Source organism: Nonomuraea sp. NPDC050790, from assembly GCF_044456745.1.
Classification (GTDB): domain Bacteria; phylum Actinomycetota; class Actinomycetes; order Streptosporangiales; family Streptosporangiaceae; genus Nonomuraea.
Map to the genome: position 1 here is coordinate 55793 of NZ_JBITGF010000006.1, position 230686 is coordinate 286478.

Annotated in this window: 191 protein-coding genes, 2 tRNA genes, 3 pseudogenes and 1 riboswitch (2 of these 197 cut by a window edge); of the genes and pseudogenes, 103 read left to right on the top strand and 93 right to left on the bottom strand. The window is 69.6% G+C overall.

What is annotated here, in order from left to right; genetic code table 11:
- Positions 1 to 1406, top strand: partial view of a GTPase gene (locus ACIBEJ_RS29705; protein WP_397186155.1) — the 3' portion only. 211 nt of this gene lie to the left of the window's left edge; 1406 of the gene's 1617 nt are visible here — the last part of the coding sequence; its start codon lies off the left edge, out of view; its stop codon occupies positions 1404 to 1406.
- Positions 1407 to 1493: 87 nt separating this feature from the next.
- Here the strand turns inward: ACIBEJ_RS29705 and ACIBEJ_RS29710 are convergent, their stop codons facing one another.
- From ACIBEJ_RS29710 to tdh, 5 genes are all read right to left on the bottom strand, one after another.
- On the bottom strand, positions 1494 to 2702 hold the full coding sequence (locus tag ACIBEJ_RS29710; RefSeq protein WP_397186156.1) for a cytochrome P450: 1209 nt from the start codon (positions 2700 to 2702) through the stop codon (positions 1494 to 1496).
- 69 nt (positions 2703 to 2771) lie between these two features.
- A complete protein-coding gene (locus ACIBEJ_RS29715; RefSeq protein ID WP_397186157.1) occupies positions 2772 to 3362 on the bottom strand; it encodes a TetR/AcrR family transcriptional regulator in 591 nt (196 codons plus the stop codon).
- A gap of 60 nt (positions 3363 to 3422) precedes the next feature.
- Complete coding sequence (locus ACIBEJ_RS29720; RefSeq protein WP_397186158.1) at positions 3423 to 4328, bottom strand: LysR family transcriptional regulator; 906 nt, start codon at positions 4326 to 4328, stop codon at positions 3423 to 3425.
- Positions 4329 to 4345: 17 nt separating this feature from the next.
- On the bottom strand, positions 4346 to 5518 hold the full coding sequence (locus ACIBEJ_RS29725) for a glycine C-acetyltransferase (RefSeq protein WP_397186159.1): 1173 nt from the start codon (positions 5516 to 5518) through the stop codon (positions 4346 to 4348).
- A gap of 32 nt (positions 5519 to 5550) precedes the next feature.
- A complete protein-coding gene (gene tdh, locus ACIBEJ_RS29730) occupies positions 5551 to 6576 on the bottom strand; it encodes an L-threonine 3-dehydrogenase (RefSeq protein ID WP_397186160.1) in 1026 nt (341 codons plus the stop codon).
- Positions 6577 to 7075: 499 nt separating this feature from the next.
- Here tdh and ACIBEJ_RS29735 point away from each other — a divergent pair, with 499 nt between their 5' ends.
- The 7 genes from ACIBEJ_RS29735 (at position 7076) to ACIBEJ_RS29765 (ending at position 15273) form a co-directional block, all read left to right on the top strand.
- A complete protein-coding gene (locus ACIBEJ_RS29735) occupies positions 7076 to 8218 on the top strand; it encodes an ROK family transcriptional regulator (protein WP_397186161.1) in 1143 nt (380 codons plus the stop codon).
- Between the two features lie 140 nt (positions 8219 to 8358).
- Positions 8359 to 9522 carry a Gfo/Idh/MocA family protein gene (locus ACIBEJ_RS29740; RefSeq protein WP_397186162.1) on the top strand — a complete coding sequence of 388 codons (1164 nt, stop codon included), beginning with the start codon at positions 8359 to 8361 and terminating at the stop codon, positions 9520 to 9522.
- The gene (locus tag ACIBEJ_RS29745; RefSeq protein ID WP_397186163.1) at positions 9519 to 10733 is read left to right on the top strand and encodes a glycoside hydrolase family 20 protein; all 1215 of its coding nucleotides are present in this window, start codon (positions 9519 to 9521) and stop codon (positions 10731 to 10733) included. Before ACIBEJ_RS29740 ends, ACIBEJ_RS29745 begins: the two co-directional genes overlap by 4 nt.
- A complete protein-coding gene (locus ACIBEJ_RS29750; RefSeq protein WP_397186164.1) occupies positions 10734 to 11903 on the top strand; it encodes a Gfo/Idh/MocA family protein in 1170 nt (389 codons plus the stop codon).
- Positions 11900 to 13795 carry a hypothetical protein gene (locus ACIBEJ_RS29755; RefSeq protein WP_397186165.1) on the top strand — a complete coding sequence of 632 codons (1896 nt, stop codon included), beginning with the start codon at positions 11900 to 11902 and terminating at the stop codon, positions 13793 to 13795. The genes ACIBEJ_RS29750 and ACIBEJ_RS29755 overlap by 4 nt, the downstream gene beginning before the upstream one ends.
- Before the next feature lie 63 nt (positions 13796 to 13858).
- The gene (locus tag ACIBEJ_RS29760) at positions 13859 to 14470 is read left to right on the top strand and encodes a TetR/AcrR family transcriptional regulator C-terminal domain-containing protein (RefSeq protein WP_397186166.1); all 612 of its coding nucleotides are present in this window, start codon (positions 13859 to 13861) and stop codon (positions 14468 to 14470) included.
- Entirely contained in the window at positions 14467 to 15273 is an 807-nt protein-coding gene (locus tag ACIBEJ_RS29765; RefSeq protein WP_397186167.1) for a siderophore-interacting protein, read from the top strand. The genes ACIBEJ_RS29760 and ACIBEJ_RS29765 overlap by 4 nt, the downstream gene beginning before the upstream one ends.
- A gap of 6 nt (positions 15274 to 15279) precedes the next feature.
- On the opposite strand, the gene ACIBEJ_RS29770 is transcribed toward ACIBEJ_RS29765, so the two are convergent.
- Both ACIBEJ_RS29770 and ACIBEJ_RS29775 read right to left on the bottom strand, forming a co-directional pair.
- Entirely contained in the window at positions 15280 to 16440 is a 1161-nt protein-coding gene (locus ACIBEJ_RS29770; RefSeq protein ID WP_397186168.1) for a serine hydrolase domain-containing protein, read from the bottom strand.
- Positions 16437 to 18686, bottom strand: a complete 2250-nt coding sequence (locus ACIBEJ_RS29775) for an MMPL family transporter (protein ID WP_397186169.1) — start codon at positions 18684 to 18686, stop codon at positions 16437 to 16439. Before ACIBEJ_RS29775 ends, ACIBEJ_RS29770 begins: the two co-directional genes overlap by 4 nt.
- 213 nt (positions 18687 to 18899) lie before the next feature.
- Between ACIBEJ_RS29775 and ACIBEJ_RS29780 the strand changes: the two genes are divergently transcribed.
- Together ACIBEJ_RS29780 and ACIBEJ_RS29785 are read left to right on the top strand one after the other, a co-directional pair.
- Positions 18900 to 20057, top strand: a complete 1158-nt coding sequence (locus tag ACIBEJ_RS29780) for a sensor histidine kinase (RefSeq protein WP_397186170.1) — start codon at positions 18900 to 18902, stop codon at positions 20055 to 20057.
- A complete protein-coding gene (locus ACIBEJ_RS29785) occupies positions 20054 to 20740 on the top strand; it encodes a response regulator (RefSeq protein ID WP_397186171.1) in 687 nt (228 codons plus the stop codon). Before ACIBEJ_RS29780 ends, ACIBEJ_RS29785 begins: the two co-directional genes overlap by 4 nt.
- A gap of 18 nt (positions 20741 to 20758) precedes the next feature.
- Here the strand turns inward: ACIBEJ_RS29785 and ACIBEJ_RS29790 are convergent, their stop codons facing one another.
- The 8 genes from ACIBEJ_RS29790 to ACIBEJ_RS29825 form a co-directional block, all read right to left on the bottom strand.
- Positions 20759 to 20992: a hypothetical protein gene (locus tag ACIBEJ_RS29790; RefSeq protein ID WP_397186172.1), complete on the bottom strand. Its 234-nt coding sequence runs from the start codon at positions 20990 to 20992 to the stop codon at positions 20759 to 20761.
- Between the two features lie 125 nt (positions 20993 to 21117).
- Positions 21118 to 22191: an SPFH domain-containing protein gene (locus tag ACIBEJ_RS29795; RefSeq protein ID WP_397186173.1), complete on the bottom strand. Its 1074-nt coding sequence runs from the start codon at positions 22189 to 22191 to the stop codon at positions 21118 to 21120.
- A 4-nt stretch (positions 22192 to 22195) separates the two neighbouring features.
- Positions 22196 to 22627 (bottom strand): NfeD family protein, encoded by a 432-nt coding sequence (locus ACIBEJ_RS29800; RefSeq protein ID WP_397186174.1) that lies wholly within the window; start codon positions 22625 to 22627, stop codon positions 22196 to 22198.
- Positions 22628 to 22681: 54 nt separating this feature from the next.
- Positions 22682 to 23875, bottom strand: coding sequence for an Ig-like domain-containing protein (locus ACIBEJ_RS29805; protein WP_397186175.1), 1194 nt, complete (start codon positions 23873 to 23875; stop codon positions 22682 to 22684).
- 64 nt (positions 23876 to 23939) lie between these two features.
- Positions 23940 to 25061, bottom strand: coding sequence for a fumarylacetoacetase (gene fahA / locus ACIBEJ_RS29810; protein WP_397186176.1), 1122 nt, complete (start codon positions 25059 to 25061; stop codon positions 23940 to 23942).
- Positions 25048 to 25803: a hypothetical protein gene (locus ACIBEJ_RS29815; RefSeq protein WP_397186177.1), complete on the bottom strand. Its 756-nt coding sequence runs from the start codon at positions 25801 to 25803 to the stop codon at positions 25048 to 25050. Before ACIBEJ_RS29815 ends, fahA begins: the two co-directional genes overlap by 14 nt.
- A complete protein-coding gene (locus ACIBEJ_RS29820; RefSeq protein WP_397186178.1) occupies positions 25800 to 26960 on the bottom strand; it encodes a homogentisate 1,2-dioxygenase in 1161 nt (386 codons plus the stop codon). Before ACIBEJ_RS29820 ends, ACIBEJ_RS29815 begins: the two co-directional genes overlap by 4 nt.
- Before the next feature lie 76 nt (positions 26961 to 27036).
- Positions 27037 to 27666 (bottom strand): IclR family transcriptional regulator, encoded by a 630-nt coding sequence (locus tag ACIBEJ_RS29825; RefSeq protein ID WP_397186179.1) that lies wholly within the window; start codon positions 27664 to 27666, stop codon positions 27037 to 27039.
- 90 nt (positions 27667 to 27756) lie between these two features.
- On the opposite strand from ACIBEJ_RS29825, the gene ACIBEJ_RS29830 reads away from it, so the two are divergent.
- From ACIBEJ_RS29830 to ACIBEJ_RS29870, 9 genes are all read left to right on the top strand, one after another.
- Entirely contained in the window at positions 27757 to 28386 is a 630-nt protein-coding gene (locus ACIBEJ_RS29830; RefSeq protein ID WP_397186180.1) for a hypothetical protein, read from the top strand.
- A 42-nt stretch (positions 28387 to 28428) separates the two neighbouring features.
- Entirely contained in the window at positions 28429 to 29535 is a 1107-nt protein-coding gene (locus ACIBEJ_RS29835) for an NAD(P)/FAD-dependent oxidoreductase (protein ID WP_397186181.1), read from the top strand.
- Between the two features lie 93 nt (positions 29536 to 29628).
- Positions 29629 to 30216, top strand: a complete 588-nt coding sequence (locus ACIBEJ_RS29840) for a hypothetical protein (RefSeq protein WP_397186182.1) — start codon at positions 29629 to 29631, stop codon at positions 30214 to 30216.
- A 190-nt stretch (positions 30217 to 30406) separates the two neighbouring features.
- Positions 30407 to 32029: a fatty acyl-AMP ligase gene (locus tag ACIBEJ_RS29845; protein WP_397186183.1), complete on the top strand. Its 1623-nt coding sequence runs from the start codon at positions 30407 to 30409 to the stop codon at positions 32027 to 32029.
- Complete coding sequence (locus ACIBEJ_RS29850) at positions 32022 to 34805, top strand: MMPL family transporter (protein WP_397186184.1); 2784 nt, start codon at positions 32022 to 32024, stop codon at positions 34803 to 34805. Before ACIBEJ_RS29845 ends, ACIBEJ_RS29850 begins: the two co-directional genes overlap by 8 nt.
- Entirely contained in the window at positions 34802 to 36160 is a 1359-nt protein-coding gene (locus tag ACIBEJ_RS29855) for an MFS transporter (RefSeq protein WP_397186185.1), read from the top strand. The genes ACIBEJ_RS29850 and ACIBEJ_RS29855 overlap by 4 nt, the downstream gene beginning before the upstream one ends.
- Positions 36157 to 37440 (top strand): glycosyltransferase, encoded by a 1284-nt coding sequence (locus tag ACIBEJ_RS29860; protein WP_397186186.1) that lies wholly within the window; start codon positions 36157 to 36159, stop codon positions 37438 to 37440. Before ACIBEJ_RS29855 ends, ACIBEJ_RS29860 begins: the two co-directional genes overlap by 4 nt.
- 51 nt (positions 37441 to 37491) lie before the next feature.
- Positions 37492 to 38778, top strand: a complete 1287-nt coding sequence (locus ACIBEJ_RS29865; RefSeq protein WP_397186187.1) for a hypothetical protein — start codon at positions 37492 to 37494, stop codon at positions 38776 to 38778.
- 150 nt (positions 38779 to 38928) lie between these two features.
- Positions 38929 to 39783 carry a hypothetical protein gene (locus ACIBEJ_RS29870; RefSeq protein ID WP_397186188.1) on the top strand — a complete coding sequence of 285 codons (855 nt, stop codon included), beginning with the start codon at positions 38929 to 38931 and terminating at the stop codon, positions 39781 to 39783.
- Between the two features lie 58 nt (positions 39784 to 39841).
- Here the strand turns inward: ACIBEJ_RS29870 and ACIBEJ_RS29875 are convergent, their stop codons facing one another.
- Complete coding sequence (locus ACIBEJ_RS29875) at positions 39842 to 40957, bottom strand: alpha/beta hydrolase (RefSeq protein WP_397186189.1); 1116 nt, start codon at positions 40955 to 40957, stop codon at positions 39842 to 39844.
- A gap of 189 nt (positions 40958 to 41146) precedes the next feature.
- Between ACIBEJ_RS29875 and ACIBEJ_RS29880 the strand changes: the two genes are divergently transcribed.
- Positions 41147 to 47020: an SDR family NAD(P)-dependent oxidoreductase gene (locus ACIBEJ_RS29880; protein ID WP_397186190.1), complete on the top strand. Its 5874-nt coding sequence runs from the start codon at positions 41147 to 41149 to the stop codon at positions 47018 to 47020.
- Entirely contained in the window at positions 47017 to 48336 is a 1320-nt protein-coding gene (gene ccrA, locus ACIBEJ_RS29885; protein ID WP_397186191.1) for a crotonyl-CoA carboxylase/reductase, read from the top strand. The genes ACIBEJ_RS29880 and ccrA overlap by 4 nt, the downstream gene beginning before the upstream one ends.
- On the opposite strand, the gene ACIBEJ_RS29890 is transcribed toward ccrA, so the two are convergent.
- Together ACIBEJ_RS29890 and ACIBEJ_RS29895 are read right to left on the bottom strand one after the other, a co-directional pair.
- Positions 48302 to 49468 (bottom strand): helix-turn-helix domain-containing protein, encoded by a 1167-nt coding sequence (locus ACIBEJ_RS29890; RefSeq protein ID WP_397186192.1) that lies wholly within the window; start codon positions 49466 to 49468, stop codon positions 48302 to 48304. The genes ccrA and ACIBEJ_RS29890 overlap by 35 nt on opposite strands.
- A gap of 63 nt (positions 49469 to 49531) precedes the next feature.
- Positions 49532 to 49732: an EF-hand domain-containing protein gene (locus ACIBEJ_RS29895; RefSeq protein ID WP_397186193.1), complete on the bottom strand. Its 201-nt coding sequence runs from the start codon at positions 49730 to 49732 to the stop codon at positions 49532 to 49534.
- Between the two features lie 190 nt (positions 49733 to 49922).
- On the opposite strand from ACIBEJ_RS29895, the gene ACIBEJ_RS29900 reads away from it, so the two are divergent.
- Complete coding sequence (locus tag ACIBEJ_RS29900; RefSeq protein ID WP_397186194.1) at positions 49923 to 50693, top strand: tyrosine-protein phosphatase; 771 nt, start codon at positions 49923 to 49925, stop codon at positions 50691 to 50693.
- 129 nt (positions 50694 to 50822) lie between these two features.
- On the opposite strand, the gene ACIBEJ_RS29905 is transcribed toward ACIBEJ_RS29900, so the two are convergent.
- Positions 50823 to 51968, bottom strand: a complete 1146-nt coding sequence (locus ACIBEJ_RS29905; protein ID WP_397186195.1) for a PucR family transcriptional regulator — start codon at positions 51966 to 51968, stop codon at positions 50823 to 50825.
- 60 nt (positions 51969 to 52028) lie between these two features.
- On the opposite strand from ACIBEJ_RS29905, the gene ACIBEJ_RS29910 reads away from it, so the two are divergent.
- Both ACIBEJ_RS29910 and ACIBEJ_RS29915 read left to right on the top strand, forming a co-directional pair.
- On the top strand, positions 52029 to 53369 hold the full coding sequence (locus ACIBEJ_RS29910) for an MFS transporter (protein WP_397186196.1): 1341 nt from the start codon (positions 52029 to 52031) through the stop codon (positions 53367 to 53369).
- Positions 53350 to 55623, top strand: coding sequence for a family 78 glycoside hydrolase catalytic domain (locus ACIBEJ_RS29915; RefSeq protein WP_397186197.1), 2274 nt, complete (start codon positions 53350 to 53352; stop codon positions 55621 to 55623). The genes ACIBEJ_RS29910 and ACIBEJ_RS29915 overlap by 20 nt, the downstream gene beginning before the upstream one ends.
- Positions 55624 to 55627: 4 nt before the next feature.
- On the opposite strand, the gene secD is transcribed toward ACIBEJ_RS29915, so the two are convergent.
- Positions 55628 to 57877, bottom strand: coding sequence for a protein translocase subunit SecD (secD, locus tag ACIBEJ_RS29920; RefSeq protein WP_397186198.1), 2250 nt, complete (start codon positions 57875 to 57877; stop codon positions 55628 to 55630).
- A 63-nt stretch (positions 57878 to 57940) separates the two neighbouring features.
- Entirely contained in the window at positions 57941 to 58282 is a 342-nt protein-coding gene (locus ACIBEJ_RS29925; protein ID WP_397186199.1) for a hypothetical protein, read from the bottom strand.
- Between the two features lie 37 nt (positions 58283 to 58319).
- Here ACIBEJ_RS29925 and ACIBEJ_RS29930 point away from each other — a divergent pair, with 37 nt between their 5' ends.
- Entirely contained in the window at positions 58320 to 59981 is a 1662-nt protein-coding gene (locus tag ACIBEJ_RS29930; protein WP_397186200.1) for an alpha-amylase family protein, read from the top strand.
- 63 nt (positions 59982 to 60044) lie between these two features.
- Positions 60045 to 60539 carry a hypothetical protein gene (locus ACIBEJ_RS29935; RefSeq protein WP_397186201.1) on the top strand — a complete coding sequence of 165 codons (495 nt, stop codon included), beginning with the start codon at positions 60045 to 60047 and terminating at the stop codon, positions 60537 to 60539.
- A gap of 54 nt (positions 60540 to 60593) precedes the next feature.
- Here ACIBEJ_RS29935 and ACIBEJ_RS29940 read toward each other — a convergent pair whose 3' ends face one another.
- The 5 genes from ACIBEJ_RS29940 to ACIBEJ_RS29960 form a co-directional block, all read right to left on the bottom strand.
- Complete coding sequence (locus tag ACIBEJ_RS29940; RefSeq protein ID WP_397186202.1) at positions 60594 to 60983, bottom strand: VOC family protein; 390 nt, start codon at positions 60981 to 60983, stop codon at positions 60594 to 60596.
- 3 nt (positions 60984 to 60986) lie between these two features.
- Complete coding sequence (locus ACIBEJ_RS29945; RefSeq protein WP_397186203.1) at positions 60987 to 61724, bottom strand: cytochrome d ubiquinol oxidase subunit II; 738 nt, start codon at positions 61722 to 61724, stop codon at positions 60987 to 60989.
- Positions 61725 to 61736: 12 nt separating this feature from the next.
- Positions 61737 to 62990, bottom strand: coding sequence for a cytochrome ubiquinol oxidase subunit I (locus ACIBEJ_RS29950; protein ID WP_397186204.1), 1254 nt, complete (start codon positions 62988 to 62990; stop codon positions 61737 to 61739).
- Positions 62991 to 63087: 97 nt separating this feature from the next.
- A complete protein-coding gene (locus tag ACIBEJ_RS29955; protein WP_397186205.1) occupies positions 63088 to 63756 on the bottom strand; it encodes a response regulator in 669 nt (222 codons plus the stop codon).
- The gene (locus ACIBEJ_RS29960) at positions 63753 to 64961 is read right to left on the bottom strand and encodes a sensor histidine kinase (protein WP_397186206.1); all 1209 of its coding nucleotides are present in this window, start codon (positions 64959 to 64961) and stop codon (positions 63753 to 63755) included. The genes ACIBEJ_RS29955 and ACIBEJ_RS29960 overlap by 4 nt, the downstream gene beginning before the upstream one ends.
- A gap of 46 nt (positions 64962 to 65007) precedes the next feature.
- On the opposite strand from ACIBEJ_RS29960, the gene ACIBEJ_RS29965 reads away from it, so the two are divergent.
- Positions 65008 to 65226 (top strand): hypothetical protein, encoded by a 219-nt coding sequence (locus ACIBEJ_RS29965; RefSeq protein WP_397186207.1) that lies wholly within the window; start codon positions 65008 to 65010, stop codon positions 65224 to 65226.
- 311 nt (positions 65227 to 65537) lie between these two features.
- Here ACIBEJ_RS29965 and ACIBEJ_RS29970 read toward each other — a convergent pair whose 3' ends face one another.
- From ACIBEJ_RS29970 to ACIBEJ_RS29995, 6 genes are all read right to left on the bottom strand, one after another.
- On the bottom strand, positions 65538 to 66569 hold the full coding sequence (locus ACIBEJ_RS29970) for a fatty acid desaturase family protein (RefSeq protein ID WP_397186208.1): 1032 nt from the start codon (positions 66567 to 66569) through the stop codon (positions 65538 to 65540).
- A 100-nt stretch (positions 66570 to 66669) separates the two neighbouring features.
- Entirely contained in the window at positions 66670 to 67971 is a 1302-nt protein-coding gene (locus ACIBEJ_RS29975) for an RNA polymerase sigma factor (RefSeq protein ID WP_397186209.1), read from the bottom strand.
- Positions 67971 to 68300 (bottom strand): YciI family protein, encoded by a 330-nt coding sequence (locus tag ACIBEJ_RS29980; protein WP_397186210.1) that lies wholly within the window; start codon positions 68298 to 68300, stop codon positions 67971 to 67973. The genes ACIBEJ_RS29975 and ACIBEJ_RS29980 overlap by 1 nt, the downstream gene beginning before the upstream one ends.
- Positions 68301 to 68376: 76 nt before the next feature.
- Entirely contained in the window at positions 68377 to 69537 is a 1161-nt protein-coding gene (locus ACIBEJ_RS29985) for a low temperature requirement protein A (protein WP_397186211.1), read from the bottom strand.
- A gap of 72 nt (positions 69538 to 69609) precedes the next feature.
- Positions 69610 to 70740 (bottom strand): amidohydrolase family protein, encoded by a 1131-nt coding sequence (locus ACIBEJ_RS29990; RefSeq protein WP_397186212.1) that lies wholly within the window; start codon positions 70738 to 70740, stop codon positions 69610 to 69612.
- A 64-nt stretch (positions 70741 to 70804) separates the two neighbouring features.
- Positions 70805 to 72061, bottom strand: a complete 1257-nt coding sequence (locus tag ACIBEJ_RS29995; protein ID WP_397186213.1) for an FAD-dependent oxidoreductase — start codon at positions 72059 to 72061, stop codon at positions 70805 to 70807.
- Between the two features lie 65 nt (positions 72062 to 72126).
- Here ACIBEJ_RS29995 and ACIBEJ_RS30000 point away from each other — a divergent pair, with 65 nt between their 5' ends.
- Positions 72127 to 72717, top strand: coding sequence for a TetR/AcrR family transcriptional regulator (locus tag ACIBEJ_RS30000; protein WP_397186214.1), 591 nt, complete (start codon positions 72127 to 72129; stop codon positions 72715 to 72717).
- A gap of 45 nt (positions 72718 to 72762) precedes the next feature.
- On the opposite strand, the gene ACIBEJ_RS30005 is transcribed toward ACIBEJ_RS30000, so the two are convergent.
- Together ACIBEJ_RS30005 and ACIBEJ_RS30010 are read right to left on the bottom strand one after the other, a co-directional pair.
- Complete coding sequence (locus ACIBEJ_RS30005) at positions 72763 to 72975, bottom strand: hypothetical protein (protein WP_397186215.1); 213 nt, start codon at positions 72973 to 72975, stop codon at positions 72763 to 72765.
- 39 nt (positions 72976 to 73014) lie between these two features.
- Positions 73015 to 73362, bottom strand: coding sequence for a nuclear transport factor 2 family protein (locus ACIBEJ_RS30010; RefSeq protein WP_397186216.1), 348 nt, complete (start codon positions 73360 to 73362; stop codon positions 73015 to 73017).
- Between the two features lie 342 nt (positions 73363 to 73704).
- Between ACIBEJ_RS30010 and ACIBEJ_RS30015 the strand changes: the two genes are divergently transcribed.
- Positions 73705 to 75219, top strand: a complete 1515-nt coding sequence (locus ACIBEJ_RS30015) for a M28 family peptidase (RefSeq protein WP_397186217.1) — start codon at positions 73705 to 73707, stop codon at positions 75217 to 75219.
- 318 nt (positions 75220 to 75537) lie between these two features.
- On the opposite strand, the gene ACIBEJ_RS30020 is transcribed toward ACIBEJ_RS30015, so the two are convergent.
- Positions 75538 to 76140, bottom strand: a complete 603-nt coding sequence (locus tag ACIBEJ_RS30020; protein WP_397186218.1) for a bifunctional 4-hydroxy-2-oxoglutarate aldolase/2-dehydro-3-deoxy-phosphogluconate aldolase — start codon at positions 76138 to 76140, stop codon at positions 75538 to 75540.
- Between the two features lie 37 nt (positions 76141 to 76177).
- Entirely contained in the window at positions 76178 to 77455 is a 1278-nt protein-coding gene (locus tag ACIBEJ_RS30025) for a DUF4437 domain-containing protein (RefSeq protein ID WP_397186219.1), read from the bottom strand.
- A gap of 92 nt (positions 77456 to 77547) precedes the next feature.
- Between ACIBEJ_RS30025 and ACIBEJ_RS30030 the strand changes: the two genes are divergently transcribed.
- Positions 77548 to 78465, top strand: a complete 918-nt coding sequence (locus ACIBEJ_RS30030; protein ID WP_397186220.1) for a GNAT family N-acetyltransferase — start codon at positions 77548 to 77550, stop codon at positions 78463 to 78465.
- Here ACIBEJ_RS30030 and ACIBEJ_RS30035 read toward each other — a convergent pair.
- From ACIBEJ_RS30035 to ACIBEJ_RS30055, 5 genes are all read right to left on the bottom strand, one after another.
- Positions 78395 to 80098, bottom strand: a complete 1704-nt coding sequence (locus tag ACIBEJ_RS30035; RefSeq protein ID WP_397186221.1) for an Hsp70 family protein — start codon at positions 80096 to 80098, stop codon at positions 78395 to 78397. The two genes, ACIBEJ_RS30030 and ACIBEJ_RS30035, sit on opposite strands and share 71 nt — an antisense overlap.
- A gap of 16 nt (positions 80099 to 80114) precedes the next feature.
- Positions 80115 to 81953, bottom strand: coding sequence for a dynamin family protein (locus ACIBEJ_RS30040; RefSeq protein ID WP_397186222.1), 1839 nt, complete (start codon positions 81951 to 81953; stop codon positions 80115 to 80117).
- Positions 81950 to 82489, bottom strand: coding sequence for a nucleotide exchange factor GrpE (locus tag ACIBEJ_RS30045; RefSeq protein WP_397186724.1), 540 nt, complete (start codon positions 82487 to 82489; stop codon positions 81950 to 81952). The genes ACIBEJ_RS30040 and ACIBEJ_RS30045 overlap by 4 nt, the downstream gene beginning before the upstream one ends.
- Entirely contained in the window at positions 82483 to 84114 is a 1632-nt protein-coding gene (locus tag ACIBEJ_RS30050) for a dynamin family protein (RefSeq protein WP_397186223.1), read from the bottom strand. The genes ACIBEJ_RS30045 and ACIBEJ_RS30050 overlap by 7 nt, the downstream gene beginning before the upstream one ends.
- Positions 84115 to 84183: 69 nt before the next feature.
- Positions 84184 to 85110 (bottom strand): endonuclease/exonuclease/phosphatase family protein, encoded by a 927-nt coding sequence (locus ACIBEJ_RS30055; RefSeq protein ID WP_397186224.1) that lies wholly within the window; start codon positions 85108 to 85110, stop codon positions 84184 to 84186.
- A 158-nt stretch (positions 85111 to 85268) separates the two neighbouring features.
- Positions 85269 to 85416, top strand: a riboswitch (cyclic di-AMP (ydaO/yuaA leader).
- Positions 85417 to 85470: 54 nt separating this feature from the next.
- Here ACIBEJ_RS30055 and ACIBEJ_RS30060 point away from each other — a divergent pair.
- From ACIBEJ_RS30060 to ACIBEJ_RS30090, 7 genes are all read left to right on the top strand, one after another.
- Positions 85471 to 86202, top strand: coding sequence for a CHAP domain-containing protein (locus ACIBEJ_RS30060; protein ID WP_397186225.1), 732 nt, complete (start codon positions 85471 to 85473; stop codon positions 86200 to 86202).
- A 383-nt stretch (positions 86203 to 86585) separates the two neighbouring features.
- Positions 86586 to 86675 carry a K(+)-transporting ATPase subunit F gene (gene kdpF, locus ACIBEJ_RS30065; RefSeq protein ID WP_184972245.1) on the top strand — a complete coding sequence of 30 codons (90 nt, stop codon included), beginning with the start codon at positions 86586 to 86588 and terminating at the stop codon, positions 86673 to 86675.
- A complete protein-coding gene (kdpA, locus tag ACIBEJ_RS30070; protein ID WP_397186226.1) occupies positions 86675 to 88321 on the top strand; it encodes a potassium-transporting ATPase subunit KdpA in 1647 nt (548 codons plus the stop codon). The genes kdpF and kdpA overlap by 1 nt, the downstream gene beginning before the upstream one ends.
- The gene (kdpB, locus tag ACIBEJ_RS30075; protein WP_397186227.1) at positions 88318 to 90423 is read left to right on the top strand and encodes a potassium-transporting ATPase subunit KdpB; all 2106 of its coding nucleotides are present in this window, start codon (positions 88318 to 88320) and stop codon (positions 90421 to 90423) included. The genes kdpA and kdpB overlap by 4 nt, the downstream gene beginning before the upstream one ends.
- On the top strand, positions 90424 to 91278 hold the full coding sequence (locus ACIBEJ_RS30080; RefSeq protein ID WP_397186228.1) for a potassium-transporting ATPase subunit C: 855 nt from the start codon (positions 90424 to 90426) through the stop codon (positions 91276 to 91278). It begins immediately after the preceding gene.
- Between the two features lie 3 nt (positions 91279 to 91281).
- Positions 91282 to 93822, top strand: a complete 2541-nt coding sequence (locus tag ACIBEJ_RS30085) for a DUF4118 domain-containing protein (RefSeq protein ID WP_397186229.1) — start codon at positions 91282 to 91284, stop codon at positions 93820 to 93822.
- A complete protein-coding gene (locus tag ACIBEJ_RS30090; protein WP_397186230.1) occupies positions 93819 to 94487 on the top strand; it encodes a response regulator in 669 nt (222 codons plus the stop codon). Before ACIBEJ_RS30085 ends, ACIBEJ_RS30090 begins: the two co-directional genes overlap by 4 nt.
- A 269-nt stretch (positions 94488 to 94756) precedes the next feature.
- On the opposite strand, the gene ACIBEJ_RS30095 is transcribed toward ACIBEJ_RS30090, so the two are convergent.
- Positions 94757 to 95008: an SAV_915 family protein gene (locus ACIBEJ_RS30095; RefSeq protein WP_397186231.1), complete on the bottom strand. Its 252-nt coding sequence runs from the start codon at positions 95006 to 95008 to the stop codon at positions 94757 to 94759.
- A 212-nt stretch (positions 95009 to 95220) separates the two neighbouring features.
- Between ACIBEJ_RS30095 and ACIBEJ_RS30100 the strand changes: the two genes are divergently transcribed.
- Positions 95221 to 97026 (top strand): APC family permease, encoded by a 1806-nt coding sequence (locus ACIBEJ_RS30100; RefSeq protein WP_397186232.1) that lies wholly within the window; start codon positions 95221 to 95223, stop codon positions 97024 to 97026.
- Here the strand turns inward: ACIBEJ_RS30100 and ACIBEJ_RS30105 are convergent.
- On the bottom strand, positions 97023 to 98120 hold the full coding sequence (locus ACIBEJ_RS30105) for an epoxide hydrolase family protein (RefSeq protein ID WP_397186233.1): 1098 nt from the start codon (positions 98118 to 98120) through the stop codon (positions 97023 to 97025). The genes ACIBEJ_RS30100 and ACIBEJ_RS30105 overlap by 4 nt on opposite strands.
- A gap of 68 nt (positions 98121 to 98188) precedes the next feature.
- Here ACIBEJ_RS30105 and ACIBEJ_RS30110 point away from each other — a divergent pair, with 68 nt between their 5' ends.
- A complete protein-coding gene (locus ACIBEJ_RS30110; RefSeq protein WP_397186234.1) occupies positions 98189 to 100798 on the top strand; it encodes an AAA family ATPase in 2610 nt (869 codons plus the stop codon).
- A gap of 41 nt (positions 100799 to 100839) precedes the next feature.
- On the opposite strand, the gene ACIBEJ_RS30115 is transcribed toward ACIBEJ_RS30110, so the two are convergent.
- Positions 100840 to 102534: a hypothetical protein gene (locus ACIBEJ_RS30115; RefSeq protein WP_397186235.1), complete on the bottom strand. Its 1695-nt coding sequence runs from the start codon at positions 102532 to 102534 to the stop codon at positions 100840 to 100842.
- Between the two features lie 86 nt (positions 102535 to 102620).
- On the opposite strand from ACIBEJ_RS30115, the gene ACIBEJ_RS30120 reads away from it, so the two are divergent.
- Positions 102621 to 103148 carry a hypothetical protein gene (locus ACIBEJ_RS30120; RefSeq protein WP_397186236.1) on the top strand — a complete coding sequence of 176 codons (528 nt, stop codon included), beginning with the start codon at positions 102621 to 102623 and terminating at the stop codon, positions 103146 to 103148.
- A gap of 15 nt (positions 103149 to 103163) precedes the next feature.
- The gene (locus ACIBEJ_RS30125; protein WP_397186237.1) at positions 103164 to 105050 is read left to right on the top strand and encodes a hypothetical protein; all 1887 of its coding nucleotides are present in this window, start codon (positions 103164 to 103166) and stop codon (positions 105048 to 105050) included.
- 425 nt (positions 105051 to 105475) lie between these two features.
- Here the strand turns inward: ACIBEJ_RS30125 and ACIBEJ_RS30130 are convergent, their stop codons facing one another.
- Positions 105476 to 106177, bottom strand: coding sequence for an NUDIX hydrolase (locus ACIBEJ_RS30130; RefSeq protein ID WP_397186238.1), 702 nt, complete (start codon positions 106175 to 106177; stop codon positions 105476 to 105478).
- 83 nt (positions 106178 to 106260) lie between these two features.
- On the opposite strand from ACIBEJ_RS30130, the gene ACIBEJ_RS30135 reads away from it, so the two are divergent.
- Genes ACIBEJ_RS30135 through ACIBEJ_RS30150 form a run of 4 tightly spaced genes read left to right on the top strand, consistent with a single transcriptional unit; the run spans position 106261 to position 112020 of the window.
- Positions 106261 to 107010, top strand: a complete 750-nt coding sequence (locus ACIBEJ_RS30135) for a hypothetical protein (RefSeq protein WP_397186239.1) — start codon at positions 106261 to 106263, stop codon at positions 107008 to 107010.
- Positions 107007 to 108203, top strand: coding sequence for a hypothetical protein (locus ACIBEJ_RS30140; protein WP_397186240.1), 1197 nt, complete (start codon positions 107007 to 107009; stop codon positions 108201 to 108203). Before ACIBEJ_RS30135 ends, ACIBEJ_RS30140 begins: the two co-directional genes overlap by 4 nt.
- A complete protein-coding gene (locus ACIBEJ_RS30145) occupies positions 108200 to 109360 on the top strand; it encodes an OmpA family protein (RefSeq protein WP_397186241.1) in 1161 nt (386 codons plus the stop codon). Before ACIBEJ_RS30140 ends, ACIBEJ_RS30145 begins: the two co-directional genes overlap by 4 nt.
- Positions 109345 to 112020, top strand: coding sequence for an ATP-binding cassette domain-containing protein (locus tag ACIBEJ_RS30150; protein WP_397186242.1), 2676 nt, complete (start codon positions 109345 to 109347; stop codon positions 112018 to 112020). Before ACIBEJ_RS30145 ends, ACIBEJ_RS30150 begins: the two co-directional genes overlap by 16 nt.
- 11 nt (positions 112021 to 112031) lie before the next feature.
- On the opposite strand, the gene ACIBEJ_RS30155 is transcribed toward ACIBEJ_RS30150, so the two are convergent.
- Together ACIBEJ_RS30155 and ACIBEJ_RS30160 are read right to left on the bottom strand one after the other, a co-directional pair.
- Positions 112032 to 112805, bottom strand: coding sequence for an ABC transporter permease (locus tag ACIBEJ_RS30155; RefSeq protein ID WP_397186243.1), 774 nt, complete (start codon positions 112803 to 112805; stop codon positions 112032 to 112034).
- Positions 112802 to 113740, bottom strand: a complete 939-nt coding sequence (locus tag ACIBEJ_RS30160) for an ATP-binding cassette domain-containing protein (RefSeq protein WP_397186244.1) — start codon at positions 113738 to 113740, stop codon at positions 112802 to 112804. The genes ACIBEJ_RS30155 and ACIBEJ_RS30160 overlap by 4 nt, the downstream gene beginning before the upstream one ends.
- Positions 113741 to 113789: 49 nt before the next feature.
- Between ACIBEJ_RS30160 and ACIBEJ_RS30165 the strand changes: the two genes are divergently transcribed.
- The gene (locus ACIBEJ_RS30165) at positions 113790 to 114536 is read left to right on the top strand and encodes a TetR/AcrR family transcriptional regulator (RefSeq protein WP_397186245.1); all 747 of its coding nucleotides are present in this window, start codon (positions 113790 to 113792) and stop codon (positions 114534 to 114536) included.
- 16 nt (positions 114537 to 114552) lie between these two features.
- Here the strand turns inward: ACIBEJ_RS30165 and ACIBEJ_RS30170 are convergent, their stop codons facing one another.
- Genes ACIBEJ_RS30170 through ACIBEJ_RS30190 form a run of 5 tightly spaced genes read right to left on the bottom strand, consistent with a single transcriptional unit; the run spans position 114553 to position 119347 of the window.
- Positions 114553 to 115077, bottom strand: coding sequence for a DinB family protein (locus tag ACIBEJ_RS30170; protein WP_397186246.1), 525 nt, complete (start codon positions 115075 to 115077; stop codon positions 114553 to 114555).
- A gap of 51 nt (positions 115078 to 115128) precedes the next feature.
- Complete coding sequence (locus tag ACIBEJ_RS30175; RefSeq protein ID WP_397186247.1) at positions 115129 to 116304, bottom strand: ABC transporter permease; 1176 nt, start codon at positions 116302 to 116304, stop codon at positions 115129 to 115131.
- Positions 116291 to 116968 (bottom strand): ABC transporter ATP-binding protein, encoded by a 678-nt coding sequence (locus tag ACIBEJ_RS30180; protein ID WP_397186248.1) that lies wholly within the window; start codon positions 116966 to 116968, stop codon positions 116291 to 116293. Before ACIBEJ_RS30180 ends, ACIBEJ_RS30175 begins: the two co-directional genes overlap by 14 nt.
- The gene (locus ACIBEJ_RS30185) at positions 116961 to 118556 is read right to left on the bottom strand and encodes a peptidoglycan-binding protein (protein WP_397186249.1); all 1596 of its coding nucleotides are present in this window, start codon (positions 118554 to 118556) and stop codon (positions 116961 to 116963) included. Before ACIBEJ_RS30185 ends, ACIBEJ_RS30180 begins: the two co-directional genes overlap by 8 nt.
- The gene (locus tag ACIBEJ_RS30190; protein WP_397186250.1) at positions 118553 to 119347 is read right to left on the bottom strand and encodes a hypothetical protein; all 795 of its coding nucleotides are present in this window, start codon (positions 119345 to 119347) and stop codon (positions 118553 to 118555) included. The genes ACIBEJ_RS30185 and ACIBEJ_RS30190 overlap by 4 nt, the downstream gene beginning before the upstream one ends.
- A 131-nt stretch (positions 119348 to 119478) precedes the next feature.
- Between ACIBEJ_RS30190 and ACIBEJ_RS30195 the strand changes: the two genes are divergently transcribed.
- Positions 119479 to 121212 carry a hypothetical protein gene (locus ACIBEJ_RS30195; RefSeq protein WP_397186251.1) on the top strand — a complete coding sequence of 578 codons (1734 nt, stop codon included), beginning with the start codon at positions 119479 to 119481 and terminating at the stop codon, positions 121210 to 121212.
- A 2-nt stretch (positions 121213 to 121214) separates the two neighbouring features.
- The gene (locus ACIBEJ_RS30200) at positions 121215 to 121508 is read left to right on the top strand and encodes a WXG100 family type VII secretion target (protein ID WP_397186252.1); all 294 of its coding nucleotides are present in this window, start codon (positions 121215 to 121217) and stop codon (positions 121506 to 121508) included.
- An 8-nt stretch (positions 121509 to 121516) separates the two neighbouring features.
- On the opposite strand, the gene ACIBEJ_RS30205 is transcribed toward ACIBEJ_RS30200, so the two are convergent.
- Together ACIBEJ_RS30205 and ACIBEJ_RS30210 are read right to left on the bottom strand one after the other, a co-directional pair.
- Positions 121517 to 122014 carry a hypothetical protein gene (locus ACIBEJ_RS30205; RefSeq protein WP_397186253.1) on the bottom strand — a complete coding sequence of 166 codons (498 nt, stop codon included), beginning with the start codon at positions 122012 to 122014 and terminating at the stop codon, positions 121517 to 121519.
- Between the two features lie 45 nt (positions 122015 to 122059).
- Positions 122060 to 122359: a nucleoside triphosphate pyrophosphohydrolase gene (locus tag ACIBEJ_RS30210; RefSeq protein ID WP_397186254.1), complete on the bottom strand. Its 300-nt coding sequence runs from the start codon at positions 122357 to 122359 to the stop codon at positions 122060 to 122062.
- A gap of 93 nt (positions 122360 to 122452) precedes the next feature.
- Between ACIBEJ_RS30210 and ACIBEJ_RS30215 the strand changes: the two genes are divergently transcribed.
- Entirely contained in the window at positions 122453 to 123442 is a 990-nt protein-coding gene (locus tag ACIBEJ_RS30215) for an HNH endonuclease (RefSeq protein WP_397186255.1), read from the top strand.
- 15 nt (positions 123443 to 123457) lie between these two features.
- Here ACIBEJ_RS30215 and ACIBEJ_RS30220 read toward each other — a convergent pair whose 3' ends face one another.
- Positions 123458 to 123670 (bottom strand): hypothetical protein, encoded by a 213-nt coding sequence (locus ACIBEJ_RS30220; protein ID WP_397186256.1) that lies wholly within the window; start codon positions 123668 to 123670, stop codon positions 123458 to 123460.
- A 151-nt stretch (positions 123671 to 123821) separates the two neighbouring features.
- On the opposite strand from ACIBEJ_RS30220, the gene ACIBEJ_RS30225 reads away from it, so the two are divergent.
- The gene (locus ACIBEJ_RS30225) at positions 123822 to 124679 is read left to right on the top strand and encodes an endo alpha-1,4 polygalactosaminidase (RefSeq protein WP_397186257.1); all 858 of its coding nucleotides are present in this window, start codon (positions 123822 to 123824) and stop codon (positions 124677 to 124679) included.
- 9 nt (positions 124680 to 124688) lie between these two features.
- Here the strand turns inward: ACIBEJ_RS30225 and ACIBEJ_RS30230 are convergent, their stop codons facing one another.
- From ACIBEJ_RS30230 to ACIBEJ_RS30240, 3 genes are read right to left on the bottom strand one after another with little or no spacing between them, the layout of a single operon-like run.
- Complete coding sequence (locus ACIBEJ_RS30230; protein ID WP_397186258.1) at positions 124689 to 125024, bottom strand: hypothetical protein; 336 nt, start codon at positions 125022 to 125024, stop codon at positions 124689 to 124691.
- Positions 125017 to 126408 carry an ADP-ribosyltransferase gene (locus tag ACIBEJ_RS30235; protein WP_397186259.1) on the bottom strand — a complete coding sequence of 464 codons (1392 nt, stop codon included), beginning with the start codon at positions 126406 to 126408 and terminating at the stop codon, positions 125017 to 125019. Before ACIBEJ_RS30235 ends, ACIBEJ_RS30230 begins: the two co-directional genes overlap by 8 nt.
- Positions 126405 to 126629, bottom strand: coding sequence for a hypothetical protein (locus ACIBEJ_RS30240; protein ID WP_397186260.1), 225 nt, complete (start codon positions 126627 to 126629; stop codon positions 126405 to 126407). Before ACIBEJ_RS30240 ends, ACIBEJ_RS30235 begins: the two co-directional genes overlap by 4 nt.
- Positions 126630 to 126817: 188 nt before the next feature.
- On the opposite strand from ACIBEJ_RS30240, the gene ACIBEJ_RS30245 reads away from it, so the two are divergent.
- The 5 genes from ACIBEJ_RS30245 to ACIBEJ_RS30265 are packed head-to-tail and all read left to right on the top strand — an operon-like array spanning position 126818 to position 131428.
- On the top strand, positions 126818 to 127579 hold the full coding sequence (locus ACIBEJ_RS30245) for a S1C family serine protease (protein WP_397186261.1): 762 nt from the start codon (positions 126818 to 126820) through the stop codon (positions 127577 to 127579).
- 9 nt (positions 127580 to 127588) lie between these two features.
- Complete coding sequence (locus ACIBEJ_RS30250) at positions 127589 to 128554, top strand: AAA family ATPase (RefSeq protein ID WP_397186262.1); 966 nt, start codon at positions 127589 to 127591, stop codon at positions 128552 to 128554.
- 2 nt (positions 128555 to 128556) lie between these two features.
- The gene (locus tag ACIBEJ_RS30255; protein ID WP_397186263.1) at positions 128557 to 129441 is read left to right on the top strand and encodes a DUF58 domain-containing protein; all 885 of its coding nucleotides are present in this window, start codon (positions 128557 to 128559) and stop codon (positions 129439 to 129441) included.
- Positions 129438 to 130385: a VWA domain-containing protein gene (locus ACIBEJ_RS30260; RefSeq protein WP_397186264.1), complete on the top strand. Its 948-nt coding sequence runs from the start codon at positions 129438 to 129440 to the stop codon at positions 130383 to 130385. The genes ACIBEJ_RS30255 and ACIBEJ_RS30260 overlap by 4 nt, the downstream gene beginning before the upstream one ends.
- On the top strand, positions 130385 to 131428 hold the full coding sequence (locus tag ACIBEJ_RS30265; protein ID WP_397186265.1) for a VWA domain-containing protein: 1044 nt from the start codon (positions 130385 to 130387) through the stop codon (positions 131426 to 131428). Before ACIBEJ_RS30260 ends, ACIBEJ_RS30265 begins: the two co-directional genes overlap by 1 nt.
- Here ACIBEJ_RS30265 and ACIBEJ_RS30270 read toward each other — a convergent pair.
- Positions 131373 to 132377, bottom strand: coding sequence for an NAD(P)H-binding protein (locus ACIBEJ_RS30270; protein ID WP_397186266.1), 1005 nt, complete (start codon positions 132375 to 132377; stop codon positions 131373 to 131375). The two genes, ACIBEJ_RS30265 and ACIBEJ_RS30270, sit on opposite strands and share 56 nt — an antisense overlap.
- Positions 132378 to 132469: 92 nt before the next feature.
- On the opposite strand from ACIBEJ_RS30270, the gene ACIBEJ_RS30275 reads away from it, so the two are divergent.
- Positions 132470 to 133417: a helix-turn-helix domain-containing protein gene (locus ACIBEJ_RS30275; RefSeq protein WP_397186267.1), complete on the top strand. Its 948-nt coding sequence runs from the start codon at positions 132470 to 132472 to the stop codon at positions 133415 to 133417.
- A gap of 303 nt (positions 133418 to 133720) precedes the next feature.
- On the opposite strand, the gene ACIBEJ_RS30280 is transcribed toward ACIBEJ_RS30275, so the two are convergent.
- A complete protein-coding gene (locus tag ACIBEJ_RS30280) occupies positions 133721 to 133981 on the bottom strand; it encodes a hypothetical protein (RefSeq protein WP_397186268.1) in 261 nt (86 codons plus the stop codon).
- Entirely contained in the window at positions 133974 to 134690 is a 717-nt protein-coding gene (locus ACIBEJ_RS30285; RefSeq protein ID WP_397186269.1) for a hypothetical protein, read from the bottom strand. The genes ACIBEJ_RS30280 and ACIBEJ_RS30285 overlap by 8 nt, the downstream gene beginning before the upstream one ends.
- A 108-nt stretch (positions 134691 to 134798) precedes the next feature.
- On the opposite strand from ACIBEJ_RS30285, the gene ACIBEJ_RS30290 reads away from it, so the two are divergent.
- Positions 134799 to 135641, top strand: a complete 843-nt coding sequence (locus tag ACIBEJ_RS30290) for a nucleotidyltransferase domain-containing protein (RefSeq protein ID WP_397186270.1) — start codon at positions 134799 to 134801, stop codon at positions 135639 to 135641.
- A gap of 531 nt (positions 135642 to 136172) precedes the next feature.
- Here the strand turns inward: ACIBEJ_RS30290 and ACIBEJ_RS30295 are convergent.
- Positions 136173 to 136448, bottom strand: coding sequence for a hypothetical protein (locus tag ACIBEJ_RS30295; protein WP_397186271.1), 276 nt, complete (start codon positions 136446 to 136448; stop codon positions 136173 to 136175).
- A gap of 1811 nt (positions 136449 to 138259) precedes the next feature.
- Between ACIBEJ_RS30295 and ACIBEJ_RS30300 the strand changes: the two genes are divergently transcribed.
- From ACIBEJ_RS30300 to ACIBEJ_RS30310, 3 genes are all read left to right on the top strand, one after another.
- A complete protein-coding gene (locus tag ACIBEJ_RS30300; RefSeq protein WP_397186272.1) occupies positions 138260 to 138601 on the top strand; it encodes a hypothetical protein in 342 nt (113 codons plus the stop codon).
- A 956-nt stretch (positions 138602 to 139557) separates the two neighbouring features.
- A complete protein-coding gene (locus ACIBEJ_RS30305; protein WP_397186273.1) occupies positions 139558 to 141321 on the top strand; it encodes a hypothetical protein in 1764 nt (587 codons plus the stop codon).
- Positions 141322 to 141323: 2 nt separating this feature from the next.
- Entirely contained in the window at positions 141324 to 141617 is a 294-nt protein-coding gene (locus tag ACIBEJ_RS30310; RefSeq protein WP_397186274.1) for a hypothetical protein, read from the top strand.
- Positions 141618 to 141622: 5 nt separating this feature from the next.
- Here the strand turns inward: ACIBEJ_RS30310 and ACIBEJ_RS30315 are convergent, their stop codons facing one another.
- Positions 141623 to 142111: a hypothetical protein gene (locus tag ACIBEJ_RS30315; protein ID WP_397186275.1), complete on the bottom strand. Its 489-nt coding sequence runs from the start codon at positions 142109 to 142111 to the stop codon at positions 141623 to 141625.
- A gap of 173 nt (positions 142112 to 142284) precedes the next feature.
- Positions 142285 to 144591 (bottom strand): hypothetical protein, encoded by a 2307-nt coding sequence (locus ACIBEJ_RS30320; protein WP_397186276.1) that lies wholly within the window; start codon positions 144589 to 144591, stop codon positions 142285 to 142287.
- 802 nt (positions 144592 to 145393) lie between these two features.
- Here ACIBEJ_RS30320 and ACIBEJ_RS30325 point away from each other — a divergent pair.
- The 8 genes and pseudogenes from ACIBEJ_RS30325 to ACIBEJ_RS30360 all read left to right on the top strand — a co-directional run bounded on the left by ACIBEJ_RS30325 (position 145394) and on the right by ACIBEJ_RS30360 (position 153943).
- Positions 145394 to 145546 carry a helix-turn-helix domain-containing protein gene (locus ACIBEJ_RS30325; RefSeq protein ID WP_397186725.1) on the top strand — a complete coding sequence of 51 codons (153 nt, stop codon included), beginning with the start codon at positions 145394 to 145396 and terminating at the stop codon, positions 145544 to 145546.
- 123 nt (positions 145547 to 145669) lie between these two features.
- Complete coding sequence (locus tag ACIBEJ_RS30330) at positions 145670 to 145939, top strand: winged helix-turn-helix domain-containing protein (RefSeq protein ID WP_397186726.1); 270 nt, start codon at positions 145670 to 145672, stop codon at positions 145937 to 145939.
- A complete protein-coding gene (locus tag ACIBEJ_RS30335) occupies positions 145906 to 146469 on the top strand; it encodes a transposase (RefSeq protein ID WP_397186727.1) in 564 nt (187 codons plus the stop codon). The genes ACIBEJ_RS30330 and ACIBEJ_RS30335 overlap by 34 nt, the downstream gene beginning before the upstream one ends.
- Before the next feature lie 200 nt (positions 146470 to 146669).
- Positions 146670 to 147826, top strand: a pseudogene (locus ACIBEJ_RS30340) (IS3 family transposase).
- Between the two features lie 213 nt (positions 147827 to 148039).
- Positions 148040 to 148960: a hypothetical protein gene (locus ACIBEJ_RS30345; RefSeq protein ID WP_397186277.1), complete on the top strand. Its 921-nt coding sequence runs from the start codon at positions 148040 to 148042 to the stop codon at positions 148958 to 148960.
- A gap of 370 nt (positions 148961 to 149330) precedes the next feature.
- Positions 149331 to 150461 carry a DNA methyltransferase gene (locus ACIBEJ_RS30350; protein WP_397186278.1) on the top strand — a complete coding sequence of 377 codons (1131 nt, stop codon included), beginning with the start codon at positions 149331 to 149333 and terminating at the stop codon, positions 150459 to 150461.
- A 120-nt stretch (positions 150462 to 150581) separates the two neighbouring features.
- Complete coding sequence (locus ACIBEJ_RS30355; RefSeq protein WP_397186279.1) at positions 150582 to 151706, top strand: hypothetical protein; 1125 nt, start codon at positions 150582 to 150584, stop codon at positions 151704 to 151706.
- Between the two features lie 41 nt (positions 151707 to 151747).
- Complete coding sequence (locus ACIBEJ_RS30360) at positions 151748 to 153943, top strand: ATP-binding protein (RefSeq protein ID WP_397186280.1); 2196 nt, start codon at positions 151748 to 151750, stop codon at positions 153941 to 153943.
- A 181-nt stretch (positions 153944 to 154124) separates the two neighbouring features.
- Here the strand turns inward: ACIBEJ_RS30360 and ACIBEJ_RS30365 are convergent, their stop codons facing one another.
- The 9 genes and pseudogenes from ACIBEJ_RS30365 to ACIBEJ_RS30405 all read right to left on the bottom strand — a co-directional run bounded on the left by ACIBEJ_RS30365 (position 154125) and on the right by ACIBEJ_RS30405 (position 176499).
- The gene (locus ACIBEJ_RS30365; protein ID WP_397186281.1) at positions 154125 to 155291 is read right to left on the bottom strand and encodes an McrC family protein; all 1167 of its coding nucleotides are present in this window, start codon (positions 155289 to 155291) and stop codon (positions 154125 to 154127) included.
- Positions 155288 to 157375, bottom strand: coding sequence for an AAA family ATPase (locus ACIBEJ_RS30370; RefSeq protein WP_397186282.1), 2088 nt, complete (start codon positions 157373 to 157375; stop codon positions 155288 to 155290). The genes ACIBEJ_RS30365 and ACIBEJ_RS30370 overlap by 4 nt, the downstream gene beginning before the upstream one ends.
- A gap of 9 nt (positions 157376 to 157384) precedes the next feature.
- Positions 157385 to 161542 (bottom strand): Eco57I restriction-modification methylase domain-containing protein, encoded by a 4158-nt coding sequence (locus ACIBEJ_RS30375; RefSeq protein ID WP_397186283.1) that lies wholly within the window; start codon positions 161540 to 161542, stop codon positions 157385 to 157387.
- Entirely contained in the window at positions 161539 to 164313 is a 2775-nt protein-coding gene (locus ACIBEJ_RS30380; protein ID WP_397186284.1) for a helicase-related protein, read from the bottom strand. Before ACIBEJ_RS30380 ends, ACIBEJ_RS30375 begins: the two co-directional genes overlap by 4 nt.
- Positions 164314 to 164360: 47 nt before the next feature.
- A complete protein-coding gene (locus tag ACIBEJ_RS30385) occupies positions 164361 to 169457 on the bottom strand; it encodes a DEAD/DEAH box helicase (protein ID WP_397186285.1) in 5097 nt (1698 codons plus the stop codon).
- 229 nt (positions 169458 to 169686) lie between these two features.
- Positions 169687 to 171555, bottom strand: coding sequence for a hypothetical protein (locus ACIBEJ_RS30390; RefSeq protein ID WP_397186286.1), 1869 nt, complete (start codon positions 171553 to 171555; stop codon positions 169687 to 169689).
- Positions 171556 to 172148: 593 nt separating this feature from the next.
- Positions 172149 to 173967, bottom strand: a pseudogene (locus ACIBEJ_RS30395) (IS481 family transposase).
- Between the two features lie 670 nt (positions 173968 to 174637).
- Positions 174638 to 175240, bottom strand: coding sequence for a YdcF family protein (locus tag ACIBEJ_RS30400; RefSeq protein ID WP_397186287.1), 603 nt, complete (start codon positions 175238 to 175240; stop codon positions 174638 to 174640).
- Positions 175237 to 176499, bottom strand: coding sequence for a tetratricopeptide repeat protein (locus ACIBEJ_RS30405; RefSeq protein ID WP_397186288.1), 1263 nt, complete (start codon positions 176497 to 176499; stop codon positions 175237 to 175239). Before ACIBEJ_RS30405 ends, ACIBEJ_RS30400 begins: the two co-directional genes overlap by 4 nt.
- 272 nt (positions 176500 to 176771) lie before the next feature.
- On the opposite strand from ACIBEJ_RS30405, the gene ACIBEJ_RS30410 reads away from it, so the two are divergent.
- Entirely contained in the window at positions 176772 to 177836 is a 1065-nt protein-coding gene (locus ACIBEJ_RS30410) for an SAM-dependent methyltransferase (RefSeq protein ID WP_397186289.1), read from the top strand.
- A gap of 254 nt (positions 177837 to 178090) precedes the next feature.
- Here ACIBEJ_RS30410 and ACIBEJ_RS30415 read toward each other — a convergent pair whose 3' ends face one another.
- Entirely contained in the window at positions 178091 to 178222 is a 132-nt protein-coding gene (locus ACIBEJ_RS30415) for a hypothetical protein (protein WP_397186290.1), read from the bottom strand.
- Positions 178223 to 178266: 44 nt separating this feature from the next.
- On the opposite strand from ACIBEJ_RS30415, the gene ACIBEJ_RS30420 reads away from it, so the two are divergent.
- On the top strand, positions 178267 to 178671 hold the full coding sequence (locus ACIBEJ_RS30420) for a hypothetical protein (protein WP_397186291.1): 405 nt from the start codon (positions 178267 to 178269) through the stop codon (positions 178669 to 178671).
- Between the two features lie 5 nt (positions 178672 to 178676).
- On the top strand, positions 178677 to 179081 hold the full coding sequence (locus ACIBEJ_RS30425; RefSeq protein WP_397186292.1) for a hypothetical protein: 405 nt from the start codon (positions 178677 to 178679) through the stop codon (positions 179079 to 179081).
- 65 nt (positions 179082 to 179146) lie between these two features.
- Here the strand turns inward: ACIBEJ_RS30425 and ACIBEJ_RS30430 are convergent, their stop codons facing one another.
- Positions 179147 to 179911 (bottom strand): GntR family transcriptional regulator, encoded by a 765-nt coding sequence (locus ACIBEJ_RS30430; RefSeq protein WP_397186293.1) that lies wholly within the window; start codon positions 179909 to 179911, stop codon positions 179147 to 179149.
- Between the two features lie 261 nt (positions 179912 to 180172).
- Here ACIBEJ_RS30430 and fxlM point away from each other — a divergent pair, with 261 nt between their 5' ends.
- The 7 genes from fxlM (at position 180173) to ACIBEJ_RS30465 (ending at position 189130) form a co-directional block, all read left to right on the top strand.
- Complete coding sequence (gene fxlM / locus ACIBEJ_RS30435) at positions 180173 to 181405, top strand: methyltransferase, FxLD system (protein ID WP_397186294.1); 1233 nt, start codon at positions 180173 to 180175, stop codon at positions 181403 to 181405.
- Positions 181406 to 181468: 63 nt separating this feature from the next.
- Positions 181469 to 181666 (top strand): FxLD family lanthipeptide, encoded by a 198-nt coding sequence (locus ACIBEJ_RS30440; protein WP_397186295.1) that lies wholly within the window; start codon positions 181469 to 181471, stop codon positions 181664 to 181666.
- A gap of 83 nt (positions 181667 to 181749) precedes the next feature.
- Positions 181750 to 184830 (top strand): lantibiotic dehydratase, encoded by a 3081-nt coding sequence (locus ACIBEJ_RS30445; protein WP_397186296.1) that lies wholly within the window; start codon positions 181750 to 181752, stop codon positions 184828 to 184830.
- Complete coding sequence (locus ACIBEJ_RS30450) at positions 184827 to 186002, top strand: lanthionine synthetase C family protein (protein ID WP_397186297.1); 1176 nt, start codon at positions 184827 to 184829, stop codon at positions 186000 to 186002. Before ACIBEJ_RS30445 ends, ACIBEJ_RS30450 begins: the two co-directional genes overlap by 4 nt.
- Complete coding sequence (locus ACIBEJ_RS30455; RefSeq protein WP_397186298.1) at positions 185984 to 186952, top strand: thiopeptide-type bacteriocin biosynthesis protein; 969 nt, start codon at positions 185984 to 185986, stop codon at positions 186950 to 186952. The genes ACIBEJ_RS30450 and ACIBEJ_RS30455 overlap by 19 nt, the downstream gene beginning before the upstream one ends.
- Before the next feature lie 2 nt (positions 186953 to 186954).
- Positions 186955 to 188106 carry a hypothetical protein gene (locus tag ACIBEJ_RS30460; RefSeq protein ID WP_397186299.1) on the top strand — a complete coding sequence of 384 codons (1152 nt, stop codon included), beginning with the start codon at positions 186955 to 186957 and terminating at the stop codon, positions 188104 to 188106.
- 475 nt (positions 188107 to 188581) lie between these two features.
- Positions 188582 to 189130, top strand: coding sequence for an AAA family ATPase (locus ACIBEJ_RS30465; protein WP_397186300.1), 549 nt, complete (start codon positions 188582 to 188584; stop codon positions 189128 to 189130).
- A gap of 285 nt (positions 189131 to 189415) precedes the next feature.
- On the opposite strand, the gene ACIBEJ_RS30470 is transcribed toward ACIBEJ_RS30465, so the two are convergent.
- The gene (locus ACIBEJ_RS30470; protein WP_397186301.1) at positions 189416 to 189805 is read right to left on the bottom strand and encodes a hypothetical protein; all 390 of its coding nucleotides are present in this window, start codon (positions 189803 to 189805) and stop codon (positions 189416 to 189418) included.
- Between the two features lie 283 nt (positions 189806 to 190088).
- Between ACIBEJ_RS30470 and ACIBEJ_RS30475 the strand changes: the two genes are divergently transcribed.
- On the top strand, positions 190089 to 190811 hold the full coding sequence (locus ACIBEJ_RS30475) for an ATP-binding protein (RefSeq protein WP_397186302.1): 723 nt from the start codon (positions 190089 to 190091) through the stop codon (positions 190809 to 190811).
- Between the two features lie 1790 nt (positions 190812 to 192601).
- Here the strand turns inward: ACIBEJ_RS30475 and ACIBEJ_RS30480 are convergent.
- Positions 192602 to 194047, bottom strand: a complete 1446-nt coding sequence (locus ACIBEJ_RS30480) for a hypothetical protein (RefSeq protein WP_397186303.1) — start codon at positions 194045 to 194047, stop codon at positions 192602 to 192604.
- Between the two features lie 452 nt (positions 194048 to 194499).
- Between ACIBEJ_RS30480 and ACIBEJ_RS30485 the strand changes: the two genes are divergently transcribed.
- The 6 genes from ACIBEJ_RS30485 (at position 194500) to ACIBEJ_RS30510 (ending at position 199780) form a co-directional block, all read left to right on the top strand.
- Positions 194500 to 195768 (top strand): MarR family transcriptional regulator, encoded by a 1269-nt coding sequence (locus tag ACIBEJ_RS30485; RefSeq protein WP_397186304.1) that lies wholly within the window; start codon positions 194500 to 194502, stop codon positions 195766 to 195768.
- Between the two features lie 345 nt (positions 195769 to 196113).
- Complete coding sequence (locus ACIBEJ_RS30490) at positions 196114 to 197118, top strand: DUF932 domain-containing protein (RefSeq protein ID WP_397186305.1); 1005 nt, start codon at positions 196114 to 196116, stop codon at positions 197116 to 197118.
- A gap of 245 nt (positions 197119 to 197363) precedes the next feature.
- On the top strand, positions 197364 to 197852 hold the full coding sequence (locus tag ACIBEJ_RS30495; protein ID WP_397186306.1) for a hypothetical protein: 489 nt from the start codon (positions 197364 to 197366) through the stop codon (positions 197850 to 197852).
- A gap of 145 nt (positions 197853 to 197997) precedes the next feature.
- Complete coding sequence (locus tag ACIBEJ_RS30500; protein WP_397186307.1) at positions 197998 to 198627, top strand: hypothetical protein; 630 nt, start codon at positions 197998 to 198000, stop codon at positions 198625 to 198627.
- Between the two features lie 65 nt (positions 198628 to 198692).
- On the top strand, positions 198693 to 199274 hold the full coding sequence (locus ACIBEJ_RS30505) for a hypothetical protein (RefSeq protein ID WP_397186308.1): 582 nt from the start codon (positions 198693 to 198695) through the stop codon (positions 199272 to 199274).
- Positions 199271 to 199780 (top strand): ParB N-terminal domain-containing protein, encoded by a 510-nt coding sequence (locus tag ACIBEJ_RS30510; RefSeq protein ID WP_397186309.1) that lies wholly within the window; start codon positions 199271 to 199273, stop codon positions 199778 to 199780. Before ACIBEJ_RS30505 ends, ACIBEJ_RS30510 begins: the two co-directional genes overlap by 4 nt.
- Before the next feature lie 195 nt (positions 199781 to 199975).
- Here the strand turns inward: ACIBEJ_RS30510 and ACIBEJ_RS30515 are convergent, their stop codons facing one another.
- The 3 genes from ACIBEJ_RS30515 to ACIBEJ_RS30525 form a co-directional block, all read right to left on the bottom strand.
- On the bottom strand, positions 199976 to 200560 hold the full coding sequence (locus ACIBEJ_RS30515; protein ID WP_397186310.1) for a hypothetical protein: 585 nt from the start codon (positions 200558 to 200560) through the stop codon (positions 199976 to 199978).
- Positions 200557 to 200889, bottom strand: coding sequence for a hypothetical protein (locus ACIBEJ_RS30520; RefSeq protein WP_397186311.1), 333 nt, complete (start codon positions 200887 to 200889; stop codon positions 200557 to 200559). The genes ACIBEJ_RS30515 and ACIBEJ_RS30520 overlap by 4 nt, the downstream gene beginning before the upstream one ends.
- A gap of 1938 nt (positions 200890 to 202827) precedes the next feature.
- The gene (locus ACIBEJ_RS30525) at positions 202828 to 203040 is read right to left on the bottom strand and encodes a hypothetical protein (protein WP_397186312.1); all 213 of its coding nucleotides are present in this window, start codon (positions 203038 to 203040) and stop codon (positions 202828 to 202830) included.
- 870 nt (positions 203041 to 203910) lie between these two features.
- On the opposite strand from ACIBEJ_RS30525, the gene ACIBEJ_RS30530 reads away from it, so the two are divergent.
- Both ACIBEJ_RS30530 and ACIBEJ_RS30535 read left to right on the top strand, forming a co-directional pair.
- On the top strand, positions 203911 to 205353 hold the full coding sequence (locus ACIBEJ_RS30530) for a helix-turn-helix domain-containing protein (protein WP_397186313.1): 1443 nt from the start codon (positions 203911 to 203913) through the stop codon (positions 205351 to 205353).
- A 13-nt stretch (positions 205354 to 205366) separates the two neighbouring features.
- Entirely contained in the window at positions 205367 to 206260 is an 894-nt protein-coding gene (locus ACIBEJ_RS30535; protein WP_397186314.1) for a phosphotransferase, read from the top strand.
- A 693-nt stretch (positions 206261 to 206953) separates the two neighbouring features.
- Here the strand turns inward: ACIBEJ_RS30535 and ACIBEJ_RS30540 are convergent.
- Positions 206954 to 207685, bottom strand: coding sequence for a hypothetical protein (locus tag ACIBEJ_RS30540; protein WP_397186315.1), 732 nt, complete (start codon positions 207683 to 207685; stop codon positions 206954 to 206956).
- Between the two features lie 30 nt (positions 207686 to 207715).
- Here ACIBEJ_RS30540 and ACIBEJ_RS30545 point away from each other — a divergent pair.
- A pseudogene (locus tag ACIBEJ_RS30545) lies at positions 207716 to 208021 on the top strand (recombinase family protein); the annotation flags it as partial.
- Positions 208022 to 208814: 793 nt separating this feature from the next.
- On the opposite strand, the gene ACIBEJ_RS30550 reads toward ACIBEJ_RS30545, so the two are convergent.
- Positions 208815 to 208887: transfer RNA gene (locus tag ACIBEJ_RS30550), tRNA-Arg, on the bottom strand.
- A 155-nt stretch (positions 208888 to 209042) separates the two neighbouring features.
- Here ACIBEJ_RS30550 and ACIBEJ_RS30555 point away from each other — a divergent pair.
- A complete protein-coding gene (locus ACIBEJ_RS30555) occupies positions 209043 to 209459 on the top strand; it encodes a hypothetical protein (protein WP_397186316.1) in 417 nt (138 codons plus the stop codon).
- Between the two features lie 380 nt (positions 209460 to 209839).
- Positions 209840 to 210784, top strand: a complete 945-nt coding sequence (locus tag ACIBEJ_RS30560) for a D-alanyl-D-alanine carboxypeptidase family protein (protein WP_397186317.1) — start codon at positions 209840 to 209842, stop codon at positions 210782 to 210784.
- Here ACIBEJ_RS30560 and mscL read toward each other — a convergent pair.
- Genes mscL through ACIBEJ_RS30575 form a run of 3 tightly spaced genes read right to left on the bottom strand, consistent with a single transcriptional unit; the run spans position 210781 to position 212542 of the window.
- Positions 210781 to 211179 carry a large conductance mechanosensitive channel protein MscL gene (gene mscL, locus ACIBEJ_RS30565; protein WP_397186318.1) on the bottom strand — a complete coding sequence of 133 codons (399 nt, stop codon included), beginning with the start codon at positions 211177 to 211179 and terminating at the stop codon, positions 210781 to 210783. The genes ACIBEJ_RS30560 and mscL overlap by 4 nt on opposite strands.
- A 23-nt stretch (positions 211180 to 211202) precedes the next feature.
- Entirely contained in the window at positions 211203 to 211745 is a 543-nt protein-coding gene (locus tag ACIBEJ_RS30570) for an SAF domain-containing protein (RefSeq protein ID WP_397186319.1), read from the bottom strand.
- Positions 211742 to 212542 (bottom strand): S-methyl-5'-thioadenosine phosphorylase, encoded by an 801-nt coding sequence (locus ACIBEJ_RS30575; protein ID WP_397186320.1) that lies wholly within the window; start codon positions 212540 to 212542, stop codon positions 211742 to 211744. The genes ACIBEJ_RS30570 and ACIBEJ_RS30575 overlap by 4 nt, the downstream gene beginning before the upstream one ends.
- 128 nt (positions 212543 to 212670) lie before the next feature.
- Here ACIBEJ_RS30575 and ACIBEJ_RS30580 point away from each other — a divergent pair, with 128 nt between their 5' ends.
- On the top strand, positions 212671 to 214638 hold the full coding sequence (locus tag ACIBEJ_RS30580) for an MFS transporter (protein ID WP_397186321.1): 1968 nt from the start codon (positions 212671 to 212673) through the stop codon (positions 214636 to 214638).
- Here the strand turns inward: ACIBEJ_RS30580 and ACIBEJ_RS30585 are convergent, their stop codons facing one another.
- The 3 genes from ACIBEJ_RS30585 to ACIBEJ_RS30595 form a co-directional block, all read right to left on the bottom strand.
- Positions 214639 to 214938: an FmdB family zinc ribbon protein gene (locus ACIBEJ_RS30585; protein ID WP_397186322.1), complete on the bottom strand. Its 300-nt coding sequence runs from the start codon at positions 214936 to 214938 to the stop codon at positions 214639 to 214641.
- Between the two features lie 66 nt (positions 214939 to 215004).
- Positions 215005 to 216510, bottom strand: coding sequence for a potassium/proton antiporter (locus tag ACIBEJ_RS30590; protein WP_397186323.1), 1506 nt, complete (start codon positions 216508 to 216510; stop codon positions 215005 to 215007).
- Positions 216511 to 216532: 22 nt separating this feature from the next.
- On the bottom strand, positions 216533 to 217102 hold the full coding sequence (locus tag ACIBEJ_RS30595) for a 5-formyltetrahydrofolate cyclo-ligase (protein ID WP_397186324.1): 570 nt from the start codon (positions 217100 to 217102) through the stop codon (positions 216533 to 216535).
- 24 nt (positions 217103 to 217126) lie between these two features.
- Here ACIBEJ_RS30595 and galU point away from each other — a divergent pair, with 24 nt between their 5' ends.
- The 7 genes from galU (at position 217127) to ACIBEJ_RS30630 (ending at position 221690) form a co-directional block, all read left to right on the top strand.
- Complete coding sequence (galU, locus tag ACIBEJ_RS30600) at positions 217127 to 218029, top strand: UTP--glucose-1-phosphate uridylyltransferase GalU (protein ID WP_397186325.1); 903 nt, start codon at positions 217127 to 217129, stop codon at positions 218027 to 218029.
- Positions 218016 to 219203 (top strand): gephyrin-like molybdotransferase Glp, encoded by a 1188-nt coding sequence (gene glp, locus ACIBEJ_RS30605; protein WP_397186326.1) that lies wholly within the window; start codon positions 218016 to 218018, stop codon positions 219201 to 219203. The genes galU and glp overlap by 14 nt, the downstream gene beginning before the upstream one ends.
- Complete coding sequence (gene moaC, locus ACIBEJ_RS30610) at positions 219200 to 219667, top strand: cyclic pyranopterin monophosphate synthase MoaC (protein ID WP_397186327.1); 468 nt, start codon at positions 219200 to 219202, stop codon at positions 219665 to 219667. The genes glp and moaC overlap by 4 nt, the downstream gene beginning before the upstream one ends.
- Complete coding sequence (locus ACIBEJ_RS30615; protein WP_397186328.1) at positions 219664 to 220140, top strand: molybdenum cofactor biosynthesis protein B; 477 nt, start codon at positions 219664 to 219666, stop codon at positions 220138 to 220140. Before moaC ends, ACIBEJ_RS30615 begins: the two co-directional genes overlap by 4 nt.
- Before the next feature lie 40 nt (positions 220141 to 220180).
- Entirely contained in the window at positions 220181 to 220825 is a 645-nt protein-coding gene (locus ACIBEJ_RS30620; protein ID WP_397186329.1) for a GNAT family N-acetyltransferase, read from the top strand.
- 136 nt (positions 220826 to 220961) lie between these two features.
- Complete coding sequence (locus tag ACIBEJ_RS30625; RefSeq protein WP_397186330.1) at positions 220962 to 221567, top strand: hypothetical protein; 606 nt, start codon at positions 220962 to 220964, stop codon at positions 221565 to 221567.
- A 49-nt stretch (positions 221568 to 221616) separates the two neighbouring features.
- Positions 221617 to 221690 (top strand) — tRNA-Ala (locus ACIBEJ_RS30630).
- A 69-nt stretch (positions 221691 to 221759) separates the two neighbouring features.
- Here the strand turns inward: ACIBEJ_RS30630 and xerC are convergent.
- From xerC to ACIBEJ_RS30645, 3 genes are read right to left on the bottom strand one after another with little or no spacing between them, the layout of a single operon-like run.
- Positions 221760 to 222905, bottom strand: coding sequence for a tyrosine recombinase XerC (xerC, locus tag ACIBEJ_RS30635; protein WP_397186331.1), 1146 nt, complete (start codon positions 222903 to 222905; stop codon positions 221760 to 221762).
- Complete coding sequence (locus ACIBEJ_RS30640) at positions 222902 to 223102, bottom strand: helix-turn-helix domain-containing protein (RefSeq protein WP_397186332.1); 201 nt, start codon at positions 223100 to 223102, stop codon at positions 222902 to 222904. Before ACIBEJ_RS30640 ends, xerC begins: the two co-directional genes overlap by 4 nt.
- The gene (locus ACIBEJ_RS30645) at positions 223099 to 224562 is read right to left on the bottom strand and encodes a replication initiator (RefSeq protein WP_397186333.1); all 1464 of its coding nucleotides are present in this window, start codon (positions 224560 to 224562) and stop codon (positions 223099 to 223101) included. The genes ACIBEJ_RS30640 and ACIBEJ_RS30645 overlap by 4 nt, the downstream gene beginning before the upstream one ends.
- A 108-nt stretch (positions 224563 to 224670) precedes the next feature.
- Between ACIBEJ_RS30645 and ACIBEJ_RS30650 the strand changes: the two genes are divergently transcribed.
- Positions 224671 to 225534: a GntR family transcriptional regulator gene (locus ACIBEJ_RS30650; RefSeq protein ID WP_397186335.1), complete on the top strand. Its 864-nt coding sequence runs from the start codon at positions 224671 to 224673 to the stop codon at positions 225532 to 225534.
- Positions 225535 to 226032: 498 nt separating this feature from the next.
- Here ACIBEJ_RS30650 and ACIBEJ_RS30655 read toward each other — a convergent pair whose 3' ends face one another.
- Positions 226033 to 226332 carry a hypothetical protein gene (locus tag ACIBEJ_RS30655; protein ID WP_397186336.1) on the bottom strand — a complete coding sequence of 100 codons (300 nt, stop codon included), beginning with the start codon at positions 226330 to 226332 and terminating at the stop codon, positions 226033 to 226035.
- Positions 226329 to 226613 (bottom strand): hypothetical protein, encoded by a 285-nt coding sequence (locus tag ACIBEJ_RS30660; protein ID WP_397186337.1) that lies wholly within the window; start codon positions 226611 to 226613, stop codon positions 226329 to 226331. The genes ACIBEJ_RS30655 and ACIBEJ_RS30660 overlap by 4 nt, the downstream gene beginning before the upstream one ends.
- Before the next feature lie 146 nt (positions 226614 to 226759).
- On the opposite strand from ACIBEJ_RS30660, the gene ACIBEJ_RS30665 reads away from it, so the two are divergent.
- From ACIBEJ_RS30665 to ACIBEJ_RS30680, 4 genes are all read left to right on the top strand, one after another.
- Complete coding sequence (locus tag ACIBEJ_RS30665) at positions 226760 to 228001, top strand: XRE family transcriptional regulator (RefSeq protein ID WP_397186338.1); 1242 nt, start codon at positions 226760 to 226762, stop codon at positions 227999 to 228001.
- Between the two features lie 404 nt (positions 228002 to 228405).
- Positions 228406 to 228843, top strand: coding sequence for a hypothetical protein (locus ACIBEJ_RS30670; protein ID WP_397186339.1), 438 nt, complete (start codon positions 228406 to 228408; stop codon positions 228841 to 228843).
- A gap of 438 nt (positions 228844 to 229281) precedes the next feature.
- The gene (locus tag ACIBEJ_RS30675; protein WP_397186340.1) at positions 229282 to 230088 is read left to right on the top strand and encodes a MerR family transcriptional regulator; all 807 of its coding nucleotides are present in this window, start codon (positions 229282 to 229284) and stop codon (positions 230086 to 230088) included.
- A 595-nt stretch (positions 230089 to 230683) separates the two neighbouring features.
- Positions 230684 to 230686 carry the start of a hypothetical protein gene (locus ACIBEJ_RS30680; RefSeq protein ID WP_397186341.1) on the top strand. Its footprint extends 1278 nt past the window's final position, so 3 of the gene's 1281 nt are visible here — the first part of the coding sequence; it begins with the start codon at positions 230684 to 230686; its stop codon lies beyond the right edge, outside the window.

Sequence of the window (230686 nt, forward strand, 5' to 3'; positions counted from 1 at the left end):
TGTTCAACGAGCTGACCGGCGCCGAACTCGCCACCGTCGGCGTCACCCGCCCCACCACCTCCACCGCCCAGGCCGCGCTGTGGGAGGGCGACGGGGCGGGACCGCTGCTCGACTGGCTGGAGATCCCGCGCCGCCACGCGGTCGCCGCTGAGACGTTGTCCGGGCTCGTGCTGCTCGACCTGCCCGACCACGACTCCATCGAGCTGGGGCATCGGCTTGAGGTGGATCGGCTGGTCGAGGTGGTCGATCTGCTGGTCTGGGTGCTGGATCCGCAGAAGTACGCGGATGCGGCGGTGCATGAGCGCTACCTCAGGCCGTTGGCCAGGCACCGGGAGGTGATGGTCGTGGTGCTGAACCAGATCGACCGGTTGCCGCCTGCGGCCGTCGCGCGGTGCCTGGACGATCTGCGGCGGCTGCTTTCCGGTGACGGGCTGGACGGGGTGCCCGTGCTGGGGGTGTCGGCTCGTACTGGGGACGGGGTGCCTGAGCTGCGGGCGTTGCTGGGGGAGAAGGTGGCGGACCGGCAGGCTTGGGCGGGCCGGCTGTCGGCCGACGTCGCCACCGCCGCCGACGCCCTGGCCACCTCGGCTGGGGGCGCCGGCTCTGATGCTGCTTCTGAAAAGGGGCGGCTGGCCGGCGGGGTGGAGAAGGCGCTCATCGGGGCGTTGAGTTCGGCGGCCGGGGTGCCGTTGGTGGTCGAGGCCGTGGGGAAGGCGCATCGGCACCGGGCCGTGGTGGCCACCGGGTGGCCGGTGACGCGGTGGGTACGGCGGTTCCGGCCTGACCCGTTGCGGCGGTTGCGCATCGGGTCCCCGACTCGGGGGGAGATCGTGGGGAAGACCTCGCTGCCGGAGGCTTCGGCCGTACAGAAGGCGCAGGTGGAGACCGCGATCAGGGACGTCGGCGAGGCGGCGGCCGAGGGGCTGCCCGGGGCCTGGGCGGCGGCGGTGCGGCGGGCGGCGCGCTCGCGGGCGGGCGAGCTGGCCGACGCGCTGGACAAGGCGGTGTCCACCACGTCGCTGAGCGCGGCCCGGCGGCCTCGGTGGTGGCGGGTCGTGGGGGTGGTGCAGTGGGCGGTGTTCGCGGCCATGGCGGCGGGGGCGCTGTGGCTGGGCGTGCTGTTCGGCCTGGACTACCTGCGGCTGCCCGAGCTGCCCACGCCCACGGTGCTGGAGGTGCCGTGGCCGACGGTGCTGCTGGTGGGGGGAGCGCTGACCGGAGTACTGGTGGCCCTGCTGTCCCGGCTGGCCGCCTGGATCGGCGGACGGCGGCGAGCCCGCAAAACCGCCCGAGCCCTCCGAACCGCCGTGGCCGAGGTGGCCAGAGCCGACGTCCTGGACCCGGTAACCACCGAACTCGACCGCCACACCGCCTTCACCACCGCCCTGACCCAAGCCCGCGCCTGACCCACCCCCACTGTTGCCCGGCGCCCCGGCCCAGCCGCCCGAGCGTGGCGCGGGTGTGTCCGGGGTTCGGGGCAGAGGGGGACGGGGTTAGGGGAGGGTGAAGGCGAGGGGCATGTGCTTGATGCCGTTGATGAAGTCCGAGCGCATCCGCCGTACCGGTCCCGTGTGGGTGGCGGCGGGGAAGCGGCGGACGAGTTCGCGGATCATGCACATGATCTGCAGCCTGGCCAGGTTGGCGCCGAGGCAGAAGTGGGGGCCGCCGCCGCCGAACGTCACGTGGTCGTTCGGGGTGCGCCGCAGGTCGAGGCGGTCGGCGTCGGGGAAGACGGTCTCGTCGCGGTTGGCCGAGGCGTAGAAGGTGACGACCTTGTCGCCCGCGCGGATCGGCTGGCCGGAGATCGAGGTGTCGGCCGTGGCGGTGCGGCGGAAGTTGTGGATGGACGAGCCCCACCGCAGGAACTCCTCGGTCGCGCTGCGCCACAACGCCTCGTCGCCCAGGTTGCCGGCGAGTTCGCGGTAGGCGGCGGGATGGTCGATGAGGGCGTTCATGGAGTGGGCGATGAGGTTGCGGGTGGTCTCGTTCCCGGCGACGCAGAGGATGACGAAGAAGGAGTCGATCTCCTCCCTGGTCAGCCGGTCGCCGTCCACCTCGGCCTGGACCAGCGCGGTCAGGATGTCGTCGCGGGGCCGCGTGCGGCGTTCGTCCACGAGGGCGTCGCAGTAGGCGAAGATCTCGGCCGCCGCGATCTCGCCGTCCTCGGGGGTGGTGCGGAAGTCGGGGTCCTGGAAGCCGACCATGCGGTTGGACCAGTCGAAGATCAGGTGGTGGTCGCTCTCGGGGACGCCGATGAGGTCGCAGATCATCTGCAGCGGCAGGTACTCGGCGACGTCGGTGACGAACTCGACCTCGCCGCCGCGTTCCAGTACGCCGTCGGCGATCCGCTCGGCCCGCGCCTGTACGGTCCCGGCCAGCTTGGCGATCATCTTGGGCGTGAACCCGGCGCTGACCAGCCGCCGGTAGCGGGTCTGCTTGGGTGGGTCCATGTTGAGCAGGGTCAGCTTGGCGATCTCGATGAACTCGGGCGTCTGCGTCCTGATGAACGTGGTGCCCAGTTCGGTGGACCACGTCTTGGCGTCGCGGCTGACGGCCTTCACGTCGTGGTAGCGGGTGAGCGCCCAGAAGCCGGTGTCGTCGGGGACGTCGTGCCAGTAGACGGGCGCGTTGCGGCGCAGGTAGGCGAACTGGTCGTGGGGTACGTGGCGTTCCCAGGTGTTCTCGAGCAGGTCGATGCGCATCGGGCTCCCTTTGGCGCGGGGGTTCGGGGCCTGGTCTCGGGTACGGCGGCGCCGTACCGGATGTGGGGGTCAGAAGCCGAGCAGGTCGCGCAGGGCGAGCACCACGGCCGCCCGCTCGACGGCGGGTGGGTCGAGGCGGTGCTGCACCGCGCAGCCGATGAGCAACCCGAGCACGGCCACGGCGGTCTGCTCAGGCGAGCGCCTGAGCGGTACGCCCGCGGCCGCCGCCCAGTCGGACAGCCCCTCGGCGAGTCGGGTGCGGATGTCGGCGTAGCGCCTGGCCAGCGGTTCGCCGATGTGGGGATCGCGCGCGCCGTGCAGCCAGAGCTCCAGTTCGAGGAGGAGCCAGGCCGCACCGCGATCTGGTTCGTCACGGGTGAGCACGTCGAAGAGGGCGGCCAGCCGGTCGTCGAGTTCGGTGATCTCCTCGAATCCGGCGAGCAGGTCGGCCGCGGTCTGGTTCTTCCACACCTCCAGGAGGGCCAGCAGCAGACCTTCCTTGCCGCCGAAGTGGTTGTAGAGGGCGCCGGTGGTCCGGTCGGCGGCTTCGGCGACCGCTTCGGCGGAGACGGCGTGGAACCCCTTTCTGGCGAAGAGGTCGGCGGCGGCGTCGATCAGCCGGGTGCGGGTCTCGGCCCGCCGCTGATCCTGCGTCGCCACGGCGACACCTCCGTTATATCGGGGTTCCTATATATATCCTCTGCCCGATATTTCATGTGGTCAAGGGGTGGGGAAGAGATCGGTGGCGGTCGCGTCCAGGGTGATCAGGAGGGGACGCAGCAGCGGATGGTGCTCGGCGCCCCTGCGCACCGCGGCGAACACGCGGCGCTCCGGCCCCGGCGCCTCCCGGACCACGACGCCGGTGAGATCCAGGTCGCGCAGCGCGAGACGGGGCACCAGCGCCACCCCCGAACCCGCGCCCACCAGCGCCACGACCGCGCGGAAGTCGTCGGAGGAGTGGGCGAAGTCCGGGGTGAACCCGGCCTGCTCGCAGGCCACGGCGATGACGTCGTGCACCGGGTTGCCCGGGTAAGGGCCGATCCAGCTCTCGGTCGCCAGCTCGGCCAGCACGACGCCGCCGGTGCCCGCCAGGGGGTGGCGCGTGGGTAGGACCAGGTCGAACGGCTCGGCGTACAGGGGGACGCGGGTCAGGCGCTGGTCGGCCGGTGCGCCTCGGTACTCGACGGCGATGGCCAGGTCGGCTTCGCCGTCCAGGAGCATGGTGAGGCTGTGGTCGCCCTCGGCGTCGCGGACGCGCACGTCCAGGCCGGGCGCGCGCTCGCGCAGCGTGCGTACGGCGGGCGCCACGAGCGCCGCGATGGCGGTGGCGAACGAGGCCACGCTGACCTCGCCGGCCGCGCCCGTGGTGTAGGCGGCGACCTCGGCCTCGGCGCGTTCGAGCTGGGCGAGGACCTCGTTGGCGTGGGCCAGCATGATGCGGCCGACGGCGGTGAGCCGCACGCCGCGGCCGTCGCGGATGAACAGCCGGTGCCCGACCTCGTGCTCCAGCGCGCCGAGCTGCTGGGACACCGCCGACGGCGTGAGGTGAAGGGCCGCCGCCGCGGCGGTGACCGTACCGTGGTCGGCCACCGCGCGCAGCGTGCGCAGGCGCCGCGTCTCTATCACGCGGCCGAGCATAGGGTCTATCCGTTGCGTGCCGTGATGAACGCGTCCACGGCGCGGTCCACGTCCTCGGTGGAGTGGGCGGCCGAGAGCTGCACGCGGATGCGCGCCTGCCCGTGCGGCACGACGGGGTAGGAGAAGCCGATCACGTAGATGCCGAGCCCGAGCAGCCGCTCCGCCATGGCGCCCGCCTCGGCCGCGTCGCCGATCATGACCGGCACGATCGGGTGCTCACCGGGCAGGATGTCGAACCCGGCCTCGGTCATCCGGCCGCGGAAGCGCTCGGTGTTGGCGCGCAACCGCTCGCGGGCCTCGCTGGAGGTCTCCAGCAGGTCGAGGATGCGCAGGGACGCGGCGGCGATGACGGGCGCGAGCGAGTTGGAGAACAGGTAGGGCCGCGACCGCTGCCGCAGCAGCTCGCAGATCTCCTTGCGGGCCGCGACGTAGCCGCCGCTGGCGCCGCCGAGCGCCTTGCCGAGCGTGCCGGTGATGATGTCGATCCGGTCGGTGACGCCGTGGAGCTCCGGCGTGCCGCGGCCGGTGGGGCCGACGAAGCCGACCGCGTGGGAGTCGTCGACCATGACCATCGCGTCGTACCGATCGGCCAGATCGCAGATCTCCCGCAACGGGGCGAGATATCCGTCCATGGAGAACACGCCGTCGGTGACGATCAGCCGCCGCCGCGCGTCGGACGCCTCCTTGAGCCGCGCCTCCAACTCGGCCATGTCCCGGTTGGCGTAGCGCAGGCGGCGGGCCTTCGACAGCCGGATGCCGTCGATGATGCTCGCGTGGTTCAGCGCGTCGGAGATCACCGCGTCCTGCGCGTCGAGCAGCGTCTCGAACACGCCGCCGTTGGCGTCGAAACACGAGCTGTAGAGAACGGTGTCCTCCATGCCCAGGAAGTCCGACAGGCGGGTTTCCAGCTCCTTGTGCACCTCCTGCGTGCCGCAGATGAAGCGCACCGACGCCATCCCGAACCCCCACCGCTCCAGCGCCTGCTGCGCCGCCGCGACGACCTCGGGGTTGTCGGCCAGGCCGAGGTAGTTGTTGGCGCAGAAGTTCAGGACCTCGGCCTCGCCCACGCGTACGTGGGAGTTCTGCGGGGTGCTGATGACCCGCTCGGGCTTGTGCAGCCCGGCCTCGGTGATCTCGTCGAGGGTCACGCGCAACTGCTCGCGGACGGTGGAAAACATCAAACCTCCATGATCAGGGTACGGCGGGGCGTTCACTCCCAGTCGAGGATGACCTTGCCGGTACGGCCGCTGGCCGCGGTGTCGAAGGCGGCGTCGAAGTCGCGGTAGCCGTAGCGGTCGGTGATCACGGGGGAGAGGTCGAGGCCCTTCTCCAGCAACACCGACATGTTGTACCAGGTCTCGAACATCTCCCGGCCGTAGATGCCCTTGATGGTGATCATCGACGTCACCACCGTGGACCAGTCGATCGCGAACTCCTCCGACGGCAGCCCCAGCATCGCGATCTTCCCGCCGTGGGTCATCGTGGCGATCATGTCGCGCATGGCGCGAGGGTTGCCGGACATCTCCAGCCCGACGTCGAACCCCTCGCGCATGCCGAGGTCCTTCATCCCGTCGGCGATGGGCGTCTGGGCGACGTTGAGCGCGAGGGTGACGCCGAGCTTGCCCGCCAGGTCCAGCCGTTCCGGGCTGACGTCCGTGATCACGACGTTGCGCGCGCCGACGTGCGTGGCGACCGCGGCGGCCATGAGCCCGATGGGCCCGGCGCCGGTGATCAGCACGTCCTCGCCGACCAGCGGAAACGACAGAGCCGTGTGTACGGCGTTGCCGAACGGATCGAAGATGGCCGCGATGTCGGGGTCGACCGGCACCCGGTGCACCCAGACGTTGGTGGCCGGGATCGACACGTACTCGGCGAAGGCGCCGTCGCGGTTGACCCCCAGGCCGATCGTGTTGCGGCACAGGTGGCGGCGACCGGCCATGCAGTTGCGGCACTTGCCGCAGACGATGTGCCCCTCGCCGCTGACCAGGTCGCCGACCTTGATGTCCTCGACCCCCGGCGCGACCTCGACCACGGTCCCGCTGAACTCGTGCCCGACGATGAGTGGGAGGTCGAGGGTGTGCCGCGCCCAGTCATCATATTTCCGGATATGCAGGTCGGTGCCGCAGATGCCGGTACGCAGCACCTTGATCAGCACCTCACCCGGCCCCACCGTCGGCTCCGGCACGTCCCTCAGCCACAGCCCCGCTTCGGGCCGCTCCTTGACCAGCGCCTTCATGGCAACCAACCCCCTCGTCTGAACCTTACGCACTGTGCCCGGCGGGCTTCGCGCGTGTCCATCGAGGTTTCCTTAACTCCCCCCACAGAGAACCTTCACGCCCCTGGCAGCCCGCCAAATCCCCCAGCCGCCCAGGGGTTGCCCCGCGTTCCCCGGGCGTGTCACCCCACACCGTCACCGCGTGCCGCCCTCCGGGCCCAAACCCGTCCTGTCGAGGGCACACCGGTCGCGGCCATGCCGGTGGCAGACGGTCTTCGGGCACCCAAACCCGGCCGGGGTGTCTCGGCGCGCCGCTCGGCGGGGTCGGGTGTGGGTGGCAGAGTGCGCCGCGCGGGGTTGTGGGGCGGGCCGCGAGTGTTCTGGCGGGTGTCTTGCCGGGTTGGGACCAGGGTGGCGTTTCGCAGGAGGTCGTGGCGTGGGGCGGGGTGGTTGGTGGTTGTGATTACGTAACAAGGTTGGCTAAGTAGACTGTCCGTTCAACCAGAAGGGTGGAGGTCCGGTGGTACAGCAGAGCGGCGACGCCTCCCTTCTGCGCAGGCTGAACTCGGCGGCGATCCTGCGGATCCTGCGTGCCGGAGACGACGTCACGCTCACCGAGCTGGCCAGGGCGGCCAAGGTGTCCAGGCCCACGGCCGAGGCGATCGTGGAGGAACTCCTGGCCGAAGGCTGGGCCGAGGAGTGCGAGGAAGAACTGGGCGACCGGCAGCGTGGTCGTCCGGCCCGGCGCTACCGGTTCCGCGCGGCGGCCAAGCACGTGGTCGGGATCGGCATAGGCGGCTCCACGATCCGGGCGATGACCTCGGACCTCAAGGGGAACGTGGTCGGCTCGCGCTCGGTCGGCGTGCCGCGCGAGGTGGACGCGGGCGAGCGCATGGCGGCCGTCGTCAAGCTCGTGGAGGAGAGCGCGGGCGAGCTGGGGCTGAGGGCGAGGGATCTGGCGGCGGTCGGGGTCGGCACCACGGGCGTGGTGGACGGCGAGGGCCGCGTGGTCAAGAGCGTACGGCTGCGCGACTGGACGGGCCTGGAGCTGCAGGCCGAGCTGCGCAAGGCGATCTCCGCGCCGCTGCTGGTGGAGAACGACATGCGGCTGGCCGTCCTGGCCGAGCACTGGCGTGGCGTGGCGCAGGAGTGCCGCGACGTGGTCTACCTGTTCACCGGCAACCGGCTGGCGCTGGGCCTGCTCATCGACGGCGTGCCGTACCGGGGAGCCCACGCGGCCTCGGGTGAGCTGGGCGAGCAGCCCAACGGCAACTGGTCGGCGTTCGGGAGCGTGATCTCCTACGCGATGGCCGCCGAGCCGGGCGAGCTGAGGGCGCCGAGCGACATGGCGGAGTTCGCGTTCGAGCGGGCCAGGTCGGGGGAGCGCGCGGCGGTGGAGGCGGTGGAGCAGTTCGCGCTGAAGCTGGGCGAGGGACTGGTCACGATCGTCAACCCGCTCGACCCCGAGATGGTGGTGATCGGCGGCGCGCTCGCGCGGGGCCGCGAGCTGCTGGTCGACCCGATCCAGGCGTATCTCGACCAGGTCTGCCTCTACCCGCCCAAGGTGGTCGCCTCGGAGCTGGGCCGCGAGTCGATCGTGGTCGGCGCGGTACGGCTGGCGCTCAACCACGCCGACAGAACCCTCTTCTCCGTCGGGCTTTAACGCTACCGAGTTGCTTATCTCCAGGGTCGTTCACGGCCCTGGTGTCGCTTACGCCGGAATTTCTGCCTGATTTTCTATAGATTCTTTCATAAATCACCGCTACCCTTCAGGACTGGTCAAGGAGCCTGAAGGGACGGCACGTGGAAGATCTACGCATCGGGGTCATCGGCCTCGGGCTGCGGCTCAGCCTCGCGCTGGCCGCCCATCGGCCGGGCGAGGGGTCGGTGGTCACCGCGCTCTGCGACTCCGACCCCGCCGCGCTGAAGAAGGCCGGGGAGCGGTTCGGCACGCCGTACCTGACCGAGGATCATCGCGACCTGCTGGACCGGAAGGACCTCGACGCCGTCCTCGTCGTGACCCCGGACGACACGCACGAGAAGCTGGCGGTGGACTGCCTGGAGGCGGGCAAGGCCGTCTACCTCGAGAAGCCGATGCACATCACGGTCGAGGGCTGCGACAACATCCTGGAGACCGCGCGCAGGACCGGTACGCGGCTCTACGTCGGCCACAACATGCGGCACATGGCCGTGGTCAGGCTGATGCGGGAGATCATCCAGCGTGGCGACATCGGCGCTCCCAAGACCGTCTGGGTGCGGCACTTCGTCTCCTACGGCGGTGACTACTACTTCAAGGACTGGCACGCCGAGCAGTCCAGGACGACCGGACTGCTGCTGCAGAAGGCCGCCCACGACCTCGACGTGATCCACTGGCTGGCCGGCGGCTACACCAGCCGGGTCAACGCCTTCGGCGACCTCATGGTCTACGGCGACCTGCCCCGCCGCGCCCTGGGGGCGGCCAAGCCCGAGGGGTGGCTGAAGGAGTTCGAGTGGCCGCCCACCGCGCGCAAGGACCTCAACCCGGTGGTGGACGTCGAGGACCTCTCGGTCATGAACATGCGCCTGGACAACGGCGTCATCGCCGCCTACCAGCAGTGCCACTTCACGCCCGACTACAACCGCAGCTACACGGTCATCGGCGACGCGGGCCGTCTGGAGAATGACGGTGGTCACATCAAGGTGTGGAACCACGGTCCGACCGGGTATCGCGCCGAAGGTGACGTCACCTACAAAGTGCCGGAAACCAAGGGCTCACACGGCGGTTCCGACGAGCGGATCATTACCGAGTTCACCGGGTTCGTGCGGGAGGGCGGGTTGACCGACACCTCGCCGGTGGCGGCGCGTATGAGCGTGGCCGCCGGTTACATGGCCACGATGTCGCTGCGCGACGGCGGCCGGCCGTACGACATTCCGGCGCTCGACCCCGGGCTCGTGGCCTACTTCGAGCGCGGCCAGGTGGAGCGGTGAGGAACGTCCGGCGCTGGCGGCCGGGCCAGGGGACCTGCCGTCCGGCGCGGATCCGCACCGAGCTCGTCCCCGGTCTGAGCGACGACGAGGGCGGCCCGCGCTTCGCCGAGGAGGGCTACCGCCTCACGATCACGCCTGACGCCGCCGTCGTCACCGCCCCCTCCGAGACCGGCCTCCTGTACGGCTCCCGCACCGTGCGACAGGCGCTGGCCAGGGACGGCGAACTGCCGGTCGGCGAGGCCGTGGACTGGCCCGACTACGAGGTACGCGGCTTCATGCTCGACGTCGGCCGCCGCTTCTTCACCCCCGGCTACATCCGCGACCTGATCGGGCACATGGGCGAGCTCAAGCTCAACGAGCTGCAGCTCCACCTCAACGACAACGGCTTCAAGAAGGACGACGGCGGCTGGGACGGCGTGCAGGCCGCCTTCCGGCTGGCCAGCGAGCGCTTCCCCGGCCTGTCGGCGACCGACGGCGTCTACACCCGCGCCGACTGGGACTCCTTCGAGGACGTGGCGGCGGCCAACGGCGTGCGGCTGATCCCCGAGATCGACGGCCCCGCGCACTCGCTGGCCTTCACCCGGTTCCGTCCTGACCTGGGCGAGGGCGACCACCTGGACCTGTCCAGGCCGGAGACGACCGCGTTCATGAAGGAACTGTTCGACGAGTTCATGCCGTGGTTCCGCGGCCCGGCGGTGCACTTCGGCGCCGACGAGTACTTCGCCGACCCGGGGCTGTTCCGCGACTACTTCAACGCCATGGCCGCACACGTCAGGGCGGCGGGCAAGCAGGCCCGCGCCTGGGGCAGCTTCACCAGGATGACCGGCGACGCCGAGGGCTACGACCGGGACGTGACGATCAACACCTGGGCCAACTCCTGGTACGACCCGGTCGAGGCGATCAGGGACGGCTACCCGTTCATCAACACCAACGACGAGACCCTCTACGTCGTCCCGAAGGCCGGCTACTACCACCCGGACGGGCTCGACGCCGAGTACCTGGCCCGCGAGTGGCAGCCGCACGTCTTCCCCGGCGGCAGGTCCGTCGAGCCCCGGCATCCGCTGCTGCGCGGCGCGATGTCGGCGGTGTGGAACGACATGACCGAACTCGACTACACCGAGCAGGACGTGGACCGGCTGATCCGGCCGACGTTCGCGATCCTCGCCAGCAAGATGTGGAACGGCTCGCCGTACCCGCGAGAAGGGATCTAAGTGGAAGATCTGCGCATCGGAGCCGTTGGTCTCGGTCTCCGGACGAGTCTGCACCTGGCCGCGCACCGGCCGGGCAAGGGGTCGGTGGTGAGCGCGCTGTGCGACATCGATCCGGCCGTCCTCAAGCGGCAGTCGAAGCGGTTCGAGGCCGACATCCTCACCGAGGACTACCGCGACCTGCTGGAACGCGACGACATCGACGCGATCATCCTGGCGACCCCGGACGACACGCACGAGAAGCTGGCGGTGGACTGCCTGGAGGCGGGCAAGGCCGTCTACCTCGAGAAGCCGATGCACATCACGGTCGAGGGCTGCGACAACATCCTGGAGACCGCGCGCAGGACCGGTACGCGGCTCTACGTCGGCCACAACATGCGGCACATGGGCGTCGTGCGGCTGATGCGGGAGATCATCCAGAAGGGGGTGATCGGCGAACCGAAGACCGTCTGGGTGCGGCACTTCGTCTCCTACGGCGGCGACTACTACTTCAAGGACTGGCACGCCGACCGCCGCAATACCACCGGCCTGCTGCTGCAGAAGGCCGCCCACGACCTCGACGTGATCCACTGGCTGGCCGGCGGCTACACCAGCCGGGTCAACGCCCTCGGCGACCTCATGGTCTACGGCGACCTGCCCCGCCGCGCCGCGGACACCCCCAGGCCGGAGGGGTGGCTGAAGGAGTTCGACTGGCCGCCCGCGAGCCGCCGCGACCTCAACCACGTCGTGGACGTGGAGGACGTGTCCGTCATGAACATGCGCCTGGACAACGGCGTCATCGCCGCCTACCAGCAGTGCCACTTCTCGCCCGACTACTTCCGCAACTACACCGTGATCGGCACCGAGGGCCGCCTGGAGAACTTCGGCGACGGCCCCGGCGACACGGTCAAGGTCTGGAACACCGGCCCCAGCGACCACCGCTCCGACGCCGACGTCGTCTACCGGGTGCCGGAGTCCAAGGGCACCCACGGCGGCGCCGACCCGGGCATCATCGTCGAGTTCACCAGGTTCGCCCGCGAGGGCGGCGTGACCGACACCTCGCCGGTGGCCGCCAGGATGAGCGTGGCCGCCGGTTACATGGCCACGATGTCGCTGCGCGACGGCGGCATGCCGTACGACGTGCCGCCGCTCGACCCCGAGCTCGTGGCCTACTTCGACCGCGGGCAGTCATGACCTACCACCTCCGCTACCAGGTGCTGCCCGGCCGGGATCCGGCCAGGCTGGCGGCGTACTGCGCCGGGCACGGGATCGAGGAGGTCGTGCTCATCTACGGTTCCGAGGAGCTGCACGCCGGCCACCCGGTCGGCGTCGGCGAGGACCTGTGGTTCGAGCACGTGGCCGAGGTGAAGCACGTGCTGGACGCGCACGGGATCGGCGCGAGCCTCAACCCGTGGGTGACCGTCGGCCACGCCGACCGCGGGCGCACCCAGGATCTCGGGTTCGCGCCCATGGTCTCGCCGCTGGGCGAGGCGGCGACGGCGACGGCCTCGTTCGCCTGTCCGGTCTGGCGAGACTGGCTGGCCGGGCACTACGGGCGTTTCTCCCAGCTCGGCTTCCGCGTCCTCTGGCTGGAGGACGACTTCCGCTTCCACAACCACGCCCCGCTGACCTGGGGCGGCGGGTTCGAGCCCGAGATGCTGGAGCGGTTCGCGCTGCTCTCGGGTGACAAACCGACCCGCGAGGAGCTGGTCGCCGCGATCACCGCCACCGGCCCGCCGCACCCCTGGCGGGCGCTGCTGCAGCGCACCTGGCGCGAGGCCCAGCTTGAGGTCCTCGATCTGGTACGGCAGGCCGTGGCCGGCCGGGCCAAGCTCGGCCTGATGAGCTCCGGGCTGGGCGTCGCCTCGGTCGAGGGCCGGGACTGGGCGGCGTTCTTCGACCGGGTGGAGGTGCACCGGCCGCACTTCGCACCCTACGGCGACGCGCCGGGGCGGCGGCTGTCGTACTCGATCGCCATGCTGGAGCTGCAGCGGGGGCTGCGGCCCGCCGGGGTGGAGGTGGCGCCGGAGATCGAGAACTGGCCGCACACCGAGTGGACCAAGTCCGACACCCAGACGTGGTCGGAGATGGTGACGGCCCGGCTGTCGGGGGCGGGCGGGCTGCTGCTGGACGTCCATCCGTTCGTGACCGGCGACCCGCAGCGCTATCCGCGCGTGGGCCGGATGTTGTCGCGGTCGCGGGCGGCGGTGGAGCGGGCGTACAGTCCGGATATTTCGGTGTATGGGGTTGGGGTGCCGTGGTGGCCGGACACCGCCGCCCACGTGTGGGGCGACGGCGGCCTCGACGGGCTGCAGGCCGATCCGCTGCGGGCCGCCGAATACCTGCTGCCCTACGGGGTGCCGATCCAGGCCGGGGCAGGCGCGGTCAACGCCGTGTTCGGCAAGGTCGCCTGGGGTGTGCCCGCGGACGAGGTGGAGCGGCTGCTGTCCGGCGGGCTCCTGCTCGACGGGCACGCGGCGCTCGTGCTGGCCGAGCGCGGGTTCGGGGAACTGCTCGGCGTGCGGGTGGAGGAGGTGGCCGAGCGGGGGGCGCCTTCGCGGCAGCCGTACAGCATGGAGCGGGTTCTGGACGGCGGGCAGTTGCTCAGCGTGAACGTGCAGCCGGCGCTGGCCCGGCTCGCCGCGCTGCCCGGGGCCGAGACCTGGACCGAGATCCTCACCCCGCGCGGCGAGCACTGGGGCGACGGCCGGGTGGCCTTCACCAACCGGCTGGGCGGACGCGTCGTCACCCTGGCGGCCTGCACCCCCGAGGCGCTGGGCCGCTGCGACGACGGCCAGGCCCTCGCCCACCGCGCGCTCCGCTACCTGGGCGCGGACCTTCCCCTGGTCACCGGCGGCCCGCACCTGCTGCCCCACCTGGCCGGAACCGCGACAGGACGGCGGCTGGCGATCGCCAACGGCTCCGCCGACCCGGCCCGCCCCGTCGTCGACCTCGACCGGCCCGTCACCGCGACCCTGCTGGCGCCGCTCGCCGAGCCGGTCGAGGTGCCCGTCCGGCGCGAGGGTGGCCGGGTCCACGTGGAGGCCGACGTCCCGCACCGGGGGTACGTGCTCCTGGAATGGTGACTTCGCTCACTTGAACGCCGTTCAGGATTGAACGGTGTTCAGGTTCCGTGTGACACTGCCCGCATGCAACTGAAGCGTGCGGACGTCGTGACCGGGGCGCTGGCCCTGCTCGACACCGACGGCCTGGACGGCCTGACCATGCGCAAGCTCGGCGCGCGGCTCGGCGTCCAGGCCGGCGGCATCTACTGGCACTTCACCAGCAAAGAGGCGCTGCTCGGCGCCATGGCCGACCGGATCGTCGGCGAGGCCACGCGGACCCCGCTCACCCCCGCTCCCTGGGACGCCCAGCTCGCGGAGATCGCCCACCGCCTGCGCCGCGCCATGCTCGCCCACCGCGACGGCGCCCGCGTGGTGGCGGGCACCTACGTGACGGAACCGAACACGGTACGCGGCGGCGGCCAGGCCCTGCGCATCCTCACCGACGCGGGCTTCCCCGCCGACCGGGCCGCCTGGGTGATCTTCACCGCCATGTACTACGTGCTCGGCCACACCATCGAGGAACAGGCCCAGCGCGAGGCCGGCGACTGGGAGCAACGCGGCAGCGAACTGGCCGGCACCGACCTGCACCAGGCCGTCACCGCCCTGGTCACCGCCGACCCCGGGGAACGCTTCGCCTACGGCCTGGAGCTGTTCCTCGACGGCGTACGCCTGCGGCTGGCCGAGGCGCTGCGATGATCCCGAAGATCAAGCGGGCCAAGGGCCGCCGCCCCATGCCCCTGGAGGTCCGCGCCAACGTCCGGCTGAGCCCGTCGTTCACCCGCCTGACCCTGGGCGGCCCGGCCCTGGCCGGCTTCGCCACCCCCGGCCTCGACCACGCCGTGCGCCTGTTCTTCCCGCGCGCGGGACAGCCGGGCCTGTGGCTGCCCAGCCTCCGCAACGACGCCTGGCTGCCCGAGACGCTGCTGCAACCCACCTCCCGCCGCCCGTGGGTGCGCACCTTCACCATCCGCGACCACCGGCCGGACCTGCAGGAACTGGACATGGAGTTCGCCCTGCACGGCGACGAGGGCCCTGCCTCGGCCTGGGCCGCCCGCGCCCGTCCCGGCGACCCGGCCGGCCTCATGGACGAGGGCTACACCTACCTGCCGCCCGCCGCCGCCGACCGCCAGTTGCTGGTGGGCGACGAGAGCGCGCTGCCCGCCGTCCTGTCCATCCTGAGTACGGCTCCCGCCGGCCTGACCGGGCAGGTGTTCCTGGAGGTTCCGGAGGCCGGCGACATCCGTTCCGGCATCTCGTGCCCGGCGGGCGTACAGGTGACCTGGCTCTCCCGCGACGGCGCTCCCTCGATCCCCGGGACCCTGGCCCTGGAGGCCGTCAAAGCCGCCCCCGACCTCGGCAAGCCCTCCTACGCCTGGGTCGCGGGCGAGTCGAGGCTGGCCACCGGCGTACGCCGCCACCTGGTCGGGGAGCGGCAGATGGAGAAGCGTGACATCGCCTTCATCGGCTACTGGCGGCACGGGCGCTCCAGCCCCGGCTGACGCCGCTCAGGTGTTGGCGCAGAGCGCGTTGTCGATCAGGCGGGCCGTGGCCTGGCCTTGGGCCGGGGTGCCGGGGTAGGTGGTGCGGGAGACGATCACGCTGGTGCGGCCATCGGCGGTGACGGCGTTGTCGGTGATGAACCCGGGCGTGCCACCGGGATGCGACCATGCCGTGATCCCGCAGCTCAGCCGCTGCTTCGCCAGGCCCAGGCCGAACTCCCTGCCGGGCGCGCCGACGGGGACCGTGGTGGTCATCTTCTTGAGCTGACGTGGCGTCAGGAGCCGGCCGCCCAGCAACGCTCGCCAGAACCTGCCCAGGTCGCCGGTGGTGGTGACGGCCTCGCCCGCCGGGCCGGCCCAGCCGAGGCTGAGCACCGTGGCGCGGAACGGCCGGCCGGTCCTGGCGTCCTCGGTGTAGCTCTGCGGGTGCGGCTTGGGCAGCCGCGCGGCGTCGCCGGGCAGCGTCGTCTCGCGCAGCCGCAGCGGCGTGATGATCCGGCGGGTCACCTCGTCGCGCCAGCCGTTGCCGGTGGCCTTCTCGACGATCATCCCGGCCAGGAGATAGTTGATGTTGGAGTAGCTCCAGCGGGCGCCGGGGGAGAAGAGCGGGCGCCGGTCCACGCTGAGCGCGACCAGCTCGCGCGGGGACATGCGGAGGAACCGGTAGGCGCGGTAGCCCTGCTCGGTGCGCATCTTCATCTCGATGTCGCCCACGGAGTCGTGCAGGCCGCTGGTGTGCTGGAGCAGGTGCCTGACGGTGATCGCGCGCCCGTCGTTGCCGTTGCCGCGCACCAGTCCGGGCAGCCATCGTTCGACGCTGTCGCCGAGGGACAGACGGCCCTCCGCCTCCAGTTGAAGGATCACGGTGGCCACGAACGTCTTCGTGTTGCTGCCCATCCGGAAGTGCCCGTCGAGCGGGATCGGCACGGTACGGCCGCGCACCGCCGTACCGGCTGCCGCCGCCAGGTCACCGGCGGGGGAGACCACCCGTGCCTGCACCCCCAGCGTGCCGGCGTCGCGGATCGCGGCCAGGTCCCGCCGCAGGGCCGTCCGGTCGTAGCCGGACGTGGCGTGGGCCGGGCCCGCCGCGAGTGTGGCGACCGTCGCGGCCGTGATCGCCGACGCCACGATCGCGTGGATGCGGTGGTTGATCGGATTCCTCTTCATCGTTCTTGCCTCCCGGCAGATGTGACCGCCGTAGCGGTCGGGTGGGACTCGAAAGCAGGTGGGTGGGGCTCGAAGGGGCCGGTGCGATGGCCGGCCGCGGCGGGTCGTGGGCGCAACGGCCACCAGATGGCCCGGCCGAGCAGCGCGGCCAAAGCGGGGACCAGGACCAGCGACACGACGAGCGCGGAGAGCAGGATGCCGAGCGTCATCGCGAAGGCGATCTGCTCGTTGCCCGGGGACGTGACGAGGCCGGCGAAGGAGGCGGCCAGCACCAGGCCGGCCGTGGCGATGGCCGGCGCGGTGTGCCGTACGGCGCGGGCCACGGCGGCGCGAGCCGTACCCGATCGCCGCATCTCCTCCCGGACGCGGTCGGCGATCAGGATGTTGTAGTCGGTCCCCAGCGCCACGACGAACAGGAACAGCACGAGCGGAAGCGTGAAGCCGACGCCAGGCTCGCCGATGACGTGCTGGAACAGCAGCGCGGCCGCGCCGAGGGTCGCGGCGAAGCCGAGCCCGACCGAGAGCAGCAGGATCACCGGAGCGAGCAGGCTGCGCAGGAGCAGCAGGAGGATCAGCGCGATCAGCGCCGCCGCGACCGGGAACACGATCGTGAGGTCGTGGTCAACGGCGGTCGAGATGTCGGCCACGATGGCCGGCGTCCCGCCCACGTGAGCTGTCATCCCGGCGGGCGTGTGCTGGGCGACCGTGGCCCGGATCGGTCCGACGGCCAGGTCGCGGGCCTGCCGGCTCCGCGGGTCCGCGGTCGGGTAGAGGTCGATGCGGGCGGCGCGGCGGTCCCCGCTCAGGACGGTCGGCGCGATCTGGCCCACGCCCTTGACCTGGGTGAGCGCCCGGGAGAGACCGTCGAGCCGCTCGGCGGTGAGGGCACTGCCGTCTTCGGCGGCGATGAAGACGCTCGTCGGGTCGGACACGCCGGCCGGCAGCGTACGGGAGATCTCGGCCGCGGTGGCAGCGGCGGGGGTCTGGGCGCCGGAGCCGGCCTGGCCGTAGTCCATGCGGATGCCGATCAGCCCGGCGGCCAGCGCGGCGAGCAGGGCGACGGAGGCGGTCAGCATCATCAGCGGCTTGCGCGTGACCAGCGCGCCCAGGCGGGCGGCCCAGCTCTCCCCGGTTTCGGGGCGCAGAGCCGTACGGGAGGGCCAGAACATCTTGCGCCCGGCGGCGGCGAGCAAGGCCGGCAGGAGAGTGAGGCTGCCCACCATCATCACCACGACCGCGACGGCGATCGCGGGGCCCATCGAGCGGAACTGCCCGAAGGTCGCCAGACCGAGGGTGGCGAAGGCGGCCACGATGGTCAGCGCCGCCGAGGTGATCGCGGTGCCGACCCGGCCGGAGACCTGCGCGGCCGCCTCGCGGGCGGACTGCCCGGGCCGGGTACGCAACTGCTCGCGGTAGCGGAACAGCAGGAACAACAGGTAGTCGATGCCGATGCCGAGCAGGACCACGTTGATGAGGCCCGGGGTGCCCGCGTCGAGCTTGAGCCCGGTGAGCATCGCGGCGCCCGCGACGGCCCCCGCCGCCACGAAGCCGATCATGGCGACCGCGAGCAGCGGCAGCAGGGCCGCCAGCACGCTGCGGAACACCAGCACGTTGAGCAGGACGATGAGGCCCACGATGAGCCCGCTCCCGACCGTCGTGACGATCTTGCGGGAGTCGACGGTGTCGACGGTCTCGGCGAGCGCTCCGGTGAAGCCGGTACGCATCCCCGCCTCGGAGAACTGGATCCTGGCCGAGTCCCGGAAGGTCCGGTAGACGTCCTGGAGGCCCTTGTCCCCGCGGTTGCCGATCAGCTCGACGGAGAGCAGTTGGAAGCTCCGGTCGGGCGCCGTCATCGCCGGGGCGATCCGGGGCGTCTGGGAACGGTCCGGGATGAGGAACCGCTGGGGCCCGTCGTCCTCCCTGGGCATGATCACCCGGCGCTTGGCCAGCTTCGCCGCCTCGGCCTCGACGCGCTGCCGGTCGGCGGCGGTCATGGCCTTGCCGTCGGACCGCGCGACCAGCACGGTCACCGTGGTGGCGTCGGGGTTCACCCCGAACCGTTCCTTGGCGATGCGCAGCGCGGCGGCCGAGTCGTAACTCCGGGGCAGGAAGTCGCCGGCCTGGTTCTGGGTGACGCGGTCGAACAGCATCGGGGTCAAGGCGCTCAGGACGACGCCCAGCACCGCCCAGAGGGCGATGACCTTCCATGGGTGTCTGGTGGAGTACCCGGTCAGGGCACGGATCACGATCTCCTCCGGCGGACGGTGGCTGCCGGGGGCTCCCGGCCGACCTCTAGACCATCAGTCGCAGAAGCGGCAAACCTCCTGGTAGCGGATGATTCGCACCGGGGCCCTGGGTCCTTCCGTCTCCCGGGGACCAGGACCGTGGTCCTGGTCCCGGCCTGGCTGTGTAACCCTGTTTCGGGGGGCCGTAAGGCCGGATATGGGGGGACACCATTGTTGAGCAACGCCCGGGAGCTGCCGTGGGCCCGTAGCGACGCGCTCGTCGCCGGTGGGGCCTGCGTGATGAACCTGCTCAGCTACGTGTTCTTCAACTCCCCCGACGGCCGGCACGCCGTGAGCGTGGCGGGGTTCCTCTTCGTCGCCGTGGCGGCCCTGCCGCTGCTCGCCCGGCGCCGCCATCCGGTGGCGGCGCTCGCCGCCATCCTGGCCCTCGACACCGCGGCCACCCTGATCGTGCCCTTGCCCCGGCATTTCGGCGCCGTCCTGGTGGTCGCCCTGTACGCGGTCGCCAGGGCCCGCCCCGGCCGGATCACGGCGCTCGCGGCCGTTGCGACGGTGATGCTGACGCTGCTGAGCCAGAATGTCGGCCATGTCCTGACCTGGCAGGACGCCGTCGTCCCGCCCCTCACCACCCTGATCGTCGTAGGCACCGCCATGGCGGTCAACCGCTGGCAGGCGGAGGTGGCGGCCAACCGCAGACTCCTCGCCGACCGCGCGGTGGCCGACGAGCGGCGCCGTATCGCACGGGAGTTGCACGACATCGTGGCCCACCACATCACCACCATGCAGCTGATGGCCGGCGGCGCCCGCGCCAACGCCGAGAAACCGGAGGTGGTCAGGGAGGCCCTGGTCACCCTGGAGTCCTCCGGGCGGCTCGCGCTGCGCGAGATGCGCCAGCTCCTCGACGTCCTGCGGGACGGCGACGAGCCGGAGACCACACCCGCCCAGCCCCAGCCCGGCGCCGACGACCTCGGCCGCCTGGTCGAGGAGTCCCGCCTGGCCGGACTGCCGACGGACCTCGGCGTCCACGGGCAGCCGCGGTCCTTGCCGCCGACCGTCGGCCTCACGGTGTTCAGGATCGCCCAGGAGGCCCTCACCAACGCCCGCAAGCACGCGGGGCCGGCGCGCGCGTCCGTGTCGCTGACGTACGGCCGGGACCGGGTCACCATCGAGGTGCGAGACGACGGCGGCGGCCCACCGCCACGGGAGGACGCGGCGGCGGGATACGGCCTGATCGGCATGCGCGAACGCGTCGCCCTGCACGGTGGCACACTCACCGCGGGCCCGCGCCAGGACGGCGGGTTCACCGTCCTGGCCGAGCTGCCGCTGACCACGGACGAGACGGCCGTCCAGCACGAAAAGGCGCACCGATGATCAGGGTCCTGATCGTCGACGATCAGTTGCTGGTACGGCGCGGCCTGTCGCTGATCCTTTCCCCCGATCCGTCCTTCGAGGTCGTTGGAGAGGCCGAGGACGGTGCCCAGGCCGTCACCCTCGCCCACGAACTGCGCCCCGACGTCGTGGTGATGGACATCCGGATGCCCGTCCTCGACGGCGTCGCCGCGACCAGGGAACTCGCCGCGACGCTGCCCGGCAGCCGGGTCCTGGCGCTCAGCACCTTCGACATGGACGAGTACCTCGTGGGCGCGCTGCGAGCCGGAGCCTACGGGTTCCTGCCCAAGGACAGCTCCCCGGAGGACCTGAGCGCGGCGATCCGCACCGTCCACGCCGGTGACGCCGCCGTCGCGCCGCGCCTGCTCACCCGGCTGATCTCCACCTACGTACGGGCGCCCCACGGCACCCGGCCGAACCCCACGGGCCTGGGCGAACTCACGCCCCGCGAGGTCGAGGTATGGCGGCTGATGGCGACCGGCCTGGACAACACCGAGATCGCCCGCGTCCTCGACCTCAGCCTGTCGACCGTCAAGAACTACATCACCAGCATCTTCGACAAGCTCTCCGTCCGCGACCGCGCCCAGGCGGTGATCGTGGCCTACGAGTCGGGTCTGGTCACGGCCCTGCACCGGCGCGGCCACGACGAACCGAACGCCGGATAGACACGGACGTCAGCGCCACTACTCCGACCCGGCTATGCCTGCCGACCGGGTGAAGGGCGAGATCAACCCGTCTACCAGGGGGCAGTCCCCACTCGTCCAGTTCCAGTGCCCAAGTGGCCAGGTCCTGTCCAGTTCGGCGGTGCTGTCGGAGCGGTAGAAGTGCTTGGGGTCGCCCAGCATCTTGCCGACCAGCGAGGCCACGGCGTCGGCCGACGTCGCCTTCCCGGTCGGTGTTGTCGACCATCCACCCATGGGTGCCGTGGTCCTGACTGGGCAGGGGGTGGGCCCCCAAGAAGGCAGCCCGAGCGGAGCGAGGTCCTTCAGGGGTCGAGCTTCAGCTCGACCGGAGACACGCGCGGAGCGTAGCGGAGCTCCTTTCAGGGGGTGTGGTGTTGGGGGTCCTTTTCCAGGTTGGGGAACGGGGAGGGTTCCGGTACGGCCGCGCCCAGCTGGCGAGGCAGACCCGGCTTCTCCGCCTCCTGCGCGTCGGCCACCGCCTCGGCTGCCGCCTCCGAGGCCTTGGCCACCTCCTCATCAGCCGCCGAAGCGTCGGTGATCTCCTCGCGGGTGGCGGCGGAGCGGGGGAGGGCTTCGGTGAAGGCCTTGGACACGCCCTGCAGGGCCGAGGTCACCTCGCTGGGGATGACCCAGAAGGTGTTGCCCTCGCCCTGGGCGAGCTGCGGCAGCACCTGGAGGTACTGGTAGGCGAGCAGCTTGGGGTCGGGGTCGTTGCGGTGGACGGCCTGGAAGACCTGGTCGATGGCGCGGGACTGGCCTTCGGCCTCAAGGATGGCGGCGGTGCGCTGGCCCTCGGCGCGCAGGATGCGGCCCTGCTTGTCGCCCTCGGCGGTGAGGATCTGGGACTGGCGCTGGCCTTCGGCGGTGAGGATGGCGGCCCGCTTGTCGCGCTCGGCCCGCATCTGCTTCTCCATCGCGTCCTTGATGGTCTTGGGCGGGTCGATCGCCTTGATCTCGACCCGGTTGACGCGCAGGCCCCACTTGCCGGTGGCCTCGTCGAGGACGCCGCGTAGCTGGCTGTTGATGGTGTCGCGGGAGGTGAGGGTCTTCTCCAGATCCATGGAGCCGACGACGTTGCGCAGGGTGGTGACGGTCAGTTGCTCGACGGCCTGGATGTAGTTGGCTATCTCGTAGGCGGCCGCGCGCGGGTCGGTGACCTGGAAGTAGAGGACGGTGTCGATCTCGACGACGAGGTTGTCCTCGGTGATGACCGGCTGGGGGCGGAAGGAGACGACCTGTTCGCGCAGGTCGATCATCGGATAGACGCGGTCGACGTAGGGGATGACGAAGTTGAGTCCGGGTTTGAGTGTGCGGTTGTATCGGCCGAGCCGCTCGACGTTGCGGGCCCTCGCCTGCGGCACGATGCGGACTGCCTTGAGTACCGTGATCACCGCGAAGAGGGCGATGACCAAGCCGACGATCAGCAGCTCCATATGATCACTCCCGGGGATAGACGAGGGCTGTGGCGCCCTCGATCTCGATGACGTCCACGGTCGCTCCCGTGGGGATGACCAGCGTCTCGTCGTAGGCGCGTGCGGACCATTCCTCGCCCCCGATCCGCACTCTGCCGTCGCGTCCGGTGACCTCCGCGACCACGTACGCGGGCTTGCCGACCAGCGCCTCAACCCCGAAGCGCTGGAGCTGGGGCTGGTGGAGGTGCCGCATGGCGATGGGCCGGACCACGAAGAGCCCGGCCGCCGACGACAGGGTGAAGACGAGCAGTTGCAGCGGAATGGGCAGGCCGAGTGCCGCTGTGGCGGCCGTCAAGAGAGAAGCGACGCCGAGGATGCCCAGGGACGCGGTGAGGGTGAAGATCTCCGCCACACCGAGGACGACGGCGAGGATTATCCAGATGACCCAGTCTTCCATGCGTTGGCCCTCCTGACAGATGAACGGGCCTGGGACTGCAACATGTTCCCCTACCTACGGTAAACCTGGAGCGGGCGCTTGTTGCACCCATCCGCCATCGGTTGCCGGATCGTGAAGTGCGCTGCCCAGTCGCCATTTCTCCCAGGACAGCTGCCAGAAGCCCCAGCCGTTGTTCCATTCGAGGGGACGGTCGGTGCCGGTGATGCTGACGGGGTCGCCGCGCAGGGAGTTTTCGTAGAACCAGGCCGCCTGGTCGGGGCGGGAGTTGATGCAGCCGTGGCTGACATTGGCCCGGCCCTGGGCCCACACGTTGTTCTTGGCGTGGACGTATTCGCCGGAATTGGAGATGCGCACGGCGTGGTCGATCATCAGGTCGTAGAAACCGGGGTCGCCTTTCTTGCGGCCCGGCGACACCATGCGCACCGGGTTTCCCTTTTCCATCGTGAGATGGATGCCGCTGGTGGTGGTGTATTCGCGGGTGGTGGCCATTCCCGCGCTGATGGCCATGTTCTGGACGACCTTGCCGTCGCGTCTGACGACCATGCGGTGGGTGCGGGTGTCGACGGTGCTGGTCTGCCTGCGGCCGACGGTGAAGGTGAGCGTGTGGTCGGCGGTGCCGTAGACGCCGGGGGAGGGGCGTACGCCGGTCAGGTGGGCGGTGAAGGCGACGTTCTGCCTGGCCGGCCAGAACTGGCTGGTGCGGTAGACGGCCTGGGTGTCGCCGATCCAGCGCCAGGCGCCTTCGACGGGCTGGTCGGAGGTGACCTCCAGCGCGCGCTCCACGGCGGCCTTGTCGCGGACCGGGCCGTCGAAGGTGACGATGATCGGCATGCCGACGCCGACCTCCTCGCCGGGCAGCGGTGAGACCGAGGCGATGCCGAAGGGACGGCCGGCGGCGCGGGTGCGGAAGCGACCCATGGCGACGGTCGAGGGGCCGGCGGCCGTGGCGGCGGTCGCGGTCACCATGTATTCGGTGTCGGGTTTCAGCGGCCGGCTCGAACGCCAGGTGGTGCCTGCGGAGTCGAGCTCGCCGGGCACCGGGCGGCCCGCGGCGTACGCGAGGACCTGGCGCAGTGTGCCGCCGCCGGCCTTGACCACGAGGCCGCGGTCCGGCCGGGCGCGGGCGGAGTCGAAGGCCGGGAAGGTGGTGATGACCGGGGGCGCGGCCGCGGGGCCTTCGGCCGTGACCGAGGAGCACCCCGCGACCGTGAGCAGGACGACGAGACAGAACGCCGCGGCACGCCGCATCTCACTCCTGGGTTCCTGGGGGCGGGGAGCTCCAAGAGTAGCGGTGAGTCACGGCTTGAGCACGTCAAGTCACCTGTCGGATGGTTCCGGAAACCTCCCCCAGCCCGAGCCCGCCGGCCGTGGCCGTGATCGTCACCGTGTCGCCGTCCTCCAGGAACGTGCGGACCGAACCGTCGGGCAGCTTGATCGGCTCGGCGCCGTTCCAGCTCAGCTCCATGAACGAGCCGCGCTGGCCGGGCTCGGGCCCGGAGATCGTCCCGCTGCCGTAGAGGTCGCCGGTACGCAGCGACGCGCCGTTCACGGTCAGGTGGGCGAGCATCTGGTCCGGCGTCCAGTACATGCTCCGGTACGGCGGCCGCGACACCACAGCCCCGTTGAGCAGGACCTCCAGCTCGATGTCCAGCCCCCAGTCGCCCTGCCTGCGCAGGTAGTCCAGCGGTGCCGGGTCCTGCTCGCGCCCCGGCACCCGCGGCAGCGCCTCCAGCGGCGTCACCCACGGCGAGATGGAGGTCGCGAACGACTTGCCCAGGAACGGCCCGAGCGGCTGCGCCTCCCAGCCCTGGATGTCGCGCGCGCTCCAGTCGTTGAGCAGCGTCACCCCGAACACGTGCTCCTCGAACGCCCCGGCAGGGGCTCCGAGCGCGGACGGCACGCCGACGACGAAGCCCAGTTCGGCCTCGATGTCGAGCTTGGCGGACGGCCCGAACTCCCCGGCCCGCAACTGCCCGCTCGGCCGGGTGACCGGCGTGCCGGAGACGACCACGGTCCCCGAGCGCCCGTGGTAGCCGACGGGCAGGTGGCGCCAGTTGGGCAGCAGCGCCTCGGCGTTCGGCCGGAACATCCTGCCCATGTTGGTGGCGTGGTCGACGGAGGCGTAGAAGTCGACGTAGTCGGCGACCTCGACGGGCAGGTGGAGCGTGACCTGGTCGAGCGGGATCAGGTGCGGCTCGGCCAGGGAGAGGTCGTCGGTCAGCTTGGTCTGGATGAGCGCGCGGGTGTCGTGCCAGGCGTGCCGCCCGCGGGCCATGAAGGCGTTGAGGCTGCCGGTGGCGAACACCTCGTCGTGCAGGAAAGCGGCCAGGTCAAGGACGCTGTCCTCGTAACGCACGCCCACCCGCGGGGCCTCGCCCTGGCGGGAGAAGACCCCGTAGGGCAGGTTCTCCACGCCCCATCTACGCTCCGTCACTGATCACTCCTAGCGTCCTGAGATCGTCGGTGGGCGTGCTCGTGCTGCACGATCCGTAGCTGACCAGCAGGGCTCGGGCGCGCTTCGCGGTCTCCTCGGGTACGGCCAGCGCCAGCCGTACGAGCTGACCGACGTCCGTCGTGCGCAGGACGGGCACCGGATCGCGGTGCTCCACGGCCTCGCAGACGGCGAGCACGAGGTTGAGGAAGCCGTGCCGGTCGACGCCGAGCGCGGGGTCGAAGTGGCGCACGGCGTGGTGCAGCCCGGCCGTGGCCTTGAACGGGATGTCGTGGCTCACGCAGTGGCGGATGAAGGCGCCCAGGTGCTCGGCGGGCGGGAAGGCGTCGGCGCTCAGCCCGCCGCAGCGCACCTTGAGCCCGGCGCCTTCGGGCAGGCCGGTGACCTGGGATCGGGCCGGGACCTCGATGAACAGGCGGACGCCCGGCGGCAGGTCCAGGCGGCCGGCCTCCTCGGGCGGCAGCCGTACCTCCAGGAAGTCGACGGGGAGGTCGTCGAAGGCGGGCAGGTCGTCGGTGTCGAGGATCAGGCCCATGCGGGCGGGCCTGGACTCGGCGCGGCGCAGGCTGTCGAGGCGGGAGGCCGGGCACAGGAAGCGGTGGGTGAGCAGGAGGCCGGCCGCTTCGGCGTCGCGCCGGTGCCTGGCGAGGGCCTCGTCCATGGGCAGCGAGGTCGGCGGGAACAGGCCGGCGTCGTCGACGAGGGCCGTGAACAGGGGGTTCATCGGGCCCAGGTCCAGGCGTAGCCGGGATCCTCGCACGACAGGGCGCCCTGGCCGAGGTCGAGCGGGCGGAAGGTGTCGACCATGACCGCCATCTCGCTGGTGTGGGTGGCGCCCGCCTCGATCACCGCCTCGACGGCGCCGGGCTGCGGGCCGTGCGTGAAGCCGGCCGGGTGCAGCGAGATCGAGCCGACGTCGATGCCGGATCCGGCCCGCGCGGAGTAGTCGCCGCCCACGTAGAACATGAACTCGTCGGAGTCCACGTTGTGGTGGTTGTAGGGGATCGGCACGGCCTCGGGGTGGAAGTCCAGCGGCCTCGGCATGAACGAGCAGACGACGAAGCCGGGCCCCTCGAAGGTTTGGTGGACGGGCGGCGGCGCGTGCGTCTTCTTCACGACCGGCTCGAAGTCGTCGATGTTGAACGCGTAGGGGTAGAGGTAGCCGTCCCAGCCGACCACGTCGAAGGGGTGGTTGCGGTAGACGAGCCTGGTCAGGCCGCCGCGGGTGCGGACGAGGACCGGGACCTCCTCGCCCTCGGCGGTGAAGGGCTCCTGCGGGGTGCGCAGGTCGCGCTCGCAGTAGGGGGCGTGCTCCAGGAACTGGCCGTACTGGGAGAGGTAGCGCTTGGGCGGCCTGACGTGCCCGGCGGCCTCGATGGCCAGCACGTTCACGGTGCCCGAGGGCACCCAGCGGTGGATGGTGCCGGTCGGGATGACGACGTAGTCGCCCTCTCCCGCCTCGATGACGCCGTAGGTGGACTCGAAGCGGACGCTGCCGCGCTGGATGTAGACGCACTCGTCGCCCATGGAGTTGCGGTACAGCTCGCTGGGGCGGTCGCTGGTGGCGTACGACAATCGGACGTCGCCGTTGGCGGCCAGCAGCATCCGGCCGGTCACCAGGTCGCCGGCGGAGGCGAGGTCCTGGGTGCGGAAGTGGCGGGGCGACAGCGGCAGGTTGGGGCTGGCCGAGGTGGGCAGGAGCGGTTCGACGGCCTCGGCCTTGACGATCGCGGTGGGCAGATAGCGGTGGTAGAGCAGGGAGGAGTCGGATGAGAAGCCCTCTTCGCCCATCAGCTCCTCCGCGTACAGGCCGCCGTCCGGGCGCCGGAACTGCACGTGGCGCTTCCTGGGTACCTCGCCTACGAGCCGGTAGTACGGCATCTCTCTCACTCCGTCCGGTTATCGGACACTTATGTCCTCTATGTGTAACTACCGTCCTTCATGGCGGGCCGTACTGTCAACCAAGGGCGGCGGCGAGTTCCCCGGCCGCCACCACGACGCGCGGTCCCGTGCCCTCGGCGAGTCCGCCGAAGCTCACCACCCCCACGGACGCCTCCAGCCACGGCAGCCCCGTCACGGGCGCGGCGATGCCACGGGCGCCCTCCTGGAGTTGGCCCTCCGTGACCTGGTACCCGGTGTTGCCGTCGCGCATGGCGAGGATGGCCTGTCCGGCCGCGCCCTTTGCCAGGGGATGCCGCGAGCCCTCGCGGTAGGCCACGTGCAGGTCGGTCCAGGACGGCTCGACGACCGCGACCGCCAGCCCGTCGTCGCCCTCCGCGACGGTCAGGTGCGCGGTGGCGCCCACCTCCTCGGCCAGCCGCCGCAGCGTCGGCAGCGCCGCCGCACGAAGAAGCGGCTGTACGGCCTGCGCCAGCACCAGCACCCCGAACCCGAGATGCACCCGCCCCTCGGCGTCCCGGCGCGCGAAGCCCTCGTTCATCAGCGTCGTCACCAGCCGGTACACCACCGGCCTGCTCAGCTCCAAGGAGGCGGCCAACTCGGTCGGCGTACGGCCCCCGTGCCCGTCGGCGAGCAGCCTGAGCAGGCGGAGCCCGCGCTCCAGGGTCTGGGCGGATTCAGCGGCCATGCAGTTGATTATGCGTGGTGCTGGTGTGACGCTCCGCACCGAAGCGGGTAAGTACCCGGTTAGTCGGACCGGGGGGTAAATATGCGGCAAATGTGGCTTGTCCTGATCGGCGGACTGGCTATCTGCGCGGTGATCCCCGCTCTGCCTTCGGTCGGGGAGCGCGCCTCCTCCCTGATCCGCGGCGAAGGAAGCACCCCGCCCAGGACCTCCGAACCCGGCCTGCTGGTCGAGAGCACCTTCTACGCGACCCAGGGCATCGAGGTCGGTGAGCGCATCCTGCCCTTCGACGAGGACGCCCAGATCCGCCCGAAGGAGGTGGCGCCGGGCGTCAGGGTCGACGAGGGCGGCAACCTCCAGGGCAAACCGCTGAGACCCGGCACCTTCTCCTCGCCGGTCGAGCTCTGCCGCGGGCGTACCTGCGAGGAGGACACGATCACGCTGATCGTCTATCGGAACGTTCCATGGGCGCCCGGCAACCTCACCTTCCCCGGCAGGGTCGGCCAGCCGATGAACAGCGAGATCTCGATCAGCGGCGGCCCGACCGGCGTCCTGCCCACCTTCACCGTCACCGACTACGACAAGCTGCCGGAGGGCGTGAGCATCGGCCCCGACGGCCACGTCGGCGGCGTGCCCACCGTGAGCGGGCACTACGAGGTGCCCGTGCGCATCTGCGTGGCCGGCAACTGCGCGGGCGTCGTGGTGAAGATGATCGTGGTCTGAGGGGTCTTGCGGCGGGCGGCGCGGAGCGGCCACGGTGGTGGCATGAAATCGGTCATCGTGGTCGGAGCGGGTATTTGGGGCGCGTCGCTGGCTTTGCGGCTGGCCGAAACCGACTGGCGGGTGACGCTGGTCGAACAGCACAAACCCGGGCACGTACGGCAGGCCAGCGCCGGCGAGACCCGGCTGCTGCGCGCCGCGCACGGGGAGGACGAGTGGTACGCGCGGTTCTTCTGGCAGGCGCTCGACGGATGGCGCCGCCTGGAGGAGCGGGCGGGCGAGCAGCTCTACCACGAGGCCGGGATGATGTGGCTGGCCCAGGACCCCGACGGATGGGAGCAGGCCAGCGCACGGGTGCTGAAGGACCTGGACATCCCCTGCGAGGTGCTGGAACCGGCCGACGGCGGCAGGTTCTTCCCCGAGTTCCGGCCCGGCGGGCTCAGCTTCCTGCTCTGGGAGCCGAAGGCCGGGGTGGTCAGGGCGCGGCGGGCCACGCAGGTGACGGCGGCGCTGGCCGTACGGGCGGGGGCGGAGCTCGTCAGGGCGCGGGCGCGGCCCGCGGACGGCGGGGTCGTGATCGACGGGCGGACGGTGACCGCGGACCGGGTGGTCTGGGCGACGGGGGCGTGGATGCCGGAGCTGTTCGAGGCGCCGCTGACCGTCACCAAGCAGGACACGCTGCACTTCGCGGTGCCGGCCGAGTGGAGCGTGCCCGGCATGCCGGCCTTCGTGGACTACAGCGCCTCGTTCTACGGGCACGGCGACGTGGACGGGGTGGGGATGAAGGCCACCTCCGACGTGGAGGGCGGGCCGTACGAGCCGGAGAACGGGCCGCGGACCGTGGACGCCGCGGGCGTGGAGCGGGCCAGGACCTATCTCGCGCGCCGGTTCCCCTCGCTGGCCGCCGCGCCGGTGCTGTTCAGCCAGGTCTGCCAGTACGCGCTCACGCCCGACGCCGAGTGGATCATCGCCGAGACCGCGCCGGGCGTGTGGCTGCTGGGCGGGGACTCGGGGCACGGGTTCAAGCACGCGCCGGCGCTGGCCGCGTACGTGGCGGGGGTGCTGGACGGCGAGCACGAGCCCGACGCGCGCTTCCGGCTCGGCGTGCGGGCGCCGAGCAGGGGCCTGCGGACGAGCGGAGAGGCCAGGTAAGGCCAGCCCTACTTGCGGTTCGGGGGAGTGCGGGGCAGCTCAGGACGGTGATCGCGGCGCAGACTGCGGGCAGGAACTCGGAAAGGAACCAAGATGTCTGCTCCGCACTCCGTCCGCACCGCCGCGGGACTGTGGCTCACCGCGGTCGCGCTCGGCGCCGCCGAGACGGCGATCGCCGTCAGCGGCCTGCTCATCAGCGGCGAGGCGAGCGCGGGAGATCTCGCCGGGAGCGTCGGCGTCCGGATGGCGATCTTCGCCGCCGCCGTCTACCTGGCCCTCGCCCTGCGCAGGGGCAAGAACTGGGCCAGGCTCACGCTGACCGCGACCCTGGGCGTGTTCGGCACGATCTCGCTGGTCATCGGGCCCGTCCAGTACTTCCTGGCGGGCGGCACGCTGTCGGCGGCCCTTTCTTCGGCTGGAGCGGCCGATCTCGCGATGGGTGCGAGCCGGGTGCTCCACCTCGCCGCCGTGCTGGGCGCGGTGACGCTGATGTTCCAGCGCAGCGCCAACGACTACTTCGCGGGGAACTCGGGCGACGGCAGGTCGCGTACGCCGGGCGAGAGCAGGGCGGCCGCCGACACCACGCCCGCGCAGGCCGTCATCGCCGGCCTCGCTTCGACGAGTACGGCCAGGCGCCCCGCCGGCAGCGGCCCGAACAGCAGCGACCCGAGCGCGTCGTAGGCGCTCACCCGCGACAGCGCCTCGGGCGCGGGTTGGTCCCGGAGCAACCCGAGGTCCTGGCGGAAGCTGGGCACTCGCTCCCTTGTTCCGGGCGTCGGCGACATTTCTGTCAGCGGGTAACAAGACCGGCTTGGGAATGTGCAGGCGATTGGCAAGAAACGCGGTGGCGTCTGCCGTAACTTGCTGGATCGTGAGCGTGCTGATACAGCGAGTCGCCCGGTGGGCCAGGGAGATTCCCGACGCGCCCGCCTACACCTTCGTCGACCATTCGGGCGGCGGCGGACGGCACACGCTCACCTGGCGGCAGGTCGACCGCAGGGCGCGCGCGCTGGCCGTGCGGGTGCGGGAGCTGACCGCGCCGGGCGACCGGGTGGCCGTCCTCGCGCCCCAGGGCCTCGACTACGTCGCCGCCATGATCGGCACGTTCTACTCCGGGACCGTCGCGGTGCCGCTGTTCGCGCCCGGCCTGCCCGGCCACGCCGACCGGCTGGCCCGCGCCTACTCCGACGCCGAGCCCGCCCTCGTGCTCACGACCACGTCCGCGCTGCCCGAGGTGCGCGCCTTCGCGGACGGCGCCGCCGTACTCGCCGTCGACACCGTCTCCGACCTGCTCGCCGACGAGTGGGAGGAGGTGGCGCTCGGGCCGGACGACCTCGCCTACCTGCAGTACACCTCCGGCTCCACGCGGCGGCCCACCGGCGTGGAGATCACCCACGGCAACGTCGAGGCCAACGCCCTGCAGCTCTGGGAGGCGTTCGACGCCAAGCCGCGCACCTCCGTCGCCGCGCTCTGGCTGCCGCTCTTCCACGACATGGGGCTGATCGCCACCATCGCGCTGCCCATCGTCGGCGGCAACCAGGTGGCGTTCATGGACCCGGTCGCCTTCGTCATGAACCCCGTGCGCTGGCTGCGGCTGCTCAGCGAGTTCGACGACGTCTACACCGGCGGGCCCAACTTCGCCTACGAGTACACGGCCGCCCGGGTCAGCGAGGCCGACAAGGACGGGCTCGACCTGTCCGGCGTGCGGGTCATGCTCAACGGCGCGGAACCGGTCAGGCCGGGCACCGGCGCCGCCTTCCACGCCGCCTTCGCGCGCTGCGGGCTGCGGCCGCAGGCCCACACTCCCGCGTACGGCCTGGCCGAGGCGACCGTGTTCGTCTCCGCCGCCGGGTGTGACGAGATGACCAAGGTGACCGAGTTCGACCGGGACGCGCTCGGGGAGGGGCGGGCGGTGCCGTACACGTCGGGGGCCAGGAGCACGCTCGTCTCCTGCGGGCGGCCGACCGGGCAGCGGGTGCGCGTCGACGCGCCGGAGGGTCACGTCGGGGAGATCCTCGTCCAGGGGCCGAACGTCGCCCGCGCCTACTGGCGCGATCCAGAGCGCAGCGCGGAGGTGTTCGGATCCGGCTGGCTGCGCACCGGGGACCTCGGGGTCTTCCACGAGGGCGAGCTCTACGTGACCGGGCGGATCAAGGACCTGATCATCGTGGACGGGCGCAACCACTACCCGCAGGACATCGAGGCGACCGTCCAGGAGGCGTGCGCGGCGGTGCGGCGCGACCACGTGGCCGCCTTCTCGGTGCCGGGCGCGGACGGGGAGCGGCTGGTCGTCGTGGCCGAGCGCTCGCGGCGCGGGCTGGGGGCGGACCGGGCCGAGGTGGCCAGGCTGGTGCGGGCCGCAGTGGCCAGGAAGCACGACCTTGCCGTGCACGACGTGGTGCTGGCGGCGGCGGGAGCCGTACCGAGGACGTCCAGCGGGAAGATCGCGCGGCGGGCCTGCCTGCGGGCCTACCTGGAGGACGCCTTTGTTTGAGTCGGCCGGGCGGATCGTCTATCGCGGCAGGTGGACCCTGCTGGTGCTGAGCCTCGCCCTGGCGGTGCTGGCCGCGCCGTTCGGCATGGAGTTGTTCGGGCGGATGACGGACGGCGGGTTCGAGGACCCCAAGGCCGACTCGACCACGGCCGCGCGCTGGGACGACGCCTGGTACGGCGGCGACGCGCCCGACGTGGTCGTCCTCTACCGGCATCCGCGGGTCAAGGTCGCCGACCCCAGGTTCAAGAAGGCGGTGCACGACTCGCTGCGGCGGCTGCCCGCGGCCCACGTGCGCAAGCTCGCCACCTACTGGACCACCGCCGCGCCCCGGATGGTCTCGAAGGACGAGCACTCCACCTACGCGCTGATCACCCTGCGCGGCGGCCCGCAGACCAAGCAGCGCGCCTACGCCGAAATCAAGGACCGGCTCGCCGTCGAGAACCTCCAGGTCAAGGTGGGCGGCTCGGTTCCGCTGGTGAAGGAGCTCAACGACCAGACCGCCCGCGACCTGGCCAGGGCCGAGGCCATCTCGATGCCGGTGCTGCTCGTGCTGCTGGTGATCGTCTTCGGCAGCCTGGTCGCCGCGGGGCTGCCGCTGCTGGTCGGGCTGCTGGCCGTGATCGGCGCGCTGGCCCTGCTGCGGCTGCTGACCGAGGTGACCGAGGTCTCCGTCTTCTCGCTCAACGTCGTCACCATGCTCGGGCTGGGGCTGGCGATCGACTACTCGCTGTTCGTCCTCAGCGCCTTCAGGGAGGAGGTACGGCGGGGCGCCACCAACGAGCAGGCCGTCGTCCGCACGATGGCCACGGCCGGGCGGACCGTGGCGTTCTCCGGGCTCACCGTGGCGACGGCGTTGCTGGGGCTGCTGCTGTTCCCGCAGATGTTCCTGCGCTCGATCGGGCTCGGGGCGGCGGCGGTGGTGCTCGTGGCCATGCTGGCCGCGCTCGTCGTGCTGCCCGCGGTGCTGGGTGTGCTGGGGCGGCGGGTGGACGCGGTGCGGGTGGTCCCGGTCTTCACGGGAAACGGCATCTTCTGGCGCCGCATAGCCACCAGTGTCATGAAAAAGCCGGTTTTATACCTCGTTGGGGTGATGGTGGTGCTGGTGGCGCTGGCGCTGCCGTTCGCGCACGTGAAGTTCGGCAACGTCGACCACCGCGTCCTGCCCGCCACCGCCGAGTCCCGGCAGGTCGCCGAGGCCGTCGACCGCGACTTCGCGCGCAACTCCATGGCCGCCGTAGACGTGCACGTCCTCGTCGAACGCCACTTCTCCGGCCGTCCCGCCACCCCGGGACCCGTGGGCCAGGGCTACACGCCCGTCTCCGCCGTCACCCCGGTCAGCCCGCTCGACGCGAAACCCTTCGCCGACCGCATCGACGCGCTCGACGGCGTCACCGGGGTCGACCTGGCCGGAGTCTCCCAGGCCAACGGCGCCGTCCGGCTGTCGGTCCGCTACGACTCCGACCCCATGTCCGAGCGGGCCCAGCGGATCGTCACCCTCATCAGGTCCATGACGCCCGAGCCCAACCTGCGGGCGGTCGTGGTCGGCGGATCGACGGCGGCGCAGATGGACCTGATGGCCAGCCTGGCCGCCGTGCTGCCGTGGATGGCGCTGGTGGTGTGCGGGGCGACGTTCGTGCTGCTGTTCCTGGCGTTCGGCTCGGTGGTGCTGCCGGTCAAGGCGCTGCTCGTGAACGTGCTGTCCATCGGCGCCTCCTTCGGCGTCATCGTCTGGGCCTTCCAGGACGGGCACCTGGCCTCGGTGCTCGGGTTCACGCCGACCGGGACCGTCGAGGCGACCGTGACGGTGCTGATCCTGGCGGTGGTGTTCGGGCTGTCGATGGACTACGAGGTGTTCCTGCTGTCTCGGGTGCGGGCGGAGTGGCTGCGGACGCGGGACAACGCCGCGGCGGTGGCGCTCGGGCTGGAGCGGACCGGCGGGGTCATCACCAGTGCGGCGTTGTTGCTGCTCGTGGTGATCGGGGCGTTCTCCACTGCTGGGATCACGATCGTGAAGCTGCTGGGGGTGGGGATGTTCGTGGCGATCGTGGTGGACGCGACGTTGGTGCGGGCGTTGCTGGTGCCTGCGGCGATGCGCCTCATGGGCGGGGCCAACTGGTGGTCGCCGCGCTGGCTCCAAGCCCTCCACACCCGCCTCCCCGACCCCCACGCCCCCCGCCCCCACGCCCCCAACCTCCCCCACGCCCCCAACCTCCCCCACGCCCCCCGCCTCCCCCACGCCCCCGGTCTTCCCCACGCCCGCGCCCCTCGCGTTCCCGACTCCCAAGCCGCCCGCCTTCCACAACCCCACGCCGTTGGCCCTCCGGACCCTCGCGCTCCGGTGCACGCGCTGGGGTCCGAGGGGGTGCGGCCGCGTGCCCTGGGCGGGGCGGCTCCGGCTCGGGTCATCAGGCCCAACCCCGACGGGCCCGGGTGGTACTGGGAGGGCACGGACGGGGCTCCGGTGGGCGGGGTTGGCGGGCGGGTGGTGTTCGGGGCCGACACCGACCCCGAGCCCGTGGCGGCCGAACACGAGCCGCCGGCCGTGGAGCGCCCGCGTGCGGCGCCGGCTCACGGGCCTGTGGTTGCCGAGCGCGGGCTTGCGGGGGGTGGGCGCGGGCCGGAGGCGGGTGGGCCGTTGCGGAAGTTGCCCTACTCGCGGCGGGAGGAGCCGGTCAAGGCGGTGGAGGGTGGTGGGTGGGTCAAGGTTACGGCGGGCCGTACCAGGGTGGTGAAGGCCGTGCCGGGCGGGTGGGTTTGGGCGGAGGTGGACCCGTGACCGTGGCCGCCGTCCGGGTGAGCAGGGCTCGGGGCGGGCTGTTCTGGGTGGTGGGGCTGGCGGGGTTCGTGACGACGCTGGACAACACGGTCGTGACGGTGGCCGTGCCCACGATGCGGCGGGAGCTGGGGGTACGGCTGGCGGCCATGGAATGGGTCGCCACCGGGTATGTGATCACGTTCGCCGGACTGATGCTCGCGGGCGGGCGGCTGGCCGATCTGTGGGGAAGGCGGCGGGCACTCGTGGCGGGAATGGCGGTGTTCAGCGGGGCGTCGCTGGTCGCAGGGCTGGCGGGGACCGTTCAGGTGCTGGTGGCGGCGCGGGTGGTGCAGGGGGCAGGGGCGGCGCTGGTGCTTCCTGCCACGCTGGCCGTGCTGGCGGGCGTGGGGGAACGGCGGCGGTCGGCGGGCATCGCGGTGTGGATGGCAGCCGGGGCGGCGGCGCTGGCGCTCGGGCCGGTGGTCGGCGGGTACCTAAGCGAGCACCTGCACTGGGGATGGGTGTTCCTGATCAACGTGCCGCTGGGGGCGGTGGTGATCGGGCTGGCGTTCGTGGCGGTGCCCGGTGCGGCGCGGGCGCGGGGGCGGTGGTGGGCGGGGCTGGATCTGCCGGGGCTGGCGTGTTCCGGGGTGTTTCTGGCGGCGGGGACGTTCGTGCTGATCCACGGGGTCGAGTACGGCTGGGCCCGTCCGGCCGTCGTCGCGTGCGCGGTGGTGAGCCTGGCGGCGGGGGTGGCGTTCGTGGTGGTGGAGCGGCGGGCGGCGCGGCCGATGGTGGACCTGGCGCTGTTCCGTGCCCGGAGCTTCAGCGGCGGGGTCGTGGCGCAGGTGCTGTGGGGGCTCGGGGTGAACGGCGTGTTCTTCTACACCGCGATCTTCCTCCAGGACGTGCTGGGGTTCTCGCCGTCGGCCTCCGGGGTGGCGTTCGTGCCGCTGGCGTTGCTGGTGGTGGCGTGCGCGCCCGTGGTGCCGTGGGTGGAGCGGTGGGCGGGAGCGGGGCGTACCGTGGCGGCGGGTCTCGTGCTGGTGGCCGCGGGGATGGTCGTGGCGGCCTTCCTGCGGCCGGGGGACGGCTGGGCCGAACTGCTGCCCGCGGTCTGCGCGATCGGGGTGGGGTCGGCGCTGACGATGCCGCTGGGGTCGGCGGTGCTCGGCGCGGTGCCCGAGGAGCGGGCCGGGGTGGCGGGCGGGGTGTTCAGCGTGAGCCGGGAGGTGTCCGGGCTGTTCGGGATCGCGGGGGTGGGCGGGGTGGTGCACGCCTCGGGGACGTTCGCCGCCGGTTACCCGGCCGGGCTGCTCGCCGCCGCCGTGCTGGTCCTGGGCGGGGCGCTGGTCAGCGTGGTGAGCCTGCCGTGAGGGTGGCGGTGCTGGCGCTGGGGTCGCGGGGTGACACGCAGCCGTGCGTGGCACTGGCCCACGGCCTGGCCGCACGCGGGCACGACGTGGTGCTCGTGGCAGCGCGGCGGTACGGCCCGTTGACCGGAACCGGGGTCGCAACCGGAACCGGGACCGGGGCCGGGGCCGGGACCGGCAGCGAGAGAGGGGACGGGGTCGGAACCCAGGGTGGGGTTCGGTTCTCCGGGTTGAGCGTGGATCCGGTGGCGGTGGCGGAGAGTCCAGAGGGGCGGGCTTGGCTGGAGAGTGGGCCGCTGGGGTTCGTGCGCGGGTTCAGGACCGTCGTGGAGCCGCTGGCCGAGACGCTGGTGTCCGAGGTGGACGCGGCCTGCCGGAAGGCGGATCTGGTCCTGGCCCCGGCGCTCGGCGCGTTCGGGCGGCACCTGCACGACCGGTACGGCCTGCCGTACCGCATCCTGCACTTCCAGCCCGGCCACCCCACGACCGCCTTCCCCAACCCGCTGATCCCCGCGCGGTCCTTGGGCAGGCTCGGCAACCGGGCCAGCTACGCCGTGGTCGAGCGGCTCGGCTGGCTGGTGCTGGCCCGGATGGTGAACCGGCTGCGGGCGCGGACGCTCGGGCTGGGCCGGCTGCGGGGGAGCCCGTTCGCCGCCGACCGGAGAGAGGGGGTGCCGGTGTTGTGCGGGTTCAGCGAGCACGTGGTGCCGCGTCCGGCGGACTGGCCCGCCCACGTGCGGCAGACCGGGTACTGGACCTCGCCGGGAGGGAAGCTGGCGGACGAGGTGGCGGAGTTCGTCGAGGCGGGGCCGCGGCCGGTTTACGTGGGGTTCGGGAGCATGGTGCCGGGCGATCCGGCGGCGACGGCCGAGCGGGTGCTGGTGGCGCTGCGGCTGGCGGGGGTGCGGGCCGTGGTGCAGGGGCTGCCGGTGGAGCGGTCGGCGGCGGTGCTGCCGGTGGGGGAGGTGGCGCACGAGGCGTTGTTCGCCCGGGTGCGGGCGGTCGTGCACCACGGCGGGGCCGGGACCACGGGGGCGGCGCTGCGGGCGGGGGTGCCGAGCGTGGTGTGCCCGTTCTTCTCCGACCAGCCGTTCTGGGGACTGCGGGTGGCGGCGCTGGGGGCGGGGCCGCCGCCGTTGCCGATCTCGCGGTTGGTGGCGGGGGAACTGGCCGCGCGGCTGCGGGCCGTACCGCTATATGAGGAAAAATCGCAGCGCATCGGGCGGTTACTGCGCGCTGAAGACGGAGTGAAGAACGCTGTCGATCTCATTGAAGAGAGCTGATCGTCCCAGTAGTGTGCTTCATGCCCCCTTGATCCTCCCAGAGTAGGTGCCATGCGACTTCGTCCGCTCATCGTCACCGGACTCGCACTGTCGATGCTGGGCATCGGGATTCCCGCCTGGTCGGCGGACGACCCCCGTAGCTGCAACGACCTCATGTCGAGCGACACGCCCGCCTACGTCATGTGCACGTGGCTGGCCACGCCCGAGGAGGCCGCCGACATCGCGAAGTTCTGGCTCGACAACGACGGCGAGAACATGAAGAACGCCGGGCCCAACAGCGAGGTCGGCGTCGACTGCAGCGAGGCCGAGAACGCCTGCGACCCCAACCTTGAGGGCGACGGCGAGATGCACGACGTCGGCTCGCCCGACGTCGAGGGGTCCGAGGACGGCGGCACGCCCGACGCCTGCCCCGACGGCGGCAAGTGCCACATCGACCCCGACGAGGTCTCCGCGACCGAGGCCGCCGCCGCCGAGAAGACCGCGGCGGGACAGAGCGCCAAGACCGCGCGCACCGACGGCATGCGGGTGTGGATCGACGCCGAGCTGGCCGACGACTGGAAGGCCGGCACGCTGGCCGAGGCCGCCAAGAAGGTCGCCGCCCTGGCCGCCCAGCCGGGCGTGGTGGGTGTGCGGTTCAGCTCGCAGCTCGGCTACAACAAGACGCTGCAGACCGCGGAGGAGCTGGACAAGTTCGTCGCGGAGGCCGCCCACGCGCTGCGCCAGGCGGTGCCGGGCAAGAAGCTGGCCGTGCACACCGTCGTACCGGCTCTGGGCTGTGGCGCGAACGAGGCGTGCAAGACGGAGATCGCGAAGAAGTACCCGCTGCTCGACCCCGAGAAGGTCGGCGCCTGGCTGAAGGCGGGCCTGGTCGACCAGCTCGCCCTGGACAGCGGCCACCTGTCCACCGAGTACGCCACCTGGCGGATCGACGCCGCCGAGGCCCAGCGCAACCAGTGGATCCAGGTCAGGGCCCGCGCCTGGGACTCCTGGGCGCACATCGCCGCCGAGGACGCCGTCTTCACCGGCCCCGGCGCCTCCCAGCTCACCGCCGAGCAGGCCACGCAGACCATCACCGACCGCGTCGCCACCCCGCTGCAGGCCGACGCCGCCGAGACCGTCATCCTCTGGACCCGCTGGCAGGACGCCAAGGGCTCGGTCAACCGGGTCCTGGGCGACAAGCTCGCCGACAACGCCACGTGGGAGCAGCTCAAGAAGCTCGACGCGGTCAAGGCCAGGCTGGCCACGATCTACGACCCGGCGACGCCGGAGGTCGACCAGGCCACCGACCTGAAGAAGCTGTCCGAGGTCTTCTCCACGGTGTACGTGCGCGCTTCCTGAACCTCGCGAAAAAAAGCCCGTGCCGTCCGGCGCGGGCTTTTTTCTTTTCCTTTTCGGTGGCAAAGAGCGGACACCGGCCTTGCCCTCATCGATTTCCTGACAGAAAGTCAAGGCGTCATAGGCACGGCCCGCGACCGAGGAGGTACCCCCATGGTCAGACGCTGGTTATCCATCGCCTTCGCGATCTGCGCGACGGCGATTCTCGTGGTGCCGCCCGCCGCGGCGCTGGTGCTGCCCACGCCGCGGGCCTTCGTCTCGAACCTGGACCTGGACTGTTTCAAGACAAACCCTTATCAGCCGCCCACGACCACCCTTACGCTCAGGCACCTCAATCCGCAACTGGGTGACCTGCCCATTCAGCAGGTCACGCTCGGCGCCCGCGAACAATTATGTGTTCCGGTCGCCAAAAACAATGTCATTCCGCCGCCCGGCGTCCTCGACTTCGTCAGGTTCGTCGACCTGTCGTGCTACCGGGTCACCGGTCCCTCGGTGAACAGGACCCTCGTCCTCCACCACCTCAACCCGGTCCTGCAGAACCAGCCGCGCAAGCAGGTCGTGCTGAACCAGCCGCAGCAGCTCTGCGTGCCGGTGGTCAAGAACGGCGTGGTCCCGTCCGCCGAGGTCCTCTCCGTGATCCGCCACATCGACCTCGAGTGCTACGGCTTCACCCCCAACCCGCTCATGAACCAGGTGCTGAACCTCAGGCAGCTCAACCCGGTGCTGGCCAACGTCCCGCCGGCGAACGTGCAGGTCCTGGCCGCCCGCCAGCTCTGCGTGCCCGTGCAGAAGCGCGGTGACGAGATCCCCGCCGCGACGCTGAACATCGTGCGCTGGCTCGACCTGGAGAAGTACGACGTCGGCGCCGCCGCCACCGCGCCGATCACGCTGAACCTGCGTCACCTCAACCCCGTCCTCGGGCACCTGCCCGGCGAGACGGCGACGCTCACCGGCCGCAACCAGCTCGCCGTGCCGGTGGCCAAGAACGGGATGATCCCGCCCGGCTGATCGGTAGAGGGGGATGACGCCGTACGGCACCGGCCCGGGCCGCCCGGCGTCGGCGGGGTCAACGACCGCTGGACAACCGCCAGCCGTCCTTGGCCCCGCCCTTCAGCCCGAGCGCGGAAAGGATCATCGGGAAGGACGCCTTGAACTCCCGCGTCCAGTACGGCCAGGTGTGCGTGCCGTTGGAGTACAGATTGAGCGTGTGCCGGATGCCGAGCCCGTTCAGCCGCCGCGACAGCGCCTTCGCCGTGTACGCCGAGATCGGTTCGCCGAGGTGCGCCGGATGCCAGGGGGAGCCGGGCGGGTCCAGCGGGCCGAGGAAGCTCGTGGTGCCGCTGGAGATGTACAGGCTGGTGCCCTTCAGGCCCGGCGCGAGCGCCATCGGGTCGTTCATCGCCCAGACCTTCGCGTCCTTGACCGGGTCGCCCCAGAGGGCCTTCGGGTTCTGCTTCTCGCTGGCCTGCGCGTTCATGATGATCTCGGGGACGCCCGGGAGCCGGGTGGCCAGGATGCCGCTGTAGGAGCCGGCGAAGCGGAACATTCCGGGGTATCGGGCGGCGTACTTCATCGCTCCGTAGGCGCCCATGGACAGGCCCGCCACGGCGCGCCGCGTGCCGCCTCGATAGCCGATCTCCACCAGGCGGCGCACCTCGTAGGTGTGGAAGGTGGCCCATTTCGGGGCGCCGCCGCGGCCGGCGTTGTGCCAGTCGGAGTAGTTGCCCGCCCGGCCCGCCTCCGGCATGACGACGATCGCGTCCACGTTCTCGGTGAACGCCGCGACGTCGGTCATCCGGGTCCACGAGGTGTAGTCGTCGGCGCCGCCGTGCAGCAGGTACAGCACCGGCCAGGTCCGGCGGGCCGACTTCGACCAGCCTTTGGGCAGCAGCAGGCGTACCGGCATCATCCGCCCGATCGACGGCGAGGAGATGAGGATGTCCAGCGTGCGCGGCCCGAGCCGGCGCTCGCGCACCACACGGGCGCTGCCGGGCAGCGCCTTCTGCCAGGGCACGTAGCCGCTCCCGGCCGTGGGCCGCTCCTGCTGGGGGTTCGCCGGTACGGCCGGCGCCTTCGTCGGCCCGCCCTCCGGCACGATCGCCCAGTCGGGATCGGCCACCGCGGGCGTTGCGGCGGCGAGGGTGAGCACGACGGCCAGGGCCGGCAGGACACGCGATCGCATGGTGGGTTCCTCCGCCGGTGAGGCTAGGGCCCCGCCCGCCCGACCGGCTATGAACCCCGGGCAACGAATCGGCGCTCCAGTTGTCACCCGCGTGATAAATCGCCCCGGAGGAATGTTCGGCACGGGCCTGCCGTCGCCCCCGGCCTCCTGGGTAGGTTGGCCGATCACCCCGGCAGCATGGGAGCGCACGTGGACGTCCGTGGCTTTCTCCTTGAACGGCTCGCGGCCCGGCTGGGCGGCGAGGAGGTCGATCCGGACCGGCCGCTGGAGGAGTACGGGCTGTCGTCCAGGGACGCCGTGGCCATCGCCGGCGAGCTGTCCGAGCTGCTCGGCCGGGACCTGAGCCCGACGCTCGTCTGGGCGAACCCGACCGTGAACCACCTGGTCCGCGCGCTGTCCGAGCCTCCGGCGGCGGCCCGCGAGCACCGTGCCCGCGTCGGCGACGAGCCGGTCGCGGTGGTCGGAGTGGGGTGCCGGGTGCCGGGGGCGCATGGGCCGGAGGAGTTCTGGCGGCTGCTCATGGACGGGCGGGACGCGGTCGGGACCGTGCCCGGTGACCGGTGGGCGGCCTTCGACGACGGCTCGGACCGGACGGCGGCGGCGCTGGCCAGGACGACCAGGCACGGCGGGTTCCTGGATGACGTGGCCGGGTTCGACGCCGCGTTCTTCGGCATCGCGCCTGGTGAGGCGGCTGTCATGGATCCGCAGCACCGGTTGTTGCTGGAGACCGCCTGGGAGGCGCTGGAGCATGCGGGGATCGCGCCTCGGGGGTTGCGCGGGAGCCGTACCGGGACATTTGTTGGTATTTCCGGGAATGAGTATGCCTACCTGACCACCGCCGACCCGGCCCGGGTGGATGCCTGGACGGCGACCGGGGCGGCGCTGAGCATCGCGGCCAACCGGCTGGCGTACCTGCTCGACCTGCGCGGGCCCTCCCTGGCCGTGGACACCGCCTGCTCGTCCTCGCTCGTGGCGACGCACCTCGCGGTCCGCAGCCTGCGCGAGGGGGAGAGCGACCTGGCCGTGGCGGCGGGCGTCAACCTGCTGCTGTCGCCGATCGTCACGATGGCCTTCGACCAGGGCGGCGGCACCTCGCCCACCGGCCGTTGCCGGGCCTTCGACGCGGCGGCCGACGGGATGGTGCGCGCCGAGGGCTGCGGCGTGGTGGTGCTGAAACGGCTGGCCGACGCGCTGCGCGACGGCGACCGCGTGCTAGCCGTGATCACCGCCACCGGCGTCAACCAGGACGGCCGCTCCAACGGCCTGGTCGCCCCGAACCCGGAGGCGCAGGAGACGCTGCTCAGGCAGGTGCACGCCGGGTTGCCCGACCCCGCCTACATCGAGGCGCACGGCACCGGGACCTACCTGGGCGATCCGATCGAGGCCGGCGCCGTGGCCGCCGCCTTCCCCGGCGCGGCCGTACTGCTGGGCTCGGCCAAGTCGAACCTCGGCCACCTGGAGGCGGCGGCGGGCGTGACCGGCCTGATCAAGACGGTCCTGGCGCTGCACCACGGCGTCATCCCGCCCAGCATCCACGTCACCAACCCCAACCCGCACATCCCCTGGGACCGCCTGTCCGTCGTCACCGAGCCCACCTCCTGGCCGCACCCCCGGGCCGGGGTGTCCTCCTTCGGCTTCGGCGGCACCAACGCCCACGTCGCCCTGACCGCCGCCCCTCCCGCCGTCGCGACCGCGCCCGCGACGGCCAAGCACGTGTTCGTGCTCGGCGACGTCACGGCGGACCGGGTGAAGGCCCACGCCGAACTGCTCGCCGAGCGGGCGACGGCGACAGCGACGACAGCGACAGCGACGCCGACGCCGACGCCGACGACGGCGGCAGGGACGACGGCGGCAGGGACGACCTCGCCGGCGTGGTCCCTCGCCGATGTGGCGCACACGCTGGCCAGGCGCGCGGGACGCGGGCCGGTCGCCACCGCCGTCGTCGCCGCCACCGCCGAAGAGCTCGCCGCGAACCTGCGCGCCGCCCGCCCCCTCCCGCTCCCCGCCGTCCGCACCGGTCCCGTGTGGGTCTTCAGCGGGTACGGCGGGCAGTGGCGCGACATGGGCCGCCACCTCTACGAGACCGAACCCGCCTACCGCGCGACCCTGGACGAGCTGGCCCCGCTGCTCAGGGCGGAAGCCGAGCTCGACCTCTGGGCCGGCCCCGAGGGCGTCGCCCAGGCCCAGCCCCTGATCTTCGCCTGCCAGCTCGCCCTGGCCAGGCTCTGGCAGGCGTACGGCCTTCGTCCCGCCGCCGTGATCGGCCACTCGATGGGCGAGGTGGCCGCCGCCGTCGTGTCCGGAGGGCTCGGGACGCGCGACGCGGTCCGGGTGATCTGCCGCCGTGCCCGGCTGCTGGGCACGCTCGGCGGCGGCGGCGCGATGGCGATCGTCGAGGCGGCGGCCGACGAGGTCCCCGCGACGCTGCACGTGGCCGTCCACACCTCGCCCCGGCAGACCGTCGTCACCGGCGAACCCGGCCGGGTGGCCGCCTTCGCCGAGCGGATCGCCGCCTCCGGGCGGTCGGCCAGGATGCTCACCGCCGAGGGGGCGGGGCATTCGCCGCAGGTCACGCCGTTGCTGCCGCTGATCAGGGAGGAGCTTGCCGGGATCGATCCAGGTAAGCCGATGCTGCCCTACTATTCGACGGTTCTGGATGATCCGCGGGAGGTGCCGGTCTTCGAGGCCGCGTACTGGGCGGCGGGGGCGCGTCGTCCCGTCCGGCTGGCGCAGGCGGTGCGCGCCGCCGCCGAGGACGGCTACACGGTCTTCACCGAGATCGGCCCGCATCCGCTGCTGTCCTCCGCCCTGCGCGACACGCTGACCAGGGGCGCGCTGGTGACCCACTCGCTCCGGCGTGGGGCCGACGCGGAGTTCTACGCGCAGGTGGCCGGCGTGGCCGCCGCCGTACCGCCGCGGACGGCCGGGCGGATCGTGGACGTCCCGCCCCCGCCCTGGCGACACGAGCGCCACTGGACCACACCACCGCCCCGCCCCGCCGACGGCGCACACCGTCTGCTGGGCGCACACCGCCTGCTGGGCGAGCACGGTCTGTCAGGCGGGCACGGTTTGTCAGGCGGGCACGGTTTGTCAGGCGGGCACGGTCTGTTGGGCGAGCACGTGGAGACCCCGGACGGCCACGCGTGGAGCACCCTCCTGGACGACCTGACCGAGGCCCCCTGGCGTCTGGAATCCGCCCGCTGGCACCGGCACGGCCGTCCGGTGCTGCCGCTCGCGGTGGTCGCCCGGCTCGCCCACGCCGCCGTGCGCGAGGTCTGCGGCGAGGACACCGCGCTGGACGGGGTCGCGCTGCACGCGCTGCTGCCGCTGCCCGCGCGGGTCACTGTGACGCTGTCTCGCGGGGTGGTCAGGGTCAGCGCCAAGTCCGCCGCCGGGGTCTGGAGGGTGTACGGCACCGCCGGGCTTCCGCCGGATGGAGAGCCTTTCGAGAAGGCCGCGAGGATGGCGGCGGACGGGACGCTGGAGGGTCTGGAGATCCGGGAGACCGGGGCGCACGAGGTGCCGGCCCGGCTAAAGGACAAGCTGGTCGAGCGGGTCTGGGTCGAGGCACCTTCCGAGAAGCCCACCACGGGACCGGGGCCAGGCACGGGGTCGGGGCATAGGGCGGGGTCGGGGTCCGAGGCGGGGTTGGGGTCTGGGTCGGGGTCGGGTGCGGGGTCGGGGTCTGGGGCGGGGTTGGGTGCGGGGTCGGGGTCCGGGGCGGGGTTGGGTGCGGGGTTGGGGTCTGGGGCGGTGGTCGTGGTGCCGCGTGGGCTGTCGCCCTTGGAGACCCAGGAGCTGATCCTGCGGCTGGCCCGTCAGGCGTCCACCTGCGGACGGCTGACGATCGTGACCCAGCGGGCCCAGGCCGTCCTCGACGGGGAGAGGCCCGATCCGGGGGCCGCGTCGCTGCGGGGGCTGGTCCGGGTGCTCGCCCTGGAACGGCCCGAGCTGCGGGCGACGCTGGTGGACGTGGACGACCTCTCCGTCCTTGACCAGGAAACGGGTCCTGACGATGAGGTGGCGTGGCGGGGTGGGGTGCGTTATGTCGCCAGGCTCAGGCGGGTGGAGTGGGCGCCTGCTCCCGTTCGGGAGGTGGTGGGGGCGGGGGCGTATGTGGTGACGGGTGGGTTCGGGCGGCTCGGGATGGAGGTCGCGCGGTGGCTGGCCGCCCGTGGCGCCACGCGCATCGTGCTGAACGGCCGTTCGGCGCCCCCGGCCGAACTCCCGCCCGGGGCAGTGGCGGTCGTCGGGGATCTGGCCGCCGACGGCACGGCCGAGCGGCTGGTCGAGGCGGCCACCGAGGGCGGGCTCCGGCTGCGCGGAGTGGTACACACGGCCGGCGTGCTCGACGACCGGCTGTTCGCCGACCTCGACGCCGCCGCCCTCCACAGGGTGTGGGCGGGAAAGGTGACCGGCGGGCTCAAGCTGCACGAGGCCACCCGGGCGGCGGACTGGTGGGTGGCGTTCTCGTCGGCCGCGCCCCTGCTGGGCTCACCCGGCCAGGCCGCCTACGCCACCGCCAACGCCTGGCTCGACGCCCTCTGCCAGGTACGCCGGTCGGAGGGCTCGCCCGCCATCACCGTCAACTGGGGCCCCTGGTCCGGCGCCACAGGCGCGCTGCCCGGGGTCGAGGTGCTCACCCCTGAGGAGGGGGTCGAGGCGTTGGCGGCGCTGCTGGGGCGGGGGTGGTCTGCCGGGGTGGTCAAGCTGGATCCCGTCGCGGCCCTGGCCGCCTTTCCCGAGGCCGGGCGGTTGCCGTACTTCTCGGAGGTGGTGGAAGGGGAGGCTGCGCGGGCGGGTGGGGACGTGGCCGCGCGGGTGCGTGAGCGGGTGGCGGCGGTGCTCGGCCTCGACCCGGTGTGGCTGGACGACGCCAGCGTGCTCACCGAGCTGGGGCTGGACTCGCTGGCGGCCACCCGGCTGCGCGGGCTGATCGAGTACGACTTCGGGGTGGTGGTGCCGGTGGCGCCGCTGCTCAACGGGGGGACGCTCGGGGAGCTGGTCGCGGCGGTGGGTCCGGCCCGGCCGATCGGGCCTAGGGACGCGGCCGAGCGGCAGGTGGTGCGGGTGCTGACCGGGTTGATGGGGTACGCGCCCTCGGTCACCGACACCGTGCCGCCCGAGGTGGTGCCGGTGGCGCTGGACGTGCTGGGCCGCGAGGTCGGCAGCCGGGTCGTCACCGTCGGAACCCCGGAGGCGCGCATCTGCGACCTGGCCGACGCCATCAGGGCCGTCGACGAGGTGGAGGGCGAACGCGGGCTCCTCCGCCCGCTCAACCCCCGCGCCAGACGGACGCAGGAGCGAAAGGCATTGTTCCTGGGTCATCCGGCCGGCGGGACCACCGGCGTCTACACGTTGCTGGCCTCCCGGCTGAGCGTTCCGGTGGTGGGCCTGGAGCGGATCGACGATCCGGCGCTGGGCGTGCCCGAGCGCGCCGCCCGGTACGCGGAGCGGATCCGGCGCAGTGGGCCGGGGCCGTACCGGGTGGGCGGGTGGTCGTTCGGCGGCATCCTGGCCTTCGAGACGGGCCGGTTGCTGGGCGACGACTGCGAGCTGGTGGCGATGATCGACTCCGGGCTGCCCGACGCGGTGCCGGAGGAGGACCGGCGGCTACTCCATGCCCGCAGATACGCGGATTTCGCGGGATATCTCGGGACCACGTACGGCGTGCGGGTCCGGCTGGAGGCGGACGAGCTGGCGGCGCTCGGCGAGCAGGCCCAGCTCGACCTGGCCGAGGCCCGCATCGCCGAGTCGGGCGTGCTGGCCATGCTGAGCCCCGCCATCCTCCGCCACCAGATCACCTCCCACGAGGACACCCGCGCCATCGAGCGCTACCGGCCTGAAGTCCACACCGGCCGAGTGATCCTCTACCGCAGCACCGAGCCCACCCCCTGGGCCGTCGAGGACCCGCGCTACCTGCACCACGACGACCCGGCCAGAGGCTTCGCGCCCTACAGCCCCGGCCTGGAGATCGTCGAGGTGCCCGGCTCGCACCACCTCAACCTGCTCGACCCGCCCCACGTCGAGTTCGTCGCCGCCCACCTGGAGGACCTGCTATGAACCTGGCACAGGCCGTCGTCGCCGGCGCGCCGCCCGAGGAACTGGCCCGCCTCGACGTGCCGCCCACCTACCGCGCCGCCTACATCCACCGCGACGAGGTCGGCATGTTCAAGGCCGCCGCCCACAGGGAGGGCGACAAGGACGTACGGCTGTCGCTGCACGTCGGCCAGGTCCCGATGCCGGAGCTGGCCCCCGACGAGGTGCTGGTCGCGGTCATGGCGAGCGCGATCAACTACAACACGGTGTGGTCGGCGATGTTCGAGCCGGTCCCGACCTTCGCCTTCCTCGAACGGCTGGGCCGTACCGACCCCAGGCACGACCTGTCCACACACGTGCTGGGCTCGGACGCCGCGGGGGTGGTCGTGCGCACGGGCGCGGCCGTACGCAGGTGGAAGGTCGGCGACCGGGTGGTGGCCGGACCCGCCTACGTCGACGGCGAGGACCCGATCGCCCAGCACGACGGAATGCTGACCGCGGACCTGCGGGCGTGGGGGTTCGAGACGAACTTCGGCGGGCTGGCCGACTTCGCGGTGGTCAAGGCGACCCAGTTGCTGCCCAAGCCGCGGCATCTGAGCTGGGAGGAGGCGGCCTGCAACCTGCTGTGCGCCGCGACCGCGTACCGGATGCTGGTGGGGGAGCGCGGCGCGCGGATGCGGCAGGGCGACGTCGTGCTGCTGTGGGGGGCGACGGGCGGCCTCGGCGGGTACGGCGTGCAGTTGGTCGGGAACGGCGGCGGCATCCCGGTCGGCGTGGTCAGTTCGCCGGAGAAGGGCGAGCTGCTGCGCGCGATGGGGTGCGAGCACGTGATCGACCGGTCCGGGTTCGAGGACCTGGGCGACGAGAAGGGCTGGCGGCGGCTGGGCGCGGAGGTGCGGCGGCTGGTGGGGGAGGATCCGGGGATCGTGTTCGAGCACACGGGCCGCGAGACGTTCGGGGCCTCGGTCTACGTGGCCAGGCGCGGCGGCGCCGTGGTGACGTGCGGGTCGTCCAGCGGGTACGAGCACGCCTACGACAACCGGCACCTGTGGATGAAGCTCAAGCGGATCATCGGCTCCCACGGGGCCAACCAGCAGGAGTGCCACGAGGTCAACCGGCTGATCTCGCTGGGCATGGTGCATCCGACGCTGTCGCGGGTCTACCCGCTGGAGCGCACGGGGGAGGCGGCGCGGGCCGTACAGACGAACGCGCACGTCGGGAAGGTCGGCGTGCTCGCGCTCGCGCCCGGGGAGGATCTCGGCGTCGAGGACCACGCGCTGCGCGAGCGGATCGGCGAGGAACGGCTCAGGCTGTTCCGCCGAGCGCCTGCCGGGCCCTGAGCACGATCTCCAGCTCGAAGCGGATGTCGGGGTCGGCGAGCTGGTCGCCGTAGAGCTCCTCCAACTGCCGCAGCCGGTAGCGGACGGTCTGCGGGTGCACGTGCAGCCGCGCGGCCACCTCGCCCGCCCCCCTGCCGTGGCGCAGCCAGGCCAGCAGCGTCTCGGCGAGCCGGTCCTGCTGGGTGGGCCGCAGATGCGCCAGCGGCGCCAGCCGCGTCTCGGCCAGCGCGCCGACCAGCTCCTCGTCCTTGAACACCACCAATGTCGCCATGTGGTCGGCGCACCGCAGCAGCCCGCGCGGCAGCACGCCGCGCGCGGACAGCTCCAGCGCCTCGGTGGCCCACCGCAGCGACGTCGTCGCCGAGGCAAGGGGTACGGCGGGCCCGATCGCGGCCTTCAACCCCCGGAGCGCGACGTCCAGCGCCTGGCCGTGTCCGCGCGGATCGGGCACGAGCAGGCACGGATGGGCGCGCTCCAGGCCGGTGAGCACGTCGGGCGGCAGCGCGGGCCGGCGGTAGGCGCCGTGCTGGTCGTCCAGCGCGACGCAGGCAACGGTCTTGGGCAGCCGCCACCCGGCCGCCTTGGCCAGGTCGGCGATGGCCTCCTGGCCGGCGGGCGGCTGGGTGAGCAGCAGGTCGAGCAGGCGGTTGCGGCGGCGTTCCATCTCGCCCGCGGCGTGCGCCCGCGCCTCGTCGAAGCCCTCGGCCGCGGCGTCGGCGAGCTGGTCGAGGTAGACGAAGATGGCCTCGCCCAGGTCGTAGAGCGACTGCGGGGACAGGCCGAGCGGCTCGGCGATCTCGGTGAGCCGCCGCCAGCCCACCCGGGCGCCGAGGCGCAGCGCGGTCTGCAGGGGTTCGAGGTTGCGGCCCTCGGCGGCCTCGCCCCGGCCGATCATGCGGAACGGCTCGGGGTCCCAGGCGGCGTCAGGGTTCTCGATGCGGTCGAGGAAACCGTAGATGGCCTGCTCCACGGCCATCCGGATGACCTTGATGTACACCTCGTCCGAGGGGCGGGCGTACTCGGGGATGCGGGTCTGGATCTCCTCGATCACCTCGGTGGAGACCCGGCCGATCCCCTCCCGGAGTGTCGTCAGGACGTCCGCGGGCGTCCGGGTGTCGCTCCTGATGGCCATGGTCCCTCCCGACGCCATTGTGACTGATGCGCCGAAAGAGTGGGTAGCAAGTGCTTGTTTTTGTCACCTTCCGAGGAAGTTGCCGAGCTCCTGCATGTTGATCAGGCCGTCGCCGTCGAGGTCGAGCTGCTTGACGGCCTCCTCCGCGCGCTCGATCGTGACCGGCTGGCCGAGGATGTCCATGAGCCGCACGAACTCCTCGGGGGAGATGAGACCGTCGTCGTCGGCGTCGATGAGCTTGAAGGTCGTCTCGTAGTCGTTCATTGATGTTCCTCCTGTGTCGGGTCAGACCTTAGTGGCGAACGGCTGGGGTGAGTTGAGAAATGGGATGACTTGCGGGGGCTTGTCGCAGCGGTGGGCTTTTGACACGAGGACCACGTCTACCCCGCCGATCACGCCTTTGAACGCCACCTCCGCCGCGCAGGCCGGATATATCTGGATATGGTCTGATCTCATGGGGGAGAATCTCGTCATCCACTCCGCGCCCAACCTGCGTGACGTCGGCGGCCAGGCCACCAAGGACGGCAGGAAGGTCCGCACCGGCCTGGCCTTCCGCGCGGGCGCGCTCGACCGCCTCGACGGGCGGGAGCAGCGCCGCCTGCACGACGTGGGCGTGCGGCTGGTGTGCGACCTGCGCACCTCCACGGAACGCTCCGAGCAGCCGGACCGCCTCGCGGACGGCATCGCCTACCTCGTGCTGGACGTGCAGCGCGGCGGCGGACACGGGGCCGACATCGCCGCCCTGTTCACCTCCCCCGACAAGGCGGAGGCGCTGCGCTCACCGGAGACCGCGCAGAACTTCCTCATCGAGGTCTACCGCTCCTTCATCACCAGCCCGGACGCCCACGAGGCGTACGCCGAGCTCCTGCGCGCCCTGGCCAGGCCGGGCACGCTCTTCCACTGCACCGCGGGCAAGGACCGCACCGGCTGGGGCGCCGCCCTGCTGCTCACCCTGCTGGGGGTGGAGCGCGAGACCGTCATGGCCGACTACCTGGCCAGCAACGGCCACCTTGAGGCGATGGCCGTGAGCGTCTACGACCTGGTGGCCCAGCACGGCATCGACCGTGAGCTGGTCCGCCCGCTGCTGGAGGTCCGCGAGGTCTACCTCAACGCGGCTTTCGACCAGGTCGCAGCCACCTACGGCGATATTTCGGGCTATGTACGGCAAGCCCTCGGCCTCACCGACACCGACCTCCAAGCCCTCCACGACCTCTACCTCCACTGACGACCCCCGCCGCCACCTCCACCTCGCCCCAGCCTTTGCCACCGCCACCTCGTCCCCAGCCACCTTGTCTCCAGCCACCTTGTCCCCAGCCACCTTGTCTTCAGCCACCGCCACCCGCGGCTGGCGGCGCTAGCGGCTCATCCTGGCCGCCAGGGCCGCTCCCACCCGCTGCACGTGCGCGTCGCCCGACGGGTCCAGCCCGGTCAGCGCCGCCACCCTGCGCAGCCGGTAGTCCACGGTGTTGGGATGCAGGTGCAGCGCCTCGGCCGTCGCCCGCCGGGACCGCCCGTGGCGCAGATGCACCTCCAGCGTGCGCAGCAACTCGGGATGCGCGTCCAGCGGGTCGAGCAGCGCCGCCAGCGCCCGCGAGGCCGCCGTGGGCCGGGTGAGCTGGTACTCCAGCAGCACGTCCGACAGCCGGTAGAGACCGGGACCGCGGCCGAACCAGCCGACCACGTCCAGCACCTCCCTGGTCAGCCGCATCTGGTCGGGCACCTCGGCCGGGGCGGCATGGGCAGCCGCCGCGGTCACCGGGCCGCGTCCGGCCTCCGCCAGCCGTACCACCAGAAGTTCGAGTCGCTCCCACGGCCCCGACCAGGGCAGCAACGCGGTCCCCGCGGGCCGGTCGAAGAGCGTGCCGGGCGCGAACGCCTCCAGCTCACGCTCGATCCTGTGCAGCTTGCGCCGCGTGGCGAGCGTGCCGCCCTCGCCCGCCGACAGCGACAGGACGGTGTAGGCCGGGGCCAGGCCGTCCACGTGCTCGCCGCCGAGCAGGGCCGACAGCAGGCGGTGCCGTTCGTCGCGCTCCTCGGCCGACAGCCGGCTGCGTTCGTCGAAGTAGGCGGAGGTGACCACCTCGGTGACCCGCCGCGTGTAGTCGAGGATCAGCTCGGTGCAGGCGAGCACGTCGGCCAGGTCGTCCGGCCCGGCCCGCTCGGTCAGCGCCCGCCAGGTCCCGGCGAAGGCCAGGTGGTAGGCCTCGACGAGGGCGCCGGGCGGCATGCCCTGCTCGGCGCCCCTGATCGCGGTCTCGGCGACCCGGCCGCCCGGCTCGGCGGGGACCGCGCGCTCGCGCAGCGCCTCCGACAGCGCGAGGAGGTTCTCCTCGACGAGCGCGACGATGTCGTGGGCCACTTCCCCGGCGGGCAGGTCGCGGTACTGCTCGACGTCGGCCAGCACCCGCGCCACGAGCACCCGGGCCAGCCGGGCCCGCTCGCGCGCCAGCCGGCGGTGCACGCTGACGCCGCCGATCATCAACTCTTTGTCATCGGTCACAACGAACTCTGCGAATCGCTCCAATAGATTCCTCGGTCCGGCCATTCAACTATGTAACGCATGACAACGCCCAGGGTAGGCCTCGCGGAGAAGGCCGGCTTCTTCGCCGGCAACGTGGGCAACATCGTGTTCAGCACGACGATCAACTCGTTCCTGCTGATCTACCTCACCGACGAGATCGGGCTGGCCGCCGCCGCGGTGGGCACGCTGTTCCTCGTCGCGCGCATCGTCGACGGCGTCAGCGACCCGGTCATGGGCTACGTGGTCGACCACCTGCCGGTCACCCGCTGGGGCCGCTTCCGCACCTACCTGCTGGTCGGTGGGGCGGTGGCCGCCTTCAGCTTCGTCGCGCTGTTCCTGGCCCCCGCCTTGTCGCCGGCGCCGCTGGTGGCGGTCTGGGTGGCGTACCTGCTGTGGGGGTTCGCCTTCGACCTCATGGACATCCCGCTCAACTCGCTGATCCCGGCCATGGCCACGCATCCCGGCGACCGCCGCCAGCTTTCCGGCATCAAGGCGTTCTCCTACCTGTTCGGCGGCGCGGTGGTGACCGCGGTGGCGCTGCCGCTGGCCGACCGGGCCGGCTGGCCGGCGTTCGTGGTCGGGCTGGCGGTGGTCTCGCTCCTGCTCACCTCGCTCGCCGCGACCAGGGTGCGGGAGCGCGTCACCCCCGTCCGCCAGGAGAGGTACGGCTGGCGCGACCTGGCCACCATGCTGCTCGCCAACCGGGCCGTCGTCATCCTGCTCGGCACCGTCATCGCGCTGACCGCGGCGAGCGGGGCACGCAGCGCGGGCATGGCCTACTACTTCACCTACTTCGTCGGCGACCGCGGCCTGATCGCCGTCGCCGCGCTGGCCACGGTCGTGCCGACGGCGCTGGGCACGATCGTCTTCCCCTGGCTGGCCCGCTTCCACGGCTACAAGGCGACCTTCGTCGGCGCCCTGGTCCTGGAGGCGCTCGCGATCGGCGCCCTGCTGCTCGTGCCCGCCACGGCCTGGCCGCTGGCCCTGGTCGCGCTCGGCGTGACCGCGTTCGGCGGCGGCGGCGCGCTCACCATGATCTACGTGGTCGTCGCCGAGCTCGTGGACTACGTCGAATGGCGGCACGGCTACCGCGTCGAGGGCGCGATGGCCTCGCTCGGCTCGTTCGCGGCCAAGGCGGGCGGCGGCATCGGCGCGGCGCTGACCGGCTACACGCTCGCGATGACCGGCTACCTGGCCGGACAGCAGCAGACCGCCGAGGGACTGCGCGGCATCGTGCTGGCCCAGTCGCTGCTGCCCGGCGGCCTGGCCCTGCTGGCCGCCTTGGTGTTCGCCCTGTACCCCATCTCCCGGCAACTGGCCACGCGGGTGGCCGGTGACCTGGCCCAGCGAAGGGAGTCCGATGCCGTTTCTGCCCGGTAGGTGGCGTGGCCAGTGGATCTGGTCGCCTCGCCCCACGATCCGCCCGGCCGCCCGCGGCTCGCTGCTGCCGGAGGCGTACGACCGGCGGGTGTTGTTCCGGCGCGTGTTCACGCTGGACGAGGTCCCGGACAGCGCGCCCTTCCGGGTGACGGCCGACTCCCGGTACGTCCTCTACGTCAACGGGACCGAACTGGCCCGCGGACCGGTCCGGCACGGCCCGCGCGCGCTGCACTACGACACCGGCGACGCCGCGCCCGCCCTGCGCGTGGGCCGCAACGCCGTCGCCGTCCTGGCCCGCTTCTACGGCCACGCCACCCCGTGGTGGGAACCGTCACCCCCGACCTTCACACTCGGCGGCGGCTGCCTGGTCGCCGAACTGCGCCTGGGCGAGGGATGGCGGGGCGAGGTGCGGCGGGGCGAGAAGCGGCTGGGTGAGGAGTGGCTGGTCACCGACGAGACCTGGACCTGTCACGAGCCGACCGCCTGGACCCCGGCCGAACCCAAGCACCACCTCCTCTCCCAGCTCCCCGAGATCTTCGACGCCAGGAAGCTCGCCCCCGACTGGACACTCCCCGGCCACGACGACACCGCCTGGGTGCCCGCCCAGGTCATCGAGGCCCGCGCGGTGGTCGGCGGCAACCCCGACCCCCACCCGCCCTCCGACCCGTTCGGCGCACTCCGCCCCCGCCCGATCCCACCCCTCACCTCCTCGGTACGCCAAGCCAGCCTCAGCCCCGATCTGGTGGCTGACTTTGGGCAGGTGGTCAGTGGGACGTTGCGGCTGGCCGTGCGAGGACCGGCGGGGGCGGTGGTCACGGGGGCGGTGGCCGAGGTCGTGACCCCGGCCGGACTGGAGATCGCCAACCGCTTCGCCTACACCCTGCGCGGCCACGACGACGTCTTCGAGATGACCGACCCGGTAGGCGGCAGGTACGCGGTGCTGGAGGTCACCGGCGGCGCGGAGGTGGACACGGTGGAGGTGGTGGAGCGGCTGCGCCCACGCCCGCCGGGCCCGTACTTCACCTGCTCCGATCCCGAACTGGACGCCGTCTTCCAGGCGGCGCTGCGTACCGTGGACCTGACCGCGCACGACGTCTACATCGACTGTCCCACCCGCGAGCAGCGGGCCTGGACCGGCGACTCGGTCGTGCACCAGTCCGTGGACCTGGTCGCCAACCCCGACTGGAGCCTGGCCCGCCACCACCCCGTGCTGGCCGCGCAGCCCCGTCCCGACGGGATGCTGCCGATGGTGGTCGCCGGTGACTTCGCCGCCCAGGACCTGCCGACGATCCCCGACTGGTCGCTGCACTGGATCAGGTCCGTGCACAACCTCTACCGCTACACGGGCGACCGCTCGCTCGTCGCCGGGCTGCTGGCGACCGCGGAGGGCGTGCTCCGCTGGTTCCTGCCCTTCCGTGGCGACGACGGGCTGCTGCACGACGTCACCGGCTGGGTGCTGATCGACTGGTCGCCGGTGCAGGTGCGCGGGACGAGCGCCGCGCTCAACGCCCTGTGGGGCCGGGCGCTGGCCGACTTCGCGGAGATGGCCGAGTGGCTCGGCGATCTCGGCCGAGCGCTGTGGGCGCGCGACCTGCACGTCGCCCTGGCCCGCGGCTTCGAGCTCTTCTGGGATGTACGGCGCGGCGCCTACCGCGACCACCTGCTCACCGGATCGGTCAGCGAGCACACGGCCGCCGCGGCGGTCTGCGCGGGACTGGTGCCCGGCTCCCGGCGGCCCGCGGTGCGCGACCTGCTCCTGGACCGCCGGGCCATGTTCACCCGCAGCCCGATGGGGGCCAGGGGCGCCGACCGCGGCGGCCCGCTCGCCACCGACCCGGTCAGCCTGCGCGCCGCCCCCGACTGGGACGTGGACCGGCGGGTCGTGGGGGCGCAGCCGTTCTTCCGCTACGTCGTGCACGACGCGCTGGCCCTGCTGGGCGCGGCGGACCGGATCGCCGAGCTGTGCCGCGACTGGACCGCGCTCACGGAGGCCGGGACCTTCCGCGAGTGCTGGGACGGCGGCTCCTACTGCCACGGCTGGTCCGCCACGCCCGCACGCGACCTGCTCGTCCACACCCTGGGGATCACGCCGGCCGAGCCCGGCTACGCCAAGGTGCGGGTGGCGCCCCGGCTGGGCGGGCTGGCGTGGGCGCGCGGGGCCGTACCGTCGCCGCACGGTCTGATCGAGGTCGCGGTCCACGGCACGGAGGTCGAGGTGGACGCCCCCGTGCCGGTGGAGATCGTGCGTCCCTAGGAGGTCAGACCACCGCCCCCGACCCCTCGCGGGTACGGCGGTCGCGCGGCTTGGGCGGCGCGGGCGGCGGCTGCTTGCTGCGGCGCTCCAGCGCGATGGCCGTCGGCCCGGCCACGAACGACGACGACAACGTCCCCACCACGATGCCGATGAGCAGCGCGATCGCGAAGTCGCGCAGCGAGTCGCCGCCGAAGACCGCCAGGGCCGCGAGGATGAACAGGGCGCCGAGCCCGGTGTTCACCGTGCGCGGCACGGTCTGCAGGATCGCGCCGTTCACCACGTTCGGGAACGGCGCCTTCGGACTGGCCGTCCACATCTCCCTGACCCGGTCGAAGACCACCACCTTGTCGTTGACCGAGTAGCCGACGATCGTGAGCATCGCGGCCAGGAACACGCCGTCGATCGGCTTGCCCAGCCAGGCGAACGCGCCCAGCACCAGCAGGGCGTCCACGAACAGCGCGCCCACCGCCGCCGCCCCGAACGTCCAGCGGAAGCGCACCGCCAGGTAGACGAGCTGGGCGGCCAGCGCCACGCCGAGCGCGATGAGCGCGTTGCGCCGCAGCTCCTCGCCGAGCGAGGGCCCGATCAGCTCGTCGCGCAGCTTGGTGACCTGGCCGAGCGACTCCTGGATCTTGGCCGCCTCGTCGGCGGAGATCTGGCCGGTACGCACCGAGATGGCGTCGTTGGACGACTGCACGACCGCGTTCGGGAAGCCCGCGTCGGCGACCATCTGCCGCGCGGCGTCCGCGGCGACCGGCCTGCTCGTGGCGAACTCCATGATCCGCCCGCCGGTGAACTCCACGCCGAAGTTCAGCCCGCGTACGGCCAGCCCGGCGAACGCCAGCACCAGCAGCCCGCCGGCCACCGCCAGCCAGAGCTTGCGCCGGCCCATCAGGTCGGGGTTGCGCGCGGTCAGCCACAGCCGGATCCGGCCGACCGAGCCGAGCCCGGAGAGCTTGGGCGGCACCCTGTCGATGATCCATTGGGCGAGCACGCGGGTGATGAGCATGGCGGAGATCAGCGAGGCCAGCACGCCGATCGACAGCGTCACGCCGAAGCCCTTCACCGGGCCTGACGCCAGCCAGAACAGCAGGCCGGCGGCGAGCAGGGTGGTGACGTTGGAGTCGGCGATGGCGCTCCAGGCGTTCTTGAAGCCCCGGTTGAGCGCCTGGCCGAGGCCGCTGGCCCTGGGGCCCTTGGCGCGGGTCGCGCCGGCGGCGCCGTACTCCTCCCTGGCTCTTTCGAAGACCAGCACGTTGGCGTCGACGGCCATGCCGATCGCCAGCACGAACCCGGCGAGACCGGGCAGCGTGAGGGTGGCGCCGAGCGCGACGAGGGCCGCGTAGGAGATCAGCGCGTAGGTGGCCAGGGCGAGCGCCGCCAGCAGGCCCACCAGCCGGTAGATCACGATGATGAACAGCGCGGTCAGCGCCACGCCGACGACGGCGGCCTTGGCGCTGGCGGCGATGGCGTCGGCGCCCAGCGTGGGGCCGACGGTCCGCTGCTCGACGATCTCCAGCGGCACCGGGAGGGAACCGCCCTTGATCAGCACGGACAGGTCGGTGGCCTCCTGGGCGGTGAAGTTGCCGGTGATCGAGGTACGCCCGCCGGGCATGCCCGCCCGGCACGGCGTCTCCTGGACCACCTCGGGCGAAGAAATGATCTTGTTGTCCAGCACGATCGCGACCCGGCGCTTGGGGTCGCCCATGGGCTCGCAGGCGGCGGCCCCGGTCAACTGCTGCCAGGGTCCGGGCTCACGGAAGTCCACGGTCACGAACCAGCCGGGCCCCTGCTGCGGGTCGGTACGCGCGCCCGCGTCGGTCACCCCCTCGCCGGTGATGACCGCGGGCCCGAGCTTGAGCTTCTGGCCCGACTCGTCCGGCAGGCCCTTGCCGGAGTCGTCAATGCTCTCCACCGCGTGGAAGGAGAGCTGCGCGGTCCGCCCGATCACGTCGGCGGCCTTGCGCGGGTCGAGCACGCCGGGCAGCTCGACGATGATCCGCTTCTCGCCCGAGCGGACCAGCGTCGGATCGACCACGCCGAGCGCGTCGGCACGGCGCTGCAACACCTGCAGCGCCCGGTCGGTGGCGGCGGCGTCCGCCTTGACGGTCGGCGAGTCCCTCGCCTCGAACACGAGCTGCGTGCCGCCGCGCAGGTCCAGCCCGAGCCGCGGCGACATGGTGAACGCCAGGAACAAAGAGGTCGCGATGACGGCCAGCGCCGCCACCGCGCGCCACAAGGGCGCACGTGACATGGATGCCTCCACAGGCTTGACGCCGAGACGACCGCGCGGGCCCTCGGCAGGGAAAAAGGAAGATCAGGCGCTGTGGAGTGGCGGCGCGCGGGCGGGATGGGCGCGCGGACGCTCGGCCGCGGGCACGTCGTGGTCGCCGCCCGCGCGGGCGAGGCCGCGCGCCAGCCGTACGTCAAGAGCCCTGGGCGGAGGTACGGCCAGCCCGCCGAACCCATGATGCGAACCGGCGTCCGCGGCGGCCTTCGGCTTGCCCGGTTGCGGGGCCGCGTGCCGGTGGCCGCTCTGGTCCGGTGGGGCGGCGCTGACCTGGGCGGAGATCGCCAGCACGTGCTGTGCGGGCAGGCCGCCACCCAGGAAGATCGTGGACAGCACGAGGAGCACGGCGGCGGACAACCGGCTCCTCATGCGTTCACCGTACCCCGGACCGGGTAGCAGGGACCCCGTGAGGCTGACCTATACGAGCGACCTTTGGTGGAAGAACGCCGTCATCTACTGCCTGGACGTGGAGACGTTCAAGGACGGCAACGACGACGGCATCGGCGACTTCCGCGGGCTCACCCAGCAGATCGACTACCTGGCCGGGCTCGGCGTGACGTGCCTGTGGCTGATGCCGTTCTTCCCGACGCCGAACCGGGACGACGGCTACGACGTGACCGACTTCTACTCCGTCGACCCCAGGCTGGGGACGCTCGGCGACTTCGTGGAGTTCATGCGGACGGCCAAGGACCGCGGCCTGCGGGTCATCGCCGACCTCGTCATCAACCACACCTCGGACCGGCATCCGTGGTTCGTCGACTCTAGATCCGGCCGGGACGCGCGCCTGCGCGACTGGTACGTCTGGTCGGACGAGCCGGAGCCCGACGACCCGAAGCAGATCGTCTTCCCGGACAAGGAGGACAGCGTCTGGGAGTGGGACGAGGGTTCCGAGCAGTACTACCTGCACAGCTTCTACCGGCACCAGCCGGACCTGAACGTGGCCAACCCCGAGGTGCGCGACGAGCTCGTCCGGGTGCTCGGCTTCTGGATGGAGCTCGGGCTGTCGGGCTTCCGGGTGGACGCGGTGCCGTTCGTCATCGAGAACGTCTCGCCCAAGCTGGCCGACCCGCACGACTTCCTGGCCGACCTGCGGGCCTTCATGAGCCGCAGGGAGGGCAGCTCGATGCTGCTCGGCGAGGTCAACGTGGCCTATCCCGACCTTCTCCGCTACTTCGGCTCCGGCCTGGGCGACCAGCTCACGATGTGCTTCGACTTCATCGGCATGCAGCGGACCTGGCTGGCGCTGGCCAGGTCCGAGGCCGCGCCGATCGCCGAGGCGCTGCGTGAGCGTCCGAAGCCGCCCAAGGACTGCCAGTGGGCGGTGTTCCTGCGCAACCACGACGAGCTGACCCTCGACAAGCTGACCGATGACGAGCGGGAGGAGGTCTTCGCGGCGTTCGGTCCCGAGAAGGACATGCAGATCTTCGGCAGGGGTCTGCGGCGGCGGCTGCCGACGATGCTCGGCGGCGACCTGCGCCGGATGAAGATGGCTTACAGCCTGATGTTCTCGCTGCCCGGCACGCCGGTGCTCTTCTACGGCGAGGAGATCGGCATGGGCGAGGACCTCTCGGCCGAGGGCAGGATGGCGGTGCGCAGCCCGATGCAGTGGTCGGCGGAGGGCGGGTTCTCGCCGGCCGAGCCGGTGCGTGACCTGCCCGACGGCGCCTTCAGGCCGGAGCGCGTCAACGTGGCCGACCAGAAGCGCGACAACGACTCGCTGCTGCGCTGGATCCAGTTGCTCATCGAGCGCTACCGCGAGTGCCCGGAGCTGGCCTGGGGTGAGTGCACGGTGCTGGACTCGGGGCACCCGTCGGTGTTCGCGCACCGCTGCGACGCCGCCGGCGCCACGGTCGTGGTGGCGCACAACCTGTGCGACAGCGCCACCGACGTCAAGCTCCAGCTCGACGGGCTGGAGAACCACCTGCTCACCGACCTGCTGACGGACGGCACGCTGGAGGTCTCGGCGAAGGGGCTGGCGGAGGTTCCCATGGATCCGCACGGGTGCCGGTGGTTCCGTGCCTCGCCGGCGGAGGTCCCGCCCGAGGACGCCTCGGCCAAGGCGCGATGAGTAGGGGCTACTCATGCGGGGTTAGCGGTATGCGAGCAAGCTCCGGATATGGCAAAGATGTCTGTGAGCAAGGAATTCCTGCGCCTTCTGCGCCGCCGCGAGGAGTACACGCCGGCGGCCAAGATGTTCGCCGAGGTGTACGGCCCCGACCCGAGCCCCACGCTGGCGAAGATGGTCACCGAGGCCAACGCGGCCTACATCGTCAACCGGGTCCTGTCCGGCGAGGACCGCAAGGAGGCCGTCGCAGAGGTGTCCGCGTACGTGACGGAGATCATCGACGACTGGTGCGGCACGCCGCCGAAGATCAAGTTCCCGCCGATCCCGTGGCCGGTCGTCGGGCTGCCGGCGCGGTCCCGGTCCGCGCTGGTCGAGCTCGCCAAGATGCGCCTGGAGCCCGCCGACTACGTGGAGGCCGCCGTCGCCTACCAGGCGGTCAGCGACGACCTGGCCGCCGAGGAGCCTGAGCTGGCCGAGCGGGTGGCGAAGATGGCCCAGGAGATGGCCGCCTTCGGCACCGCGCACATCGACATCTGCGTGCACGTGGACGTGGTGGTCTGACCTGGCTCGCGGTACGTCCGGGCGGCGGAGGAGGGGGCCGCCCGGCCGTACCCGCTAGGCGAGTTCTTCGAAGAGGGTGAGCTGGAGTCCGGCGGGGCCTTCCAGGCGGGAGTTCAGGGAGTTCCACGGGGTCCTGGTCGGCTCGGCGACCAGGGTGGCGCCGGCGTCGGTCAGCTCGCGGGTGACGGCAGGGGAGTCGTCCACCTCGAAGGCGACCCTGATGTGCCCGGCCACCCGCCTGCCCACCTCGACCTCGTCGATGAAGTCCGCCTGGTTGGGGTCGGCGATCTCCAGGGTGGCCCGGCCGGCCTCCAGGATGGTCACGCGGCCGTCGGGGGAGGAGTAGGCGGCGCGCTCGGGCAGGCCGAGCGCGTCGCGGTAGAAACGCACCGCCTCTTCGTAGTCCTCGGCGGTCACGACAAGTCGCAATTCACGTACCTTCATGGGTCAAAGGTAAGACGGACCGGTCACGCGGTGACGGAAGGTCCACCACACCCACGCCTGCGCGGCGACCAGGAACGGGATCAGGACCAGGATCACCGGCGTCAGCCAGGCGTTGGCCGCCTGAAGGTGGAGTCCGGAACCGGCCAGCAGGCCGACCGCCGCCAGGGCGCCCCCGGTCAGCGCGTACGTGCGCAGCTCGCCGTCGGCAGGGGAGAGCACCCTGGCCCGCGCCCGCAGCGTCCCGGTCAGCCGGAGCGAGGCGAACGCCAGCCCGTGCGTGCCGAACAACGCCGCCACCGCCAGCGCCGGCACGACCGCGGCCGGCCAGGAGACGTCCAGCAGCAGCGCGCTCAGCAGCGTGCCCCACGCCAGCGCCAGCCCCCAGCTCCCCGCCACGACCGCGCCGTCCCAGAACGCCTGCCAGCGGGCCCCCGGCAAACGTCCGCGCAGCCAGAGGCCCATGTCGCGGACGATCCACGCGGTCAGCAGCCCGACGACCGCCAGGAAGTTCGGGCCGCCCATCAGCGCGCCGTCGGCGTGGGGGAACAGCCCCGCCAGCACGCCGGCGCTCGCCACCAGCCACACCTCGTTGCCGAGGAAGAAGGGCGCGATCGCGGCGATCACCTCGCGCCGCTCCCCGACGTCCCTTCCCAGGTACGGCAGCAGCATCCCGACCCCGATGTCGGCCCCGGCCAGGATCAGATATCCGATGGCGAAGAAGCCCAGAACGAAGATCTCCATGGTCGCGTCCTTTCAGAACGTCGGGGCGGGGTGGGCCGGGACGGGCAGTTCGGCGGCCCCGAGCGCGGCGGCGTCGGGACCCCGGCGGGCCTGCCGGGCCAGCAGCCAGTAGTTGAGGACGATCAGCGCGCCGAACAGGCTCGTGAACACGATCAGCGAGATCCGCATCTGCCCCGCGCTCACCGGCGAGACCGCCTCCGAGGTGGGCAGCAGCCCGTACACGGCCCACGGCTGGCGGCCCATCTCGCGGAAGATCCAACCGGCGATCATCGCCGCGAACGGCACCGGGATCATCAGCGTCAGCGTCCAATGCCACAGCCTGAACCCGCGCACCACCGGCCTGATCAGCATGAACAGGAAGCTCGCCGCCGAGAAGAACAGCATCACCGCGAACAGGATCATCATCGTCATGCCCGCCCCCTGCACCCACCCGATCGGCGGCAGGTAGTCGCCGGGCCCGAACCGCGCGACCATGTCGGCCTGCGCGCGGGCCATGTTCTCGGCCACGCCCGACCAGACGGCGATCTTCGCCGGCTGCAGCGTCTCGAAGCCCAGGCCGCCGAAGGTCGCGGTGACCAGCGTCGCGGGCAGCGCCACCGCGACGCCGATCCGCAGCGACTTGCGGAAGAAGTCCTGCTCGGTGGTACGCCGGCGCAGGTGGTAGGCGCTCACCCCGGCCATGAAGAACCCGCCCACGACCATGGCGCCGCCCAGCACGTGCCCGAAGGCGACCAGGGACGCCGGGTTGGCCACCAGGGCGCCGAAGTCGACCAGCTCCATCACGCCGCCGGTCATCCGGTAGCCGACCGGGTTCTGCAGGAAGCCGTTGGAGATCAGGATCCAGAACGCCGACGCGTACGCCGTCAGCGTCACCACCCAGATCAGCGACAGGTGCGCCCAGCGGTTCAGCCGGTTCCAGCCGAAGATCCACAACCCCAGGAACGTCGACTCGACGAAGAACGCCACCAGCGTCTCGATCGCCAGCGCGGCGCCGAACACGTTGCCCGCGAACTCCGTCAGCCCGCTCCACGACAGGCCGAACTGGAACTCCATCACGATGCCGGTGACGATGCCCATCGCGTAGTTGATGACGTAGAGCTGACCCCAGAACCGCGTCATCCGCAGGTGAACCGGGCTGCGGGTCAGCGTCGCCCGCGTCTGGATCACCGCCACCAGCGTGGCCAGGCCCAGCGTCAGGGCGACGAACAGGAAATGCGCCCCTGCCGTGAGGGCGAACTGCAGCCGGGCGAGCTCAACGGTGTCCATGCCGGAACCATCCCGGTACGGTCACCGCTCTCGCGTCATGCTCCGGCGGGCACCTGGCCCGCAACTTTCACGGTGTCGGTACGACCCGGCGTACCACTCAGGGAGTAAGCCAGCCCGGCGTGATCATGCCCGCCTCGTACGCCAGCACCACGAGCTGGGCGCGGTCGCGCAGGCGCAGCTTGGTCATGATGCGGCTGACGTGCGTCTTCGCGGTGGCCGGGCTCAGCACCAGCTTCCCGGCGATCTCGTCGTTGGACAGGCCCGCGGCGACCAGCACCATCACCTCGCGCTCCCGCTCGGTCAGGGCGTTCAGCTCGGGCCCCGGCTCCGGGCGCTTCACCCGGCCGGCGAACTCGGCGATCAGCCGTCGCGTGACCGACGGGGCGATGAGCGCGTCGCCCCTGGCCACGACCCTGACGGCGTGGATGAGCTCGGCTGGTTCTGTGTCCTTGACCAGGAAGCCGCTGGCGCCCGCCTTGAGCGCGCCGTAGACGTAGTCGTCCAGGTCGAACGTGGTCAGGATGATCACCTTCACGCCGTCCAGCCGGGGGTCGGAGACGATCTGGCCGGTGGCCTCCAGGCCGTCGAGCTCGGGCATGCGGATGTCCATGAGCACGACGTCCGGCCGCAGGTCCCGCGCCTTCTCGACCGCCTGGACGCCGTTCGCGGCCTCGCCGACCACCTCGATCTCGTCCTCGTCGGTCAGGATCGACCGGAACCCGGCCCTGACCAGGGTCTGGTCGTCGGCGAGCAGCGCGCGGATCATCGCTTTCCGTCCTGTGCTTGAGTGTCCTGTTGTCCGGTGGGGTTTTGGCGGGCGGTGCCGTTCCGCTGGGGTGGGGTGTCTGTGGGGAGGCCGGCGATGGGGAGGGTGGCGACCACCGCGAAGCCGGCGCCGGTGCGGGGTCCGGCCTCCAGGGTGCCGCCCAGTGCGGTGGCGCGTTCGCGCATGCCCTGCACGCCGAAGCCGCTGCCGTCGGTGTAGACCGCGCCCGGCCCATCATCCTCCACCCTGATCACGATATTTCGTGATGAGCGGTTGATGGTGAGGGTCGCGTGATCTGTGCCGGAATGGCGGGTGACGTTGGTCAGCGACTCCTGGATGATCCGGGCGGCGGCCAGATCGACCTGCGCGGGCAGCCCCTCCAGCCCGCCCGCGACCGTCACCGCCACCTCCAGCCCGGAACGTTTCACCAGTTCGTCCAGGCGCTCCAGGCTGTCGGCGGGGGCGGTGGGCGCTTGCTCGTCCACCTGGCGCAGCACCCCGAGCGTGGTCCTGAGCTGCCTAAGCGTCTCCTTGCTGGTGTCCTTGATCGTGCGCAGCGCGGTCTCGGCGTCCTCGGGACGCTTCTTCAGCCCGTGCAGCGCCGCCCCGGCCTGCACGTTGATCAGGGAGATGTTGTGTCCCAGGACGTCGTGGAGCTCGCGGGCGATGCGCAGGCGTTCCTCGGTCTCGCGGCGCCTGCCCTCCTCCTCCTTGGTGTGCTCGGCATCGAGGGCGCGTTGCTCGGCCTCGTGCTGGAAGGCCCGCCGGTTCCTGGTCACCCCGCCGAACGCGATGGCGGCCACCACCCAGCCGCCGATCATCACGAACTGCGAGTCGTCCACGTGCCGCGTCTCGCCCAGCTCGCCGATGCCCATCCCGAGCACGGAGGCGGCTCCCGTGGCGATCGCCGCGATCAGCCGTCCCTGGTCGGCCGCGTTGTACAGGGCCACTAGGAAGAGCAGGAGGAGCGGGCCGTCGAGGCGGGCGTACGGATAGTAGAGCGCCGTGCACACCGCCGTCGTCAGCAGCGCGGCCACCGGAAGGCGGCGCCGCAGCAGCAGCGCGGCGCTGGCGATCGCGGGCAGCACGAAGTCGAGGACGTTGGGCGGCACCTCGGGACGCATGCGCCAGGTGAGCGCGGTCCCCCCGATCAGGGCCGCGATCACGGCGATCGACGCCCACGTGCTCGGCTGCAGCCTGTGCATCTGCCCATTGTGTACGGCTTCGCCGCCTGGTGGGTAAGTGAGAGGAATGACCATAAAGGGGGAACTCCAGCAGGTGGACGAGGATCTGGCCAGGTTGCGCCAGACGGCGTTGGAGCTGCGGGAGCAGATCGGGGACATGGGGGCGACCGACCAGGTCGAGCGCTCCCAACTGCTGGAGATGGCCGACGGCCAGGACCGGCTGATCACAGAACTCGAGGGCCGACGCGAGGACCTCCTCCGCCGCCTCCAGCAGGAACCAGGCTGACCCCGCCCCTCCGCCTACCGCCTCCAGAACCGGGATCCGGACCAAGCCGGATCGGCCTCGGGCCGGCCCAGGTGACCCTGGGCTGCCGGGGAGTGGCCTGGGCCGACTCGGGACACGATCGGGCTTGGGCGAACGCTGGTCGCGGCGGCGCAGGATCGGGCCACGGGCGAGCCCGGGCCCGGCGCGGGGAGCGGGCGGCACGGACCGAGGAGACGGCGGAGCGGACCATGGGCAGAGGGCAGGCAGGGATGGGGGTGGTTAGGGCTGGGGTGGCGGCGGGGTGGGCCTGGCAAGAAGGTCTAAGGGGCTGGTCAGGGGAGGGCGGGGGCCTCGGCGTGGGGTTTGCGGAGTGGGGCGCCGACCTCGTGCAGGTGGCGGAGGGCCTGGCCGTAGGAGTCGAGCAGGCCGGTCGTCAGGTAGTCCACGCCGACCTCGGCACAGTAGCGCTCGACGATGGGCTGGGCGTGCCGCAGGTTGACCGCCGGCATGTTCGGGAAGAGGTGGTGCTCGATCTGGTAGTTGAGCTGGCCGGTCGCGATGTCGGTGAACCAGCCGCCGCGTACGTTGCGTGAGGTCAGGACCTGCTTGCGCAGGAAGTCGAGCTTGACGTCGCCGGTGAGGACGGGCATGCCCTTGTGGTTGGGGGCGAACGTGCATCCCAGGTAGATGCCGAAGACGCCCTGGTGGATCACGAGGAAGAGCAGGGCCTTGCCGAACGGGAGGATGGTGAAGACCAGGCCGAGGTACCAGGCGGCGTGGGCCACGAGCAGCGTCAGCTCCAGCGCCCGGTTGCGCATCGACGGCTTGGTCAGCGCCTTGAAGCTGGCTATGTGGAGGTGCCACGCCTCCAGGGTGAGGAGCGGGAAGAACCAGTAAGCCTGATATTTCGCGATAAATCGGGGCAGCCCGCGGCTCCGCTCCACCTGCTCCGTCGACCAGACGATCACCGCGGGTGAGACGTCGGGGTCGTGGTCCTCGTGGTTGGGGTTGGCGTGGTGCCGGTTGTGTTTGTCGGTCCACCACGCCCAGCCGAGGCCGATGCCGAGGTTGCCGACCAGCCGTCCGGAGATCTCGCTGGGCCGCCTGGTCCTGAACACCTGCCGGTGCCCGAGGTCGTGAGCCAGGAACCCGATCTGGGTGAAGACCAGCGCGAGCAGGACGGCGACGCCCATTTGCCACCATGAATCGCCGACCCACACGAACAGGGCCCAGCCGCCGAAGAAGGCGAGGCCCACCAGGCTGCCCCGTACGGCGTAGTACACGAGCCGCCGGTCAAGCAGACCGGCCTCCGTGATCCTCCGAGCCAAGCGCGCGAAGTCGCTTCCTCTGATCTCTGTAGTCACGCCCCAACAGTGTCCTATTCGCGGCACATAGGGAAGATCATCGCCGACCAGACCGTCTTTCCCCAGCTAGACCCCCACCCCGCCCGCGCGCGCCGTGCCGTCAGAGCTCGTCGGCTCTCGCGAGCAGGGCGTGGCGTTCCGCTTCGCTGTGAGTGCTCTCTGCGGCCTGCCGGAACAGTACGGCGGCGCGTTCCCGGTCACCGGCGCGGGCGGTCAGGTCGGCCTCGGCGGCCGGCAGCAGGGGGTGGTCGCCCAGGGCCCCGCTCGACCGCAGTCCGGCCAGAAGGGCCAGCCCCGCGGGCGGGCCGAAGGCATATCCGTGGGCCACCGCCCGGTTCAGCTCGATGACCGGGCTCGGCTGCAGGCGTACCAGATCGTCGTAGCATGCGGCGATCAGCGGCCAGTCGGTCTCCTCCAGGGAGGGGGCGGTGGCGTGGCAGGCGGCGATTCTGGCCTGCAGCGTGTAGGGGCCCGGGTCGGTCAGTCTGGACAGGATGTCGGTGGCCTCGTGGATGGCGAGGTGGTCCCAGCGGGTTCGGTCCTGGCGGTCGAGGGGGGTCAGGCGGCCCTCGGCGTCCCTGCGTACGGCGCGTCGTGAGTGCTGGAGCAGGAACAGGGCCAGCAGCGCGGCCGCCTCCTGCTGCTCCGGCATCAGCGCGGTCAGCAGCCTGGCCAGCCGGATCGCCTCCTCGGCGAAGGCGGGCTCGCCGTCGGCGTTGTAGCCCTGGGTGAAGAGCAGGTACAGGACCGCCAGCACCCCCGGCAGGCGTTCACCCAGCGCCGCCCCCGCGGGCACCCTGTAGGGGATGCCCGCGTCGGAGATCTTGGTCTTGGCCCTGGTCAGCCTCCTGGTCATGGTCGACTCACTGACCAGGAAGGCGCGCGCGATGTCGCCGGTGGGCACCGCGCAGATCGTGCGCAGGGTCAGCGCCACCCGCGCCTCCATCGCCAGCGCCGGATGGCAGCAGGTGAAGATCAACCGCAGCCGGTCGTCCACGACCTCCTCCTGAGGCACCTCCTCGGTGGCGGCGCTCAGCGCGAGCACCGCCAGCTCTCTCAGCTTGCGCCGCTCGACGGTGGCCCGCCGCAGCACGTCGAGCGCGCGGTTGCGGGCCACCCTCATGAGCCAGCCTCCGGGATTGTCCGGTACGCCCTCACCTGGCCAGCGATCCAACGCCACAGCCAGCGCCTCCTGCGCGCTGTCCTCGGCCAGCGTCCAGTCGCCGGTGATCCGGATCAGCGCCGCGACGATCCGAGGGTACGCCTCGACAGCAGCCTCAGAAGCGGCCTCAGAAGCGGCCTCGGAGGCGGCTTCGGAGGCCGCATCCGAAGCCGCCCCGGAGACTGCCTCGGATGCGGCCCCGGATTCTGCCTTGGAGGCGGGCCGGGTGGGATCGTTCATCACAGGTCGATCAGCGGGCGGATCTCCAGGCGGCCGTTGCGCGCCATCGGGTGCGCCCGTGCGACCTCGATCGCCTCGTCCAGGTCCGCGCACTCCAGCAGGTCGAACCCGACGATGACCTCCTTGGTCTCCGCGAACGGCCCGTCCGAGACCAGGAGCTCCCCGTTGCGCACCCGGACCGTGGTCGCGCTCGACGGCGGCGCGAACGCCGAGCCGTCCAGCCGCCGCCCCGCCCGGTCGTTCTCCGCCACCCACACCTCGATGTCGGGCTCGGGGGCGGTGTCGGTGTCGGGCTGGGTGTCGCTGCAGACGAACATCATGTACTTCATCGTTGTCCTCCTCGGTGTGACTTCACCATGGTGACGATCGGCGGCAGCCGTACCGGACAAGGGCGGGGAAGATTTTTCACGCCATCCGGAGCCGCCGGTAGTGGCGGGTGTCCCAGACGGCGACCATGATCAGGATGACCAGCGACCCGATGCTCAGGACCAGCGGCGGCACGACGGGCACCAGGATCACCGCCACGGCGAACACGCACAGCGCGGTGATCGCGGTCAGGCGGGGGACGGACAGGGTCCCGAAGACGATGTACTTGAACCAGGTGTGGCCGGCGAGGTAGAGCGCGGGCCCGCCGAGGGCCGTGAGCACGGTCGGCAGGTCGGCGTGGCCGCCGGGATGGGCGATGACCAGTTCGTCACCCACGGCCGAGACGATGATCCCGAGCACCATCGGGATGTGCGCGTAGGTGTACGCGGAACGGCCCAGCCTGCCCGGATCGTCGGAGGACTCGATGCGTTCGGCGGCCAGGTCGGCGGTGAGGTCGAAGTACACCCACCACATGGCGACGCTGCCCAGCAGGCAGATGGTGAACGCGGCGAACGTCGCGGGGTTCGGCGTGGATCCGGCCAGCGTGGCGCCGGTGACCAGGATCGACTCGCCGAGCGCGATGATGATGAACAACTGGCACCGCTCGGCCATGTGCGCGCCGTTGATCTGCCAGTCGTGGGTGGAGGTGCGGCCGATGACCGGGGTGGGGAAGCGGATCATCGGCGCGCCGTAGTCGAGCAGCAGCGCGATGATCCACAGCACCGCCTGGGCGGTCCCGCCCAGCAGCGCGCCGGTGATCCAGAACACCGCGGAGATCAGGAACCAGAAGCCCACCCCGATGAAGACCTTCTGCAGCCCGGTGCCGGCGGTGGCCCAGATGACCACGGCGGTCCTGCCGCACTGGATGGCCACGTAGGCCAGCGCGAACCACAGCGCCCGGTCCCCGAACGCCTGGGTCACCGAGGCCGCCATGATCAGGCTGCCCAGCATCAGTCCGCCGAGCATGATGCGGATGACCGGGTGGTTGGGGTCGCAGTAGTTGGTGGTCCAGGTCGTGTACATCCAGGCCCACCACACGGCCAGCGTCAGGAACAGCGCCTGCGCGCCGCCCAGGGCGGTCGGGTGGTCCAGCAGCAGGTGCGAGAGCTGGGTGACGGCGAAGACGAAGACGAGGTCGAAGAAGAGCTCGAAGGGGGCCACCCTCGGCCCCTCGGCGCCGTGGTTTCTGATGGCCCTCATCGCGGGCCTTCCACGGCGGTGAACAGCGGCAGCATGCGGGACACCCTAGTGACACAGGATGTACGGCACCGCCTAAGGCACCCTCTGCCCCATCCTGTAGACGGCCAGCGGGCGGCACAGCGTGGTGACGTCGGCCAGCGGATCGCCCGCCACGACCAGCAGGTCGGCGTCGTACCCCGGCGCCACGCGGCCCTTCCTGTCGCCGACCCGGCAGGCGCCGGCGGCCACCGAGGTGACGGCGCGCAGCACGTCCAGCGGCGCGTACCCGGAGTCGACCAGCATCTGCACGCCGTGCGGCAGCAGGCCGTGCGGCTTGATCGGGGCGATGCCCGCGTCGCTGCCGATCACGAACGTCACCCCGGCCGTGTACAGGGTTCTGAGCACCTCGATCATCTTGGGCCAGCGGGCCATGATCTCGGGCGGCGGCATCATGTCCGGCACCGGGACGATGCCCGCGGTCAGCGAGACCACGACGGGCGAGTCGGCGAGCGCGGCGATGATGCGCGGATCGGGTTCCACGCCGTCCTCGGTCCAGAAGCCGCAGTGCTCGATCGTGTCGAACCCGGCCCGCAGCGACTCGGTGATGCCCTCGGGGCTGTGGGCGTGGGCGGCGGCGGGCAGGCCGGCGGCGTGCGCCTCGTCCACGGCGGCTTTCAGTTCGGCGGGGCCGTACTGCATGAGGTGGGGTTGCGAGCCTTCCGTCATCTGGCCGCCGGTGACCATCACCTTGATCACATGGGCGCCGCGCGCGGCCCGCTCGCGTACGGCGGCGCGTACCGCTGCCTCGCCGTCGGCCTGCCCGCCGAGCCACCAGCAGTGGCCGCCCGAGGTGGTGATGGGCGGGCCCGAGGCCAGGATCTCCGGGCCCTCCGTGGCGGACAGGTCCAGACGGAGCGCCAGGTAGTCGCGGTCGCCGAGGTCGCGCACGGTCGTGACGCCGGCGGCCAGGTGCTGCAGGGCGGCCTGGCGCATACGGGTGGCCAGGTCGGGCCGGTCGAGGTGCGCGACGGGGTCCGCGCTGGCGTCGAAGGCCAGGTGGACGTGGCAGTCGATCAGTCCGGGCAGCAGCGTCGCCGTGCCGAGGTCGAGGTCGGCGGGTCCCGGGCCGGAGACCGCCTCGATCCGGCCGTCGCGGACGGTGATCACCCGGTCTTCGTAGAGGTCGTGACCGTCGAACAGGCGGCGTGCCCGCATGGTGAACATGGCTCTACCTTCGCACCGCGCGGGCGATCTGGCCTGAGTATCCCTTACTCAGGCGGCCTCGGGTTCAGGAGAAGACGCGTGACTTCAGCGAGGGGAAGCGCTGGACCGTGCGCAGGAAGGTCCTGAACCCGGTACGCGCCAACCGGCCGCCGCCGACGAACTGCTTGGCGGCCCGGAGCGAGTCGCGCACGGCGGCGAAGCCGTACTCGCGCATCCGCTCCTCGTAGGCGGCGATGGCGGTGACCTCGTCGCCGCCGCCGGTCAGCGCGCGGCAGAGCAGGCGGGCGTCGCGCAGGGCGGTGTTGGCGCCGATGCCGCGCATCGGGGTCATGCTGTGGATGGCGTCGCCGAGCAGGGTGACGGTGCTCGCGGGCCAGGGCTCGATCGGGATCGAGGTGCGGATGGGCAGCAGTGAGACCGTGCCGGGGTCGCAACGTTCGACCATGGCGCGCAGGTCGGGGTGCCAGCCGGAGATCATGGCGCTGACGGCGGACCTGAGCGCCGCGCCGTCCAGTTCGGCGACGTCGGCGGGGAAGTGGCCCTCAGCGGCGCCGACGGCCCACAGGATGTAGCTCGCGGCGTTGTCCATGAGCGCGCCGTCCTGCTCGGTGGCGCCGATGCCCGCGACGGGCGCGATGCCGTCGAGTTCGTGCGGGGCGCAGAACATGCCGACGCCGCGCGGCGCGATGACGTTGTTGGGTCCGTCGGTGAGGCGGCGGGCGAGCAGCCCGCGGGTCTCGCCGGTCAGCGGGAACTTCCCGGCCACGGTGGTGATGCCGGTGTCGACGCGCTCGGCGTGCGGGAGGTACTGCTTGCGCACCCGCGAGTTGCCCCCGTCGGCGGCGATCACGATGTCGGCCAGGGCGGTGCCGCCGCCGGCGAAGTGGAGGCGGATCCGGCCGTCCGGCAGGCGTTCGTAGCGCTCGTACGTCCTGCCGAAGCACACCACGTCCTCCAGCCCCGACAGCAGGACCTGCCGGAGCGTGATGCGGCTGACGGAGTGGTGGTCGTCGGCCGGATCGGCGGCCTTGGGCGTCTCGATCAGCGCCAGCAGGTCCAGCCGCTCGGTCAGGAAGCCGAAGTCCTGGCCGCTGGTGCCGGTGGTGTCGAGGAAGGCCCGCCACAGCTCCGGCGGCAGGCAGTCGCGCAGGGCGCGGGCGCCGTGCGGGTCGATGTGCACCCGGTAGCCCCGCAGGCGGTCGGCGGGGGTGCGGTCGCGTTCGTAGACGGTGACCTGGACTCCGGCCTTGCGCAGCCCCTGGGCCAGGCAGAGCCCGCCGATGCCGCCGCCGATGATCGCCACGTGCTTCTTCGTCGTCATGTTTCTCACTATCAACCGTATGGATGATTCTGTCAACCATCCGGATGGATGATAAGGTGGGGCGCATGAGACGTGCACCGGAGGAGAAGCAGCGCGACCCCGAGCGCACCAGGGCGCGCATCCTCGACGCGGCGGTGGCGGAGTTCGCCGCGAAGGGGTTCGCGGGGGCCAGGGTGAGCGAGATCGCCGCGCGTGCCGGGGTGAACAAGCAGCTCATCTCGTACTACTTCGGTGGGAAGGAAGGGCTCTACCGGGAGCTCACCGGGCGGTGGCAGAGCGAGGAGAGCGCGTTCGCCGACCGGGCGGCGTCACTGGGGGAGCTGGTCGGCGGCTACGTGCGGGCCAACTCGGCCCATCGCGACCTGGGCAAGGTCATGGTCTGGGAGGGGCTCACCGAGGGCGTGCCCGCCGATCCCGCGTACGTCGAGGACGTGCGGCGCAACGTGGCGGAGCTGGCGCGCAGGCGGGAGGAAGGGGAGTTTCCCGGCGAGGTGGATCCGGGGATGCTGCTCGTGGCCTGCTACGCGATGGCGGCGGCCGGGGTGTCGTTCCCCCAGCTCGTGCAGGCGGCCACCGGGCTCGACCCGGCCTCCGCGGAGTTCGGGGAGCGATACGCCGAGCAGGTCGCGCGCATCGTGGACCTGCTCCGCCGCTGACGTGTGGCCCCGGGAGCCCCCTGTTCCCGGGGTTCGCCGGGATGGCTACCTGGTGAGGAGGCGGTCGAAGATGTCGAGGGCGGCCTGCCGTACCTCTGCGGGGGCGAGGCCGTCGAGGGTGGTTCTGGCGTGGTTCGTGTCGCGGGTCGTGGCCAGCGTGATCGCCACGGACGAGGCCGCCGCGCGGCTCACCGAGCCGGCGGGCGCGTGGTCGGCGAGTTCCTGGGCACTGGCGGCGAGGTCGAGGTTGTCGGTCAACGGGGCTCCTCGGCATGGTGGCGGCAGAGGCTCATTGCATCATCTGGAGTGGTGTTCCATCCACCATTCGGTGAATTCCCGGCATCTGCCATCCTGCCCGAATCTGATCACCCAGAGATTGCTGTACGTACGGTCCGGATACACCGTGGTGCCCTGCACGATCGCCAGATCCCCGTCCACCGTGAGCGGCTGCCAGGTGAAGGACGTCTCGCCGGGTTGGTCGCGGTCGGCCAGCCAGCCGGTCACGATCGCGTCCCGGCCGGTGTGCGGCCGGGCGTAGGGCTCGGTGTAGTAGGACGCGTCCTCGGTGAAGAGCGCGGCTATGCCGTCCGGGTCGTTGGTGTTCCACGCCCGGACATAGTCGGCGATCCACTGTTCGAGGTTCATGTCCCTGTCCAGGGTAGACCCGCCCCTGGCGGCGGACCTGTGGCCCCCCTCCGACGGCGTGGCGTTTCTGACCGGAGGTTGACTCTCGTGAAAAGTGCCGGTTTTGGACAAACGGCGGGGGAGAAGATCTTCTGTGGCTACCTTCCGGCTGAGGTGGCCGCATCGTCCGAGTTCGTGGTGGAAGTCAGGGGAGTACGGCGTCTCGCCCGGCATCACACCGTGCCGCTTTACAACCCGCAAGGTGTAACAAACCACGCCTAGGCGGGCCGATCATCACCTGTTACGTTCCGAGGGCGAAGCGCACCATCGGGGAAATCTCAGCCAAAATCCTAGGAGTCCCGTATGCGTACCTCTCTGCGCAGGGGGATCACCGCACTCGTCGCGGTGATAGCCCTGCCGGTGGCCCTGGCGACCCCGGCACAAGCCGGCGGCGGACTGGACGACATCATCGCCAAAGTGATGGTGAAGAAGGTCAAGGGCACGAACGTCAAGAAGCACCTCGACGCACTCCAGGCCATCGCCACCGCCAACGGCGGCACCCGCGCCACCGGCACGCCCGGATACCCGGCGTCGCGTGACTACGTGGCCGACAAGCTGCGCAGGGCCGGCTACAAGGTCACGCTCCAGCCCACCGACTTCGTCGAAGGCTGGGTGGAGAACAACGCCCCCACCCTCAATCTGACCGCGCCCAACCAGAAGACCTACGTGCCCAACGAGGACTTCTTCACCTTCCAGCCGTCGCCGCCCGGCGACGTGACCGCGCAGGTCCAGGGCGTCGACCTCACGCTCCCGCCCACCCCTGCCCCCTCCTCCACCAGCGGTTGCGAGCCCGAGGACTTCAACGGGTTCGTCGCCGGCCGGATCGCCCTCATCCAGCGTGGCACCTGCGCCTTCGCCCAGAAGATCCGCAACGCCGGCCGGGCCGGGGCCTCCGGGATCATCGTGTTCAACGAGGGTCAGCCCGGGCGAACCGACGCCTTCCCCCTCGACATCGGCGAGTGGCGCGGCGGCGTTCCCATGGTCTTCGCCGACTTCGCCGTAGGCCAGGAGCTGGCCTCCACCGCGGGCGCCACCGTGCGCCTCAAGGTCGACGCCACGCTGACGCTCGGCAAGAGCGACAACGTCATCGCCGAGACCCGCAGCGGCGACCCGCGCAACGTCGTCATGGTCGGCGCGCACCTCGACAGCGTCGAGGCCGGCCCCGGCATCAACGACAACGGCTCCGGCAGCGCCGCCATCCTGGAGACCGCGCTCCAGCTCGCGCACATCCCGGTCAAGAACAAGGTCCGCTTCGCCTTCTGGACCAGCGAGGAGATCGGGCTGCTCGGCTCCGACCAGTACGTCGAGCGGCTGAGCGCGGCCGAGCGCAAGCGGATCAGGGTGTACCTGAACTTCGACATGGTGGCCTCGCCCAACTACGCCTTCAAGCTCTACGACGGCGACGACTCCGACGCCACCGGCTCGCCCGCCGGTCCTCCCGGAAGCGACCACATCGAGAAGCAGCTCAACTCGTTCTTCAAGTCCCGCAACCTCTCCACCGTCGGAACCGACTTCGACGGGCGCTCCGACTACGGGCCGTTCATCGCGGTCGGCATCCCCTCCGGCGGCATCTTCACCGGGGCCGAGGGCATCAAGACCCCGGCTGAGGCCGCGCTGTTCGGCGGGCAGGCGGGCGTCGCCTATGACGTCTGCTACCACCTGGCCTGCGACACCATCTCCAACATCAACATGACCGCGCTGGACGTGGACGCCGACGCCATCGCGGACTCCACGGCCCGGTACGCGTTCAACCTGCGCGGGATCCCGCAGCACAGCGTGGCGGCCAACGCGCCGGTGGCGGTCACCACCGCCGGCTAGTCCCGCACCCCGGATATCCCCGCACCCCGGAGGGCCCGCGCTCACCCGAGCCCGGGCCCTCCACCACGCCCGGCCCTGCGCCACGCCCCGGCCCCTCCACCACGCCTGGCCCCTGCGCCACGCCCCGGCCCCTCCACCACGCCTGGCCCCTGCGCCGCGCTCCGGCCCGTACGCGACGCCATGGCCCCGCGGCCGTGCCACGGCTCTTCCAGCCCCTTTCGACCTTCGGTGATCCCTGCTCCGCAGCCTCGCTCCGGGTCTGGGCCCATGGTCATGGGCATCGAGGGGTGGCGAGAGACCGAGGGGTGGGGAGGTGGGTCAGGGGTGGAGGGTGGATAGGAGGGTCTGGACGGTGGTGGTGTCGCCGGAGGTGATGGCGCTGCCTATGCCGCAGGCCACTGCTCCGGCCGCTATCCAGGCCGGGGCGTCGGCCACGGTGATGCCGCCTGTCGGGACCACCGGGGCCTGGGGGAGGGCCTGGAGGAGGTCGCGCAGGACGTCGGGGGAGGAGGCGCGGGCGGGGAAGAGCTTCACCGCGTCGGCGCCCGACTCCAGCGCGGTCACCATCTCGGTCGCCGTGGCCACGCCAGGAAGTACGGCCAGGCCGTACCGATGACCGGTGGACAGGACCTGCCGGTGCAAGGAGGGCGAGACCAGGAAACGGGCGCCGGCGAGGGCGGCGAGGCGGGCGGTCGGTTCGTCCAGGACGGTGCCGGCGCCGATCACCGCCTCCGGGCGGGAGCGGGCGATCTCGGCGAGGGCGTCCAGGGCGCCTGGGGTGGTCATGGAGACCTCGACGACGTCCAGACCGGCGTCCACGGTGGAGAGGGCCGCGCGCACCGCCGTCCCGGCGTCGGCGGTGCGGACGATGCCGACTATGCGGCGTTCGGCGATCCTGGTCATGATCTGCCAGCGGTACATGCTCTCCCCACCCTCACGCCGGAACGGATGGGCCAATCTACATGCCGTCCCCGTCCCAGCGGCCTCGGGAGCGGGAGCGGACGGGCAGGCTGGAGATGATCGGCGCCGGGATCGGATCGCCCGGCTTCCACGCCCGCCCGGTGCCCCGGTTGTGCGCGCCCGCGTCGGTCCGCTCATCCGGATGCTCCAGCGTGGCGGGGTCCGCGCCCCAGTCCACCGAATGCCGATGGTCCGCGCCCGAGCCCGCCGGGTGCCGATGGTCCGCGCCCGAGCCCGCCGGGTGGCCGTCCTCATGGTCCGCCGAGTGCGTGTGGCCGCCGTCAACGTCCTCCGGGTGGGTGTGGCCGCCCTGGAGGCGGGCGGTGTCGAGGGCCTTGGCCATGGCGAGCAGGCTGTGGTCGGCGCCCTGCCCGTGCGGGACGTAGTCGGCGTCGGTGGCGCCCGTCTGCCGCGAGTACGCGAGCGAGGCCCGCAACATCTCCAGCTCCTCCGGCGCCCGGTGCCCCACCCCCAGGTCATGGCTGGACTGCGACCAGCGCCCCTCCGGCCCGTAGTTCAGCGCCTCGCCGCCCCACCGGACCCACTCGTGCTGCGTGTACCAGTTGAACAGCTCCCCGTCCGACCGCAGCAACCACGTGGCCCCGCCCTCCATCGAGGTGAAGTGCCCGTGCTTCACGCGGGCGGGCCGGAAGAAGTACGTGCCGAGGTCGAGCGTGCCGAAGTTGTACTCCATGTGCCCCTGGACCGTGTACGCCTCCTCGTAGCAGGGATGGTGGGCCAGCCGGTGGTCGGCCCAGCCTTCCTGCGCGTGCACCAGCCGGGTATAGAAGCCCGTCAAAGGGTCCACATGGAGATATTTGATGAAAAGTCCGGGCATGGGCCCAGGGTTCGGCACCGCGTCCCACTCCATCGCCGCCGAGTCCAGCACGATCACCTCCTCCCGTGCCCCGGCCTGCCGCCCGGCGCCGGTGTCGAATCCGGCGTCGCCGTACTCGCGGTAGTGGAGGATCCTCGTCCCCTCCGCGAACGTGATCGCCTCGACCGGCACCCCCTTGGGCGCGTGTACGTAGCCGCCCTGGCCGAGGCGGCGCCCGCCGTACGTCATGGAGCCTTCGAGCACGTAGTACTCGGTGTCGGCGTGATGCGCGCCCGGCCCGCGCCCCCACCCGGTGTGGAAGTCGACGCGCAGCGACGACGACCCGTCCTCCTCGTCCACCGACAGGCGGCGCTCGCTCGCCCGCCCCTCGCCGCCGGGTAGTTCGGCCGCGTGCCAGATGTAGTCGCCTTCGTGGATCACCTCGACGTGGGGACGCATGCCACTCCTTCAGCAGCTAGAGCCGCTTGTTCCGCATAGTGAAACGCCTTTCCAATTCATAGCCCAGGGTGGCGGCACCGCACAATGGACAGATGCTGACCATGCGCCCGTACACGGACGCCGACCTGCCCTGGATCCAGGACACCGTCGCGGAGTGGATCGCCGACGCCGGCCGCTGCGCCTACGACCACATCGGTGAGCTGCCCCATCGCATCTACGAGAACATCAGGGGCCGCCGCCCGGTAGGCGAGGTCGTGCACGTCTGGGCGGACGGCGGCAGGCTGGCCGGTCTGGCGATCAACACCCGCTTCGAGAACGCCTTCGACGTCTTCACCGCCCCGGAACTGCGCGGCACCCAGGCGGAGGCCGACATGATCGAGGCCGCCTGCGTGACCACCGGACAGGGCGAGGACGAGGTGCTGACCGACGTGTTCGGCTGCGACACGGCCAGGATCGAGGTTCTGGAACGCCTCGGGTTCACCCGCTTCCGTACCTGGGACGACGTCAACGAGGCCCCGCTGGCCGACCTGCCCGCCCCGAGCCCGCCCGAGGGCTTCACGATCCGCGCCGCCACGCTCGCCGACGCCGGAGAGCTGGCCCGCGCCCGCAACAGCGCCTTCGGCTCGGACTGGACCGGCGACCAGTACCGCGACGAGGTCATGCTCAAGCCCGGCTACGACGTCGAACGCGAGATCGTCGCCGAGTCGCCGGACGGCAGCGGCAGGATCGCCTCCTTCCTCGTCTACTGGGTGGACCCGCGCAACGCCACCGGCCACTTCGAACCCGTCGGCACCCACACCGGCTTCCACCGCCTGGGCCTGGCCAGGGCGACCATGCTGCACGCCATGCACCGGATGCGCGACCTCGGCCTGACCGTGGTCACCGTCAACCACAACGCGGAGAACGTCCCCGCCAGAAGGCTCTACGCCGCCCTCGGCTTCAAGAAGACCGGCGAGACGTACGGCTATCGTCGAGCAACGCTCCGACCAGCAGCGCCAGCAGTCCCATGACCGAGCCGCCGATCACCGACCCCACCCCGGACGAGCCGACGTCCAGCCGGTAGCCCACCGCGCCCAAGGCCAGGAACGCGCCGCCGATGATCATGTAGACCCGGCGCTCGCCGTCCGCGACCACCGCGCCGCACCAGGCCGTCACCGCCGCCACGAACATGCCCCCGATCAGGACGGCGTCCGCCTCCGCGACGGGCCGGAGCTCCGCGACGACCGCGGCGGTGACGGGCACGATCACCGCGGCGCCCGCCATGCTCAGAACCGCCGCGGGATCCCTCCGGTCGAGCGCGTCCCCCAACAGCCCGAGCGCCGCCAGGAGCACCGGCAGGAACAGCAGGATCAGCAGGACGACCTGCCCCGCGCTGTCCAGGCGGGCGCCCGTCTGGTAGATGATCGCGCTGAACAGGCAGACGAAGCTCAGCACGGCCAGGTGCTCGGGGACGACCGCCCGCGTCCGCAGGGGTCGCGGAGGCGACGCAGGCGAAGGTGACGGCGACGGCTCGGGCGCCACCGCGACCGGCTCCTCCTCGACCTCCACCTGGGCGTCCCTGATCTCCATGGCCAGGTGTACGGCCCCGCGTACCACGGCCAGCTCCGGCTCCTCCACCTTCAGCACCGTCACCCCGGAGCGGCGCGAGATCTGCGCGTGCACCATCGGCAGCCGGCTGCTCCCGCCCACCGGGATCACCTTGGTCACGTCGCTCCAGGCCAGCTCCTGGTCGCCGAGCAGGCGTTCGCACTCGTCCACGGTCTCGGCCAGCGACTTGTCGAGCAGCGCGCCCAGTTCGTCGCGCGTCATCCTGAACAGCACCGGCGGGTCCAGCTCCGACAGCAGCGCCTCGTGCTCCTCCCGCTCCGACAGCGCGTGCTTGATCTTCTCGCAGGTGTCCCTGAGGCCGAGCCGCCTGCGCAGGACGGCCACGCCGGGTTCCGGGTCGGCGAACAGGCCGTCCACCTGCTCGGGGTGGCGTTGCCTGATCGCGGTGAGGATCTCCCTGTCGAAGTCGATCCCGCCGAGCGTGGAGATGCCGCCCGGCCGGCCCACGTCGCGGAAGCCCGCGTCCGTGGTTCCCCGGGTCAGGGCGCAGTCGAAGGTGCCGCCGCCGAGGTCGTAGAGCAGGATCGTCTGCTCGTCGAAGAAGCGCTGACCGGTGACCGCGCCGCGTACCCCGGCGACCGGCTCGGACACCAGCGTCACCGTCGCCGGATCGAACCCCGCCGACTCCGCCGCCTGCCGCATCAGGTCGTGGTTGCCCGCGTCCCAGCTCACCGGCACGGTGATGACCACGACGTCGGGCTCGCCCGCCGCCGCCCGCCGCGCCTGCTCGCGCAGGAAACGCAGGACCTCGGCGGCCAGCTCGTGCACGAGGTAGCGGCGGCCGTCGAGGTGGACGGGCGCGTCGTCGCCGAAGTCGCGCTTGAACTCGGTCCGATAGTCCTGGATGTAGGCGGGTCCCAGCCGTCTGGCCGCCGTGCCCACGTGCAGCTTCCCTCCGGCGGCCAGCACCGCCGTCGGGATCTCGGCCGCGCCCGGCGTCTCAGGATCGGGCACGACGACGATCCGCCCGTCCGCCAGCCCCACCATGATCGAGGAGTTGGACGTGCCGAAGTCGATGCCGTAAACCACTCCCACCTGCTGATTCCCTCCGTCAGTCGCCGAGCCGCCGCACGCGCTCGCGCATCGCGGACAGCTCCCCTCGCACCCGCTCGTACCGTCCCGCCGTGACCGTCAGCTCCGCCATCCGGCTCTTGCGGTCGCGCGCGCTCGCCTCCCGCAGTACGGCCAGCCGCGCGATCGACCGGTCGAGCGCGTCACGCGTCTGGCGCAGCACGTCGTCGAAGTGCGCCAGCATGAGCGTCTTGCAGTGCTCGACCGCCTCGGCGAGGCCCTTCTCGGCCCTGGCGACGTTCCGCTCGACCATGGGCAGCACGGCCTGGCTGAACTGCGCCGACCGCTCAAGTTTGACCTGTGTGAGCACGCGGTGCCGGTGTTCCTGCAATCCCGCCATGACGCCGAGCGCGCCGAGGGCGATCGCCGCGATGGCGCCGATCGCGACGCCGACGCCGGGCAGCAGGGCGCCGGCGCCGGTGAAGATCGCGGTGCCGACCGCCCCGGCCACGGTCACGCCGGAGTTGACCGACGACAGCCGTCCCTCGCGGGCGTGCTTGCGCAGCATGATGGCCGAGACGTCCAGCCGGGGCTGGAAGCCGGGGACCGCGGCGTCGATCACGCCGATCGGCAGCCGGGTGGCGGCGGCGGTCTCCTCGCCGGTGCGGTCGACGGCGGCCAGCAGTTCGGCGCGGGCGGTGTCCGCGGCGTCGGCGAGCGCCTGCGTGGTGGCGTTGATGAGGCCCTGGGCGTCGTGGACGACCGCGGGCGAGTGGATGTGGCCGACGAAGCGGTCGCAGATCTCCTGGTTGCGCGCGGCCAGCCGTTCGGCCACGGGTGCGGCGGCGGCGTCGAACGAGGCCGACAGCGCCTCGCGCCACGCGGCCCGGCCGGCCAGCAGCTCCTCCGCCCGCCTCCTGCTCTGCCGCAGCTCGGCGGCGATCCTCTCCAGGTCCTCGCCGGCCTCCAGCGCGGCCAGCTCGTTGGTGACCGGGGCCTCGGTCGCGGCCAGCACCTCGTCCAGCAGGTCGAGGGCGCTCTCCAGATACCGGGCGCCGCAGGTCGCGGCGAGCCGGTCGCGCAGCCGGCGCTCCAGCTCGGGCAGGCCGGACTCCCGGAGCAGCTCCTCGCTGCCCCGCCGCAGCGCCCGCAGCTTGCGGTGGGCGGAGACGGGCAGCACCACGAGGTCCTCCGGCGGCAGCCCGGTCGCCGCCGCGATCTTCCTGCGGGCCGCCGCGACCTCGCCGCCCGGGTCGAAGACCGTCTCCGCCTTCGTGACCGCGGTGACCACGACCGGGCAGGCGGCGAACGCCTTCTTCACGTGCGCCAGCTCGTTGGTGCTCAGCGTCTCCTCGGTGCTGGCGACGTAGAGGATCGCGTCCGCCTGCGACAGGGAGGCGTAGGTGGCGTCGGTGTGGGCGTTGTTGACGCCGCCGATGCCCGGGGTGTCGACCAGGACCAGCCCGTCGCGCAGCAGGTCCGCGGGCGCCTCGATGGTGATCATGTGCCCGACGTTCACCCGGTCGGCGATGTGCCGGTCGAGCTGGTCGAGCGGGATCTCGCGGGTCCTGCCCGAGGGCTCGTGGGCGAAGGCGGCCTCTCGCTCGCCCCAGCGCAGGACCGTCACGACGCAGGTGGTCACGGCGGAGTTCACCGGCAGCAGGCGCTCGCGGCCGAGCATGGCGTTGATCAGGCTGGACTTGCCCCGGCTGTACTCGCCCATCACGACGACCTGGTATGTCCCGGCCTCGGCCCGCTGGACGCTCTGGTCGAGCTTGGCGCGCAGCGCCTCGGTGAGCTCCAGCCCCGGGGCGGCGACCAGGCGCTCGTGCAGGGCGAGCACGTCGGCGCGGAGCCTGCCCAGCTCCTCGTGGCTCATCGCGCCCGCTCCTCGACGTAGGCCAGCACCTGCTGCGGGCGCAGGACCCGCCCGCGCCACTGGTATCCGGGGCGGACGGTCTCGGCGATCGTGCCCGGCAGGTCGGGCTCGTCCGTGGTGCGCACGCCCACGACCTGGTGCCGCTCCGGGTCCAGCTCGCCGCGGTCGTCCACCGGCTCCACCTCGCCCTCGCGCAGCATCAGCGTGAGCTGGTCCGCGACCCAGCCGACGAGCTTCGCGGGCGTCTCCGGGGCGGCGGCGAGGTCGCGCTCGCGCAGCTCGTCCAGGCGTTCGGCGAGGTCTACCAGGGCGCCGACCAGCTTCGGGTTCGGTTCGTGCGGGTCCTTCGCCTGGCGGTCCAGCTCGCGCTGCCGGTGTTCGAGGGTCTCGACCTCGGTCAGCGCGTGCTCCAGCAGGGCGGCGGTGCCGAGTCCCGCGGGATCCCGGCGGCGGCCGGTGAGGGCGGCCAGCCGTACCAGGAGGTGCTCGGCGAGCCGGCGCGGCCGGAACAGCGGCTCGAACAGCCTGCTCAGCAGGTCCCCGGGTCGAGCAGGCGCTGGGCGAGCTGGAGTCGGTCCATGATCCGCTCGTAGCTGCGCACCATCGTGTGGGCCGTCTGCCTGTCGACCCTGCCGGTGAGGGGGTCGTTCATCCGGGTGTTCCATTGGTGCGCTCGCTCCTTCGCTCGTCGCATCATCCGGCTGACCGGCTCGTCGTCCTCGAAGCCGAGCCGGGCCGCGCATGAGGTGCCCTTCTCGCCGGTGACCTGCAGGAGTTGCTCGGCCTCCGCCGGCCGCAGGCTGGTCGCGCCCTGGTAGTGGGCGGCGAGCGCGGTCAGCTCGGCGAAGCCGTGCTCGGAACGCCGGAAACGCTCCACCCGCCTGGCCACCTCGTCGGCGGCCGCCTTGGCGGCGCTGTCCGGAGGCAGGCCCTCGCGGCCGCTCGCCAGCGCCGCCCGCACCGAGATCATGGCCTGGTCCAGCTTGATCAGACCGGCCCGGTTGCCGAAGTGCCCGCTGATCAGCCGGCGCAGCCCGCCCACGCCGCTCTCCTCGACCAGGTGCTCGGCGAGCGCGCCGGGGTCGAGGCCGTCGCGCAGCGCCGCGCACGCCAGATGCACGCCCCACGCGCCGAGCAGCTCGACAAGCTCTCTCCGGTACGCCGGCCGTAGCGGACCGGCGGCGTCCTGGAACTCGCGCAGGTCGCTCAGCTCGTCGGCCAGCTCGGCGGGGGAGACCGAGGCCAGCTCGCGCAGCCAGGCCAGATGGCGTTCCTCCAGCGCCTGCGCCCCGGCGGCGACCTTGGCCGCGACCGGGACGACCAGGTAGAACAGGCGGCTCAGGTCGGTGGACCCCCGGTAGACGTCGATGACCTGCTCGGCGCCGTCACGCAGCGGATGGAAGGCCAGCGGGTCGCCGAACGCCGGCGGCCAGCTCTGGTCGCACCTGCTGAGCACGCCGAACGCCTTGAACGGCGTCAGCATGCCGGCTCGGTCGCCGAGGAAGGCGGAGACCGCGGCGACGTCGGGGCCGCTGACGTCCCGGCTGAACAGGTAGAGGACGGCGTCGGCCTGGTCGAGCTCGTCGATGCTCTCCTGGTGGAGCGTCTGGGGGTCGCGGCCCAGCAGCTCCAGCACGGCGGGGTCCTTGACGCCCATCGTGGCCAGGGTGTTGGCGGAGTCCTGGCCGTAGACGCTGCCCAGGCCGGGGGTGTCGACGAGGTGGAAGTCGCGCAGGAACGGGTTGGGCAGGCCGTACTCGACCTTGCGCACGCGCCCGAGGTCGGCGAGGTGGGCCTCGTCGCGGACGGTCCAGCGCGCGAACTGCGCCGGGGCGACCCGGCGCGCGGGGCCGTCGCGGAAGTGCACGGTCAGCGTCGGCCGGGCGGCGTGGACCAGCTCGTTCACGTTGAACGTCAGCTCCTCGCGGCCGGTCACCGCCACGTCCGCGCCGAGCAGCGCGTTGACCAGCGTGGACTTGCCACGCTTGATCTGGCCCGCCACGGCCAGCCGCATGGGCTCGGCGAGCCGGGCCGCGGCGGCGCGCAGGGCGCCGGCCAGCGGGGCGAGTTCGGGGGTCTCGTCGGCCTGGGCCGCGCACTCGCGCAGCATCGTGTCCGCTCGCGCGAGCGCGGGGACGAGCAGATGTTCGGGGGGCATCATCAGGCGCATGTTTAGCGACCGAGCGTGACTCCGTCCACCTCTTGTGTGAAAGGACACGCGAAACCCGCTTTACGGCTGTCCGATACTGAGGTCCGCGAAGACGGCCCGGTGGTCCGTCCCCGGCACGTCGGAGATCTCCACCCGCCGCACCCCGATGGAACGGTCGACGAGGATGTGGTCGATCGTGATGAGCGGCGGGATCGCGCGACCGTGCGGCCACGTCGGGACCAGTCCCTTGCCCACCTGCGCGGCGGCGTCCACGTAGCCGCGGCCGAGCAGGTCGCGGAAGGCGCGGTGGTCCAGGCTGGCGTTGAAGTCGCCGGCGAGGATCCGCCCCGGCGCGGCGGGCGGCAGCGCCGCCATTGCAACGTTCCACTCCGCGTAGAGACGGGGCAACGGCGGGTTCGGGTGCACCGCCACGACCTCCACCGGCCCGGACGGCAGCGCGAGCCTGGCCGCCGGCATGTTGTGCCCGACCGGGGTGAACAGCCCCTCGACCTTGGTCAGCGGGTGGCGCGCGTAGATGCCGCTGCCGGACGGCCCGTCCGCCTCCTCCAGCACGCTGTACGGCAGAAGCCGCCCCAGCCCAGCCGCCTCCAGCGCGGCCACCTGCCGGGGCCGGAGCTCCAGCGCGGTGAACACGTCCACGTCGAACCGCTTGACCAGGTCGATGACCGCCGTGACGTCGGCCCGCCCGAACAGGTTCACGGTCAGCACCCGCAGCGCGGTCCCACCGGCGGGAGCCGGATCGGGAACGACCCTGGGCACGATCACGGCGACCATCGCGGCGGCCGAGACCAGCGCCACCAGAGCGGCGGCACGGTTGCGGAAGAACAGGATCGCCGCGGCGAGCACCGCCAGCACCGCGCCGAGCGGCGTCAGCGTCAGCAACTGGGTGACCGGCCAGCCGATCTCCAGTCCGGTGACACGAGCCAGAGCCCAGGCCGCCAGGAGTACCGCCACCACCCACGACCCCAGGCGTCGCTTCGTCTTCACCAGCCCCGCCCGTCACAGCTTCGAGATTGCCTGAACTTTAAACCGTCCGGAGCCCGAAAGTGTAGTCCCTTGAAGCGTCCTTATCCGGACATTCTTTACCATTACACAATTGCGGTAAGGGGTTGACCGCAACTAGGGTCCTCCTTTATCGGTCGATGACCGACCGACCGCCGAGTCTCCTGGCCGTGCACGCCGGGGGAGCCGGGGACCCACTCGTGTTTCCCGGGGTGAATCCGCTGCTCGCAGCGGTAGGGCACTCCTTCGCCCGAACCCGTCAGCTAACCCGGTAGGCGGCAGAGGAGATCAAGGAGCACGCGTGCGAAACCGCGTTGTCGCCATGCCCGGAAACGGCCGGCGCCCATGAACGCCGACCTCGAGAACGGGATCCAGAAACTGATCGAGGTGCTCGACGCCGAGATCGGCTACACAGAGAAAGGCTCCGGATACACCAAGTTCGGAGAGTGGTACCAGAAGAACGTCGACGGCAGCTACGACTTCTCGAACGCGGCGTGGTGCGACATGTTCCTCGCCTGGGGCGCGGACAAGGCCGGCCTCACCGAGGTGTACGGGCAGTTCGCCTACACCCCCGACCACGCCGCCTGGTTCCGCGACCAGGGGGCGTGGGGGACCAGGCCGGAACCCGGCGCGCTGGTCTTCTACGACTGGTCGGGCGGGAAGAGCCTCGACGGCATCGACCACATCGGCATCGTCACGAAGGTGGACGGCGCCCGCATCACCACCATCGAGGGCAACGTCGACGCCCGCTTCGCCAAGCGGAAGGAGCGCGACCAGAGCAAGGTCGTCGGCTACGGCTACCCCGCCAAGACCGAGGCCGCCGCCGCGTCACGCCAAAACCCCGACACCCCCAACCCGGACACAACCCCTCAATCCCCCGGCCCAGAACAGCCGTCCGACCAGGCTCCTGGGCACCTGGGGCCGAACCTCGCGGCGTCGTCGTCCTCGGCCAAGTTCCTCGCCGCCCCGGCCGCCGAACCGGGCGCGGAGGCGGCGATGGCCGCTCCGCTCCTGCTCGCGGCCCTGGCCATAGCCCTGGTCGCCGGTATGAAGCGGCGCACCCGGCCCGCGTCCTGAGCCGGCGCGCGCCCCTGATCGAGGGACGGGGGCGCGCGCCCGGGGCCGTGGGAAGCGGCCAGCGGGCGTCGTGGCGGCGAGCACCACGTCCGGCGTGAGGAGCGCCGGACGATCGGGCGGTGCTGGGGGCGGCGGGGGGTGGGGGCGGTGGCCTGCCGTAACGGATGGTCTCGGGCGCGCCGCGTCGGGAGGGCGTCAAAAGGTGATGGGCGCGCGTATGGAAGCCGTCAAGAACGGCAAAAGCCCCCAAATCACCCGCTTTGCTTACGGAAGCAAGCAACTTTCCGGAGCTGAGGAGTGGGGATGGCCGACGTCATCTTCGTCGTCCTGACGATCGCGTTGTTCGTGATCCTCGGGCTAGTGGTGAAGGCGGTGGAGCGCCTGTGAGCGCGATCAATGCCACCGGCCTGGTCGTGGCCGTCGGTCTGGTGATCTTCATGGTCGCGGCCCTGCTTTTCCCGGAGCGGTTCTAGTGGGCTGGATCTTCATCGCCTCCCTCGTCCTCGCGCTCGTCCTCACGCACAAGCCGCTGGGCGACTACATGCACCGCGTGTACACGAGCGCCAGGCACAACGTCGTGGAGCGCCTCATCTACCGCCTGCTCGGCGTCCAGGCCGACGCCGAGCAGCGCTGGGCCGTCTACGCGCGCGGCGTCCTGGCCTTCTCGGTCGTCTCCCTCCTCTTCCTGTACGGCCTGCAGCGCCTCCAGGACAAGCTCTTCCTGAGCCTGGGCTTCGCCCCCGTCCCCGACCACGTCGCCTGGAACACCGCCGTCAGCTTCGTCACCAACACGAACTGGCAGGCGTACTCCGGCGAGTCGACGATGGGCCACCTGGTCCAGATGTCCGGCCTGGCCGTGCAGAACTTCGTCTCGGCCGCGGTCGGCATGGCCGTCGCGATCACGCTGGTACGCGGCTTCGCCCGCAGGGGCACCGACACCCTCGGCAACTTCTGGGTGGACCTGGTGCGCGGCACCGTCCGCATCCTGCTGCCGATCGCCTTCGTCGGCGCGCTGATCCTGGTGGCGGGCGGCCTGGTGCAGAACTTCGCCGGACCGCACGAGATCGCCGGCCTGACCGGCCCCACGAACATGACCGGCGGCCCCGTGGCCAGCCAGGAGGTCATCAAGGAGCTCGGCACCAACGGCGGCGGGTTCTACAACACCAACTCGGCGCACCCGTTCGAGAACGCCACCTCCTGGACCAACTGGTTCGAGATCTTCCTCATCCTGCTGATTCCGTTCGCGCTCCCGCGCACCTTCGGCAAGATGGTCGGCCAGGTCCGCCAGGGCTACGCGATCGTCGCCGTCATGGGCGTCATCGCGCTGGTCAGCATCACGCTGACCAACGTCTTCGAACTGGCCGGCAACGCCACCGTCCCCCAGGCGATCGGCGCGGCGCTGGAGGGCAAGGACGTCAGGTTCGGCGTGGCCAACTCCGCCACGTTCGGCGCGGCCACCACGCTGACCAGCACCGGCGCCGTGAACTCCTTCCACGACTCCTACACGCCGTTCGGCGGCATGATGCTGCTGTTCAACATGATGCTCGGCGAGGTCGCCCCCGGCGGCGTCGGCGCCGGCCTCTACGGCATGCTCATCCTCGCCGTGATCACCGTCTTCGTGGCGGGCCTCATGGTGGGCCGCACGCCCGAGTACCTCGGCAAGAAGATCGGCGCCCGCGAGATGAAGCTGGCCTCGATGTACTTCCTGGTCACCCCGATTTTGGTCCTGACCGGCACCGCGCTGGCCATGGGCAACGAGGCGGGCCTGGCGGCGATGCTGAACGGCGGGCCGCACGGCTTCTCCGAGATCCTCTACGCCTTCACCAGCGCCTCGAACAACAACGGCTCGGCCTTCGGCGGCGTCACCGTCAACACCCCGTGGTACGACGTGGCGCTCGGCCTGTGCATGCTGCTGGGCCGCTTCCTGCCGATCATCTTCGTGCTCGCCCTGGCCGGTTCGCTGGCCCGGCAGACCCCGGTCCCGGACACCGCGGGCACGTTGCCGACGCACCGCCCGCAGTTCGTCGGCATGGTCGTCGGCGTGACGATCATCCTCGTCGCCCTGACCTTCCTCCCGGCGCTCGCGCTGGGGCCGCTCGCAGAAGGACTCCTGTCATGACGACCCAGACGGTCGAGACCCCCAAGAGCACCGGCCGGGTCGGTGGCGGCCTGCTCGATCCCCGGCAGATGGTGCGGTCGCTGCCGGACGCGGTCAGAAAGCTGAACCCGGCCACGCTGTGGCGCAACCCGGTGATGCTGATCGTGGAGATCGGCGCGGTGTTCACCACGGTCCTGGCGGTCGTGCGGCCCTCGTTCTTCGCCTGGGCGACCGTGGTGTGGCTCTGGCTGACGGTGCTGTTCGCCAACCTGGCCGAGGCGGTCGCGGAGGGCCGCGGCAAGGCCCAGGCGGCCACGCTGCGCAAGGCCAAGACCGACACGGTGGCGCGCAGGCAGTCCGGCGAGACGGTTCCCGCCACGCAGCTCCAGCAGGGCGACGTCGTGGTCGTCGAGGCCGGGGAGATCATCCCGGGCGACGGCGACGTCATCGAGGGCATCGCCTCGGTGGACGAGTCGGCCATCACCGGCGAGTCCGCCCCGGTCATCCGCGAGTCGGGCGGCGACCGCTCGGCGGTCACCGGCGGCACCAAGGTGCTGTCCGACCGAATCGTCGTCCGGATCACCCAGAAGCCGGGCGAGAGCTTCATCGACCGGATGATCGCCCTGGTCGAGGGCGCCAACCGGCAGAAGACGCCCAACGAGATCGCGCTGAACATCCTGCTGGCCGCGCTCACGGTCATCTTCCTGGTCGCCACCGTCACCATGCAGCCGATGGCGATCTGGGCCAAGGGCCAGAACCCCGGCATCCCGGACTCCCTGGCCCTCACCGCCGACGGCGTCAGCGGGATCGTCCTGGTCTCACTGCTGGTCTGCCTCATCCCGACCACGATCGGCGCGCTGCTGTCGGCGATCGGCATCGCCGGCATGGACCGCCTGGTCCAGCGCAACGTGCTGGCCATGTCCGGCCGCGCCGTCGAGGCCGCCGGCGACGTGTCCACGCTGCTGCTGGACAAGACCGGCACGATCACGCTGGGCAACCGCCAGGCGTCGGAGTTCGTCCCGGTCGCCGGCGTCACCGAGCAGGAGCTCGCCGAGGCGGCCCAGCTCTCCAGCCTCGCCGACGAGACGCCCGAGGGCCGCTCCGTCGTGGTCTTCGCCAAGGAGAGGTACGGCCTGCGCGAACGCGACGTGCACAACGCCTCCTGGGTGCCCTTCACCGCCCAGACCCGCATGTCCGGCGTCGATCTGGCACCGGATCCGGGTGCGCCCGACTCTGAGCGCAGGGAGATCCGCAAGGGCGCGGCCACCGCGGTCATGAAGTGGGTACGCGACGGCGGCGGCCACCCGACCGACGAGGTCGGCCACATCGTGGACGGCATCTCGGCCAGCGGCGGCACCCCGCTCGTCGTGGCCGAGAAGGGCCGTGTGCTGGGCGTCATCCACCTCAAGGACGTCGTCAAGGCGGGCATGCGCGAGCGCTTCGACGAGATGCGCCGCATGGGCATCCGCACCGTCATGATCACCGGCGACAACCCGCTGACCGCCAAGGCGATCGCGGACGAGGCCGGCGTGGACGACTTCCTGGCCGAGGCGACGCCCGAGGACAAGCTGGCGCTGATCAAGCAGGAGCAGGCGGGCGGCCGGCTGGTCGCGATGACCGGCGACGGCACCAACGACGCCCCCGCGCTCGCCCAGTCGGACGTCGGCGTGGCCATGAACACCGGCACCAGCGCCGCCAAAGAAGCCGGCAACATGGTCGACCTCGACTCCAACCCGACCAAGCTCATCGAGATCGTCGAGATCGGCAAGCAGCTGCTCATCACCCGAGGGGCGCTGACCACGTTCTCGATCGCCAACGACATCGCCAAGTACTTCGCGATCATCCCGGCGATGTTCGCGGCGGTCTACCCGGGCCTGGACACGCTGAACATCATGCGGCTGGCCAGCCCGCAGTCGGCGATCCTGTCCGCGGTCATCTTCAACGCGATCATCATCGTCGCGCTGATCCCGCTGGCCCTGCGCGGCGTCCGCTACCGGCCCTCCAGCGCCTCGAAGCTGCTCAGCCGCAACCTCTACGTCTACGGCCTGGGCGGCATCGTCGCCCCGTTCATCGGGATCAAGATCATTGATCTCCTCATCCAGTTCCTTCCGGGGATGTCTTAAATGGAACGTCTGCCTAGCTGGATCCGCCAGCACCTCGCGGCTGTCCGCGCGCTGCTCGTGCTGACCCTGGTCACCGGGGCGATCTACCCGCTCCTGGTGACCGGGGCGGCGCAGGCCGTGTTCAACCACCAGGCCAACGGCTCGATGACCGGGAAGGGCAGCGAGCTGATCGGCCAGAAGTTCACCGACCAGGACGGCAACCCGGTCAGGAAGTACTTCCAGAGCCGCCCGTCGGCGGCCGGTGACGGCTACGACATGCTGTCCACCGCCGCCAGCAACCTCGGCCCCGAGGACGTCCTGGACGTCCTGCCCGACCCGAACGGCGCCGACGACGCCGCCAAGGAGGGCCAGCAGTCGCTGCTCACCCAGGTCTGCGCCCGCTCCAAGGCGGCCGGCGAGCTGGAGGGCGTCAGTGGCGCCCGGCCGTTCTGCACGCCGGACGGCGTGGGCGCCGTGCTGAAGGTCTTCCCGGCCATCGGCACGCCCGCCCGGGCGGTCAGCGTCAACCAGGCGTGCCCGGCCCAGCCCTTCGTCGCCGCCTACCAGGGCGTCAAGGTCGAGTGCGGCCGGCCTGGCGAGGACTACGCGGCCGGCCGTACCGTGCCGGTGCGGGGGAGCGTCACCGACGTGAAGGTCCCCGCGGACGCGGTCACCGCCAGCGGGTCCGGACTGGACCCGCACATCTCGGTGGCCTACGCCGAGCTGCAGGCGCCCCGCGTGGCCAAGGAGCGCGGCAGGCCCGTCGAGGCGGTCAGGAAGCTGATCGCCGACAACACCACCGGCCGCGCGCTCGGCTTCATGGGCGAGCCCGCGGTCAACGTGCTCATGCTCAACCTGGCACTCGACAAGGAGTAGCGGATGCCGCGCGGCAAGCTGAGGGTCTACCTGGGCGCCGCACCAGGGGTGGGGAAGACCTTCGCGATGCTGGGTGAGGGCCGGCGGGCGCTGGAGCGGGGCAGGGACGTGGTCGTGGGCCTGGTCGAGACCCACGGCCGCCCCAACACCGAGGAGCTCCTGGACGGGATGGAGGTGATCTCCCGCAGGACGATGGTCCATCGGGGGGCCACCTTCACCGAACTCGACGTGGACGCCGTCCTGGCACGGGCGCCGAAGATCGCCCTCATCGACGAGCTGGCGCACACCAACGTCCCGGGTTCCAGGAACGCCAAGCGCTGGCAGGACATCGAGGAGATCCTCGACGCCGGCATCAGCGTCGTCTCCACCGTGAACGTGCAGCACCTGGAGTCGCTCAACGACGTCGTCCAGCAGATCACCGGCATCCCGCAGCGGGAGACCGTGCCCGACGAGGTGGTCCGCCGTGCCACCCAGATCGAGCTGGTCGACATGTCACCGGAGGCCCTGCGCCGCCGGATGGCCCACGGCAACATCTATGCCCCGGAGAAGGTCGATGCCGCCTTGTCCAACTACTTCAGGATCGGCAACCTCACCGCCCTGCGCGAGCTGGCCCTGCTGTGGGTCGCGGGCAAGGTCGACGAGCAGCTCGACCGCTACCGCAGCGACCACGGCATCAAGGGCACTTGGGAGGCGCGCGAGCGCGTCGTCGTCTGCCTGACCGGCGGCCCGGAGGGCGACACCCTGGTACGGCGGGCCGCCCGCATCGCCGCCCGCACCAAGGGCGCCGACCTGCTGGCCGTCCACGTGACCAGGGCGGACGGCCTGACCAGCGGCGACCCGGCCAGCCTGGCCAGGCAGCGCTCCCTGGTCGAGAGCATGGGCGGCACCTACCACCAGGTGGTCGGCGACGACGTCCCGCGCGCGCTGCTCGACTTCGCCCGCGGCGTCAACGCCACCCAGCTCGTCCTCGGCGCCTCCCGGCGCGGCAGGTTCGCGCAGATCTTCTCGCGCGGCGTCGGCGTGGACACCACGGCGCTGTCCGGCTCGATCGACGTGCACATGATCACGCACGAGGAGGCGAAGAAGGGCCGCCGCCGCCCCGCACGCACCAGGGCGGCGCTCACCCGGACCCGGCGGCTGGCCGGGTGGGTGGCGGCGGTGCTGGGCATGCCGCTGCTGACGGCGGGGCTCGTCCCGTTCCGGGAGGATCTGTCGCTGCCCAGCGAGATACTGTTCTTCCTGCTCATGACCGTCGGGGTGGCGCTGATCGGCGGCATGTGGCCGGCGATCACGGCGGCGGTGGGCGGGTCGCTGCTGCTCAACTACTTCTTCACGCCGCCGGTCAACGAGTTCACGATCAGCGATCCGGAGAACCTCTTCGCGCTCATCGTGTTCGTGGTGGTGGCCGCGGCCGTGTCCACGATCGTGGATCTGGCGGCCCGCCGTACCCGGGAGGCGGCGCGCGCGAGCGCGGACGCGGAGGTGCTCTCGACGCTGGCCGGGCACGTGCTGCGCGGGGAGTCGGCGGTCTCCGAGCTGCTCGTGCGGGTGCGTGAGACGTTCGGGCTGTCCTCGGTCACGCTGCTGGAACGCCTGCCGGACACCGGCAGGGCGCCCGACGACCACACCGACCCGGCGGCCTGGCGCATCGTCGCCACGACCGGCGGCACGCCGTGCACGACGCCGTCCGGCGGCGACACCGACGTGGTGATCGAGGAGGACCTCGTGCTCGCCGCCCGCGGCGGGCTGCTGGACGCCGCCGACCGGCGGGTGCTGGAGTCGTTCGCCGCGGAGATCGCGGTGGCGCTGCGCCAGCAGCGGCTGAAGGAGGAGGCGGAGCAGGCCAGGCCGCTGGCCGAGGCGGACAGGATGCGCACCGCGCTGCTGGCCGCCGTGAGCCACGACCTGCGCACGCCGCTGGCCTCGGCGAAGGCCGCGGTGGAGAGCCTGCGCAGCGACGAGATCGACTGGAGCCCCGAGGACCGCCGCGAGCTGCTGGCCACGGCCGACGAGTCGCTGGTGCGCCTCGACCGCCTGGTGGCGAACCTGCTCGACATGAGCCGGCTGCAGGCCGGCGTGCTGGGGGTGGGGCTGGAGGCGGTGGCGCTCGAAGAGGTGGTGCCCAGGGCCGTGGACGACCTCGGGCCGCTGCGCGACCGGGTCGAGGGCGACGTCTCCGTCGAACTGCCCGAGATCGTCGCCGACCCCGCGCTGCTCGAACGCGTACTGGTCAACCTGATGTCCAACGCCGTCCGCTACAGCCCGCCCGAGCAGAAGGTGGTCATCACGGCGAGCTGGCACGGCCGGCACGTCGAGATCCGGGTGATCGACCGCGGCCCCGGCATCCCGCAGGACGCCCACGACCGTGTCTTCCTGCCCTTCCAGCGCCTGGGTGACCGCGACAACCACACCGGCGTCGGCCTGGGCCTGGCCCTCTCCCGGGGCCTGGCCGAGGCGATGGGCGGCACGCTGGTCCCCGACGAGACACCGGGGGGCGGTCTCACCATGATCCTCACGATGCCCATCAAGGAGCGGCCCGCATGACCAGAATCCTCGTCGTCGACGACGAGCCGCAGATCCTGCGGGCGCTGCGCATCAACCTGGTCGCCCGCCACTACGAGGTGGCGGTGGCCCACGACGGCGGCGCGGCCCTGCGGGAGGCCGCGGACTGGCATCCGGACCTGGTCATCCTCGACCTCGGGCTGCCCGACCTCGACGGCGTGGACGTCATCCACGGCCTGCGCGGCTGGACCACCGTCCCGATCATCGTCCTGTCCGGCCGGGCCGGGAACCAGGACAAGGTGGACGCCCTGGACGCCGGGGCCGACGACTACGTCACCAAGCCCTTCGGCATCGACGAGCTCCTGGCCCGCGTCAGGGCCGTCACCCGCCGCACCACGCTGCACGAGTCGGAGCTGGCGCGGGTCAAGGTGGGCGAGCACCTGGTCGACCTCACCAGCAAGACCGTCTCGGGCGAGGTACGGCTGACGCCCACCGAATGGCACATCCTCGAACTCCTGCTGCGCAACCCCGGCAAGCTGGTCAGCCAGCGGCAGATCCTCACCGAGGTCTGGGGGGTGAAGTACGTCAAGGAGACCCACTACCTGCGCCAGTACATGGCCCAGCTCCGCCGCAAACTGGAGCCCGACGCCGCCCACCCCGCGCACCTGATCACCGAACCCGGCATGGGCTACCGCTTCCAGCCTTGACCCCCGGACACGCGGAAGCCGCGCTCGTGCTCTGCGAACGCGGCTTTCCGCACGGCCGCCGGCCTCTGCCGGCTTCGGGGAGAGGCTAGGCGAGGACCTCCACGAGGAGGGTGATGGCCGCGGCGATGGCGATCAGCGCGAGGAGCCCGAGCGCCTCGGGACGCGGCTTCTGGGGGCGCATCAATGCTCCTTCCAACACGGATGGGTAGAACCACTCCTATGCCCAAAAGGCCGCATTTCACGCAGGAATCGGTCGCAGATCACACGCATCAGGCCGCTCCCGCGCCGCTACGGGCCATGACGCCGGCCGGATCGACGACGACGCCGATGACGTCGAGGTCGCGGAGCATGCCGCGCAGGGCCGGTTCGCTGAGCCGTACCCAGGGCTGGGCGGTGCCGAGCACCGCGGCCAGGCGGAGCGGCGAGCTGAAGGCCACCGCCGTCGGCTTCCCCGAGGCGGTGCGGAACAGGCGGAGCGAGGCGCTGAACCGGCCCTGATGGACCGGGACGAAGAGTGACATTTCATCTCCAGGGATGCGTCGTGGCAGTAGGTGACGCTAGGTCCGGGAGTGGGGGTGGTGGGGTGTTCGCCATGCGATCCCTACGCGGGAAGCCGCAACATTGACGCCGTGCCGATATCGCGTCAACAAGGCGCAGAAATTGCGATATATGCCGTTGTGAACGCATAAATGGTGGTTGTGCGATATGTCGGGAAAAGGCTCCTATGGGAGTCGTGAGTCTTGAAGCACAACCTCCCGGTGACCGGCATCGGCTGAGCGTCGTCGGCGGGCTGGCCGCGCTCTCGCTGGACGCGATGGCCTCGGTCGCCTACGGACCCGAGGCCATCGTCCTGGTCCTGGCCCTGGCCGGCGGCGCCGGTCTCGGGTTCACCATCCCGGTCACGCTGACCATCGCGGCGCTGCTGGCCGTGCTGACGTTCTCCTACCGGCAGGTCATCGCCGCCTTCCCCCAGGGCGGCGGCGCGTACGGCGTGGCCAAGGCCCACCTCGGCCGCAAGGCCGGACTGGTGGCCGGCGCCTCGCTCATCATCGACTACGTGCTCAACGTGGCCGTCTCCGTGGCGGCCGGCGTCGCCGCGCTCACCTCGGCGGTGCCCGCGCTGCTGCCGTACACGGTGTGGCTGTGCCTGGGCGTGCTCGCGCTCATCACCGCGATCAACCTCAGGGGCATCGCCCACAGCGCCCGCGCGTTCGTGGTGCCCACGCTCGTCTACGTCGGCGCGATCATGCTGGTGATCGTGGCCGGGCTGGTGCGCGGCGAGGCCGCCGTCGACCCCGGCCACACCGCCACGAGCCTGCAGACGGTGGGCGTGCTCCTGCTGCTGAAGGCGTTCGCGAACGGCTGCGCCTCGCTGACCGGCGTGGAGGCCATCGCCAACGCCGTGCCCTCGTTCAGGCAGCCGAGGGTCAGGCGGGCCCAGAACGCCGAGGTCGCGCTCGGCGCGCTGCTGGCCGTCATGCTGATCGGCATCGCGGCCCTGATCGAGAAGTTCTCGATCGCCCCGGTCGAGGGGATGACCGTGCTCGCCCAGGTCACGCGGGCCGCGCTGGGCGACGGGTGGTTGTTCTACCTGGTGCAGTTCGCCACCGTCGTGCTGCTCGCGCTGGCCGCCAACACCTCTTTCGGCGGCCTGCCCGTGCTGGCCCGGCTGCTGGCCGCCGACAACAACCTGCCGCACCTGTTCGCGCTGCGCGCCGAGCGCCAGGTCCACCGGTACGGCATCGCCTTCCTCACCGTCACCAGCGCCGTCCTGCTGGTCGCAGCCCAGGGCGACATGAACCTGCTGGTCCCCCTGTTCGCCATCGGCGTCTTCGTCGGCTTCACGCTCTCCCAGACCGGCATGGTCCGCCACTGGCTGGCCGCGCGCCCGGCGGGCTGGCGCTGGAAGGTGGCACTCAACGGCTTCGGCGCCCTGCTGACCGGGGTGGCCGCGGTCGTGGTGACCGTCTCGAAGTTCGCGGAGGGCGGGTGGCTCGTCGCCGTCGCCCTGCCGCTGATGGTGGCGGCGATGACGTGGGTCAACCGGTCGTACACGCGCATCGGCGACCGGCTCGAACTCGGCCGCACGCCCGCCCCGCCGCGCCCGCGGCGCTCGCTGGTCGTGGTGCCGGTCCACGCGGTCAACCGGCTCAGCCGCGACGCGCTGGCCGCCGCCCTCTCGCTCGGCGACCGCGTGGTGGCCGTCAACATCGTTCACCCGGAGGACGAGGGGGAAGCCCGCCGCTTCGTCGAGGACTGGGAGCGCTGGCACCCCGAGGTCGAGCTGGTCCAGCTCTTCGACGCCCGGGGCCGCCTCGACGACCCGCTGGTCACCTATCTGCGCCAGGCGCCCGAGACCCACGTGTTCGTGCTGATCGCCGAGGTCGAGCCCGAACACGCGTGGCAGCGCCTGCTGCAGAACCAGCGCGGCGCCGTGCTGGCCAGGGCGCTGCGCAGGCGTACCGACGCGGTGGTGTGCAGGATGCGCTTCCGGCTGCGCGAGCGGGTCCCGGTCCAGCCGTGCCGGAAAGCCGTCTAGCTCTCTCCGAAGAAGGCTCGCAGGTCGGCGACGAGCAGGTCAGGCTGCTCCAGCCCCAGGTACGCCCCGCCGCGGTCGAACTCGGTCCACCTGGCGACGTTCGTCTCCTGCTCGGCCAGGGCGCGCACGGTCACGTCGCCGGCCGCCACCGCGAACGCGGTCGGCACCGTGACCGGCGCCTTCGGGCCCCAGGCGTTCGGGTCCTCGGAGACGTCGCGGTAGCTCTGCGCGATCGAGCCCTGCGTGCCGGTGAACCACTGGGTGCTGACCTCGGTGAGGATGCGGTCGCGGGAGAAGGCGTCCTCGGGCAGCTCGGCGCTGTCGTCGGTCCACTCCTTGAACTTCTCCACGATCCACGCGGCCTGGCCGACGGGCGAGTCGTGCAGCCCGTGCGCGATCGTCTGCGGACGCGTGGTCATGATGATGTTGAAGCCCATCCCGTCCTGCATGAACCGCTGGATGAGGCCCAGCCGCCGCTGCTCGTCCTCGTTCAGCTCGGGCAGGTCCCCGGCCGGGATCGTGACGTAGGCGTTGACGTGGATCCCGGCCAGCCGCTCCGGCACCTGGCGGCCCAGCTCCATCGACAGGTTGGCGCCGCCGCCTCCGCCGTGGGCGCCGTAGCGCTCGTAGCCGAGGCTCGCCATCAGCTCCGCGAACACCCCCGCGGTACGCGGCACCGTCCATCCCGTGCTGGCCACCGGCGTGGAGAAGCCGAAGCCCGGCGCGGTCGGCGCGACGACGTGGAAGTCGCGCGAGAGCGGCGTCAGCACGTCCAGCAGGCCGATGATGCCGCCGGGGTTGTCGTGCATGAGCAGCAGCGGCAGCGCGTCCTCCCGCTCGGCGCGCAGGTGCCGGAAGTGCACCGTCTGCCCGCCGATCTCGGTCCGGTACTGCGGCCACTGGTTCAGCTCCGCCTCGGCCTTGCGCCAGTCGAAGTCGTTGGCCCAGTAGTCGGCCAGGCCCTTCAGGTAGTCGACGGGTACGCCGCGGGCCCAGCCGGCGCCGGGCAACTCGGGCGACCAGCGCGTACGGCGGAGCCGTTCACGCAGGTCATCAAGGTCTTCTTGGGGGATCTCGATCTGGAAGGGCGTCATGGCCGCGACATTAGCCCGTGGGTGAAACCGGGTGAATGAGTCATCTCATAGGTAATAGGCTGCGACACGTGCTGTGGGGGCGCGACGGCGAGCAGGCCGCGCTGAACCAGTTGCTGGCAGAGGCCCGGGAGGGCGTCGGCGGCGCGCTGGTGGTGCGCGGTGATCCGGGCATCGGCAAGACCTCTCTACTCGACCATGCCGCCTCGGCGGCGGGACCGACCCGGGTGCTGCGCGGCGCCGGTGTCGAGTCCGAGGCCGAACTGCCCTACGCGGGGCTGCACCTGCTGCTGCAGCCGGTGCTGGGGCACCTGCCGTACCTGCCGCCGCTGCAGGCCGACGCGCTGCGCGGCGCCTTCGGCCTCGGCCCCGCCGCCCCCGACCGCTTCCTCGTCGGGCTCGGCGTGCTGTCCCTGCTGTCGGAACTGGCCACGCCGGACGGCCTGCTCTGCCTGGTCGACGACGCCCACTGGCTCGACCACGCCTCCGCCGACGCGCTGCTCGTCGCCGCCCGGCGCCTGGACGCCGACGGCGTGCTCCTCCTGTTCGCCGCCCGCGAGCCGGGCTTCCCCGCGCCCGGCCTGCCCGAGGTGCGGCTCGGCGCGCTGCGGCCCGCCGACGCCGCCGCCCTGCTCGACGCCACCGCCGGCGACCTGCCCGCCGAGCTGCGCCACCGCGTGCTCGCCGAGGCGGGCGGCAACCCGCTGGCGCTCGTCGAGCTGCCCAAGTCGCTCGGCCTGCACCCGCTGACCGGGCGGCTGCGGGAGGCGTTCCAGCACCGCGCGGGCGCGCTGCCCGCCTCCGCCAGAACGCTGCTGACCGTCGCCGCCCTCGACGGCACCGGCCACCTCGACGTCGTGCTGGCCGCCGGGCGCGCGCTGGGCGGCACCGCCGCCGACCTGGCGGAGATCCGGCAGAGCGGGCTGGTCACGATCGAGGGGCGCCGCCTGGGGTTCCGTCATCCGCTCGTGCGGGCCGCCGTCCAGGGCGCCGCCGGTGAGGAGGTACGGCTGGCCGTACACGCCGCCTTGGCCGCGGCGCTGGACGACCCGCGCGACGCCGACCGGCGGGCCTGGCACCAGGCGGCCGCCGCGACCGCGCCCGACGACCGGCTCGCCGACGAACTGGAGGGCACCGCCAAGCGCGCGGCCGAGCGCGGCGGCGGCGCGGCGGCCTCCGCCGCCTACCAGCGGGCCGCCGAGCTCAGCGCGGACCCGCACGACCGCGCCAGGCGGCTCACGCTGGCCGCCGAGGCCGCCGAGCACGGCGGCCGCTTCGACCACGCCCGCGCCATCGCCGAGCACGCCGGCCGCGTCCACGACGACCCCGAGCTGACCTCCCGCCTGCTGCGGGTGCGGGCCTGCGCCGACTACGGGATGGGGCTACTGCCGAGCGCCCACGCGCAGTTGTCGATCGGGATCGACCACCTCGCCGCCGACGACCCGCGCGCCGCCGCCTGGCTGCTGCTCGACGCCTCCTCGCTCATCTGGCTGGACGGCGACCGCGACATGGCGATCAGGACCGACCGGCAGCTCGCCGACCTGCGGCTGCCGGAAAGCGACCCGGTGACGCCGGTGTACCTGCTGTGCCGGTGGTTCGCCGCGCTCGCCCTGCGCAGGCCCGCCGAGGGGCTGCCGCCGCTGCCCGAGGTGGTGGCCGCCGCCCGCGAGCTGGCCGAACTCGACCGCCGCGGCCTGCTCCTGGTCGGCGCGCTCGGCCTGGCCCAGCCCGACCGGCACACCCACGACCTGGCGACCAGGGTCACCGCCCAGGCCAGGGAGGAGAGCCGGGTCGGCCTGCTGCCGCAGGCGCTGACGTACCTCGCGAGCACGCAGCTCGCGCTCGGCTGGCACGCCGACGCCCGCGCCCACGCCGGCGAGGCGGTCAGGATCGCCCGCGACACCGCCCAGCCGCAGTGGGCGACCCAGGCCGGCGCGCTGCTGGCCCACCTGGGCGCGATCGAGGGCGACGAGGGCGCGTGCGAGGGCTTCCCCGAGGCGCGGGCGCTGCTCGACCTCGGGCTCGGCCGCGCCGAGCCGGCCCTGCTCGCCCTTGAGGACCTCCTGTACGGCAGGGCCCGCAACCAGATCGCCGCCATGCGCGTCGTCCCCGACCTGGTGGAGGCGGCGGTGCGGTGCGGCCGGCCGACCAGGGCCGCCAAGCCGCTGGCCAGGTTCGCCGAGTGGACCGCCATCCTCGACCAGCCGTGGGCGCACGCGCTGGCCCACCGCTGCCACGCCCTGGTCGAGCCGGAGGAGGAGCACTTCACCGCCGCGCTCGCACTGCACCCGCGCCCGTTCGAGCGGGCCCGCACCCAGTTGCTCTACGGCGAGTGGCTGCGGCGGGCCAGGCGGCGCGTGGACGCCCGCCCGCCGCTGACCTCGGCGCTCCAGACCTTCGACCGGCTCGGCGCCCATCCGTGGTCGGCGCGGGCCAGGGCCGAGCTCGACGCGGCGGGCTGGGCCACCTCGCGCTCGGGCGCCCGCGACCCGCTGGCCGCGCTCACCCCGCAGGAACGCCAGATCGTGCAGCTCGCCGCGCAGGGGCTGGCCAACAGGGAGATCGCCGCCCGGCTGTTCCTCAGCCCGCGCACCGTCGGCCAGCACCTCTACAAGGCCTTCCCCAAGCTGGGCGTCAGCTCGCGCACCGAGCTGGCCGCCCTGTCGCGGGCCGCGGACTGAGCTTCAGTCCTCGGCCACTGCCGCACCCTGAGGGCGGAAGCTCAGTCCTCCCAGTGCCGCACCCGCACCCAGCCTGAGGCGTCGCCGGTGGCCAGCAGGCCGTCCGGGCTCATGGCCAGGCGCCGGTAGCCGCCGTCGCCGGGCAGGAAGGGCGCGTCGTCGCGGCTGTTGACGTCGAGCTGGAGCACCCGGCCCTTGCTCATGTGCAGCAGCCGCCCGCGCGGGGTGCAGACCAGGCTCATCGCCTCGGGCAGGAACTGGGCCAGCAGGTCCCCGCCGCCCGACCTCGGCATGATCGGCACGCCGCGCTCGACGTCGAAGACGCCGGCCCAGCGGGCGGTCATGCCGCCGAGCATGCTGCCGTCGGCCGACAGCGCGATCTGCAGGGCCATGCCGGCCGCCTGGTGCAGCTCGATGGGCGGGCCGGTGGGCACCGGGCTCTCGCCGGGCCGCAGGCGGTAGACCTGGACGTGCCGGCCGCCGCTGATCAGGCCCTTCGCCACGGCCAGCGTGCTCTCGTCGGCCGAGATCGAGACGGCCACCGCGGTGAAGGACAGCAGGTCGGCGCCGGTCGCGGTCGAGCGCAGGCGGAAGTACGTGGCCCAGGACAGCAGGGCGTAGGAGGCGGTGCTGGCGAAGTAGAGCTCGCCGGGATAGGTGACGCCGCCCAGGGAGACGGGCGGGCGGTCCGGCTCGTCCGGGTGCAGGGCGCGCAGCTCGTAGCCGTCGCGCACCAGGATCGGGCCGCGGCCGGGGGAGGCGGCCACGCGTACGCCGTAGCGGGGCGGCATCCAGGTGGCGGCGTGGATCGGGGGCAGTTCCCGGCCGTCGTCCAGCCGCCAGCGGCGGATCGGGCCGCCCAGGGCGGCGGCCAGCAGTGTACGGCCGGGGCCGAAGCACAGGCTGTTGACCGCGCCGCCGAGCCTGGCGGTCAGGATCTCCCCGCCTGGCCTGCCGGGCACGGGCTTGGCCGTACCGCGCCTCCTGAGCGTGGCGGCGTACGCGGCGATGAGGGCGACGGCGAAGGCGGCGGCGTTGGCGGCGGCCCGCTCCTGGGAGCCGCCCGCGTCCGCCGCCTGCTTCCGCTCGTCGGCGCGGTCGCTGATGCCGCGGATGGCCAGCGCGTTGGTCTCGCTCAGATGCGCCCCTACGGCCACGCCCGCGCCCTCCATCTCGATGGCCACCGCGTCCTCGAACCGCTCGTCCAGCATGGCCGCGAGCGGGCCGCCGCGACCGGCCAGCAGGGTGTCGCCCGAGGCGATCGGCTTGTGGTGCACCCGCGGCGGCTCGGCGGGCCAGTCGACGTCGAGGTCGTAGGTGAGCATGAGGAGGCGGTGCGCCGCGTCCCAGGTGCGCGGGCGCGACTTGAACGTCCCCGCCGTCTCCTTGCCGCCCGAGTAGCAGTGCACGCGCTTGGCCACGACGACGTCACCGAGCCCGACGCTGTCCTTGAGCGCCCCCGCCACGCCCACGAGCAGCACGGCGGCGGGCCGGAACATCTCGATCGCCCGCTCGGTGATGACCGCGGCCTCCTTGGTGCCCTCTCCGGTGATCCCGAGCACCACCTTGGTCCGCACGTCCGGCAGTTCGCCGACGCTGAAGAGGGTGCCCGACGGGTGCCGGCGTCGCTCCACGTTCCGCAGCCTGCGGCGTACCGCGTCGGCCTCCAGGGGCAGCGCCGCCAGCACGACCACCACGTCGCGCGGGGACCCGTCCTCGCCCTGCCACCACGTCATGGGCCCGCCCTCCACTTAAAGGTCATCTTGACCTTATCGTACGGCAGTCTTTATAGTCGGAACGACCTAAAGGGGAAGGAGGCTGCATGCGGGACGACTCGGGCCTGCTGCTCCTGGAGTACGAGCACCTCAAGGAGGAGCAGCGGTTACGCATCTCCACCCGCGACAACCTCGTCTACACCTCGCTCGGCGCGTTCGCCCTGGTGATCGCGGGGGCCATCGAGACGGGCGCGTCCGCGATGCTCACCCTGCTCCCGCCGGTCTGCATGATCCTCGGCTGGACCTACCTCATCAACGACGACCGCATCACCGCCATCGGACGGCACATCCAGCACGCGATCACGCCCGAGCTGGTACGGCTCGGCCACCCGCCCGACGGCGTCTTCACCTGGGAGCACCGCCACCGCCAGGACCCGCGCCGAGGCCAGCGCAAGATCCTCCAGCTCGCCGTGGACCTCACCCTCTTCTGCCTCACCGCCTTCATAGCACTCTGCGCCGCCTGGATGAACGCCCCTCACTCCACCGGCCTCATGATGCTCATCGCGGTGGAGGCGTCCGGAACGCTCGTTCTGGGCGCGCATTTCATCAGAAACACGATGAGCGGGCAGGTCTGATGCCTAGGATCGACCATGTCCGGCGACCACGCTGACCCCGGCCGCGCCCACCCGCCCGCCGTGACCCTCGCCCAGGCCAGGGCCGCCGCCCGCGCGGTCCGCGCCGCCGAGCACGGCCGCCAGGTCCTGCGCACCGCCCGCCCGCGCGGCCTGTTCGGCGCCATCCGCTCCCGCGCCCCGCTCTCCCTCCAGCTCTACGGCGCCGCCCTCGAACGCCGCCTGGTCTGGTACGGCGAGGGCGAGTTCGCCGTCCTGGAACCCCCGTTCGGCCGCCGCCCGGCCCCCGGCACCCCCGGCGCGTGGCTGCGCGGGGCCGACCGGCGCTGGGACATGCTCGTCGCCTTCGCCCCGCCCGCACTCCTGCTCTTGCTCAGCCTGGCGCTCGTCCCGCTCGCCCAGGGTGAATGGGGGCTCGTGGTGATCGCCCTGCCCGTGCTGGCCTCCTCGTACGTGGCCGTCGTCATGCTCCTGATGATGGTCAACCTTCTGTGGCAGGCCGTACGCCCGGTGGTGGAACGCGGACGGGAACACCGCGTCACCACCGAGGAACTGCGCGCCGAGCACTGGTCGGTGGCGCTCTGCCACCAGACGCGCCCCGATCACGCCGAGTCGCTGATCAGGCAGATCGAGCACCGGCTCAAGGCGCTGCCAGGCGGCTGGGGAGACGACCGCGGCGTCCTCGTCTGCGTGCTGGGCGGCGTCACCACCGAGGCCATGCGCGCGACCTTCCGCGCCCGCGCCAGGCACGCCCGCCTCGACGACCAGGGGGACGGCCTGGCGTTCCTGATCTCCCTGCCCAAGCCGCGCCCCTGGGAGCCCACGGAACGCCAGGCGATCTCCGGCCTGCTGCTGTACGTCTTCGCCGGCGCCGCCGTCGTGTTCGGCGAGGCATTGCTGGTGGCCGGCTACGAGGCCGACGCCTGCGGGAACGCCTGCGCGGGCCGCCCCGCCACCTACTGGACGGCCGTGCGCTGGCTCTCCCAGCGCCTGCTGCTCACCGACCCGCCCCACCTGAGCCCCGCGACCCCGCAGGCCGTCGTCGTCGGCTGGCTCACCAGCATCATGGCCCTCACGGGCGTCGCCGTGGCGGTGACGGCGTTCCGCTGGTACCTCGCGGCCCACCGCCGGCGCCGCGCCCGAGTCGCCATGGAGCTGGAAGAGATGGACACCACCACGAAGGTGCTGCTCCTGGTCGCCACCGCCGTGGAGCACGAGCAGGTCAAGGCCGTGCTGCGCGCGCACACCGAAAAGGCGTCCGAGGTGGAGTTCCACCGCCGGCACGCCGTCTTCAACCTCGGCAGGGTCAGCAGGGCCACCGTCCTGCTGGCCCGCTCCGAGGCCGGCACCACGCCCACCGCCGGCTCCATGCTCACCGCCCAGACGCTCATCGAGTACCTGCGGCCGGACTACGTCATCCTCACCGGCATCTGCTACGGGCTGCGCAGGGGCACACAGCGGATCGGCGACGTCCTGGTCGCCAACCAGCTACGGGTCCTGGACCTCAGGAAGTTGGTCGACGGCGAGTCCGGCCCCGTCGAGATCCCGCGCGGCGCCCGCGCGGAGCCGTCGGTGGCGCTGCTCAACGCCTGTTACGCCGTGGACACCGTGCGGCCGCACATCGGGGTGATGCTCTCCGGCAACACGCTGGTCGACTCCGAGGCCGAACGCGACCGCCTGATCGCCGCCCATCCGGACGCGCTGGGCGGCGAGATGGAAGGTGCCGGCGTGTACGCGGCCGCCGCCAAGCACGGAACCGACTGGATCGTCATCAAGGCGATCAGCGACTGGGGAGTGGCCAAGACCAAGCGCCACCAGGCCGGGGCCGCCCGCAACGCCGCCGAGTTCGTCCTCCGCATGCTCGACCTGGGCGCCCTCGACACCCCACCCAACCCCCCAACCTGACCCGAGACCCTCCGCCCGCCCCGGCCACCTTCCCCACCGCCCGCCTCCCGCACCCGCCGTCCGCCCCCCGGCCATCCGCCCGCTCCCCCCACTACCACGTCCTCTCCGTCCACCTCCACCTCGCTCGCCCCGCCCCTTACGGCGCGCTCGCCCGCTCGGCTGTGCTCGCCCGCTTCCGCCGCCTGGCGGGTTGGCGCCCGTCGCTTTCCTCCGCTGGCGGGTGGGTGGCCACCGCTTCGCGGCGCTGATCGGGCGGGTCGGCCACCTCCGAAGGCCGTTGCCCTGCGGGTCGGCTGCCTACGAAGGTCGTTGCTCTGTGGGTTGGCCGCCTCCGAAGGTCGTGGTCCGGAGGCCGTTGCCGGGCGGGTATGGGGGGTCGCTGTTCAGGCCGTAGGCCGGGGGGTGTCGCTGGTGGCCGAGTGGGGTCAGGAGGGGTGGGTGGTGCGGACCATGGGGGGATAGAGGATCTCGGATCGGCCGCGGCGGTACAGTTCGGCGGGCCGGCCAACCTCAGGGGCCCGCAACGCCCCCGTAGGCACCACGAAGTCGTCCGCCTTCAAGACCTTGCGCCGGAAGTTGCTCGGGTCGAGCTCCAGGTCCCACACCACCTCGTACACATGCCGCAGGTCAGCCAGCGTGAACGGCTCCTGGCAGAAGGCCGCCGCCACGGTCGTGTACTCCAGCTTGGCCCGAGCCCGGTCCAGCCCCTCCCGCAGGATCGCCCGGTGGTCGAAGGCCAGTTCCACGGTGAGCGCCTCGGCCACGGGCATCCACCGGGCGTGGGCGGCGTCGGTGCCGGCGACCGGCGTGGGCAGGTCGGGCCCGAGGGCCAGGTAGGCGACGGTGAAGGTACGCACCCGGGGATCGCGCCCGGGGGTGCCGAAGGTGCGCAGTTGTTCCAGGTGCAGCTTGCCGCCGTCGAGGCCGGTCTCCTCGCCCAGCTCCCGCAGGGCGGCGCCGCGCAGGTCCTCGTGGTCGCGGACGAAGCCGCCGGGCAGCGCGAGCCCGCCCATGTAGGGCGGCTTGCCCCGCTCGATGAGCAGGACCTGGAGGGCGGACTCGCGGAGCGTGAAGATCACCAGATCGACCGTCACCGCGACCGGCGCCGTCCCGTCGTACTTGGACATCCCTAGAGCCTACCTTAGGTCAGCTTGACCTAAACATCGCGCCTTTGATAAGGTCACTCCGACCTAAAGTTAGAGAAAGCCTGATGGGTGATATCGGTGACACGGCGCGCTGGGCAGGTCCTCCCGAGGAGGCCCTGCCGTACCCGCGGGAGGTCCATCGCGCCGACCTGTCCGCGGGCCGGCGGGACGGCCGGCGCAGGCTCCTGGCCGAGCTCCTGCGCCGGGTGGCGGACGAGGGGGAGGACTGCGCGCCCGCACCCGAGACCGCCTACCTGGCCATGCTGACCGGCGAGGCGCTCGAACGCATCGCCGCCGAGCGGGTCGCCAGGGACGACGACCTGGCCAGGCTCGGCGAGGAACACGGCAGGGCCGTGGCCGCCCAGGACGCCCTCGCCAGGGAGCTGGAGGAGGCCAGAAGGCGGCTGCACCGGGCCGTGGAGGAGTGCGCCCGGCCCCTGACCAAGGACGACCTGCGCAGGGGACCGGCCGAGCTCGACCCGCTCACGCATCCCGACGTCCTGATCGAACGGCGCCGCCGTACCGCGAGGGAGAACGCCCGGCTACGGGCGCTGCGCGCCTTCGAGGACCTGCACGCGCGCCTCGACCGGCACCGGGAGCGGGCCGCCGCGCTCGCGGAGCGGCGGGCGCTGCGGCCGGGGGTGGCGCGGGCACGGGCGCTGCGCGTGTACGAGCACTTCCGGCGCCGCCGGGCGGTGTACCTGACCGGGCTGCTGGCCCGGCATCCCGATCCGGGGCTGCTCAACCTGCTGCTCAGGCTGAGCGCGCCCGAGCTGCCCCGGTGGATCAGCGACGAGCCGACGGAGAGCGCATGAGGGTGTTCCAGGCGTTCGGGCGGTGGTGGCTGCGCAGGCGGGACCTGCGGATCACCGGCCTGGGCGGCGTGCCGTTCCAGGAGGCGCACGCGCCGCCGCCGGCCCGCAACAGCTTCCGCCCGACGCCCGTCGACCGGGCGGGACACCTGGTGCTGACCAGGTCGTACGCAGACCAGCTCGCGCCCGGCAGCGACGAGCTCACCGGGGGAGTGCTCGACAACCTGATCAACGCCTGGCACGAGACCTGGCAGTACCAGGCGGCGGCCGAGTACGCGGGGTTCCAGGTGGAGAGCGTGGTCAGGCTCAACAAGGTCGAGCCCGTCCTCGCCCAGTACGAGAGGAGCGACGACTACCTCCAGCGCCGCCTGGCCGACGCCAGGACCGCGGTCGACTCGGCCAGGGACCGCCTGGTGGGCAGCGACCCGACGCGGCAGGGGTTCGCCAACCCGCCGCTGCTGGCGGGGCGCTCACCGGCGACGTTCCTGCACGTGGTGGCGCTGGTGATCGCGGCGGGCGCGGACGCCGCCGCCTTCTGGCAGGTCATGCAGATCCTGCTGCACGACCTGCCCCCGGTGGCCGGCGCGCTGATCGTGGCCGGGCTGACTTCGACCGCCCTCTACCTGAGCCACCAGATCGGCGTCCAGGCCCGCGAGGCGGGCGCGGGGACGAAGAGGCGGATCCGGTGGGTGGTGCTGTGCTTCCTGGTCTGGCTGGTGCTGGGCGCGGGCGCCGCCGCGCTGCGCTACTTCTTCGGCGACGCCGGCGAGGCGGCCGTGATCGTCATCGGCGCCGCGGCGCCCGAGCCCGGCCTGCCTGCCGCGCTCGGCCAGGCCGGCGTCTTCCTCGCGCTCTACCTGGCGACCGGCCTGGTCGCCGCGCTCGGCGGCTACCTGACCACGCATCCGGCCCGCTCCGAGTACGCCCGCGCGATGCGCAACCTGCGCACGGTGACCGAGGCCGCGGCGGCCTCCAGCGCACGGCTGAGCCGGGCCCAGAGCGAGCGCACGCAGTACGCGGAGGAACTGCGCGAGGCCAGGCAGTCGCACCTGGCCGAGATGGGCACCAGGGCGGCCCTCGCCGAGGAGCTGAAGCAGATGGTCCGCGTCCAGCACGCGACGTACCACGGGGACCCCAGCGCCACCAACGCGCTGTTCCAGCCCGACCACCGCCCGCACTGGAAGAAGGACCCATGAGAAGAACCGTGCTCGCGGGCGCCGCGCTGGCGGCCGCGCTGACCGCCTGCGGCGTGGACCAGCCGCCGCCCAGGCCGCCGGCCTGCGTCGGCGACGGCGGCTCGCTGGCGCTGGTGATCGGCGCCCGGTCGAACTCGCCCGCGCCCGTGATCTCCCCGGCGCTCAACGCCCTGGTGCGGAAGGTTCTCATGGCACGGCACAGCGTGTACGTCGTCCGGCTCGACGGCGATCCGCAGGAGATCTACTCGACCCCGTTCACCTCCACCGCCGCCAACACGCCCGCGCTGGAGGCGAGCGTGGACCGGCGGATCGCCGACATCTCCGCCGCGATCAACGCCCAGGCCAAGGCCCGGGTGGCCGAGGCCGACGTGCTCAAGGCGCTGGGCGCCGCCGCCCGCATGGCGGGGGAGGGCGGCAGCGTCGTCGTGGTCGACTCCGCCCTCGCCACCGCGGGCGACCTGAACTTCGCCGAGGAGGGCGTGCTGGAAGCCGACCCCGACGACCTCGTCGACCACCTCGTGGACGGCGAGCTGCTGCCCGAGCTGACCGGGCGGCGCGTGCTGTTCGACGGGCTGGGGCTGGCCGCCGACCCGCAGGAGGACCTGCCGCCCCGGGTGAGCGGGAACCTGGGCGAGATCTGGACCAAGGCCGCCACCGCGGCGGGCGCCGTATGCGCGGCGGTCACGACCGGTCCCGGCCAGCCCTCGGCCATGCCGGGGCTGCCGCCGGTGGCGACGGTGGCCATGCCCACGCCCACGCCGCTGCGGCCCTGCGGCGACGTGGTCCTGAAGAACGCCGGGGACGTCGGCTTCGTCCGCGGCAGGGCCGACTTCCGCCACCCCGCCGCGGCCACCGCCACGCTGCGCGGCCTCGCCCCCTCCCTGACTGCCGCCGACCGGCCGGTGGAGCTGATCGGCACCACCTCCTCCGAGGGCGGCGACGCGGTCAACCGGCCCCTGTCGCAGGCCAGGGCCGAGCGGGTGAAGGAGATCCTGGTCTCGCTGGGCGTACCGGAGAACAAGATCACCGCCAGGGGCGTCGCCACCGACTGGCCGGACCACGTCGACGACACCCTGCCCGACGGGCGGCTCGACCCGGCCAAAGCCAACCAGAACCGCAAGGTCGTCATCCGGCGGGGACAATGCCAGAAACCCTGAAACCGCTCGCCTACGGCCTGCGTAGCCGGTGGAGCGACTGGTGGAACGGCCTGCGCGACGGGCTGCGGCAGATCCCCGACCGTCCCAAGGCGGCGCGGCCCGTGCCGATCAGCTCGCCGCACCGCGACGTCATCATCGGCGAGGCCCGGCAGGTCTACCACCAGGAGTACATCCGCCACCAGCGGCAGATCGCGCCCCTGCCCGGCCTGATCGCCGAGGCGGGCTCGCGGGAGGCGGCGGCCCGCGAGACCTGCCGCCTGGCCGAGGCCGACGTGGCCGCGCTGGAGCGCCCGCTCACCGGCGGCGAGGAGCGCGAGCGGCGTCCCGGCGATGCGGGGCTCGACGACGCCGCCGTGCGCGAGCGCCGCCGCCGCGCCCGTGCCAGGCAGCTCGCCGCCGCCCGCGAGAGCGCCGCCCGCGCCAGGGCCGCGCTCGGCGCGGCCACCGCGGCGCGCATCCAGGCCGAGTCGCTGTGCGAGCGGTCGCTGGAGGCCGCCTCAGCCCGGGTACGGCTGGCGGAACGCCTGTACGCCCGCCGGCTCGACGCCTACCTGCGTTCCCTGCTGCGCTTCCACCCGGACAAGGCGTGGGTCGCCGACCAGCTCCGCTTCGGCGGGCAGGCGCCGGCCTGGATCAGGAAGCCGCCATCGGTGACGCCGCCGGTGCAGGTGGAGCCGGTGCGTCCGCCGGCCTTCCGCGTCGGCCTCCAGCCGGGGGAGAACGTGTTCGGGGCCGACTGCGCGCCGCCGTACCGGCTGGGGGAGGCTTATGCGGCGCCCAGGCACTTCCGCCTCGCCCGCGACGGCGAGTACCTGCGGCTGCGCGACTTCGGCCGGGGCAACGGCCCCTACATCGGCGGCGGCGCGGTACGCGAGGCGCTGCTGTCGCACGGGGACCACTTCGACTTCGGCGAGTACCGCTACCACGTGCTGCCCGGCCTCGACGCGCTCGACGTCAGCCGGCTCGGGGAGCGCAAGGTCGTCGCGTACGGGCTGGAGGCGAGCACCGACCGGTACTTCCGGATCAGGGACATGTCGTTCGTGCAGCCGGAGAGCACGCTGCTGGCGATACTGGGGCCGTCAGGGGCGGGCAAGAGCTCGCTGTTCAGCGCGCTGCTGGGGGAACTGCCGCTGAGCGCGGGCGAGCTGTACTTCGAGGGGCTGTCGCTGGCCGCGCACGGGCCGCAGATCAGGGAGCGGCTGGGGTTCGTGCCGCAGGGGACGGACCTGCTGACCACCCTCACCGTCGATCAGCTCCTGCGTTACGCCTACCGGCTGCGCGGACCCGGCCGCCGCGCCGGGACCCGCGTGGGCGAGGTCTGCCGCGACCTCAAGCTCGACGAGCGCCGCCACCACCGCGTCAGCGCCCTGTCGGGCGGCCAGCAGCGCCGCGTGTCGATCGCGATGGAGCTGCTCAACCAGCCGACCCTCCTGCTCCTCGACGAGCCGACCTCGGGGCTGGACCCCGGGCTCGACCACGAGGTGATGACCTTCCTGCGCGACTACGCCGAGACCCGCGAGGCCACCGTCATGATCGTCACGCACGCCGTCGAACACCTCGGCCAGGCCCACCAGGTCCTCGTCGTGGTCAAGCAGGGCCGTCCCGTCTTCTACGGCCAGCCCGAGCGGGTCCTGCCCGACCTCGGGCGCGAGCGCTGGGCCGCGCTGATGAAGGACCTCGACGTCCACGCAGACGACTTCGCCCTCCGGTACGGCAGCCGCCGGGCCGACGCCGAGGCCAGGGACGCCGCCGTCCAGATCCGGGCCAGGGACGCCGCCGCCCGGCCCGGCCAGCGGATCAGGCGCGGACCGCGGCCGGCCACGTTCACCCGCCAGTGGCGCGTGCTGGTGTCCAGGCAGGTCGCGCTCCTGGCCACCCGCGGCGTACGGGCCGGCGCGACCGGTCCGGTCAGGCGATGGACGGTGGCCCTGATGCCGTTCCTGGTCGCGGCCGGGTCCGCGGCGCTGGCCGCCTGGGTCACCGGCCCCGACGGTCTCGGCAAGGGCGCCGCCGGCGACGCGGTCACCGCGATCAGCCTGCTCACCACGCTGGCCATGCTCAGCGGGCAGGCCCTCACCTACAGCGACGTGGTCGCCGAGATGGGCACGATCACCCGCGAGCACCGCACCGGCGTCATGGTCACCGCCGTGCTCGCGGCGAAGTGGCAGGTCTTCGCCGCCGTGGCGATCCTCCAGGCGCTGATCATGGCGCTGGTCTTCACCTGGATCCGCCCGGGACCAGCCGAGCCGCTGTGGACGACGCCGGTGCTCGACCTCTTCCTGACCCTCGCCGTCCTGTCGGTGTCGGCCATGTCGCTCGGGCTGCTCATCTCGGTCTCGGTGCGCAAGCTGGAGCAGGCCGTCCTGGCCGTCACGCTCACCTCGGTCGCCCAGATCGCGCTGAACGGCTCCACCGCCGACCTGTCCGGCGGCGGCGCGCTGGCCGTGGCCGCCGCGCTGCTGCCCGACCGCTGGGGCCTGGCCGCCACCGCCTCCCTGACCGGCCTGCCCGGCGGCCGGGAGGCCCTGTGGTCGCACACCTCAGGGCAGTGGTTGTTCGACCTGGGCATGTGCGCCGCCCTGGCGCTCGCCTACTCCCTGGCCGCCACCGCCGTACTGTCGGCCCGGCTCAGGCCGGGACGCGGCGTCGGCTGGGGATGAAGGCCCCTGCCTCACCGCGCGGTCCGCCTGCGGAACATCACCGCCGCGACCGGCAGGCTGACCACGACCGTGCCCCCGAGCCAGGCCGCGGCCAGCGCGGCGGACGAGCCCATCGGCTGGTCCAGGAGCAGCGCGCGCAGCGTGTCCACGACCGGCGTGATCGGCTGGTGGGTGGCGAAGTCGCGCAATACCGGCGGCATCGTCTCGGCGGGCACCACTCCGTCCGACAGGTACGGCAGGAACAGCACGACGAAGCTGAACGCCCCCGCCGCCTGCGTCGAGCGCACCGTCAGCCCCCAGAGCACCGCCAGCGACGACATCGCCAGGATGTACGCCGTCACCAGCGCCAGCACCAGCGCCCACTCGCCGGGCGAGGCCGAGGGCCGGAAGCCCAGCAGGATCGCGGCGGCCAGCGCGATCGCGGAGGCGACCACGTTGCGCACCAGCGAGGAGACCACGTGCCCGGCCGGCACCACCCAGCCGCTGATGGGCAGCGTGCGGAATCGGTCGATCATGCCGCCGGTCAGGTCGTCGGCGATGGACACGGCCGTGAGGGCGGCGCCGTACCCGCCGGACATCAGCAGGACGGCGGGCACGACGAAGTCGATGTAGTCCAGCCCGCTGGAACCCGTGGTGATCGCGCCGCCGAACACGTACACGAACAGCACCATGATGATCACCGGCAGCGCGAGGTTCACCAGCAGGCTGTCGGTGACGCGCAGCTCGCGGCGCAGGTCGCGGCCGACCAGGCGGCGCAGGTCGCCCATGGCCGTGAGCGCGCTCATGCCGCCACCGCCGTCAGCTCGAAGAAGACGTCGTCGAGGGTGGGCGTGCGCAGGTCCACGCCTTCGAGGGGGATGCCCGCCCGGTGGAGTTCGTCCAGCGTGTGGCGGAGGTGGTCGGGCCCCTGTACGGCCAGCGTCAGCTCGGCCGGGTCGGCGCCGCCCGGCGCGGCGAGCAGGGCGCTCGCGCGGGGCACGTCCGCCGGAGCCATGCGCAGCACGAGGCGCTCCGACCCCACCTGCCGCTTCAGCGCCTCGGGGGAGTCGTCGGCCACGACCCGGCCCCCGCTGATCACCGCGACGCGGTCGGCGAGCTGGTCGGCCTCCTCCAGGTACTGCGTGGTCAGCAGGATGGTGGTGCCCGTGGCGAGCAGTTCGCGGATCACCGCCCAGAGCTCCGCGCGGCTGCGGGGGTCGAGGCCGGTGGTCGGCTCGTCGAGGAACAGGATGCTGGGCGCGGCCACCATGCTGGCGGCCAGGTCGAGGCGGCGGCGCATGCCGCCCGAGTAGGTTCCCACGCGCCGGTGGGCGGCGTCGGCCAGGTCGAAGCGCTCCAGCAGCTCCTGCGCCCGCCGCCGGCCCTGGTGGCGGCCGAGGTGGTAGAGGCCGGCGAACAGTTCGAGGTTCTCCTTGCCGGTGAGCAGGTCGTCCACGGTGGCCTGCTGGGCGGTCAGGCCGATGGCCCGCCGTACGGCGCCGCCCTCCCGCACCACGTCGTGCCCGCCCACCGTGGCGCTGCCGCCGTCCGGCGGCATGAGGGTCGTCAGGATACGCACCGTGGTCGTCTTTCCTGAGCCGTTGGGCCCGAGCAGGGCCAGCAGCGAGCCCGCGGGCACGGTCAGGTCGATCCCGCCGAGCACCCGCGTGTCGCCGAACGATTTCGTCAGCCCCCGTGCCACGATGGCATCTGTGAATGACCTACTGTGTATGATGTTCATAGTTTTAAGGTAATGCAGAATCCTAGGTGTGCGTCAAGGGAGGAACTCGATGGACCAGGATCGGTCGCTGCCGCCCGTCGTCGAGCGGATGTGGGGGCGCGAGCCCGCGTCCCGCCGGGGACCGCGGCCTCGGCTCGACCTGGCCATGATCACCGCGGCCGCGATCGAGCTCGCCGACGCCGACGGGATCGCCGGGGTCTCGATGGCCGGCGTCGCCGCCCGGGTGGGGGTCGCCGCGACCGCGCTCTACCGCTACATCGACAGCAAGGAAGACCTGCTCACCGCCATGGCCGACGCCGTGGCGCCGCTGCCGCCCGACCCCGCGGGACAGCCCTGGCGCGGCTACCTCGCCGCCTGGACCCGCGCCCAGCGCGACATCATGCTCGAACACCCGTGGGTGCTGACGATCAGCCCGCTCGTGCCGCCGATGGGCCCGCGCCGGCTGCTCTGGCTCGACCGCCTCATGGCCGCGCTCGACGGCACCGGGCTGGACGACGGCGAACGCGTCAACGTGGCCAGCACCCTGACCGGCTACGCGCTGACCGACGCCGCCGTGGCCTTCGCGGCCGGCGATCCCGCGTACGAGAAGGCCGGGATCTCCGGCGCCGACGACTTCGGCGCCGCGCTCGCCGACGTCCTCGACCCCGAGGCGTACCCGCACCTGTCGGCCGCGGTGCGCGGCGGCGTCTTCTCCGGTGCGGTGGGGTGGGTGGACGACGAGGACTTCCTGTTCGGCCTCAACCTGCTGCTCGACGGCGTGGAACAGCTCATCGCCCGCAGGGGCGGGGTCGGCTAGCCGTGCATGGCGTCCGTCAGCCGGCCCCGCGCAGGATCCGCACGTAGCCCAGCTCGGCGACGTTCTTCGTCAGCTCCACGTTCAGCCAGCCGGCGACGCTCGCCATCGTCTGCCCCTGGCCCCACGGCAGCTTCGCGACCCGGTCGGCCGAGTCGAACTCGGCGTCGCTGAGCCCGAGCAGCCCTTCGCGCCAGGCGTCCTTGAGCCCGCGCAGCCACTCGGCCGCCGCCGTGGCGCTACCCGGCCAGACGATCTCCTCCCGCTCCGGGGCGCCGTCGCCGAAGCAGTGGCCCAGCGTGGTCGTCCACCAGTAGCCCATGTGCCACATCAGCCAGCCGGCCGACATCGCCGGCACCGGGTCGGGCTCGCTGTCGGCCCAGTCGGCCACCCAGCGGCCGTCCGCGCCCTGCCGGACGTTCCAGGTGTGGCGGGCCGGCTCCCACAGCGCCGCCTCGTCGTCGAGCCCGTCGAGGTGGTACTCGAACAGCGCCCAGGCGATGTCGAGCTGATGGACGAGCAGTTCCGCACGCTTGGTGGTCATGGTCGGCGATCCTACGGAGACCACCCGCCCCGGCCAACCGGATTTACCCGGTCATCGCAGGGCGTCCACGGGTTCCATCCTGGCCGCTCGCAGGGCCGGGTAGAGCCCGGCGAGCAGGCCCACGAGCGCCCCGGCGAGCGGTGCCGCGACGGCCAGCCGTACGTCCAGGACGGGTGTCCACTGCTTGACCGCGCAGATCGCCACGACCGCCACCACCCCGGCGGACGCGCCGACCACGCCGCCCGTGAGGCCCGTCAGCGACGACTCCAGCAGAAACTGCGCGGCGACGTGGCGGCGGGCCGCGCCCAGGGCGCGGCGCAGGCCGATCTCGGTCACCCGCTCCATGACCGTGACCAGCGTGACGTTGGCGATGCCGACCGCGCCCACCACGAGCGAGACCAGGCCGAGGATCAGGAAGAGCGCGTTGACGTCGTTCTCGACACCGTCACGCGCCCTGGTCGGGCTCCGCGGGGCGCTCACCTGCAGCATGGCGGACCTGTCCGGACTGAGCGCGAGCGGCGCCTGCCCGGCGATGAGGTCGGCCGCGCCGATGCTCGTGTTGATCAGCACCCGGGTCACCTCGCGCAGGCCGAAGCGCTGCCCGATGGTGGGCGGCAGCAGGACCGCGCTGTCCAGGCTCCTCTCCCGCCGCAGGCCGCCCAGAACCCCGATGACCGTGTACGCGCGTTCGCCGATGAACACCGCCGGGGCACGTTCCAGCCGGGTGACCCCGAGCAGCCGCGCCGCCCGCTCGCCCAGCACCACCACCTCGTCACCGCGGGCCAGGTGGCCGGCGTCGAAGTAACGGCCCTGGAGCATGCGGCCCTTGACCGCCGCGGGCAGCCCGGGATCGGTGGCGACCACGGCGAGCGTCAGCTCGGCCGCCCGGCTCGGATCGACGAGGTCGTTGGCCCGGACGGCGATGTTGGCGCTGCGCTCCGCCTCGGCCAGCGCGGCGGCCGAGGTCACCCCGCGCAGCCGCGTCACCTCCTTCACATCCGCCCACCCGACCAGCGGATGGTCGTCGGCGGGGACGTCGACGGTCACGGAGGTCGCGGTCAGCTCGTCGAACCGGCCGACGATCTGGTTGCCCGCGGTGGCCGCGGTGCCCAGCGTGATGACGAGGGTGGCGATGCCCAGCACGGTGCCCAGAGCGGTCAGGGCGGAGCGGACCGGACGGGCCAGCAGGCCCGCCGTCGCCTCGGCCCACAGGTCACTGATCTTCACTGAGCACTCCGTCCGTGATCCGCAGCCGGCGCCCCGCCCTGCCGCTCACCTCGTTCTCGTGGGTGATGACGACGATCGTCAGCCCCTGCGCGCACAGCTCGTCGAACAGGGCGAGCACCCCTTCGGTGTTCCTGCTGTCCAGCGCGCCGGTCGGCTCGTCGCACAGCAGCAGCGAGGGTGCGCCGAGCAGGGCGCGGGCGATGGCGGCGCGCTGGCGTTCGCCGCCGGACAGCCGTTCGGGCGGGAAGTCCACCCGGTGCGACAGGCCCACCCGGTCCAGTTGTTCCAGCGCGCGGGTCCTGCGGGTCCTGCGGTCGCGCCCGCCGTACACCTCGGCCAGCATCACGTTCTCCACCACGCTGCGGTGCGCGAGCAGGTGGAACGCCTGGAAGACGAAGCCGATACGGCTGCCGCGCAGCCTGGTCCTGGCGCTGTCGGGCATCGAGGTGGTCTCGATGCCGTCCAGCCGGTAGCTGCCCGAGGTCGGACGGTCCAGCAGGCCCAGCACGTTCAGCAGCGTCGACTTGCCCGACCCCGACGGGCCGACGACCGCCACGTAGTCGGCCACGTGCACGCGCAGCGACACCTCCGACAGCCCGAGCACCGGCGGGTCGGCGGGGAACTCCTTGGTCAGCCCGGTCAGCTCGATCACCGGTTCAGGCACCGCCGACCACCACCCGGTCGCCCTCCTTGAGCGCGCCGGTGACCTCCACGTGGCCTCCGGCGGTCAGCCCGGTGCGTACCTCGACGTCCTTCGTCCGGTCGGCGCCGACCTCGACCTGCACCCTGGGCCGGCCGTCCGCCGCCGTGACCACGGCCGCCACCGGCACCGACAGGACCTTCTCCCGGGTCGCGCCGACCGTCACCCGCACCGTGACGCCCGCTCCGGCCAGGCCCTTGAGCCCGGCCATCGACCTGGGCGTGACCAGCACCGCCGCCGCGCCGGCCTTGGCCCTGCCCACTCCTACCGAGCTGACGGTGGCGGGAATGGCCTTGCCCGCCTCGGTCTCGACGACCGCCGCCAGCCCGCGCTTCAACAACTTCGCCTCGGCCGCCTCGACCGAGCCCGACACCACGAACGCGGAGCTCGTGACCGTCGCGAACGCCTTGTCCACCACCTCGCCCGCCTTGACCGCCGCCTTGTGCAGCCGGGCGGGCAGCTTCGGCAGGAACACCACCTCGCCCGCGGGGACGGTCGTGCCGTAGGTGCGCGAGTACTCCACCAGGAGCGCCCTGGCCGCCGCCAGATCCTCGCGCGCGCCGGCCACCTTGAGCTTGACCGGGGAGAGCTGCCTGGCCTGGCGCAGCGCCTGCCCGGCCGTGGCGACGGCCTCGCGGGCGAGCCGCACCGCCTTGCGCGCCTCGGTCAGCCGCCGCTCGCGCGCCTGCTCCGCCTCCGCGCGGGCACGGTCGAGCGCCCGGTGCGCGGCGTCGAGGTCCGCTTGGGCATTGCCGGGGTTGGCGCTGGGGCTTGGGCTGGGGCTCGGCGCCTGCATCTTCTCCTCGGCAGCGCGTACGGCGGCCTCGGCCGCCTCCACCTTGGCCACGTCCTCGGGCAGGTAGCCGGCCGCCTCGGCCAGGGCTCGTTCTGCGTCCCGGAGATCCTGCTCGGCGTTGGCCAGCCTGAGCTTGAGCGGCCCCACGTCACGTCCCTGCTCCAGGGCTTTGCGCTGGTCGGCCAGCGTTTCCTGGGCGGTTCGCACGGCCCGGCGGAGTTCGTCGTGCCGCTGCCTGGCCTCGATCGTGGGCCGTTGCGCCGCGTACCCCTTGCCGGCGTAGAAGCGGGTCACCGCCGCCACCGTGGCCGCGTCGAACACCCCCGACGCCCGCACCCGCAGCGCCCGCTGCAACTGCCTGACGTCCTCGCCCCTGGTGCCGGGGGCCAGCGTGCGGTGCATCGGGACCTTGCCGGTGAAGGCGAAGACCGGGCGGCCGTTGACCTCCATGAGCGTGCCGCCGTCCCTGACCCTTCCCGGCACCGGGGCGCGGGTGGCGCGCTGCAGGGTCTCGTCGCCGCCGACGACTCCTGCCAGCATGACGGGCTGCGGCGAGCCGTACTCCAGAGTGCCCGCGACGACCACCGTGCTGACCAGCCTGCGCAGCTCCACCGGCGCCGTGACCAGCGACGGCTTCGGCGGCGTGCGCATGGCCGCCTCGTCGGCCGGCGAGCGCAGCCGCGTGCTCACGCCCCAGCCCGCCGCCGCGACCACCACGACTCCCGTCAGCACGGCCAGCGGCTTCCTGCTCTTCACGACTGCGGGAGGAAGCCGAACCGCAGCCGCGCCTCGTTGTTGAGCCGCGTGCTCAGCGGGTTGAACGCCGCGTAGAACTCCCTGCCGCACTCCAGGTCGGTCAGCGCCGCCTTGATCTCCCTCGTCAGGTACGGCCGCGCGGCCTGCGCCGACCACTCCTTCTGCCCCACCAGGTCCGACCACTCCTGCGGCCCCCGGCTGACCAGGTCGAGCGGCCTGGTGGAGCGGACCTTCTCCCCCTTGCCCGTCAGGCACTGCGCGAACGGCCCGGCCAGCTCGTTGAGCTTGGCGTCGCCGTTGAGCTCCCTGTCCACCTGCTCGATCGCCTTCGCCGTCAGGTCGGAGAAGTCGGCCAGCGAGGTGACCTCAAGCCCGAAGACCTGCTTGACCGCGCTCGTGTAGCAGGTCTTCACCTGCTTCTCGTACGCCTCCCGCTGCCCCTTGCCCAAACCCGCCTTGACGGGTTCGTTGGGATCCTGGCTCGGCGGCTCGGCCTCGTCCTTGTAGACGAACCGGGAGAACATCCCGAACCCATGCTTGGACCTGACCTCCTTCAAACTCGCGTAGTCGCCGCCCGCCACGCGCTTCTCAAGGTCGGACTGCCGGAACGGCGGCACGTGGACCACATACGTGAAGCCCTTCTGCTTCATGCAGTCCGCGATCAGCGTTTCCCGTTCGTGCCGTCTGTCCTTGGCCTCCGGCTCCGGGGCGGACGCGTTCCCGCCCGCACTCCCGCACCCCGTGAGCAGGGCCAGCCCCAGCAGGCCGCAGACGGCCAGTCGCTTCGTCATGCCGGACACTCTGGGCCGCCCGTTCATCCGCCCCGCGGTGGCCGCGTATCGGCCGCGTATCAGTTGGCGTTTACCGTGCTCTGACGGTGTGCTTGACTCCTCCCTTGTAACCACAGCCTCGGGGAGGGGCCATGGGGGAGTTCGTGGGGATCGACCCCATTCGGGCGGAACAACTGATGCGCGAAATGGCCGGGGGCCAGGCCGTTCTCGGCCGTGCCAGGCCCGGTCTCGAAGCCGCCATTGCCGAAGCCGGTCCCTCCTGGGAAGGCGCCGCGGGCACCACCGCGATGCACAAATCCTGGGCCTTTCTCGACGAAACCCGGCGCGACCTCAAATGGCGTATGGACACGCTCCGCCAAATGGTTCCCGGAACCGGCCTGCTGAGCGCGTCGCTGCCCTTCGCCAGTGAAACGGAGGCCGCCCGGCAGGGCAGTTCCGCCGGCCGACGTATCGCCGACGCACTGAAGAACATGGAAATAGACCCCACAGTGGAAACGTGGCGAAAGGTGACCGCCGCCGCGGCCGCCACGCAATCCCACCTGAACGACCCCGCCTACGCCGCCGCCCTGCTCAACGCCCTCGGCCCCGACCGGTTCCGCGCGCTGTTCATGCACGGGATGAAGAACTTGGGCCCGGCCACGGACAAGGGCGCGCCGCCGGACGTCCTGCGGCAGACCGGGCTGACGCCGCTGGCCCAGGCGTACACGAACGCCGAACGGGCCGGACGCCTGGGCCCGAAATGGCTGGACGACTTCTTCGCCTCCACCCCGCCCGGCGTACTGACCTCACTGATCACGCTGGCCCGCCCCTCCAGCAGACTCCTCAACAAGGTGGCCACCCGGGTATTGGGCCGCCCCTTGGCCGCCGACCTCCCCACCAGCCAGAACTGGAACCTCAACGCCCTCGTCGACGCCTACGCCGCCGACCCCGCGGCCCTGCAGACCCTGCTCGCCACCGACAAGAACGCCGCCCACGGCCTGCTGCACCCCCAGCGCGTCCGGATGAGCGGCATCGACGACATCCAGCAGAAGCTGGCCACCGTCCTGGACCAGGCTCTAGCCTCCGGCCCCCACCGCGACCAGGCGATGCTCAACATCATCCGCACCCTGGGCGCCGAAGACGGCCCATGGACCTCGGCGAGCTGGGGCGTCTGGAAAGACTCCCCGATCAGCGAAACCCTGGCCGCCAACATCGGCCCCCACCTCGACCAGCTGGCCCGGGCCCAGTCCAAACGCGACTCCCCCGAACTGACCGCCATCCACCCCACCTCCCCCTGGGACACCCTCACCCCCGACACCGCCTCCCGCTTCGTCGGCGTCCTCATGCAGGACGCGGACGCGGCGCGGCTCCTGATGAAGGCCTCCCAGGACTACACGCTGAGCCTGGACATCGGCCGCTTCCGCCCCTTCGGCGACGAGGCCGTCCAGGACCAGTACACGTCCCGGGCGGCGCTGGCCGGGGGAGTGGCGAACCTGATGCTGAGCGGGTCCACGCATGCGGAATGGTCTGATGACGAGTATGCGGATTGGGTGGCGGGGGTGGCGTTGCTGCCTGTGTCATGGCTTTCCAACAAATACTGGCCCATCCAGGACCCCACACTGGCCACAGGCCGAGACATCGGCCTGGACGCCGCAAAAGACGGCGTCAAAAGTCTGATCACGGACTACTTTGACAACAAGACCCCTGCGACGGCGCGGGACGTCGGAGACAACATCATCAACCAGCAGATGCAGTGGGTGACGGAATCACTGAACGAGCATGGGCAGAAGCCGCTGACGGCCTCCCAGCGGAATGAGTTGCGGATGGCATTCCGGGGGCGCCTCTATGAGGCGTTGGTCGCGGCATTGCAGCAGCGGGGAGGATGAAGGTGACGATTCCCAATCAGGGGGAGCTGTTCCGGCAGGCCGCGGACAAGGAGTCGCTCGCCGCCGACTTCATGAGGTACGCCGAAGAGCTCGACCAGGTCTTCTCCGGGCTACTCGCGCAGCCGCAGGCCGTCGACGCGTTCTGGAAGGGACCGGCCGCGGGCCGCTTCACCGCCCAAGCCGTGCAACTGGCCCGAGAGATCCGCCTGCTCAGAGAGAACTGCGTGTCCACGGCGGAACGCCTTCGTCGTCAGGCCGAGCTCACCCGCACCGAAGCGGCTCAGCTTTCCATCTGAGCCGGACGTCATGCGCCCCGCTCGTAACAGCTCGTCTTGCCAACGATGAGGATGTGCGGTTTCTGCCCATTGCGGATGGCAATCGCAAAGGTGATTCCCGTAGTGGGATGCTGTACCACTGTCGTTCCGAGATTGTCGTCGCGAAAATCCAGGTCATCCACAATAGGAGAGTAGCTGCGCATCCGCAGCCAACTCGCCAGCAGCCCCGCGACGTTTCCCGGCGACTGTTTGTACGGCGGCCCCGTTAGATCACCATGGGCGCGGAAGAACCGCTGAACCTGTCCCTTCAGACATCCCGCCTCCTCATCCTGATCCGCCCGTTCTGTGATGGAGGCTGAACCGACGGCGCTCATGTCCTGTGAAGCCAGCAGTTTCTCGCCATCGGCGAGCAGAAGTTTCGCGGCCTCGTCCAGACCAGGTTTCTCAGGTTCTCGGGTACAGCCTGTCAGCCCGAAAAGGGAAACGAACGCCGCTGCGGCTGCCAGTCGTCGAATGTCTGGGCGCACGACCGGGACACTACCCAACCCTCACTCTCGCGTACACCTTGTATGTCACGCCAGATACAACCGGTCCCGAAACCCGCCCCGCTCCGCCCGCTTGCCGTCCGCCACCTTCTCCACCGCATCCCACTCAAGCCCGTCAACCGCCGCGATCGCCCGGAGCACCTCGTAGACGTCCGCGATCTCCCCGGCGACCTCGTCAGCCGGGGCCTCGCGCAGCTCAGTGGCCTCCTCGAACAGCTTGGCCAGCAGCGCCCCGCGATACTCCGCCACACCAAGCACCCGCACGTCCGGCTCCCCGCCGCCCCGCCGGATGATCTCCGGAATGTTGTCCCGCACCAGCTTCCCCATACCGCGTGACCTTAGCGAGTCGCGGTGACATTCCTCGGTGATCGCGAATTACGCTAGATCAATAAATATCGCGATCAAGGCTGGTATGTCCGGATGACTGTGGAGTTCTTCCGTGAGGAGCCGACCGCCCACTCCTCATGGCGGCTGGCGGTGCTCATGGGTGCCAACGTGCGTACCTACAAGTTCGCCCTGGGCGAGGCCCTGCTGGACGCCGCCGCCCAGGGGCGGGGCGACATCCTGCTCAAGGATCTGGCCGTGCCGTACGCGATGAGTCTGGTGGAGCATCTGGCCCAGGCGCCGCAGGCTTCATCCAAGGTCGTGACCGCGGGAGCGGACTTTCTGGCCGTGGCGCGGGAGGAGGCGGAGGAGTCCGTACGGCTCGGCCGTCCCACCGAGAAACTGCTCGCCGCCGCCATGAAGTCGATGCCCGCCATGGTCATGCGGAAGTTTCACCGGTTGAGAGGCGAGGTGCCGCATCGTTTCTATGAGGTGACCGGGCCTGCTCGCGAGCGCGTGGTCAGGCTGACCGGCCCGCTCCTCGAGGTGGCCCGGTCGGAGCAGCAGCCGAGCCTGCGGGCGGAACTGGCCGCGCGGTGGAGCATCGTCGAGATGTCGTTCGCCGCCGGGGTGGGCAGGAGCCTGGTCGAGGAGGGCGTCGCGGTCGACCTGCCGACGCTGCGGATCACCGACAAAGTACGGCGGCGCCCGGTCACCGGGGTCACCGAGGCCGTCATCGGGTTCCAGCACGGCCGGTGCCTGATCTGCGCCGACCCGCTCGTTCCCGGGGTGGACGAGGTGGCGGTGGACCACGTGTTCCCGTACTCGTTCCGGCGCCTCGTGTCGGCCGTCGACCTGGACGCGATCTGGAACCTCGCCCCCGCACACCGCCCCTGCAACGCCCGCAAGAGCAACCGGCCGCCCACGCCCGGCGAACTCACCCGGCTGGCCATGCGCAACGAGGCGATCATGCGTTCGCCCCATCCGCTGAAGCGCACGCTCCAGCTCACCTTGACGGGGAGGGGCGGGTGGCGGGAGTTCATCCAGGCGGTGGGCGGCCAGGTCGGCTGGCGGGTCGTACCGTGAGGTGAACTGGATTGCTCAGCACAGGAGGTGGGCGATGCGGCGGATTGTACTCGTCGGGCTGGGGATGTCGAGCTGGTCCGTCGTGTGCTGTCCGATCTGCTGCTCACCCCCGTCCTGCGCGGCGAGCTGGAGATCGTGCTGCACGATCGCGATCCCGGGCTCAGGGCCACGGTGGAGGCGCTGGTCAGGGCGCTGGACGGGGAAGCGCGCCGCCTGGAAGTGGGTCAAGTTCCTCGGCTCCACCGCCTGCGACCACGCCGACGAGATCAACGAGATCGTCGGCACCGCGATGGAACGGGTGTGGCTGGGCGAGAAGGACGCCCTTCCGCCCTCACCGCGGCCAACACGCAGGTCAACGCCCTCTTCGAACGGGAGTGAAATGAAGGTCCTGGCTCTGACGTCCGTGTTGCTCGCCGGCCTGCTGGGAGGCGGTACGGCCGCCGCCGACTGGGTCCCGAAGCCGTCGGACCGTTGGCAGTACCAGTTGCAGCCCAACGCCACCGGCCCCGGCACCGTCGGCGGAATCCGCATGGACCTGTGCGCCGTGCCGTACACCGGAGGCGCCTGCGTCAAACCCAACGTCTACGACATCGACCTCTACGGCCCCGACCAGGTCACCCCGAACAAGGCGGCCGTCGCCGCCATCCACGCCGCCGGCGGCCACGCCATCTGCTACGTGTCGGCCGGAAGCTGGGAGGACTGGCGCCCCGACAAGAACGCCTTCCGCGCCTCCGTAAAAGGCAACAACCTCGACAACTGGCCCGGCGAGAAATGGCTCGACATCCGCAAACGCGACGTCCTGCTCCCCATCATGAAAGCCAGGGTCGCCAAATGCGCCCAGGCGGGCTTCGACTCGGTCGAGTTCGACAACGTGGACGCCTTCCAGAACGACAACACCGGCTTCCCCCTGACCGCCGCCCACCAACTCGCCTACAACAAGGCCCTGGCCGGCCTCGCCCACTCCCACGGCCTGTCCGCCGGCCTCAAGAACGACCTGGACCAGGTATCCACGCTGGTCAAGTCGTTCGACTACGCGGTCAACGAAAGCTGCCAGGCGTGGAACGAATGCGAAGTCCTGAACACCTTCCTGAAGGCCGGAAAGCCCGTCTTCCAGATCGAATACACGGACGAGGGCACGACCGCTCACACCACCTGCCCACCCGCGAACAAGGCCGCCAGAAGCACCATCCTCAAAACCCTCCCCCTCACCGCCACCCCCTGGACCCCCTGCCGCTGAGCGGCTCGTTCACTCGGCAGGCGGCGTCACGCGCAACTCGAAGTCCGGCGCGTACAGGGCGGGGTCCAGAAGCCGGGCGGCGGGAATCCCCGCCCTGTGGGCATCGGCGAGAATCCGGCGCACGCGTCCGCCCGCGTAGGCCATGTCCGGCTCGGGGTCCTCGATCTTGGTGAACCCGGCGGCCTGACGATCGTCGCTCCACACGTGGCCGAGCAGCCGTCCGCGCCGATCGTGCAGGGCGGCCCGGCGTACCGGACCGGTGGGCTTGGCGTCGTAGGTGTCGGGCCGAGAGACGGTCACGGGGGTCACGTAGTCGTGGAAACGGGGATTCGGGTTTTCAGTCATCGGCTGGTCCTTTCCACCCGCGGTCGGCGTCCATGGACGGTGGCGCGTCCCAGTCGGGTGGTCTGGTCCAGCCGTCCGGGACGACGTCCGCCTCCATGTACCACTGGCCGTCCTTACGGTATACACCGCGCACGATGTACGACGTGCCGCGGCGCAGGAGGATCTCGCGTTCGGTGTACAGCCCGGTGACGGGATACATGTTGAGCGCCCCGTGTCCTTTGGGGACGCGTAACATCACGCGGACGTCCCCGTCGAACCCTGCCCGCCGCCCCACGCTCGTGCTCAGATACCCCGGTTCGGTGATGACGGCGCCTTCCAGCCCTTCCATCTCCTCCGGCGACTTGATGTCGACTCCCATCGCCTCCAGAAGCTTCTTGTTCACACCCCTGTGCAGGACCACGTCAGAGGGCAGGGGAGACTTGGCGATCGCCCGATCCATGGCGGTGATGTGGTCGGAGACGTCGGGAGACCAGACGACGCCGGGGTCGACGGCCTTGGCCCGCAGCGCCGGGTTGATCTCCATGTAGCCGGAGCCGCCGTAGAACCGTAGCGCGCGTATCTCCTCGAGTGTCAGACCCGGCAACGGCAGGTTGTCCCGTGCCCATGCGCGTCCGGCGGCGTTGCTGCCGTGCCGTAGCGCATCGTCCAGAGTGTCGCCGGGACGGACCACGGACCTGGCCGCCCTGCCGAGCGCTCCGGCGGTCCGGGTGGTGGCCGAGGCTCCGCCGCCGGCGCCCGCGGTGGTGATGGCGGCAACGATGTCTGGAATGAGACGGCCGAACGCCCGATCGGGATTGGACATCCAGGTGCCCCAGTCCACCACCGACTTCGCGAACGCGCCCGGGTTCTGAACGCCGTGGAGCAGTCCTTGGGCCATGTCGCTGAGGCTGCGCTGCCAGCCCATGAAGTCGGCCATCGCCCGGACGGGCGAGTAGTCGATCACCAGCTTGCCCAGCCCGGCCACGCTCTCCACCGCGCCCTTGGCCGCCTCGATCGTCCTGTCTCCGGAGTTCAGGTTCGCGTCGAAGGTGGCCTGGGCGTGGTGGCCGACCCGGTCCCAGAACCCGCCGGCCAAGGGCAGGACCGCGCCGGGCGCGAAGAGGGAGGCGTCGATGGAGATGGCTGGTTTGCCCGCGCCGAAGAGCTCCGGCTTTTCCAGCTCCATCCGTTCCAGGAGCAGCAGCCGCTTGTTGATGTCGGGGCCCTGCGTTCCGGCCCACGCCGCGGTCCGGCGGATGGCGTCGGCGGAGGCGGTCGGCAGCCAGGCCCCGCGGAGGATGGACCACAACTCCTCGCCGATGGCGTCCAAGGACGCTTCGGCCTGGCGCAACGCGTCCTTGAGCGCGCGGACCCCCTCGGGGACCATGCCCTCCAGTTCGCTCACGTCGTACGAGCCAGCAGTGCCCGGAGTTCGTTCACCGCGTCGGCGCACCCTCTGCTCAGGGCCTGACGCTGAGCGGCCAGTTCGTCGGCGAACCGCTCCGCGGCCGGGCCGGTCCAGACGTTCTGGGCCATGAGCGCGGCCGCGCGGTCGAGGGCGGGCCTGGCTTGGTCGGTGAGCTGCTCGGCTCGGCGTAAGGCCTGTTCTACTTGCTCCCGGGTCATGGGCGACTCCCTCGGAGGCGTTGACCAAGCTCTTGGCCATTGGACTGCACCTCATCCGGTGAAGCAACCGAATTGCCAGGATTGGTGTGCAGCGTCAGATGGGGCGGCCTGGGCGGGGGCTGCGGCTCTCATGGAGTTCTTAGACGCGCTTTATAGCGCTTTTCGCCGACTTTGATGACGATGGGGCGATGGAGCGCGTGCCGCAGCAAGCCGTGGCCGGGAGGGCTCGCCGGTTCGCCGTCGCCGGCGGTGCGCTGCTCGTCGTGGCGCTGCTGGCCTACTGGGCTGGGAGCCTTGGGGGAGGCGGGGCCGTGCCGAGGCCGAGTCCGTCGCCGACACCTACGGCGACGACGCTCACGACGCCCGAGGTGTACAAGCGGGTCGGGCCGTCCGTGGTGGTGATTCAGGCGGGCAAGGCGTTCGGCACCGGGATGATCGCCGCCGAGGACGGCACGGTCCTGACGGCGCACCACGTGGTCAAGGGCTCCAAGGACGTCACGCTCACCTTCGCCGACGGCACCAAGGCCAAGGCGGTGGTGGCGTCCGCGAACCCCAAGCGCGACATCGCCACCCTCAAGCCGGAGAAGCTGCCGGAGATCGTCGTCCCGGCCACGCTCGGGGGCTCCGTCACGGTGGGCGCGCCGGTCGTGGCGATCGGGAATCCGCTCGGGCTGACCTACAGCGTGTCCACCGGTGTCGTGTCGGGGCTCGACCGTACCTCCCAGGACGGTGATCTGGAGGGGCTCATCCAGTTCGACGCCTCCGTCAATCCGGGCAGCTCCGGCGGTCCGCTGCTGGACGCCCGCGGGCTGGTCGTCGGGGTCGTGGTCTCGATCGCCGATCCGGGCGGCGACGAGGCGTTCGCCGGGATCGCGTTCGCGGTGCCGATCGGCGTGGCCCTGGGCGGCGACGAAGGCGACGGTCCGCCGGGCGGCGGGCCCCTGATCTGAAGGAAGGCCATGACCCATCCACTTGAACAGGTGCTGTTCGAGGTCAAACGTACGATCGTCGGCCAGGACGTCCTGCTGGAGCGCATGGCCGTCGCGCTGATCGCCGACGGCCATCTGCTGGTGGAGGGTGTGCCCGGCCTGGCCAAGACGCTCGCGGTGAAGTCGCTGGCCGCGGCGATCGCCGGGAGTTTCCAGCGGGTCCAGTTCACGCCGGACCTGGTGCCCGCCGACCTCGTGGGCACGCGCGTCTACCACCAGCACTCCGGCGAGTTCCGCACCGAACTCGGCCCGGTCTTCGCCAACCTGCTGCTCGCCGACGAGATCAACCGCGCCCCCGCCAAGGTCCAGAGCGCCCTGCTGGAGGTGATGCAGGAGCACCAGGTGACGATCGGCAGGGAGACGTTCCGGGTGCCGGAGCCGTTCCTGGTCATGGCGACCGAGAACCCGATCGAGTCCGAGGGCACCTATCCGCTGCCCGAGGCGCAGGTGGACCGGTTCATGATGAAGGTGGTGGTCGACTACCCGACGCAGGCCGAGGAGCAGGCGATCGTCGGGCGCGCGCTGCGCCCGCCCGAGCCGCCGCAGCCGACGGTGACGGCCGAGGAACTCATGGCGATGCGCGCGCGGGCGCAGCAGGTCTACGTCGATCCGGCCGTCGTCGACTACGCGGTACGGCTCGTCGCCGCGACGCGTACCCCCGCCACGGCCGGACTCGGTGAGCTGGAGCGGTACGTCACCTACGGCGCCAGCCCGCGCGCGTCCATCGCGCTCGTCACCGGCGCGCGGTCGCTCGCCTTCCTGCGCGGCCGCGACTACGCCCTTCCGCATGATCTGTCGGAACTCGCCCTCGATGTCTTACGGCACCGCCTCGTGCTGTCCTACGAGGCCCACGCCGACGACGTCGACGCCGACACGATCATCACCAGGGTCCTCGGCGCGGTCCGGGTGCCCGACGTCGTCCTGCAGAACCGCTGACCATGGCCACCGCCACCGAGAAACTCCTGCTCCGCCTGGAGTGGAAGGTCGTCCGCAGGCTCGACGGCCGGCTCCAGGGCGCCCACCGCACCGCGCACCGCGGCGCGGGGATCGACTTCACCGGGTTGCGCGCGTACACCGACGGCGACGACGCGCGGCACATCGACTGGAATGTGACGGCGCGGCTGGATGAGCCGCATCTGCGGGTGTTCACGGAGGATCGCGAGCTGACGGTGTGGCTCGTGCTCGACCGGTCGGCGTCGATGGCGGCGGGCCGGCCGGGGCGTGGCAAGCACGACGTGCTGGCCGAACTGGCGCTCGTCCTCGCCCGGCTGTTCGGGCGGGGCGGGAACCGGGTGGGCGCGGTGCTGTACGACGCGGGCTCGCTGCGGGTGGTGCCGCCCGGCACCTCCAGGCGGCACGCGCTGCGGATCGGCGCCGAGCTGGCCCGCACCGCCGAGGCCCGCGGCACCGCCACCACCGACCTGGCCGAGATGCTCGACGCGGCCGGACGGCTCGCGCGCCGCCGCGCACTCGTGGTCGTGCTGTCGGACTTCATCGGCGAAGGCGACTGGGAACGCTCGCTGCAGCGCCTGGCCAGGCGGCACGAGGTGGTCGCGCTGCGGATCACCGACACCGCCGATGACGTGCTTCCGCAGGCCGGGCTCATCGTGGTCGAGGACGCCGAGACCGGCGAGCAGCTCGTCGTCGACTCGGCCGACCCGTTGCTGCGGGTCCGCTTCCGCGCCGCCGTCGACGAGCGCGACGCCCGGCTGACGGCGGGCATGCGACGGGCCGGCGTGCCCGTTCACCGCATCGACACCGAACGCGACCTGGCCCAGGCGCTCGTCGAGGTCGTCGCCAGGACCCGGGACCGGGCGCCATGACCCTTTCCTCCCCGTTTCTGCTGGTCGTCGGGCTGTTCGTCACCGCGGCGCTGGCCTGGGCGGCCGTCGTCACCGCGCGCCGCCGGACGGCGTTACTCGCGCGGGCGGGGGCCGGGGTGACGGGCGGCCGGCCGTACCTGGGAGTGGGGCTGACGGTGGCCGGCGTGGGGGTGCTCGCGCTCGCCACCGCGGGACCCGCGGCGATGGTGCCGGTGCCGCGGACGGCGGGCACCGTCATCCTCGCCATCGACGTCTCCAACAGCATGGGCGCCGACGACGTCGCGCCCACCCGGCTGGCGGCCGCGCAACGGGCGGCCCGCGCGTTCGTGGCGGCGCAACCGGACAGTGTGGACATCGGGGTCGTCGCGTTCGAGCGCGGCGCGCTCACCACCGCCCGCCCCGACGCAGACCACTCCGTCGCGCTCAAGGCCATCGACCGGCTCAAGATCACCGGCGGCACCTCCCTGGGCACCGCCATCACCGCCTCGCTGTCGGCGATCACCGGCAAGCAGGTGGCCATCGGCCGCGACGGCGACACGCCCGACATCGGCTACTGGCCCTCGGCGACGATCGTGATCTTCTCCGACGGCCAGAACCGGGGCGCGGACGTCGAACCCGCCGCGACCCTCGCACAGCGCGCGAACGTCCACATCCACACCGTCGGCGTCGGCACCACCGCCGGCACCACGGTCAAGGTCGACGGCTACCACCTGCAGACTTCGCTGGAGGAGGACACCCTCACCTTGATCGCGCAGACCACCGGCGGCGCCTACCATCCCGCCTCCGACGCCGCGCGCCTCGACGGGATCGCCGACACGATCGACCTGCGCCTGACCGTCTCCGACGAGCCGTTGCCCCTGGCCGGCGGGCTGATCGCGCTCGCCGTCCTGCTGCTCACCGCGGGCGCCGCGCTCACCGTGCTCCGATCCGGGCGGGTGATCTGATGGAGTTCTCGTGGCCGTGGGCGTTGCTGTCCGTTCTGGCCATCCCGTTGATCTTCGCCATCCGCGCCTGGGCCCTGCGCCGCCGCCGGCGAGCCGCGGTCCGCGTCACCTCCATCGCTCTGGTACGGCTCGCGCTGCCCCGCCGTACCCGATGGACGCGGAAAATCCCCCCGGCGCTCCTCATCACCGGACTCGCGCTCCTGGCGGTCGGGGCCGCGCGCCCGCAGGCGTCGGTACCCGTGCCCACCACCTCGGCCACCATCCTGCTCGCGCTCGACACCTCCGGCTCCATGTGCTCCACGGACGTCGACCCCAACCGCATCACCGCCGCGAAGAAGGCCGCCGCGCAGTTCATCGAGTCGCAGCGGGGCGGGCCGCGCATCGGGCTGGTCACCTTCGCGGGCAGTGCGGGCCTGCTCGTCCCGCCCACCGACGACACCGACGCGCTGGTCGAGGCGCTGGAGGGCCTGACGGTCTCGCGCGGCACCGCGATCGGGCAGGCCATGCTCGCCGCCATCGACGCGATCGCCGAGGTCGACCCTGCCGTCGCCCCGACCGGTGCCGACGTGGCCGCCCCCGGCCCCGACTACGCCGGCGCCGCGATCGTCGTGCTCACCGACGGGGCCAACACCCAGGGCGTCGAACCCCAGATCGCCGCGCAGGAGGCGGCGCTGCGGCGGGTACGCGTGTTCACGATCGGCTTCGGCACCACGAAACCGGCGCCCATGGTGTGTGACAACTCCCAGTTCGACGGGCGCGGGTTCGGTGGCTGGGGCGGTCGCGGCGGCTTCGACCGGGGCCGCAACGTACGGATGATCGACGAGCCGGCCCTCAAGCGCATCGCGCAGACCACCGGGGGCTCCTACCACCGCGCCGAGAACGCCGGCCAGCTCCAGACCGCCCTCGCCACGCTGCCGGGCAGCTTCATCGTGGTTCGGCAACGCGTCGACACGGCCGCCTACTTCGCGGCCGGCGGGGCCGTGCTGATCACCGCGGCGCTGTCGCTGTCCCTGTGGTGGAACCGGCCTCGGTCCGCACGGTGACGTGCGCGGACAGCGCGCGGAGGAAGTCCGGCGCGTCGAAGGCCGCGCCTGCCGAGGCGACGCCTTTCGTTCTGGTACGCCCGGTGAGGATGCGTTCGACCGCCTCCACGGCCAAGGGGGCGCTGGTGGCGTAGATGTCCCTGCCTTCGGCGGTCACGCGGCGTTCCTCGTCACCCTTTCTAACGCGGACGTCGACCACGAAGGTCTCCTTCGGCCGTTCGCGCTCGTTTACCGGGGCTGACAGGTCTGTGGCCGCCTTTTCGGTCATGTAGGTACGGATCTCCGGGATCGCCAGGTGGCTCGCAATCGTGACGACGTCGGCCATGGTGAACTCCGCGATCACGTTCTGGGTTCCGAGCGGCTCGGGGAAGGGCCACTTCAGGGTCGGCAGCGGGTCGTCGTGGTACTCCAGGCGGCCGCCGGTGAAGCGTACTTTTCGGCCGGATCGGCGCTGTCCCGAGACCGCGCCGGAGGCCAGCGTTCCCGGGGTGGGGTGCCAGCCGCTGAGGCCGTAGGCGATGTGGGCCTCGTCTGCCGCGTTCCAGTTGTCCATGGCTGTGGTGACGAGGAGGTCGCCCAGGCCGCCGAAGAAGGCCATGGCCGGGATGACCGGTGTTTTGGCCGCCTCTCCTGTGAAGTGCTGGAAGGTGTCGTGGTTCGCTTCGATCTCTGCTGCTACGTCCACGTAGGGGATACCGGCGCGCAATGCCGCCTCGATGACCTTGGCGGCTGTCGTCGCGAAGGGGCCGGCCGTGTTGATCACGGCTGCGGCGCCGGTGAGATCGTCCGCCTGCCGCACCTCATCTCCTGGTTGCGCCATCGCGCGCAGCTTCTCCTCATCGCGGCCGAGAAGCAGCGGTACGTACCCCCGCTCCCGCAACTCCTTGACCACGAACCGCCCGGTATGCCCATAGGCGCCGAACACCGCCACCATCTGACCCGATCCCATAGCCTCGCCCTCTCTCGCTATGCCTCGATCCTTGCTGGCAGGGGGTTGGCGTGCCCAGTGTCCGGAACGACACGACCCGTACAATTCCGGACATGAGCCCATTTCCGCGCTCGGTGGCGGTGGCGGCCACCGACGGGATGCTGCACTTCGAGCTGGCGCTGGCCTACGAGGTCTTCGCCTCCGCCCCGGATGCGGTGCCCGGCCCCTGGTACGACGTGGTCGTCTGCGGCACCCACCCCGTCCGGGCCGGCCGCTTCCTGGTGGAACCCGACCACGGGCTCGACCGGCTGCCCCGCGCAGAAACCGTCATCGTCCCCGCCCTGGCCGACATCTCCCAGCCGCCGCCCGCCGACCTGGTCGAAGCAGTCCGCACCGCTCACGCTGCCGGCGCCCGGATAGTCTCCCTCTGCACCGGCGCCTTCGTCCTCGCCGCCGCCGACATCCTCGACGGCCTGCGCGCCACGACCCACTGGGCCCACACCGACGAGCTGGCCGCCCGCTTCCCCCGCGTGACCGTCGACCCCGACGTCCTCTACGTCGACAACGGCACCGTGCTCACCTCCGCGGGCAAGGCCGCGGCCATGGACCTGTGCCTGCACCTCGTCCGCCGCGACCACGGCTCCACGATCGCCAACCTGGTCGCCCGCCGCCTCGTCGTCCCCCCACACCGGGCCGGCGGCCAATCCCAGTTCGTCACCACCCCCATTCCCGCGCAGGACGATCACCCCCTCGCCGAGTTGTTGCCGTGGGTTATGCGGCGGTTGGATCAGCCGCTTGGGGTGGAGGATCTGGCTCGGCAGGCCAGCATGAGTTCTCGGCAGCTCACCCGGGTCTTTCGGGCCGTCACCGGGACTACGCCGTTGCGGTGGCTGGTCACGCAGAGGGTACGGCGGGCGCAGGAATTGCTGGAGACCACGGACGACAGTGTGGATGTGATCGCTTTGGCCGCGGGTATGGGCACGGCCACCTCTCTGCGCCGCCACTTCCACCGCACGGTCGGCGTCCCCCCGGACACCTATCGGCGTACGTTCCGCGCGTAGAGTTTCTGAACTCGCGACCCAGGCCAGAATCGCATCACCGCACAAAAGATTCTCTGGACCTTTCGGCATGTTGAGCTGGTCCGGGTTACGGCCCGATCGTCGTGGTCAAGGGCAGCGGTGACACCTGGATAATGAACGGACTGCCCGAGGACCAACAACTCTCCTCTTACGCCGCTAAGCACGGGATATCTCATGGCGGGACCAGATGACCGTCTGCTCCTTGCCGTCAAGCTCTTTCCACCGTTGGCCTGACGTCACCTCGTTTGCTATGTGCGCACCTTGAAGTGCGCATTGCGCGGCATCCTATGGTTCGATCGCATGTTCCTGCGGTGGCACGGGCAGGAAGACGCCCATGAACGGCGGCTCCGGTGACACGAGACGCCAGACAGTGCCGGAGAAGTCGCGGAACCAACGCTCCTGGAAGTTCTCCAGGTTGCCGTAGCGTGACTCGACGGGAATCTCCTCGAAGTCCCCGTTCCTGATCGCGGAGTCGAGCCATTTCTGGAACCGATCGAATTCTCCAGGGCTGCTGAATCCATGGATCTCGTCGTAGTGTTCAGTCATCGTTCCTCATCGGGAATTCGCCGCGGTCCACGATCCAGCTTTGATCCACGCGCTGTGGCATGACCACCTGGACGCCGCCACCGGCCAGGCCGCCCTGCTCGGCGGCGATACCCTCGTAGTAGGTGACGCCTGGAGGCACTCGGATCTCCACCCACTTCGTCGCTGTGTTTCCCCACTGGGTGAACAAGGCGCTGTCGAGAATGGATTGGACAGGGCCGGTGGGTTTCACCGTGGTCCAGTATGTTCCCAGTTCACCGGCGGTGCCACCGTAGACGCGGTAGAGCGCGGTTGGCTTGGTGGTCGTCACCACTGAATAGCTGCCGCTCCTGAACGTGGACATCACATCCGGTTGGTCGGCGAGCGGACCGGGATTCGAGGGCCCGTATCGAACCCCCGGCGAGCCTGCAGCGCCGGTACTTCCTGGACCCGGGGATGCCGGCCTGGCACTGGGGTTCTCCGAGGGGCGGGCCGCCTTGCCGGCAGTGGCAGCCAGCCTGGAGGCCGTGGTGCTACCCGCCGCGGCGCCGGCCGTAACGGCCGTGATCGTAATGTCGGGAAGGAATCGTCCGAACCAGCGTGCCGGATCCGTGGTCAAGGTCTTCCAGTCGGAGACCTGCTGGAGAAATCCGATGGGATCCCGAGCGGCGAATGCTCCGGCCTGGCGATAGCCGTCAAGCCGGGCCATGTAGCCGTCCCAGTCGGTGATCACGCCGAGGAGAGAACTCTGCCAGCCTTGCTTGATCAGGCCGACAGAACGCCCCTCCGGCTTCACACAGACGTAGCCCGTGAGGGAGCGGGAGGGGGAAGTATCGGGCGCGTGATCGAATACGCAGTTGTGGATGATAGGGCGCTGGGGGCGCTTGCACAGCGGTTGATAGAGATACCCGGCGTGGTCGCGGTGGTCCTTGGTGGCAGCCGGGCCCGTGGTACGTACCACCCGGACTCAGACATCGATCTGGGGCTGTACTACCGCGGCGATCTGGACGTGATGACGCTGCGTGCGCTGGCCGTACAGGAGACCGGCCAGCAGGCCGAAGTGACCGATCCGGGTGGCTGGGGGCCATGGGTCAATGGCGCTGGCTGGCTGACGATAGACAACTGGCGAGTCGACTGGATCTACCGCGATCTGGACCGCGTCGACCAGATCTGGGCAGACTGTCAGGTAGGCCGCTACGAGGTCGGAACCCAGGCCGGACATCCGCTGGGTTTCTACTCCCACTCCTACGCCGGCGAGGTAGCGCTGTGCCAGGTGCTGGCCGACCCCAGCCGAGAGCTTACCAACCTGCGAGAACGCGCCCAAACTTACCCGCTGGCACTGAGCGCTGCGCTCGTAAACGGGTTGTGGGAAGCCGACTTCTCCGTGACCTTGGCGCGGTACGGAGCGGCCGGCACCGATCCCACTTACGCAGCTGGCTGCCTGTTTCGCGCCGTCGGCGTCGCTTGCCATGCCCTGCACGGTCACGCAGGCCAGTGGCTGATCAACGAAGAGGGAATGGTGGCCTCGGCCGACCGGCTGCCTATCGCCCCGCATAACTTCGCTGCCCGGGCGCAGCGCCTGCTCGGCCATGTCGGCGAGTCAACACAGTTGATCGAGCAGATCGTCAGTAAAGCGGCCACCTTAGTGGGGGAAGTGAAGACAGCCGTCGGCCGCCGACCGTAGTCCGCACCACGCCGCCTAGCCATCAGGCGCCCATCGATGGGGACATACGTGCGCGTGGACGGCGCCAGCCAGGAAAGCCGCATTCCCAACTGACCGGTCACTCGCCTGACACCTTAGGCGGATCGTACGTCTGCAGCACCCGCTTTAGGAGAGCGGTGGCTGCTCCGTCTGCTAAAGCGGCTTGAGCTGGATAAATAGCTCATCCAGTGCACATGCCCTACAAGATCATCCCACAAATATCCCGGCCAATTCCGCACGCGTCATCCGGCGGCAAGCCAGGCTCGGAGCGCCAGAGACCTCCTGCAATCACCTGGTCATGGTTGTGGGGTGGCGCAACCGAACTTGGGAATCAAGGAAACATGAAGGTCGTAGACCTACCGTTAGAGGACGCCACCGCGCAAGTCCCGACGCTACGTTGCCTCTTGTGGTCCGTTGTGCGGTTTACTTGAGCTTGAATGGCGGAACTCTGGTCAGGGTGGGGTCTCGATTCTGCGTCGGGCGGCTCGTACTGTGGGCCGCGTCCCTGGGACGCTATTCCCTAGCCTCGTCCCGTCTCTCGGGGTGAATGCTCTCGAACGCTTCAGCCATCAGCTTCGCAACCGTCTGTACGTCGCTGTCGAGGGGTAGGAACTTCTCGTAGCTGGTCGCCGTGCGACTGCCTATGTGTGTAACGGAAATCGATAGGCCCTTCAACGGATGCGGAATCGCATCGAACTCCACATCCTCTACCCGAGCACGCATGGCGCCGAGATCGCCATACGGGCGAAACCCAATGGCTCTCAGCGTGTCCTGCCAGTTAGTCGTCACTGCTTGGCTCCTTAAATGCCATCCATCGGAACATTCGCCCGGGCGTCACAGTGGTCAGCGTACCCGGCTTTGTATGCCCACAGGATCGCCATGCGATGCGGGAGAGGTTGCTCGACAAGCGGAGGAGCCGCTTGCAGACGACCGCCTAACTCAAGGTCAACTTCGATTCGAAGGCTCCTAGCTGCCGCTCCATCACGCCGCGCGGCCAATGTCACATCAATGCTTCTTGCCTGTTCGGCATCCTGCGTGTGGACGGACAGGAGTTTCCCCAGCTAGGCGGCCATGACGATCCAGGTACGCGGACATGAAGCCCACCAGCTGGGCGGACGCGAGATATCCAGGTGGGCGGCCATCCAGTGGTACTGAGCAATTTCGGAGAGTTCCGGGCCAAGACCATCACGATCGCTGACTTCGGCAACCGCCATACGGGGCTGGGGCGATTGATGCCTCAAGGCCCTCCTCGGTCGGGCCTCACGGCATCGGGCACCAGGGTCTGGCTCGCCGGCGAGACCTCGTGGGCCGTGATGTCCCGTTCGAAGATGTACTGCGACGTCCGTGGATCCCCATCTCGGGAATCTGTCCATGATGTCCGCCTGCCTGGAGTTCATTTGGCCGCCTAGCAGGATCCACATGGCCGTCTACCTGGCATGACGTGTCCGCGCGGCAGGGTTCGCATGACCGCTAACACCGCGCTGGCACTACAAGGCGGTCATCTCGCCCAGGCACCGGGGCAATCCCGGCCAGTAAGCCCTGTTCATCCTCGTCTATTTGCGGTAAGCCCGAGATGTCGGCACCGCAAGCAGGAGCGCACGCTGCTTGCTTTACGCTCCTTGAACTGGGCGATGCGAATGGCCTGCGGACGGTTGTCCGTGGCCAGGGAGGTTGTCCGCCGTAGATCCCCCAACCGAGCATGCGCCCACCCCGTCATCCGGTGGCAAGCCGACCCGGAGCGCAGGGCCTCCAGGCCCGAGACAATCCGATCGGCGGCGGTGTCAAGCGTGCTCGGCCCGTGGTGGCCGGCGACGCTACGGCGGGTTGTGATCAACGAGATTGGGCGTCGACGGCTGCCGCGGTTCGCGGGGGTCTGGGGGCGGTGGAGCCCGTGCGCCGTGAGGCGCTGTTGATCGAGTGGAGGTGAAAGACCGCCACCATCGACCCCGTCGTAGCGGGGCGGTGTAGCTGAGGACAGCCTGATCCGGGAGGTGCCGGGGAGGGCGGGAGCAGACCTGACAACGACGGGACGGGCCAGCACTGTCAGATGGTTCGGGTCCGGCTAGCGAGATGAGGTGGAGTACGACCAGGAACCGGTGGTGTTACGTCTCCTTAGCCCCCACCAGCTCAAACCTGACGGATATGGGCTGGTCGCGGTGCGCACCCGCTCCTCATCACGGGCGGGGAACTCCCAGGCTGATTGGGCTACTCAGTCAGGAGGCCATGGAGAACAGTCTGCGGCGGAGCCGTGGCGATATCGCGGAGACAGAGCCGGGCTCCTCCCTCGTCAAACGATCAGTAGTGAACACGGGAACCGTTCCGGCTCTCGCCCTTACCTCGCTCGTTCCGGGGCGGTTGGTGGGGCTGGGCTCATCGTCGGCCGATCGGGCCGGGACGGGGCGGAGCCGCCGTAGTAGTCGGAGGCCGGGAGAGCCGGTCACAGGGCGAAGGGCGGCAGCGGAAGAAGGAGAAGAGGCTGCCATGGCGAAAGACGCGCCCGTGAAGGCGGGCGCCTGGCCGGAGCAGGTGCCGATGGCACCGGCCCGGCGGGTATCGCAGATGCAGGTCGAGAGATTCCGATCCCGCCCGTCCTGGTCGCCATGCTCCGCGAGCACATCGCCAAGTACGGCACCGCCAAGGACGGCAGGATCTTCAGCTCGGGCACCGGTGGCTCGTACTCCGGCTCGGCGCACTCCTACGTCTGGCAGGAAGCTCGCAAACTCGCGCTCACCTCAGAACAGATCGCCTCATCGCTGGCCGCTCGACCATACGATCTCCGCCACGCGGCGGTGTCGCTCTGGCTGAACGCAGGCGTCCCGGCCGTTGAAGTCGCCAAGCGCGCCGGTCACAGCGTGGATGTGCTCCTGCGGGTCTACGCGAAATGCATGGACGGCCAGCAAGAGCAAGTCAACGGCAAGATCAATAATGCCTTGAACGAATAGCCCCGTTCATCCATCTCCGGCCCCGGGTGACCGGGGCCATTTCACTTCGCGCCGCTCACCCGGCCGCGTCGTTCCCGCCAAACACCGACACGCTGCGTCACTCTGGCATGCACGCGCAGCGAGAGAGGAGGACCATGCACCAAGACCACGACCTCACCGCCCCGTCAGCCAGGGAGTTCCGCCCGCTGCGGCGACCACCGTACGGCCTGCCGATTCGGGACCGGGCCCGGCTTCCACCTGCGTCTGACTCCCTCGGCTGGCGGACGTACTCGACTCCCGTCCCACCAGAGAGGTCCCCGCTTCGAGGCTGGGATCGCCTAACCCGACCGGTGCTCCTCGTTGGCTTCCTGGCATGCGTAGGCTTGGGCGTCTGGTTGAGTGCATGGGATGCGGACCGCGCCTCTCCGACGAAGGCCGTCTCGATGCCGACGCCTGGCCTGAGTGCTGCGGGGCGCTCCGTCCTGGTCACCTTGCCGTCCTCGCCCACACCCTTGGCTCGGGTGCGGCCCTCGGCGACGCCCAAGGCGTCGAAGGACGAAGCGACAGCAGCCGAGAAGCGTCACCGAGCAAGAGTCCAGCCGGTGCCAAGGAGACGGCAAGCGAGCGTCCGAAAGCCCTTGCCTATGACGAGCACGGACTCCGTTGTTGGGGCGCGAAAGTCCAGGAACCAGACGACGGAAGGCCGTACCCATGAGCCATCCCTACCGCTGATCGCTAAGAAGTGCGACGAGTTGTTTCCGCCGTCCCGTCCTGAATTCCGGATTCGGAACTACGCTTGCCGCGAGATGTTGGGCTAGTTAAATCGGGCGCTGCCGCCAAGTTCGACTGCGTCCAGGCTTATTACGACTAGTTACACATCGGCGGTTCAGTCCGTTAATAAGAATGTATAACGCGTTTACCCGAGACGCCCGTTGTGCTTGACTCGCGCCATGTAGCCACACCCTCGGGGAGGGTCCATGGGGGAGTTCGTCGGGATCGATCCCCTCGGCGCAGAGAAGCTGATCCGCCAGATGGAGACGGGGAAGGATGTCCTCGGCAGAGCGCGGCCAGGGCTCGAAGCGGCGATTGCCGAGGCCGGTGAGGACTGGGATAGCCGCGAGGGCGTCGTCGCGATGCACCGCACCTGGGCGTTCTTCCACGAGTCGCAGCAGGACCTCAAATGGCGCGTCGGGGCCATCAGGCGGATGGTGCCGACGCAGCAGAAGGGCATGCTGACCGGCACCTTCCCCTTCAGCAGCGAGACAGAGGCGGTGCAGGGGGCCAAGAAGGACGCGGCCGCCATCACCGAAGCACTCAAACACCACGACCAGTACCTCTCTGGGCAGAGCTGGAACGAGGTGGAGAAGGCTCTGGGGGCGCTCAAGGGTAGGGTCGACGACCCTGCCTATGCTGCGGCATTGCTGGCCGCGCTGGGCCCCAAGACCTTCCAAAAGTTGTTCCGTGACTGGATGAACACCCAGGCCAAGGGAGATCGCAGGGGTCTGACCCCGGAAGCGCTGAAGCGGGCCGGCGCCGCCTCACCGGGCCTGCTGGCTAAGGCCTTCGCCAGCGCGGAAAGCTCCGGGCGACTCGGGAACGAATGGCAGAAGATGGTCGAGACGGCGCCATCGGACATCCTGACTGCCCTGGTCGGGCTGGCCCCGCAGTCCGGCACGTTCCTCAACCGGGTGGCGACCAACCTGCTGAACCGGCCACCGAACTCCGACGCGTTTCCCACCGACCCCAACTGGAACCTGTACAACCTGGCCAAGGCGTATGCGGCGAATCCGGAGGCGTTCCAGCGATTCCTGGCCGAGCACCCCAAGGAGGCCGGGGTCCTGCTGGACGCCTACACCATCAGGTCGACCGGCGTGCCCGCGTATGAGGAGGCGCTGGCAGAAGCGCTGGACGGCGCATTGAAGCCCGGCTCTGGGACGGATGACGCGCGAGATCGGGCTTGGCTCACCGTCATCAACAGCATTGGATCCGAGAACAGCCTCTGGGTCGGCGGCAGTCTCGGAACCTTCGCCAACTCGCCTATCAGCCGGATGCTGGCCCAGCATATAAAGCCCATCCTTGACCATCTCGCTCGCGGGCAGGCGGCGCGGAACTCCTCCGATGTGCCCCATCTGAAACCTAGAGCGCCGTGGGACAAGCTCGACCCCAGCGTAAGTGCCCGCTTCATGGGTGCGCTGATGCAGGATCCGGCTGCGGCCGACACGTTGATGAAGGCGGGGAAGGAGTACACCAAGGAACTGGACATGGGACGCTTCAATCCCTTCGCCCCAGACTCCTACAGCAGAGAGGCGCATGTGAACCTCGCCGAGCGCACGGGGGCGATGGCGAACCTCTTGCTGGCGGGCTCAACGTACGCGGAGTGGAGCGACGACGAATATGCGGAACAGTTGGCCGGATACCTCCTCATGCCCGTCGATTACTTCAACAACAAGTACCTGCCCATAGGGAGCGCGCTCGTCTCCACCGGTAAGGACAAGGTCCTCGACGACTTCAAAGACGTCACGAAGGACATGATCACGGACTATCTCGATAAGAAGACGCCTGAGAACGCTGAAGCCGTTGCCAACAAGTTGGTGGAACAGCAGGTAGCTTTCCTGGTCGAGTCGCTCAAAGCTCATGGGCAGCCGCCGCTCGGGGCGGCAGAGAGAGCCATGATGAGAGATGCGATCAAGGGCCGGCTCCTGAGTGCCTTGACCGATGCCCTGAAGAGACGGGGTGGCTGACCATGCCCATCAAACATCAGCTGCTTCGTGAGGCGGCTGAAAAGGAGGCCCTCGCCGCCACTTTCACCAGATATGCCAAGGCCCTTGCCGACGTGTTCGACGGCATCCCGTCGGAACGGAGCGGCAGTGAGTCGTTCTGGAAGGGGCCGGCTGCAGAGCGCTACCTCACACATGCCGTCCAGCTCAGACGCCAGGTGGCCAACCTCGAAGACGGCTGCTTGGCCACCGCCGAGAATCTTCGCCGCCGCGCCAGGCAACTCCGCGAGGAGGCCGCTCAAGCGCCGGATCCCATGTAAGACCTTCAGCCGTTGCGGGGATAGCACTCAGTCTTTCCGACGATCACGAGGTTGGGAGTCTCTGACAAGCGCCCGAGGAGCACGAAGGTCAACTTGGCCTTGTCGTTGACGACCACGGTCACGCCCAGCTCGTTCTCCCAGAGGTCGAGTTCATCCACGACCTCCCGGTATCCCAGGGTCTCGAGCTTGCCTTTCAGCAGCCCGATACGGCTGAGCGGATCCTGCCTTGACGGGTCAGTGAAGTTCCCCTTGGCCACGAAATACCGCTGTGATTGGCCTGTGCTGCATGAAGTCGTCCGGTCCTGGTCGGCACGCTCCTTCGTCAGCCCCGTCAGGTCTGACTCAATCAGCGACATCAGTGCGTCCCCGTCGGTCACGAGCTGACGGGTCGACTCATCCAGCGTTGGCGGCTCTGACTCGCCCGAACAGCCCGTAAGGACCACGAAACAGACAAGTACCGCGGCAACTGCCCTTGAAAACGCGCCCAGGCGCACGATCTGGACCTTATCCGACGACTCCCCGCTCGTACATCCGATTCGTTCCCGCTATAGCAAGCTGCAATAGAGGTCAATGAGCGCTGCCGTGAACGCCGCTCGATGCGTCCACCTACCGCAGCCGGACCAGAATGCTCACCATACGGCTGCATCCCGCAGGCGCAGTCTTGCCTTCAGCGTAGTTCCACACCGACTTCTTCGGCCGCGTCGTTGACTACAGCGATCACGGCATGGAGGAAGTCATTGTGATCGGGCGATGGCGTGACTCCGGGGATCGGCACGTTCCGCTCAAAAATTGAGTTAGAGATGTGCCGGGCACGCACGAAGGTCGATCCGTTTCCGCTCATGTAGTAGGCGTGCTGCCACTCCCTGATGGGACGCACGGAGAGGCGTTCCCTGATCGGAGCGGAGAGTCGTCTGGCTACCGCCTGGGAGAATTCGTTGATGACGGCAGTGAGGGTCTCGTCATCCGCAGGCGAACCGCCCGTCCACCCGACAGGACGCTGCAGAGTCTTGTAGATCTCATCCTTCAGGAATTCCCGCAGGTCCGAAGCCGGTCGCAGCGAATCGTACTGGTCCGACGTATCCTCAGCGAAGCGGCGGCTCAGGGCCTTGACCCGCGTCCAGTGCTCCTTGGCCACGTCAGCCTGCCGCTGGATGCCAAGCACTGCGTTCCACCGTCGATGGAACGACGTCGCGGCCGCGGCGACGGCGAGCACGAGGTTCGCCTTGTCGTAGACGGGCCGCGCCGGGCCCAGCTCTGGACGTTCAGTGATCATTTCGATTGCCGAGAGCAGCTTCTTGAACTGGCTGATCGACAGACGGCCTGACTGGGTCTCGGGGTCGAGCGGCTTGTCGATATCGGCAAGAAACACCGCCAAGTCGAGCCTCCGCCGCAGCATAAGCTCAGATCTCACGCCGAATTCAATGCGGAAGTTGGACAGCAGGTTCTCAACCGAGGCGAGGACATGGGTTCTCCGGTCCTTCAGCCCTCGCAAGTTGTCACCCCTCACCTCATCGAAGTGCGTGAAGCAGAAGAGAAGCTTGTCGGCGTTGCCCGACGTGAGGATGGACCGAACGGCCGAGGAAGGCGCCGCCTGAACGGGTACAGTGGCGTTGTCGACCAGCAGTACGGCGTCGGCCTCGTCGATCGCCTTGGCCACCGGGGTCGAGATCGCCGCGGCGGACTTGGGAGTGTGTCCGAGGCCTTCGCCATCGATGAGAACCAGGCGTGGAACTTCCCCGTCCAACCATTGCGGGGCAAAGGGCCCCGCCACCCTGATCCCATCCACAAGGGGGGTCAGAAGATGTCCGAATAGCGGCGCGTAGTTCGATGTGAAGCGGTTGACAGCCCGCAGGAACTCGGCCCGTTCGTCCGATTCCCACGTCCACGTGAGCGGCCATCCCTGCTGGTCGCGCTTGATGGTGCCGACGGGGAGGGCGTCGAACCTCTTCTCGATCTCTTCGAGAAAAAGGTCCACTATGGCATTGAACCGCTCGTCTCCCCGGAGAATCTTGTCCAGCTCCTCATCAAGAAGCTCCCGGACGACTCTCTCATCTTCCTTATCATTCGTTTCGAGCATGGACCGAGCGAAGTCCTCGTGCTCCTTGACCAGGTCGCGCAGAGTCGCCACAGCCTCGTCGACCAGTGTCATCGTGGCATCGAGATCTATGCCGACCAGGCCTGCCGGCTGGCTGCTGAAGTCCCGAGCCGACGCCTCGTCCGCTTCCTCGTCGTCGAATTCATCGAAGTCGTCCTCGTCAGAAGCTGAGATGGCACGGGAGATCATAGGGTTTCCCCTCCGGCCGAGCACGTAGCTGAAGCGGAACCGCTGATTCTCATGATCGAGTAGAAGCCTGCGGATCTCTCCATCTCCTGCCCCGTCGAGTGCAGCAAGGGCAGCCTTGGACGCGCAGTCAGCAAGATGATCCACAACCTCATCGCGCGGAAAGAACGTCACCACCGCGCAGAAGGGGCCGGACCTCATCACGAGCTCCATGTCCGCCACGGTTGTCTTGGCGGTCGAGGTCGAGGGAAATCGGTCGAATTCCGGATGGGTTCCGAGGAACTGCCGAACGACTGTGGTCTTGCCTGCGCCGGTCGTACCCAGCAGCAGCACTCGGTAGTATCCATCATCCGCCGAGGGGAGCGGCAGCAGCTTCTCCCGGAGCCCGGCCGACGCCTTCTCTCGCGCGGGTGTCATGCCGTCAAAGAAGGCCGAGACAACGCGCTCGTCGAACCTTCCCGCGGCGTTTGCCCTGGCGGTCGCGCTCCAGTAGCTCTCGTCGCTCAGGAGCGTGTTGAGTTGAGTTACCAGTTCCTCGGCCTCGGCCTCATCATTCGTGCCGAGACCACGCCTTACCCTTCGCCCCGGCTTGCCGGTGGCGGGATCGAGGCGGACCGGATGACGGAAGATAACCGAGTACCGCTCACGGCCTTTGTCGCGAACCTTTGACGCCGTGTAGTAGCGAGCAGCCACATGCCCTCCTCGTGTTCCTGACGTGTTCCGAAATCGAAGGTAGATCCATAGGCAGTCACGTGTCAAGGTTTCCGGGAACACGTCAGGAACACGCCATGGGATCGGAAACTCCGATTCCGGGCGTGACCTGTGGCGTTATCGCATGACCATGGTCAGGCATGGCGGGTCCGAGTAGAGGAAGTTCTCGGCTGCCGCACCGCCTGGCTGTCCACCGGTGTGGCGCAGCTGGTCGGGCGGTGATGATAGTTACGGTCTTCCCGCGCGCTTCAAAGCTTGAGAACTGCGACGACCTGGGAAAACGTCATCAAGATCATCCCGGCCATATCCCCGGATCATGGTCCTACGGCTGCATAAGGGTGCCCTCGGCGACCTACGAGAGGCTGGGAAAGCAAAAGGCCTGCGGCAGAGAAGCCGCAGGTCAGAGCACGAAATTCCTGGTGGAGATGAGTGCCCCCGGCGGGGTGCAGCCCAAATATGTACCTAAGCCCCAATGTACTCGCATGTCAGGAGCTGACGATAGTAGAACGTTTTCACCTGAGGAGTACCCGCTGATTAAAGTCGACAGGCTTTATGTCGGGCGATACCTCGCTGTGAAAGTCGATTTCAAAATGTCCAAGAATGCCGCCCTATGTCAGGCCGTATCGGCTGCCGACGAGCATGCAACGACGGCGTCGGCGGTGGTTGGTCCAGCGCCTATGACGTTCCTTGAGCATTCGATTTGCGGCGACTACAGCGGTTGAAAGTCTGAGGTGACGCGGCGTGGTTGCGTGCCGAGCAGGCGGTTCGGGAGTATGCCGGTGGGATGCGTTATCCGGATGGTGGTGGTCTGACCCCGGCGGCGCGAGCCAAGCATGAACAGGCCCGCTTGGAAGCTGCCGGGCTGTTCGCCGTGGGCATGTCACCGCCCGAGGTGGCCAAGAAGTTACGAGTCTCGCGCAAGTCGGCCTACGCCTAACACAAGAGTTGGTGCACGGCAGGAGCCGGGGCGCTGACCTCGAAAGGGCCGGGCGGACAGCACTGCCGTCTGAACGCCGCGCAGGTGCAGCGGCTGGAGGCCGCGCTGGATGCCGGTCCAGCCGTGTGGGGATGGGCCGAGGTCAACGGTGGACGCTGGCGCGCGTTGCCGTCTGTATCGGGCCGGTTGTTCCACGTCTCCTACACTCCACGCGGGATCTCTTACCTGTTGCATCGTCTCGGCTGGAGCCCGCAAGTGCCCCAGCGGCGCGCCGCCGAACGCAACGAAGAGCAGGTCGCCACCTGGGTGAAGGAGACCTGGCCACTGGTGGAACAACGGCGCGGGATCAGGACGCGTGGATCTGCTTCGCCGACGAGGCAGGACAATCGCTAAGGCCTCCCAAAGCCCGTACCTGGTCCCGCCGTGGACGCACTCCGACCGTCACCGTCACCAGCAAGGGCTCCGGCCGCGTCAATCTGGCCGGGCTCATCTGCCTCAAGCCGGGCCGGCGAACCCGCCTGATCTTCCGCATGCTGATCTACCGGCGCCGCAAGAACGAACGCAAAGGCTTCAACGAAGCCGGCTTCGCCCGCCTGCTGGATGCCGCTCATCAGCAGCTCGGCGGGCCGATCGTGCTTGTCTGGGACAACGTCAACACCCACGTCGACACCCTGATGCGCAGCCTGATCGTGGCGCGCCCCTGGCTGACCGTGTTCCGCCTGCCGACCTACGCGCCTGAACACAACCCGGTGGAAAACGTGTGGTCGCATCTCAAACGCGCCCTGGGCAACCTGGCGCCCTGCACCCTCGACGACTTGGCCGCAATCATCCGCAGCCGACTCAAGCAGATGCAGTACCGCCCCGATCTCCTGGACGCCTTCCTGACTCACACCGGCCTGATCACCGACTCGAGATCGACATGACACCCCGAACATTCAATCGCTGTACGTGTTCTTGTCCTCGGCTCTGACCATCCCCCGCAGCGGATGTCGTGATGATCGTCCCTCGATGCTCAGCATCGCCGTACACCCTACTGAAGTTTCGTCGAACGGGGTCTGAGGTGCCCAGCGGATTCCGGATAGTCGGCTACATAAGCTGACAGAAGTCTGGAAGAGGTAGGTACGTGACGAGGCGTCGCAGGCAGTTCTCGCCGGAGTTCAAGGAAGAAGCCGTCCGCATGGTGCTGGAGGGCGATCGGACGGTCGCGTTGGTGGCACGCGAGTTCGGCATCAATGCCAGCACCCTGGGCAGCTCGGTGAGCCAGCACCGGATCACGCACTCTCAGGATGAGCGGCAGCCGCTCTGCGGTCTGGAGCGGGCCAGGATTCGGAGCTGGAGCGGGAGAACGCCGCGCTGCGGAAGAAGCTGGCGTTCCTGAAAAGGCAGCCGCCTTCCTCGCGGCCGACAGTCGATGACGCACGCCAAGTACGAGCTGATCGACGCGGAGAAGGCGCATCATGCGATCGCGCGGATGTGTGCCTGGCTGGGCGTGTCCCGCTCGGGCTACTACGACTGGCGCGACCGGCCGGTCTCAGCCGCCCACAACGCCGTACGTTGCTGGCCGCTCTGGTCGCCGAGATCTTCGCTGGCGCGCATGAGACCTACGGCTACCGGCGGGTACACGCCGCCCTGGCCCGTCACGGTGAGCACTGCTCGGCCGAGCTGGTGCGCGCCCTGATGCGCGAGTAGGGCCTCACCCCGGCCACCACCAGCCAGGGCGACTCCGCGCATCCCCGACCTGGTCAGCCGCGACTTCACCGCCGAGCGGCCGGGCACCAAGCTGGTCGGCGACATCACATACGCCCGCACCTGGGAGGGATTCCTCTACCTGGCCACCGTGATCGACTGCCACAGCAAAGCGGTGCCGGGCTGGGCGATGGCCGGCCACTACCGCACCTACCTGATCTAGGAGGCAATCCGGATGGCCGCCGGCATCGGCCTGCTCCAGCCCGGTGCCGTGTTCCACACCGACCGCGAGAACTACACCAGCGACGAGTTCGGCCGCTTCCTGATCGGCCTGGGCATCCGCCGCGCGGTCGGCCGCACCGGGGTCTGCTACGACAACGCAATGGCCGAGTCGTTCTTCGCCGCGCTTAAGAACGAATGGTTGCACCGCTCCGTCTTCACCACCCGTGCCAAGGCAAGACGGCAGGTCACCCGCTACATCGACGGGTTGGTCACAACCACCGGCGCCTGCACTCGGCGCTCGGCTACAGGCACCCATGGAAGTACTCAACGAGTCCCTTCCAGCCAAATCAGCCGCACAGACTACGCCGATAAACGACTGTCCGGAATCTCAGCAGCGCCTCAGCCTGACCCCACTGACTGACGCTACTCTGAGCTCATCGGCGCCAGAGAACTTCGGCGTCGGCAGCTTTGGAGCATCGGATTACGACGACCACGGCATTCGGAAACGACGCTAAGGGTCAGAACGCGTGACAATGCGGCTGTTGAGGCCAGCGCGGCAGCTTCAGCGAGGTACGCTGATCGGCCGTGGAACTACTGAGCAGCCACGGGCTTACCCGCCACGAAGGAGAAGTCCTGGCGCATCTTGTCCTGGACTGGCTTGCTGACTACAGCCAGGCAAACCCTGGTCTTGGGCCACGCCTTGAAGACCTCGCCAACTTCGCTGCGCGGCCTGGGGATATCCCGCTTCTCAAGGCGCATGCAAGCACGATCCAACAAGCCCTGATCAGCAAGCACTACGTTAGTATCGCTCGGGGTATCACGGGCCCCTGGGATGAGAGCTTGCGGCTGTTGCCAATCGGGCAACTGGAAGCGGAGCGAGTCCGGCACCAGCGCTCAGCATCTGGTCCTCGCCACCTGGCCTGCCGACACGCCCTCCTGGCCTGGCTCGGAGACCGTGATGTTCAAGTTCCAGATCCGCTGCTCAGCCTGGCCTGCTTCACTACGGACCCGCTGAGCTTCTTCTGGGGAGAGCCGTTCAGCGAAACTGACATCGACCGGGCTGCGCAGTGGCTTCATGACAACGGCATGATCGAGCGGCGCGCGTTGCATGCACGTCTGACGAGTGGCGGGGGCGACTGCGTCAGCATCTATGGCGGTGATATCGGTCTCTATATAAGGAGCACATCCATGAGCGGCGGCCAGATCATCAACGTGCACGGGTCCAACAGTGGGCAGATCGGCATGGCTGGCCAGGGGAACGTCACGCAGGAGCATCAGCAGGGGATCGATATCGAGAAGCTGATGGCCGCTCTCAACGGTGTGCGCGAGGCGCTTCCAGTACTCAAGCTGGAGCCCGAGGACGCCGCCGAGCTGACTGAAACGATGGACGAGATCGAGGCGAAGGGCAAAGGAGGGACCCTTACGGAAGTGGAGAAGAAGTCATTCCTCACGCGCATGAAGACCTTGATTCGGCATCCGGATCGAGTCTGGTGCCCTTCCTCCTAGACGCCATTGGGAGCCTCATGGGCTAGTTTCATCGAAGAGAAGGACTGGGGAGCTCACCTATTGCGTTCGGCAACCGGGTCAGGCGTGGTCTCGCAGCCGAGGCTGGCATGGGCGAAAAGCTCGTCCAGCGACAGCCCTAGCTCGCTTGCGAGTGCTCCAACAGTGAAGAACTCGGGGCTAGCTGTGCGCTCACGCTCGATGCTGCGGATCGTTTCCACGGAAATCCCGCGCCGCGAGCGATATCCTCCGCTGAGCGTCCCGACTTCCGGCGGCCTGCATGAGGCGGGAAGCAAGCCGCTGCCCGCGGCGCTGGGCAGCTACGTCGAGCCTCCTGCATGCCATGGTGCAATTATACCTGTATTATTGTTTTATGACGGTGACGGCAGTGGCCCCTTCCCCCGCCTGGTCTGAAGATGTGCTGCGGCTCAACGCCATTTGCCCCTACTACACGATGTTTCCGCTGGAATTCCCTCTCCAGCAGTTGGAGACCTTTACTGGCGCGACTCGCGTGCTTGACCCGTTCTGCGGGCGAGGTACAACTCTGTACGCTGCCCGGCTGGCGGGGCTGCCCTCGGTGGGCATTGACATTAACCCTGTGGCCGCTGCGATTGCCCAGGCCAAGCTGGTACGTGTTACTCCCCGCGCGGTAATCCGTCTCGCGAACAAGATTCTTCAGAGTAGCCCGCGTGGCGAGGTTCCCGACGGCGAGTTCTGGCAGTGGTGTTACGAGCACGAGACGCTGCGTGAATTGGTGACACTGCGCGAAGCCTTGCTGAAGATGGCTACTCCTACAGCTGCGATGCTGCGGGCTGTGGTACTAGGTGTCCTGCACGGTCCTCAGAATAAGGGTGTGCCGTCGTACCTGTCGAACCAGATGCCGCGTACCTATGCATCGAAGCCCGCCTACGCAGTGAAATTCTGGGATAAGCGCAACATGCAGCCGGTCCGTATCCCCGTTCTGGACGTTATCGAACGGCGAGCGAACCGCCTTCTGGAAGCTTCACCGTTGGCCCGCGGCGGCAACGTTTACCTCGGCGATGCGGTCCAGACTCTCAGCGGCTTGCGGCAGCGCTTCGACTTGGTAGTCACCTCACCCCCCTACTACGGGATGCGCACCTATGTGGCGGATCAGTGGCTACGCTCATGGTTCCTAGGCGGACCGCCAGAGGTTCCTTACGGCACACATGGTCAGATCGCCCGGCAGCCGAGCCAGGATGCCTTCATTCAGGCCCTAGCCGACGTTTGGGCTGCCACCGCACACCGTTGCCGCCGCGGCGCACGCTTGGCCATACGCTTTGGCGCACTCCCCTCGGCCAGGACGAACCCTGAGGAGATGCTGCTCGCCTCCCTGAAGGAAGCCAAAGCAGGCTGGGTAGTCAAGGAGGTCCGCCCTGCCGGCACTCCGCCCAAGCGCACCCGCCAAGCTGAACAGTTTGGCAAGGCTGGCTCCGCGATCGACGAGATTGACCTCGTTGCGGAGTTGACCGGAGTGCCCCGCTGAGTGCGTAATCCGGTTCCTTTCCGGAATCCCGTAATTTATTGTCAGTATTGCATGCCATGCTGTGGGTTCACGCAAGTGAACCACTCAATTGTGACAATTCGGGCGCAACGTGGGAGGGGCATGTTCGACGCGGACCAGATCCAGCAGCTCAAGCAGCTGATCGGCGATCAGGTGGAAGCTGGGAGAGCCGAGCTGGACAAGCTGGTTGGCCAGGCCCGCGCCATGTCCGGCGGCGTGAAGGTGATCAGGCCGCGTGCAGCGACGTCGGTGGCGCTGATGGCCTCCGACGGAGGCAACAACAAAGTTGCGTTCAATCCCTTCTACCTGCAGGTTGTTCGAGTAGTCGACTCCAGCGGCAAAGAACTGTGTCTGGAAGTCGTCTCCCCCCTCTCCGACATTGGCGAGCTGAGCCGGCGCCAATTTCACGAGGGTGGCGAACCGCGCACCGCGCTCGGAAGGCTGATGAAGGGTTTGGGCGTTGAGACGCTCAGGGATCTCTCCCCGATGATGTCCGGCGACTCTCCCAGTTGGGTGCAGGTCTTCCGCGATCTGTGTGAGTGGGCGACCCTGTACGACCTGATCTGCTATCGCGACTACGCCGTGGACACCCTCATTGTCCGCGACGGCCTGCTACGCAGCAAGATCTTTGCGAAAGACTACTTCGTCCGCATGGGCGAGCAGATGTTCGAGGCGATTGAGCGCGTCTATAAGCACGACCGGCGCAAGATATGGCTGGTCGGCCTCGCGAAGAAGACGCAGGTGTTGGAGTACTACCGGCTGGCGATCTCCCTGTCCGGCGTGTTCGACAACGGTGCTCCCTGCTTTGCAAAGGTGCCGATGTCGATGCTCGACAAGGTTTACAAATGGGAGGAGTACACCCGCGACCTCGATGACAAATCCACTGCCGAGGACCCGAAGTTCAACTTCGGAAGGATGTACTTCGTCCGGTTCGGTCCGTACTCCGGTGACCCCATCTGGACCGTGGACATCATGTCCCGTCAGGACAAGGACGCACAAGCTATCTTCGGCTATCTCCAGGCCGACGCCGTCGTCGGCTTCCCCGTTCCGCTCTACCCCAACTGTATCCAGCAGGCCGACAACTTCTCCCGCGTGGCCGACCTGGACATTGACATCGTTGAGGACTATCTCGTGGACGCCGTCCGGGACCAGGTCGGCAAAGACAAGGCCTCGGTCATTGACGCTCTGAGGCTGGCCTCCGATGTTGCTGCCCGCCGCTACGAGTAACACCACCTATCCGTCCAACCCCCTGCGGAGCGCGAGAGCCCATGAGCCTTTTTGACCGTGGCAAAGTCGTCGGTACTTTCCGTGGCTTTTCCGAAAGCGGTATGGAGTTTCATGCTGACCTCGTGCTTCCGCACCATGATGACTTCCAAACCATGGCTATGCATGGCCAGTTCGTGCTGGTGCAGCTTGAGCACGAACGCGAGGCCATCCTCGGGCGCATTACCACTATCGCCTCTCAGGGGCGCCTGGTCTCTCCCATCGGGGAGGACTACGCTACTCGGGCTGTGCGCGACCAGCGGCCTATCCCTGACGAACTGCGTGAGCGCTATCTGAAATACAAGGTTGACATCCGTATTCTCGGCGTCCTGCGGATGGAGGGCGACAAGCACATTTTCGTGCCCAGTCACCGACGGCTACCGCATGTCGGGGCCCAGGTCGCGATGCTCTCCGACGGTCTGCTCGCCGAGGTCGTTAATAGCAACGACATCGCCGACGGTGCGGTGCCTATCGGTTACCTGGCCTACGGCGAGTTCGTCTACGCCGGGGACGACCCCCGTGTCGGGGACACCTCCTGGATGCAGATCCAGCATCCGGCGATCATGCCGACGTTCCAAATCAGTAAGCTCGTAGCCCGCCGCAGCTTCGTCTTCGCCCGCGCCGGCTTCGGAAAGTCCAACCTCGTCAAGCTGCTTTTCTCCGCCCTCTACAAGGATCAGCCCACCGTTCCACGTCGCACCGGCGAAGCCCCCGTCGGTACGGTGATCTTCGACCCGGATGGCGAGTACTTCTGGCCCGACTTCAAGGGCCGCCCCGCCCTGTGCGACGTGCCGCACCTGCGCGACAAACTTGTCGTCTTCACCAATCGGAAGAACCCCAGCGACTTCTACCAATCCTTCGTCGTCAACGGCGTGAAACTGAACATCAAAGAGCTCAGCTCCTCCCGCGTTCTGGGCATCGCACTCCCCCCGGAGAAGCAAGACCAGCAGAATGTCGTCAAGCTCAAGTCCCTCGATGGCCCCAAGTGGAGCAGGCTCGTCGACCTGATCTATCGCGAGAAGTATGGCGCCGACCGCAGCCAGGTCCAAGCTCTCCTCGGCATCGAGCCCGGCGAGGAAGCCCAGACCAATGCGGCGATCGGCAACATGACCCGCGTGGTCAACGCGCTGCACGATCCCGACAGCCAGTTGCTGAGCGCCCTAAAGGACTGCCTCTCCCAGGGCAAGCTGTGCGTGGTCGACATCTCTCAGATGCGCGGCGCCCAGGGGCTCCAGCTCGCCGGCGTCATCCTTGGAGACATCTTCGAGCACAATCAAACGCAGTTCACCGAGGCTGACCCCAAGTCCATCCCGACTATCGCCGTCATCGAAGAGGCCCAGTCTGTTCTGGGAGGTTCTAACCACAGCGAGGATGGCCCGTTCGTCTCCTGGGTTAAAGAAGGCCGCAAATACGATCTCGGCGCCTTGCTCATCACTCAGCAGCCCGGCAGCCTACCTCAGGAACTTCTCAGTCAGGGCGACAACTTCTTCGTCTTTCACTTGTTGTCCGCAGGCGACTTGATGTCACTGAAGAAGGCCAATGCTCACTTCTCCGAAGACCTGTTGGCGACGTTGCTGAACGAACCGCTCGTCGGCAACGGGATCTACTGGTCTAGCGCCCCTGGAACCGACCGGCACTCACGGCCCTACCCGGTGTCCGTGCGCGTCCTCAGCTTCGAGGACTCCTACAAGATGCTCGATCCGGACTACGACAGCCCAGCCCCTGACAGTTTCGCTGCCCGTGCGCGCGCCAACGTTGAGGCGCGGCGCAGCGAGGCGCGAGCCGCCGCAGCCAGCCTTGCCGCCAGTCACCCGCAAGACGGCGCCAACCTGGACGATACGCCCGCAGCCGACGACACGGACATCGCCATCGCCCATCTGCGGGACAAACCCGAGTTCCAGCGGAGAATCAAAACCCCCGAAGGGATTAAATGGGGACGGATCGGCTTCCTCCTCGCTGAGAAGGCCCCCGAACACGCGCAGCGCACGGGCACCTCCCGCGACTGGGGATTCGCTCGCGTGAAGGAAGCCTTGGACCGGCTGTATCCGGGCCAGTGGATGTCGGTCGCTCGTCTCGAGTCCGGCAGCACCACTGAAACCCGCAAGTGGGTCATGCTCAAGGAATACACTGCAGAGTCAGGGACCGGCCCGAGCAACGCCCCCCTCGAAGCAGAGCCCAGCAATGAGGAGCCTACTTTCTAAGGTGGTGGACAGGAAGCGACTGAGCGGATCATCTGGGATGGCTCAGCGAGGATGCTTGATAGATGTTCCCGCCTCGCGGTGGACCGTGGGTCTGTGCGGGGGAGAGATCTTCGGCCGGTGCTGATCTCGACATGGGAAGGCGCTGTCGATCGCCAGCCGTGCCGCAGATTTCCTCGCCGAATCAGAATTCGGTTACGATCATGCTTACCTGCGAAAGGATTGTCTCCGGGGTCGAGGCGAGGTCGAGCGCGTGGCAGATGATTTCAATGCCCGCATGCCGTACGACGTGTGTGGCGGCTAGTGCGTTCCCCCTGGCATAGATCAGATGTCCGCGCGGCAGGCGAAGCGCCGTACAGTAAGCCAGCATCTGGTACAGGTCCGCGTCCGGATATCCGGCGGGCTTCTCCTGCTTGTACTTGGCGTCGACGACGGCACGGGGAATGCCGTCCAACTCCCACACCAGGTCGGGCTTCATCCGCACAGCGAAGGCTTCGTCCAGGTGACAGGGATATTGCGGGTAGGCGGCACCGCCGAAGCTGGCGTGGAGCTCCTCCGAGATGGCCACGGTCACGAAGTCCTCGAAGATCTTCGGCAGGTTGAACAGGAACCCGTTGGCGACCGTCGAGCCGGGGGCGTGCTCTGGTGACGTCGCGCGCCACACGATCTCCGCCAGCCGCAGGGCGGTACGGTAGCGCGAGTTCAGCCGCGATGGTTGCCAACGCGGCAACTCCGTTCCCCGGACCAGGCTTGTCACCTCGGCCAACCGTCGACGCAACGCGGTCAACCGCCTGCGTGACTCGCCGGCGATCCGAGGAACGGGGAGAAGGCGCGTGATGGCGGCGAGCAGGATCTGGTTCTCCGCGATGTCCACGGTGAAGTCGTCGTGCCGGATCTCCATCGGGATGATCCGGCCATGGTGTCGTCGCAGCTGATCACCTTCTCGCAAGCGACCACGCAGCACATATGAGGATTCCTCACAGGTGCGATACCCCTGGAGCAGTCCCTGGCTCAGGGCACGCTCTGCTTGTCGCCAAAGAGCTTGTGCGACGGCGGGAATCAACCCATCCCGGACGTCCAGATGAATGCTCTCCTCCCGCCAGCCTTTGGGATCTGCCGCGTAGCCGACCAGGAACAGTAGTCGGTCAATCGGTAGCTTGGGCGTCACCCACACCTCGATGTCGTCGACGAGCGCGACACCTACCTGACCGCGCGGCGTGACCTCCCACACGCCCGTTTCGTATGGCGAGGGCCGGGCATACACCACGCCCGACTCGTCGAGTCGCCGTCCTTGCTCGGGGGTGAGCAGGGTCCGTGCTTGTCCTGTCTCCGCGACTTGAATGCGAATCATTCCGGTACGGTGAGTGTCCGGCGGAGCGACGACATCCGGTAGCGGTCGAGGACGCTGGGCGGGCTGCCGTAGTGGTGCTCGGCGAGAAGCGGCAGGATGGCCGTCTCCCAAACTTCCTCAAGCCCGTTCTCGCGCCGGTAGATCCTGGGCTTCATTAGGTAGGACGGGCCGATGGCCAGGTCATGGTCCTGGATGCGAGCGTTCAGCGCGTCGAGCACCTCTGGGGCGTCGAGATTGTGAACGGCAAGCTCGTCGTCCTTGCGCAGCCGCGCCAGCCAGCGGCCCAGCAGACCCTTGATCGGGGTTAGTCCGGGGTGGAGCTCGATGAAGCTGAAACGGCGGCGCATTGCCGCATCGACCAACGCGATGGACCGGTCGGTGGTGTTCATCGTGCCGATGACGAACACATTCGGCGGGAGCGTGAAGTCGGACTCCGCTGAGTAGAGCAGGCCGATGGCGTCGTCGCGGTATTCGAGCAGGAAGTACAGCTCACCGAAGACCTTGGCCAAGTTGGCTCTGTTGATCTCGTCGATGATGAGGATGTAGGGGTCGGACGGATGCTGCCGGGCCGCTTCCACCAACTGCCGGAAGGGGCCGGGGCGGAGCTCGAAAGCCAGTTGCCCATCCGAGCGTTGCACGGGGCGAAAACCTTCGAAAAAGTCTTCGTAGGTGTAGGAGGGGTGAAACTGGACGAGTTTGACTGCACTCGGCTCGGCGAGTTCCCCGGCGAGCTTGCGGGCGATGAACGTCTTACCTGTGCCGGGCGGGCCGTACAGGATGAGCTGCTTGTTCTCCCAGAGCAGATCAGCCAGACGCTGCAGCTCGCCACGATCGACGAGGGTGTCTTCGGCGAGATCCTCGCTTACTTCTGGGAAGGCCAGCTCGCGTGCCGGCTCTATCGGCTCATCGAGCGCGATGTCCAAAGCCGTGAGCAGTTCCTCGATCGCGGCGAGGTTTTCGGTCAGCTCCACCACGTCGGACTGGCTGTGGAGCTTGGCCGGTAGCGGCTGGGGGAGGTTGGCGAAGGGCACTGGACGGGTCGCATTCAACCAGTCCACGTCGCGCCGCAAATTGGAACGCTTGTCGGAGGAGGAGGTGTAAACAGCCTCGCCGTTGATCCGGCCGACGTAGGTCTTGCCCTGGGTGGTGGTGAGAACGTAGTCGCCCACCCGCATCCGGTTGCAGAACGCGTCGAACTCGGCGAGCTTGGCTTCGCGGGCTGCGTAGGACTTATGCTGGTAGTTCTCGTCCACAATGGCCTTGAGCTGGTCGCGCTCGATCGGAATGGCGATCTCCTGGAGGCTGGAGGCGGCCAGTGACGCCGACTCCCTGTGCAGCCAGATCGGCACGAGGTCCCGCCCGTCCACGGACGAGCCTCGCACCAGCCACGCCCGCCGGACCGGGGACTCCGGGGCGAGTTCGGCCAGCATCTCTCGGAAGTCGTCAGCGGTGAGGCGTTGTGCGGGGTTAGCCCGACCGGCCGAGTCAAACTCCAGCCCTTCGCGCTCCAGCACCTCGCGGGGATCGTCGGTGCGCTCCGGGTCGAACCACTTGAAGTCATCAGAGATGCGGCCGTCGTTGAGCAGCACCCGGTGTACCGCGGCGGGCCTCTGCTCGCTGAGGAACCCCCACACCGAGTTCCACGCCGTGCCGTTGAGCGCAGCGAGATCGACGTGGCTGGTCCATGAACCAGCTTCCAAGCGTGCGAGGGCCTCGGCGACCGGTGCCCATTTGGGGTCCGCGTACTTCTTCCCGCTCTGGTGCTTGGCCCGGTACTGCGTCGTCACCTGGCGATACAACTCGGACCCCGGGTAGTCCTCCAGCGCCTGAAGTCCTGCTTCAGTGATCGACCACCCACCCCGCCGAGTCACCCACCCGAGCGCCGCCGCCTCCATGACGCGCCACCCGAGGTACTTGCGCCAGCGCGGCTCACCGCTCGGGTAGGACGTGAGGTATTCGGGATCGATCTCCACCCGCCGCTCGACCTCATCAAACGTCTCCCTGCGCGTGATCGGGCCATCGGCGTCGCGCAGCACTTCCAGAGTGGTCCGCAGCAATGGCCCGATGTGGTCGGAGAAGGCCACGGTGGTCTCCTATGCGGTTGTCGGCCTGGCGGGGTGGCGGGGACCCTGGCCGGGCGAGGGGTCTAGGACCGTTGTGTACGGCTTGCGCGAGGTGATCGCGTCGGCCATGGCGTCGTAGATCTCCAGGATCGCCTTTTTGGTGCGGGCGAACAGATCGGGGTTCACGTTCTTGAAGGCCCGGAAAGTGTCCATGATGTAGTCGACGTCGTCGCGGGTGACGCCGTACAAGTGGAAGTAGGCGGCGTCCAACTCAGCCCGGAGCCAGAAGCGCCGCTCCTCGTCCCAGCGGTACGGCAGGCCGTCATCGAAGTGGTCGCGGGCGAACGGCTCCATGGCGTAGGAGGTGTAGGTCAGCTCCAGGACTCGGATCCGCACCCACCGGTCGAGGCGCTCAGTGCTGTCCCATGGGGAGTCCTGCTCATATACCGAAGGCGGCAAGACCGGAAGCTGCTTAAGAATAAAGTAGTTGAGGGTAATGCCTGAGATCTTCTGCCTCGCAGAGAAGTCGAGGACGAAGGCTGAGAGGTTGGCCTGAAGTAGCGTGCAATCCCCACGCAGCAAGGCGATCGGGAATTTGTTGCCGACGGCTACCCGTGGAATAGCAGTGCTAATCACGGTCCGCGTATCGGAGCTTCGGCAAATGTCACGCCAGCCGAAGAACCAGTTGCGATCCCATTTATCCGCATCGACGTTGCCATGGGTCGCCTCCCTTGGGCGGAGTCGATCCTCGACGACCCGTTCTGGGATCCAATATTCGGGCATGATGCTGTATCCGGGGTTGGCCCATTGCTCGTTGGTGGACCGGGGGAGCGTTCCGACATTAGCTTGGGCCTGAGTCTGACCTTCGTACGTACCAAATCGGTCGTCGAAATGGTGCAGCATCTTGGCCTGGTACAGCGGCAGCAGCCGTTCTCCGTCGCGGACGAGGTTGTTGCCGTCGAGGTGCCAGCCGTCCCGGATCATGCCTTGTAGGGTCTCATTTTTGGTAACGTTGGGCCGGAAGAGGCCCGAATCGTTCGTCATGTGCAGCATGGCCACGAACGACAGCTCCCACGGGTTGGCTCCCTCGCCGCCGTTGGCCGACTCCCGCCAAAGCACCGGAACCCGCCGGTAGATGCCGACGCTGATGTCGGCGTTCCGCTTGAAGTCGAACACCGGGAGCGTGCCCGTGTTCGGGTTGAGCAGCGTGATGTCGTTCGGGGTGAGCGTGAAGCGACGCTCAGCGATCTGCGGCACCTGCCGAAGCCGGAAAGCGAGATTGACCCGCCGCTGTGGAGCTCGCGGACCCGCCGCGCTCCACAAACAGAACCGGAACGAGTGGTGCACGTCCGTGAAGAGTTTCTCCTCGTTCTCGAAGTCGTACAGCGAGGAGAGAGTCCTGGTATCCACCATGTCCTTAAAGAAGTACTGCGTTGTGGCGTCGGTGGCGATGCCGGTGGGCAGGACCATACCGACCCGACCCTCAGGAGTGAGCACCATCCGGCCGGTCTCGGCGAACACCGCGTAGGTGTTGATGTCACCACGGCCAGTCAGCGGATAGCGCCCCGACTCACGCAGCAGCAGTGTCGTCCCGTTGGCCCTCCGCAGCTCGTTCGCGAACTCGAAGTAGAGAGCTCGATCGGCTACCTCCTCGCTCTCTTTGAGTGCGGCGATGGCCTTCTTCCGGGCGGCGGCGTTCTTGGCCTTGGCGATGTCCTCGTGGCGGGAGTCGAAGAACTCCTTCTCCTGGATCTTCACCCGCTCCCACGGCGGGTTGCCGATCACGCAGGTGAAACCGCCATCCCACCCGGTCCGCCGATCAACGGCCCCGTCTTCGGGCACCCGAAACAGATGCGGAAACTCCACATGCCAGTGGAAGAACCGATAGTCCCGCTCCAGCTCCTCGACCCGATTGGCGATACGCCGCTGAGCCGGGTCGAGGTCAGAGTCACCGATCCAGCCCAGCGCCGACTGAGTGATCGCCGAGAGCCTGCTCTCCGGTGTCAGCTCCTGCACGAACGCAGCGCACCAGGCATCCGCGACCCGCTTGACCGACCGGCGCTCGGCGTCAAGCAGGCGGAGCCTGCGTCGCTGCACCGCAGCCCCGGCCAGGTCGTCGGGTAGCGCGGTGACGATCTGCCTCGTCCCAGTACCGAGCCGGGTGTTCGATCGACTGACCTCGGCTACGTCGAACAGGCTGTCCTGCACGAGACGATGAGAACGGTGATCGGCCTGAGTCGCACTCTCCTTGGCCACCGCAGCCGCGACCTTCTTGTCGTCGCCCTCAATCGGTTTGAAGGCCTCCCTCGGAATACCCTGCTCGATCAGCGCAGGGGTGGTGCCGAGCAGAGTGTTACCGACGCGGATGTTGGTGTCGAGGAAGGGCAACGGTTTGCCCGGCTCGATCGACTCCAGCCAGAGCGAGATCCTGGCCAGCTCGACCGCCATCTCGTTGAGGTCCACGCCGTAGATACACCGGGAGACCACTTCCCGCATCGCTCGCCGTACCACCTCGGGAGAAGGCTCGTCCTCACCGGAGCGGATCTGCGCGACGCGCCTGGCGATCCGGTGGGCTGCAGCGACTAGGAAGTGGCCGGATCCGCAGGCCGGGTCGCAGACCGTGACGTTCAGCAGCGCTTCGACCTTGGCTTCCGCGTCCTCGGCGCTGTTGGCTGCCTCATCGAGCACCGGGTCGAGAGCCGTGTCGAGCAGTGCCTCGGTCAAGGACGGAGGCGTGTAGTAGGAGCCGGTGGTCTTTCGCAAGCTCCCTTCCGCACGTCGCAGCGTGAAGGTGCGGGCGGCGGTGTCCAGGTCAACGTGGAACGCCAGAAGCCACTCGTAGACGCTGCCCAGTTCCTCGGAGCCGAGCTCACGGAAGTTAACCGGCCGGCGTTGGAATCCAGAATCGACGATGGCCAGATGCCGGACGGCCTGGAGCAGGTTTCCGTTCTCGATCCGCAGACCTTCCAAAGGAGCGTCCAGCGCGTCGGGTTGGCTGCGCTCGAGGCGGGTGCCGTCGTCCAGTTCAGTGATCCGCTCGAACACGCCACCGAGGCCGGGGATCGCCAGTTCCGGACGCCCGCCTTCCTCTCCGAGTCCGCGCATGATGAGCTGCACGGCTTCCCAGAGGTCGTCGTGGTGGTCGGCACCACTCCGGATGGCCCGATCACGGAGCCGCTGGCCCGAGAAGTACTTGGCGTAGCGGTCGCGCGCGGCCAGAATGATCTTCCACTCGTCGGCTCTGGCGGAGTCATCAGGCACCGGAGTTAGCAGAACGTCGCGGTCCTCGGCGACGAACCAGAACAGCATCCGATAGACCAGGCGCAGGATCGCCCGGTTGTAGTTCTCTTTGCTCAGGCTTCTGCCCGCGAAGCGTTCGCGGAGCCGCTCATTGGCCGGATGCTTGAGGAATCCGGTGCCCAGGGTGTTCGTGGCCTGCTCGACGCCTTTCCGCAGCCGAGCCAATGCCCGGTCTCCGACCTGCACCGCGTCGGTGCGCCAGATCTCCAGCCAGCAGTCTACGGGCGTCTTCCCAGCCGGTACGGCGAAGCGCGAAGCATGAGCGAGCCGGAACAACAGGACGAAGTCGGCGAAGAGCTGTTCGGAGAAGATCAGTTCGAGGTCGAACTCGACGAACGCCGACCCGGCGAGTGACCGCGAGTCACGCAGCAGCCGCAGCTTGCTGCCGTTGGAAAGGATGGCCCATAGGTGGTCGTCGCTCTGATTGAGCAGCTGCTGCACCATCGACTGCGGCGCCCGGGTGGTGACCTTGGGCGTGCGGTGGTCGAGGTCGACGTTCCAGCTGAGCAGGTGAATCGGCACCTGCTCCCACCGGTGGCTCACCGGGTAGGAAACGTCATCCACGACGAGGTGACCAGCCGGCTGGACCACGCCGTAGTCGAGCTGGCGCAGCAGCGGGAGCAGCCACCGGTCCCGAGCCCGTGGTGACCGTCCCTCCTGTGCGGCCTTTTCCCGCTCTTTCGTGAATGCCTGCCAGGCACCGTTGAGGTAGTCGAACGCGCGGGCGGCCGCTTCGCGGACATTCTCCTGGGGCAGGAGCCCGTAGGTCTCGGCTTCGCGGCCCGGCAGGCCGCTCTCACCGGAGCCGGTCTCCAGGACCCGGTTGAACAGGTCAGAGGGCAGGAGGCCGCCTGCCGTACGGACGGAGGGGAAGGGCGAACGGCTCATCGGGTGACCGCCGGAAGGTAGACGTAGACGCCGAGCAGGTCGGCGGGCTTGTTCGCGGCAACGGTGATTCTGCTGATGCCGCTCTGCCGGGAGGCCGCTCTGACTCGGGCGTGCGACTCACGCAACTGCTCGGCCAGCGCGTCGGCCTCGGCGTCGAGTGCGGGCGCAAGGCGGGTCAGCAGGTGGCTACTGAGGACCCGGTCGAGGTCGTCGCGGGCCAGGTCTGGGGCCACGTTTCCGCTGGGGGTGGCGGCCAGCAGGGTTTCGACCTCTTCTTGACTCAGCCATTCCGGGGTTTCCGGCTTGCCGCGGAAGGCCAGCGCCCGAGCCTCTTCGGCGACGAGCGGCTTCTTGCCGTCGCGGGCGGGCAGAGTCAGGTGCATGCGGAAACGGGCCAGCAACAGCGTGGTACGGCGTTGCACGGCATCGGTGCGCATGACACCGCACCGTCCCGGCCGGTCGGAAGTGGGCCATTCCAGCTTCCGGTCGAGTGCCGCATCGAGTACGTAGCGGGCGACCGCGCCCACGGACTGGTCGGTGCGGTCGAGGTGCGCGTGGCGGCGTGGCACCGGCATGGTGCGGTGGAACTGCAGGGGCTGGGCATGCCCGGGCGGGAGCGTGTCGCCCAGTCCGGCGGGCAGGGTCGCGGTGATCGCTGCGAAGCCGTACTCCTCGTCGGTCATCGAGGAGCCGAGCGCGTCGAGGGCTTCTCGGACGAAGTGCTCGATCTCGCCGGTGGAGCCGAGGCTCGCTCGGATCTCGGCCAGTTCGCGTGCCACCTCATCGGGCTTTATGCCGACCTGGGCGAACTTGGTCCGTGACTGCCGTTCCTTGGCTGCGGCGCTCTCCCATTCGATGTGCAGGTCGCCTGCGGCGAAGCCGTCGAGGGGAAGCTGCTCCCAGGTCTCGGTGTTGGAGGTGAGGAGTTCCTCCATCAGGGCCTCGACGAGCTGGTTGGAGAAATTGGGCACGGGGACGCTGACGCCGAGGCTTTTGCGGATCTCTTCGTGCTTGCGGATCAGAACCCGCATGACGATCTCGTCGATGAGGTTGTCCGCGCCGAGGATAGTGACCGCGCGCACCTTGTCGGCGGGCTGGCCGAACCGGTCGACGCGGCCCTCGCGCTGTTCGTGCCGGGTGGGGTTCCAAGCCAGATCGTAGTGGACGACGGCCTGGAAGGCGTCCTGCAGGTTGACGCCCTCGGACAGGCAGTCGGTGGCGACCAGGACGTGGCGGCCCTCGGTGGCGCGAAGCTCGTCAATCCGGGTCTCGCGCTCGCTGGGCGGGAGGGTTCCGGTAACGCAGCCGACTTCGGCGGTGGCGCCGAGCGTCTTGCGCAGGTGCTCGGCGACGTATTCGGCGGTGTCGATGAACCGGCAGAACACAATCGGGTCGTAGCCGTCGCTCAACAGCCCCTGGACCACGTCGCTGAGCTTGGCCAGTTTGGCGTCGGCCTTGCCGGCGAGCGCTGTGGCCTGCTTGGCGAAGCGCAGCAGGCGGGCACGTTCGGTCTGGTCGTTGTCGTCGAGGTCGTCGGCGCCGGGGATGACGTCGACCGATTCGGCGGCCTCGTCGTCGGCCATGTCGAGCACGGTCGCCCGGCCGATGCGGTCGGCTTCCTCCGGCGTTTCGGACTCCATATTCTTCGCGCGGGTCTGCAGGGTTGCCGCGGCTGCCTTCGGCGAGGAGGCCAGGGCTCGCAGCAGCGCGAGAATCGACCAGTAGCGCACCCGCTGGCGAAGCTGGCCGGCTGAGGTATCGCGGACGGTCTCCCGCGCATAGGCCAGCACCTGGCGGAACAGCTTGCGGTAGTCGTCGGTGAGGTAGTAGCGCTCCTCATGAGTCTCTCGGTCGGAGGGGAACTTGGTTTCCACGTCGAGGTATCCCCGGATGTCGCCGCGCCTGCGCTGCACCATGTAGCGGGCCAGTTCGTCCCGGCCCTTCACGTCGTCCAGGTTGAGGTTCGGCAGCACCGGGTCGAGCAGGCCGATCAGGTTGCGGAAACCTTCGTCCTTGCCGCTGTGCGGGGTGGCGGTGACCAGCAGCAGGTGCCGGTCCTTCTTCGTGGCGAGTTCGCGGACGAGGTCGTAGCGCTGCGTACGGCTACCGCTGGTCGAGCCATCGGCGACACAGGTGTGGGCCTCGTCGACGATCACCAGATCGGGGCAGGAGGTGAGAAACTCCTTCATCCTGGCCGGCGCCTTGATGAAGTCGGTGGAGACCACGGTGTGCTTGTAGAACTGGAACACTGACTGGTCATCACCAATGACGTTCTTCTGCAGGCGCTTGATGGTGCTCGGGAGCACCAGCTCGGCGTTGATGCGGAACTTGCTGGCCAGTTCCTCTTGCCATTGCTCGGCCAGTGCCGGGCTGCACAGCACGGTGAGACCGGTGGCGCTGCCCTGCTCCAGCAGCTCGGCCGCGATCAGCGACGCCTCGATCGTTTTACCGATACCGACGTCATCAGCGATGAGTAGCCGAACGGTCTCCTGGCGGAGCGCCATCAGCAGCGGAACGAGCTGGTAAGGCCTGGGTTCGACCGCGAGGTTGGCCAGGGAGCGGAATGGCCCGGCGGTGGCACGGAACCCGACCCGCAGGGCCGTACGCAACAACCCTGCGCTCACCGAGTTGCCCGCATCCGTAGCCTGCGGCGGCGGGAAGGTGGCCTGGGTGACCGTCTCAAGGCCCGTCAGGATGCCCGCGATCTCATCATCGCCACCGCCCAGCGGACGGGCGAGCAGGAAGCCTTCGGTGCTCTCCGGGAGCACCACCCAGTCTCGACCTCGCGCGCTGACCAGCGATCCAGGGCTGTAAACAGTCAACGCCGTTCCCTCCGGCTCGTCCCGAAGACACTTGGATACTTCTTGACGATCTGTGAATAGTCGCCACCGTACGGGATGCGTACGACACTCCACCCCAGATCGCGAAGCTCGTCCTCCGCATCGGCGTCCCGGCCGGGTACATCGCCGTTGTCCGGGCCGTCCACGAAAATCGCGACCTGACCGCCGTAGATCATTTCCGGCTTGGCTTCACCGATCTCCGCGTTGAGTGACTCCGGTGCGGCGTACTCCCACTCTTCCAGCCAGCGAACGAAAGCATGCAACGGGTTGTTCAGTTCGGCGTCGTAGCGCACCGGCTCCCAGATGTCCTGGGCGGAGGCGACGGGCGGCTTGGGGACTTCAGCCAGGGCGAGCTCCAGCAGCAGGTCGCGGGCGAGGTGGCGGTCGATCTGCTCGTGCTTTCCCTGGTTGCCGAAGGACAGCAGACAGTCGTAGCAAGCCTTGGCACAGCGCTCGCCGTTGACCGCGCCACCGGTGTCCTCACCGGTGAACGGGTTGAAGTGGGCGATCTCCAGGGCCTTCCGCGCTGCCCTGGCCAGTGCGTCATCCTCCATGACCAGCCGACGGAGTACGCCGGCGCCGCCCTCGGAACTTTCGATGAACAGCGCCCTGCCGCGGTCTGCCTCGTCCGGCAGCAGCTCGCTGGCGAGCTCGCTGTCCTCCAACTGGAACTCGGCCTCGATTCCTCGCTCCAGGGCGTACATGAAGCTGATCGCTGCCTCGTCGGTTGCTGAGTCAGCCATGCGGGTGATCAGGATGTTTCGGCGGTCTTCGACGTAGGGGATCACCTGCTGCTTGGCCTGAACCCTGTCGGCATCGTCGAGCACGTGGGGCTCGGGCGTCAGAGCGTTCTTCTCCGTCAGCCAGCGGCCAGTCTGAATGTTGATCCAGAAGCCGTCGCTGGTGTGGCGCTTGCGCCCCATATTGATGACCCGGACCGTCGCGGTATCCCCGTACTGCAACTCCAGGACCTTGCGCGGCCCTCGCACGGCTGTCGCGTCCAGGCGGCCGGGCCGTACGCCATGGTTGTTGAAGCGATAGGAGGTGATCAGGTCGTATCCTGCTCGACGACGTTCCTCCTCGTCGGAGGAGATCCTGTCGCGGCGGATCGTCTTAACGGTCTGGAGGCGCAGAAGGCGATGCATGGTCTTACCGAGGCGCCCCTCGCAGGACTCGCATACATCGATACCGACGACCGAGTCATGCAAATAGCCGCAGTACTCGCAACGGCGGGCGGACTTGGTGTCCAGCCCGCTTCCACCCTGCTCGTTAGGGGCCAGCTGAACCTCTTTGACCTGGTAGCGCGAGCCCTCGTGATAGATGAGGGCGTCCGGGCCGAACTCACGAATGGCGATGAACCGCGGCCGGTGGATGAACTCGACTTCGGTGTTCTTGCCCTTTCGGGCGGCGATGTAGGCACGCAGGGGTAGCCGGGGAAAGGAGTAGCCGGGCAGGAATCCTTCAGACGCCAGGTAGCGGTAGGAGTAGAAGTCAGTCTGAAAGTCCTCGGAATCCTCGTTGCGGAGCAGCTTGAGCTGGTTCTCCGCTTCCGCGCGGCGGGCCTTCGCGGCCTCCCTGGCCTTCGTGCCGGTGGAGTGGTCGCCGATGATGCGGTGCTGCACCTCGCGCTCAGCCTGAGCGGTGCGATAGAGCTCCCGCCAGCGGTCGAACGCGGCGTCGAACTGCTTCGGCGCGTCCTCAATGGTTCGGTCGATCCACTCGTCATGCCACCAGGAGGTGATCTTCAGTTCGGTGTCGCGTTCTGCGAGGATCGCTCGCGTCCGCTCGGCTGCCCTCAACCGTGCAGTGCGTTGGACCATGGCCGCCGCGACCTTGGGCAGGAGCGGGAAGCCAGGGCCGTCAATGTCGACGATGCCGCTGATCGAGCTGTCGAGCGCCAGTCCAGTCTCGGCGAGCCAGATCGCGTTGACGTGCGAGCTGATCAGGTCTTCATTGGTGAGATCCAACCGCGGTGCGGCTACGGAGCCGCCAACCATCTGGTCACGGTGGCGGAAGTAGTACTGATCATGAGCGTTCCCGGTGGCACAGTAGGTGACCACCAGCGCCGGCTGCCCGGAGCGACCCGCTCGCCCTGCCCGCTGGGCGTAGTTGGCCGGAGTCGGTGGAACGTTGCGCATCCCGACCGCGTTGAGGCTGGCGATGTCGATGCCTAGTTCCATGGTCGGTGAGCAGTAGAGCACCTGCAGGTCGCCTTCCCGAAACTGCTCCTCCCGAACGGCGCGGACCTCGTTCATCACCTGCGCCGTGTGTTCCCGCGCTTGGAGACCGGACAGATTCGCCGCCTTCTCCTGGTAGAGGCGCTGAAAGAAGGGATTGATGCGGGGGCCCTTGGCCGTAGCGACGTGCTTGCGGATGCGGTCTTCGGCCCCGGCCTTGCCGTCGCCCAGCCGCCAGATGATCGACGAGGCTTTAAGCTGGTAGCCGCCGCGCTCCAGGGTAAGGATTCCGCATCTCTCGGTCACTGCGAGCATGTCCCGGATCATCGCGTGCGCGTCATCACGGGAGAGCCCGTCATGCTCGCGAAGCAGGTACTTGCCGTAGGCGCCGAATCCGGTCAGGTGTAGATCCTTGCTGGCTCGCTGACCGCCCTTGCTACCCGCGCGGGGGTAGGCGACCGCGGCGTAGACCACGTTCTCGGTCGGCTCCATCGCCCAAGGGTCCTTGAGGTAATGCCTGCTCTCCTCCTTGAGTTGCACGAACCCCGGCTCGGTCAGACAGTCGGCGTCGATCGCCAGAACTCTACGCAACTCGTCCATCAAAGTTCGCAAGAGTTCTTCACGAAGCCGCGGCTCATCGTCTCGGAGGGCGTAGTGGGCGCCGTCCCACAAGTCCTGAGCGGCGGCGATGTCGGGCAGATCCAGGTAGTCGACCTTGAGGAGCCCAGTCTGTTCCAGGTTAGGCATGGTGATCCGCCAGCCGCGCTCCAGATCCAGATAGAGCCGGTAGTTGATCAGCTGACGAAGTGCTTTCCACGTGTTGCGCTCAGCGGAGAATCTCGCCTCGGGCTTCTCGGCGAAGTCGACGAAATCGAGGTTGAGGGCATCGGTCACCTTCTGCGCGATCACCTCGTGTGTCAAACCGTCTGGCGCGTCCTGCAACGCCCGATAGAGCGCCCCCCGAAGCTGAACGATCTGCACGAAGTCGTTGAAGTGTCCCGCTTGCAGGCTGGCGTCCTGCCGGTTGTCGGTGAAGGCCAGCAGCTTGCGCTCAGGCTTCTCGAGGTTGTCGTCTTCGCGGAGGGTGCGAACCACGGTCGAGCTGATTACGCTCGTCGCTGAGCTGCGACCTTCCACGGCCAGTGACCCTAGCTTGGCGAAGTCGCTTCCCCGGACCTGCTCATACGACGTACGGCAGGCAAGGCAGAAGGTGAATGGCGCGGCAACGAACGCGGCGCGGGTACCTTCCTCGTGCAGATGGCCGTTGGGGGCGACCCGAACCACCTCGGGCAGATACTTGCGCTTGGCCGAGACAACACCAGGTGAACCGTCTGCCCGAGTCTCCAACCACGACTCGGGCACTCGCTGGTCGTCAATCGCAGTCTTCGTGCTGTCCGACCAGGGAAAGTCCGTCGAGATGTAGAGATAGCCGTCTGCCTCGTCGCCAGCCGTATCGTTGTCTCGCCGGGAGGTGAAGCGCTCATCCACCTTCCTGACGGTCAGGTACTCCTGGCCGCACTCCCGGCAGAACGATGCTGGGACAAGGATGTGATCTTCCTTGCCGGGGTCGGGGACAACCGTCTGGTAGCGGCTGGTGATGTATCGGTCCGCTTCGGGCTCGATGCTCAGGTAGACGTCGTCACCTTTGGACAGGAACTGGTGCAGACGGAAGGCGAAAACGGGTCGCCGGGTTCGTGGGTGATCGATTGCCGCGCCGCGTTTGAGGGTCTCCTGAATGGCTGCGGCGCAGTCTTCGGGATCTTCCTTGATCGATGCGGCCAGCTCTTGCGCTGCCTCGCGGACGGTCCGAGGCCGCGGAGGCCGGACCAGTTTGCCGGAAGCCGGGTCTGCGACAACACCGAACTGGGTCTCCACCCAGGCGGCGAGCGGGTCTGCCACGAAGGTCTCGTATTCGGGCGCTGGGACTGTAAGGCCCGTCACAGCCGTTGGGTCGGCAGTCGTGGCACGCTCCAGCGTCTCTCCGATGACATGCGCACGGGACACAGGTAGCCCGAACAGACGGCTTGCCGTCTCCGCCACCTTCGCGCGGCGCTCCCGCTCACTGCCCTCGGTGGTCATCGTTGCTGACGTACCTACGCACTGGATCGCATCTGCCTCACAGGCATCCCTGACGCGACGCACCAGCATCGCCACATCGGCACCTTGGCGGCCCCGATAGGTGTGCAGCTCATCCAGGACGAGCCAGCGCAGCCCCCGAGCTGCTGTGATCAAGCTGTCGCGTTCGCCTGGGCGGGTCAGAACGAGGTCGAGCATGACGTAGTTGGTCAGCAGAATGTCTGGCGGATCCGCGAGGATCTGTTGCCGTTCCTGCCCCTTCTCCTGTCCGGTGTACCGGCGGAAGGTAACCGGCTCGGCGCCAGCGCCGTAGCCTTCCTTCAGGAACTTGTCGAGCTCGTGCACCTGACTGTTGGCCAGGGCATTCATCGGGTAGACAATGATCGCCTTTACGCCCGGCTGGTAGGCGCCGCCGTCCTTCTGCTGGAGCACCCAGTCCACGATCGGCACGATGTAGCTGAGGCTCTTTCCCGAGCCGGTGCCGGTGGTGAGCACGTAACTGGCTCCGGTCCGGGCGATCTCCACGGCTTCACGCTGGTGGCGGTGCAGGTTCAGCGGTTGGCCCGCAGTATCCGCGCTCTTGCCCACGCAGAAGATACGCTCACACTCGGCGCTGAGCAGCCCGTTCCGAACCAGGTCTGTAATGGAACCACCGGGCCGGAAGTTGGGATTTAGCGACAAGTACGGGTCTGGCCACTGCTCACCCTGTGCAAGCCGATCGCGGACATGCTTCTTGATGCGCTCGTCCTCGATCTCGGTAAACCCCGACGTGAACGCCGCGTAGTCGGCGATCAGCTGCTCGTGAACCTTGAAGACGTCCATTCCGTCCGTATTCTGCGATCTTCGAAACCTGTGGAGGAGCACCCCATCAACTCGCTGGGCGTGGGGTAAGGCGCTCCAGCCACGGCATCTTCCTTGTTATCACGACGCCGTTACCGGCCGTTACACCCCTCTGCGCAACCGACATAGTCAGAGCAAACCTGTCCTGCGAAGCGATCGAGCATGTGAGTCACAGCAGGAGGACTTGAGGTTTCGGTGGCTGCGCCACATGTCACAACAGACCAACACATGCTAGAACTGCGGTCATGCTGGGCGAGGATTCCTGAATAACATGCCCATGTTCGAGGCTCTTGAGGAGCACACCACTCTTGGGCGCGCGATCAACATGGAACGTGGACCAAGTTCGACACTCTGGACAGTTCTGTCCGACCAGGAAGGGCCGTAGTAGGTGCAAGCGATGATTGGAATCACGCAGGTACAAGCTGTCAGTCTCCAGATCGTTGCTAGGTAGAACTGTGGATCTGGTCGGGACGACCGGATGATCTCCCATAAGGTCGCGGTAGTGCACTTCAGCCGTCTTCTGCAACGTGTCCCAGCGCACGTCGGTGACATGCAACAGCGAGTAGTCAGCCAGGAAACGAGCCCGCTCTACTAGCATAGTTAGCTCGGCAAAGGCCTCCTGGAGGGCAGTCGGCAGGTCGATGGGGTCGATGCGCCGCAGGTGGGCCTGGTCGTTCCGGCGGTCATACAGGCGCTGGCGCGCATTGGCGGCATCCTGACTGGACAGGAGGCCACGGATGTCGTTGAGGGGATGTTCGGCCTGCAGACTGCGGAGCCGGCGACTGGAGGCGACCTCATGCAGTACCGCTGCCCAGTCACCGAAGCCAGGACCGCTGCGACCGCCGGCGAGCTTCTCCCTGATCGCTGCTACTGCGCCGAATTCGATTCCAGCCTCTCTGCCCAATGCGAGGGCGATCTGCGCGGTGTAGCAGAGAAGAATCTCCGCCGTATCGAGTACAGCGCTGTAGGCGGCTTCTGAATCTCGCGCACTCACCCGGGCTTCGGTCTCACGCCACCGGTAGGCGATCGGGTATGGGAAGCGCGTGCGCACCGTGTGGCCCAGGTCGTCGAGGAGAGATGCGGCCTCCACGCGTAGCCGCAGTGCACGGCCTTGCTCAATGATCTTTGAGCGGGCGCGAGCCGGTGTCTCATAGGTGAACACAGACTCGAGGAGAGAATCCGCTTCCTTCTGCCACTTCTCAAGCTGCAGCTTGGCCGCGTTCAGATCATCGAATGCCTGTGTCAAGGCCTCGTCGGGCTGGGGAACGGGAAGCGCCGCCAGCTTGCTCACTGTGACATGGAGTCCAGATCGACCAGCGAGCGTACGGGCCAGTGGCGAGCGCAGGAACATGAGGGCAAATCGAATCTGCTGCTGATCGACGCCAGAGTGAGGTCGCAGCACGATGGTCGTATGGGACGCGGCAGCTGGAAGATCCTGCTCTGTCACCACAGCGACTATCAAGCCGTGCGGGTCTCCGTAGCCATAGACCTCACGGAGGACCAGATCGCCCGGCTCGAGCAAGTACTCCGGCTTAGCTTCGACCCAATAGGTTTCATCGCCGAGCGGCGCGATCGTGCCATCGCGTTGAACGTCGCGCCCCGCCACGAGCCGTACCGTACCGGGCTTCTCTTCTGTGCTGATCAGCTGCGCATCACCTGCCATATGGATACGTGGAACCGTGCTGCACAAATCACTTACTGTGCAGAGGCTGCCGAAGCCAGCCAAATCGGCACGCTGCTTCAACACGACAGGGTCGTGGCGGTCGAAATCCAGGCTCTCGCCCGAAGGTGGCAGGTTACGGATAACGTACCCGTACCGGGTACGCCCACCTCCTCGGGCCAACAGCATCTCGAAATCCTTCTCGACGGCCGATTCATCTTCCTCGGGCCGAGCCTGGAAAATCTTGAGCGGCGAACGGTGCACCCTTTGACTTCGCAGGAAGGCAGCGGCAACCGCAAATCTGTAATGGACACCCTGGATTGCCCCGGAACTGTAGAGCACGAGACGTGCGTCCCAGCGTTCTCCCATGTCACGCCTAAGGCTCGCTGCCCACTGAGCCTCCGAGGTCCAGAGCTCCATAGGGGTCAAGACAGCCAACACACTGTCAGTGCCAGCTGGGCGGCAGGCGCGTAACACATCCTCGTACGCGAAGACGGCTCGACTGCGAACCCGCCCGGATGACGTGTCTGTTCGGCGATCCCATGGTGGCATGAGGAGAATCGGACCCTCCCCAAGGCGGTCACTGATCCGGGCGCTCAAAGCTCCCGCTGACAACTCCCGTACGACCGACCACGCCTCAGGTGCCTCGATCGGATCCTCACCCCAGCCTGGATCGCCTACCAACATCGTTACCGGTTTCGGCGTCAGGTGTGTGAAACCTATCGCGAGTAGGCGCTCGAATACCGGGCTCAGCAATCGCTTCCCCGAGGTCACGTCACCCTCCCTGTCGGCTCAAACCACAACCCCGGCATATCAGACGGGAAGCCCTCCGGCGCTCCCGTTGCTGAATCTACACCGTTGCTGATCATGTCGACCTTGATCGCCCTTCGCCGCCGACGAGGTCTGCGATCAGCGGATCTACCTGGGCGGAAAGGATTGCGCTATGCACCGCAGGGACATCCGAAGAGCCCTGTGTCAATGTGAGGTCTCAGGACATGGTTAACCAGTTGTTCTCAGGACTTGGTTGACGAGTCGGTGGTCTGGGTGCCCATGCCGTGGACGTAGATCCGGGTGATCGGGGCGGTGTTCTTGCGTGGCCTGATAGCGAGTTCTTCTTCGCCGTGCAGGACCCGGAAGTGGGTGTCTTCGATGACGACGGTGACGAACTTGCCGGCGTGCCGAGGGCCGACCTTGATGAACTGCCCGGCGACCATGAACCGGCCGCTGGCGTGGACACGACGCTGAACGCGGATAGAACCCGGTGCCAGCTGAGGCGGGGGCAACGGCGTGGTCGCCGAGCGGGCTCCGGTCAGCTTGGCGAGTTCGCTGGCGGGTATCGGGCAGGGCCAGGTGCCGATCAGGGCGTTGTCGGCGATGGCGTGCATGAGGTGGCCGTCCAGGCGGAGCACCACGGTGCGGCCGAGGTGGCCGGGGCCGATGACGATCTTCTGTCCGGCCAGGATCACGTGGCCGTCGCGGCTGTGGACCTTGCGGTCGACCTCGACCGGTTCCCCGGCGGCGAGGATGGTCCGGCCGACGGCGCGGGGCAGCGCTGTGGTCGCCGGCTCCGGTCCCGCGGGCCGGGCGCCGCGCATGGTCATGTAGGCGAGGTCTTGCGGCAGGAGCCGGGAGGCGAGGGTGCGCACCAGGTGACCCTCAAGCAGCAGGTGGATGCTGCGGATGTCGGCCCACACGGCTAACGTGCGTCCGGCGAGCATTTGGTGGATCTTCGCGGCCTGCTTGCCGGGCACCAGGGTCAGCGAGCCGCTGGGCGGGACCCGGACCTCCCACTCGATCGCGCCCTCGCTGATGGTGGCGGGTGGTGGCTCGACCACGGCGACGCTCTCGCCCGGCAGGCTCGCCTCGGCTGTCGGCGCTGGGCCGGGGAGTTCGTCACGGGCTGGGCCTTGTGGGCGGAACATGCTGGCCGGGACCCGCATGTCCAGCGCCTGGTGCGGCCGGGCGTGGTTGTAGGCGTGCACCCAGGCGTCGATCGCCTCCTGAGCCGCGGCCATCGACTCGAACGGCGCCACGTGGCCGAGCAGCTCCCGGCGCAAGGTCCCATGAAAACCGCTCGATCTTGCCCGTGGTCGTGGGCGAGCGGGGCTTGGTGAGACGCTGGGTGACGCCGTTCTCCCGGCAGACCCGCTCAAACAGCACCTCGACCGGCTGCGGGCGGGTATAGCGGCCGGTGAACTGTTTGCCATTGTCTGTGAGCACCTCGAACGGCACCCCGTAGCGGCGCATCGCCGCGGTGAAGGCCTGGCAGACCGCGCGCCCGCTGGGCACCGCGACCACCTGCGCGATCACCACGAAGCGAGAGTGGTCGTCGATGCCGGTGACCATCTTGCACTCCCGGCCATCGGCCAATGGCACCCCGCCGACCAGGTCCATCTGCCACAAATGCATCGGCGCCTCGCGCTGCCAACGCCGATAGACCCGCTGACGGCTTTGCTCCTGGCGCCGGGTGGGACCGTTGCGGTCCAGGACTCGATGCACGGTCGCCTTCGACGGGACCGGATCCAGCCCTTGCCGCCCGAGCTCGAAGCTGATACGGCGGGCTCCCCAGCGCGGATGCTGGCGCCGGATCTGGCAGATCAGCGCCTCCACCTCAGCGGCAAGTCGCGTCGGACTGGTCTTGGGCCGTCGTGATCGGCTCTCCAGCCCCGGCAACCCCTCAGACTCGAAGCGCTTGCGCCAGGCATGCACCGACTGCCGCGAGGTCCCATACCGCGCCGCGACCTCCCCGATGGGCGACCCCGCCAACACTTCGCGGACAGCCCGATAGCGGTACTCCACCGTCGCCTGCCGGTCCACGGACACACCCCTCACGCGCTTGATCAAGAAGCCGGAGGAAGAAGATCATGAACGAGCGCAGGGCGTCAACTACGTCCCGATAACGAACGGTGAAGCATGTCCTGAGACCTCACACCGACACCCTGGATGAGGTCAGAGCCCAGGTCGAAATCATCATCGCCAGCGTGAGATGCGAGGAGCCAACCTCCGGGGTCGACGACCAGGAGGCGAACATGCGGACACGGGCATATTGGCACCTCTCACCATGGCCCACGAGGGTCGTCATCCAAGTTCTTGAAGTAGGCCTCGTTACGTACGCGATCATCCAATGCGAAGCACCTCAAGCTGGCGCAGGATCCTAGCCGCCTCGGCTACTTCTTCAACGGCAGACCGCAGTGCTTCTTGATCACCTCTCACATCCGATGCGTGGTGGATCTTGCTTCCTGCCTCTTACTCCTGATGATCAAGGGTGACCTCAGGTCAAGTGTCCGGAGAACGGGGAAGCTCACCCTCGCGTCGCGCTGAAGTGCGCTACCGATTTGCCGCGGCGAGCTTCTGCTTCCTTGCTTGCCGCTGGGGACTTCTCAACGGCTGAGGGGATCGAGACAACTCGCGGCGTTCGTCAGAGCTGGTGCGGCCATCCGTGGGGTAGAGGCCGCAGGCTGGCAGCAGTCTCGTCCATTCCTAGACCGTGCCTCACTCGGCCCTACCGCCACATTCCGTTCACGAGATTCACAGGTGAGAGGCTGCCACCTTTGAGGCGGCGCGAGACTTCGTCCCATTCCCGGATGACGCGCCGCCTGCCTCCACGGATAAATGGCCAGTCTGTCCGGGTTACGAGTTTGGCGTCGTAGATCGCGTCCCAGCCGATCGCATAGAACGCGCCGACGTCATGGAAGACGGTCTTGAGGATGTGCACGGTGCGGCGGTGGTACCACTTCGATACCGCCGTGATCGGTAGTCCGGCCTGGCGTGCCTCCTGCAGGAACGGCAGGGCTAGCTCGACGTTCTGCCAGGTGTTGGCGGACTGATCCTCGCACCGAATCACCTCTTCGGGCACGCCCAGCTCGATGAGCTGGCGTTCAAAGGTGCGGCCTTCGACGATTCCGTTGTGCCGGTTCACCCCACCGGTCACGATGATCAGCGGTGCGCGACCGGCGTGGTAACGAGCGGCTGCGATCTCAGCTGGCGGTGCCTGGTTGGTACCGAAGAGCAGAAGGGCTGTGGGTTGGTCGTCGGGTGGAGGCGCCTGGATGTCCACGAAGGCGGTGATCCCCGCGATGCGCTCCGGGCCCAGATCTTCGGTCACCCGTGCTCCTTGGCTCGTGGAAGTTGCAGGCGGTGTGCGGCAGGAGCGTTGAGCGCCTCCTGGTAGTGGGCATGATATTCCGCGGTCTGTGAGGCGCCTGGGTGCTCCTGCATAAGGACGTTGTCGAGCTTGCCGGCAAGGACCATGGTGGGCCACGCGGGACGGTGACCGGACAGGGCGGTGCGGCCTGCGGCAATCGCTTCGTCCAGCCTGCCCAGGGCCGCCTGGGCGAGGCCGAGGATGAGCAGCGAGCGCGCGTATCCGGACGGGTGCTCGCCGCGCTGGCGGGCTTCGGGCTGGTAGACGGTGTCAATGACGCGATTGGTAGCGGCCACGGCCTCCCGGTAGCGGCCGATGTAGAACAGGGATGTAGCGGTGTACGGCGGGTCGTCGGACAAGGCGATGGACAGAGCCCCGCTCGTTGGGACATCGGCGGGGAGCGCCGCCAGGGCCGCAGCCGCTCGCCGCCGGGAGCGGCTCATCCCCTCGATATCGCCGGCCATCGCGGCGGCCCGCATCTCTTGGGAGGCGAGCTTGGCGTAGATGACCGTCCCCTGCGCCACCGCTGCTTGGCCGCGCGACGACAAGGTCGCGGACTGGCGAGGCTGGCCCCGATACCAGGCGATCATCGCCTTGGTGAGGGTCGCCCACCCTTCCAGCTCGGGGTGCCGCGCTTGCCTGCTGCGGCGTTCGGCGTCGGAGCACCATACCCGAGCGGCGGCATGCTCGCCCATGTCGCATGCGGCTACGGCGAGCAGGTGGGAGAGCCATCCGCTGGCGACGACGAGGTCTGCATGCTGCCGGTCATGTCCCTCGTGGGTGAGCAGGCCGTTGGCAAAGGCTCTGACGGTGAGGAGCTCGTCGTAGACCTCCGCTGGAGGGAGGGCGCCGATCGTCTGGGTGTAGTGGTCGACGAGTTCGCTGAGGCTGTCTACCGTGCTGCCGAAATGCTCGGCGCCGACGATGCTGAGCGCCTGGATGACCCGCAGGTCTCCGCTCAGTCCCAGGGCAGAGACTGCGGTGGTCAGGCTCTGTTGCAAGAAGGTTCGTCGTAGCACCTCACCCACCTGCTCTATCCCATCCTTCGGGATGGGGTGAATTGTCCGCCCCCTTTTTCCCGGCCTGTCGGGGGCATTCTCCAGCGTTTCCAGGCTGATATTGAGGGCTTCGGCCAACACGGGGAGCCAGGTGGTGGGCCGGACGCGGCCTTGTTCCCAGCGCCCAACCTCGAACCGCGTGAGGGTGAACGTGCCGGTCATGGCGCAGAGCTTCTCAGCTAGTTGCCGCTGCGACATATCGGCTGTGGTTCGGAGGTGTTTCAGCAGGTCCGGTAGTGGGAGACCTTGTTGTTCCACCTGGGCGTCCCTCTTGGGGTCTGGGTGTGGGCACGGTGTGGGCACACGCAGTGTGCTCCTCCATCGTGCCCTCAACCAAGAGAGGCTGCATGTGTCTGACACCAACACATGACGCCGTATGACGCAGCACCCGGGTGGGTCTAGGTAGATCGAGACACGAGCCTTGCCGTCCCCGGGTGTTCTCGACCTGGCTGGAGTCCCTGATGGAAGCCGAACCAGAGAGGGCGACGATGAAGGACCCGATGACGAGGGAAAGTGAAGCCACCGTACCCGCACCTGCGGTCGCCGCGCACCCCACCATCGCGCGACTCTACGATCGCGTCTTGGGTGACAAGAACAAATACGGCAACGACCGGGCCGTGTTGGCTGAGCTCCTTGGGATTCTCCATAAGCTTCGCCCGGCTGCCTTGGCCAACGCCGCCTTCGTCACCCGCGCGGTTCACGCCGTTGCCGAGCCAGGGGTCCGTCAGTTCCTCGACCTTGGGTGCGGTCTGCCCAAGTCGAGCGAGGTCACCGTCCTGGCGGCAGTGCAGCAGGTCCAGCCGCAGGCGCGCGTGGTCTATGTCGACAATGACACGCAGGTCGCTGTTCACGGACGGGCACTGCTGGAGGTCGAAGGCCAGGCGATCATGGTCGCAGCAGACGCTCGCAAGGCTGAGTTTGTCCTTCGAGAGGCCGCCAGCCTTTTGGACCTGCACCAGCCGGTGGCGGTCATTGCCGCCGCGGTCGCGCACTTCTGGCCTGATGACGATGAGCCCGCCGCAGTGTCGCGCCGCTGCGCCGAGGCCCTACCCGCGGGCGGACTGCTCATCTTCACCCACGCCCGCGGGGATCTCCTGCCTCCCGACGTCCTGGAGAGGGCGGTGGCCGCCTACGGGGAGGCGGCGCCCATCTTCCCGCGCACGGCCAGCCAGATCACCGCCATCCTTGACGGGTTTCGCCTACTCGAGCCCGGGTTGGTGGAGGCATCCCCAGTGGCGCCCACCGCACGGGCCTCAGGAGGACGTCGGCAAGGCGCACTTCCTCGCCGCAGTCGCCGCCTTCGGCCCGGCATCGACGAAAGCAGCTGTGCCATGACGCCGCCATGGCAGGACGCGGACGAACCTTCGGCAGGAGGCGCGAGGACAGCCCTGCTGCCATCCGTGCGAGGGGCAGCAGGGCTGCCGCCTCGCCCAGTCGCTGGGCGGCAGGCCGGATGCACACCCCGCGAGGCCCCGCCCGTCACCCCCAGCCCTCGTTGATGACCCCCTCGAACTGGAGGACCCCTGCCATGGCACGCCCCGAGCTCGTCCCAGCCGTACCCTCTCCGGGCCTGTGGCTAGAGATGGAGCTGGTATGGAGCAGGAAGCTCTGTGCCTTCTACCTGGGCACGCAGGCCGTCGACCCGTTGATAGCCGGTGACCTTGGCACGCTACGCGCTGCGGAGGTCCTGATTGAGTGGGTGCTGGGCGAAGACGTCTGGCCCGAGCCGGTGAAGCTCAGCAACCTCCCGACCTCAGATGCGTCGGCCCAGTTCAGCGGTCACGACCACGATGAACAGCACCTCCGTTCCCGCCAGCTCTGGCACACGCAGCCCGGCGACGCGGGCGGCGACGGTCGCGTGGGGGCCGCAGGTGCGATAGACCATGGTCGTGGCCGCTTCATCCCGCTCCAGCGGACGGAGGCGGCAAGATGACCGGCCCCGATCTGCCCTCGTGGCGCGTCTACGACCACATCGTGCGCGTGAAGTTCTCAGTCGCGCCCGGCCAGGACGCCCGAATGACCGCGATGGAAAGGCTCGGCCAGGTCAGTCGGCAACTCGCCGGTCAAGTCGCCGAGGACGGGCTTGCGCTCTGTGACCCGGACTTCGAGATCGCCTATGTCGACCTAGTGGGCACGGCCAGCTCACGCGAACTGGCCCGTGGAGGCACTGCGTGGCTCAAGGCACGGACGCGGCGCCAGGCCGTCGAGTGCAGCGACGTGCTGCCCGCCCAGGACCTCTTCTTCCCCGACAGCCTGATGGAGGAGTTGGGCGTCGCGGTGCCCGATGGGACGTTCAGGGACTTCCGGCCAACCGACGAGCCGGTGAAGGAGTAGCCCTCGTGCTCCCTGAACTATCCCAGTTCTCCGACTACCTACCCGTCGCGCCGGTGGCGTCGAACGACCTGCTCCTGCAGCTCATCTTCGAGGTCGTGCCGGATCGAGGTCCGCAGGAGTCGGCGCAGGTGGCGCTCACCGAGCTGGGGGAGAGCGTCGCCCGAGAGTTGGAGGAGCGGGGGCGGGAGATGGCAGGGCCCAAGCGGATGGAGATCCGCTACTTCTGCAGGCCGGAGGGTCACTGGATGGCCTGCTTGCCGGATGAGGCCAGCTACGGAGCCGTCTCCATCCGGGTGCAGACCAGACTCCTGCACCGGCCGGTACAGCCCGCCTTGGATGGGATTGGCCTTCCGCCGGGGGATCAGCTCCGATTCCGGCAACTCGGCCCGGCCGCCCGGGACACGCCATGACTCACGTGGTGCGAGTTGTCCTTCCCCTGCGGGCGAGCCTCCCGGGCAGCCGTCGCTCGTTCACGTCATGCCGGATCGATGGGGTAGCGGTAGCGCAGTCGCCACTGGTAGGTCGGCAGGACGTAGATGTTGACCTTGACCACCCGACCGTCGCTGGTCAGCCCCATGTGGAAGACTTCGAAGACCCACTGGTCAGGCGTCATTCGCAGGAACCGCGCCTCCTCCTCCGTGGGACGGCGCGCCTCGACGTCCTCCACGATCTCGGCCTGCCCGTGGCCTGCCTCATCCAGGCGGCTGCTGATCCCGCCCACACCCGGGTCGCGCTCGGCCATCAGGGTGCCCTCCGCGAGGGCGCGCGGCAGGTAGGTGGTGACGATCTGGATTGGCCAGTCCTGGGCGTACATGCGGCGGGCGCGGACGATGACGCTGTCGCTCTCGGGATCGATGTCGAGCACCTCGGCGACATCGGCCGGTGGCCGGCCAGGCCCGATGGTGGTCTGGTTGTCCATGACGTAGCCGAGCTGCTCCAGCTCGCTGGCGAGCGACCCACGGGCGCCGCCGCGTTCACGATGGGCCCGGCTGTGCCGTATGGCGGCGTTGCGGAGCAGGGGCGGCAGCGGGTGGACGTAGGTGCCGACCCCCTTATGCACGTAGAGCAGACCCTCGGATTTGAGGATGTTCAACGCCTTGTTAACGGTGGCCCGATGCTCGTCGAGCTCGGTGGCGAGGAGTTCTTCCTTGGGCAGCAGCGAGCCGCGCGGGTAGGTGCCGTCGTTGATGCGCTGCCTGATGGTGTCGGCCACCTGGCGGTAGCTTGCTGTGCTGGTCACGCTCTCACCTTACAGACAGTACGTACTACATACTCGTTGACCCCGGTGACCCTCGAGAGTATGAAGTATGTAGTACATACTTCGGAAGCGACGAGGGGCCCATGCCGGACCTGGGAGCGCCATGCCTTTGGGAATGGCACCTGCGAGCCCCAGCGTGTCCCCTGGACAGGCATGTTCGACCCGGACACCGTGAACGCGCGCCGCACCAATCCCCGCCGCAAGACCGGTTAACCAGAAGACCAACCACAGGGAGACCGTTCAGTGAATGACGAGACCATCGACCAGGCGCTGGCCGCCGAGCTGAGGGACAAGCTCGCGGACGAGCTCGCCGCGGCGGGGCACATCACGTCGGCTCAGGTCGACCGGGCGTTCCGGACAGTCGACCGGCATGCGTTTGTGCCGGCCGACACCCCCTTGGAGGTCACCTACCAGGCCGACAGTGCGGTGGTGACCAAGAAGGACGAGAACGGCACGGCCATCTCCTCCGTCAGCGCCGCCTACATCCAGGTCGCGATGATCGAGCAGGCCAACCTGGAACCGGGCATGCGCGTGCTGGAAATCGGCTCAGGCGGTGTGAACGCGGCGATGCTGGCCGAAATCGTCGGGGCGGATGGCGAGGTGATCAGCGTGGACATCGACCGCGAGGTCACCGGCCGCGCCACCGAGCTGCTGGAAGCCGCCGGGTACGGCGAGCGGGTCAAGGTGATCACGGCCGATGCCCAGCACGAGATCGCCGGGTTCGGGCCGTTCGACGCGACCATTGTGACGGTCGGTGCGTGGGACCTTGCTCCTGCGTGGCTGAACCAGTTGGCCCCCGGCGGCACGCTGGTGGTGCCGTTGCGGATGAATGGCGTCAGCCGCTCCATCGCCTTCCGCCGCGAGAACGACCACCTCGTCAGCGCGTCCGCCGTGGTGTGCGGGTTCGTCCCTATGCAGGGCGACGGTCAGCATGCCGACCGGGAGTTCCGGCTGACCGACGCCCATGGGCACGCCGTAGTGCTTCGGTTCGACGACAAGGCGCCCGACGATCCCACCCTGCTGGATGGCGTTCTCGCAAGTGACCGTATCGATGTGTGGTCCGGCGTCACGACCCCGAACGGTGTGTCGTTCGCTGACCTGCACCTGTGGTTCGCGTCCTTCCTTCCTGGGTTCTGCAAGGTGGCCGCCGGAGAGGGAACCGACCTCGCCCAGGAGCGCAAGTGGTGGTTCCCGTTCGCCGGGGTGCGCGGAGACTCCTTCGCCTACCTGGCCGTGCGACCCGCCTTGGAAGGCGCCGGTGCAGAGTTCGGGGCCCGCGCCTATGGGCCGCACGGCCAAGAGGCGGCGGCCGCGATGGTCGAGCAGATCCAGGCGTGGGACCAGCAGGCCAGGAACCGGCCGGAGCCCACGTTCGCCTACTGGCCAACCGGCCACGCCCCCAGCGACCTGCCCGCAGGTACGGCGGTTCTCTCCAAGACCCACGGTCTTGTCACGATCTCCTGGCCCACCGGCTGAGCGACCGCCCACCGGGCCGGTCAGGCTGCCCACACCCAACCCCCTTGTGAGGAGTGTGAACCGATGGCTCCAACGCTGACCCTCGACGCCACCGACGTCCTCGACCCCGCGGACGTCGCGGCCGACGAGGAGTTCGAGCTGGACATGCGTGTCGTGGAGGCCACCACGCCGCTGGTGATCATGATGTGCGATACCAGCGACGGGTGCGGCACCTCATGCAGCACCAGCGCCTGCACCACCAGCTCCAACGACCCTTCCTGAACCCGCTCTCTGCCGCCGACGCCCACCATTCCGTCTGGGCGCCGGCGGCGCGGCTCACCACCGACCACGGGAGAGGGATCACGATGAGCATCCCCCCGCGCTACCGGCACACCGGCCTGGTGATGGTGCGAGCGAGCACCGATCCGGGCAACCTCGAACTACCCACCCGCCTCGACCTGCGCGACCCCGCCGCCATCCAGCAGGAAGGCCGGACGTGGCTGGAGAAGGTGTGGGCTCGCGACGAGGTACGCGAGGCCCTGCAGATGGCCAGCCCCGATCTCACCGCCCGCGTCGATGACCTGCTCGGTTCGGCCACCACGGGCACCGGCGATCTGCGCCGCGCCATCATGGCCACCGTCTCCTACCTGCTGCGCTGGCAGCGCCGCCCCACCCCGTTCGGGCTGTTCGCCGGAATCGCCACAGCCGCCATCGGGCCCGCGAGAGCCGACATCGGCGCCCGCCACCACGCCTACGCGCGGGTGAACGCCGACTGGGTCACCCGTCTCGTCGACCAGATCGAGCAACAGCGCAGCCTGTTGCCGCACCTGAGGGTGATCGCCGACAGCTTCGGGATCGCCCGCGACGGCCGCTTCATCGTCGCTACCCGTGCCCAAGGCGACGCCCGGCTTCCCGGCCCCGTGCACGAGGTATCGGTGCGGCTGACCCGGCCCGTGCGGATCGTGCTCGCCGCCGCGGCCACACCAGTCCGGTTCGATCAGCTCGCCGCCGAGCTGAGCACGCGCTTCCCCGGCACCTCATCGGGGAAGATCGTGGCCTTGCTGCACACGCTGGTGGATCAGCGCATTTTGATCACCAGCCTGCGTCCGCCAATGACGGCCGCCGACCCGCTACACCACCTGATCGACGTCCTGCACCACGTCCGGGGCGACGCCGTCGACGGCGAGCTGGCCGATATCAACGGGCTGTTGCTCCACCTCGAACGCATCCGCGACCTTTTGTCGCGCCACAACACGGAGAACGCGACCGGCCCAAAGCGGGCCGCCGCGCTCCATGCCCAGATCCTCATGCAAATGACCGCGCTCGCCCCGTGCGCCGAACTGGTCACCGACGTGAAACTCGACGCCCGGATCACCATCCCCGAGATCGTGCTGAAGGAGGCCGCCCAAGCCGCCACCGTCCTGCTGCGCCTGTCCACGGAACCTTTCGGCCGTACGGCGTGGATGGACTACCACTCCCGGTTCCTCACCCGCTACGGGCCCGGCGCCCTGGTCCCGGTGAAGGAGCTGGTGGCCGACTCCGGGCTGGGCTTCCCCACCGGCTACCTCGGTGCAGCCCGCGCCCGGCCCACCTGGCGTATGGTCACCGACCGAGACACCGTCCTGCTGGCCCTCATCCAGGAAGCTGCCTTGACCTGGGCTGAGGAGGTGACGCTCACGGAGGCGGACATCACCGCACTGACCGTGGGCGACCCGGAGACCATGGTGCTGCCGCAGCGCATCGAGTTCGGCGTCGCCCTGACCGCCCCGTCGACCGACGCGATTGATCGCGGTGAGTTCGACCTGCGCATCGTGGCCAACCCGAAGGCCCACACCAGCATGACCGGCCGCTTCGCCTACCTGCTCGAGGAAGGCGACCGTGCCCGGCTGTCGGCCTCCTACAGCACCGGCCCCGAACACACCGGCGACACCGTGGTGGTGCAGCTCTCCTTCCCGCCCCGCCGCTCCCGCAACGAGAACCTCACACGGGTGCCGCCGCTCGTCCTCGACGTCGTGCACCTGGGCGAACACCCCGGCCACAGCACGACCGGCGACACGATCGGCGTCGACGATCTCGCGGTCACCGCCGACTCCGCCCACATGTACCTGGTGCAGCGCTCCACCGGCCGGCGAGTCGTCACCCTCATGCCACACGCACTGGACACCACCGTCCAGATCCCGCCGCTGGCCCGGTTCCTCGCCGAGGTCGCCGACGCCCGTAGCGCGGTCTACAAGCCGTTCAACCACGGTGCCGCGCGCACCCTGACGTACCTGCCGCGCATCCGCTACCGTCGCACCATCCTGGCCGCCGCCCGCTGGCTCCTCACCGCCACCGACCTACCCGGCACCGGGCAAGACTGGCATAAGGCGCTGCAGACGTGGCGAGCCCGGTGGCACACCCCGGCGCGGGTCCTGCTCTGCCACGAGGACCTGCGCCTTCCTCTCGACCTCGAACAGCCGATGGACCGCGCCATCCTTCAGCGACGGCTGGAGCAGGCCGGGCAGGTCGAGCTGCAGGAAGACCACCCGCCGAACAGGCTGGACTGGATCGGCCGCCCGGCCGAGCTACTCATCCCCATGACCATGCTCGACCCGCCGAAGCGCCGTCTCCCGGCGACTGCGGCCCCGGGCGCCGCTGCGCTGATGTGCGCCCGCCTGGTCGGCAACCCGGCGCGGTTCGACGACATCCTGGCCCGCCACCTGCCGACCTTCGCCGACGAGCTCGCCGACCTGGTCACCTGCTGGTGGGTGCGCCGCCACCGCGACATGATCCGGCTGGAGGCCGACCAGCACCTCGCCGTGTTCCTGCGCCCCGCCGACCCCTCCTACTATGGGCAGGTCGCGGCGCGTCTGGCCGCGTTCGCTTCCCGGCTGGAGACGCTCGGCCTGCCCGCGCAACTCACCGTCACCACCCACCCCGAGCAACCCGGCCGGTACGGCGAAGCCGCCGCGCTCGCGGCAGCCGAGCAAGTGTTCGCCGCCGACACCAAGGCCGCCATCGCGCAGATCACCGCGGCGGATGCTGCCCAGCTTCCTGGCCAGGCGCTCGCCGCCGCCTCGATGACGCACCTCGCGGCCGCGTTCGCACCCAACACCACCACCGGCTACCGGGCGCTGCTCGGCTGCCTGGAACAGCCGACCGGCCCCCTGGACCGCACCCTTCGCGACCACGCGCTCCGCTGGGGCAACCCCACCGGCGACTACCAGGCCATACGCTCCCTCCCGGGCGGCGACACGATCGCAGCCGCATGGCGGACCCGAGATACGGCGCTGACCACCTATCACCGCACGCTCGCCGAGCAACGCGACCCGGCCACCGTGCTGCGGACCCTTCTGCACGACCACCACGTGCGAGCCCTCGGCGTCGACCCCGACTTCGAGAAGACCACAGGCCGCCTCGCCCGCGCAGCCGCCCTGCGCTGTCTCGCCCTGGCAGGTGCCCTGTGAACAGCCCGGCACCCGCACCGGTGAAGCTCACCGAACACGAGACGGCCAGCCAGTCCCTCACCAAGCCGACCGCCGCGGCCGCGCTCCTGCACATCGAGCGAGCCTTTACCGGCACCGGAGACTGGAAGATCGCCCACGCCCACATTCGGCAGGCCACGGCCAGCCCCATCGACAGCGCACCACACGCCGGGCTCTACTACGGGGCACCGGCCATCGCGTTCGTCCTGCACACCGCCAGCACAGGTAACCCCCGCTACCAGGCGGCGGCCCGCACCCTGGACAAGCACGTCGCCCGGCTGACCCAGCGCCGCTTGGCCACCGCCGCAGAACGGATGAGGCGGCGAGTACCCGCCGCGTTCGCCGAGTACGACCTGTTCCGCGGCCTGACCGGGATCGGCGCACTGCTGCTCCTGCGGGCACCCGGCAGCGACCTGCTCGGCGCTGTCCTCACCTATCTGACCGCGTTGACCAGGCCGCGCCGCGTGGACGGCGTCGAGCTGCCGGGCTGGTGGGTCGACCACGACCCGGATCCACTCCTGCCGACCCCCGGCGGGCACATCAATCTCGGCCTCGCGCACGGCGCGGCCGGGCTGCTGGCCTTGCTCTCCCTCGCGTCTCTGCGCGACTGCTCGGTGCCCGGGCAAAGGGACGCGATCGAGGCCTTGGACCGATGGTTCGACCGATGGCGGCAAGACACGGCCGAGGGAACCTGGTGGCCACAGTGGATCACCGGCGATGACCTGCGCACCGGCCGCACCGCCCAGACCGGCCCAGGTCGGCCTTCGTGGTGCTACGGCACCGCCGGGATCGCCCGTGCACAGCAACTCGCCAGCCTCGCCACTGATGACCCGGTCAGGCGCGGAGTCGCCGAGAAGGCCATGGCCGAATGCCTGACAGGCCAGCACCTGGCGAAGATCACCGACCCAGGGCTGTGCCATGGAATGGCCGGGGTCTATCAGACCGCCTACCGGGCCTCCCTCGACGCCGCCACCCCGGTCATCGGCCACCGTCTCCCGGCACTCGCCGCCGCGCTCACCCAGCACGCGGCGGCCGACCTGGACGACGCCGAGGGCCTGCTCGACGGGCCTGCCGGGGTGAGCCTGGCCCTGGAAACAGCACGACACACCACCGCCAGACGCCCTGGATGGGACGCATGTCTGCTCATCGCCTGACCCACGCTGAACCGCACGAACTCGCCGTCGGCGTCCTCTCCTTCCTCGCAGGCGCAGACCTGGACACTGCGGCCGCCGACGTTGGAGTGCGTCCCGGCGACCTCGACGAAGCTGTCCTCGTCTACCGGGCCGCCGGGCTCGCAGCGCTCGAACGCCGCGCCGAGGCCGGGTGGTACCAGCTGCGCATCCAGTTCGCCGACCCCGACACCGCCGAGAAGGTCGGCGCCCACCAGCTCGGACCGCGGCTGGAGGAGCTCCACGCATGCGGAGCGATCAACGGGTGGTGGTTCCTGCGCAAACCGCCCGGGTGGCGGCTGCGCCTGCGCGACGCCGACATCCCAGTCGTGGACCAAGTGCTCCACGAGCTGACCGCAGCCGGGGCGCTCACCCGCTGGTGGCCGACCGTATACGAGCCGGAAGCCGCCGCGTTCGGCGGCCCGGACGGTGCGCAGGCCGCGCATGACCTGTTCTGCGGCGACAGCCTTGGCGTGCTCGCCTACGCTCGCCAGAACGGTCCTGATATCGGCCGTCGTGAGCTGTCCATCGTGCTTATCAACGCCCTGCTGCAGGCGGCGGGACTGGACTGGTTCGAGCGAGGCGACGTCTTCGCCCGGGTGGCCCGCATGCGGCCCGCACCCACCGACGCCGACACCGGCCGCATCGAGAAGCTGACCGCCAATATGCGCACCCTGGTGGCCATCCCCGCCCAAGCCGACAGTGAGCCGTTCGCTGCTGGTGGGCCCGCCGCGTTCGCCTCGTCTTGGCTTACCGCGTGGCAAACCGCTGGCAACCAGCTCGGCCGGGCCGCCGACGAAGGCCGCCTCGACCGCGGGCTGCGCGCGCTCCTCGCCCACGTTCTGATCTTCCACTGGAACCGGCTCGGCTTGTCGGCCACCACGCAAGGCATCCTCTCCCGCGCGGCCCATGCCGCCTTCCTGCCCGAGAGCTGATCATGGACTCCACCACGCTGCGCGCCGCCGCCCGACGCTTCCCGTTGGTCGGCTGGGCCCGCCTTGCTTGCCCGCCACTCCGTGACCGCGTTGCCGAGATCGTCGGCATCGCCGAGGCAGCCGAGCGGCATGGCGCCGATCGGCTGCACGAGGGTGCCCATGCGCTCAACAAGGCCGCGCTGGTGGCGAGCGACTGCGGCCTGCCAGAGCTGGCAAAGGACCTGTGCTGGCAGCACATCAACATCTACCGCGAGGCAGGCCATCCCCTCACCGCGCGGCAGGCGCGGTACATGCTTGAACCCGTGCACAACCTCGCCCGACTGCAGATCCGCGCCGACGCCGGAAAGCACGCGATGCGGCTGCTGGATGCCATGTATCGGGCGATCATGCAATGCACCGAGCTGGCGGTCGAGGGCCGCACTCTACCGCTGGCTGGCCTCACCGGCCCCCAGGAGGAGCGACACAAGCTCCGCGAGTGGGCCTGGCGGCAATATGTCGCGGACGGTATTCGCACCCTGACGCTGGCCGGACGGTGGGACGAAGCGGTCACCCACGCTAAAGCGAACAGAGGGGTCGGCGACCATCTCATGGAAGGGCGGCAGGCCGTGATCGTCGCCAACTGCCTGCGTGGCGCGACGCAGGCAGCGCAGGACGTGCTGGAGGAGAGCACCATCACGCAGCCATGGGAGCAGCAGGTCGCCGCTTGCCTGACCGTGCTCTGCCGCCTGGCTGGTGACCGGCCCAGCCACCAGGAGACCGACGTGATGATCGAGCGGTACCTCGCCAGCAGGCCCGCGCCGCCGGGGCACGCCGTCTTCCAGGCCCGCCTCGGCCTGGCCGTCGTCGAGCTCGTCTCCCGCACCGCCCCGGCCAAGAGCGGCCCGGCCTACACCCGCCTCATCGGCGACGCCCTCGCGGCGGCAGATGGGTACGTCGCCCGCGAACTGCTCGCCCACTCTGGATGCGCGGCGATGCTGATCAGGGCCGAGAAGACGGCGCTCACCACGGCGGTGCAGGCTGCCGGGCTTGGACTCGGCGCCATCCCTGGCCCGCTGATGGCCGACCTGCTCACCGCTGTACGGATCGCCGAGACGGCGATCGAGCGCGCCCTGAGCCCATCCACGTCAGCTACGGCCGGGCGGCGGTCGCCTTAGAGGCCACCCTCAGGCCGTGGCTGCGGACCCAGACGTCGGCCACGGCACATCCGCCAGCGGGCGAGGCCCGGTCCCGGTGGCATGGCCGTGGGACGGCGACCGCTGAGCATCGTCCCACGGCCACAATCCGGGCATCCGTCACGGGAAGGGCGTGACGTCGTGGACTTCCCTCCTAGCCCTGACGGCGGCTTCTATGGCTTCGCTCCGGTCGGCGGGACACCGCGCTGGCCCTGGGTCGCGCGGTTGCTCGCCTGCTTCGGTGAGCCGACTCCACCATCTGGGCACGAGGAGCTTGACCTGGACGATCCCGGCTCCTCTTCACTCCGGTGAGGCGCTACCGAACCGGCGGTCGTGTCTGCCACCCGGCCGCACGTACAACCCCTATCGTCACGAGGATGGAGACCACCGTCAGCTACACTGCGGACCCGACACTGCTGCGCGCGGCCAGGTTGGCCAAACTCATCGAGCAGTAGCGATGCCCGCGACGCAAACCTCACTCGTTGTCATCCGTGGCAACTCTGGTTCCGGGAAGACCACCCTGGCTAAAGCCATCCGTGAGGCGTACGGTCAGCGCGGGCTCGCGATCGTCAGCCAGGACGTCGTCCGCCGTGAGATGCTCCGCGAGCTGGACGTGCCCGGCGGGGTCAACATCGGCTTGATCAAGACAATTTGCCTCCATGCTCTCACTCACGGTCACCATGTGGTTCTGGAAGGGATCTTGACCGGCAGCCGCTACGGCGGGATGCTCGACGGCCTCAGGCGCGACCACCAGGGGCCGGCCACCTTCTTCTATATGGATGTGCCCTGGGAGGAGACCCTCCTCCGGCACGAGACGCGCCCCCAGCGATCCCAGTTCACTCCCCAGCAGATGGCCGAGTGGTTCAAGGAACGCGATCTCCTGCCCGGCGGATACGAGCACCTCCTGGACCACAGCCTGTCGGTCGAGGGCGCCACCCAACACATCCTCCAGACGTCGGGCTTGGCATCGACGCCAAGCGGGTCCCCTCGGCCGGGAGCTATGTGAGCTCACCGAGAAGGGGATGCGGCGCACGCGACAGGCTCGATCCGGGCGAGGCCCGTAGTGGTGCATTCGACCGGTGTGACGTTGCCACCCGCTGCTGTGCCGAACTGCGCCAACGCGGCAGTCGTCCTTGGTGCGCTGTGCTTACGTTCGAGTGCTGACCGAGCGGCTGGCGGAGATCGACGCGACCTGCCGAGCTCGCAAGCTCGGCAGGTGTTTGAGCAGCTCCTGCGCTGACCATTGCCCGCGGGGAGAGCTGGTGAGGTCCTGGGGACGACGACCGGGACCTCACCCGCTATCACGTAGGGCGCGCTGGTCTCGTGCCGGGTAGTCGGCCAGCATCTCGGCGGTGAGCAGGTGGATCGGCTGGGTGTCGTAGACGCAGGCCAGCAGGCGGAGCGTGGAGATGGAGGGGCGCCGGCCTGCCTGGGGCCAGATCTCGTGGTCATACAGGCGGGCTTCACGTAGCCCTGCTCCGGCGGTGCCGGCGAGCCGGTGAAATGCCTCGACCGTCTGGGTGGCGGTGAGTCCGGTGGCGTAACGGTGCAGGCGCAGCGGTGTGGCGGGGTGGTCGAGGGCGAGGATGAGGGCGATCTGGCTGGTCGTGAAGCCGTTCTGGCGCAGGTAGCGGCTGCGGCGTCGGCAGTCCAGCAGAGTTTGGTATCCGGTGCCTGACATGGCCTGACGTCCCTTCCGTTGGCGCGCGGGTGCGCGGTGGGCCCCTGTTCGGTCGGGGTTGGGGGACGGTAGCTGGGCTCTGTGGAGGGGCTCCAGTCTGGGTGCGGGGTAGTCGGCGTGCGTTTGGCGGTGGGGTTGTGCGCCGTGGTGATGGGATTGCCGCAGGCCGGGCCGGTGTGGGTTGCGGTTGGCGGGTTGGGGGTGTGATTCGGGCGCGGAGGTGGGTGATCGTGCTGGCCGATCCCGGCACCGGGCTGGGACGCCGACCGAAGGAGCACGCAGCATGGACACGCGTACGCAGCACACGAGCCTGGCCAAGCCGAGCAACCCTCTCACCCCGCCGACCATCCGCCTCCGGCAGGAGCCGCTTGCGGTGGAGGAGTTCCCGGACCTGGCACCAGGTCTGACGATGTCGACGTTCCGGGCGCGACAGCTCTGGGCCGGGATGGCGTGGCGGCGCGCCTTCCCTGGGCGAGGTGACCAGTCGGCTCTGGCTCGTCGGATGGTGGGCCAGTTGCTGGCGGACACCGTTCGGGTGGAGGACGCGGTGTGGGTGACGGCCGAGCTGGTCAGCAACGCGCTGCGGCACTCCGACTCGGGCCGGGAGCGAGGGGTCTTCGTGCTGGAGGTGCTGCTCGGGGCCGAGTCGGTGCGGATCGTGGTCTACGACCTGGGTGGCGGCCCTGTCCCGGACTTCTCGCGCGCGCCCGGCACGTTGCCGGAGGCGGCAGAAGGGGGCCGGGGCCTCGCCGGGGTCGCCAAGCTTGCGGCCAGGACCGGGGTGGTGGGTAACGAGGTGACAGGGCACGCGGTGTGGGCGGAACTCGTTCTCGCCGAGGTGGCGGCCGGACCTGCCTCGCACGACACGACGGCTGCTCACGCGACCGAGCATGATGCGGACGTGCCGGGGCCACGCTCCGTCCTGGATCTGCTTCCGGCCGATAGACCCGGCGCCAGCCGCCGAGAGGAGGGCGCTTGCCTGGACCCTTCCGCGGCTCTGTGGTAGGCGAGCTGAAGAAGAACGCGGACCAGGTGTCCGCGTACGGGCAGGAGCCGTGGGCGCGACACGCGCTCGCCGACCTGCGCCGCGGCTGGCCTGACTGGGCTTTCCTGGTGGTGCGGTACCGGTGGCTGGCGCTGCGCGGCAAGCAGGTGATGATCAGCGCGACCGGGCCACATGAGCTACAGCACGCCCTACCGCCCAGCCCGCCCGGGCCGAACCCTGCCGTGTCAGCCTCGTCGTCCGGTCCGGCTTCGCCCGGCTCCAACGAGCATCGGGTACCGGAGCCGAGCCTAGTACTGCCGACGCTAGCTGAGCTGCTGCAGGGGGCTCCCGGGGTGAGCTGGACGAGAGCGGCGAGTACGCCGCCGTCGGCATCAGCGTCCACACCCGGCGTGGGGCCATGCATGAGTGTGGCGGGTGGGGACGACGGCGAGGGTGCGGGGCTGAGCGGCCCGCTACCGGCCGACCCGCCGCCGTCGGGGGTGATGGCGGCGGAACGGTCGGTGACGGGCACGTGGGCGGTCACGGGGGCGGTTGCTGGTGTGGACGGGGCACGGGTGGCGTGGTGGCAGGGCGGGTGGTGGCCGTGGGGACGGGGCCGCTACCGTACGCGACCGCACTCGCGAGCCAGGGCAGGCGCTCGCCGGGCCCGTCACACCGAACCTGTGAACGAGGCCCGACGTCACGCTCGCCGTGCCCGGTCGAGATCCTCGGGGCTGGCTGGCGCCACCGCCGCCTGAGGGCCGGGGACCGGGGCCGCGTCCCGGCGCAGGGGCCGGGTCGGGCTTGACACCTGGCGCGCAGGTGGGCATTGATACCGGTCCGCCCGCCCGTCCGGTGCGAAGGGGGTGCTGGGCGGGCGGGTCTGGGGGTGGGTTCGCCTCGTGTTCGGGAGCGAGGCGAACTCACCGCATCTTCCCGGTCGGGGCGGGCTCTGGTCTGGTGGGGGTGAGAAATTAGGGGCAGATTTCCGTACTGGAAATAGGGGTAGCGTTCCGGTGTGCGGTTAAGATCGCTACCCCCACGAGGGGTCGTTTTCGCAGGTCTTCCCGGTTTCGGACAGCGCTTTGGGCGGCCCGACTCGTCTATTGACGACTCCTTTGAATATGTGTGCGCGCGTGTTCTCGCGACTGGCCGAGCTGCTGATCTCTCGATCTCCCTGCTTGTTTGCCTCCTGCCACCCTCGTTCCTGCCCGCCCGTCCGGTGCGGAGGGGGCTGGGTGGCTGCTGGGTGGTTGGTTGGCGGGGGTGTCGCGTTCGGGTGTTGCGGGTTTGGCGGGTGGGGTGTTGATCGGTGTTGCGTCCGGTGTCGCGTTTTGGTGTCGCGTTGGGTGTTGCCGCTGAGATCGCGACACCCTCTTACGTGTCATCTGTGCAGGTCACGCGGGTTTCGTCTGTTGCGCTGGCCGCCCCGAATCGCCTATAGGCGACTCCTTTTGAATATGTGTGCGCGTCCTCGTGGTGGCCAACACCGCCACCTTGGTGTTCCGTTCTTCCGCTTCTGCTTGTCCGCCTCGTTCTCTTCCCCCAGCAGTGGCCGGCTTGGTGGTGACCTCGTGGTGGACCTTGCCGTGAACGGCGAGAGGAAGCTCCGCCCGATGAGGTCACGTGGGTGCCTGCCGCAGGGCCCACCCCATCCCGCCCCGCTCCATCCCGCCGCGCGGCGGGGCGGGGCGGGGCCGGTTTGTGGGGCCGGGTGACCCGGGCGAACCGGCCGCGCGTGGGGCGCGCAGCGGGCCCCGGTGCCGCCTGTGGGGCGGTCACCGGGGCCCGTTGGATGCCCGGGGGAGGGGTCAGGTGGTGGCGGGTGTGGCGGGGCTGTCAGGTTCGTCCGTGGCGTCCGTGGCGTCCGTGGCGTCCGTGTGGTCCGTGTGGTCTGTGTGGTCTGTGGTGCGGTTGTGCGTGGTGGTGGGTGGGTGGATGGCGAGGTGGGTGGTGATCAGCTCGGCGACGTCGGTGGGTGGGGTGTCGGCGGGGATATGGGTGGTGGGGTAGGTGTCGTCGGGGGTGGTGCGGCCGAGGTAGGTCCAGCGGATGATGAGTTTTGGTGTGGGGGTGGCGGCGGGGCCGGGGTGGATCGGGACGATCACTTCGACGAGGTGGCCGTGGGGTGAGCGGTAGTCCTGACCGTAGGCGTCGTGGTGCACGGTGCGGGAGTGGGTGCCGTCGTAGTAGGTGCCCTGTGACTGGCGTTGGTAGCGGTGAGCCCTGAGGGCGCGGGTGTAGGGCAGGGTGAGGGGCATGTAGGCGGTGATGTCGTCGAGGCTGAGGTGGTAGTCGCCGAGGATGTCGGACATGTCGGCGGCGATGGTCTCGAAGTCGGGCTGTGCGGACGTGCACGTCTCGCATGTTCGGGCGTCGTCGCAGGTGTTGCACGGGCTGAGGGTGAACATTCGTTCGTGGAGGCAGATGTCCAGCAGGTGGCCGTCGTCGCCGTGTTCGGGGCGGGTGATGACGGGGTGGGCGTGGGTGTCGTTCCACATGATCGCCCAGCCGGGTCCGTGAGCGGCTAGGGCGCGGGCGTAGGCGGGTGTGATCGTGAGCCGCTGAGGGGTGGTGTCGGCGTCGGACAAGCCGGTGGCGTTGGGGGAGGGGTAGCGGCGGGCGGTGTGGGGGGTGAGCCCGGCGGCGGTGGCGATCAGGGCAGCGACGGCGGCGGGCGGGGTCTGACGCGGCACGGTCGCGGTGTAGGCGGATGCCGCGTCACCCCCCGTGCCCGTGCCGGTGCCGGGTGGGGTGGTGTTCGGCCCGGTGGTCGCGGGCGTGATGGTGATGGTTGTCGGTGTGATGGAGTCGCGGAAGTAGGGCATGGCCAGGGTGGCAGTGGCCCCGTTGGGCATCCGGTAGCGGGTGGCGATGTCTCCGGTGGCGGGGTCGATGTGGCTGAGTTGGTCGCCGTGGATGCCGTAGGGGCGTAGGGCGGCGCTGTAGGGGCCGCTGACGCTCATCTGCAACTCGATCTGTCGTCGGTCGTCCATGCGTTGGCGGGCGGTTTCGGCGAGGGTGGCGGCGATGCGGTCGAGGGTGCTCGGCGTGTCGGGCCGGGCATCGTTGGCCAGGGTGGTGGCGATCTGTTCCTGAGTGGTGATCTCCAGCAGGGTGCCGTGGTCGGCCATGTCGGCGGGCCCGATGAACATGTCCCGTCCGTCCCAGATCAGGGCGTGGCCGGGGCCGGTGGCGATCAGCCCTCGTAGGTGGGCGCCTTCCACCGTGCTGGAGGTGTTGGTGTTCGGTGTCATGCGGGTGTGCCCTTTCGTGTTGGCCCCGGGACGGCGCGGCGTGTTTATTCCGGTGCGGTGGTCCGGCGGTGTTTCCCGCCTAATTCCATGGACGCTCGATCCCGGTATTCATGTCAACCCGAACGGGTATTAATCTCGAAGTTCTCGCAGGCTGCTATCGGGCAATTGGGTATCGTCTCCCGTCGTCCGGTTTAATGCGTGAAGAGTCGGGCCGGCCGCGAATGTCAAGCCGCGCTTGCCGCCTTCTCGTGAGATGTTTGCGCAGATGAACGGCTGGTTTGTTAGGTCAGCCTCTCCAGTCGTTGGGGTTACATCATTGGTGGCCGGGGCGGCTTGCCAGCCGCGCTAATTGCGAGGGATGGTCGTGACGCAAACAAAGAAACACCGGCCCGCACCCGGGCCGGTAATTCGATCAGAAAGGGCGTCACACCATGGCTATTCACATCCCGGAAATGACCGCTACCGAATCCATTCCCGCCGCCACCGAAACCGCCGCCGCCATTCCCGCCACGGACGCGCCCGTGACGGGGCCTGACGGTCCGGACGCCGCCGCCCCGGCCACCGGTCCGGCCCTGGATGCGGATGGGCGTGTGGGGGCGGTGTGGGCGGCGCTGAGCGCCGAGCCCGGCGCGTCGGCCACGATGATCGGGGCGGCGGCCGGCCTGAGCCGGGTGGTGGCGGGCAAGATCCTCAACCTGCTCGAAGCCGACGGGCACGCCCGCCGCGAGCCGGGCGTCAGCGACGGCACGAAGGGGCGGGCGGCTGACCGGTGGTACCCAGCCACCAACACCGACAGCACCGGCGACACCGACGACTTGGCCGAGTCGACCGACACTACCAACGCGGCCGAGGCGTCCGCCCCGGACGCCGAGGCGCCGGACCCCGCGCCCGACACCGCGCCGGACGCGGACAGCCCGGACGCGGACGTGGTGCCCGCGCCGGATGAGGAGGTTCCCCCGTCCGGTATCGGCCCGGCCGACCCCGCCCCGGCCGATGACGCGGAGGACATGGCCGACGAGGCAATAGGTCAGGGCTCGGCCGTGACCGCCGACGATCTTGACTCGAACGCCGACGCCGACGCCGACGCCGACGCCGACGCCGATGAGCCGGAGTCGGAGCCGGTGGCGGATGACCCGGCGTGGGCGCGGGCGTGTGCCGAACTGTCGGAGCTGGCGGCGCTGTTCAGCGGGGTGATCACGGCGAAGGACGAGGGGAACGACGTGCTGGCGTTGGGGTCCCTGGAAATGGCCATGACGAAGGTCGCCTCAGCACACCGGGCCGCGCGGACGGCGCTGACCGGCACCGCCACCCCGGCCCGCCCGGTGGCGGGTGCCGGTGGCGGTGGCGGTGGGGGCGTGGGCGGTAGCACTCGGCCGGGTGCGTTGCGGGAACTCGTTCACGCGCACCTGATCGAACACCCCGGCAAAGAGTTCACCCCGCACGACATCAGCAAGGCGCTGGGCGGCCGTTCGTCCGGCGCGATCGCCAACGCCCTGGACCGGCTGGTCCAGCTCGGAGACGCGGTCCTGACGACGGAACGGCCCCGCCGCTTCGGACTCGCCCCCACCCCCACCCCCGCCCCCGCCGCCCCGGTCAACGCGCCCACCGGGGCCGCCCCGGCCAACCCGGCCGCCCCCGCCCCGGTCAGCGCATACGCCGTGACCCCGGCCCACCCCGACGCCACCGCCGATAGCGTGACGGCCGACCGACACGGCGGCTAAGCCGGGGCGCGGGCGGGCCGCCGTCCCCGTCCCGCCCGCCCTCGGCCCTGTGTAGCGAGCGGGACACCCCAACAGCCCCGCCCACACCCGTAGCCCGTGCCGGGCCCCGCCCCGGCCACCCCCGGGCACCACCAACCCGCCCGGCACGGCCCCGCCGCCGAGGGCACCCGGCCACGCGCCGGACGGGCACCCGTAAGCCCGCACAGATCACCGGCCTACCGGCCCGCACCGGGCCGGGGCCGGACCCCACCAACACCTCACGCGGCCATCGCGTCTGTTCCGCACGCCCCAATACCGCACCCACCCGCATCGCCGCATGTCGGCATGTCAGAAGGGAACCTCATCATGGCTCACGAGATCGAGACTTTCGCCAATGGTTCGGCTGGGTTCGCCGCCGCCGGGAAGCCCGGCTGGCATGGGCTCGGTTACACCGCGCCCGGTCCGATGACCGCCGAGGAACTGCTGTCGCGTTCGCATCTGGCCGGGTGGAACGTGCGCAAGGTGCCGGTCGGCCACGTGGCCGACCCCCTCACGGGTCAACAGGTCGTTACCGACGAAGACTTTCTGGTCGTCCGTACCAACCCGGTCGCCGGCCTGCCGGAGCGTCTGGGCCGGGTCGGGCGCGACTACCAGGTGTTGCAGAACGAGGACGTCACCGGGTTCCTGCAAACGCTGGTGGATGAGTCGGGGGCGGTCTTCGACACCGGCGGCTCGCTGAACAACGGACGCCGGGTGTTCGTCACCATGCGCCTGCCCGAACCGCTCATGGTCGGCGGGTTCGACCAGATCGACCTCTACCTGGCCGCGTTCTCCCGCCACGACGGCTGGGGCTCGTTTGCGACGGTTGCCACCCCGGTGCGGGTGGTGTGCGCCAACACCGGACGCGCCGCGTTGGCCAACCACGCCTCGAAGTTCACCCTCCGCCATACCGGCAACGTGACCGGGCGCATCGCCGAAGCCCGCGAAGCGCTGAAACTCACCTGGAAACACGGTCAGGCATTCGCCGCCGAAGCCGAGAAACTCCTCGCCGTTCCGATGGACGTGAAGGAGTTCCGGCAGTTCGCCACCCGCCTCCACCCCCTTCCCGCCGATGCCAAAGACCAGACCAAACGCGACCACGACCTCACCATGCGGGAACTGGAATACCTCTTCGCCCAAGCCCCGACCCAGGAGCCGATCCGCAACACCCGCTGGGCCGCCTACAACGCGGTGACCGAACGGCTCGATCACAAGAGCCCCGTCTTCGGCAGCCGCGACATCGCCACCGTCCGCGCCGAACGCGCCCTGCTCGATGACCACGACAATGCCAAGATCAAAGCCCGCGCCTTCCGGATGCTGGCCGCCGTCTGACCGGCCCGTCCGGTGCGGCCCTCACACGCGCGGGCCGTACCGGACCCCAACCCGGCGGATAGCCCGGCCCCGCGCCCCATATGGCCCGCCACACCCCCGGCACGGCGCTACCGGCCCCCGACCACACCCGGCCGCATGCCGCCCCGGACACGCGCCGGACCGGGGACACGTGCCCGGCTATGTCCGCCGCGACGCCTCCGCCCACCACCACCTCTGCCGCCCCGATCGTGAAGGAGATCATCGCCATGGGCCGACTCGAAGACCTCGCCGCCCAATACGCCGCCAACGCCCGCTACGACCTCAGCCAAGCCCTCGACCACATCACTTCCCTCGATGAGGAGGGCGAACTCGGCGACCACGACCTGGGCCGCATCGCCGACCGCTACCACCTGATGACCTGGTGGCAGAAGGTCACCGACCTCACCCACGGCAGCGAGGACACCGTCGACGGCGCAACCGCCATCTTGACCGTCCGCCAGCGCGCCCACCGCTACCTCCTCGAGGTAGGCGCCCGCACCCACGGCTCGGCCTTCGCCCTGGCCATGGCCGAATCACGCCGCACCGCCGCCCACACCTTCCTCAACGCCACCCGGCAACTCGCCGACGCCCTCACCCCACCACCCCCACCAGGCACCCACCCGGCCAAGCAGCCCGCCGAACATCCCACCGCCCACCCCGCACCCGCCGGACCCGGTCCCGGCCCCGGCGCATGGTCCGACCCGCCGGTCTTCTAACCCCGGCCGGAAGTCGCAGTCACCGCCCGCCCCACCCCGCCCGCCCGGATTGGGCGGGCAGGCCGGGGCGGGCCGTGGGCGGCGTCGCCCCCTAACCAGGCCCTCACCCCTCGCCAACCCATGTCACCGACGAAAGGAACACCACATGAACGACCTCTACCAACCCGGCCCCCTATCCCCACCCGGCAGGGCCGACAGCACAACCCCCACCCCCACCCCCCGCCCGGTCATCACCGACGGAACGGATGAGCGGGTACGGTACTCCTTCGATGAGCTGACCGCCCAGGAGATCACCGCCGCCCGGCGCGCCTGCTATACGGCGGCGGCCGAGGCCGTCGCCGTCCTGCAGAACGGGCGCAGGCTGGTCGGTGAGCAGGTGTTCGCCGCCGCCTACGCCCAAACCTTCCGCGCCTGGTGGGACCGGGTAGACCAAGAGATCACCACCAACAAGCTGAGCAGTGACCACGCGGTGCGGCGGGTGCGCTCCTGGGCCCGCCACCACCTGACCGGCGAGCCCCCGGCCCCGCAACCGGGCACCCTGTTCGATCACGGGCTCGCCCACGCCTCACGCCTGGCCGCCCGCGACTTCCTCCATGTCAGCGGCCGCCTCCTCACCCATCACCTCGCCGGGCCCGGCGAGGTAGCCGATCTCCCAGCACCGGGCACGCCGGTAGATCACCACCCCGACCCCGGCCATACGGCCGCATCCCCGGCCGCGTTCCCGGCACTGCCCCCGGCCACGCCGCAGACGGCGGACACGGAGGACGCGGCGTGAACGCGCTACCGACCGTGCCAGCGCCGCCCGGTGCTGACGTCACCACCCCACGAAAGGACTGCCCTATGCGCGATCACCCGCAGCACCCTCACGGCCCGAAACCCGACCCCGACCCCGACCCCAGCCCCGGCCCCGGCCTCGGCCTCGACTTCAGCACCGCAACCGCTCCCGCCCCAGGCACGACGCTGTCGGTGGAGGCGGTCATCGAGCAGGCCCGCACGATGCGGCGAGGTAACGCCGACGACCTCGCCCGACGGCTGGGCCGGGGCGAGCGGCTTTCCGCCGAGCAGCTCTACGAGACCCTGCGCAACCAGACGCTCGCAACGTGGTGGCTGCTGGTCGACCGCCACATCCACTACGCCCGAGGCGCCAGGGCCCTGGCCCCGGAGCAGACGGTGGCCAGGTTCGTCTCCTGGGTCAGCCCCTACCTCGAAGACGACACCGTCACGCCCGAAGTCACCCAATCCGTGCACATCCTCGGGCCGGGCCTCGAGCACGAGCTCGCCCTCGCCCACCTCGAACGGGCCATGGCTCTGATCCGGCGAGACGCAGCGCGAACCTTCCTCAGCCAGGTGAAGACACTCGCGCCGGCCCCCGCGCCACAGACACCTTCCAGCACCTCGACCGGCCAGGAGAAGACAGCATGAGCGACTGCACCACCACCGGCCAACCCGCCCCCAAGACCCCGGCCACCGCTGAAGCGGCGGCCCCGACCACGCCAGAACCCGGACCGGTGGACAGCTCCGAGGTGGAATGGTTCCAGATCCTGGCCTGGCGCTGGAACATCACCACCGCCAAACAACTCGCAAAGGACCGTGAACCGCAAGCCCGCCTCGACCCCGCAGCATGGAAGGCCATGCTCGGCGTGATCACCATCAACACCGAACACGCCGCGCGGGTGGACCTGACCGAACCGCTCATCGTGGCCCCGGTACCCAACGGCGGCATGCTGATCATCGACGGCTGGCACCGCCTCCACAAAGCCCTCAACACCGGCGTCACCGAACTCCAGGCGGTCATCCTCACCGCCGAGGAAGAGCTCGCCTGCCGCATCTTCGGCGGCGAACCCCACAACGACGACGGATACGACGAGTATGAAGAGTACGACGAAGACGAGCACGAGTGCGCGGAGGATGGCCTGGCTGACGCCTGAGCCGGTGATGTAGGGGGCATGCCCCGCCCAGCACAATCTCAGTGCGCTGGCCGGGGCATACCTCCTTCACCACCGGCTCGATCAGCAGGTCACGTGTCCGCGCCCCATGACGCGGAGATGCTACCCCGCTTGGACCAGAGGAGCCCGTACCTGCACGGCTTCTGGTGTTGAGGTTCGCCCCAGGTAGGGGTTTGCTCAAGGCCGGGGATAGAGTCGTGCGCCGTAGATCTCTGGGAACTCGCGCACGATCACTGCCACCGTCTGCTCGGGAGTCATCCCTGTGCCGTCGACGGCGAGGTAGCGATAGCCGTCCTGCTTGGCCGCGATCGTCGTGTCGACAGCGTCGAATTCGTCCACCCTGTCGCGCCACTCCTGTGTGGTCCGCTTGGCACGGGTGAGGCGCCGGTGCCGGCGTTCGTCTGGCTGCACGAGCAACTGGACCATGAACACCTCGTCGACCTCGGGGACGAGCTCGCGGAAGCGCAAGTAGTCATTGCGTGTTGTGAAGAAACTCCCAGTGATGACGTTCTCGAAGTCGGCAGCCCAGTAGTTGCGGACCAGGACGGCAACGTTGGCTCGAAGCAGTTGCCAGAACGCGTCGTCGAAGAGGCATGGATTGACTTGGCCCAGGTCTTCGGCATCGATCCGTGCGCCCTTCGGCGTGTGGGGCAACAGAGCACGGATGATCGTGGTCTTACCCGCGCCCTCTTGCCCCGAGATAAGGATCAGGCGACGGGCAGCAGGACGGCCTGGATGTGGGGTTTGATCGGAGCTAGTCACGATCTTCCACCTTTCCACGACAGCCATGGAGCCTGCGCCAGTCTGGGAAAACCAAGATCGGCGGGTACCTCGTAGAGATCCACGGGACAGGCGCTAGCTCCTGCCTCGGCCCGGGCGATGACCTCGTCGGTGACCGCCTGGGCGAGCGGGTGGCCGGGCGGGTAGGCGGGCGCCTGCTGCCTGGCCTCGGTGCTGTCGATGAGGCCGGGATCGGGGAGTAGCCGCGGCGGCTGGACGGCCAGGGCCCGTAGGACGGCCTCTCCGTGGTCGGTGCAGAGGGGTTTCAGTGGAGGCGTGCACGGCTCGGCCAGGAAGTATCGGCTGGCCACTGGAGGGGTGGGAGGCCTTGCCCGGAAGCTGTACAAAAGCGCTTTCACCTGCGAAAACGAGCGACTGGGTGAAGGTTGGTGAGGCAGTGTCCGGCCCGCGCATCGCGCCCGTGGACACCACGGCGAGGACCGCCGGTCAGGCCAGGGCGGGCCCGGCGCGGACCGGCATGACGCGACCTTTGCTTGACGTCGTGTCCGAACTCGGCCCCTGCGGCAGGTATTTAGCTAGGTGACAGGAGTGGGGGAGGTAGGTCAGCCGGACGCTGACCCACCTCCCCCTTTTCCTTTCTCTCTTCCCCCGCAGCGGGAAGGAGGGGCTTCGGGACGGGATGAGTCGCCCATCTGAGGAGGGTGGCTCCCCCGCGGGTGGGCTTCGTCCCGAAGCCTGTGGGGTCCGGCAGCAGTGCACGAGGGAGGGTGTGCGACTGCTGTCGGACGTCTGGACGATCGGGTGACGTTGACGAGGGTGGGCGGCCCCCCTCGGGTGGTCGCGGACCCGGACTTGCGCGACCTCCCGTTGTCGGGTGGGGAGCCGCCCGTGATGGCCTGGCGGGAGTCGGCGAGCACACCAGGCCATCACCCCTTTCTCTGGCTGGCGCAGAGGCTCGCGCCCTGGGCCGGCCGGTGGCTGCTCTCCGCTGGGGCGGGGAGCCCGAGCAGCCACCCTCCCCCCTTGCGGGGGAGGTGAGGGTCCGGTAGCGGCACCCGCGATGATCGGGAGCGTGCCGCTACCGGACGTTCATGGGCTCCTCCACGGGTGGGCGGTCCCTTTCGTGCCTTGCGGCCCCTGCCGCCGCGATCGCGCCAGCACGAGCAGGACCGCCCACCAGACGAGCGGGCGGAAGGGGAACCGCCCGATCGCCGTCGCAGGGGGTGGCCGACCGGACCTCCTCGGCCATCCGGCCGGCCACCCGAGGTGACCGCGTCCGCGGTTGCCTGCCAAGCCCGCGGTCACCCCTCTCCCCGGGAGAGCGCCCTGGCGGGTCTGCGCACCCGCCCCGGGCCGCCTCGACCCCGAGGAAGCCTTCAAACCCATCGCTTCTGGTTGAGGGGCGGCCCCTCCCCATCGCGGCGTCGGTGTTCGCGATGGGTCCCTCGACAGACAAGGGACCGCCCCCTCAGGCGACGACCGGCTCAGGCCGGGGGGACCCTCGCCATCGTCACCACGGCCGACCGCCTAGACCGGCCAGCCGCCGGTGACCACGCGTTCCACAGCACGCGATCACCTCGGACTCGGACAGGACACCGGTCACAGTCGCCCAACACCCGGCACCCTGCCCGAGAAGCCCTTCCTTCGGGTTGCCCTCACCCGCCCCGACCGCCGACCCGGGGATGTCACCGCCAGATACGACCCCGGACTGGACCGGAGCGGAGCAGAGCGGATGCGGGTGAGGGCGCTGCCACCCACAGCCCCCGCCCTACCTGGACAGGTCACCGTGGTGACAGGACTGGTGGCCGCCCATCCCTGGCCGCTGACGGCCACCACAGCGCCACCACGGGGCCGCGTCACGGGACGGACCGGATGCGCCCCCGCCCGGTGTGGTTCGTGACGGGTCGGACGGCGTGCGGGGCCGCTACCGCCAGCACCCGGCCCACGCGTTCGGCCGCGCGATCGGGGTGGACGACCTCGACGATCGGCGCTGCCCAGGACCACCAGAAGAACCAGTCGCCCTCCAGCGGCGAAGCCAGACACGACCTCGGCCAAGGCCGTGGCCTCCGGGTTGATCACCCGCAGACGCGGCAACCGGCCCTCCCCCGCCAGCAGTCGCGTGAGTAAGCCCCGCTCGCGCAACATTCGCTGCAGGTCGGTGAGGTAGACGGCGGCCTGGTCGGCTATCGCCGAGGGGACGGGCTCGGACATGGTCGACTCCGAGGACGGTCAGAAGAAACGGAGGGGGATACACGAGCGCGAAGGGCTGGGCGCGGACGTGGCGGTCGTCAGGCAGACGGCTGGTTCTGGCTCTGGTTCATGCGTCGTCGCCGCACGACGGAGGTCGCCCACACGACGGCCCCGACCAGACAGGCCGCGATCAGGCCGAGCACGGCCATCGAAACCGGACGGACCACCTCGGCCGGAGCCACCACGGCGAACACCGCGAAGAGCATGGTGAAGCCCAGCAACAGCCCGTTGACCAGCTTGTGACGGGACACGACAAACTCCATTCACGAACGAAAAGAGGGGGAGACACCGTGGCGGGACGGCCCGGATCTCAGGGGCCAAACAGTGAACGAGCGTTGGCAGCGCGGCGGCGGACCCGCCAGCGCTGACTGAGCACCAGCCCAAGAAAGAGGCCCGGCCCGCTGATGAGCACCGCGACCATCACCTGCGAGGGGATGCTGCGGGCACGGCGGTGATCCAGCCGACGCAGGCGGCTGTGACCAGGACCGGGGCGAGCCTGAGCAGGTGATGGCGGCGCATGACGGTTCTCCACCCTTTCTCGATAGCCCACACGAGCTTGAAGCGATGGAAGGTGCGGTTGGCTGGCTACACCGGGGTAAGGAACAGCTCCTTGATCTGCGCCGGGGTGGGGTCGGGCCCGGTCGCTGCATGCCAGGTAGAGAATGCCGACCGGCTGAAGTGGTCGTGTGGGTGGAAAGGCGTAGATCGCCATTGTCGCCTCGCTAACTCTCGATCATCAGATGTGCCCTCCTCAGGTGATCTGCCAGCACCCCGAGCTGGCCGAGCCGTACCGCTCTTCGCGCCGCGGACGACGGAGGCTCGGCCTGCTCCCAGTCCCGCGCGGGAATGCGGTCTCGAATCGCTGGCCCGAAGCTTTTGGGGTTGCCCCGGGTTCCGGGCCCGATTGCTGCCACCCACCATGTCTTGGTCACGCCGGGTGACGGACACCAATGGAACCCGCTGTCGGCCGTCCTGCGGAAGAGCGGCCCCAGAGCGTTGACCGCGCCCAAGGGCGCCCGGTAGGCGGACAGGGCGTTTGCAGGGCGTTTCCCGGTCAGGCTGGAAGCGGGGGTTGGAGGCGGCGCATGCTGTGTGGTCCCCTAACGCTGAGGGAGCGTGGCGTGGTGACCCACCAACCAGAACAGCGAAACCCTTCCCCCGAGGGCGAGCCGGTCAAGCAGTCCCGCCCCGGCCTGATCCAGGCACGGCTGCATCGTGGCCTGACCCAGGAACAAGCCGCCGAACACGTCGGCGTCTCCATCAGCACCTGGGCACGCTGGGAGCGCGGCACCCAGAACATCCGGCCCTACTACCGCAAAGTGCTGGCCGAACAGTGGGGCGCCAAACCGAATGAGGTGGACGCCTGGTTCCAGGTCACCGCATGCTCCTCCCTCACGCCGTGTGCCGAGATGGCCATAGGCGGGGCGGGACTGGTCGAGCCCATGCTTCACGCATCCAGCGTGGAGACGGCCAGGCAGTTGTGGAGGTTGGAAATGGACACATCACGCAGACACCTACTAGCCGCACTGCCGTTCATGCCCTCGCTATTGAGCGAATGGCTCGTGTCGTGGGCTTTTGACCCACCCGCTACCGCAGCTTCGGGTGGCGTACGGACCGAACAGACGGTCAGGCAGGTGGGGGCGGCGGATGTGGCGCGTGTCCGGGAGGCACGCCAGGCGTTCTCGCAGATGGATCACCAGTTCGGCGCCGGGCTGGTCCGCCCGGCTGTCACCGACTTTCTCGACTCCCAGCTCAGCGTCATGCTCGCCGGCACCTACAGCAACGACACCAGGGGCGAACTGTTGTCGGCCGCCTCCAGCATGACGCAGCTAGCCGGATGGATGGCCTACGACCTCGGCTATCACGGTCAAGCTCAACGCCACTACGGCCAAGCCCTCAACCTCGCCAAGGCAGCCGACGACCAGCTCATCGCAGCCTACGTACTCACAGCTTTGGCCCAGCAGGCATGCGACCTCGGGCACGGCCGGTGGGCGCTACGACTCGCGACAGCCGCTGGGGACGCGGGCCGCCGAGCAGACGCACCGCCCAAAGTGAAGGCACTGCTGATGCTGCGCCAAGCCCGAGCCGAGGCCGTCACCGCACAGACCGCAGACCAGCGCGGCGCCCACGCCCGCCGCCAGGTCGGTCTTCTCCTCAGCCAGGCTGAACGCCACTTCTCCCAAGGCCAGAGCGACCGTGACCCGCCCTGGAGCACCTCCCTCGGCCAGGCCGAGCTGGCCGCGGAAGCGGGCTACTGCTGGCAACGTGTAGGCGAACACCGCAAAGCCGCCGACCTCGCCGAGCAAGCATTGGCTGGATTCGGCACCAGCTACGCACGCTCCACGCAATTCAACCGCGTGCACGCCGCCCACGCCTACCTTGATCTCGGCGACCTCGACCACGCACTCTCCCTCGCCATCCCCGCCATCCCCGCAGCCAAAGAACTCACCTCCGCCCGCGCCGTCGCCCACATCCGCGACTTCGCCAGCCGGCTCACCCCGCACGCCCGCCTGACAGCCGTGCAGGACTTCAACGACATGCTGCACGACAGCCTCGCCAGCTAACCGACCACCAGACATGACCCCGGCCAAGACGCCACCCGCCGAGGCGGCATGCCGGATGCTGGGCCTGGACAGCACCGGCTTGAGGCTGCTGCATCTGCGCGCCAATGCCGTCTTCCATCTACCCGGGCCCAACGCGGTGCTACGGCTACGGCACGCGCCCGGCAACAACTCGATCACCGCCCGACTTCACACCGCCATCACCGTCACCCGCTGGCTCACCCAGCAAGGCTTCCCCACCATCACTCCGTTAGCCGTGGATCAACCGGTCAGTGTCGACGGCTGGCTGGCCACCGCCTGGAACTACGTCACCCAACCCACTCAAGCCGCACCCACACCCGAAGATCTCGGTGCCATCATGCGTGACCTTCATCGGATGCCTCAGCCGCCGGTCCCGCTTCCGCCTGTCCATCCGCTGGGCAGCCTGCAGGCAGACCTCATCCGCCTCGACCCGTCCTGCTCACCGGTCACTCCAGACCAACGGACCTGGCTGCTGAACCAATGCGCCCTCATAGAGGGCGCCCTACCCCCACTGATCATCGGGTTGGACCACGGGCTCCTCCACGGTGACATCCACCCCGGTAACCTCTTCGGCATCCCCGGCCGATGGCAACTCGGCGACTGGGACTCCATCAGCGACGGCCCCCACCTCCAAGACGCCATCCCCACTCTCATCGGGCACCACCGCTTCGGCCGTCCCCGCAGCCGCTGGCATCGCTTTTGCCGCGCCTACGGCCTCGATCCCGACATCGAAACCACGCCCGCCGCCCGCCTCCTGCTCGCGGCCAGAGAACTACGCTCCCTCGCCGCCTACATCCGCGCCGCCGACCACCCCGCCACCCGCGCAGAGTTGCACCACCGGCTTCGCTCACTCATGGACAACGAACCCCATACCTGGAAGCCCATCTGAACATGCTCGACGGTTCTCTTGGCATGAACGACATCGAAGCAGCCCCGCGGGTCGTGGTGCCGTCACCGTCGCACCCGCAGTGGCCATCTGTGATGCTTCGAATCGCATCTACTACAGAGGGCAAGAGAGCCTTGCCGTGCACATCGGAGCACATGCACCACCGGCTAACCGTGTATGCCAGATCGGCCAGCAGTCATATGACGATTCCGTGTGCACGACTCCGATATCGCCTAGCCTCGGGCTGTCCATGCGAGGCAGCATTAATCATCGCCATACCCGAAGCTCGCACGTTCCACGTCAGGATGTGTCAAGCACTCTAAAGCTCCAGCAATTTCCCCAAAGAGGGCTGTCCGATCTCGTGCTTCTCGGCCGGTATTTAGATAAGTGACAGGGTCAATTTCCTATCACGCAGGAGTGCCTTGAACGTACAGCTCCGACGCACGACGCATGCGGCATGAGCGCGGCCAACCACGGACTTGACATCCCGGCCGGAGGTAGGGATCGATCATCCCTACCCCTGACGGCCTGGGAATCCCGCGCCACACCCGGTGAGCGCGCGGCCCACCAGGACTCCGTGACGGAGGCAAGGGCCTCGGACTCCGAGAACACGTCTCGCCGAAAGCCGACGTCTCTGCTGCGAACCGTCATCCAGTTCGACCTGGTCGACGGAGAAGCCGGTGATCGACTTCACCATCACCAGGCAATCGTGATCATGGAGGTTCTGGAATGCCTGGCGGCACGCAACATCCCGCACCCTTCCCTCTCGACGACCTCAGAGCCGGATCGAGAGGACGAACTGCCCGCCTGACCGGGCAACTCGATGGCCCCCTTCTGGTCGCCTTCGCCGGCCGTACCTCCACCGAGGACCAGCAGGATCCTACGCTTTCCATTCCGCGCCAACTGAGCGCCTGCCGGTCTGCGCTGCCAGGGCAGGCGATCATCGTCGCGCACTTCTACGACGTAGAGTCCGGCCGATTGGACCTCAGCGCACGAGGTCAAGGCCGCGGTCATGAGCGCTTCTCCATCCCGGTCCCGCGCGATGGCGGTATTCAGGACCTGCTGGCAGAGGCCGCGCGGCCCGACCGCCGGTTCAACGCGGTGATCTGTGAATCCATCGAACGCATCGCCCGCCGTACCTACATCACCACTCAGATCGAGAACCAGCTCGAACAGCTCGGCGTTCACCTGATGTGCTCGGACGAGCCCATCATCCTGGGTGGCAAGCGCGCATCGCAGATCCTCACGCGCCGCGTCAAGCAGGGTGTTGCCGAGTGGTACGTCCTGGAACTGCTCGAGAAGTCCTGGGGCGGATTCGAGACCCACACCGAACAGGGTTTCAACGTCGGCAAGCCCTGCTACGGCTACGCCGCCGACAAGATTCCCCACCCCGTCCCAGCCCGTCGTGCCGAGGGCCGCACCAAACACCGCCTGATCCCGGACCCCGTTCGTGGTCCCGTGGTCACTTACATCTTCTACTTGCGGGTGGTTGAGCGGCTCGCCTACAAGCAGATCGCCGAGCGGCTCAATCAGGATCTAGACCGTTACCCGCCCCCCACCCCGGTCGACCCCGCCCGGGCCCGTGGCTACTGGGCGGTCAGCTCTGTCCGCGAGATCCTCATCAACCCCAAGTACACCGGTTACATGGTGTGGAATCGCCGGGCGACCAAGAAGGGCGGATCCTGCAACCCTCCCGAGGCTTGGGTGTGGTCTCCGCATCCGACGCATGAGCCGCTCGTCACCAAGGAGGTCTTTCTGGCTGCGCAGAAGGTCGCTGCTACCAAGGAGCGTTCTCGAAGTGGCGCGGGGCCCAATACCGCTCACCCGCTGACCCGCCGGTCCTACCCGTTGCGCTCCCACGTCTTCTGCAGTGACTGCAGGCGTCGTATGTTCGGCAAGACCCGAACCCCCTACAGTTACTTCGCCTGTGCACCCGCGCCGGGCTATCGCCCCGAGGGGCACCCTGCCACGATCTACGTTCGCGAGGACCTGCTCCTGGATGGGGTCAGCGATTTCTTCGCCAGGCGGATCTTCGGTGCCGCCCGCGCGGTCTACCGCGACCGTGCTCGAACCGACAACGAAGATTCCGCGGCCGTTGAGCATCAGGCCAAGATTGACGCGCTCAGTCGCTCGGTTGCCGAGATCGACACCCGTCGGACGCGTCTTGTCCGCACCTTGGAGATGACCGATGACCCTACCGGCGCTCTCGTCCATGACGTTCAGACCCGGGCCGCCGAACTCGCTGAGGAGCGGGCGGCGAAGCATCGAGAACTCCACAACCTCGAACTGACCCGGCCGACGCTGAGCGAACCGGCGTTGCTGGATGAGATCCCGGTCGCAGCCATCGACTTGTCCTTGATGCCAGAGGCCATCATGCGGCGCCTTTTCGACGCCTTTCGGCTGGAGATCTACTACGACAAACCGACCAACACCGCGACGTGCAAGGTAGCGATCACCAGCGACACCTTGGGCGCGATACGGCACGCTGCGGGCGCTGCTCTCGCGATCGAGGGGAACAACGAAGAGGCAACCCCGATGGAGTTGCCCACGTGTGATGTGCCCCCGGCAGGATTCGAACCTGCGGCACCCGCTTTAGGAGAGCGGTGCTCTATCCCCTGAGCTACGGAGGCGGACGCCGACAAGCCTAGCGAAGTCTGGGACCGCATGGGTCACTGGACTGGGGGTGAGTTGCCGGGCGTGGTGGGGTCAGTACTGGGGTGGGGTGTGGCAAAGGGATCGTAAGCGATCCCCGTCCCGATCATGGCGGATGGATAGCGTTGGTCGGGTGACGAACAGGGGACGTAAACAAAGGCCCACCGTGCTGTTGGCCGCGCTGCTGGCTCCGGCGATCCTTGCCGGCGGGCTGATGGTGGGGGAGGGGTACGACGACGACGGCGAGGGGCGGGCTGTTGTCGACGTGGTGCCTCCGGACGTGGGGCTGGCGTTTGAGCCGGTCTACGTGCCTGCGCCGGCTCGGGCGGATCTGGTGTACGAGGGGAGCGTGCCTGCGCCGCGGAGGCCGAAGGAGCGGGTGCGGGTGGTGGATGTGCCTTCTGTGTTGCCGTCCGCCGAGGAGCGGGTGCGGGTGGTGCGGAAGGAAGACCCGGCGCCGGTTCGGGAGAGGGAGAGCGGGTGTCCGGGGGAGTGGGAGGAGACCTGGCTCTGGGAGTTGTGCCGGGAGCATGAGAGGGCTCCGGCCTGACGGGGGACGGATGGTGAGGTCCCGCCGGTCTGCGTGGAAAGGGGTACGAGGAGCTCCAGGTTGGGTCAAGCGGGTTGAGGCGCCGGGTGTACGGCTTGTGAACTGGGGACGGCGGGGCGGGGATGCGGGTTAAAAACCCTAAACGGGATATAGCGGCTCTCCGGAGTTGGGTCCGGGCACTCGGAGGGCTGTAGTAACGTGCGTGCCTGACCAAGGTAACGAGTGTGCAAACGGAGGAGTCGAGCGTGCCAACTCCTCGATCAGCGGGCCTGATCGCGGTCGTCGTGGCGATGACTTCACTGTTCGCACCTCCGGTTCAAGCTGAGGCCCCGGCTGAGGCCCCTACGGCGGTGGCCGTGGATCCGGGGAGCCTTACCGAGTTGCGCAAGGAGGCCGAGAAGTCGGCCAAGGAGCTTGAGGACGCCACCAAGGCGCTGGAGCAGCGGCGAACGAAGATCGCTGCTCAGGAGAAGGAGCTCAAGACCAAGCTGCAGGCTCTCGACCAGGCGGAGAGCCAGCTCGCCGAGGTACGCAAGCCGGTCTCTCGGTTGGCGGAGCTGTTCTATCAGCAGCCGATCGGTGGGGATGGGCTGATTCCGTTCCTGTCGGGCGATGCCGGGGTCGGGACGCTCCGGGCGATGAGTGACGCCAACCAGATCGTCGCGGTACGGCAACTGGCCGTGGAGCAGACCAGCCGCCTCTACCAGGAGACCGAACGGCTGGCCGCCGAGGCCCAGGAACTGCGGGCCGGGAACCTGCTGGCCGAGGCGCAGATGGCGGCCGAGATCGACACCCTTCGGCAGCGGTCGGACAAGGTCGTGAAGTCGTTGACCACGGCGCTGGTGAAGATGGGCATCAAGATCGACAAGGTGGGGCGGGCGGCGCTGGCCTGCAATCCGCTGCGGATCACCGCCGCCGGCGACTATCCCAACGGGCTGATTCCGCGGACGTTCCTGTGCCCGCTGCAGCAGCGCGGGCACATGTTGCGGGCCGATGCGGCCATCGCGTTCGTCAGTCTCAACGAGGCTTATCGCAAGCAGTTCGGGCGGCAGATCTGCGTGACCGACGCCTATCGGAGCCTGTCCGAGCAGCAGTCCGTCTATTACCGGCGGCCGGGGTTCGCGGCGGTGCCGGGGCGGAGCAACCACGGGTTCGGGCTGGCGGTCGACCTGTGCGGAGGGGTGGAGCGCTTCCGGTCGGCCGAGTTCAACTGGCTGGAGAAGAACGGCAAGCGATACGGGTGGTTCCACCCCGACTGGGCTTACAGCAGTCCGTTCGAGCCCTGGCACTGGGAGTACGATCCCAAGAGCGACTCGCTGATCTAGGCGGACGTGAGCTCCGAGGTGCAGGCCGGGCAGCGCTTGGCGGCCTTCGGGATCTCCGTGAGGCACTGCGGGCAGTCGTGGTGCGTCGCCTCCTCGCCGGCCGCCAGGCGGTCCTTGTACGACGTGTACGGCCGGACGATCAGGAAGTAGACGACACCGGCGACCAGCAGGAACGCGATCAGCGCGTTGATGAAGTTGCCGTAGTTGAAGCTCGACTGCCCGACCGTGAACTTCAGGGTGGAGAAGTCGGGCATCCCGCCGAAGGCCGAGATCAGCGGGGTCAGCAGGTCGGCCACGAACGAGTTGACGATGGCGGTGAAGGCCGCGCCGATGACGACCGCGACGGCCAGGTCGATCACGTTCCCCTGCATGAGGAACTTCTTGAATCCGTTCATGGGCAGGGATCGTAGTCCAATGATTACGCAGTGTGAGGCTTGAGGATGACGGAGAGTCGTCCGCCGGACTGCGCGGCGGCGAGCTGGGCGGCCTGGGTGGTCGTGGTGGCCAGCACGATGAGGGCGCCCTGGTCGTCCTTCGAGCTCGGGGTCGACAGGACGGTGACGTCGTCGGCCACCAACTGGGCCGACTGACCCTCCCATGCGGCCAGTACGCCGATCGTCGCCCCGGGCCTGACGAGCCGGGCGGCGTCCGGATCGGCGATGCGGACGGGTGCGGCCACGAGGCCGGGCGGCAGCCGTACCGGATGGAGGAGGCGGACGTCGGTCAGAGGCTCGCCGCGGCGCATCGGGGCGGCGAGCACGCCGTCGGCGGGCGGTGCGCGCAGGGCGCCGTCGGGAGGTGCGTTGAGCGGGGCCAGGCGGAGGTCGCCCGGGCGCAGCGTGCCGGGGGAGAGGTCGCGGGCGGCCACCAGCACGGGGGTGCCGGGGTCGGGGAGCAGTGCCAACAGGGCGGCGTGGGTCGCGGCGGCGGCCAGGAGGGCGGCGGTCAGGCGGCGTTTCATGGCAGCTCGAAGGGGAGTTTGATGCCGTCGAGGGCGGAGCCGCAGGTGCAGGTGCGCTCCTCGGGGAGGGCCTGGACGGTGTCGGCGACGAGGGTGCGCATGCGGGCGACGTTCTGGGCGAAGAAGGCGAGGACCTCGTCGTGCGTGACGCCCTCGCCCGCCTCGACTCCGGCGTCGAGATCGGTGACCAGCGACAACGACGTGTAGCAGAGGGCCAGCTCTCTGGCCAGGATCGACTCGGGGAAGCCGGTCATGCCGACGATGGTCCAGTCGTTCGCGGCGAACCAGCGCGACTCGGCGCGGGTGGAGAAGCGCGGGCCCTCGATGACGACGAGCGTGCCGCCGTCGACGGTGTTCCACTCTCCCGCGCGGGCCGAGGACACCGCCACCGCGCGGCCGGAGGGGCAGTAGGGGTCGGCGAAGGACACGTGTACGGCCCCGCCCATGTCGTAATACGTCTGCACGCGACCGGAGGTGCGATCGACGATCTGGTCGGGGACCACGATCGTGCCGGGCCCGTGCTCGGCCTTCAGCGAGCCGACCGCGCTCGGCGCGAGCACCTGGCGGACCCCGAGCGAGCGCAACGCCCAGAGGTTGGCCCGGTACGGGATGCGATGGGGTGGAAAGCGGTGGTCGCGCCCATGCCTGGGGATGAACGCGACCGTCCGCGAGCCGATGCGGCCGACGGTGACGACGTCGCTGGGTGGTCCGTAGGGCGTCGTGAGGGTGATCTCCTCCGCGTCGTCGAGCAGGGAGTAGAAGCCGGAACCGCCGATGACGCCGATGTCTGCACGCATGCCGCAGAGATTAGCGGGCGGGGTTGGGGGATGGGTGGGGCAGAGCGGCGTTCTGTGGACGGTGGGGAGGCTGTGGACGAAGCGACTCCGATAAGTAGTCGAAAGACTACACACAGTACGATCTAGATATGCGGCAAAAGGGGCTGGGCCTCATCATCATCGCGCTCATGCTGGGCATGCTGCTGGCGGCGCTGGATCAGACGATCGTGTCCACCGCGCTGCCGACGATCGTGAGCGACCTCGGCGGGCTGGAGCAGCTCTCGTGGGTGGTCACGGGGTACATGCTGGCCAGCACGGTCTCCACGCCGCTGTGGGGCAAGCTCGGCGACCAGTACGGCCGCAGGGGGCTGTTCATCGGGGCGATCGTCATCTTCCTCATCGGATCCGCGCTCTGCGGGCTGAGTCAGAACATGGGCCAGCTCATCCTGTTCCGCTCCGTGCAGGGGCTCGGCGGCGGCGGACTCATGGTGCTGGCGCAGGCGATCGTGGGCGACGTCGTCCCGGCCCGCGAACGCGGCCGTTACCAGGGGTTCTTCGGCGCGGTCTTCGCCGTCTCCAGCATCATCGGGCCGCTGCTCGGCGGTCTGTTCGTGGACCATCTGTCCTGGCACTGGGTCTTCTACATCAACCTGCCGGTCGGCGCGGTGGCGCTGTTCGTGATCATCGCGGTCCTGCCCGGCCACGAGAGCAGGACCAAGCACAAGATCGACTATGCGGGTGTGGTGACGATTGGCGGCGCCACCAGTTGCCTGGTCCTGATCGCGACGTGGGCGGGCACCGTGTACGCCTGGACGAGTCCGCAAATAGCCGGTCTCGCCCTGGGCGCCCTCGCGCTGCTCATCCTCGGATATGTCGCGGAACGGCGGGCGGCCGAGCCCATCATGCCCCTCAAGCTGTTCCGGCTCCGGGCGTTCACGATGTCGTCGATCGTGGGGTTCGTGGTGGGTTTCGGGATGTTCGGCGCCCTGACCTATCTGCCCCTCTATCTGCAGACGGTCCACGGCGTCAGCGCCACGCTGTCCGGGGTTCACCTGCTCCCGATGATGGCCGGAATGCTGTCAATGTCCATCATCAGCGGACAAATCATCTCCCGCACCGGCAAGTACCGATATTTCCCGATCGCGGGCACCTTCATCGCCACCATCGGCATGTTCATGCTCTCCCGCCTGACCGAGACCAGCAGCACCCTGGTCATGAGCGTCGACCTGCTCGTCCTCGGAGTCGGCTTGGGCATGACCATGCAGGTCCTGGTCATCGTGGTGCAGAACGCCGTCGACTTCCAGGATCTCGGCGTCGCCACCTCGGGCGCCACGTTCTTCCGCTCGATCGGCGGCTCCTTCGGCGTCGCCACGCTGGGCGCGGTCTTCACCGGCAGGCTCAATGCCGACATGTCAGAACTCGTGGCGAAAACCCCTCTGCCGCCCGGCGTGGACCCGGCGAACATCCAGAAGGACCCCACACTCATCCAGAAGCTGCCAGAGCCCCTGGCGCAGGACTTTCTCCACGTCTACGCCGACGCGATCGCCCACGTCTTCCTGGTGGGCACGCCCATCCTGTTCGTGGCGTTCGTGCTGTCCTGGTTCATCCCGGAACAGCACCTGCGCGAGACCACCAAGGCCATGGACTACGGCGAGGGCATGGGCGCGACCTCCGCCGAGCGCACCTCGCTCGCGGAGGTCGAAAGAGGTCTGGTACGGCTGGCCGACACCGACCTGCGTAAGGACTACTACGTACGCCTGGGTCAGTTGGCAGGGCTGTCCGACCTGCCTCCCCAGAGCGTCTGGGTGATCGCCAGGCTGGGCGGAGAAGGCTGGGTCAAGGCCGCCGACCTGGCCGAACGGGCGCACGTCAGCAGGAGCGAAGGCCGGCCGTACGTGGACAGGCTGACCGAGCGCGGACTGGTCACGCGCTCGTCCGACGGCGACTCGCTACGGCTGACCGAGCAAGGCGACGCGGCGGCCGAGCGGCTCCTGGAGCAGGCCAAGGCCGGTTTGGGCAGGCTGGTCGCCGACTGGGGCCCGAGTCCGCAACTGCGGCAACTGTGCGAGCGGATCGCGCCCGAGTTGCTCGGCGCGGACGCCGACCGGCCGGGCTGATCAGCTTGACGCGGCGGCCGGCGTGGAGGACTTCTCGGAGGAGGACGACGACGTCGAGGTTGACGGCGTGGCGGTCTTCTCCGGGGTGGTGGACGCGGGCTTCGTGGTGGAGCTCGTGGACGACGAGCGGCTGTCGGTCTTGTAGAAGCCCGACCCCTTGAACACGATCGCTGCGGCCGAGAACACCTTGCGCAGTTTGCCCTCGCAGTTCGGGCAGACGGTCAGCGCGTCATCGGAGAACTTCTGAACGACCTCGAGAGGCTGCCCGCAGTCGTTGCAGACGTACTGGTACGTGGGCACGCATTCCTCCTCTGGATTGGCACTCGACCGTGGCGACTGCTAATGCTAACCGATGGGGTCAAACTTTCATTCCAGACCCCGCTCGCCGTACCATCCCGCGAGCTTGCCGCGGCGGCTTACGGCCCGCAGACGCAGTTCGACCTGTTCGCGGCAACTCGCGGTGGTCACGACGAGCAACTGGTCCTCCGCCCTGATGCGGGTGGTGGTGGCGGGTACGAACGATTTGCCCTCACGCACGATCAGCGTGACCTGGGCGCCGGCCGGGAGCCGTAGCTCGAAGATCTCCACGCCGTGGAGCTGGGAGCCCGGCGGCACCTTGACCTGCAGAAGGTCGGCGTTGAGCTCCTCCAGCGGCGCCGACTCCACCTCCAGGTCGTGCACCTCGCCCGGCGCGCTCACCCCCAGAATCCGCGCCACGAACGGCAGCGTCGGCCCCTGGAGCAGCGTGAACACCATCACGATGACGAACACCTGGTTGAAGATGTCCTCCGACCCCTTGACCTCGGCCGCCCAGGGGATGGTCGCGAGCACGATCGGCACCGCCCCGCGCAGCCCCGCCCACGACAGGAACGCCTGCTCGCGCAGACCGGTCCTGCCCAGGCGCGCGAGCCTGGCCAGCAGCGCCGAGATCATGACCGAGAGCGGCCTGGCCAGCAGCACCAGGACCGTTCCCGCGATGAGGCCGGGCACGACCGCCTTGGGCATCTCGCCGGGGCTGGCCAGCAGGCCGAGCATGACGAACAGCAGGATCTGCGCCAGCCACGCCGCGCCCTCCGCGAAACCCCTGGTCGCGGCCCTGTGGGGGAGCCGGGCGTTGCCGAGGATCAGCGCGGTCAGGTAAACGGCCAAAAACCCAGAACCATGCAGATGTACGGCACCGCCGTACGCCAGGAAGGTGAGGGCGAGGACCGCGAGCGGATAGAGGCCGGAGGCGGCCAGCGCGACGTGACGCAGCGCCAAGGCCCCGAGGGGGCCGACGGCCAGGGCGACCACGGCGCCGATGAACAGCTCGATCGCGGTCATGAGCACGAACTCGCCCGGACCGGGGATGGGCTTGGCGACGCTGCTGAGCAGCACGACCGCGATGACCGTGGGGGCGTCGTTGAAGCCGGACTCGGCTTCCAGGATGCCGCCGAGGCGCGGCGGCAGCGGCAGGCGGCGCAGGACGGAGAAGACGGCGGCGGCGTCGGTGGAGGCCAGGACCGCGCCCAGGATCAGGGCGGCCCGCCAGTCGTAGCCGAGCAGGCCCGCGACGGCGAGCGCGACGACCATGATGCTCACGGCCACGCCCACGGTGGCCAGGAGGAGCGCGAGGGGCACGGCCTTGCGGACGTGGTTCCAGTTGGTGGTCAGACCGCCTTCGGCCAGGATCACCGCCAGCGCCGTGAGGCCGATGTGCTTGGCCAGGTTGGGGTCGTCGAACTGGATGCCGAAGCCGCTCTCGCCCAGCACCAGGCCGAAGCCGAGGAACAGCAGCAGGCTCGGCAGCCCGCTGCGGTGGGCGACGCGGACGGAGGCGATGGCGGCGATGAAGACCGCACCGCCGAGAAGGAGCCAGAACTCGACGGTCACCTGGCCCCCTCTCTCTTTGTAGTCACATAAGCCTAGTGAGTCCCATAGGAGTCACCGCATAACGGACCCGCTCGTCGTGGCCCTCGGCGGGGACGCCGTCGATCAGTTCCCCGTCGTGCAGCAGGGCGACCACGGGGACGTTCGGCCCGACCCTGGCCAGGGCTCTGTCGTAGGAGCCGCCGCCGCGCCCGAGTCGTACGCCGGTCCTGGCGTCGACGGCGAGAGCCGGGACGATCACCAGGGCGGCGGTACGGATCGCGTCGACGCCGCGCCGGGTGTCTATGGGCTCCATGATCCCGGATCGTCCCGGTGCGAGGGTATCTGGGCCGTCGTATACCGCCCAGTCCAGATCGTCATCATCTTTGTGCACAGGCAAGATCACTGTGGCGCCGTGTTTCCACAGGGCGAAGACAAGCCCGTGCGTGTCCGGCTCGCTTCCGATAGACCAGTAGCACGCCACCAGCCCCGCCATCTGGACCCAGGGCTGATCAAGGAGGGTTTCCCGGATGCTTGTCGCGTTTGCCCTGCGTTGTTCGGGCGAGAGGGAGGTACGCGCCTCGATCAGCTCGCGGCGCAGCTTCATCTTGTCCACAGGTACCTCCACTAGGGTCTACTCATGGCTGACTTCGACCCTGTGACGAAAGCCGTGGTGCCCGCCGCGGGTCTGGGCACCCGGTTCCTCCCGGCGACCAAGGCGACACCCAAAGAGATGCTGCCCATCGTCGACAAGCCCGCGATCCAGTATGTCGTCGAGGAGGCCGCCTCCGCCGGACTCCTCGACGTCCTCATGGTCACCGGGAAGAACAAGCGGTCGATCGAGGATCACTTCGACCGTGCCTTCGAACTGGAGGAGGTGCTCGAAGCCAAGGGCGACGAGCACCGGTTGTCCCAGGTCCGTGAGCCAGCCTCGCTGGCGACCCTCCACTACGTGCGGCAGGGCGAGCCGAAGGGGCTCGGCCACGCCGTGCTCTGCGCCAAGCAGCACGTCGGCGACCACCCCTTCGCCTGCCTGCTGGGCGACGACCTGATCGACTACCGCGACGAGCTGCTCAAACGCATGATCGAGGTACGCGGCACCTACGGCGGCAGCGTGATCGCGCTCATGGAGGTCCCCAAGGAGCAGGTCTCCCTGTACGGCGTGGCCACCATCCAGGCCACCGACGAGGACGACGTGGTCAAGGTGACCGACCTGGTGGAGAAGCCGCCGGTCGAGGAGGCGCCGTCCAACTGGGCGATCATCGGCCGCTACGTCATCGACCCGGCCGTCTTCGAGGTGCTGGAGAACACCCCGCCCGGCCGCGGCGGCGAGATCCAGCTCACCGATGCCCTGCGCACGCTGGCCGGGCGGTCCAGCTCGGAGGGCGGCCCCGTGCACGGCGTGCTGTTCCGCGGTCGCCGCTACGACACCGGTGACAAGCTCGACTACCTGCGCACGGTGGTGAAGTTCGCCGCCGACCGCCCCGACCTGGCCCCCGAGTTCGTTCCGTGGTTGCGGGAGTTCCTTCGTGAAATCGGTTGACGCGCACCTGGCCGAGATTTTGGCCACGGTACGCACGCTGGCGCCGCTCGAGATGGAGCTCGAGCGGTCGCTGGGCACCACGCTGGCTGAGGAGGTCGTCTCGCCGGTGCCGCTGCCGCCGTTCGACAACTCGGCCATGGACGGCTATGCCGTACGCGCGGCCGACCTGGCGGCGATCCCGGTCACGCTGCCGGTGATCGACGACGTGGCGGCGGGGTCCGACGAACTGCGTGCCGTCGGGCCTGGTCACGCGGTGCGCATCATGACCGGCGCGCCGGTTCCGGCCGGGGCCGACACCGTCGTACCGGTGGAGTGGACCGACGGCGGCACCGCGACGGTCACGATCAACCAGGCCGCGCCCGCGGGCAACGCCATCCGCCGGGCCGGCGAGGACGTGCCGGCCGGCGAGGTCGTGCTGCGCCCCGGCACGGTGATCGGGCCCGCGCAGCTCGGCATCGTCGCCGGCGTCGGCCGCCGCAGGGTGTGGGTGCGCCCGCGTCCGCGCGTGGTCGTGCTCTCGACCGGCGCGGAGCTGGTCGAGCCGGGACTCCCGCTCGGCCCCGGCCAGATCTGGGACTCCAACAGCTTCACCCTCACCGCCGCCGTACGCGAGAACGGCGGCGACGGCTACCGCGCCGCGACCGTGGGCGACGACCCGGCCAAGTTCCTGGAGCAGCTCGACGCCCAGCTCGTGCGCGCCGACGCGATCATCACCAGCGGCGGCGTCTCGATGGGCGCCTACGAGCCGGTCAAGGAGGCCCTCGCGCCGCTCGGCACGGTCCGGTTCGAGAAGGTCGCGATGCAGCCCGGCATGCCGCAGGGCTTCGGCGTGGTGGGCGAGGACCAGGTCCCGATCTTCGCGCTGCCCGGCAATCCGGTCTCGTCCTTCGTCTCCTTCATGCTTTTCGTACGGCCGGCGCTGCGGAAGATGCGCGGACTGCCGGCCGGGGCGCCCGAGACACTGACCGCGCACGTGCTCGGGCCGCTGCGTTCGCCCGCGGGCCGGCGCTCCTACCTGCGCGGCGTGCTGTCCGGCGACGGGACCGTGAGCCCGGTACGCGGCCAGGGTTCCCACCAGCTCGCGGCGCTGGCCTCGGCCAACGCCCTCATCCAGGTGCCCGAGGACGTCACCGACGTACCCGCGGGCGCTTCTGTGCAGGTGATCAGGCTATGAGCTTCACCCATCTCGACGAGTCGGGCGCCGCCCGCATGGTCGACGTCTCGGCCAAGGACGTCGGCGCCCGGACCGCCACCGCGACCGGCCGCGTACTGCTGTCCGGCGAGGCCGTGGCGCTGCTGCGCTCCGGCGAGGTGCCCAAGGGCGACGCGCTGGGCGTGGCGCGGATCGCCGGCATCATGGGCGCCAAGCGCACGCCCGACCTCATCCCGCTGTGCCATCCGATCGCGCTGCACGGGGTGAAGGTCACGCTCGACATCGTGGACGAGGGCGTGGACATCACCTGCGTCGTCAAGACGGCCGACCGCACGGGCGTGGAGATGGAGGCGCTCACCGCGGTGTCGGTGGCGGCGCTGGCGCTGATCGACATGGTGAAGGCGGTCGACCCGGCCGCGGTGATCACCGGCGTACGGGTCGAGGAGAAGACCGGCGGCAAGACCGGCCACTGGACGCGGCCATGATCCGCGCTTTGGTGATCACGGTCTCCAACCGCGCCTCCGCCGGGATTTACGCCGACAAATCCGGACCTCTTCTGGTTTCGCTGCTTGGTGAGGCCGGGTGTGAAGTGGATGGACCTGTGGTCGTTCCCGACGGCGATCCGGTCGAGACCGCGCTGCGCGACGGCATCGCCAGCGGATACGAAGTGATCATCACCACCGGCGGCACCGGGCTGACGCCCATGGACCTCACTCCGGAAATGACCGCCCGGGTAATTTCCCGGGAAATTCCCGGCATTGCGGAGGCCATCCGGCAGGCGAATCGCGAAAAGGTTCCGACTTCGATTCTGTCCCGCGGGCTGGCCGGTCAGGCGGGCGACACGCTCATCGTCAACCTTCCCGGCTCCAGCGGGGGCGTGCGGGACGGCGTTGCCGTACTCGCTCCTGTTCTGCGGCACGCGGTCGAGCAGATCCGCGGCGGCGACCACCCGCGCTGATCCGTGGCGACATGGCGTCCGATGGGGGGATGATGAGGGTGTGGATCGACTTCGTGGCTGGCCGGCGACTCTGAGCGAAGGGCCGGTGGGTCTGCGGCCGCTGCGGCTGGGAGACGTACGGGTGTGGCGCGAGACGCGCCTGCGCAACGCCGAATGGCTGCGCCCGTGGGAGCCGAGCAACCCGGAGACGCCGCTGTTCAGGACCGGTCTCGGGCCGTACGTCTCCATGGTCGGCACGCTGCGCAGAGAGGCCAGGCAGGGCATGGCGCTGCCCTGGGTCGTCACCCACGAGGGGCGATTCGCCGGACAGCTCACCATCGGCGCGATCGTGTGGGGATCGGCCCGTTCCGCGCAGGTCGGCTACTGGATCGACGGCGCGCTCGCCGGGCGCGGCATCACGCCGACCGCCCTGGCCCTGGCCGTCGACCACTGCTTCTTCACCACCGGACTGCACCGCATCGAGGCCAACATCCGGCCGGAAAATCACGCGAGCAGAAGAGTGGTTGAGAAGCTCGGTTTCAGGGAAGAAGGCATTCGGCGTCGCCAACTCCACATCGACGGAGCCTGGCGTGACCACATCTGCTACGCGTTGACCGTTGAGGACGTTCCCGGCGGTCTGCTCGTGCAGTGGCGTCGCGCGCGTGAGTCAGCCGCTCACGGTGGGTCTCCGGTAGAAGAGGTTTGACGATCTCGCGACACACCGCATCGAATGCTCGTCAATTAGTGACACGCGGTCTTACGGTGCGTGACGTGAGCACATCGAAGACGCCAAGAAGACACAGGCGTTTTCATGCTGCCCTTAATCGTGTCCGGAGGTGGTCGTGAGCAGCGTCCTCCTCTATCTCGCCATCGTCGTCATGTGGTTGTGCGTGCTTGTCCCGATGTGGTTGCGCAGGGACAAGAGCAACCTCGCCGAGCTGGCCGAGCTCGAAGAGGAGTACTACACGGGCGAGCACCAGCTCCCGGACCTGGAGCAGGTGCAGGGCGCCTCGTTGATGGACCAGCCGGACACCGGCGAATACTCCATCGAGGAACCCGCCGCCGCGCCCGTCGTGGACCCTCGCCAGTTCCGCGCCCGCCGCCGCGCGATCATCGTGGCCCGGCGCAGGCGGTTGCTGTTCTTCACCTCGTTGCTGGTGATCGCCTCGTTGGTGACGGCTGGGGTGCGGATGATGCCGTGGTGGGGGGTTGCTCCTTCCATCGTGGTGATGGCGGCTTATCTCGGGTTCCTGCGCATCGCCGTACAGGTCGATCAGGAACGGCGGCGCCGCGCCGCCCAGGCCCGCGCCGAGCGGAGGCGGCGGGCGCAGGAGCGGCGGCGGCTGGAGGCGGAGCGCGAGGCCGAGATCATCGAGTTCACGGCCCGGCAGCCGGACGTGCTGTTCGATCAGTACGCGGAACCGCCTCGGCGGGCGGTTGGGGACTGAATGGGTGGCGCGAGGACCCCTGGGAGTTTGCTAATCTGGTCGAGTCCTTGGGGATGTAGCGCAGTCCGGTAGCGCACTTCGTTCGCATCGAAGGGGTCAGGGGTTCGAATCCCCTCATCTCCACCGAGGTCAAAGGCCGCTTCTGATCGCTCAGAAGTGGCCTTTTTCGTGCCCGAGTGACTAACTGGGTGACTACGCGTCTTTGAAGATCTGGTCCATGGCTGCGGCCCCTTCCAGCAGGACCGGGCGAAGCTGCTTGCGGTAGACGGTCTCGGTGACCGTGGTGTTGCTGTGCCCGACCAGGCGGGAGATGTTCTCCAGCGGGACGCCCGAATCGGAGAGCAGCGAGACGAAGCTGTGGCGCATCTCCCGAGGGGTCCACGCCTTCTCGTCCAGCTTGGCCTTCTTGAGGATGGCGCGGAACGAGCGCCGGACGTTGTGCGCGTCGAGAGGCGTGCCGACGCCGGACGCGAAGACCAGGTCGTGCTCTTGCCAGGTGTCTCCGGCCTTCTCGCGCGTCGCCTCTTGGCTTGCCCGGTGTGCCTTCAACGCGGTCACGCAGCGCTCCGGCAGGGCCAGGGTGCGGCGTGACTTCTTGGTCTTGGTGTCCCCTCCCGTCCTGACCGAGTGCCACACCATGATCGATGGTGGTGTGGTGTCGGGACTGCCTTCAAGGTCTACGTGCGACCAGGTGAGAGCCCTCAGTTCCTCGGTACGTGCGCCGATCAGCAGGGAGAGAACGACATAGGCGTGAAGCGTCGAGTCCGCCGCCGCAGTGAGGACCGCCGCCGCCTGGTCGAGCGTCAGTGACTTCGACGGCCGTCCCTCCAGGCCCTTCGGGATCTCGCAGAGCATCACGACGTTCCGCTTCACCTTGTCGCGAGCCTGCGCACGATCCACGGCCCGCTTGAGCACTGATCGCACCTCACGCAGGCTGCGTGTGCTGAGCTGTTTGGCCTTCTCTGCGAGCCATCGGTCCACGTCGTCGGCGGACAGCTCACGCAACTTGCGGGCACCCAGCGCTGGGATGACGTGCTTGTTGGCCAGGAACGTACGGGTCTCGACCGTGGACTCGTCTCGGCCGCTGAGACCGAACTCCAGCCAGTCACGCACGGCGTCGGCGACGGTGTAGTGGTGCGCGGCGGCGGCGAGGCCGTCGTCGTGGTCCCTGATGATCTCTTTGAGCTTGGCCTTGGCTTCGGTCTTGGTCTTGCCGCTGGCCTTCTTGACGATGCGCTTTCCGGCGGGGGTGTAGCCGAGGGTCACGGATGCGATCCAACGTTGCCGCTGTTCGTCCCAGTGCAGGCCGCCGTCTCCTCGGCTGCGTCGGGTGGTCATGATGCCTCCTTCTCTAGAAGGGCGATGTAGTCGTCGATGGCGGTGGCGGGGATGAGCCGGGTTCGGCCCTGGGTGACGGAGCGGAGCCGTCCTGAGCGGATGAGTTCGTAGATCACGCTGCGGCTGAGGCTGAGCAGGTGCGTGGCTTCGCAGACGCGGTAGAGCCGCCGTTCCTGGGCGGGGCGGGGTGCGGTCATCCGTTCTCCCGCTCGTTCTTGATCTTGTGCGCGAGTTGGATGCGTTGGCGGATGTGCTCGGCCATGACGGCTTCGCCGGGTGAGTGGCCGATTCCGGTGAAGCGCCAGTGGGCCAGGACGAGCGTGGTGGCGTCGTCGAGGGCGGGGAGGTTGTGGCGGGTGCGGGCTTCGGCCGCGCGGTGGAGTCGGCGGGCGGTGCGCAGGTCGCTGAGGTTGATCGAGTAGGCGCGGCTCTTGCTGGAGAAGTGGCCTCGAAAGCCCAGCATGTGGGCCCAGGGGCGGAGCCGGAGTGGTGCGAACTCCGGGCGTGCGCCGAGGTCCCAGCAGGTGCGGATCATGCGGCGGGCGTGGTCGGTGACGGGTAGGGCGTCCAGGCGCAGGCCGGGTTTGAGGCCGTTGCCGTGGCAGTGGGAGCAGGTGATCGTGCGGTGTAATCGGCCACGGCCGCCGCAGGCTCCGCAGGACAGGCGGTGATCGACGGTGCCGGAGGCTTCTGCGCCCTTGGTGGCGTACTTGGCGATGTAACCCGCCACGGCCCGCTCGCTCAGTCCTTCTGCGCTGGGGTCGAGGAGGATGGGCCGGATGTCGAGTTGGTCGCCCCAGGTCAGGTTGCACTGGCCGAGGTCGCTTGGCGGGGTGGTGAGCGCGACGTGCCCGGCGGCGGAGGGGACGGCTCGCGTCAAGAGGTCGTGGTCGGCCCAGCCGGGAGGGGGCTGGTCTGGTCCGTCAGGGCCGTCCAGGCGGATGATCGCGTGGAAGTGCACGAGGCCGCGCCGCTGGTACTCGGCGACCTTGGCGAAGGAGACGCGGACTCGCTTGCCGAAGGCGCGTCGGCTCATTCCTGCCTGGTTGGCCAGTTCTTGGCGCATGGCCAGGGTGAAGCGGTGCCAGAGGGCGCCTGCGTGTGCTTGCCAGAGGACTGCGCCGGGGTAGTCGTAGCAGTCGGGGCAGATTGGTTGGCCGAGTCGTTCGTCGTGGGGTTCGTGGTGGGTGTGGCAGCCGATGGCGCGGCCGTGGTCGCAGATGCGGCCGTGTTTGCGGGGACGGCAGGCGCGCCCGTCGCGCCGTGAGTGCACCGGCCCGAAGGAGGGGGCGGTCAGGGTGATGAATGCCCGTGGATGGGCGCTCACGGTCTCCGGGATGCCCTTGCCGCCGGATAGTCCTGTCCGGATCAGGTGGAAGGTGTCGGCCTGGTAGAGCTGTGAGCAGGCGGGGCAGACCGAGGCGCGCCGGTTGCCGCAGGCGATGAGCAGGCGGCCGGATGGTTCGTCGTCGGTGGTGTAGAGGTGCAGGATCTCGCCGGTGCCTGTGTCCACTACGGCCGATTCGCCGGACAGGTGGATCGGGTGGGCGCAGCCGCTGGTGGCTGTGACCATGGCGCGCCAGCGTGGGTAGCCGGGTGCGTTGATCACTCGTGCCAGGTCGGTCATCCAGTCGGGATGCCGTTCGTGCTTGCTCATGGTCCACCTCCCTCATGCACGTCGTCCTGTACTACATGTTGACTTGCATGGCGCTGTTCGTCAACCTGTAGTACAAGTAGACCTGAGAAATCCGCGAGAGAGGCCACGATGGAGACCGACGAGAAGGACGCCCGCTGGCGCATCATCGCCACCGACCTGCGCGCCGCCATCCTGGACGGCCGCTACTCACCCGGCGGGGCACTGCCCAGCGAACCCGAACTGGTCAGGACCTACGACGTCTCCCGCCCCACCGTCCGCAAGGCCATCGAGACCCTGGTCTCCGAAGGACTCGCCTACGTCATGCGCGGACGCGGCTCCTTCGTCCGCCCCATGCCCGAGCGCCGAACCATCATCATCACCGACCGCGACCGGCCCGACCTGGCCGCACCCGGCAACCACCCCGACATCCAAGCCTTCGGCTGGGACCTGGCCACCCGCGACTCCGACAACCCGCTGTTCACCGGCGAAACGATCACCGCCAACCGCGACATCGCGATCATCCTGGGCGTCCGCTCCGGCCACCCCGTCATCCACCGCCGCAGCATGTGGCACCGAGGCCACACCGCCGTCATCCACGGCGCATCCGCCCGCCTGGAGATCAACTCCTACACCAACGCCGACATGCTCCCCGACTGGGACGACCCCAAGCGCCACGCCCAGTACCGCAAACGCCCCGGCTTCTTCTACCACTCCCTCATCCGCGAACACGGCCCCGTGCGATGGATGACCCTCACCACCGCTCGCATCGCCTACGAAGACGAACGCACCGCCCTGGGCATGGACCATGCCGACGCCGTACTCGTCATCCGCCGCACCATGGCCCACGCCAACGGCCGCCCGATCGAGGTCACCGAAGTCAAGGCACCGGCCGACCGCTACGAGATCGCCTACCACCGCGAAGTCGCCAACACTCCGGACATCGACCTCACCCCTCAAGAACTCAGCGACAACGGCATCGACCTGGTGATCTAGGAATCGGCTCTCAGACTGGTTCAGAGTTTCTTTACGGGTTCAAGGGCTCGCTCCGCTCGCCGCGCCGCCGCCCGCTCCGGGCGGCCAGCGCGCCGGGCATGCGGCCTGGGGGCCGGTCCCGGCGCGCGCCGCCCACCGCTCCAAGGCGGCGCGACAACCCTTCAAGCCATGCACGGCAGAAGCCTGAATCATCAAGGCCGTTCCGTCACCGGCCTCCACCGCTACGCGGCCCCTGCGGGATGCTTCGCATGGACGCCGGCCACTCCACTCTCTGGCAGATCACCCACGGGCCGAGGTCCGTACCCCGCCCCCGATACCGCAGTGTTCGTGCCCCTCGGTCGGCGTCAACTCCGTCCCTGCGGCAAGGGGATCAGCCGCCTGGAACCCCACAGGCCGGGGCACCGTAAGACGGAGCTGACACCTCGGTCGGGCCACACAGTCCGGCAGCTATCGGGGGCGGGGGAAGAGTGGGCCGTGCGAGCCCCTGAAAGCCACCGCCTACCGGACGTACCCGGCCAGCAGCGCCGCCCAAATCGCCCGCGTCTCGCTGAGCGATCCCCAGTCGGTCTCATGCATCCTCACCACCGGCTCACCCTGCACCGTACGCCGGATGAACGCCCTTCCACCCGCCAGGCACAACTCGTACACCGTCGCCCGGCACGCACACGTCCAATCGGCCACCCGCACCCGCCTGCCATACGGATGCACCACATACCAACGCAACCGCCCGCTGCCCCGCTGCTTCGCCGCAACGTGCGGGCTCAGGCACTCGCCAAGATCGGTCAACGCGTTGCTCATGAGTGCAACTCCTCGATCAGCCGCGACATCGAGTGCGTACGGCGCAGGTCCGCATAGCGCTGTGCGATTCTCCGGGCTGTGGCTGCGGGATTGCCTGTTGAGTGGACGATGTACGTCCTGCGTCCTGTGGCCTGCGAGAACTGGCCGCCCCACCAGAGGAAGCGGAGACCGTCCGACCAGACGACCAGATCCACCCAGACGCTGAGCAGGGCCATGCCGTACCCGTGATGGAGATCGGCGGTGATCCCGAGACGGCCAAGTTCGGCGCGGAGCTGCCGCATCTGGCGCAATGTCGCTGGCTCTCTGACTGGAGAAATTCGTGAAGGAATCATCACGTTGAGCTAAACCCCAGCGCTCTGAGAGGGCACGATGACAAGAGGAGATAGCCGGGGGCACGGGCGTATCCGCGAATATCCGGAGGTGCACGATGGACACCCACGAGACGCGCCCCGAGTGGGCGGTACGGTTGCGCGACGAGCGCAAGGCGGAGGTCGGCACGGTCGCGGATCTGGCCCGCAAGATCAAGCGCGATTGCGACGGTCTTCCCTCCGTTGGCGATCTGACGCGGATGATCCGGGGATGGGAGCGGGGTGATCACTACCCCAGCGAGAGGTACCGCCTTCTCTGTGCCCGTGCTCTCGGCACGACCGAGGCGGAGTTGTTCGATCTGAACGAGCGCCCGCATGTACCGGTCCCTGCAATGGCGCTCCAGGCTGTGGCGCCCGATACCGACCTTTACGAGCGCATCGTCCGGACTCTTCAGGACCCGCGCCGCGTGGATCAGCGCACCGTGGACTGGCTCGCCACCTGCTTGGCCGAGCACAGGAAGGTCGAGGACACCATCGGCTCCCGGCCGCTCCTTGGCGTGGTGCGCCAGCAGCTCCATATCGTCGTCGAACTGGCCCAGAGCGCACGTGGCACGCTCGCTGACACGATGGTGGATCTTGCCGCGCAGTACGCCCAGTTCGTCGCCTGGATGTCGCTCGACATCGACGACCAGGCCGCCGCACTCGCCTGGTACGACCGAGCCCACGACTGGGCACTGGAGATTGGCGACGTCAACATGGCGACCACGACGCTCAGCATGAAGGCCCATCAGGCATGGAGCGCTGGCAATGCCCGCAGGACGGTACGGCTGGCGGAGGCAGCCCGCTGGCACGACGGCCGGGTGACCCCAGGCGTCCGGGGCATGGCCACCCAGATGGCTGCCAGAGGTCACGCGCTGGCAGGCGACGCGCGACCGGCACGGACTCTGCTCGACGAGGCCGAAGGGCTCATCCGCCAGGCGGCCGACCATGCCGACGACGAGCCGGTGTGGATGTACTTCTACGACGAGACCTGGTTCCGCCTTCAGCGCGGCATGACCGAGCTGTACCTGTCCAACTGGCCCAGAGCCGTCGACCTGCTCACGGCCGGGCTGGACGGTCTCCCGCTGTCCTACAAGCGTGACCGCGCCTGGTACGGCTCATGCCTGGCCAAGGCTCATGCCGAGGCCGGGGACGCGGCGGCCGCCGTACAGGTGGCGGTGCCGTTCGTGGCCGACGCGGTCGAGCTGAACCGTCACGCTCGCAAGGAACTGATAGATGTGCACGCCCTTCTGACGATGCGGAAGGCACCGCAAGCGGCTACATTGAAGGAGGCTCTGACGGCACCGCCGACTACCGGCTGACCAGGCAAAACGGCAAGATCTGCCGGGTGACCAACTGGGTGACAATCCCCCCGGACGGGCCCGGATGCCCCTGGATCTCCAGGGACAGTTTCCCCTGATGAGAGCAGGTACCCAGCAAGGTCCTCCACTCCTCGGGATTGCTTCGCATCGAAGGGGTCAGGGGTTCGAATCCCCTCATCTCCACCGAGGGCCGTTCTTGAGACGGCTGGACTGAAGTTGACGGGATCCCGTCTGATCATCGCGATCAGGCGGGATCTTGTCGTTTCAGGGATTTCCCGAATCTGGTTCGTGCGGGTCCTTCGCAACGAAGCCCAAGGCTTTCCAGGTCCATGTCCGAGCCGCCTTGCACCGGATCTCCATATCAACTACGCACTAGGCACATACCGGCCTGCTTTGATGGCGCCGTGATCAATCGAAGGAGGCGGTCGACGGAAGCCAGCGACATTCGCTGGGCCTTCGGCTGCGGATTTCCCGCAATCATCGCCCTGGCGTTCGCGACCGTCGGAACCTTCCTCGAGCTTCGCCTCGTAGCTCATGCGCACGTCTACTGCGCCGGTGACCTGAGCGCGGGAGAGAACTCCGCCGGATCCGTCTGGGCGGTGAGCCGCCTCGTACTCTTCCCAATCGTCTCGGTGGTGTCGGCGCTCATCTCGCTGCCTTTTCAGCTACTCGCCCGGCTGCCACGCCTGGCTGGCCGCATGTGGCTGGAACTCCTCCTGCTGGCGCTCTCCATCGCCGTCTCGGCCGCCGGGCCAGTAGCCCTGATCCTGTACGACCTGGCCACCCAAGGCACGCCAGACAACTGTGTCCTGCCCTGGTGGCCCTCCTGGCTGCCCTCCTAAACGACGAAGTTTCCACCTGCCCTCAGGGAAACGATCACAAGCTTCCTGGGAAGCGATCGTCCAGGGCCCACCTCCACCGCAGGTCATGCCTACTCGTGAACGCCCCACCCAAGATGTGTTACTCGAACACCCTCTTTCGAGGGCGGTGGCGAGTAGCGCGGAGGTTGGATCAACGGCGGTGTCCTTCGGGGCACCGCCGTTTTTCGTTGGACGTGGAGCACGGGTGCTGTTGGGTCAAGGCATGTGCGGCCGCCGCCGAAGCACCCGGTTCGGGATTCGGTAAGCCCCGGCAGGCAAGCGGCATGCCTCACCCGCCTCCAGCGATCATTGCTCTGACATCAGGAACGGGCCGACAACCCAAGATGACGGTTCGGTGGTTGACCTTCCCCTGGGGGGAGGGATGACGGTGGGCGGACCAGGAGGTGATGGGGGTTGGCGATGACTCAGTTCGTGCTGATCGGTGCGTTCTCGGCCATGACCCGGCTGTCGGTCAAGGCGTTGCGTCTCTACGACGAGATGGATCTGTTGCGACCGGCGAAGGTCGACGCCTTCAACGGCTACCGCTACTACTCCCTCGACCAAGCAGGCCGGGCGGAACTGATCCGCAGGCTACGGGCGCTCGACATGCCGATCGAGGAGATCAGGCAGGTGCTGGCCGCCTCCCCAGAGGACGTCGTCGACCTGCTGGCGGCGCACCGGCAGCGCCTGCGGGCGGAGCGCGATCGCCACGATCACATGCTGGCCGCCATCACCCGATTGATCAACGGCGAGGAGAGCCTCATGAACTACACCGTCAATCTCGAAACCCTGCCCGCGCAGATCGTGGCCGTCGTACGCCGTCACACTGACCATGCCGGCATCGGCGCAGCGGTCGCCGAGAGCTTCGGCACCCTCGTCGGGTTTCTCACACAAGCCGGGCGGCATCCGGCCGGCGCCCCCTTCCTGATGTTCCCGGACGTCATCGATGCCGACAACGCCGGCCACATCGAGGTCTGCATACCGATCGAGTCACCTGTAGCCGCTACCTCGCCTGTGCAGGTCAACAGGCTGGCCGCGGTCACCGCCGCGACCACCACGCACCAGGGCCGCCACGACGAGATCGCTCCCGCGTACCACGCCCTGACCGCCTGGATCGCCGAGCACGGCCACGAGATCGCCGGCCCGCCCCGGGAGACCTACCTCAACGACCCGGCCGTGACCGCCGAGGCCGACCTGCTCACCCAGGTGGCCTGGCCGATCCGCTGACCAACCCAGCCGGCGCGGAAGTCGCGAACGCACCGATACAGGTTCCGGGAAGCGATCTTCTAGGCGCTTGTCGCATCCCTGCTCAAGCACACTCGTGAATGAGAGGGGTCTTCGGAGCAATCCGGAGGCCCTTCTCTCATGTCTGGAAGTGTCGGCTTCTCGCCGAAGATGGTGTTCATGGTCTGGGCGCCCGTGGTGATGAGCGGCCGCTGGACCGCTTCCGTGACGTCAGGTCTCGATCCACCTCTTCGTGGGTTCAGGCGCGTATCACCGTGGGATTTCGGTTCAGGGCGAGCGTCGGAGCCTCCTCGGCTCCCGCGCGAAGGCGTCGCGGGCGTGCGGGGGGCGCAGTCCTCGACTACTCAAGGCCGCAGCGGATCGCCGAGTTTGGGACCGCGACACAGTTACCACTACGGACCGTAGACAGCGGCAGACGTGATGAAGTAAGAGCTTCCGCCTACTAGATCACGGAAGCCGGGGAAGCTATCGTGCGAACACAAGTTCCATAATGGCGAACCGGGGAGAGCCTGTGTACCTACCGCGACGGCTAACACGACTCACACGCAGACTGACGGTCTTATGCACCGCTCTCACGTTG

Bases quoted from the DNA above. Each gene is read 5' to 3' on its own strand.
- ACIBEJ_RS29710 (WP_397186156.1), bottom strand. From the start codon at position 2,702: ATGCGCATCGACCTGCTCGAGAACACCTGGGAACGCCACGTACCCCAC.
- ACIBEJ_RS29725 (WP_397186159.1), bottom strand. From the start codon at position 5,518: ATGTTTTCCACCGTCCGCGAGCAGTTGCGCGTGACCCTCGACGAGATC.
- tdh (WP_397186160.1), bottom strand. From the start codon at position 6,576: ATGAAGGCGCTGGTCAAGGAGCGGCCCGAAGCGGGGCTGTGGCTGAGG.
- ACIBEJ_RS29755 (WP_397186165.1), top strand. From the start codon at position 11,900: ATGACCTACCACCTCCGCTACCAGGTGCTGCCCGGCCGGGATCCGGCC.
- ACIBEJ_RS29760 (WP_397186166.1), top strand. From the start codon at position 13,859: ATGCAACTGAAGCGTGCGGACGTCGTGACCGGGGCGCTGGCCCTGCTC.
- ACIBEJ_RS29765 (WP_397186167.1), top strand. From the start codon at position 14,467: ATGATCCCGAAGATCAAGCGGGCCAAGGGCCGCCGCCCCATGCCCCTG.
- ACIBEJ_RS29770 (WP_397186168.1), bottom strand. From the start codon at position 16,440: ATGAAGAGGAATCCGATCAACCACCGCATCCACGCGATCGTGGCGTCG.
- ACIBEJ_RS29785 (WP_397186171.1), top strand. From the start codon at position 20,054: ATGATCAGGGTCCTGATCGTCGACGATCAGTTGCTGGTACGGCGCGGC.
- ACIBEJ_RS29790 (WP_397186172.1), bottom strand. From the start codon at position 20,992: ATGGGTGGATGGTCGACAACACCGACCGGGAAGGCGACGTCGGCCGAC.
- ACIBEJ_RS29795 (WP_397186173.1), bottom strand. From the start codon at position 22,191: ATGGAGCTGCTGATCGTCGGCTTGGTCATCGCCCTCTTCGCGGTGATC.
- ACIBEJ_RS29800 (WP_397186174.1), bottom strand. From the start codon at position 22,627: ATGGAAGACTGGGTCATCTGGATAATCCTCGCCGTCGTCCTCGGTGTG.
- ACIBEJ_RS29805 (WP_397186175.1), bottom strand. From the start codon at position 23,875: ATGCGGCGTGCCGCGGCGTTCTGTCTCGTCGTCCTGCTCACGGTCGCG.
- ACIBEJ_RS29815 (WP_397186177.1), bottom strand. From the start codon at position 25,803: ATGAACCCCCTGTTCACGGCCCTCGTCGACGACGCCGGCCTGTTCCCG.
- ACIBEJ_RS29820 (WP_397186178.1), bottom strand. From the start codon at position 26,960: ATGCCGTACTACCGGCTCGTAGGCGAGGTACCCAGGAAGCGCCACGTG.
- ACIBEJ_RS29825 (WP_397186179.1), bottom strand. From the start codon at position 27,666: ATGGCCGCTGAATCCGCCCAGACCCTGGAGCGCGGGCTCCGCCTGCTC.
- ACIBEJ_RS29830 (WP_397186180.1), top strand. From the start codon at position 27,757: ATGTGGCTTGTCCTGATCGGCGGACTGGCTATCTGCGCGGTGATCCCC.
- ACIBEJ_RS29835 (WP_397186181.1), top strand. From the start codon at position 28,429: ATGAAATCGGTCATCGTGGTCGGAGCGGGTATTTGGGGCGCGTCGCTG.
- ACIBEJ_RS29840 (WP_397186182.1), top strand. From the start codon at position 29,629: ATGTCTGCTCCGCACTCCGTCCGCACCGCCGCGGGACTGTGGCTCACC.
- ACIBEJ_RS29865 (WP_397186187.1), top strand. From the start codon at position 37,492: ATGCGACTTCGTCCGCTCATCGTCACCGGACTCGCACTGTCGATGCTG.
- ACIBEJ_RS29870 (WP_397186188.1), top strand. From the start codon at position 38,929: ATGGTCAGACGCTGGTTATCCATCGCCTTCGCGATCTGCGCGACGGCG.
- ACIBEJ_RS29875 (WP_397186189.1), bottom strand. From the start codon at position 40,957: ATGCGATCGCGTGTCCTGCCGGCCCTGGCCGTCGTGCTCACCCTCGCC.
- ccrA (WP_397186191.1), top strand. From the start codon at position 47,017: ATGAACCTGGCACAGGCCGTCGTCGCCGGCGCGCCGCCCGAGGAACTG.
- ACIBEJ_RS29890 (WP_397186192.1), bottom strand. From the start codon at position 49,468: ATGGCCATCAGGAGCGACACCCGGACGCCCGCGGACGTCCTGACGACA.
- ACIBEJ_RS29895 (WP_397186193.1), bottom strand. From the start codon at position 49,732: ATGAACGACTACGAGACGACCTTCAAGCTCATCGACGCCGACGACGAC.
- ACIBEJ_RS29900 (WP_397186194.1), top strand. From the start codon at position 49,923: ATGGGGGAGAATCTCGTCATCCACTCCGCGCCCAACCTGCGTGACGTC.
- ACIBEJ_RS29910 (WP_397186196.1), top strand. From the start codon at position 52,029: ATGACAACGCCCAGGGTAGGCCTCGCGGAGAAGGCCGGCTTCTTCGCC.
- ACIBEJ_RS29915 (WP_397186197.1), top strand. From the start codon at position 53,350: ATGCCGTTTCTGCCCGGTAGGTGGCGTGGCCAGTGGATCTGGTCGCCT.
- secD (WP_397186198.1), bottom strand. From the start codon at position 57,877: ATGTCACGTGCGCCCTTGTGGCGCGCGGTGGCGGCGCTGGCCGTCATC.
- ACIBEJ_RS29925 (WP_397186199.1), bottom strand. From the start codon at position 58,282: ATGAGGAGCCGGTTGTCCGCCGCCGTGCTCCTCGTGCTGTCCACGATC.
- ACIBEJ_RS29940 (WP_397186202.1), bottom strand. From the start codon at position 60,983: ATGAAGGTACGTGAATTGCGACTTGTCGTGACCGCCGAGGACTACGAA.
- ACIBEJ_RS29945 (WP_397186203.1), bottom strand. From the start codon at position 61,724: ATGGAGATCTTCGTTCTGGGCTTCTTCGCCATCGGATATCTGATCCTG.
- ACIBEJ_RS29950 (WP_397186204.1), bottom strand. From the start codon at position 62,990: ATGGACACCGTTGAGCTCGCCCGGCTGCAGTTCGCCCTCACGGCAGGG.
- ACIBEJ_RS29955 (WP_397186205.1), bottom strand. From the start codon at position 63,756: ATGATCCGCGCGCTGCTCGCCGACGACCAGACCCTGGTCAGGGCCGGG.
- ACIBEJ_RS29960 (WP_397186206.1), bottom strand. From the start codon at position 64,961: ATGCACAGGCTGCAGCCGAGCACGTGGGCGTCGATCGCCGTGATCGCG.
- ACIBEJ_RS29965 (WP_397186207.1), top strand. From the start codon at position 65,008: ATGACCATAAAGGGGGAACTCCAGCAGGTGGACGAGGATCTGGCCAGG.
- ACIBEJ_RS29975 (WP_397186209.1), bottom strand. From the start codon at position 67,971: ATGAACGATCCCACCCGGCCCGCCTCCAAGGCAGAATCCGGGGCCGCA.
- ACIBEJ_RS29980 (WP_397186210.1), bottom strand. From the start codon at position 68,300: ATGAAGTACATGATGTTCGTCTGCAGCGACACCCAGCCCGACACCGAC.
- ACIBEJ_RS29985 (WP_397186211.1), bottom strand. From the start codon at position 69,537: ATGAGGGCCATCAGAAACCACGGCGCCGAGGGGCCGAGGGTGGCCCCC.
- ACIBEJ_RS29990 (WP_397186212.1), bottom strand. From the start codon at position 70,740: ATGTTCACCATGCGGGCACGCCGCCTGTTCGACGGTCACGACCTCTAC.
- ACIBEJ_RS29995 (WP_397186213.1), bottom strand. From the start codon at position 72,061: ATGACGACGAAGAAGCACGTGGCGATCATCGGCGGCGGCATCGGCGGG.
- ACIBEJ_RS30000 (WP_397186214.1), top strand. From the start codon at position 72,127: ATGAGACGTGCACCGGAGGAGAAGCAGCGCGACCCCGAGCGCACCAGG.
- ACIBEJ_RS30010 (WP_397186216.1), bottom strand. From the start codon at position 73,362: ATGAACCTCGAACAGTGGATCGCCGACTATGTCCGGGCGTGGAACACC.
- ACIBEJ_RS30015 (WP_397186217.1), top strand. From the start codon at position 73,705: ATGCGTACCTCTCTGCGCAGGGGGATCACCGCACTCGTCGCGGTGATA.
- ACIBEJ_RS30020 (WP_397186218.1), bottom strand. From the start codon at position 76,140: ATGTACCGCTGGCAGATCATGACCAGGATCGCCGAACGCCGCATAGTC.
- ACIBEJ_RS30025 (WP_397186219.1), bottom strand. From the start codon at position 77,455: ATGCGTCCCCACGTCGAGGTGATCCACGAAGGCGACTACATCTGGCAC.
- ACIBEJ_RS30030 (WP_397186220.1), top strand. From the start codon at position 77,548: ATGCTGACCATGCGCCCGTACACGGACGCCGACCTGCCCTGGATCCAG.
- ACIBEJ_RS30040 (WP_397186222.1), bottom strand. From the start codon at position 81,953: ATGAGCCACGAGGAGCTGGGCAGGCTCCGCGCCGACGTGCTCGCCCTG.
- ACIBEJ_RS30050 (WP_397186223.1), bottom strand. From the start codon at position 84,114: ATGATGCCCCCCGAACATCTGCTCGTCCCCGCGCTCGCGCGAGCGGAC.
- ACIBEJ_RS30060 (WP_397186225.1), top strand. From the start codon at position 85,471: ATGAACGCCGACCTCGAGAACGGGATCCAGAAACTGATCGAGGTGCTC.
- kdpB (WP_397186227.1), top strand. From the start codon at position 88,318: ATGACGACCCAGACGGTCGAGACCCCCAAGAGCACCGGCCGGGTCGGT.
- ACIBEJ_RS30080 (WP_397186228.1), top strand. From the start codon at position 90,424: ATGGAACGTCTGCCTAGCTGGATCCGCCAGCACCTCGCGGCTGTCCGC.
- ACIBEJ_RS30085 (WP_397186229.1), top strand. From the start codon at position 91,282: ATGCCGCGCGGCAAGCTGAGGGTCTACCTGGGCGCCGCACCAGGGGTG.
- ACIBEJ_RS30090 (WP_397186230.1), top strand. From the start codon at position 93,819: ATGACCAGAATCCTCGTCGTCGACGACGAGCCGCAGATCCTGCGGGCG.
- ACIBEJ_RS30095 (WP_397186231.1), bottom strand. From the start codon at position 95,008: ATGTCACTCTTCGTCCCGGTCCATCAGGGCCGGTTCAGCGCCTCGCTC.
- ACIBEJ_RS30105 (WP_397186233.1), bottom strand. From the start codon at position 98,120: ATGACGCCCTTCCAGATCGAGATCCCCCAAGAAGACCTTGATGACCTG.
- ACIBEJ_RS30115 (WP_397186235.1), bottom strand. From the start codon at position 102,534: ATGACGTGGTGGCAGGGCGAGGACGGGTCCCCGCGCGACGTGGTGGTC.
- ACIBEJ_RS30120 (WP_397186236.1), top strand. From the start codon at position 102,621: ATGCGGGACGACTCGGGCCTGCTGCTCCTGGAGTACGAGCACCTCAAG.
- ACIBEJ_RS30125 (WP_397186237.1), top strand. From the start codon at position 103,164: ATGTCCGGCGACCACGCTGACCCCGGCCGCGCCCACCCGCCCGCCGTG.
- ACIBEJ_RS30130 (WP_397186238.1), bottom strand. From the start codon at position 106,177: ATGTCCAAGTACGACGGGACGGCGCCGGTCGCGGTGACGGTCGATCTG.
- ACIBEJ_RS30135 (WP_397186239.1), top strand. From the start codon at position 106,261: ATGGGTGATATCGGTGACACGGCGCGCTGGGCAGGTCCTCCCGAGGAG.
- ACIBEJ_RS30140 (WP_397186240.1), top strand. From the start codon at position 107,007: ATGAGGGTGTTCCAGGCGTTCGGGCGGTGGTGGCTGCGCAGGCGGGAC.
- ACIBEJ_RS30145 (WP_397186241.1), top strand. From the start codon at position 108,200: ATGAGAAGAACCGTGCTCGCGGGCGCCGCGCTGGCGGCCGCGCTGACC.
- ACIBEJ_RS30150 (WP_397186242.1), top strand. From the start codon at position 109,345: ATGCCAGAAACCCTGAAACCGCTCGCCTACGGCCTGCGTAGCCGGTGG.
- ACIBEJ_RS30155 (WP_397186243.1), bottom strand. From the start codon at position 112,805: ATGAGCGCGCTCACGGCCATGGGCGACCTGCGCCGCCTGGTCGGCCGC.
- ACIBEJ_RS30160 (WP_397186244.1), bottom strand. From the start codon at position 113,740: ATGAACATCATACACAGTAGGTCATTCACAGATGCCATCGTGGCACGG.
- ACIBEJ_RS30165 (WP_397186245.1), top strand. From the start codon at position 113,790: ATGGACCAGGATCGGTCGCTGCCGCCCGTCGTCGAGCGGATGTGGGGG.
- ACIBEJ_RS30170 (WP_397186246.1), bottom strand. From the start codon at position 115,077: ATGACCACCAAGCGTGCGGAACTGCTCGTCCATCAGCTCGACATCGCC.
- ACIBEJ_RS30190 (WP_397186250.1), bottom strand. From the start codon at position 119,347: ATGACGAAGCGACTGGCCGTCTGCGGCCTGCTGGGGCTGGCCCTGCTC.
- ACIBEJ_RS30195 (WP_397186251.1), top strand. From the start codon at position 119,479: ATGGGGGAGTTCGTGGGGATCGACCCCATTCGGGCGGAACAACTGATG.
- ACIBEJ_RS30210 (WP_397186254.1), bottom strand. From the start codon at position 122,359: ATGGGGAAGCTGGTGCGGGACAACATTCCGGAGATCATCCGGCGGGGC.
- ACIBEJ_RS30215 (WP_397186255.1), top strand. From the start codon at position 122,453: ATGACTGTGGAGTTCTTCCGTGAGGAGCCGACCGCCCACTCCTCATGG.
- ACIBEJ_RS30225 (WP_397186257.1), top strand. From the start codon at position 123,822: ATGAAGGTCCTGGCTCTGACGTCCGTGTTGCTCGCCGGCCTGCTGGGA.
- ACIBEJ_RS30230 (WP_397186258.1), bottom strand. From the start codon at position 125,024: ATGACTGAAAACCCGAATCCCCGTTTCCACGACTACGTGACCCCCGTG.
- ACIBEJ_RS30240 (WP_397186260.1), bottom strand. From the start codon at position 126,629: ATGACCCGGGAGCAAGTAGAACAGGCCTTACGCCGAGCCGAGCAGCTC.
- ACIBEJ_RS30245 (WP_397186261.1), top strand. From the start codon at position 126,818: ATGGAGCGCGTGCCGCAGCAAGCCGTGGCCGGGAGGGCTCGCCGGTTC.
- ACIBEJ_RS30250 (WP_397186262.1), top strand. From the start codon at position 127,589: ATGACCCATCCACTTGAACAGGTGCTGTTCGAGGTCAAACGTACGATC.
- ACIBEJ_RS30255 (WP_397186263.1), top strand. From the start codon at position 128,557: ATGGCCACCGCCACCGAGAAACTCCTGCTCCGCCTGGAGTGGAAGGTC.
- ACIBEJ_RS30260 (WP_397186264.1), top strand. From the start codon at position 129,438: ATGACCCTTTCCTCCCCGTTTCTGCTGGTCGTCGGGCTGTTCGTCACC.
- ACIBEJ_RS30265 (WP_397186265.1), top strand. From the start codon at position 130,385: ATGGAGTTCTCGTGGCCGTGGGCGTTGCTGTCCGTTCTGGCCATCCCG.
- ACIBEJ_RS30270 (WP_397186266.1), bottom strand. From the start codon at position 132,377: ATGGGATCGGGTCAGATGGTGGCGGTGTTCGGCGCCTATGGGCATACC.
- ACIBEJ_RS30275 (WP_397186267.1), top strand. From the start codon at position 132,470: ATGAGCCCATTTCCGCGCTCGGTGGCGGTGGCGGCCACCGACGGGATG.
- ACIBEJ_RS30280 (WP_397186268.1), bottom strand. From the start codon at position 133,981: ATGACTGAACACTACGACGAGATCCATGGATTCAGCAGCCCTGGAGAA.
- ACIBEJ_RS30300 (WP_397186272.1), top strand. From the start codon at position 138,260: ATGCTCCGCGAGCACATCGCCAAGTACGGCACCGCCAAGGACGGCAGG.
- ACIBEJ_RS30305 (WP_397186273.1), top strand. From the start codon at position 139,558: ATGGGGGAGTTCGTCGGGATCGATCCCCTCGGCGCAGAGAAGCTGATC.
- ACIBEJ_RS30310 (WP_397186274.1), top strand. From the start codon at position 141,324: ATGCCCATCAAACATCAGCTGCTTCGTGAGGCGGCTGAAAAGGAGGCC.
- ACIBEJ_RS30325 (WP_397186725.1), top strand. From the start codon at position 145,394: ATGCGTTATCCGGATGGTGGTGGTCTGACCCCGGCGGCGCGAGCCAAG.
- ACIBEJ_RS30350 (WP_397186278.1), top strand. From the start codon at position 149,331: ATGACGGTGACGGCAGTGGCCCCTTCCCCCGCCTGGTCTGAAGATGTG.
- ACIBEJ_RS30355 (WP_397186279.1), top strand. From the start codon at position 150,582: ATGTTCGACGCGGACCAGATCCAGCAGCTCAAGCAGCTGATCGGCGAT.
- ACIBEJ_RS30360 (WP_397186280.1), top strand. From the start codon at position 151,748: ATGAGCCTTTTTGACCGTGGCAAAGTCGTCGGTACTTTCCGTGGCTTT.
- ACIBEJ_RS30365 (WP_397186281.1), bottom strand. From the start codon at position 155,291: ATGATTCGCATTCAAGTCGCGGAGACAGGACAAGCACGGACCCTGCTC.
- ACIBEJ_RS30375 (WP_397186283.1), bottom strand. From the start codon at position 161,542: ATGAGCCGTTCGCCCTTCCCCTCCGTCCGTACGGCAGGCGGCCTCCTG.
- ACIBEJ_RS30385 (WP_397186285.1), bottom strand. From the start codon at position 169,457: ATGGACGTCTTCAAGGTTCACGAGCAGCTGATCGCCGACTACGCGGCG.
- ACIBEJ_RS30390 (WP_397186286.1), bottom strand. From the start codon at position 171,555: ATGGAGCTCTGGACCTCGGAGGCTCAGTGGGCAGCGAGCCTTAGGCGT.
- ACIBEJ_RS30405 (WP_397186288.1), bottom strand. From the start codon at position 176,499: ATGACCGGCACGTTCACCCTCACGCGGTTCGAGGTTGGGCGCTGGGAA.
- ACIBEJ_RS30415 (WP_397186290.1), bottom strand. From the start codon at position 178,222: ATGGTCTATCGCACCTGCGGCCCCCACGCGACCGTCGCCGCCCGCGTC.
- ACIBEJ_RS30420 (WP_397186291.1), top strand. From the start codon at position 178,267: ATGACCGGCCCCGATCTGCCCTCGTGGCGCGTCTACGACCACATCGTG.
- ACIBEJ_RS30440 (WP_397186295.1), top strand. From the start codon at position 181,469: ATGGCTCCAACGCTGACCCTCGACGCCACCGACGTCCTCGACCCCGCG.
- ACIBEJ_RS30445 (WP_397186296.1), top strand. From the start codon at position 181,750: ATGAGCATCCCCCCGCGCTACCGGCACACCGGCCTGGTGATGGTGCGA.
- ACIBEJ_RS30455 (WP_397186298.1), top strand. From the start codon at position 185,984: ATGTCTGCTCATCGCCTGACCCACGCTGAACCGCACGAACTCGCCGTC.
- ACIBEJ_RS30460 (WP_397186299.1), top strand. From the start codon at position 186,955: ATGGACTCCACCACGCTGCGCGCCGCCGCCCGACGCTTCCCGTTGGTC.
- ACIBEJ_RS30465 (WP_397186300.1), top strand. From the start codon at position 188,582: ATGCCCGCGACGCAAACCTCACTCGTTGTCATCCGTGGCAACTCTGGT.
- ACIBEJ_RS30470 (WP_397186301.1), bottom strand. From the start codon at position 189,805: ATGTCAGGCACCGGATACCAAACTCTGCTGGACTGCCGACGCCGCAGC.
- ACIBEJ_RS30475 (WP_397186302.1), top strand. From the start codon at position 190,089: ATGGACACGCGTACGCAGCACACGAGCCTGGCCAAGCCGAGCAACCCT.
- ACIBEJ_RS30480 (WP_397186303.1), bottom strand. From the start codon at position 194,047: ATGACACCGAACACCAACACCTCCAGCACGGTGGAAGGCGCCCACCTA.
- ACIBEJ_RS30485 (WP_397186304.1), top strand. From the start codon at position 194,500: ATGACCGCTACCGAATCCATTCCCGCCGCCACCGAAACCGCCGCCGCC.
- ACIBEJ_RS30490 (WP_397186305.1), top strand. From the start codon at position 196,114: ATGGCTCACGAGATCGAGACTTTCGCCAATGGTTCGGCTGGGTTCGCC.
- ACIBEJ_RS30495 (WP_397186306.1), top strand. From the start codon at position 197,364: ATGGGCCGACTCGAAGACCTCGCCGCCCAATACGCCGCCAACGCCCGC.
- ACIBEJ_RS30500 (WP_397186307.1), top strand. From the start codon at position 197,998: ATGAACGACCTCTACCAACCCGGCCCCCTATCCCCACCCGGCAGGGCC.
- ACIBEJ_RS30505 (WP_397186308.1), top strand. From the start codon at position 198,693: ATGCGCGATCACCCGCAGCACCCTCACGGCCCGAAACCCGACCCCGAC.
- ACIBEJ_RS30510 (WP_397186309.1), top strand. From the start codon at position 199,271: ATGAGCGACTGCACCACCACCGGCCAACCCGCCCCCAAGACCCCGGCC.
- ACIBEJ_RS30535 (WP_397186314.1), top strand. From the start codon at position 205,367: ATGACCCCGGCCAAGACGCCACCCGCCGAGGCGGCATGCCGGATGCTG.
- mscL (WP_397186318.1), bottom strand. From the start codon at position 211,179: ATGAACGGATTCAAGAAGTTCCTCATGCAGGGGAACGTGATCGACCTG.
- ACIBEJ_RS30570 (WP_397186319.1), bottom strand. From the start codon at position 211,745: ATGAAACGCCGCCTGACCGCCGCCCTCCTGGCCGCCGCCGCGACCCAC.
- ACIBEJ_RS30575 (WP_397186320.1), bottom strand. From the start codon at position 212,542: ATGCGTGCAGACATCGGCGTCATCGGCGGTTCCGGCTTCTACTCCCTG.
- ACIBEJ_RS30580 (WP_397186321.1), top strand. From the start codon at position 212,671: ATGCGGCAAAAGGGGCTGGGCCTCATCATCATCGCGCTCATGCTGGGC.
- galU (WP_397186325.1), top strand. From the start codon at position 217,127: ATGGCTGACTTCGACCCTGTGACGAAAGCCGTGGTGCCCGCCGCGGGT.
- moaC (WP_397186327.1), top strand. From the start codon at position 219,200: ATGAGCTTCACCCATCTCGACGAGTCGGGCGCCGCCCGCATGGTCGAC.
- ACIBEJ_RS30615 (WP_397186328.1), top strand. From the start codon at position 219,664: ATGATCCGCGCTTTGGTGATCACGGTCTCCAACCGCGCCTCCGCCGGG.
- xerC (WP_397186331.1), bottom strand. From the start codon at position 222,905: ATGACCACCCGACGCAGCCGAGGAGACGGCGGCCTGCACTGGGACGAA.
- ACIBEJ_RS30640 (WP_397186332.1), bottom strand. From the start codon at position 223,102: ATGACCGCACCCCGCCCCGCCCAGGAACGGCGGCTCTACCGCGTCTGC.
- ACIBEJ_RS30645 (WP_397186333.1), bottom strand. From the start codon at position 224,562: ATGAGCAAGCACGAACGGCATCCCGACTGGATGACCGACCTGGCACGA.
- ACIBEJ_RS30650 (WP_397186335.1), top strand. From the start codon at position 224,671: ATGGAGACCGACGAGAAGGACGCCCGCTGGCGCATCATCGCCACCGAC.
- ACIBEJ_RS30655 (WP_397186336.1), bottom strand. From the start codon at position 226,332: ATGAGCAACGCGTTGACCGATCTTGGCGAGTGCCTGAGCCCGCACGTT.
- ACIBEJ_RS30660 (WP_397186337.1), bottom strand. From the start codon at position 226,613: ATGCGGCAGCTCCGCGCCGAACTTGGCCGTCTCGGGATCACCGCCGAT.
- ACIBEJ_RS30665 (WP_397186338.1), top strand. From the start codon at position 226,760: ATGGACACCCACGAGACGCGCCCCGAGTGGGCGGTACGGTTGCGCGAC.
- ACIBEJ_RS30675 (WP_397186340.1), top strand. From the start codon at position 229,282: ATGACTCAGTTCGTGCTGATCGGTGCGTTCTCGGCCATGACCCGGCTG.